The 220,840-nt window shown below is 60.9% G+C and carries 240 protein-coding genes, 5 tRNA genes, 1 other RNA gene, 2 pseudogenes and 1 riboswitch (2 of these 249 running past the window's edge); of the genes and pseudogenes, 185 read left to right on the top strand and 63 right to left on the bottom strand.

Going from position 1 to position 220,840, the window contains the following annotated elements:
* Positions 1-889 carry the 3' portion of a ribosomal protection-like ABC-F family protein gene (abc-f, locus tag ACVDHE_RS03115; protein WP_458885556.1) on the top strand. The gene continues 599 nt to the left of window position 1, outside the view, so the window shows 889 of its 1,488 coding nt (coding positions 600-1,488); its start codon lies beyond the left edge, outside the window; it ends in the stop codon at positions 887-889.
* Between the two features lie 45 nt (positions 890-934).
* Here the strand turns inward: abc-f and ACVDHE_RS03110 are convergent, their stop codons facing one another.
* Genes ACVDHE_RS03110 through ACVDHE_RS03095 form a run of 4 tightly spaced genes read right to left on the bottom strand, consistent with a single transcriptional unit; the run spans position 935 to position 5,035 of the window.
* Complete coding sequence (locus ACVDHE_RS03110; RefSeq protein ID WP_458885555.1) at positions 935-1,636, bottom strand: cysteine hydrolase family protein; 702 nt, start codon at positions 1,634-1,636, stop codon at positions 935-937.
* Positions 1,633-2,502, bottom strand: a complete 870-nt coding sequence (locus ACVDHE_RS03105) for a putative RNA methyltransferase (protein ID WP_458885554.1) — start codon at positions 2,500-2,502, stop codon at positions 1,633-1,635. Before ACVDHE_RS03105 ends, ACVDHE_RS03110 begins: the two co-directional genes overlap by 4 nt.
* Positions 2,463-3,854: an MATE family efflux transporter gene (locus ACVDHE_RS03100; protein WP_458885553.1), complete on the bottom strand. Its 1,392-nt coding sequence runs from the start codon at positions 3,852-3,854 to the stop codon at positions 2,463-2,465. Before ACVDHE_RS03100 ends, ACVDHE_RS03105 begins: the two co-directional genes overlap by 40 nt.
* Before the next feature lie 44 nt (positions 3,855-3,898).
* The gene (locus ACVDHE_RS03095; RefSeq protein ID WP_213039615.1) at positions 3,899-5,035 is read right to left on the bottom strand and encodes a cysteine desulfurase family protein; all 1,137 of its coding nucleotides are present in this window, start codon (positions 5,033-5,035) and stop codon (positions 3,899-3,901) included.
* Between the two features lie 111 nt (positions 5,036-5,146).
* On the opposite strand from ACVDHE_RS03095, the gene mtaB reads away from it, so the two are divergent.
* Both mtaB and yfbR read left to right on the top strand, forming a co-directional pair.
* Positions 5,147-6,433, top strand: coding sequence for a tRNA (N(6)-L-threonylcarbamoyladenosine(37)-C(2))-methylthiotransferase MtaB (gene mtaB, locus ACVDHE_RS03090; protein WP_213039614.1), 1,287 nt, complete (start codon positions 5,147-5,149; stop codon positions 6,431-6,433).
* A gap of 4 nt (positions 6,434-6,437) precedes the next feature.
* A complete protein-coding gene (yfbR, locus tag ACVDHE_RS03085; RefSeq protein WP_418725190.1) occupies positions 6,438-7,013 on the top strand; it encodes a 5'-deoxynucleotidase in 576 nt (191 codons plus the stop codon).
* A gap of 50 nt (positions 7,014-7,063) precedes the next feature.
* Here the strand turns inward: yfbR and ACVDHE_RS03080 are convergent, their stop codons facing one another.
* Together ACVDHE_RS03080 and recG are read right to left on the bottom strand one after the other, a co-directional pair.
* A complete protein-coding gene (locus ACVDHE_RS03080; RefSeq protein WP_458885552.1) occupies positions 7,064-8,278 on the bottom strand; it encodes an aminotransferase-like domain-containing protein in 1,215 nt (404 codons plus the stop codon).
* A gap of 108 nt (positions 8,279-8,386) precedes the next feature.
* Complete coding sequence (gene recG / locus ACVDHE_RS03075) at positions 8,387-10,459, bottom strand: ATP-dependent DNA helicase RecG (RefSeq protein ID WP_458885551.1); 2,073 nt, start codon at positions 10,457-10,459, stop codon at positions 8,387-8,389.
* A gap of 115 nt (positions 10,460-10,574) precedes the next feature.
* Between recG and ACVDHE_RS03070 the strand changes: the two genes are divergently transcribed.
* Together ACVDHE_RS03070 and ACVDHE_RS03065 are read left to right on the top strand one after the other, a co-directional pair.
* Complete coding sequence (locus tag ACVDHE_RS03070) at positions 10,575-11,048, top strand: RNA polymerase sigma factor (protein WP_458886151.1); 474 nt, start codon at positions 10,575-10,577, stop codon at positions 11,046-11,048.
* The gene (locus ACVDHE_RS03065) at positions 11,038-11,721 is read left to right on the top strand and encodes an anti-sigma factor family protein (protein WP_458885550.1); all 684 of its coding nucleotides are present in this window, start codon (positions 11,038-11,040) and stop codon (positions 11,719-11,721) included. Before ACVDHE_RS03070 ends, ACVDHE_RS03065 begins: the two co-directional genes overlap by 11 nt.
* Before the next feature lie 66 nt (positions 11,722-11,787).
* Here the strand turns inward: ACVDHE_RS03065 and ACVDHE_RS03060 are convergent, their stop codons facing one another.
* Together ACVDHE_RS03060 and thyA are read right to left on the bottom strand one after the other, a co-directional pair.
* A complete protein-coding gene (locus ACVDHE_RS03060; RefSeq protein ID WP_458885549.1) occupies positions 11,788-12,279 on the bottom strand; it encodes a dihydrofolate reductase in 492 nt (163 codons plus the stop codon).
* 12 nt (positions 12,280-12,291) lie between these two features.
* Positions 12,292-13,122 carry a thymidylate synthase gene (thyA, locus tag ACVDHE_RS03055; RefSeq protein WP_325284915.1) on the bottom strand — a complete coding sequence of 277 codons (831 nt, stop codon included), beginning with the start codon at positions 13,120-13,122 and terminating at the stop codon, positions 12,292-12,294.
* A 159-nt stretch (positions 13,123-13,281) separates the two neighbouring features.
* Between thyA and ACVDHE_RS03050 the strand changes: the two genes are divergently transcribed.
* Together ACVDHE_RS03050 and ACVDHE_RS03045 are read left to right on the top strand one after the other, a co-directional pair.
* Positions 13,282-14,169: an AraC family transcriptional regulator gene (locus tag ACVDHE_RS03050; RefSeq protein WP_458885548.1), complete on the top strand. Its 888-nt coding sequence runs from the start codon at positions 13,282-13,284 to the stop codon at positions 14,167-14,169.
* A 22-nt stretch (positions 14,170-14,191) separates the two neighbouring features.
* Entirely contained in the window at positions 14,192-15,541 is a 1,350-nt protein-coding gene (locus ACVDHE_RS03045) for an MATE family efflux transporter (RefSeq protein ID WP_458885547.1), read from the top strand.
* 70 nt (positions 15,542-15,611) lie between these two features.
* Here ACVDHE_RS03045 and ACVDHE_RS03040 read toward each other — a convergent pair whose 3' ends face one another.
* The 4 genes from ACVDHE_RS03040 to ACVDHE_RS03025 all read right to left on the bottom strand — a co-directional run bounded on the left by ACVDHE_RS03040 (position 15,612) and on the right by ACVDHE_RS03025 (position 19,993).
* The gene (locus ACVDHE_RS03040) at positions 15,612-16,796 is read right to left on the bottom strand and encodes an iron-containing alcohol dehydrogenase (protein ID WP_458885546.1); all 1,185 of its coding nucleotides are present in this window, start codon (positions 16,794-16,796) and stop codon (positions 15,612-15,614) included.
* A 37-nt stretch (positions 16,797-16,833) separates the two neighbouring features.
* Positions 16,834-17,316 (bottom strand): helix-turn-helix domain-containing protein, encoded by a 483-nt coding sequence (locus ACVDHE_RS03035; RefSeq protein WP_458885545.1) that lies wholly within the window; start codon positions 17,314-17,316, stop codon positions 16,834-16,836.
* Positions 17,317-17,417: 101 nt separating this feature from the next.
* Positions 17,418-18,389: a D-2-hydroxyacid dehydrogenase gene (locus ACVDHE_RS03030; RefSeq protein ID WP_458885544.1), complete on the bottom strand. Its 972-nt coding sequence runs from the start codon at positions 18,387-18,389 to the stop codon at positions 17,418-17,420.
* Entirely contained in the window at positions 18,386-19,993 is a 1,608-nt protein-coding gene (locus ACVDHE_RS03025; protein ID WP_458885543.1) for an NAD(P)/FAD-dependent oxidoreductase, read from the bottom strand. The genes ACVDHE_RS03030 and ACVDHE_RS03025 overlap by 4 nt, the downstream gene beginning before the upstream one ends.
* A gap of 307 nt (positions 19,994-20,300) precedes the next feature.
* On the opposite strand from ACVDHE_RS03025, the gene ACVDHE_RS03020 reads away from it, so the two are divergent.
* The 3 genes from ACVDHE_RS03020 (at position 20,301) to ACVDHE_RS03010 (ending at position 23,278) form a co-directional block, all read left to right on the top strand.
* Positions 20,301-21,686 carry a S1C family serine protease gene (locus tag ACVDHE_RS03020; RefSeq protein WP_458885542.1) on the top strand — a complete coding sequence of 462 codons (1,386 nt, stop codon included), beginning with the start codon at positions 20,301-20,303 and terminating at the stop codon, positions 21,684-21,686.
* Between the two features lie 259 nt (positions 21,687-21,945).
* Positions 21,946-23,055, top strand: a complete 1,110-nt coding sequence (ychF, locus tag ACVDHE_RS03015; protein ID WP_213039601.1) for a redox-regulated ATPase YchF — start codon at positions 21,946-21,948, stop codon at positions 23,053-23,055.
* 10 nt (positions 23,056-23,065) lie between these two features.
* The gene (locus ACVDHE_RS03010; protein WP_213039600.1) at positions 23,066-23,278 is read left to right on the top strand and encodes a hypothetical protein; all 213 of its coding nucleotides are present in this window, start codon (positions 23,066-23,068) and stop codon (positions 23,276-23,278) included.
* 120 nt (positions 23,279-23,398) lie between these two features.
* Here the strand turns inward: ACVDHE_RS03010 and rbr are convergent, their stop codons facing one another.
* The 7 genes from rbr to ACVDHE_RS02975 all read right to left on the bottom strand — a co-directional run bounded on the left by rbr (position 23,399) and on the right by ACVDHE_RS02975 (position 28,786).
* A complete protein-coding gene (rbr, locus tag ACVDHE_RS03005; protein ID WP_458886150.1) occupies positions 23,399-25,453 on the bottom strand; it encodes a rubrerythrin in 2,055 nt (684 codons plus the stop codon).
* 2 nt (positions 25,454-25,455) lie between these two features.
* Positions 25,456-25,833: a Fur family transcriptional regulator gene (locus tag ACVDHE_RS03000; RefSeq protein WP_418724840.1), complete on the bottom strand. Its 378-nt coding sequence runs from the start codon at positions 25,831-25,833 to the stop codon at positions 25,456-25,458.
* A gap of 117 nt (positions 25,834-25,950) precedes the next feature.
* A tRNA-Leu gene (locus tag ACVDHE_RS02995) sits at positions 25,951-26,038 on the bottom strand.
* A gap of 88 nt (positions 26,039-26,126) precedes the next feature.
* Positions 26,127-26,214 (bottom strand) — tRNA-Leu (locus ACVDHE_RS02990).
* A 32-nt stretch (positions 26,215-26,246) separates the two neighbouring features.
* A tRNA-Leu gene (locus ACVDHE_RS02985) sits at positions 26,247-26,332 on the bottom strand.
* Positions 26,333-26,458: 126 nt separating this feature from the next.
* Entirely contained in the window at positions 26,459-27,832 is a 1,374-nt protein-coding gene (locus ACVDHE_RS02980) for a citrate/2-methylcitrate synthase (RefSeq protein ID WP_458885541.1), read from the bottom strand.
* A 237-nt stretch (positions 27,833-28,069) separates the two neighbouring features.
* Positions 28,070-28,786 carry an NAD-dependent protein deacylase gene (locus ACVDHE_RS02975; RefSeq protein WP_458885540.1) on the bottom strand — a complete coding sequence of 239 codons (717 nt, stop codon included), beginning with the start codon at positions 28,784-28,786 and terminating at the stop codon, positions 28,070-28,072.
* Positions 28,787-28,824: 38 nt separating this feature from the next.
* On the opposite strand from ACVDHE_RS02975, the gene ACVDHE_RS02970 reads away from it, so the two are divergent.
* The 10 genes from ACVDHE_RS02970 to ACVDHE_RS02925 all read left to right on the top strand — a co-directional run bounded on the left by ACVDHE_RS02970 (position 28,825) and on the right by ACVDHE_RS02925 (position 37,749).
* The gene (locus ACVDHE_RS02970; protein WP_213039597.1) at positions 28,825-29,160 is read left to right on the top strand and encodes an arsenate reductase family protein; all 336 of its coding nucleotides are present in this window, start codon (positions 28,825-28,827) and stop codon (positions 29,158-29,160) included.
* A gap of 77 nt (positions 29,161-29,237) precedes the next feature.
* Positions 29,238-30,083: a YihY/virulence factor BrkB family protein gene (locus ACVDHE_RS02965; RefSeq protein ID WP_213039596.1), complete on the top strand. Its 846-nt coding sequence runs from the start codon at positions 29,238-29,240 to the stop codon at positions 30,081-30,083.
* 29 nt (positions 30,084-30,112) lie between these two features.
* The gene (locus ACVDHE_RS02960; RefSeq protein ID WP_458885539.1) at positions 30,113-31,390 is read left to right on the top strand and encodes an aminopeptidase; all 1,278 of its coding nucleotides are present in this window, start codon (positions 30,113-30,115) and stop codon (positions 31,388-31,390) included.
* 87 nt (positions 31,391-31,477) lie between these two features.
* A complete protein-coding gene (locus ACVDHE_RS02955; protein WP_458885538.1) occupies positions 31,478-31,960 on the top strand; it encodes a gamma carbonic anhydrase family protein in 483 nt (160 codons plus the stop codon).
* A gap of 44 nt (positions 31,961-32,004) precedes the next feature.
* Positions 32,005-33,222 (top strand): AI-2E family transporter, encoded by a 1,218-nt coding sequence (locus ACVDHE_RS02950; protein WP_458885536.1) that lies wholly within the window; start codon positions 32,005-32,007, stop codon positions 33,220-33,222.
* 681 nt (positions 33,223-33,903) lie between these two features.
* A complete protein-coding gene (locus ACVDHE_RS02945; protein ID WP_213039593.1) occupies positions 33,904-34,128 on the top strand; it encodes a helix-turn-helix transcriptional regulator in 225 nt (74 codons plus the stop codon).
* The gene (locus tag ACVDHE_RS02940) at positions 34,112-34,870 is read left to right on the top strand and encodes a DUF3169 family protein (RefSeq protein ID WP_458885535.1); all 759 of its coding nucleotides are present in this window, start codon (positions 34,112-34,114) and stop codon (positions 34,868-34,870) included. The genes ACVDHE_RS02945 and ACVDHE_RS02940 overlap by 17 nt, the downstream gene beginning before the upstream one ends.
* A gap of 196 nt (positions 34,871-35,066) precedes the next feature.
* Positions 35,067-35,870 carry an HAD-IIA family hydrolase gene (locus ACVDHE_RS02935; protein ID WP_458885534.1) on the top strand — a complete coding sequence of 268 codons (804 nt, stop codon included), beginning with the start codon at positions 35,067-35,069 and terminating at the stop codon, positions 35,868-35,870.
* A complete protein-coding gene (locus tag ACVDHE_RS02930) occupies positions 35,867-36,784 on the top strand; it encodes a glycerophosphodiester phosphodiesterase family protein (protein ID WP_213039590.1) in 918 nt (305 codons plus the stop codon). The genes ACVDHE_RS02935 and ACVDHE_RS02930 overlap by 4 nt, the downstream gene beginning before the upstream one ends.
* The gene (locus ACVDHE_RS02925; RefSeq protein WP_213039589.1) at positions 36,781-37,749 is read left to right on the top strand and encodes a hypothetical protein; all 969 of its coding nucleotides are present in this window, start codon (positions 36,781-36,783) and stop codon (positions 37,747-37,749) included. Before ACVDHE_RS02930 ends, ACVDHE_RS02925 begins: the two co-directional genes overlap by 4 nt.
* 63 nt (positions 37,750-37,812) lie before the next feature.
* Here the strand turns inward: ACVDHE_RS02925 and ACVDHE_RS02920 are convergent, their stop codons facing one another.
* From ACVDHE_RS02920 to ACVDHE_RS02910, 3 genes are all read right to left on the bottom strand, one after another.
* Positions 37,813-39,534 carry an anti-sigma-I factor RsgI family protein gene (locus ACVDHE_RS02920; protein WP_458885533.1) on the bottom strand — a complete coding sequence of 574 codons (1,722 nt, stop codon included), beginning with the start codon at positions 39,532-39,534 and terminating at the stop codon, positions 37,813-37,815.
* Position 39,535: 1 nt separating this feature from the next.
* Entirely contained in the window at positions 39,536-40,099 is a 564-nt protein-coding gene (locus ACVDHE_RS02915; protein WP_458885531.1) for an RNA polymerase sigma factor, read from the bottom strand.
* Positions 40,100-40,277: 178 nt separating this feature from the next.
* Entirely contained in the window at positions 40,278-40,934 is a 657-nt protein-coding gene (locus tag ACVDHE_RS02910; protein ID WP_213039586.1) for a class I SAM-dependent methyltransferase, read from the bottom strand.
* Between the two features lie 511 nt (positions 40,935-41,445).
* On the opposite strand from ACVDHE_RS02910, the gene ACVDHE_RS02905 reads away from it, so the two are divergent.
* Positions 41,446-41,655 (top strand): helix-turn-helix domain-containing protein, encoded by a 210-nt coding sequence (locus ACVDHE_RS02905; RefSeq protein ID WP_458885530.1) that lies wholly within the window; start codon positions 41,446-41,448, stop codon positions 41,653-41,655.
* Between the two features lie 25 nt (positions 41,656-41,680).
* Here ACVDHE_RS02905 and ACVDHE_RS02900 read toward each other — a convergent pair whose 3' ends face one another.
* Positions 41,681-42,523, bottom strand: a complete 843-nt coding sequence (locus ACVDHE_RS02900) for a hypothetical protein (protein ID WP_458885529.1) — start codon at positions 42,521-42,523, stop codon at positions 41,681-41,683.
* 358 nt (positions 42,524-42,881) lie between these two features.
* Between ACVDHE_RS02900 and ACVDHE_RS02895 the strand changes: the two genes are divergently transcribed.
* The 22 genes and pseudogenes from ACVDHE_RS02895 to ACVDHE_RS02790 all read left to right on the top strand — a co-directional run bounded on the left by ACVDHE_RS02895 (position 42,882) and on the right by ACVDHE_RS02790 (position 65,566).
* Entirely contained in the window at positions 42,882-43,775 is an 894-nt protein-coding gene (locus ACVDHE_RS02895; protein WP_458885528.1) for a DUF6017 domain-containing protein, read from the top strand.
* 121 nt (positions 43,776-43,896) lie between these two features.
* Entirely contained in the window at positions 43,897-45,027 is a 1,131-nt protein-coding gene (locus ACVDHE_RS02890) for an AAA family ATPase (RefSeq protein ID WP_458885527.1), read from the top strand.
* Positions 45,024-47,300: a S8 family peptidase gene (locus ACVDHE_RS02885; RefSeq protein WP_458885526.1), complete on the top strand. Its 2,277-nt coding sequence runs from the start codon at positions 45,024-45,026 to the stop codon at positions 47,298-47,300. Before ACVDHE_RS02890 ends, ACVDHE_RS02885 begins: the two co-directional genes overlap by 4 nt.
* Before the next feature lie 59 nt (positions 47,301-47,359).
* Positions 47,360-47,848: a PcfB family protein gene (locus ACVDHE_RS02880; RefSeq protein ID WP_458885525.1), complete on the top strand. Its 489-nt coding sequence runs from the start codon at positions 47,360-47,362 to the stop codon at positions 47,846-47,848.
* Positions 47,845-49,707, top strand: a complete 1,863-nt coding sequence (locus tag ACVDHE_RS02875; protein ID WP_458885524.1) for a VirD4-like conjugal transfer protein, CD1115 family — start codon at positions 47,845-47,847, stop codon at positions 49,705-49,707. The genes ACVDHE_RS02880 and ACVDHE_RS02875 overlap by 4 nt, the downstream gene beginning before the upstream one ends.
* A gap of 2 nt (positions 49,708-49,709) precedes the next feature.
* Positions 49,710-49,930, top strand: a pseudogene (locus ACVDHE_RS02870) (Maff2 family mobile element protein).
* Positions 49,931-50,009: 79 nt separating this feature from the next.
* On the top strand, positions 50,010-50,864 hold the full coding sequence (locus ACVDHE_RS02865) for a VirB6/TrbL-like conjugal transfer protein, CD1112 family (protein WP_050617401.1): 855 nt from the start codon (positions 50,010-50,012) through the stop codon (positions 50,862-50,864).
* A 15-nt stretch (positions 50,865-50,879) separates the two neighbouring features.
* The gene (locus ACVDHE_RS02860) at positions 50,880-51,266 is read left to right on the top strand and encodes a PrgI family protein (RefSeq protein WP_458885523.1); all 387 of its coding nucleotides are present in this window, start codon (positions 50,880-50,882) and stop codon (positions 51,264-51,266) included.
* Positions 51,232-53,634, top strand: a complete 2,403-nt coding sequence (locus ACVDHE_RS02855; RefSeq protein WP_458885521.1) for a VirB4-like conjugal transfer ATPase, CD1110 family — start codon at positions 51,232-51,234, stop codon at positions 53,632-53,634. Before ACVDHE_RS02860 ends, ACVDHE_RS02855 begins: the two co-directional genes overlap by 35 nt.
* Positions 53,635-53,638: 4 nt before the next feature.
* Complete coding sequence (locus ACVDHE_RS02850) at positions 53,639-53,962, top strand: hypothetical protein (RefSeq protein ID WP_458885520.1); 324 nt, start codon at positions 53,639-53,641, stop codon at positions 53,960-53,962.
* Positions 53,913-54,401 (top strand): annotated as a pseudogene (locus ACVDHE_RS02845) (DNA cytosine methyltransferase); the annotation flags it as partial. The gene ACVDHE_RS02850 and the pseudogene ACVDHE_RS02845, both read left to right, overlap by 50 nt.
* 19 nt (positions 54,402-54,420) lie before the next feature.
* The gene (locus tag ACVDHE_RS02840; protein ID WP_458886201.1) at positions 54,421-54,825 is read left to right on the top strand and encodes a hypothetical protein; all 405 of its coding nucleotides are present in this window, start codon (positions 54,421-54,423) and stop codon (positions 54,823-54,825) included.
* Positions 54,822-54,980, top strand: a complete 159-nt coding sequence (locus ACVDHE_RS02835; RefSeq protein ID WP_458886200.1) for a hypothetical protein — start codon at positions 54,822-54,824, stop codon at positions 54,978-54,980. The genes ACVDHE_RS02840 and ACVDHE_RS02835 overlap by 4 nt, the downstream gene beginning before the upstream one ends.
* On the top strand, positions 54,977-56,866 hold the full coding sequence (locus ACVDHE_RS02830; protein ID WP_458885519.1) for a C40 family peptidase: 1,890 nt from the start codon (positions 54,977-54,979) through the stop codon (positions 56,864-56,866). The genes ACVDHE_RS02835 and ACVDHE_RS02830 overlap by 4 nt, the downstream gene beginning before the upstream one ends.
* A gap of 15 nt (positions 56,867-56,881) precedes the next feature.
* Positions 56,882-57,622: an adenine nucleotide alpha hydrolase family protein gene (locus ACVDHE_RS02825; RefSeq protein ID WP_458886149.1), complete on the top strand. Its 741-nt coding sequence runs from the start codon at positions 56,882-56,884 to the stop codon at positions 57,620-57,622.
* Positions 57,609-57,899 (top strand): DUF4315 family protein, encoded by a 291-nt coding sequence (locus ACVDHE_RS02820; RefSeq protein WP_458885518.1) that lies wholly within the window; start codon positions 57,609-57,611, stop codon positions 57,897-57,899. Before ACVDHE_RS02825 ends, ACVDHE_RS02820 begins: the two co-directional genes overlap by 14 nt.
* On the top strand, positions 57,889-58,620 hold the full coding sequence (locus ACVDHE_RS02815; protein ID WP_458885516.1) for a DUF4366 domain-containing protein: 732 nt from the start codon (positions 57,889-57,891) through the stop codon (positions 58,618-58,620). Before ACVDHE_RS02820 ends, ACVDHE_RS02815 begins: the two co-directional genes overlap by 11 nt.
* On the top strand, positions 58,617-60,686 hold the full coding sequence (locus ACVDHE_RS02810) for a DNA topoisomerase 3 (RefSeq protein WP_458885515.1): 2,070 nt from the start codon (positions 58,617-58,619) through the stop codon (positions 60,684-60,686). The genes ACVDHE_RS02815 and ACVDHE_RS02810 overlap by 4 nt, the downstream gene beginning before the upstream one ends.
* Positions 60,687-60,783: 97 nt before the next feature.
* Positions 60,784-61,107: a DUF3795 domain-containing protein gene (locus ACVDHE_RS02805; protein WP_458885514.1), complete on the top strand. Its 324-nt coding sequence runs from the start codon at positions 60,784-60,786 to the stop codon at positions 61,105-61,107.
* A 129-nt stretch (positions 61,108-61,236) separates the two neighbouring features.
* Positions 61,237-61,743, top strand: coding sequence for a hypothetical protein (locus tag ACVDHE_RS02800; RefSeq protein ID WP_458885513.1), 507 nt, complete (start codon positions 61,237-61,239; stop codon positions 61,741-61,743).
* Positions 61,744-61,755: 12 nt separating this feature from the next.
* On the top strand, positions 61,756-63,414 hold the full coding sequence (locus ACVDHE_RS02795; RefSeq protein ID WP_458885512.1) for an antirestriction protein ArdA: 1,659 nt from the start codon (positions 61,756-61,758) through the stop codon (positions 63,412-63,414).
* A gap of 505 nt (positions 63,415-63,919) precedes the next feature.
* A complete protein-coding gene (locus ACVDHE_RS02790; protein WP_458885511.1) occupies positions 63,920-65,566 on the top strand; it encodes a DUF2971 domain-containing protein in 1,647 nt (548 codons plus the stop codon).
* Positions 65,567-65,589: 23 nt separating this feature from the next.
* Here the strand turns inward: ACVDHE_RS02790 and ACVDHE_RS02785 are convergent, their stop codons facing one another.
* From ACVDHE_RS02785 to ACVDHE_RS02775, 3 genes are all read right to left on the bottom strand, one after another.
* On the bottom strand, positions 65,590-66,933 hold the full coding sequence (locus ACVDHE_RS02785; RefSeq protein WP_458885510.1) for a relaxase/mobilization nuclease domain-containing protein: 1,344 nt from the start codon (positions 66,931-66,933) through the stop codon (positions 65,590-65,592).
* The gene (locus ACVDHE_RS02780) at positions 66,894-67,223 is read right to left on the bottom strand and encodes a plasmid mobilization protein (protein WP_458885509.1); all 330 of its coding nucleotides are present in this window, start codon (positions 67,221-67,223) and stop codon (positions 66,894-66,896) included. The genes ACVDHE_RS02785 and ACVDHE_RS02780 overlap by 40 nt, the downstream gene beginning before the upstream one ends.
* Before the next feature lie 242 nt (positions 67,224-67,465).
* Entirely contained in the window at positions 67,466-67,834 is a 369-nt protein-coding gene (locus ACVDHE_RS02775; protein WP_227604520.1) for a helix-turn-helix domain-containing protein, read from the bottom strand.
* 144 nt (positions 67,835-67,978) lie between these two features.
* On the opposite strand from ACVDHE_RS02775, the gene ACVDHE_RS02770 reads away from it, so the two are divergent.
* The 6 genes from ACVDHE_RS02770 (at position 67,979) to ACVDHE_RS02745 (ending at position 72,107) form a co-directional block, all read left to right on the top strand.
* Positions 67,979-68,161: a DNA-binding protein gene (locus ACVDHE_RS02770; protein WP_458885508.1), complete on the top strand. Its 183-nt coding sequence runs from the start codon at positions 67,979-67,981 to the stop codon at positions 68,159-68,161.
* A gap of 19 nt (positions 68,162-68,180) precedes the next feature.
* The gene (locus tag ACVDHE_RS02765; RefSeq protein WP_458885507.1) at positions 68,181-68,888 is read left to right on the top strand and encodes a LytR/AlgR family response regulator transcription factor; all 708 of its coding nucleotides are present in this window, start codon (positions 68,181-68,183) and stop codon (positions 68,886-68,888) included.
* A gap of 1 nt (position 68,889) precedes the next feature.
* Positions 68,890-70,200 carry a sensor histidine kinase gene (locus tag ACVDHE_RS02760; protein ID WP_458885506.1) on the top strand — a complete coding sequence of 437 codons (1,311 nt, stop codon included), beginning with the start codon at positions 68,890-68,892 and terminating at the stop codon, positions 70,198-70,200.
* A gap of 88 nt (positions 70,201-70,288) precedes the next feature.
* Positions 70,289-70,525 (top strand): hypothetical protein, encoded by a 237-nt coding sequence (locus tag ACVDHE_RS02755; RefSeq protein WP_227604516.1) that lies wholly within the window; start codon positions 70,289-70,291, stop codon positions 70,523-70,525.
* Positions 70,526-70,530: 5 nt separating this feature from the next.
* Entirely contained in the window at positions 70,531-71,211 is a 681-nt protein-coding gene (locus tag ACVDHE_RS02750) for a hypothetical protein (protein ID WP_458885505.1), read from the top strand.
* Positions 71,212-71,213: 2 nt separating this feature from the next.
* Positions 71,214-72,107: an ABC transporter ATP-binding protein gene (locus ACVDHE_RS02745; protein ID WP_458885504.1), complete on the top strand. Its 894-nt coding sequence runs from the start codon at positions 71,214-71,216 to the stop codon at positions 72,105-72,107.
* Positions 72,108-72,138: 31 nt separating this feature from the next.
* Here ACVDHE_RS02745 and ACVDHE_RS02740 read toward each other — a convergent pair whose 3' ends face one another.
* Positions 72,139-72,381 (bottom strand): hypothetical protein, encoded by a 243-nt coding sequence (locus tag ACVDHE_RS02740; protein ID WP_458885503.1) that lies wholly within the window; start codon positions 72,379-72,381, stop codon positions 72,139-72,141.
* A 235-nt stretch (positions 72,382-72,616) separates the two neighbouring features.
* On the opposite strand from ACVDHE_RS02740, the gene ACVDHE_RS02735 reads away from it, so the two are divergent.
* The 4 genes from ACVDHE_RS02735 (at position 72,617) to ACVDHE_RS02720 (ending at position 75,452) form a co-directional block, all read left to right on the top strand.
* Positions 72,617-73,048, top strand: a complete 432-nt coding sequence (locus ACVDHE_RS02735) for a sigma-70 family RNA polymerase sigma factor (protein ID WP_458885502.1) — start codon at positions 72,617-72,619, stop codon at positions 73,046-73,048.
* Positions 73,049-73,053: 5 nt separating this feature from the next.
* A complete protein-coding gene (locus tag ACVDHE_RS02730) occupies positions 73,054-73,287 on the top strand; it encodes a helix-turn-helix domain-containing protein (RefSeq protein WP_050617427.1) in 234 nt (77 codons plus the stop codon).
* A gap of 527 nt (positions 73,288-73,814) precedes the next feature.
* A complete protein-coding gene (locus tag ACVDHE_RS02725) occupies positions 73,815-74,021 on the top strand; it encodes a helix-turn-helix domain-containing protein (protein WP_065533846.1) in 207 nt (68 codons plus the stop codon).
* A gap of 21 nt (positions 74,022-74,042) precedes the next feature.
* Positions 74,043-75,452 carry a site-specific integrase gene (locus ACVDHE_RS02720; RefSeq protein ID WP_458885501.1) on the top strand — a complete coding sequence of 470 codons (1,410 nt, stop codon included), beginning with the start codon at positions 74,043-74,045 and terminating at the stop codon, positions 75,450-75,452.
* Between the two features lie 189 nt (positions 75,453-75,641).
* Here ACVDHE_RS02720 and ACVDHE_RS02715 read toward each other — a convergent pair.
* Positions 75,642-75,718, bottom strand: a tRNA-Arg gene (locus tag ACVDHE_RS02715).
* Between the two features lie 217 nt (positions 75,719-75,935).
* Positions 75,936-77,102 carry a phosphoglycerate dehydrogenase gene (locus tag ACVDHE_RS02710; protein WP_213039552.1) on the bottom strand — a complete coding sequence of 389 codons (1,167 nt, stop codon included), beginning with the start codon at positions 77,100-77,102 and terminating at the stop codon, positions 75,936-75,938.
* 337 nt (positions 77,103-77,439) lie between these two features.
* Here ACVDHE_RS02710 and typA point away from each other — a divergent pair, with 337 nt between their 5' ends.
* From typA to ACVDHE_RS02685, 5 genes are all read left to right on the top strand, one after another.
* Positions 77,440-79,263: a translational GTPase TypA gene (gene typA / locus ACVDHE_RS02705; RefSeq protein ID WP_213039551.1), complete on the top strand. Its 1,824-nt coding sequence runs from the start codon at positions 77,440-77,442 to the stop codon at positions 79,261-79,263.
* A gap of 147 nt (positions 79,264-79,410) precedes the next feature.
* Complete coding sequence (locus tag ACVDHE_RS02700; protein WP_458885500.1) at positions 79,411-80,403, top strand: stalk domain-containing protein; 993 nt, start codon at positions 79,411-79,413, stop codon at positions 80,401-80,403.
* A 125-nt stretch (positions 80,404-80,528) separates the two neighbouring features.
* A complete protein-coding gene (locus ACVDHE_RS02695) occupies positions 80,529-80,891 on the top strand; it encodes a BlaI/MecI/CopY family transcriptional regulator (protein WP_418724723.1) in 363 nt (120 codons plus the stop codon).
* Positions 80,892-80,893: 2 nt separating this feature from the next.
* Entirely contained in the window at positions 80,894-84,235 is a 3,342-nt protein-coding gene (locus ACVDHE_RS02690) for a M56 family metallopeptidase (RefSeq protein ID WP_458885499.1), read from the top strand.
* Positions 84,236-84,315: 80 nt separating this feature from the next.
* Positions 84,316-85,485, top strand: a complete 1,170-nt coding sequence (locus ACVDHE_RS02685) for a MalY/PatB family protein (protein WP_458885498.1) — start codon at positions 84,316-84,318, stop codon at positions 85,483-85,485.
* A gap of 63 nt (positions 85,486-85,548) precedes the next feature.
* Here the strand turns inward: ACVDHE_RS02685 and ACVDHE_RS02680 are convergent, their stop codons facing one another.
* The 4 genes from ACVDHE_RS02680 to mgtE all read right to left on the bottom strand — a co-directional run bounded on the left by ACVDHE_RS02680 (position 85,549) and on the right by mgtE (position 88,157).
* Positions 85,549-85,917 carry a TSUP family transporter gene (locus ACVDHE_RS02680; protein WP_458885497.1) on the bottom strand — a complete coding sequence of 123 codons (369 nt, stop codon included), beginning with the start codon at positions 85,915-85,917 and terminating at the stop codon, positions 85,549-85,551.
* Entirely contained in the window at positions 85,914-86,297 is a 384-nt protein-coding gene (locus ACVDHE_RS02675) for a sulfite exporter TauE/SafE family protein (protein ID WP_213039826.1), read from the bottom strand. The genes ACVDHE_RS02680 and ACVDHE_RS02675 overlap by 4 nt, the downstream gene beginning before the upstream one ends.
* A 114-nt stretch (positions 86,298-86,411) precedes the next feature.
* A complete protein-coding gene (locus tag ACVDHE_RS02670; RefSeq protein WP_325225721.1) occupies positions 86,412-86,594 on the bottom strand; it encodes a DUF1540 domain-containing protein in 183 nt (60 codons plus the stop codon).
* Between the two features lie 183 nt (positions 86,595-86,777).
* Positions 86,778-88,157 carry a magnesium transporter gene (mgtE, locus tag ACVDHE_RS02665; RefSeq protein WP_213039544.1) on the bottom strand — a complete coding sequence of 460 codons (1,380 nt, stop codon included), beginning with the start codon at positions 88,155-88,157 and terminating at the stop codon, positions 86,778-86,780.
* Between the two features lie 127 nt (positions 88,158-88,284).
* A riboswitch (M-box (ykoK) riboswitch) is annotated at positions 88,285-88,443 on the bottom strand.
* Positions 88,444-88,628: 185 nt separating this feature from the next.
* Here mgtE and ACVDHE_RS02660 point away from each other — a divergent pair.
* The 8 genes from ACVDHE_RS02660 to ybaK all read left to right on the top strand — a co-directional run bounded on the left by ACVDHE_RS02660 (position 88,629) and on the right by ybaK (position 94,941).
* Positions 88,629-89,303 carry a JAB domain-containing protein gene (locus tag ACVDHE_RS02660; protein ID WP_325225726.1) on the top strand — a complete coding sequence of 225 codons (675 nt, stop codon included), beginning with the start codon at positions 88,629-88,631 and terminating at the stop codon, positions 89,301-89,303.
* Between the two features lie 347 nt (positions 89,304-89,650).
* Positions 89,651-91,621 (top strand): excinuclease ABC subunit UvrB, encoded by a 1,971-nt coding sequence (gene uvrB / locus ACVDHE_RS02655; protein ID WP_458885496.1) that lies wholly within the window; start codon positions 89,651-89,653, stop codon positions 91,619-91,621.
* A gap of 132 nt (positions 91,622-91,753) precedes the next feature.
* The gene (locus tag ACVDHE_RS02650) at positions 91,754-91,858 is read left to right on the top strand and encodes a UvrB/UvrC motif-containing protein (RefSeq protein ID WP_458885495.1); all 105 of its coding nucleotides are present in this window, start codon (positions 91,754-91,756) and stop codon (positions 91,856-91,858) included.
* 132 nt (positions 91,859-91,990) lie between these two features.
* A complete protein-coding gene (locus ACVDHE_RS02645; RefSeq protein WP_213039541.1) occupies positions 91,991-92,092 on the top strand; it encodes a UvrB/UvrC motif-containing protein in 102 nt (33 codons plus the stop codon).
* A 72-nt stretch (positions 92,093-92,164) separates the two neighbouring features.
* The gene (locus ACVDHE_RS02640) at positions 92,165-92,542 is read left to right on the top strand and encodes a hypothetical protein (protein WP_418724729.1); all 378 of its coding nucleotides are present in this window, start codon (positions 92,165-92,167) and stop codon (positions 92,540-92,542) included.
* Between the two features lie 544 nt (positions 92,543-93,086).
* Positions 93,087-93,500 (top strand): EamA family transporter, encoded by a 414-nt coding sequence (locus ACVDHE_RS02635; protein ID WP_213039539.1) that lies wholly within the window; start codon positions 93,087-93,089, stop codon positions 93,498-93,500.
* A 48-nt stretch (positions 93,501-93,548) separates the two neighbouring features.
* A complete protein-coding gene (locus tag ACVDHE_RS02630; protein WP_458885494.1) occupies positions 93,549-94,427 on the top strand; it encodes a DMT family transporter in 879 nt (292 codons plus the stop codon).
* A 7-nt stretch (positions 94,428-94,434) separates the two neighbouring features.
* The gene (gene ybaK, locus ACVDHE_RS02625) at positions 94,435-94,941 is read left to right on the top strand and encodes a Cys-tRNA(Pro) deacylase (protein ID WP_213039537.1); all 507 of its coding nucleotides are present in this window, start codon (positions 94,435-94,437) and stop codon (positions 94,939-94,941) included.
* On the opposite strand, the gene ACVDHE_RS02620 is transcribed toward ybaK, so the two are convergent.
* Complete coding sequence (locus tag ACVDHE_RS02620; protein ID WP_418724732.1) at positions 94,888-95,145, bottom strand: hypothetical protein; 258 nt, start codon at positions 95,143-95,145, stop codon at positions 94,888-94,890. The two genes, ybaK and ACVDHE_RS02620, sit on opposite strands and share 54 nt — an antisense overlap.
* Positions 95,146-95,225: 80 nt before the next feature.
* On the opposite strand from ACVDHE_RS02620, the gene ACVDHE_RS02615 reads away from it, so the two are divergent.
* Complete coding sequence (locus ACVDHE_RS02615) at positions 95,226-95,444, top strand: helix-turn-helix domain-containing protein (protein ID WP_418724733.1); 219 nt, start codon at positions 95,226-95,228, stop codon at positions 95,442-95,444.
* Positions 95,445-95,646: 202 nt separating this feature from the next.
* Positions 95,647-98,472: an excinuclease ABC subunit UvrA gene (gene uvrA / locus ACVDHE_RS02610; protein WP_458885493.1), complete on the top strand. Its 2,826-nt coding sequence runs from the start codon at positions 95,647-95,649 to the stop codon at positions 98,470-98,472.
* A 9-nt stretch (positions 98,473-98,481) separates the two neighbouring features.
* On the opposite strand, the gene ACVDHE_RS02605 is transcribed toward uvrA, so the two are convergent.
* A complete protein-coding gene (locus tag ACVDHE_RS02605; protein ID WP_458885492.1) occupies positions 98,482-98,991 on the bottom strand; it encodes a DMT family transporter in 510 nt (169 codons plus the stop codon).
* A gap of 2 nt (positions 98,992-98,993) precedes the next feature.
* Between ACVDHE_RS02605 and era the strand changes: the two genes are divergently transcribed.
* The 11 genes from era to ACVDHE_RS02550 all read left to right on the top strand — a co-directional run bounded on the left by era (position 98,994) and on the right by ACVDHE_RS02550 (position 106,784).
* Positions 98,994-99,893, top strand: coding sequence for a GTPase Era (era, locus tag ACVDHE_RS02600; protein WP_213039533.1), 900 nt, complete (start codon positions 98,994-98,996; stop codon positions 99,891-99,893).
* 296 nt (positions 99,894-100,189) lie between these two features.
* On the top strand, positions 100,190-100,357 hold the full coding sequence (locus tag ACVDHE_RS02595; RefSeq protein WP_213039532.1) for a hypothetical protein: 168 nt from the start codon (positions 100,190-100,192) through the stop codon (positions 100,355-100,357).
* Between the two features lie 226 nt (positions 100,358-100,583).
* Positions 100,584-101,351 (top strand): DNA repair protein RecO, encoded by a 768-nt coding sequence (gene recO, locus ACVDHE_RS02590; RefSeq protein WP_458885491.1) that lies wholly within the window; start codon positions 100,584-100,586, stop codon positions 101,349-101,351.
* A 48-nt stretch (positions 101,352-101,399) separates the two neighbouring features.
* Complete coding sequence (locus tag ACVDHE_RS02585) at positions 101,400-101,867, top strand: hypothetical protein (RefSeq protein WP_418724849.1); 468 nt, start codon at positions 101,400-101,402, stop codon at positions 101,865-101,867.
* 36 nt (positions 101,868-101,903) lie between these two features.
* Positions 101,904-104,297: an endonuclease MutS2 gene (locus ACVDHE_RS02580; protein WP_458885490.1), complete on the top strand. Its 2,394-nt coding sequence runs from the start codon at positions 101,904-101,906 to the stop codon at positions 104,295-104,297.
* A 74-nt stretch (positions 104,298-104,371) separates the two neighbouring features.
* Positions 104,372-105,145 carry a uridine phosphorylase gene (gene udp, locus ACVDHE_RS02575; RefSeq protein WP_213039528.1) on the top strand — a complete coding sequence of 258 codons (774 nt, stop codon included), beginning with the start codon at positions 104,372-104,374 and terminating at the stop codon, positions 105,143-105,145.
* A gap of 245 nt (positions 105,146-105,390) precedes the next feature.
* Positions 105,391-105,702, top strand: coding sequence for a DUF6442 family protein (locus ACVDHE_RS02570; protein WP_458885489.1), 312 nt, complete (start codon positions 105,391-105,393; stop codon positions 105,700-105,702).
* The gene (locus tag ACVDHE_RS02565; protein WP_213039526.1) at positions 105,699-105,899 is read left to right on the top strand and encodes a hypothetical protein; all 201 of its coding nucleotides are present in this window, start codon (positions 105,699-105,701) and stop codon (positions 105,897-105,899) included. The genes ACVDHE_RS02570 and ACVDHE_RS02565 overlap by 4 nt, the downstream gene beginning before the upstream one ends.
* Before the next feature lie 24 nt (positions 105,900-105,923).
* Positions 105,924-106,250 carry a DUF6442 family protein gene (locus tag ACVDHE_RS02560; protein WP_213039525.1) on the top strand — a complete coding sequence of 109 codons (327 nt, stop codon included), beginning with the start codon at positions 105,924-105,926 and terminating at the stop codon, positions 106,248-106,250.
* Positions 106,251-106,264: 14 nt separating this feature from the next.
* A complete protein-coding gene (locus ACVDHE_RS02555; protein ID WP_418724853.1) occupies positions 106,265-106,573 on the top strand; it encodes a DUF6442 family protein in 309 nt (102 codons plus the stop codon).
* Between the two features lie 4 nt (positions 106,574-106,577).
* Positions 106,578-106,784: a helix-turn-helix transcriptional regulator gene (locus ACVDHE_RS02550; protein ID WP_213039523.1), complete on the top strand. Its 207-nt coding sequence runs from the start codon at positions 106,578-106,580 to the stop codon at positions 106,782-106,784.
* 257 nt (positions 106,785-107,041) lie between these two features.
* Here the strand turns inward: ACVDHE_RS02550 and metA are convergent, their stop codons facing one another.
* From metA to ACVDHE_RS02535, 3 genes are all read right to left on the bottom strand, one after another.
* Positions 107,042-107,980 carry a homoserine O-acetyltransferase MetA gene (gene metA / locus ACVDHE_RS02545; RefSeq protein WP_418724854.1) on the bottom strand — a complete coding sequence of 313 codons (939 nt, stop codon included), beginning with the start codon at positions 107,978-107,980 and terminating at the stop codon, positions 107,042-107,044.
* A gap of 1 nt (position 107,981) precedes the next feature.
* Positions 107,982-109,265: an O-acetylhomoserine aminocarboxypropyltransferase/cysteine synthase family protein gene (locus tag ACVDHE_RS02540; protein WP_458885488.1), complete on the bottom strand. Its 1,284-nt coding sequence runs from the start codon at positions 109,263-109,265 to the stop codon at positions 107,982-107,984.
* A 343-nt stretch (positions 109,266-109,608) separates the two neighbouring features.
* Positions 109,609-110,448: a mechanosensitive ion channel family protein gene (locus ACVDHE_RS02535; protein WP_418724856.1), complete on the bottom strand. Its 840-nt coding sequence runs from the start codon at positions 110,446-110,448 to the stop codon at positions 109,609-109,611.
* A 391-nt stretch (positions 110,449-110,839) separates the two neighbouring features.
* On the opposite strand from ACVDHE_RS02535, the gene ACVDHE_RS02530 reads away from it, so the two are divergent.
* Positions 110,840-111,355, top strand: coding sequence for an NAD(P)H-dependent oxidoreductase (locus ACVDHE_RS02530; RefSeq protein WP_213039519.1), 516 nt, complete (start codon positions 110,840-110,842; stop codon positions 111,353-111,355).
* The gene (locus tag ACVDHE_RS02525) at positions 111,340-111,954 is read left to right on the top strand and encodes an NADPH-dependent FMN reductase family protein (RefSeq protein WP_458885487.1); all 615 of its coding nucleotides are present in this window, start codon (positions 111,340-111,342) and stop codon (positions 111,952-111,954) included. The genes ACVDHE_RS02530 and ACVDHE_RS02525 overlap by 16 nt, the downstream gene beginning before the upstream one ends.
* A gap of 171 nt (positions 111,955-112,125) precedes the next feature.
* On the opposite strand, the gene tnpA (ACVDHE_RS02520) is transcribed toward ACVDHE_RS02525, so the two are convergent.
* The 3 genes from tnpA (ACVDHE_RS02520) to ACVDHE_RS02510 form a co-directional block, all read right to left on the bottom strand.
* Positions 112,126-112,605 (bottom strand): IS200/IS605 family transposase, encoded by a 480-nt coding sequence (gene tnpA / locus ACVDHE_RS02520; protein WP_087270007.1) that lies wholly within the window; start codon positions 112,603-112,605, stop codon positions 112,126-112,128.
* Between the two features lie 240 nt (positions 112,606-112,845).
* Entirely contained in the window at positions 112,846-113,280 is a 435-nt protein-coding gene (locus ACVDHE_RS02515) for an ATP-binding cassette domain-containing protein (protein WP_458885486.1), read from the bottom strand.
* Between the two features lie 493 nt (positions 113,281-113,773).
* Positions 113,774-113,849, bottom strand: a tRNA-Ala gene (locus ACVDHE_RS02510).
* A gap of 271 nt (positions 113,850-114,120) precedes the next feature.
* On the opposite strand from ACVDHE_RS02510, the gene ffs reads away from it, so the two are divergent.
* From ffs to ACVDHE_RS02490, 4 genes are all read left to right on the top strand, one after another.
* An RNA gene (gene ffs, locus ACVDHE_RS02505) (signal recognition particle sRNA small type) lies at positions 114,121-114,220 on the top strand.
* Between the two features lie 41 nt (positions 114,221-114,261).
* Positions 114,262-115,995 (top strand): DNA polymerase III subunit gamma/tau, encoded by a 1,734-nt coding sequence (gene dnaX, locus ACVDHE_RS02500; RefSeq protein WP_458885485.1) that lies wholly within the window; start codon positions 114,262-114,264, stop codon positions 115,993-115,995.
* Positions 115,996-116,011: 16 nt separating this feature from the next.
* Entirely contained in the window at positions 116,012-116,374 is a 363-nt protein-coding gene (locus ACVDHE_RS02495; RefSeq protein ID WP_213039469.1) for a YbaB/EbfC family nucleoid-associated protein, read from the top strand.
* Between the two features lie 66 nt (positions 116,375-116,440).
* A complete protein-coding gene (locus tag ACVDHE_RS02490) occupies positions 116,441-118,225 on the top strand; it encodes a DUF4127 family protein (protein WP_458885484.1) in 1,785 nt (594 codons plus the stop codon).
* A 70-nt stretch (positions 118,226-118,295) separates the two neighbouring features.
* Here the strand turns inward: ACVDHE_RS02490 and ACVDHE_RS02485 are convergent, their stop codons facing one another.
* Entirely contained in the window at positions 118,296-119,063 is a 768-nt protein-coding gene (locus ACVDHE_RS02485; RefSeq protein ID WP_418725271.1) for a hypothetical protein, read from the bottom strand.
* A gap of 333 nt (positions 119,064-119,396) precedes the next feature.
* Between ACVDHE_RS02485 and ACVDHE_RS02480 the strand changes: the two genes are divergently transcribed.
* The 5 genes from ACVDHE_RS02480 to ACVDHE_RS02460 are packed head-to-tail and all read left to right on the top strand — an operon-like array spanning position 119,397 to position 123,427.
* Complete coding sequence (locus ACVDHE_RS02480) at positions 119,397-120,455, top strand: FAD:protein FMN transferase (RefSeq protein ID WP_458885483.1); 1,059 nt, start codon at positions 119,397-119,399, stop codon at positions 120,453-120,455.
* Positions 120,439-120,840, top strand: a complete 402-nt coding sequence (locus ACVDHE_RS02475; protein ID WP_213039465.1) for a NusG domain II-containing protein — start codon at positions 120,439-120,441, stop codon at positions 120,838-120,840. Before ACVDHE_RS02480 ends, ACVDHE_RS02475 begins: the two co-directional genes overlap by 17 nt.
* 10 nt (positions 120,841-120,850) lie before the next feature.
* Positions 120,851-121,366, top strand: coding sequence for a Gx transporter family protein (locus ACVDHE_RS02470; RefSeq protein ID WP_458885482.1), 516 nt, complete (start codon positions 120,851-120,853; stop codon positions 121,364-121,366).
* 4 nt (positions 121,367-121,370) lie between these two features.
* On the top strand, positions 121,371-122,441 hold the full coding sequence (locus ACVDHE_RS02465) for an AAA family ATPase (protein ID WP_458885481.1): 1,071 nt from the start codon (positions 121,371-121,373) through the stop codon (positions 122,439-122,441).
* Positions 122,438-123,427, top strand: coding sequence for a 2-hydroxyacid dehydrogenase (locus tag ACVDHE_RS02460; RefSeq protein ID WP_458885480.1), 990 nt, complete (start codon positions 122,438-122,440; stop codon positions 123,425-123,427). Before ACVDHE_RS02465 ends, ACVDHE_RS02460 begins: the two co-directional genes overlap by 4 nt.
* A gap of 116 nt (positions 123,428-123,543) precedes the next feature.
* On the opposite strand, the gene ACVDHE_RS02455 is transcribed toward ACVDHE_RS02460, so the two are convergent.
* Positions 123,544-124,821, bottom strand: coding sequence for a glycosyl hydrolase family 18 protein (locus ACVDHE_RS02455; protein WP_325225859.1), 1,278 nt, complete (start codon positions 124,819-124,821; stop codon positions 123,544-123,546).
* 336 nt (positions 124,822-125,157) lie between these two features.
* Between ACVDHE_RS02455 and ACVDHE_RS02450 the strand changes: the two genes are divergently transcribed.
* The 11 genes from ACVDHE_RS02450 (at position 125,158) to ACVDHE_RS02400 (ending at position 135,093) form a co-directional block, all read left to right on the top strand.
* Entirely contained in the window at positions 125,158-125,610 is a 453-nt protein-coding gene (locus ACVDHE_RS02450; protein WP_458885479.1) for a Na+/H+ antiporter subunit E, read from the top strand.
* Between the two features lie 2 nt (positions 125,611-125,612).
* Complete coding sequence (locus ACVDHE_RS02445; RefSeq protein WP_213039459.1) at positions 125,613-125,939, top strand: monovalent cation/H+ antiporter complex subunit F; 327 nt, start codon at positions 125,613-125,615, stop codon at positions 125,937-125,939.
* The gene (locus tag ACVDHE_RS02440) at positions 125,929-126,252 is read left to right on the top strand and encodes a cation:proton antiporter (RefSeq protein ID WP_213039458.1); all 324 of its coding nucleotides are present in this window, start codon (positions 125,929-125,931) and stop codon (positions 126,250-126,252) included. Before ACVDHE_RS02445 ends, ACVDHE_RS02440 begins: the two co-directional genes overlap by 11 nt.
* Entirely contained in the window at positions 126,249-126,500 is a 252-nt protein-coding gene (locus ACVDHE_RS02435; RefSeq protein WP_213039457.1) for a hydrogenase subunit MbhD domain-containing protein, read from the top strand. Before ACVDHE_RS02440 ends, ACVDHE_RS02435 begins: the two co-directional genes overlap by 4 nt.
* On the top strand, positions 126,493-127,389 hold the full coding sequence (mbhE, locus tag ACVDHE_RS02430; RefSeq protein WP_418725301.1) for a hydrogen gas-evolving membrane-bound hydrogenase subunit E: 897 nt from the start codon (positions 126,493-126,495) through the stop codon (positions 127,387-127,389). The genes ACVDHE_RS02435 and mbhE overlap by 8 nt, the downstream gene beginning before the upstream one ends.
* A 45-nt stretch (positions 127,390-127,434) precedes the next feature.
* A complete protein-coding gene (locus ACVDHE_RS02425; protein WP_213039820.1) occupies positions 127,435-127,797 on the top strand; it encodes a sodium:proton antiporter in 363 nt (120 codons plus the stop codon).
* Entirely contained in the window at positions 127,797-129,311 is a 1,515-nt protein-coding gene (locus tag ACVDHE_RS02420) for a complex I subunit 5 family protein (RefSeq protein WP_213039455.1), read from the top strand. Before ACVDHE_RS02425 ends, ACVDHE_RS02420 begins: the two co-directional genes overlap by 1 nt.
* Positions 129,312-129,345: 34 nt before the next feature.
* Positions 129,346-130,797 (top strand): complex I subunit 5 family protein, encoded by a 1,452-nt coding sequence (locus tag ACVDHE_RS02415; protein WP_458885478.1) that lies wholly within the window; start codon positions 129,346-129,348, stop codon positions 130,795-130,797.
* 40 nt (positions 130,798-130,837) lie between these two features.
* Positions 130,838-132,325: a complex I subunit 5 family protein gene (locus ACVDHE_RS02410; protein WP_458885477.1), complete on the top strand. Its 1,488-nt coding sequence runs from the start codon at positions 130,838-130,840 to the stop codon at positions 132,323-132,325.
* Positions 132,326-132,341: 16 nt separating this feature from the next.
* On the top strand, positions 132,342-134,285 hold the full coding sequence (locus ACVDHE_RS02405) for a complex I subunit 5 family protein (protein ID WP_458885476.1): 1,944 nt from the start codon (positions 132,342-132,344) through the stop codon (positions 134,283-134,285).
* 79 nt (positions 134,286-134,364) lie between these two features.
* On the top strand, positions 134,365-135,093 hold the full coding sequence (locus tag ACVDHE_RS02400) for a ZIP family metal transporter (RefSeq protein ID WP_458885475.1): 729 nt from the start codon (positions 134,365-134,367) through the stop codon (positions 135,091-135,093).
* Positions 135,094-135,197: 104 nt separating this feature from the next.
* On the opposite strand, the gene ACVDHE_RS02395 is transcribed toward ACVDHE_RS02400, so the two are convergent.
* From ACVDHE_RS02395 to ACVDHE_RS02385, 3 genes are all read right to left on the bottom strand, one after another.
* Positions 135,198-136,706 (bottom strand): carbon starvation CstA family protein, encoded by a 1,509-nt coding sequence (locus ACVDHE_RS02395; RefSeq protein WP_458885474.1) that lies wholly within the window; start codon positions 136,704-136,706, stop codon positions 135,198-135,200.
* Positions 136,707-136,936: 230 nt separating this feature from the next.
* On the bottom strand, positions 136,937-137,644 hold the full coding sequence (locus ACVDHE_RS02390; RefSeq protein ID WP_418725232.1) for a response regulator: 708 nt from the start codon (positions 137,642-137,644) through the stop codon (positions 136,937-136,939).
* Positions 137,645-137,659: 15 nt separating this feature from the next.
* Positions 137,660-138,724 (bottom strand): sensor histidine kinase, encoded by a 1,065-nt coding sequence (locus tag ACVDHE_RS02385; RefSeq protein WP_458885473.1) that lies wholly within the window; start codon positions 138,722-138,724, stop codon positions 137,660-137,662.
* Between the two features lie 242 nt (positions 138,725-138,966).
* Between ACVDHE_RS02385 and ACVDHE_RS02380 the strand changes: the two genes are divergently transcribed.
* The 20 genes from ACVDHE_RS02380 to ACVDHE_RS02285 all read left to right on the top strand — a co-directional run bounded on the left by ACVDHE_RS02380 (position 138,967) and on the right by ACVDHE_RS02285 (position 152,402).
* Positions 138,967-139,542 (top strand): hypothetical protein, encoded by a 576-nt coding sequence (locus tag ACVDHE_RS02380; protein WP_213039435.1) that lies wholly within the window; start codon positions 138,967-138,969, stop codon positions 139,540-139,542.
* Between the two features lie 142 nt (positions 139,543-139,684).
* On the top strand, positions 139,685-140,140 hold the full coding sequence (locus ACVDHE_RS02375) for a terminase small subunit (RefSeq protein ID WP_213039434.1): 456 nt from the start codon (positions 139,685-139,687) through the stop codon (positions 140,138-140,140).
* Positions 140,073-141,377 (top strand): PBSX family phage terminase large subunit, encoded by a 1,305-nt coding sequence (locus ACVDHE_RS02370; RefSeq protein ID WP_458885472.1) that lies wholly within the window; start codon positions 140,073-140,075, stop codon positions 141,375-141,377. Before ACVDHE_RS02375 ends, ACVDHE_RS02370 begins: the two co-directional genes overlap by 68 nt.
* A 41-nt stretch (positions 141,378-141,418) precedes the next feature.
* The gene (locus tag ACVDHE_RS02365; RefSeq protein ID WP_458885471.1) at positions 141,419-142,621 is read left to right on the top strand and encodes a serine/threonine protein phosphatase; all 1,203 of its coding nucleotides are present in this window, start codon (positions 141,419-141,421) and stop codon (positions 142,619-142,621) included.
* Positions 142,618-143,505, top strand: a complete 888-nt coding sequence (locus ACVDHE_RS02360; protein ID WP_458885470.1) for a hypothetical protein — start codon at positions 142,618-142,620, stop codon at positions 143,503-143,505. The genes ACVDHE_RS02365 and ACVDHE_RS02360 overlap by 4 nt, the downstream gene beginning before the upstream one ends.
* A gap of 27 nt (positions 143,506-143,532) precedes the next feature.
* The gene (locus ACVDHE_RS02355) at positions 143,533-143,877 is read left to right on the top strand and encodes a hypothetical protein (protein ID WP_213039432.1); all 345 of its coding nucleotides are present in this window, start codon (positions 143,533-143,535) and stop codon (positions 143,875-143,877) included.
* A 15-nt stretch (positions 143,878-143,892) separates the two neighbouring features.
* Positions 143,893-144,924: a phage major capsid protein gene (locus ACVDHE_RS02350; protein WP_213039431.1), complete on the top strand. Its 1,032-nt coding sequence runs from the start codon at positions 143,893-143,895 to the stop codon at positions 144,922-144,924.
* 67 nt (positions 144,925-144,991) lie between these two features.
* Complete coding sequence (locus ACVDHE_RS02345; protein WP_325225820.1) at positions 144,992-145,357, top strand: hypothetical protein; 366 nt, start codon at positions 144,992-144,994, stop codon at positions 145,355-145,357.
* Positions 145,354-145,677, top strand: a complete 324-nt coding sequence (locus ACVDHE_RS02340; protein WP_213039429.1) for a hypothetical protein — start codon at positions 145,354-145,356, stop codon at positions 145,675-145,677. The genes ACVDHE_RS02345 and ACVDHE_RS02340 overlap by 4 nt, the downstream gene beginning before the upstream one ends.
* Complete coding sequence (locus ACVDHE_RS02335; protein ID WP_213039428.1) at positions 145,674-146,165, top strand: hypothetical protein; 492 nt, start codon at positions 145,674-145,676, stop codon at positions 146,163-146,165. The genes ACVDHE_RS02340 and ACVDHE_RS02335 overlap by 4 nt, the downstream gene beginning before the upstream one ends.
* Positions 146,162-147,229: a phage tail sheath C-terminal domain-containing protein gene (locus ACVDHE_RS02330; RefSeq protein WP_458885469.1), complete on the top strand. Its 1,068-nt coding sequence runs from the start codon at positions 146,162-146,164 to the stop codon at positions 147,227-147,229. Before ACVDHE_RS02335 ends, ACVDHE_RS02330 begins: the two co-directional genes overlap by 4 nt.
* Positions 147,230-147,287: 58 nt before the next feature.
* Entirely contained in the window at positions 147,288-147,677 is a 390-nt protein-coding gene (locus tag ACVDHE_RS02325) for a hypothetical protein (protein ID WP_213039426.1), read from the top strand.
* The gene (locus ACVDHE_RS02320) at positions 147,674-147,991 is read left to right on the top strand and encodes a hypothetical protein (protein WP_458885468.1); all 318 of its coding nucleotides are present in this window, start codon (positions 147,674-147,676) and stop codon (positions 147,989-147,991) included. Before ACVDHE_RS02325 ends, ACVDHE_RS02320 begins: the two co-directional genes overlap by 4 nt.
* A 4-nt stretch (positions 147,992-147,995) precedes the next feature.
* A complete protein-coding gene (locus tag ACVDHE_RS02315) occupies positions 147,996-148,484 on the top strand; it encodes a hypothetical protein (RefSeq protein WP_458885467.1) in 489 nt (162 codons plus the stop codon).
* A gap of 17 nt (positions 148,485-148,501) precedes the next feature.
* Complete coding sequence (safA, locus tag ACVDHE_RS02310; RefSeq protein WP_458885466.1) at positions 148,502-149,077, top strand: SafA/ExsA family spore coat assembly protein; 576 nt, start codon at positions 148,502-148,504, stop codon at positions 149,075-149,077.
* Positions 149,074-150,018 (top strand): hypothetical protein, encoded by a 945-nt coding sequence (locus ACVDHE_RS02305; RefSeq protein WP_458885465.1) that lies wholly within the window; start codon positions 149,074-149,076, stop codon positions 150,016-150,018. Before safA ends, ACVDHE_RS02305 begins: the two co-directional genes overlap by 4 nt.
* Complete coding sequence (locus tag ACVDHE_RS02300; RefSeq protein WP_325225808.1) at positions 150,019-150,393, top strand: hypothetical protein; 375 nt, start codon at positions 150,019-150,021, stop codon at positions 150,391-150,393.
* Positions 150,394-150,408: 15 nt separating this feature from the next.
* Positions 150,409-150,753: a hypothetical protein gene (locus ACVDHE_RS02295; RefSeq protein WP_418725898.1), complete on the top strand. Its 345-nt coding sequence runs from the start codon at positions 150,409-150,411 to the stop codon at positions 150,751-150,753.
* A 13-nt stretch (positions 150,754-150,766) separates the two neighbouring features.
* Positions 150,767-151,825 (top strand): baseplate J/gp47 family protein, encoded by a 1,059-nt coding sequence (locus ACVDHE_RS02290; protein ID WP_458885464.1) that lies wholly within the window; start codon positions 150,767-150,769, stop codon positions 151,823-151,825.
* Positions 151,826-151,829: 4 nt separating this feature from the next.
* Positions 151,830-152,402 carry a hypothetical protein gene (locus ACVDHE_RS02285; RefSeq protein ID WP_458885463.1) on the top strand — a complete coding sequence of 191 codons (573 nt, stop codon included), beginning with the start codon at positions 151,830-151,832 and terminating at the stop codon, positions 152,400-152,402.
* A 46-nt stretch (positions 152,403-152,448) separates the two neighbouring features.
* On the opposite strand, the gene ACVDHE_RS02280 is transcribed toward ACVDHE_RS02285, so the two are convergent.
* Positions 152,449-153,681, bottom strand: coding sequence for a serpin family protein (locus tag ACVDHE_RS02280; RefSeq protein ID WP_458885462.1), 1,233 nt, complete (start codon positions 153,679-153,681; stop codon positions 152,449-152,451).
* Between the two features lie 144 nt (positions 153,682-153,825).
* Here ACVDHE_RS02280 and ACVDHE_RS02275 point away from each other — a divergent pair, with 144 nt between their 5' ends.
* From ACVDHE_RS02275 to ACVDHE_RS02240, 8 genes are all read left to right on the top strand, one after another.
* Positions 153,826-154,659: a polysaccharide deacetylase family protein gene (locus ACVDHE_RS02275; protein WP_458885461.1), complete on the top strand. Its 834-nt coding sequence runs from the start codon at positions 153,826-153,828 to the stop codon at positions 154,657-154,659.
* Positions 154,660-154,882: 223 nt separating this feature from the next.
* Positions 154,883-155,812 (top strand): sugar-binding transcriptional regulator, encoded by a 930-nt coding sequence (locus tag ACVDHE_RS02270; protein ID WP_418725693.1) that lies wholly within the window; start codon positions 154,883-154,885, stop codon positions 155,810-155,812.
* A 183-nt stretch (positions 155,813-155,995) separates the two neighbouring features.
* The gene (locus tag ACVDHE_RS02265; protein WP_458885460.1) at positions 155,996-156,604 is read left to right on the top strand and encodes a DAK2 domain-containing protein; all 609 of its coding nucleotides are present in this window, start codon (positions 155,996-155,998) and stop codon (positions 156,602-156,604) included.
* Between the two features lie 37 nt (positions 156,605-156,641).
* Positions 156,642-157,640: a dihydroxyacetone kinase subunit DhaK gene (locus ACVDHE_RS02260; protein WP_213039414.1), complete on the top strand. Its 999-nt coding sequence runs from the start codon at positions 156,642-156,644 to the stop codon at positions 157,638-157,640.
* A 3-nt stretch (positions 157,641-157,643) separates the two neighbouring features.
* Positions 157,644-158,531: a 3-hydroxy-5-phosphonooxypentane-2,4-dione thiolase gene (lsrF, locus tag ACVDHE_RS02255; RefSeq protein ID WP_325225791.1), complete on the top strand. Its 888-nt coding sequence runs from the start codon at positions 157,644-157,646 to the stop codon at positions 158,529-158,531.
* Between the two features lie 82 nt (positions 158,532-158,613).
* Positions 158,614-158,937 (top strand): VOC family protein, encoded by a 324-nt coding sequence (locus ACVDHE_RS02250; protein ID WP_213039412.1) that lies wholly within the window; start codon positions 158,614-158,616, stop codon positions 158,935-158,937.
* Between the two features lie 338 nt (positions 158,938-159,275).
* Complete coding sequence (locus ACVDHE_RS02245; protein ID WP_325225787.1) at positions 159,276-159,608, top strand: HNH endonuclease; 333 nt, start codon at positions 159,276-159,278, stop codon at positions 159,606-159,608.
* A 176-nt stretch (positions 159,609-159,784) separates the two neighbouring features.
* Positions 159,785-160,042: a hypothetical protein gene (locus ACVDHE_RS02240; RefSeq protein WP_458885459.1), complete on the top strand. Its 258-nt coding sequence runs from the start codon at positions 159,785-159,787 to the stop codon at positions 160,040-160,042.
* Positions 160,043-160,609: 567 nt separating this feature from the next.
* Here the strand turns inward: ACVDHE_RS02240 and ACVDHE_RS02235 are convergent.
* Positions 160,610-161,839 (bottom strand): class I SAM-dependent rRNA methyltransferase, encoded by a 1,230-nt coding sequence (locus tag ACVDHE_RS02235; protein ID WP_458885458.1) that lies wholly within the window; start codon positions 161,837-161,839, stop codon positions 160,610-160,612.
* Positions 161,840-161,930: 91 nt separating this feature from the next.
* On the opposite strand from ACVDHE_RS02235, the gene ACVDHE_RS02230 reads away from it, so the two are divergent.
* From ACVDHE_RS02230 to tnpA (ACVDHE_RS02220), 3 genes are all read left to right on the top strand, one after another.
* Positions 161,931-162,680: an N-acetylmuramoyl-L-alanine amidase gene (locus ACVDHE_RS02230; protein ID WP_458885457.1), complete on the top strand. Its 750-nt coding sequence runs from the start codon at positions 161,931-161,933 to the stop codon at positions 162,678-162,680.
* A gap of 468 nt (positions 162,681-163,148) precedes the next feature.
* A complete protein-coding gene (gene rny / locus ACVDHE_RS02225; protein ID WP_325284999.1) occupies positions 163,149-164,696 on the top strand; it encodes a ribonuclease Y in 1,548 nt (515 codons plus the stop codon).
* Between the two features lie 185 nt (positions 164,697-164,881).
* Positions 164,882-165,361, top strand: a complete 480-nt coding sequence (gene tnpA, locus ACVDHE_RS02220; protein WP_087270007.1) for an IS200/IS605 family transposase — start codon at positions 164,882-164,884, stop codon at positions 165,359-165,361.
* Positions 165,362-165,463: 102 nt separating this feature from the next.
* Here the strand turns inward: tnpA (ACVDHE_RS02220) and ACVDHE_RS02215 are convergent, their stop codons facing one another.
* Positions 165,464-165,712: a helix-turn-helix domain-containing protein gene (locus ACVDHE_RS02215; RefSeq protein WP_458885456.1), complete on the bottom strand. Its 249-nt coding sequence runs from the start codon at positions 165,710-165,712 to the stop codon at positions 165,464-165,466.
* A gap of 114 nt (positions 165,713-165,826) precedes the next feature.
* On the opposite strand from ACVDHE_RS02215, the gene ACVDHE_RS02210 reads away from it, so the two are divergent.
* The 36 genes from ACVDHE_RS02210 to ACVDHE_RS02035 all read left to right on the top strand — a co-directional run bounded on the left by ACVDHE_RS02210 (position 165,827) and on the right by ACVDHE_RS02035 (position 185,388).
* Entirely contained in the window at positions 165,827-165,979 is a 153-nt protein-coding gene (locus ACVDHE_RS02210) for a hypothetical protein (RefSeq protein WP_458885455.1), read from the top strand.
* 158 nt (positions 165,980-166,137) lie between these two features.
* Positions 166,138-167,577, top strand: a complete 1,440-nt coding sequence (gene proS, locus ACVDHE_RS02205) for a proline--tRNA ligase (RefSeq protein ID WP_458885454.1) — start codon at positions 166,138-166,140, stop codon at positions 167,575-167,577.
* A 476-nt stretch (positions 167,578-168,053) separates the two neighbouring features.
* A complete protein-coding gene (gene rpsJ / locus ACVDHE_RS02200) occupies positions 168,054-168,365 on the top strand; it encodes a 30S ribosomal protein S10 (RefSeq protein WP_213039406.1) in 312 nt (103 codons plus the stop codon).
* 141 nt (positions 168,366-168,506) lie between these two features.
* A complete protein-coding gene (gene rplC, locus ACVDHE_RS02195; RefSeq protein WP_213039405.1) occupies positions 168,507-169,226 on the top strand; it encodes a 50S ribosomal protein L3 in 720 nt (239 codons plus the stop codon).
* Positions 169,227-169,243: 17 nt separating this feature from the next.
* Positions 169,244-169,867 carry a 50S ribosomal protein L4 gene (gene rplD, locus ACVDHE_RS02190; protein WP_458885453.1) on the top strand — a complete coding sequence of 208 codons (624 nt, stop codon included), beginning with the start codon at positions 169,244-169,246 and terminating at the stop codon, positions 169,865-169,867.
* Positions 169,867-170,163 (top strand): 50S ribosomal protein L23, encoded by a 297-nt coding sequence (rplW, locus tag ACVDHE_RS02185; protein ID WP_021749665.1) that lies wholly within the window; start codon positions 169,867-169,869, stop codon positions 170,161-170,163. The genes rplD and rplW overlap by 1 nt, the downstream gene beginning before the upstream one ends.
* A 24-nt stretch (positions 170,164-170,187) precedes the next feature.
* Positions 170,188-171,021, top strand: coding sequence for a 50S ribosomal protein L2 (rplB, locus tag ACVDHE_RS02180; RefSeq protein ID WP_213039403.1), 834 nt, complete (start codon positions 170,188-170,190; stop codon positions 171,019-171,021).
* 14 nt (positions 171,022-171,035) lie between these two features.
* Complete coding sequence (gene rpsS / locus ACVDHE_RS02175) at positions 171,036-171,299, top strand: 30S ribosomal protein S19 (RefSeq protein WP_213039402.1); 264 nt, start codon at positions 171,036-171,038, stop codon at positions 171,297-171,299.
* A 19-nt stretch (positions 171,300-171,318) separates the two neighbouring features.
* Complete coding sequence (gene rplV, locus ACVDHE_RS02170; RefSeq protein ID WP_213039401.1) at positions 171,319-171,666, top strand: 50S ribosomal protein L22; 348 nt, start codon at positions 171,319-171,321, stop codon at positions 171,664-171,666.
* Between the two features lie 18 nt (positions 171,667-171,684).
* A complete protein-coding gene (gene rpsC / locus ACVDHE_RS02165) occupies positions 171,685-172,572 on the top strand; it encodes a 30S ribosomal protein S3 (RefSeq protein WP_213039400.1) in 888 nt (295 codons plus the stop codon).
* Complete coding sequence (rplP, locus tag ACVDHE_RS02160; RefSeq protein ID WP_213039399.1) at positions 172,572-172,994, top strand: 50S ribosomal protein L16; 423 nt, start codon at positions 172,572-172,574, stop codon at positions 172,992-172,994. Before rpsC ends, rplP begins: the two co-directional genes overlap by 1 nt.
* A 2-nt stretch (positions 172,995-172,996) precedes the next feature.
* Entirely contained in the window at positions 172,997-173,200 is a 204-nt protein-coding gene (rpmC, locus tag ACVDHE_RS02155) for a 50S ribosomal protein L29 (protein ID WP_213039398.1), read from the top strand.
* A 17-nt stretch (positions 173,201-173,217) separates the two neighbouring features.
* Positions 173,218-173,484, top strand: a complete 267-nt coding sequence (rpsQ, locus tag ACVDHE_RS02150; RefSeq protein ID WP_213039397.1) for a 30S ribosomal protein S17 — start codon at positions 173,218-173,220, stop codon at positions 173,482-173,484.
* Positions 173,485-173,498: 14 nt separating this feature from the next.
* On the top strand, positions 173,499-173,867 hold the full coding sequence (rplN, locus tag ACVDHE_RS02145) for a 50S ribosomal protein L14 (RefSeq protein ID WP_016321001.1): 369 nt from the start codon (positions 173,499-173,501) through the stop codon (positions 173,865-173,867).
* A gap of 13 nt (positions 173,868-173,880) precedes the next feature.
* The gene (gene rplX / locus ACVDHE_RS02140; RefSeq protein WP_213039396.1) at positions 173,881-174,192 is read left to right on the top strand and encodes a 50S ribosomal protein L24; all 312 of its coding nucleotides are present in this window, start codon (positions 173,881-173,883) and stop codon (positions 174,190-174,192) included.
* A 20-nt stretch (positions 174,193-174,212) separates the two neighbouring features.
* On the top strand, positions 174,213-174,752 hold the full coding sequence (rplE, locus tag ACVDHE_RS02135; RefSeq protein ID WP_213039395.1) for a 50S ribosomal protein L5: 540 nt from the start codon (positions 174,213-174,215) through the stop codon (positions 174,750-174,752).
* A gap of 14 nt (positions 174,753-174,766) precedes the next feature.
* Positions 174,767-174,952 carry a type Z 30S ribosomal protein S14 gene (locus tag ACVDHE_RS02130; RefSeq protein WP_213039394.1) on the top strand — a complete coding sequence of 62 codons (186 nt, stop codon included), beginning with the start codon at positions 174,767-174,769 and terminating at the stop codon, positions 174,950-174,952.
* A 231-nt stretch (positions 174,953-175,183) separates the two neighbouring features.
* Positions 175,184-175,582, top strand: coding sequence for a 30S ribosomal protein S8 (gene rpsH / locus ACVDHE_RS02125; protein WP_213039393.1), 399 nt, complete (start codon positions 175,184-175,186; stop codon positions 175,580-175,582).
* Between the two features lie 16 nt (positions 175,583-175,598).
* Positions 175,599-176,144, top strand: coding sequence for a 50S ribosomal protein L6 (gene rplF / locus ACVDHE_RS02120; RefSeq protein ID WP_213039392.1), 546 nt, complete (start codon positions 175,599-175,601; stop codon positions 176,142-176,144).
* 14 nt (positions 176,145-176,158) lie between these two features.
* Entirely contained in the window at positions 176,159-176,518 is a 360-nt protein-coding gene (rplR, locus tag ACVDHE_RS02115) for a 50S ribosomal protein L18 (protein WP_213039391.1), read from the top strand.
* A gap of 19 nt (positions 176,519-176,537) precedes the next feature.
* Complete coding sequence (rpsE, locus tag ACVDHE_RS02110; protein ID WP_213039390.1) at positions 176,538-177,038, top strand: 30S ribosomal protein S5; 501 nt, start codon at positions 176,538-176,540, stop codon at positions 177,036-177,038.
* A 13-nt stretch (positions 177,039-177,051) separates the two neighbouring features.
* Positions 177,052-177,234 (top strand): 50S ribosomal protein L30, encoded by a 183-nt coding sequence (rpmD, locus tag ACVDHE_RS02105; protein WP_022288804.1) that lies wholly within the window; start codon positions 177,052-177,054, stop codon positions 177,232-177,234.
* A 13-nt stretch (positions 177,235-177,247) separates the two neighbouring features.
* Complete coding sequence (rplO, locus tag ACVDHE_RS02100) at positions 177,248-177,688, top strand: 50S ribosomal protein L15 (protein WP_458885452.1); 441 nt, start codon at positions 177,248-177,250, stop codon at positions 177,686-177,688.
* Position 177,689: 1 nt separating this feature from the next.
* On the top strand, positions 177,690-178,979 hold the full coding sequence (gene secY / locus ACVDHE_RS02095) for a preprotein translocase subunit SecY (RefSeq protein WP_418724980.1): 1,290 nt from the start codon (positions 177,690-177,692) through the stop codon (positions 178,977-178,979).
* Between the two features lie 18 nt (positions 178,980-178,997).
* Entirely contained in the window at positions 178,998-179,630 is a 633-nt protein-coding gene (locus ACVDHE_RS02090; RefSeq protein ID WP_213039387.1) for an adenylate kinase, read from the top strand.
* Between the two features lie 4 nt (positions 179,631-179,634).
* On the top strand, positions 179,635-180,387 hold the full coding sequence (map, locus tag ACVDHE_RS02085) for a type I methionyl aminopeptidase (RefSeq protein WP_458885451.1): 753 nt from the start codon (positions 179,635-179,637) through the stop codon (positions 180,385-180,387).
* An 11-nt stretch (positions 180,388-180,398) separates the two neighbouring features.
* A complete protein-coding gene (locus ACVDHE_RS02080; protein ID WP_213039385.1) occupies positions 180,399-180,683 on the top strand; it encodes a KOW domain-containing RNA-binding protein in 285 nt (94 codons plus the stop codon).
* Between the two features lie 3 nt (positions 180,684-180,686).
* Positions 180,687-180,905 carry a translation initiation factor IF-1 gene (infA, locus tag ACVDHE_RS02075; RefSeq protein WP_091127896.1) on the top strand — a complete coding sequence of 73 codons (219 nt, stop codon included), beginning with the start codon at positions 180,687-180,689 and terminating at the stop codon, positions 180,903-180,905.
* A gap of 55 nt (positions 180,906-180,960) precedes the next feature.
* On the top strand, positions 180,961-181,074 hold the full coding sequence (gene rpmJ / locus ACVDHE_RS02070) for a 50S ribosomal protein L36 (protein WP_014116882.1): 114 nt from the start codon (positions 180,961-180,963) through the stop codon (positions 181,072-181,074).
* Positions 181,075-181,100: 26 nt separating this feature from the next.
* A complete protein-coding gene (rpsM, locus tag ACVDHE_RS02065) occupies positions 181,101-181,466 on the top strand; it encodes a 30S ribosomal protein S13 (protein WP_213039384.1) in 366 nt (121 codons plus the stop codon).
* A 15-nt stretch (positions 181,467-181,481) separates the two neighbouring features.
* Positions 181,482-181,889 (top strand): 30S ribosomal protein S11, encoded by a 408-nt coding sequence (rpsK, locus tag ACVDHE_RS02060; protein ID WP_091127892.1) that lies wholly within the window; start codon positions 181,482-181,484, stop codon positions 181,887-181,889.
* Between the two features lie 24 nt (positions 181,890-181,913).
* Positions 181,914-182,516, top strand: a complete 603-nt coding sequence (gene rpsD / locus ACVDHE_RS02055; protein ID WP_213039383.1) for a 30S ribosomal protein S4 — start codon at positions 181,914-181,916, stop codon at positions 182,514-182,516.
* An 87-nt stretch (positions 182,517-182,603) separates the two neighbouring features.
* Positions 182,604-183,554 carry a DNA-directed RNA polymerase subunit alpha gene (locus ACVDHE_RS02050; protein ID WP_418724985.1) on the top strand — a complete coding sequence of 317 codons (951 nt, stop codon included), beginning with the start codon at positions 182,604-182,606 and terminating at the stop codon, positions 183,552-183,554.
* A gap of 64 nt (positions 183,555-183,618) precedes the next feature.
* Positions 183,619-183,963, top strand: a complete 345-nt coding sequence (gene rplQ / locus ACVDHE_RS02045; RefSeq protein ID WP_213039381.1) for a 50S ribosomal protein L17 — start codon at positions 183,619-183,621, stop codon at positions 183,961-183,963.
* Between the two features lie 152 nt (positions 183,964-184,115).
* Complete coding sequence (locus tag ACVDHE_RS02040) at positions 184,116-184,532, top strand: hypothetical protein (protein WP_458885450.1); 417 nt, start codon at positions 184,116-184,118, stop codon at positions 184,530-184,532.
* A 130-nt stretch (positions 184,533-184,662) separates the two neighbouring features.
* Positions 184,663-185,388 carry a polysaccharide deacetylase family protein gene (locus tag ACVDHE_RS02035; RefSeq protein WP_458885449.1) on the top strand — a complete coding sequence of 242 codons (726 nt, stop codon included), beginning with the start codon at positions 184,663-184,665 and terminating at the stop codon, positions 185,386-185,388.
* Positions 185,389-185,432: 44 nt separating this feature from the next.
* Here ACVDHE_RS02035 and secG read toward each other — a convergent pair whose 3' ends face one another.
* Positions 185,433-185,672: a preprotein translocase subunit SecG gene (gene secG / locus ACVDHE_RS02030; protein WP_458885448.1), complete on the bottom strand. Its 240-nt coding sequence runs from the start codon at positions 185,670-185,672 to the stop codon at positions 185,433-185,435.
* A gap of 236 nt (positions 185,673-185,908) precedes the next feature.
* Here secG and ACVDHE_RS02025 point away from each other — a divergent pair, with 236 nt between their 5' ends.
* From ACVDHE_RS02025 to lexA, 3 genes are all read left to right on the top strand, one after another.
* Positions 185,909-186,835: a DDE-type integrase/transposase/recombinase gene (locus ACVDHE_RS02025; RefSeq protein ID WP_418724639.1), complete on the top strand. Its 927-nt coding sequence runs from the start codon at positions 185,909-185,911 to the stop codon at positions 186,833-186,835.
* Positions 186,836-186,986: 151 nt separating this feature from the next.
* The gene (locus ACVDHE_RS02020) at positions 186,987-187,913 is read left to right on the top strand and encodes a DDE-type integrase/transposase/recombinase (protein WP_418724639.1); all 927 of its coding nucleotides are present in this window, start codon (positions 186,987-186,989) and stop codon (positions 187,911-187,913) included.
* Between the two features lie 162 nt (positions 187,914-188,075).
* The gene (gene lexA, locus ACVDHE_RS02015; RefSeq protein ID WP_458885447.1) at positions 188,076-188,666 is read left to right on the top strand and encodes a transcriptional repressor LexA; all 591 of its coding nucleotides are present in this window, start codon (positions 188,076-188,078) and stop codon (positions 188,664-188,666) included.
* Between the two features lie 201 nt (positions 188,667-188,867).
* Here lexA and ACVDHE_RS02010 read toward each other — a convergent pair whose 3' ends face one another.
* The 6 genes from ACVDHE_RS02010 to ACVDHE_RS01985 form a co-directional block, all read right to left on the bottom strand.
* Positions 188,868-190,487 carry a recombinase family protein gene (locus ACVDHE_RS02010; RefSeq protein WP_458885446.1) on the bottom strand — a complete coding sequence of 540 codons (1,620 nt, stop codon included), beginning with the start codon at positions 190,485-190,487 and terminating at the stop codon, positions 188,868-188,870.
* Between the two features lie 44 nt (positions 190,488-190,531).
* The gene (locus tag ACVDHE_RS02005; protein ID WP_458885445.1) at positions 190,532-190,666 is read right to left on the bottom strand and encodes a hypothetical protein; all 135 of its coding nucleotides are present in this window, start codon (positions 190,664-190,666) and stop codon (positions 190,532-190,534) included.
* Between the two features lie 104 nt (positions 190,667-190,770).
* Positions 190,771-191,694, bottom strand: coding sequence for a hypothetical protein (locus ACVDHE_RS02000; protein WP_458885444.1), 924 nt, complete (start codon positions 191,692-191,694; stop codon positions 190,771-190,773).
* 61 nt (positions 191,695-191,755) lie between these two features.
* Positions 191,756-192,151: a hypothetical protein gene (locus tag ACVDHE_RS01995; protein WP_458885443.1), complete on the bottom strand. Its 396-nt coding sequence runs from the start codon at positions 192,149-192,151 to the stop codon at positions 191,756-191,758.
* 41 nt (positions 192,152-192,192) lie between these two features.
* Complete coding sequence (locus ACVDHE_RS01990) at positions 192,193-192,975, bottom strand: hypothetical protein (RefSeq protein ID WP_458885442.1); 783 nt, start codon at positions 192,973-192,975, stop codon at positions 192,193-192,195.
* Between the two features lie 15 nt (positions 192,976-192,990).
* On the bottom strand, positions 192,991-194,124 hold the full coding sequence (locus tag ACVDHE_RS01985) for a site-specific integrase (protein WP_458885441.1): 1,134 nt from the start codon (positions 194,122-194,124) through the stop codon (positions 192,991-192,993).
* A gap of 382 nt (positions 194,125-194,506) precedes the next feature.
* On the opposite strand from ACVDHE_RS01985, the gene ACVDHE_RS01980 reads away from it, so the two are divergent.
* The 4 genes from ACVDHE_RS01980 (at position 194,507) to ACVDHE_RS01965 (ending at position 197,825) form a co-directional block, all read left to right on the top strand.
* Entirely contained in the window at positions 194,507-195,514 is a 1,008-nt protein-coding gene (locus tag ACVDHE_RS01980) for a Fic family protein (RefSeq protein ID WP_458885440.1), read from the top strand.
* 20 nt (positions 195,515-195,534) lie between these two features.
* Entirely contained in the window at positions 195,535-196,089 is a 555-nt protein-coding gene (locus ACVDHE_RS01975) for a TIR domain-containing protein (RefSeq protein WP_458885439.1), read from the top strand.
* A gap of 193 nt (positions 196,090-196,282) precedes the next feature.
* Positions 196,283-197,191, top strand: coding sequence for a macro domain-containing protein (locus tag ACVDHE_RS01970; RefSeq protein WP_458885438.1), 909 nt, complete (start codon positions 196,283-196,285; stop codon positions 197,189-197,191).
* A 22-nt stretch (positions 197,192-197,213) separates the two neighbouring features.
* Positions 197,214-197,825 carry a TIR domain-containing protein gene (locus tag ACVDHE_RS01965; RefSeq protein WP_458885437.1) on the top strand — a complete coding sequence of 204 codons (612 nt, stop codon included), beginning with the start codon at positions 197,214-197,216 and terminating at the stop codon, positions 197,823-197,825.
* Positions 197,826-197,971: 146 nt separating this feature from the next.
* On the opposite strand, the gene sigK is transcribed toward ACVDHE_RS01965, so the two are convergent.
* Complete coding sequence (sigK, locus tag ACVDHE_RS01960; protein WP_458885436.1) at positions 197,972-198,616, bottom strand: RNA polymerase sporulation sigma factor SigK; 645 nt, start codon at positions 198,614-198,616, stop codon at positions 197,972-197,974.
* 125 nt (positions 198,617-198,741) lie between these two features.
* Here sigK and ACVDHE_RS01955 point away from each other — a divergent pair, with 125 nt between their 5' ends.
* Positions 198,742-199,002 carry a GIY-YIG nuclease family protein gene (locus tag ACVDHE_RS01955; RefSeq protein WP_458885435.1) on the top strand — a complete coding sequence of 87 codons (261 nt, stop codon included), beginning with the start codon at positions 198,742-198,744 and terminating at the stop codon, positions 199,000-199,002.
* A 58-nt stretch (positions 199,003-199,060) separates the two neighbouring features.
* Here ACVDHE_RS01955 and ACVDHE_RS01950 read toward each other — a convergent pair whose 3' ends face one another.
* From ACVDHE_RS01950 to ACVDHE_RS01925, 6 genes are all read right to left on the bottom strand, one after another.
* On the bottom strand, positions 199,061-200,599 hold the full coding sequence (locus tag ACVDHE_RS01950) for an ABC transporter substrate-binding protein (RefSeq protein ID WP_458885434.1): 1,539 nt from the start codon (positions 200,597-200,599) through the stop codon (positions 199,061-199,063).
* A 34-nt stretch (positions 200,600-200,633) separates the two neighbouring features.
* Positions 200,634-201,431, bottom strand: a complete 798-nt coding sequence (pgeF, locus tag ACVDHE_RS01945) for a peptidoglycan editing factor PgeF (protein ID WP_458885433.1) — start codon at positions 201,429-201,431, stop codon at positions 200,634-200,636.
* Between the two features lie 44 nt (positions 201,432-201,475).
* Entirely contained in the window at positions 201,476-201,736 is a 261-nt protein-coding gene (locus tag ACVDHE_RS01940) for a hypothetical protein (protein ID WP_458885432.1), read from the bottom strand.
* A 323-nt stretch (positions 201,737-202,059) separates the two neighbouring features.
* Complete coding sequence (gene secA / locus ACVDHE_RS01935; protein ID WP_418726130.1) at positions 202,060-204,810, bottom strand: preprotein translocase subunit SecA; 2,751 nt, start codon at positions 204,808-204,810, stop codon at positions 202,060-202,062.
* A gap of 339 nt (positions 204,811-205,149) precedes the next feature.
* Positions 205,150-206,331 carry a hypothetical protein gene (locus ACVDHE_RS01930; RefSeq protein ID WP_458885431.1) on the bottom strand — a complete coding sequence of 394 codons (1,182 nt, stop codon included), beginning with the start codon at positions 206,329-206,331 and terminating at the stop codon, positions 205,150-205,152.
* Complete coding sequence (locus ACVDHE_RS01925) at positions 206,324-207,523, bottom strand: hypothetical protein (protein ID WP_458885430.1); 1,200 nt, start codon at positions 207,521-207,523, stop codon at positions 206,324-206,326. Before ACVDHE_RS01925 ends, ACVDHE_RS01930 begins: the two co-directional genes overlap by 8 nt.
* Positions 207,524-207,692: 169 nt before the next feature.
* Between ACVDHE_RS01925 and ACVDHE_RS01920 the strand changes: the two genes are divergently transcribed.
* The 9 genes from ACVDHE_RS01920 to rpoC all read left to right on the top strand — a co-directional run.
* A complete protein-coding gene (locus ACVDHE_RS01920) occupies positions 207,693-209,294 on the top strand; it encodes an MBL fold metallo-hydrolase RNA specificity domain-containing protein (RefSeq protein WP_213039368.1) in 1,602 nt (533 codons plus the stop codon).
* A gap of 18 nt (positions 209,295-209,312) precedes the next feature.
* Positions 209,313-209,885 (top strand): hypothetical protein, encoded by a 573-nt coding sequence (locus tag ACVDHE_RS01915; protein ID WP_458885429.1) that lies wholly within the window; start codon positions 209,313-209,315, stop codon positions 209,883-209,885.
* Positions 209,886-209,959: 74 nt separating this feature from the next.
* Positions 209,960-210,421 (top strand): GNAT family N-acetyltransferase, encoded by a 462-nt coding sequence (locus ACVDHE_RS01910; RefSeq protein WP_458885428.1) that lies wholly within the window; start codon positions 209,960-209,962, stop codon positions 210,419-210,421.
* Between the two features lie 168 nt (positions 210,422-210,589).
* Entirely contained in the window at positions 210,590-211,960 is a 1,371-nt protein-coding gene (gene rlmD / locus ACVDHE_RS01905; protein WP_458885427.1) for a 23S rRNA (uracil(1939)-C(5))-methyltransferase RlmD, read from the top strand.
* A 110-nt stretch (positions 211,961-212,070) separates the two neighbouring features.
* On the top strand, positions 212,071-212,712 hold the full coding sequence (locus ACVDHE_RS01900; protein WP_325224275.1) for a helix-turn-helix domain-containing protein: 642 nt from the start codon (positions 212,071-212,073) through the stop codon (positions 212,710-212,712).
* A 170-nt stretch (positions 212,713-212,882) separates the two neighbouring features.
* Positions 212,883-213,173: a permease of phosphate ABC transporter gene (locus ACVDHE_RS01895; RefSeq protein ID WP_213039363.1), complete on the top strand. Its 291-nt coding sequence runs from the start codon at positions 212,883-212,885 to the stop codon at positions 213,171-213,173.
* Positions 213,174-213,261: 88 nt separating this feature from the next.
* Entirely contained in the window at positions 213,262-213,447 is a 186-nt protein-coding gene (locus ACVDHE_RS01890) for a hypothetical protein (protein ID WP_213039362.1), read from the top strand.
* Positions 213,448-213,854: 407 nt separating this feature from the next.
* Positions 213,855-217,556 (top strand): DNA-directed RNA polymerase subunit beta, encoded by a 3,702-nt coding sequence (rpoB, locus tag ACVDHE_RS01885; RefSeq protein ID WP_458885426.1) that lies wholly within the window; start codon positions 213,855-213,857, stop codon positions 217,554-217,556.
* A 65-nt stretch (positions 217,557-217,621) separates the two neighbouring features.
* Positions 217,622-220,840, top strand: the 5' portion of a protein-coding gene (rpoC, locus tag ACVDHE_RS01880; protein WP_458885425.1) for a DNA-directed RNA polymerase subunit beta'. Its footprint extends 573 nt past the window's final position; the window shows 3,219 of its 3,792 coding nt (coding positions 1-3,219); the start codon lies at positions 217,622-217,624; its stop codon lies off the right edge, out of view.

Here is a 220,840-nt window from a genome sequence, read left to right as displayed (position 1 = left end):
CTGGTGGGAGAACAAGCAGCGCCAGGACGATTTCGAGCGGGCCCGGCAGGAGAAGCTGCAAAAGGACATCGGCCGCCTGAATGAGGCGGCCCGCCGGGCCTCCGCCTGGTCCGACCGGACCGAGCAGGGGAAGTTCGGCGTGGACAAGACCGGCGCCAAGGCGGCAGACCGGGGCTACGTGGGCCACCAGGCGGCCAAACTGATGAAGCGGTCCAAGGCCATCCAGCGGCGGCGGGAGGAGGCCGTGGAGGAAAAGTCCCGGCTGCTGCGGGACGTGGAGAAGCAGGAGACGCTGCTGCTGCGGCCCCGGCCCAATCCGCCGGGCCGGCGGCTCCTGGAGCTGCGGGACGTGTCCGTGGCCTACGGCGGCCGCACCGTCTGCGCCGGCGTCGGCTTTGAGGTGTGTTCCGGAGAGCGGATCGCCCTCCGGGGTCCCAACGGCTGCGGCAAGACCAGCCTGCTCCGTCTGGCCCTGGGGGAGCTGACTCCTGCCGCCGGGCGGGTGGAAACACGCAGCGGCCTGGTGATCTCCTGCGTGAGCCAGAGTACCGATAGCCTCTCCGGCAGCCTGACGGACTTCCTCCGGGCCCGGGGGCTGGACGCCACCCGGTTCCACACGGTGCTGCGGAAGCTGGATTTCCCCCGGTCCCAGTTTGAGATGGACCTGTCCCGGTACAGCGCCGGGCAGAAAAAGAAGGTGCTGCTGGCCGCCAGCCTCTGTGAAGAGGCGGACCTTTACATCTGGGACGAGCCGCTGAACTACGTGGACGTGCTGAGCCGGATGCAGGTGGAGGAGCTGATCCTCTCCTGCCGGCCCACGCTGCTGTTCGTGGAGCACGATGGGCGCTTCTGCGGCACCGTGGCCACCCGGACGGTGGACCTGGGATAACAAAAAGGGAGCGTATGCTTTCGGCATACGCTCCCTTGATCTTCGTTACCACCGGTCCGGCCAGTATATGCCGTCGGGGCCCTCTGCAAAGGGCTCGGGGATGATGTCCTCGCCCTCCATGGCCGCCCGGATAGCGGCGGAGGTGTCCGGCACCGTGTCGGGTGCAAAGTCCCGGAAGGCGGCGCTGTCCATCAGGATGGCGCCGGCCCGGCCCATGTCCTCCAGGTTCACCCGCTGGATCTCCTCGGTCTGGGAGGAGCAGCAGTCCGTCAGTACCACGGTGTTGTACTCCAGGGCGATGGCGTCGTAGCAGGTGGTGCGGACGCAGTTGGGGGTGGTAGTGCCCGCCAGGATCACGGTCCGGATGTCCAGCCGCCGCAAGATCAGGTCCAGCTCTGTGTGGAAAAAGGCGCTCCACCGGGGCTTCCAGATGGTGTAGTCTCCGGGCCGGGGCCGCAGGCCCTCCGGCGCCTGGGCGCTGTTGGGACCGGTGGAGGCGGGACCGCAGGCCCGCCCGCCTGCCACCCACCCGGCATACCGGGTCAGCTCCACATCGCTGCCGTCGGCGCGGTAGATGCGCTTGACGAAGAACACCGGGATGCCCTTTTCACGGGCGGTCTCCACCGCCCGCACGCAGGCGGGCACCGTGGACTTGGCAAAGCGGATGCAGTGGCCGCCCTCCGGCTCCACGAAGCCGTTTTCCATGTCAATGAGGATCAGGGCCGAACGGGTGGGATTGGCGTTCATAGGGAGTCCTCCTTTTTTTGGAAGATATGGATGCGGAAGGCGATGCGGCAGTCCAGCTTCTCCAGCTGCGCAAGCCGCTCCGCTCCCTCCTTCGGGGTTTTCCAGCAGTAGGGGGTCATGTGGTACAGGGCCTGGATGTCCGCCGGGCAGGGCAGGTGGATGGTATCCTCCGCCGGCACGATGGTGCGATAGGTGAAACCCTCATAGGGCGTCTCCTTCTCCTCGTTGGGGTAGGGGTGGTCGTAGAGGACCTCCTTCAGCTGCCACAGGTGGTCCGCCGACGGGACCACGTAGAGGAAGTGCCCGCCGGGCCGCAATACCCGCCGGAACTCCTCCAGGGCCAGAGGGGAGAAGCAGTTCAGCAGCAGGTCCACACTCTCGTCCGCCAGGGGCAGGCGGTAGGACGAGGCCACGGCGAACTCGATTTCCCGGCACCGGCGGGCGGCGTAGCGGAGAATGAACTTGGAGATGTCGGTGCCCGCCATGACCGGTTGCCTTCCGGCGGCGGTCAGGGCCGCATAGATGCCGGTGGTGTAATACCCTTCACCGCAGCCGGCGTCCAAAATCCGGGGCGCTTCGCCGGAAAGGGACAAAATCTGACTACAAAGCGTATTAAGCAGCGGCCTGTAATACTCTTTGGAGAGGAATTCCCGCCGGGCAGCGGCCATGGCCTTGTCGTCTCCGGGAGCGGCCGAGTGCTTTTGGTTGGGGGGCAGCAGGTGGACGTAGCCCTCCCTGGAGATGTCGAAGCTGTGGCCTGCCGGGCAGCGGTAGGTGTGTTCCGTCCGCTCCAGAGGCGCGGCGCAGAGGGGACAGCAGAACAGGCTCATGCCGCAGCGCCTCCCCGGGTGATGTCGTTGATCCATTTCCGGCTGCGCAGCCGCAGTACGCCCAGGGGCATTTTACATACGTTTTCCGTCTGGATGCACAGGCACACAATGGTGACCGGCGCATCCAGCACCAGGGCGGCCAGGGTGGTCAGCGGGACCGCCACCACCCACAGGGGAGCCAGGTCGATGACGAAGGCCATGCGGGCGTCGCCGCCGGCCCGGAGGAGGCCGGTGATGTTGGTGATGTCAAAGGCCTTCATAGGCATCATGCAGATGTACACCACGCACATGGTGACGGCGATCTGGAGAGCCAGCCCGTCCAGGTGGAACAGGGGATAGAGGTAGGGGATGAACACCGTGGGCAGTACCACAGCCAGGGCCGCGGCCACCACGATGCCCACGCCCAGGGACACCGTCAGCAGGCAGCAGCCCAGGGAGTAGACCTCGTCCTTCCCGGCGCCCTCGCCGATCCGCTTGCCCACGATCACGGCGGTGGCCCCCGCCACGCCGAAGCAGGTGACGGTGGAGAACTTGTCGATGTTGCCCATGATGGCGTAGGCCGCCAGCATGTCGGCAGAGATGGCCATGTGGCCCATGATGGCGGTCATGACCGTGGTGCCCAGGCCCCAGAAGCTCTCGTTGACAATGACCGGGGAGGCGTACTTGAGGAAGCTGGCGGTCATGGCCCGTCCGGGGCGCAGCAGTGCCTTCGGCCGCAGAGGCACCCGGTGGGTGACTGCGGCGGCCGCTGCCACGATGGCGAACTCCACGATCCGGGAGGTGAGCGTGGCGATGGCGGCGCCGGTGACCCCCAGGGCCGGGGCGCCCAGCTTGCCGAAGATCAGGACATAGTTGAGGAAGGTGTTCAGCAGCATGGACGCGGCGAACACCGCCAGGCCGAACACCGGCCGCTCCGTGCTGCGCTGCATGGACACATACACGGAGCTGACGGCGTTGAACACGTAGCTGACGCCCACGATCCGGAGGTACGGCATCCCCAGCTCGATCAGCAGGGCGTTGTTGGTGACAAGGCCCATGACCTGCCGGGGCAGGAAGAACATGGCGGCGGCCATGGCCAGGGCAATGCCGAGGCCAGCGTACATGGCCACGCCCATGGAGCGGTTGATGGCGTCGATGTCGCCTTTGCCCCAGTACTGGCTCACCAGTACGGTCAGGCCGCTCATCAGGCCGAAGATGATGACCTGGAGCAGGAAAATGGGGGAGTTGGCGGCGGTGACGGCGGAGAGTTCGTTCTGGCCCAGCAGGCCCACCATGAAGGTGTCCACGAAGCCTAGAGAGGTGGTGATGAGGTTTTGCAGGATCAGGGGCAGGGCCAGCAGCCACATCCGCTTGTAAAAGCCCCGCTCCCGGCGGAGGAAGGACGGCATGGGTACAACTCCTTTGAAACGAGGGCCTGTGAAGGCCTGATATCTTACAGCATGGGCATCCGGGTGTCGTGATGGCGGCGCAGGGCCTCGGCACACCGGTCGATGTCGTCAAAGGTGGTCTCCGGGCCGAAGCTCAGGCGGATCACGCCGCCGGAGACCTTTTTGGGCAGCTTCAGCGCCGCCACCACGTGGCTGGGCTTGCCCCGGTGGCAGGCGGAGCCGGCGGAGATGCAGATGCCCTGGCTGCCCAGGTCCGTGACGATGTTCTGGCTGGGCCAGCCCTCCAGGGACACGGACAGGATGTGGGGCGCGGCGGGGCCGCCGCCCAGGATCTTCAGGTCGGGAATGGCGCCGAGGACTTCCGCAGCGTGGGCCCGCAGGGCCGCCATGTGGTCCAGGATCTCCGTCAGGCGCTCCGTCCGCAGCTCCACGGCCTTGGCGAAGCCCGCCATCTGGGCGGTGGCCTCGGTGCCGGAGCGCAGGCCTCCCTCCTGGCCGCCGCCGGGCAGCAGGGGGCGGGGGTTCTTCACCCGGGGGCCGATGTACAGCGCGCCGATGCCCTTGGGGCCGCCGATCTTGTGGCCGGAGATAGAGATGAAGTCCGCGCCCAGGGTGTTTGCGGCAAAGGGCACCTTCAAAAAGCCCTGGACCGCGTCGGTGTGCAGCAGGGTCTTGGGGTTTCTGGCCGCCAGCCCCCGGGCGATCTCTTCAATGGGGTAGAGGCAGCCCAGCTCGTTGTTGACCAGCATGCAGGAGACCAGGGCCGTGTCGGGGCGGACGGCGGATAAGATGTCCTCCGCCGTGATGACACCGTCGCTGCCGGGGGCCACATAGGTGACCTCATAGCCCTGCTTCTCCATCCAGCGGCAGGACTCCAGGACGGCGCTGTGCTCCACGGCGGTGGTGACGATGTGCTTGCCCAGATGCCGGTTCTGCCAGCAGGCGGCGGTGACGGCCCAGGCGTCGGCCTCGGTGCCGCAGGAGGTGAAATACAGCCGCCCGGCATCGCAGCCCAGAGCCTGGGCGACCGTGCGGCGCCACTGCTCCACCGCCCGCTTCATGTCCGCCCCCAGGGGATACTGGGAGCTGGGGTTGCCGAAGCGCTCCGCCAGCACTTCATACATGGCGTCTGCCACGGCCCGGGGGATCGGGGTGGTGGCGGCGTGGTCCAGATAGATCATGGTGAAAAAAGACCTCCTTTGTTGGGACTTGCCCATTGGAGAAAAAATCGGTATAATATGAGCGCGTCAGACCATTATATAGAGGATTTTCGGAAAGTGCAAGGAGATTCCATGAAAATTGCCATTTACACCTTGGGCTGCAAGGTGAACCAATACGAGACCCAGGCCATGGAGCAGGAGCTGCGCCGCCGGGGCCACCAGGTGGTGCCCTTTGAGGAGGCGGCGGACGCCTATGTGGTCAATTCCTGCTCCGTCACGGCGGTCAGCGACCGCAAGTCCCGGCAGATGCTCTACCGGGTCCGGCGGGAACATCCCCAGGCGGTGCTGGCCCTGTGCGGCTGCTACTCCCAGACCCACCCGGAGGACGTGGAGCAGCTGGACGTGGACCTGATCGCCGGCACCGGGGACCGGACCGGCTTCCTGGACCTGCTGGAGCGGGAGACGGAGGAGCGGCGGCGCCTGGTGGCCCTGGACAATTCTTTCGACCGCCGGGAGTTCGAGGTGCTGCCCGCGGGGGGCCTGGAGGACCGGACGAGGTGCCTTTTAAAAGTGGAGGACGGCTGCGTCAACTTCTGCTCCTACTGCATCATCCCCTACGCCCGGGGGCGGGTCCGCTCATTGCCGCTGGACCGGGCGGCGGAACAGGCGGCGGGATTGAAGGCCGCCGGATACCGGGAGATCGTCGTCACCGGCATCGAGATCTCCTCCTGGGGCCAGGATTTTAAGGATGGCAAGAGCCTGATCGATTTGCTGGAGACCATCGCCGCGGCGGCGCCGGGGGTGCGGCTGCGGCTGGGGAGCCTGGAGCCCCGCACCGTCACGGAGGCGTTCTGCCGCCGGGCGGCGCAGCTGCCGGACCTCTGCCCGCAGTTCCACCTGTCCATGCAGAGCGGCTGTGACGAGACGCTGCGCCGCATGAACCGCAAGTACGACACCGCCCGGTATCTCCAGTCCGTGGAGCTGCTGAAGGCCCACTTCGACCGTCCCGCCGTCACCACGGACCTGATCGTGGGCTTCCCGGAGGAGACAGAGGCGGAGTTTGAAAAGACCCTGGACTTCATCCGCGCCTGCGGCTTTGCCCGGATGCACATTTTCCCCTACTCCATCCGCCCCGGCACCCCGGCGGCCAAGATGCGCCAGGTGCCCAAATCCGTCAAGGAGGACCGGGCCCACCGGGCGGCGGCGGTGGCCGCGGAGCTGCAAAGGGCCTATCTGGCCGGCTGCGTGGGGCAGACCTACCCCGTTCTCTTCGAGCAGCCCAAGGACGGGTGGTTCTTCGGCCACGCCCCCAACTACGCCGAGGTGCTGGTGAAGGGGGAGGACCTGCACAATCAGATCCGCTCCGTGACCATCACCTCCGCCGACGGGGAATTCCTCTACGGGACCATCAAGGAGTGAGACCATGAACAGCCACTTTTTCGCCTATATCTCCCGGATGCGGTTCATCCAGCGCTGGGCCCTCATGCGCAACACCGCCCCGGAAAACGTCCAGGAGCACAGCCACCAGGTGGCGGTGCTGGCCCACGCCCTGGCCCTGATCCGCAATGAGAAATTCGGCGGTCATGTGGACTCGGGACTTGTCGCATCGGCGGCATTGTATCACGACGCCAGCGAGATCCTCACCGGCGACATGCCCACCCCCATCAAGTACGACAACCCCGCCATCCGCACCGCCTATAAGGATGTGGAGGCGGTGGCAGAGGGGAAGCTGCTGCGGATGCTGCCGCCGGAACTCCAGTCCGCCTATGCCCCGGTGCTGACCGCCGTGGACCCGGAGGTGGAGCGGCTGGTGAAAGCGGCGGACAAGCTCTCCGCCCATATCAAGTGCCTGGAGGAGCTCAAGGCCGGCAACGCCGAGTTCCGGGAGGCCGCCGCCCAGACCCGCAGGGCCCTGGAGGCCTTTGACCTGCCGGAGGTGGCCTACTTCATGGACACCTTCCTGCCCAGCTTCTCCCTGACCCTGGACGAGCTGAAATGACATACGAGGAAGCGCCGCCCCGGACGATCCCGTCCGGGGCGGCGCTTTACTCAGGCCTGTTCCAGTTTGGAGCGGATCAGTCCGCCCAGACGGCGGACGCCCTCTTCGATCAGGTCCTCCGGCGTGCTGCCGAAGCTCATGCGCATGCAGTTTTTCCCCTGACCATTCCGGTCGGAGAAGAAGCCCTCGCCGGCCAGGAAGGCCACGTTCACCGCCGGATCGGCGGCGGACTCCGCCAGCAGGGCGGTGGTGTCGATGCCGCCGGGCAGCTCCACCCAGGTGAAGAGGCCGCCGTCGGGGTTGCTGTGCTTGGCCCCGGCGGGGAAGTAGGCGTCCAGGCTGCGGAGCATGGCGTCCCGCCGGGTGCGGTACAGGTCGCAGATCCGCTTGTGGTGGGCGGGATAGTAGCCCCGCTTGAAGAACTCCGCGCACAGGATCTGGGGCAGCATGGAGGTGTGGGAGTTGGTGGCGGACTTGACATCCACCAGGCGCTGGATGGTCTCCGCCTCCGCCGCCACGTAGCCCAGCCGGGAGCCGGGGGAGAAGATTTTGGAGAAGCTGCCAGCCATGATGACGTGGTCCGTGGTGTCAAAGTGCTTGATGGGGGGCAGGTCCTCACCGCTGTACCGGATGTCCCGGTAGGGGTCGTCCTCCAGCACCAACATGTCGTACCGCTGGGCCAGTTCCGCCACGGCCTTCCGCCGCGCCAGGCTCAGGGTGCGGCCGCTGGGGTTCTGAAAGGTGGGGTTGGTGTAGAGCATCTTGGGGTGGTGGAGCCGGATCTTCTCCTCCAGATCCTCCGGGATCAGACCGTCGTCGTCCATGGCCACGCTGACGCAGCGGGCCTCCAGCATGTCGAAGATCTCCACGCACTGGACGAAGGTGGGCGCCTCCACCAAAATCACGTCGCCGGGATTGATGTACGCCTGGCAGGCAAGGTAGATGCCCTCCAGGCCGCCGGTGGTAATCATTACGTTCTCCACGCCGCAGTCGATGCCCTTGGGCCGCAGCAGCTCCCGGACCACCACCTCCCGCAGGTCGGTCACGCCGATCAGCGGGCCGTATTGCAGGGCCTCCACGCCCCGGCCGTCGGTCCGCAGGACCTCATCGGCCAGCTGGCGGACGATGTCCACCGGCAGGGCCTCCTTGGCGGGAGAGCCGCCTCCGAAGGAGATGATGTCCGGATTGGTCATGGAGCCGAACAGCCCCTTGACCACGTTGGCCGTGAAGGCCATGTGTTCCATGCGTTTCGCATAAGGTATCATTTTCTCTGCCCCCGTTCCGCGGCGCGCGTTCAGTGGGCGCCGCCGATTGTTTTTCGCTTCTCACCATACCATAACCTGGGGAAAAACTCAATGAAAAAGGCCGGACGGTCAGTTCAGCGTGTCCGCCGCCTGGTCGAACAGGTCCTGGACCCGCTCCGCCGTGGCGGGGTGGGCCGTCAGCTCCGGGTCCGCCTCCAGCAGTGTGAGGGCCGCCTGCTGGGCCTCCTGTAAAAGCTGCGTGTCGCAGCCCAGGTCCGCCACCTTCAGCCCCGGCAGGCCGTGCTGCCGGACGCCGAAAAAGTCGCCGGGCCCCCGGAGCCGCAGGTCCTCCTCGGCGATTTTGAAGCCGTCGGCGGTCCTGGTCATGACCTTCAGCCGCTCCCGCGTCTCCTCGTTGCGGTTGTCGGAGATCAAAATGCAGTAGGACTGCCACTGGCCCCGGCCCACCCGGCCCCGCAGCTGGTGCAGCTGGCTGAGGCCGAAGCGCTCCGCGTTTTCCACCACCATGACGGCGGCGTTGGGCACGTCTACCCCCACTTCAATCACGGTGGTGGAGACCAGGATGTGGTTCTCCCCCGCGGCGAAGGCGGCCATGACCGCCTCCTTCTCCTTGGGCTTCATCTTCCCGTGGACGTAGGCCACCTTCAGGTCGGGAAAGACCTCCTCCTGGAGCATTTTGGCGTATGCCGTCACCGCCTTGCGGTCGTCGCTGGCGGCGTCGTCGCTCTGCTCCACCATCGGGCAGACGATATAGGCCTGCCGGCCCTCGGCGATCAGCTTGCGGAGGAAGGCGTAGATCCGGGGATGGTAGCTGCCGGGGACGGCATAGGTCTCCACCGCTTTGCGCCCGGGGGGCAGTTGGTCGATGACGGACACGTCCAGGTCTCCGTACAAAATCAGGGCCAGCGTCCGGGGAATGGGGGTGGCGGACATGACCAGGGTGTGGGGGTGCTCTCCCTTCTCCGCCAGGGCCGCCCGCTGGCCCACGCCGAAGCGGTGCTGCTCGTCGGTGACCACCAGTCCCAGGTCCTTGTAGTCCAGGTCTCCGGTGATGAGGGCGTGGGTGCCGATGGCAAAGTCGATCTCCCCGGTGGCCAGCTGCTCCGCAATGGAGCGTTTGGCGGCGGCCTTGGTAGACCCGGTCAGCAGGGCGCACCGGATGCCAAGCCGCTCCATCAGGGGGGCCAGCCCCTCGTAGTGCTGCCGGGCCAGGATCTCCGTGGGGGCCATCAGCGCCGCCTGGCGGCCGTTCTTCACGGCGAAGTACACGCAGGCGGCGGCCACCATGGTCTTGCCGGAGCCCACGTCCCCCTGGCACAGGCGGTTCATGGGCACGCCGGAGGTCATGTCGGAGAGGGCCTCCTCCACGCACCGCCGCTGGGCGTCCGTCAACGTGAAGGGCAGGGCGCCGTAGAAGGGCTCCATGTCCACGGCGGCGCAGGGGGCCACGTGGACCACCTCCCGCCGCCGGCGCAGGCGCTGGAGGCCGATGGTGAAGAGAAACAGCTCCTCAAAGGCAAGACGCCGCCGGCTGAGGTCCAGGGCCTCCATGCTCTCGGGGAAGTGGATATTCTCGTAGGCGAAGTTGATGCGGCACAGGTGGTGGGCCCGCCGGATCTCGTCCGGCAGCACGTCCGGCAGGATATCGGCGCAGGCGTCCAGCCCCTGGCGGATGGAGCGGGACAGCACCAGCTGGCTCACCCCAGCGGTCAGAGGATAGATGGGCACGATGCGGCCGGTGATCTCCCTCCGCTCCAGGGGTTCCACCACCGGAGAGGCCATCTGTTTGCACAGGAGGCTGCCCTCCGCCCGGCCGTAAAAGGCGTAGGTCTCCCCCTGGCGGAGGTTGTTTTTCAGCCAGGTCTGGTTGAAGAAGGTCACGTCCAGGGTGCCGGTCTCGTCCACGGTCCGGACCTTGACAAGGTCCATGCCCTTACGGATATGGGACAGCGTAGGCGGCGCGGCCACCATGGCGGCCACGCAGGCGGCTTCTCCCGGCGTCAGATCCGCGATCCGCCGGAATTCCGTCCGGTCCTCGTACCGGCGGGGCAGCCAGGCGATCAGGTCCCGCAGCGTCTCGATGCCCAGCTTGGAAAGGGCCTTGGCCTTCTGGGGACCGATCCCCCGGATGAATTGTACGTTGGTGGTGAGGTCCGCCATGGGCCGCCTCCTCTCTTGCACAGTACGTTTGTTCCATTATATAATACCCGCCGGAAAAACACAACGCGGCTTTTTTTGCCGAAAGTCTGTAACGAACGGGCGGCATCGCCGTCCTATGGAAGAAGGAGGTGAGAGCGTGCCGGATTTTGAGGAGATCTACCGGCTGTACTTCGCGGACGTGTATCGCTACGCCCTGGCATTGAGCCGGGACGAGCAGACGGCGGAGGAGGTGACCCAGGCCGCCTTTGTCAAGGCCCTCACCGCCATCGACAGCTTCCGGGGGGAGTGCCGGCTGCGGGTGTGGCTGTGTCAGATCGCCCGGAATCAGTACCTGTCCCTGTGCCGGGAGCAAAAGCGCTTCGTGGGACTGGCGGGTGAGGCCGGGGACGGCGGCATCGAGGAGGCCTTTGCCGACCGGGAGGCCGCGGTGCGCCTCCACCGGCTGCTCCACGACCTGCCGGAGCCCTACAAGGAGGTGTTCTCCCTGCGGACCTTCGGGGAGCTGCCCTTCGGCCAGATCGGAGAGCTGTTCGGAAAGACGGAGAGCTGGGCCCGGGTGACCTATTTCCGGGCCCGGCAGAAATTGAAGGAGGGATTGGATGGAACATGAGATTATCCTGGACCTGCTGCCCCTGTACCACGACGGCGTCTGTTCGGATGCCAGCCGCCGGGCGGTGGAGGCGCATTTGAAGGATTGTCCGGACTGCCGGGCAGCCCTGGCGGCCATGGACGCGCCGCTGCCGGAGGCACAGCCCCCCGTTCCTGACGAGGAGGCTGCGGTGAAGGGGCTGTCCCAAACCTGGGAGAAGAGCAAGAGGCGGGCCTGGTGGAAAGGGGCCCTGATCGCGGCGGCGGTGTGCGGGTTGCTGGCTGTCGGGGGTTGGGCACTGAACAACTGGACGATACTACCTGTTGACGGCAGCGAGTACACAGTGCGGGCCAGCCGGTTGGAAAACGGTATGATCAGTGTCCATTGGCAGACAAATCGGGCGGGATGGTATGCCGTGACCTGGCGGGAAGATGAGGACGGCGTTCACTGGTATTTGGAGCGTCCCCTCCTGCGAACCACGGTTTTCAACTTTAATAACAAGCAATATCGGAGCAGCGGAGACATTCTTTTTTCCGGGGGGGATGCCCTGGACACCAGCGCCCTGTATTTCGGGCTGGGAGAGGATGCCTTGCTGTTGTGGCAGGAGGGAGAGACGGTTGATCTTCCAGCGGCCACATCCGCTGAGGAGGAACAGTGGGCACCAGCGATGGAGGAGCCGCAGGAACTTTCCTAAATGTAACAGACAAACGAACAGATTGCCCGCCGGGGAATTTCCCCGGCGGGCGGTTTTCTGCATCATTCAGATGTTTTTGTTGATATACTCGATGAACCGGATAGTCAAGCCGTTCTCCTCCACGGGCTCGCTGACAGTTTCCATCTTCCAGCCGGGCAGCTTGTCCAGGTTGGGGAAGAAGGTGTCGGCGCCCTCTGCGGCGGCGTCCACCTTCGTCAGGTATACCCGCTTGCAGCGGCTGAGCAAAGCGGTATAGACGCTGCCGCCGCCGATGACCCACAGGTGCTCCGGGTCCGCTCCCGCGGCCAGGGCGTCGGCCAGGGAGGTGAAGGCCTCCACACCCTCCCGATGGAAGGAGGGGTCCCGGGTGAGGACGATGTTCCGCCGGCCCGGCAGAGGCCGGCCGCCTGGGAACGTGTCCAGGGTCTTGCGGCCCAGCAGCACCGTGCCGCCCAAGGTCAGGGAGCGGAAGCGCTTCATATCCGTAGGCAGGGAGAACAGCAGGGCGTTGTCCTTTCCGATGGCCCAGTTCCGGTCCACCACCACGATGGCGTTCATATCGGTCCCTCCTTAAATGGCAATGGGGATCTTGTCCTCGAAGGGGGCGGGTGTGTAGCCCTCCAGAGAGAAGCTGTCCCGGGTAAAGGCGTAGAAATCCGTCACGGTGGGGTCCATGTGGAACACCGGCGCCGGGGCGGGGGCCTGGGTGAGCATCTTCTCGATGATGGGCACGTGGCGGTCGTAGATGTGGGCGTCGGCGATTACGTGGACCAGCTCGCCGGGCACCAGGCCGCTGACCTGAGCCAGCATATGGACCAGAACGGCGTACTGCACCACGTTCCAGTTGTTGGCGGCCAGCATGTCCTGGCTGCGCTGGTTCAAAATGGCGTTGAGGACGTTTCCAGAGACGTTGAAGGTCATGGAGTAGGCGCAGGGGTAGAGGTGCATCTCGTGGAGGTCCTGAAAGTTGTAGATGTTGGTCATGATCCGGCGGGAGGCGGGATTGTGCTTCAGGTCGTACAGCACCCGGTCCACCTGGTCCATCTCGCCCTCGGGGTAGATGTGCTTCACGGCCAGCTGGTAGCCATAGGCCTTGCCGATGGAGCCGGTCTCGTCGGCCCACTGGTCCCAGATCTTGGCGTTCAGGTCGCGGATGTTGTTGGACTTCTTCTGCCAGATCCACAGCAGCTCATCCACCGCCGTCTTCCAATAGGTCCGGCGCAGGGTCAGGATGGGGAACTCCGAGCGGAGGTCATAGCGGTTGACGATGCCGAATTTCTTGATGGTGTGGGCGGGGGTGCCGTCTTCCCACCGGGGACGGACAGGCAGATCGGTGTCCCAGACACCGGTGGAGAGGATCTCCCGGCAGTTTTGCAAAAACAGTTCATCGGCGCGGCTCATGGAGCCACCTCCTTGATCTCGACATTTCTCACAGTATACCAGACCCGGCGGTGATTGGCAATCAGAAAGCCGGGTCCGGCACAAAACTTTCCGGAACAGCAGGCCAAAAAATGCGCACTTTTGTGAAAAACTCCATTGAGGAACGGCAAAAAGTGCGGTATGATAAAAAACACTGCAAAGGGGAAGGGGGGCGGCGCCATGCTGGACCGCAGCGAGATCGGAAAGCGGGGATATCTCCATGAGGATTTCCGCCTGTTTCATCTCAAGGACAGCCGGGCCCAGAAGCTGGACTATCATTACCATGAGTTTGACAAGCTGATTTTGCTGCTGGGCGGCAAGGTCACCTATGTGGTGGAGGGCGTCACCTATTTCCTCCAGCCCTGGGATATGCTGCTGGTAGGGCGGGACCTGATCCACCGGCCCATGATCGACCCGACGGAGCCCTATGAGCGGGTGGTGGTGTGGCTGGGCCGGGAGTGGCTGGAGAGCCGGTCCGACCCCGGCGAGGCGCTGGATACCTGCTTTTCCACCGCCCGGGAGCGGGGGTTCCACCTGCTGCGCTTTGGAGCGGAGCGGCGGCTTTGGTACATGGATCACATCCAGCGGATGGAGCAGGCCCTGCGGGAGCGGGAGTTTGGCGCCGGCCGCATGGCGGACACCCTCTGCCAGCAGCTGCTGATCGCCGTGAACCGGGACATCCTCCGGGACCGGACCGCCCAGGACCAGCGGGACAGCTACCGCCTGGACGCCAAGATGGAGGAGGTCCTGCGCTATATCGCCAGGCACCTGGAGGAGGAGCTGACGGTGGACGCCCTGGCGGGGAAGTTCTACATTAGCCGGTACTATCTCATGCACCGGTTCAAGGCCGTCACCGGATACACCCTCCACCAGTACATCAGTCAGAAGCGGCTGCTGCGGGCGGGGGAACTGATCCGCGCCGGGGTGCCGGTGATGAAGGCGGCGGAGCAGGCGGGCTTTGGCGATTACTCCACCTTCCTGCGGGCCTTCCAGAATACCTTCCACATGAGCCCCCGGGAATTCCGGTAAGAGAAAAGAGGAACAAAGGACTTTGGAAAATAAGCAATTCAGTGTGGACTTTACTGCGAAAGATCTGCGGAGGCTGGTGCTCCCCCTGGTGATCGAGCAGCTGCTGGCTATTACCGTGGGACTTTCGGATTCGCTGATGGTGGCCCAGGTGGGCGAGGCGGCCATGTCCGCCGTATCTCTGGTGGACACGGTGAACGTGCTGCTGGTCAACGCCTTCGCGGCCCTGGCCACCGGCGGCGCGGTCATCGCGGGGCAGTACCTGGGACGGCGGGAGCCGGACAAGGCAGGTCACTCGGGCCAGCAGCTGCTGCTGTTCATGGGGGAGATCTCCCTGGCGGTGACCCTTTGCTTCTATCTGGGAAAGGGCTTTATCCTGGGCGTGGTGTTCGGCCAGGTGGAGCCGGATGTGGCGGCTTACGCCAACACCTACTTCCTGATCGTGGAGGCGTCCACTCCCTTCCTGGCCATTTACAGCGCCGGGGCGGCGCTGTTCCGGGTCATGGGCAACTCCGGCATCTCCATGTGGGTGTCCTTGATCATGAACGCCATCAATGTGGCGGGCAACGCTGTCTTGATCTTCGCCGTGGGCATGGAGGTGGAGGGCGTGGCCTGGCCCACCCTGGTATCCCGGATCTTTGCCGCGGCGGCCATGGTGGTGCTGCTGCGCCGGCCGGACCTGCCGCTGAAGATCTCCCGCTTCACCCTCCGCCACGACCGCTATGTGGTCCGGAACATCCTGCGCTTCGGCGTGCCCAACGGCCTGGAGAACAGCATGTTCCAGCTGGGCAAGATCCTGCTGCTGTCCACGGTGTCGGTGCTGGGCACCGCCTCGGTGGCGGCCAACGCCATCGGCAATACCATCGCCGGATTTCAGTGCGTGGCGGGTACGGCGCTGGGCCTTGGCATCGTGACGGTGGTGTCCCGCTGCATCGGCGCGGGCAGCTACAAAAAGGCCCGGTATTACACCAAAAAGCTCATGAAAAGCGCTTACATCTATATGACGGCCACCATCGTGCTGCTGTGGCTGCTGATGCCGGTGATCCTGCGGATCTACAACGTCTCGCCGGAGGCGGCGGACTACGCCCGCAAGATCATCTGGATGCACGGCGGTTTCGGCATCCTCATCTGGCCCGCCGCCTTCACCCTGCCCCAGGCCCTGCGGGCTGCGGGGGACACCCGCTTCACCCTGGCGGTGTCCACCGTGTCCATGTGGACGCTGCGGGTGGGCCTGGGTGTGCTGATGGCCCAGGCCTGGGGCTTCGGCGTGCTGGGCATCTGGATGGCCATGTTCTTCGACTGGATCTTCCGGGCGGTGCTTTTTGTCATCCGCTTCCGGGGACACCGGTGGGAGACCATGGGCCTGACGGAATAAACGGACCGCTGAAAAAAACCGAACAGCGCCCCGGGAGCAATTTGCTCCCGGGGCGCTTTTATTTTGGGATTTACAGGCCCGCGGCCAGACGGAGAATGGCCTCCATGTCGGCGGGCTGGATCTTCACGAAGCCGCCGAAGGGGAAGCCGCCCGGCTTCTCCGCCCGGTGGGCCACCATGGCGGGGATGTCCTTGGCGTCGGCGCCCAGTTCCTCAAAGGTGATGGGCATACCCAGGGAGTGGAAGAACAGGCACAGCCGCTCAATGCCCTCCCGGGCGGTGCGCTCGGGGGCGGCGAAATCCATCTCACAGCCGAACACCCGGACCGCGAACTGGGCCAGACGCATGGGATCGTGGGGCAGGACGTACTCCATCCAGGCGGGCAGCACCACCGCCAGGCCCGCGCCGTGGGCGCAGTCGTAGAAGGCGGAGAGCTCGTGCTCGATCTGGTGGCTGGCCCAGTCCTGGTCCCGGCCCACGCCGCAGGAGTTGTTGTGGGCCAGCATGCCCGCCCACATCAGGTCCGCCCGGGCGGCGTAGTCGTTGGGGTCCGCCAGGGCCTTGGGGGCGGCGTCCAGAATGGTTTTCATCAGCGCCTCGCACAGCCGGTCCGTCAGGCCCACGTCCGGCGTGTTGGAGAAGTAGCGCTCCATAATGTGGGCCATCATGTCCACGGCGCCGCTGGCGGTTTGGTAGGCCGGCAGGGAGCAGGTGAACCGGGGATTGAGGATGGAGAACTTGGGACGGATCACATCGGTCTTGGGGCAGCCCCACTTCAGGTTGCCCGCCTCCTGGGTGATGACGCAGCTGTCGGAGCCCTCGCTGCCGGCGGCGGAGATGGTCAGCACCACGCCCACCGGCAGCGTGGACTCGATCTTGGCCTTGCCGGTGAAGAAGTCCCAGAAGTCCCCGTCGTACCCGGCGCCGAAGCCGATGGCCTTGGCGGTATCGATGACGCTGCCGCCGCCCAGGGCCAGCAGGAAGTCCGCGCCGGAACGGCGGACCAGATCGATGCCCTCGTAGACCTTGCCGCTGCGGGGGTTGGCCTGGACGCCGGAGAGCTCCTCAAAGGGGATGCCGGCCTCGGTCAGGGAGGCGGCGACGGCGTCGTAGGCGCCGTTGCGCCGGACGGAGCCGCCGCCGGTGACCAGCAGCACCTTCGTGCCGCCGAAGCGGCGCACCAGGGCGCCGGTGTTCTTCTCCTCGCCGTTGCCGAAGGCGAAGAGGGTGGGAGCGTAGAAGGTAAAATTGTTCATGAATCATATCCCTTTCTGTGATGATATTCTGATGCAGTCAGTCCCGCTTGGACAAGAGTACGTCGAAGGCCAGCAGGGCTAGGGCAATCAGCAGCAGGAGCAGCCCGGCCGGGAGAACGGCTCCGCACCAGGTGGTCCGCAGGACGGTGCCGAAACGGCCGAAATCGGTGTACCACTGGTCTAGGGTCAGTGCGGAGCAGACGGCGCCGGCCAGCCCGATCAGGGACGCGGCGGTTCCCACAACGGCCAGAATCGGGGAGAGGACTCGGAGGTACCACCGCCATAGCGGGAGCTTCCAAAAGGCGGACGAGTGGTCAGATGCGGGATGTTCCGGGTGCAGGTCCCCGGCAGAGATGCCAAGAATCCGGCATAGTTGGGAGATGTTATCTGTGTCAGGGAGGACTTCGTTGTTCTCCCAGCGGCGGATGTCCTCTGCGGAGACCCCCAGCCGGTCCGCCAATGCTTCCTGAGAGAGTCCGGCGTCCTGCCGCTGGGATGCAATTTTTGCACCGATGGTCATAGGCCTATCTCCTTTCCAAATGGATTCCGTATATCGTTGCTTCTCCGGGAAACCGGCCCCCGGTGGGTGGGCATGCCGCAATTTTTGCTTGTGCGGATCGCTCAATACCCCCGCTTCCGGTCCACCAGGCCCCGGAGGGGACATCCGGCGGCGTAGTTGCGCAGGTCGGCGCAGAACAGCTCCACGTTGCGGTCGCAGGTGTAGCCCAGGGTCATGTTGCCGGAGACATGGGGGGTCAGGATGATGTTCCGGGCGTCCCACAGGGGATCGTCCTTGGGCAGCGGCTCCGGGTCCATGACGTCCAGGGCGGCGCCGGCCAGCCTGCCGCTGTTCAGGGCCTCGATCAAGGGGGCCTGCTCCACGGCGGTGCCCCGGCCCACGTTGATGACGATGGCGTCGGCGCTCAGCAGGGCGATCCGCTCCCGATTCAGGATGTGGTAGGTCTCCGGCGTGCTGGGCAGGCCCATAATGAGGATCTTCGTCTGAGGCAGCACCGCGTCCAGGTCCGCGATGGGCCGCACCTCGTCAAAAGCCGGGTGAGGCCGGCCGCTGCGGCTGAGGCCCAGGATGTGGGCGGCGCCCATGCCCCGCAGCCGCTCCGCTGTGTTGACGCCGATGTCGCCGGTGCCCAGAATGGTGAAGGTGTTGTCCCGGATGGAGCGGACCGCCAGCTGGTTGGACCAGCCATGGCCGCGGACCACGGCCTCGTACTCCGGCATCCGCCGCAGCAGCATCAGCGTGACCATGACCACGTGCTCGGCGATGGTGACGCCGTAGACGTTGGAGTTGGTCATGAGACAGTCGGGGTTGGCGAAGAGGGTGGGGTCCTTGCAGTAGGGGTCGATCCCGGCGAAGGAGCAGCAGTACCACTTCAAAGAGACGGGGGCGGTCCGCAGCAGCTCCGGGGAGTGGGCGTAGAGGACTTCGCAGTGCTGTACGCAGGCTTTGGCCTCCTCGAACTGGTCCAGATCGAAGAAGTGGGGGACGAAGCCCGCCTCCTCCGCGGTTTGGCGGATCTGGGCCTTGTGGGCCTCGGTGAGGAATTCCAGATAGATGCAGAGATCGCGGCTCATGGATGGTTCAGCTCCTTTTCATAGGCGTGATAGACTTGCTCCGCGCAGCGCATGCCGTCCGCCGCGGCGGAGAGGATGCCGCCGGCATAGCCGGCGCCCTCCCCGCATGGGTACAGCCCCCGGAGAGAGGATTGATATGTCTCATCCCGGACGATGCGCACCGGAGAGGAGGACCGGCTCTCCACCGCCGTCAGCACGGCGTCGGGATTGTCGTAGCCCCGGAGCTTCTGCCCCAGCAGCGGCAGCGCCTGGGCCAGGGCCTCCGCCACGAAGGGAGGAAGGCAGTCCCACAGGCTGCACCAGGTGACGCCGGGGCGGTAGCTGGGCCTGACCCGGCCGGGGCCTGTGGAGGGGCGATGGGCCAGGAAGTCCTCTACCCGCTGGGCCGGGGCCCGGAAGCCCCCGCCGCCCAAGGTGAAGGCGGCCTCCTCCAGCCGGCGCTGGAAGGCGATGCCCGCCAGGGGGCCCTCGCCGCCGAAATCCGCCGGCGTGACGCCCACCAGCATGGCGCCGTTGATGTTCTCCCTGTCCCGGGCGTATTCGCTCATGCCGTTGGTGACCACCCGGTCCTGCTCCGAGGCGGCGGCCACCACCTCGCCGCCGGGGCAGACGCAGAAGGAGAATACGCCCCGGCCGTCCGGCAGGTGGCAGGAGAGCTTGTAGGTGGAGGCCGGGAGCCCCGGGTGCCCGGCGAAGCGCCGGTACTGGGCGGCGTCGCAGTCCGCCTGGCGGTGCTCGATCCGCACGCCCACGGCGAAGGGCTTGGCCTCCATGGCCGCGCCCCGGCCGTGGAGCATCTGGAAGGTGTCCCGGGCGGAGTGGCCGGGGCAGAGGATCAGGCGGCGGCAGGGCAGGGAATAGGCCCCCTCCGGGCCCTCCACCGTTACCGCCGTCAACGCGCCGTCCTCCGTGGTCAGGTCCGAGAGGCGGCTCTCAAAGCGGATGTCCGCCCCCAGCTCCAGCAGCTCCCGCCGGAGATTTTTCAGGGCGATGTGGAGGTAGTCGGTGCCCACGTGGGGCTTGGCGTCGATGAGGATGTCCTCCGGCGCGCCGCAGCGGACCAATGTCTCCAAAATGAAGCGGTGGCGCAGGTCCTTTGTGCCGGTGTTCAGCTTCCCGTCGGAGAAGGCCCCGGCGCCGCCCTCGCCGAACTGGACGTTGCTGGTGACATCCAGCTCCCCGGTGGACCAGAAACGCTCCACATCGGCCTTCCGGTCCTCCACGGCCTTTCCGCGCTCCAGCAGGATGGGCCGCAGTCCGGCCCGGGCCAGGACCCACGCGGCGAAGAGGCCTGCGGGTCCCGCGCCCACCACCACCGGCGGCACCGCCGGGGCGGGCAGGGGGGCGGGCGGCGCGTATGCCGGGGCGGGGATCAGCCGGGTGATCTTTTTGCTGCGGCAGCGGCGCAGCACGGCGGCCTCGTCCTTCACGGCGGCGGCCACGGTGTACACCACGGACACGTCCTCCCGGGCGTCCACGCTGCGGCGCAGGACCGTCAAACGTTCCAGGTCCTTCTCCCGCACCCGCAGCAGCCGGGCCGCGGCGGCGCTCAGCTCCGCCATGCCGGCGCCGGGGGGCAGTTTGATGGATTCGATCTTCAGCAAGGCAAGCGCTCCTTTTTACGGGGTGTTTTGATCAGGTCTATCATACCACAGCTTTCCGCCGGGGAAAACCGCCTTTCGCTTTTTTCTGTTTTCCCGATGTTCAAAGTTTCTTTAAAAACCTTTCAGACTTTTTTAAGTTGCCGCTTTTATACTGTGGCCAAAGGTTGAGAGAGGGACACCGGGAACCGGATCCGCTCTCACGGACCATTTAAAATCCAGACAAACTTTTGTCACACATTGGACACAGGGTCCTGCTATAATCGGTTCTAATGAGCAGACCGGCGGGATACAATAGGAGGAATCGAGTATGTATAACGACGAGAAGAATCTGTATCACTACACATATCGCAAGGACGGCAGCGAGAGCGGCCATGAGCCCCAGGCGGAGGCGCAGCCCTCCGTGGACGACCAGCTCCGCGCCTTCCAGGATCAGAACGGGCCTCAGCGGCCCATCCAGGAGATGAAGCCAGTGAAGAAAAACCGCATGGGCCTGAAGATCACCGCGCTGGCCCTGTGCTGCGCCCTGCTGGGCGGCGCCGTGGGCGGCGGCGTGGCCTGGGGCATCTCCCGGTCCGGCAGCGGCACCTCCATCAATGTCAGCAGCCGGCCTGCCACCACCGTTTCCATCAACAAGGTGGACGGCAAAACCGAGATGAGCGACGCGGAGGTCTACGCCGCCACCGTCAACAGCGTGGTGTCCATCCGGACCAGCGCCACCAGCGGCACCAACTTCTTCGGTCAGGCGGTGGAGACCGCTTCTGCCGGCTCCGGCTTCGTGCTGACGGCGGACGGCTATATCGTCACCAACTACCATGTGGTCAAGGACGCCGACACCGTCACCGTCACCATGTACAACGGCGACGAGTACAACGCGCTGTATGTGGGCGGCGACGAGGACTATGACATCGCCGTCATCAAGGTGGAGGCCACGGGCCTGCCGGCGGTGACGCTGGGCGACAGCAGTACGCTGAACGTGGGCGACCACGTGCTGGCCATCGGCAACCCCCTGGGCGAGTTGACCTTCTCCATGTCCGGCGGCATGGTCTCCAGTGTGAACCGCACCATCAACGTGGACGGCACGCCCTTCAACATGATCCAGACCGACGCCTCCATCAACCCCGGCAACTCCGGCGGCCCCCTGATGAACAGCTACGGCGAGGTGGTAGGCATCGTCTCCGCCAAGTACTCCAGCTACTCCGATGAGTCCGTAGAGGGCCTGGGCTTCGCCATCCCCATCAACGACGTGTACGCCATGATCGAGGACATCATGACCAACGGCTACGTGACCAACAAGCCGTACCTGGGCATCTTCGGCGGCTCCATGACCGAGCAGATGGCGGCCCAGTACCGCTATGACATCTCCAAGGGCGTGTTCGTCTACTCCGTGGAGGAGGGCAGCGCCGCAGAGAAGGCGGGCCTCCAGATGGGCGACGTGATCACCAAGGTGGACGACACCGACATCTCCACCATGGAGGATCTGACCGCCGTCAAGAAGCAGTATTCCGCCGGCGACACTGTGACCTTCACCGTGTACCGCCAGGGCGAGACCATCACGTTGTCCCTGACCTGGGACGCCACCCCGGCCGATACCGCCGCCAATGAGAACCAGGACCAGACCGTCCAGGACAACAGTCAGTACGGCGGCTACGATCCCTACGATCTGTTCGACTACTTTTTCGGCGGCGGCCGGTAAATCAGCATCGCATCGCGCCTGAGGAGGCCTGCGGCAGCAGCTGCGGAAAGGCACAGCCTCCATGCGGCAGGAGCGGCGTGTGAACATAGAATCGCAACCGTTGAATTTGGAAAAGCGCGCCGGGACTCCCCGGCGCGCTTTTGGGCGATACGGAGACTTTTTGTGGGAAAATGCCCCCCTTTCGTCTGCTGCTCTTGCGCTTTCGGCGGGAGAATGGTACAATACTAAGTCGAAAATACGGCAAAGGAGATTTGCTTTTATGAAGCTCGGTATTGTGGGACTTCCAAATGTAGGAAAATCGACCCTGTTCAACGCCATCACCAACGCCGGCGCCGAGAGCGCCAACTACCCCTTCTGCACCATCGACCCCAACGTGGGCATGGTGGCCGTGCCGGACGAGCGGCTGGACCATCTGGCGGAGATGTACGAGCCGGATAAAAAGACCCCGGCGGTGGTGGAGTTCGTGGATATTGCGGGTCTGGTCAAGGGCGCCAGCCAGGGCGCGGGCCTGGGCAACAAGTTCCTGGCCAACATCCGGGAGACCGACGCCATCGTCCATGTGGTGCGCTGCTTTGACGACGAGAACATCATGCACGTGGTGGCCGACGCCGGCACCAACGTGCCCGTGGACCCCAAGGGGGACATCGAGACCATCGACCTGGAGCTGATCATGGCGGACCTGGAGATGGTGAACCGCCGGATCGAGCGGGCCGCCAAGGCCGCCAAGGGCGACAAGAAGTTCCTCCACGAGGTGGACGTGTTCAAGGGCCTGGCGGAGCACCTGAACAACGGCAAGTCCGCCCGGACCTATGACTGCTCCGACGAGGACATGGCCCTGATCGCCACCAGTGACCTGCTGAGCCTCAAGCCCGTCATCTACGCCGCCAACACCGACGAGGAGGGCTTCACCCATCTGGACGCCAACCCCTACTACCAGCAGGTCAAGGCCATCGCCGACGCCGAGGGCGCCCAGGTGCTGCCCATCTGCGCCAAGCTGGAGCAGGACATCGCCGAGCTGGAGGGCGAGGAGAAGCAGATGTTCCTGGAGGAGCTGGGCGTGGAGGAGTCCGGCCTGGACCGGCTCATCAAGTGCTCCTACGCCCTGCTGGGCCTGATCTCCTTCCTGACCTACGGCAAGGACGAGTGCCGGGCCTGGACCATCAAGAAGGGCACCAAGGCCCCCCAGGCCGCCGGTAAGATCCACACCGACATCGAGCGGGGCTTCATCCGGGCGGAGGTCATCGCCTACGAGGACATGGTCAAGTGCGGCAGCGTGGCCGCGGCCCGGGAGAAGGGCCAGCTGCGCAGCGAGGGCAAGGAGTACGTGGTCCAGGACGGCGACATGATCTACTTCCGCTTCAACGTGTGAGGGGAACGCCATGACCGACCAGGAGCGCCTTGCGGCGTATGACCGCCTGTACGCGGACCTTTTGAAGGAGCGGGACCAGGTGCTCTCCCGCCTGGAGGAGCAGCGCGCTGCCGGAAAGGTCCGGGGTGTCACCCACCAGCAGCTGCTGGCCCAGAAGCTGACGCTGCAAAATCTCATCGCCCGCTTCGCCGCCTACGGTATCCGGGAGGATGGACAGTCATAAAGAGCGATGAAAAAAGACACGACATTCGTCGTGTCTTTTTTCGCTCCTCCGGCCTCAGAGCGGAGAGAACCGGGAATAGGCCGGCTGGCGGTCCTCCTCCGGACGCTCCCCGCGGGAGGGTCAATAATTTTCGCAGTGGACTTCGAAGAAGCTCTTGGAGTAGAGGCAGGTGGGGCAGACCTCCGGGGCGGCGGTGCCCACCACGATGTGACCGCAGTTGCGGCACTCCCACACCTTGACCTCGCTCTTTTCAAAGACCTGGGCGGTCTCCACGTTCCGCAGAAGGGTCCGGTAGCGCTCCTCGTGGCGCTTTTCGATGGCGGCCACCAGACGGAATTTGGCGGCCAGCTCCGGGAAGCCCTCCTCCTCGGCGGTCTTGGCAAAGCCGTCGTACATATCCGTCCACTCGTAGTTCTCGCCCTCGGCGGCGTGGAGCAGGTTTTCCTCCGTGCCGCCCAGACCATGAAGCTCCTCGAACCACATTTTCGCATGGGCCTTCTCGTTTTCCGCGGTCTTGAGGAACAGGGCCGCGATCTGCTCGTATCCTTCCTTCTGGGCCACGGCGGAGAAATAGGTGTATTTGTTACGGGCCTGGGACTCGCCGGCAAAGGCGGCCTCCAGGTTCTTTTCGGTCTGGGTGCCGGCGTATTTGCTGCCGCTCTTGGCGGGCGCTTCCTCCAGCTTTTCAAAAGCGGAGGCGGGCTGCTTGCAGAGGGGGCAGGTGAAATCCTCCGGCAGGCTCTCGCCTTCATAGATATAGCCGCAGATCTTGCACTTCCATTTGCTCATGTTGCTGTCCTTCCTTCGATGTAAAATGTCGCTTCGGTCCTGATAGGTGGTGTGGAGCATCTGCTCGGCCATCTGGCTGAGCGGCTGGCCGTAAAAGGCCTCATAGACCTGCTTGATCTCCGGATTTTCGTGGCTGGCCCGCAGTGTCATGGATTCGTCCCGCCGGTACAAGGCGGCGATGCGGCTCTTCCGGGTGTCGTCCGCGTTTTTTGACAGGTCCTTGGGCTGTCCGCCGCCGCCGATACAGCCGCCCGGGCAGGCCATGACCTCCACAAAGTGGTACTGTGTCCCGTGCTCCTTCATTTGCGCCAGGAACTTCCGGGCGTTGGCGGTGCCGTAAACAACGGCCACCCGCAGCGTCTGGCCGCCGATCTCCACCTGCGCCTCCCGCACACCCTCGTAGCCTCTGACCGGATTCAGCTCAAGCAGGGCTGTCGGTGCCTCCTGACCGGTGAGGTAGGTATAGGCGGTGCGGAGGGCGGCCTCCATCACGCCGCCGGTATTGCCGAAGATGACCCCGGCACCGGACGCCTTGCCCATCAGGGAGTCATAGGCGGAGTCCTCCAGAGCGTTCCAGTCGATGCCCTCGGCCTTGGCCCACCGGGCCAGCTCCCGGGTGGTGATCACCTGGTCCGTATCCCGCATCCCCTCGATGCCGTGATAGTCGGCGGCGCTGTGCAGCTCCTCCCGGCGGATCTCGAATTTCTTGGCGGTGCAGGGCGTGAGGGCCACATGGACGATCTGCCGGGGATCCAATCCCATCTTCTGGGCAAAATAGGTCTTGACCGTGGGACCCTGCATCCCGATGGGGCTTTTGGCCGTGGAGAGGTGGGGCAGCAGCTCCGGAGCGTAGATCTCCGCGAAATGCACCCAGCCGGGACAGCAGCTGGTGAATTGGGGGAGGGGACGGTCCTTCCGGCTGATCCGGCGGATCAGCTCGCTGGCTTCCTCCACGATGGTGAGGTCCGCGGCGAAGTTGGTGTCCAGCACGTAGTCGGCGCCCAGAGCCCGCAGCAGCGCCACCATTTTCCCCTCCACGAAAGCGCCGGGGGCCATGCCGAAGGCCTCGCCCAGGGAGGCGCGGACTGCGGGGGAAGTGCTGACCACCACGATTTTCCCGGGATCGGAGACCGCCTGCCGGACCTGAGGGACCTCGTCCCGCTCGGTGATGCTGTCCACCGGGCAGACGTTGGCGCACTGGCCGCAGTAGATGCAGACCGCATGTCCGCCGGTCTGCTCCAGGGTATAGGTGCCGTGTACGCCCATCAGATTGGCGCAGGCGTTCTTGCACATGCCGCATCGGATGCACGCTTCTTCCCGGCGCACGATGCTGGGATTGTCCTCCTCAATGGGGACGCGGACGGATAGGGGCAGATGTTTCAGAATCCTCACTTTCCTTTCTGCTGAGAGTTCCTCTTGCAGTCCTCGCATACATACAGCAGCTTCAGATCGTAGGACAAAAACGGTATCCCTGCCTTCTGCTCCAGCTGCGCGGTCAGGTCTCCCAGATCCACGTCCAGCAGCCTGCCGCATTTTTCACATACGAAATGATCGTGCCGCTGGATCCGGTCATACCGGTCAGGCAGCCCCTCTACGGATACCCTGCGGATCCTGTGCGTCTCCCACAAGCGGTTGAGGTTGTTATACACGGTGGCCAGCACCACGGTGGGATACGTTTTCCGCAGTTCCTCAAAGACCTGTTCTGCCGTCATATGGCTGTAAGAGGATTCCACGATCTCTAAAATTTTTTTTGCGTATTTCGTCATGACGATCAGCTCACTTTTTTAGAATCGTTCTAAATTATTATATCGGCCTTTCAACAGATGTCAAGAAAAAACTTAAAAAAAGAAAGACATCTGCTTCCAGCAGATGTCTTTCTTTTTTGGTGCGCGAGGCGGGACTTGAACCCGCACGTCCGTAATGGACACTAGAACCTGAATCTAGCGAGTCTGCCAATTCCACCACTCGCGCGTATGATATGCAGTTGTACCGGCACCCGCCGGAGGGGAAACATCCAGTGAAAGGGACTCCGCTCAAAGCGGAGTCCGCTTTCCGGATTTGGTGCGCGAGGCGGGACTTGAACCCGCACGTCCGTAATGGACACTAGAACCTGAATCTAGCGAGTCTGCCAATTCCACCACTCGCGCATATGATCGGATTGACCGTTTGGGAAACGGACTGGTGCGGCTGACGGGACTTGAACCCACACGTCGAATCGACACCAGCACCTCAAGCTGGCCTGTCTACCAGTTCCAGCACAGCCGCAAATATCGCATCCCTTAGAAAAGACTGCTTGATTATTATAGCCAGAAGCCAACCGGATGTCAACCTTAAATTTCCGTTTTTCCCGAAAAAATTTCCCCGCCGGTTTTCCGGCGGGGAAATGATGGGTCAGCGGTTTTCCACGGGGGTGTAGGAGCGGTGTTCCTCCACGCACTCGTACCGGGGACGGATCAGCTTGCCGCCCACGGACAGCTCCTCCATCCGGTGGGCGCTCCAGCCTGCGATACGGGCCACGGCGAACAGGGGCGTGTACAGCTCCATAGGCAGGCCCAGCATCTCGTAGACGAAACCGCTGTAAAAGTCGATGTTGGTGGAGAGCACCGACTTGTGCTGCCGCTCCATCAGCAGCTGCTTGCCGATCCGCTCCACGTTGGCGTACAGCGCCAGCTCCGCCTGGCGGCCCTTTTCCTCCGCCAGATGGGTCACATAGTCCCGGAACACCTCGCACCGGGGGTCGGTCTTGGTGTAGACGGCGTGGCCCAGGCCGTAGATCAGGCCGCTGCGGTCGAAGGCCTCCTTGTTCAGCATCTTCGTCAGGTAGTCGGCCACGCAGCCGTCGTCATTCCAGTCGGAGATGTTCTCCTTGATGTCGGCCATCATGGCCATGACCTTGTTGTTGGCGCCGCCGTGGCGGGGGCCCTTCAAAGAGGCCATGGCGGCGGCGATGGCGGAGTAGGTGTCCGTGCCGGAGGAGGTGACCACGTGGTTGGTGAAGGTGGAGTTGTTGCCGCCGCCGTTGTCCGCGTGGAGCACCAGGGCCACGTCCAGCGTCCGGGCCTCCAGCTCCGTGTAGCTGCAGTCCTCCCGCAGCATCCGCAGGAAGTTCTCCGCTGTGCTCAGGTCCTCCTTGGGCACGTGGATGAACAGGCTCTCGCCGTTGCTGTACCGCCAGGCCTGATAGGCGTAGATGGCCAGCACCGGCATGTTGCTCATCAGCTGGAGGCACTGGCGCAGCACATTCTCCAGAGAGATGTCGTTGGGCTTGTCGTCATAGCAGAACAGGGTCAGGATGCCCCGCTGCATGGTGTTCATCATGTCCCGGGGCGGCGCCTTCATGATGACGTCCCGGAAGAAGTTGGTGGGCAGCGTCCGGTAGGAGGCCAGCTGGTCGCAGAAGGCCTGGAGCTGGTCCGGCGTGGGCAGCTCGCCAAACAGCAGCAGATATGCCGCCTCCTCAAAGGCGAAGCGTCGGCCCGCGGAGCCGGTGACCAGATCCCGGGTGTCGATGCCCCGGTAGTACAGCACGCCGTCCTGGGGGATGATGTGCTCGCCCTGGGTGACGCTGTAAGACTGGATCTCGCCCACGCGGGTCAGACCCGTCAGCACGCCGCGGCCGTCCTCGTCCCGGAGGCCCCGCTTGACGTTGTATTCCTTGTACAGTCTGGGATCGATGTAGTTCTTCTTCTCCCACTGTTCCTTCAGCGCCATAATGGCGGGGGTGATCTCACAATAGGCGTTTTCGCGGTTCTCTTTCCAGATCATGGGCAGGACGCTCCTTTCAGCGGCAGCCATCGCCGCTCTCGTTATTTGCAATATTAACATGAATGACTTTCATTTTCAATAGATAAAACCCGAAAAATTAAAAAATATTTTGCTAAATTTGCATGAATACAAAAATGACTTGCATTTATGGGGCGGATTTGGCAAAAACGGCGCCACTCCCTGCGGAATGGCGCCGTTTTTTTCCGCTCTTTTGGCGGATCTGACAAAGGCGGACCTTTACAGTTGGTCCAGAGTGGCTCCAATGGGATCGGTGATCACCAGATCCGCCGCCAGATCCCGGGCCACGGCGGACTTGTTGATGAGCACCAGCTTGTGGCCCCGGTAGTAATTGATGAGCCCGGCGGCGGGGTAGACGTTGAGCGACGTGCCGCCGATGATGAGCATATCCGCCTCGGAGATGAAGCGGACAGCGTCGGAGAGGGTCTTTTGGTCCAGTCCCTCCTCATAGAGCACCACATCGGGCTTGACGGGGCCGCCGCAGGTGCAGCGGGGCACGCCCTGGCTGTGGAGCATGAAGTCGAAGTCATAGAACTTCCCGCAGCGCTCACAGTAGTTGCGGTGGACGCTGCCGTGGAGCTCCAGCACGGTTTTGCTGCCGGCGGCCTGGTGGAGTCCGTCGATGTTCTGGGTCACGATGGCTCTGAGCTTGCCGGCGGCCTCCCACTGGGCCAGCTTACGGTGGGCGGCATTGGGCTTTGCTCCGGGTGAGAGGAGCTTGGCCCGGTAGAAGCGGAAAAATTCTTCGGGGTTGCTTTCATAAAAGGTATGGCTTAAAATCACCTCAGGCGGATACCGCCACTGCTGGTGGTACAGCCCGTCGGTGCTGCGGAAGTCCGGGATGCCGGATTCGGTGCTGACCCCGGCGCCGCCGAAAAAGACGATGTTGTCGGAGCCGTCCACCAGTTCCTTCAGCCGTTTTACGCTCTCCGTCATCATGATTCCCTCCATTTCCCTCTATAAGGAGTGTTACAATGAATATCCAGATCTTCGGCGCCTCCAAGTCCTTCGATACCCGGAAGGCCGAGCGGTGGTTCAAGGAGCGCCGCATCAAGTACCAGTATATCGACGTCCCCTCAAAGGGATTATCCCCCCGGGAGTACCAGTCCGTCAAGCAGAAAGTGGGCTTTGAGGCCTTGGTGGATACCAGGAGCCGGGCCTACGAGGCCCATTACATGGCCTACCTTACGCCGGAGGCCCGGGAGGAGAAGCTCCTGGAGCACCCGGAGCTGTTTCGCACCCCCATCGTCCGCAACGGCCGGGAGGCCACCGTGGGATACTGTCCGGAGGTCTGGGCGACGTGGGAGTGAGGCCGGGGCGTTGAAACGGCCCCAAACCGCGCATACTAAGTCGAACGTCTGAGGAAAATCGGAGAGGAGGGTGGCCCATGGTCCTGCCGAAAAACCGCTGGCTGCGGGGCGCGTATCTCATGACCCAGCGGTATCTGCGCCACAATGTGGGCAGCCAGAGCGCCGCCCTGGCCTTCTACCTGCTGTTCATGATCTTTCCGCTGCTGATCTTCATCAGCGCCCTGCTGGGATTGCTGCAGCTGGATGTGGCGGCCATTTTGGACGCTCTGGTGGAGTTTTTGCCCACGGAGGTGGTCAGCATCGTGGGAATGTATCTGAACTATGTAGGGGAGGACCCCAGTCCCCAGCTGCTGCTGTTCGGACTGTTCTTCTCCATTTACTTTCCCATGCGGGCCACCAACACGTTGATGCGGGCGGTGCGTACCGCCTACCACCTGGGGCCGCCCCGGGCGGCGGTACGCCATGTGATCAAGACGTTTCTCTACACGGTGGTGCTGATCGTCACCATCACCGTGACCCTGGCACTGATGACCGTGGGCGACCGGCTGCTGCTGTACGCGGTGGAGAACTTCCATCTGCCGTCGTTCCTGGCGGAGCTGTGGGCCCGGCTGCGGTTCCCGGTGTCGGCGGTGGCGGGGTATTTCGCCCTGTTCTTCCTGTATGCCCTGGCCCAGGATGTCCGCCAGCCCTGGCGGAACATCTGGCCCGGGACCCTGGCGGCGTTGGGGGCCTGGCTGGCGCTGAGCTGGCTGTACGCCTTCTATGTGGACAATGTGGCCCACTACTCGCTGCTCTACGGTTCCATCGGCGCGGTGATCGTGCTGCTGATCTGGCTGTATATGAGCGCCGCCACCCTCATTCTGGGGGCGGAACTCAACGGCACCATCATGAGTCTGCGCAAGGACGGGCAGGGGGACGTGTAGCCTTTACTTCCGACCGGAAATCCGGTACAATGGGAAAAATGATCCAGAAAAACGGAAAGGATGAACGTGCCTTGATGGATGAAAAACTGCGGGAATACGCCAGCTTGCTGGTGCGGGTAGGTTTGAACGTGCAGAAGGGCCAGACTCTGGTGATCTCCTCCCCGGTGGAGTGCGCCTTCTTCGCCCGGCTCTGCGCGGCGGAGGCCTATGACGCCGGCTGCCGGGAGGTGGTCATGAACTGGAGTGATGACGCCCTGGCCCGGATGAAATACCTCCGCGCGGAGGACGCCGTGTTCGATACGGTGCCCCTGTGGCGGCGTCACTTCTACAACGACTACGCCCTGGAGGGGGCGGCATACCTGGCCATCTCCGCCTCGGACCCGGAGAACCTCAAGGGCGTGGACCCCGGCCGTCTGGTCCGTAGCCAGCAGGCCAGCGGCAAGGCCCTCAAGGACTTCGACCGTCTGCAGATGTCCAGCGGCTTCCCCTGGTGCATCGCCTCCATCCCCATTCCCTCCTGGGCCCGGAAGGTGTTCCCGGACCTGCCGGAGGCGGAGGCTATGGAGCGGCTGTGGGAGGCCATCTTCCGCGCCGTCCGGGTAGGGGGGGACGGCGGCGCCGTGGCGCGGTGGCAGGCCCATCTGGAGACCCTGGCCCACCGGCTGGAACGGCTCAACGCCCTGGACCTGCGGACTCTTCACTACACCAACAGCCTGGGCACCGATCTGACCGTGGAGCTGCCGGAGGGCTGTGTCTGGGAGGCCGGCAACGACCGCACCCTCTCCGGCGTGCCCTTCATCGCCAACATCCCCACGGAGGAGATTTATACCGCCCCGCTGAAAACCGGGGTCAACGGCGTGGTGTATTCCTCCATGCCCCTGGCTCACGACGGCCACATCATCGACAAGTTCCGTTTTGTGGTGAAGGAGGGCCGGATCGTGGAGGCCCGCGCGGAGCAGGGAGAGGCGGCGCTGAAAGCCGCCATCAGCGTGGACGAGGGCGCCGCCTGCTTCGGCGAGGTGGCCCTGGTGCCCTACGACAGCCCCATCTCCAATCAGAAGATCCTGTTCTACAACACCCTCTTTGACGAGAACGCCGCCTGCCACATCGCCTTCGGCGAGGCATACCCCTGCATCCGGGGCGGCCGGGAGATGACCAAGGACGAGCTCAAGGCGCGGGGGCTCAACGACTCCATCACCCACGTGGACTTCATGGTGGGCACGGCGGACCTGAATATCACCGGCACCACCCGGGACGGGCGGGAGGTACCCGTGTTCGTAAACGGCAACTTCGCCCCGGAGATCTGAACAGAGAAACGATACAAGGCCGCACTGCCCGCCCCGAGAGGCGGGCTCCCCGGCCTTGGCGGGAAACATCACATAGGAGGAACCAACATGGCTTACAAACAGAGAGAGAGCGACGAACACGTACTGATCTGCCCCGGCGCCTCCGTCACCGGCGAGGTGACCCTGGGCAAGGGCGTCAACATCTGGTACAACGCGGTTCTGCGGGGCGATGAGGGGGCCATCACCGTGGGTGAGAACACCAACATCCAGGATTGCGCCGTGCTCCACGAGGAGACGGTGGTGGGCGCCGGCTGCACCATCGGCCACGGCGCCATCGTCCACGGCTGCACCATCGGCGACAATGTGCTCATCGGCATGGGAGCCACCGTGCTCAACGGCGCGCGGATCGGCGACGACTGCATCGTGGGCGCCGGGGCCCTGGTCACCGGCAAAATGGACGCCCCCGCCGGGTCCATGATCCTGGGCAGCCCCGCCAAGGTGGTCCGGCCCCTGACGGCGGAGGAGATCGAGGGCAACCGGATCTCCGCCCGGGGCTATCTCCACTCGGCGGAGAAATACCGCCGGAGCTGAGCCGTGCCGTCCTTATCGGCGGAAGGCACACAAAGGGAAACGATATGGAGTTGAACAAAGGTAATATCAAGGGCCTGCTGCTGGTGATCTGCGGCGGCGTGGCCTTTTACTGCGCGCTGCAGAATCTGGGGACCGTGATCGCCGCGGCAGCCTGGCTGCTGGGGATCCTCAGTCCCTTCCTGCTGGGCTGCGCCATCGCCTTCATTCTCAATGTCCCCATGCGGGCCATTGAGCGGCACCTGTTCCAGGGAGCAGCCCGGGGCGCCGGGGCACGGCGGCCGCTGGCGCTGCTGCTGACGCTGGTGGCGGTACTGGGCGTGCTGGCTCTGGCCTCCTCGGTCATCGGGCCCGGCATCACCGACGCTGTGCGGTCCATCGCCAGCCAGGTGCCCGGCGCCATTGAGCGCCTGCAGGAGTGGCTCAATGGGCTCTCCGCCTACCTGCCCATGATCCAGGATTTCATCGCGGAGCTGGATATGGACTGGCAGAGCCTCTCCCGGAAGGCGCTGGACTTCGCCCAGAGCCTGGGCAGCGGACTGCTGTCCTCCGGCGGCGGGCTGATCGGGGGCGTGGTCAGCGGTGTGAGCACCTTCGTCATCGGTCTGATCTTTTCATTCTACATCCTTCTGCAAAAGGAAAAGCTGGCCCGGCAGGGCCGGCAGGTGATTTACGCCCTGCTGCCGACCCGGCGGGCCGACCGGGCGCTGGAGGTTTTGCGTCTGGCCGGGCGGACCTTCTCCAGCTTCCTCTCCGGCCAGTGCCTGGAGGCCTGCATCCTGGGCACGCTGTTTGTGGCGGCCATGACCATTTTCCGGATGCCCTACGCGCTGCTGGTGGGTGTGCTGATCGCCCTGACTGCCCTGATCCCCATTGTGGGGGCCTTTATCGGCTGCGGAGTGGGCGCGCTGCTCATTGCCATCGGGGACCCCTGGAAGGCCCTGTGGTTCATCGTGCTGTTTTTGATTTTGCAGCAGGTGGAGGGGAACCTCATCTACCCCCATGTGGTGGGATCCTCCGTGGGTCTGCCCTCCATCTGGGTGCTCTCCGCCGTGACCTTGGGCGGCAGCCTTATGGGCATTCTGGGTATGCTGGTATTCATCCCTCTGTGCTCCGTGCTCTACGCCCTGTTCCGGGACTACGTGAAGCAGCGTCTGCGCCAGCGCGCGGTGCCGGAGGAGAAATGGCGGGAGGCGCCGCCTCCTCCGAGGCCCGCTTCGGCGAGGGAGGCGAAACCGCCCCGGGAGAAAAAACCCAAACGCTGAGGACTGCGGAGCCCCGCAGGGGATCCGCCTCCATTCTCTTTTTGACGGCATCAAAAAGAGGACTCTCCAGAGGGGCATCTCTTGCCCCTTTGGGGCAATTCACCTTCCGGGCCGCGGCCGGTCCAAAAGAAAAAACGCTTTGATGAACAGGCGGACCCACTTTGTGGGTCCGCCTGTTCGTGCGTACGGGGGGCGGGCGAATCGGTGCGGCAGAGGCCGGTGGTCCCGCTGTCCCTGCGCCGTTCCCCGGCGATTGAAGAGCCTGGCCCCCGCATAACAACTGCGGTGAAGGGACGGGGTGGCAGACGGATCTGCCGCTGCTTCTCTTTTACTGTCTCGCGCTGCGGCGCTCTCAGTATTTCTGCCACCAGTGTTCCACTCGCGCGTTACGCGCTGCCCCGGTGGTCGCTGAGGGCTTCTCCATTTTACCGTAGGGGCGGATTCAATATCCGTCCGCTGCTCCCGCCGTTCCTCAAAAAGCCTTCTCCCTTAAAGAAAGATGGAGATTGGGGATCAGGCGGGGTGGATGAGGGGGGACCGGTATCCGACCCGCCCCGATCAAAGTGCCCGCCAAAAAAAATTCACGTTTTCTATTGACAACGATCCTTGTCAATGCTATCCTGTGAATGACAAGAATAGTTGTCATGTTGACGGAAAAAGTTGTCAGAGAGGAGGCGCGCCATGCCGCTTTACAACCGGCTCAAGGAACACCGGGCCCGGCTGGGGGTCAACCAGCAGGAGATGGGGCGATTGGCGGGAGTGTCCCGCCAGACCATCAGCCAGATCGAGCGGGGAGACTACTCGCCGTCGGTGACGCTGGCGCTGAAGCTGGCCAAGATCTGCGGCACTGCCGTGGAGGACATTTTTTCCTATGAGGAGGACGGAGACGATGAAAACCAGGAGTGACAACCGCAGGGCTCTGCCGAAATTTTTCCTGACCATTCTGGGCGCCGGGCTCTTTGGCGGCGTGCTGGGCTTTGCGGCGGGCTTTCTGAACGTGGGCAATCTCGCCGACAGCGTGCGGCAGGCGCTCAGTGTGGCCCTGACCGCCTCCGCCCCCTGGGGCATCCCGGTGACGAACCTGATTGCCCTGGGCATCGGCTGGGGGCTGTACGCCAAGGCCAAAGGCCTTTACAGGACCTGGGACGGTGAGGATGAGGACACCATCGATGCTGCCGAGGAGCAGCTCAGCTGGGCGCTGCTGATGTCCGCTGTGGCGTTGCTGTGTGACCTGTTCTTCTTCTCCGTGGCGGTGGTCTACGCCGGCAGCCCCGCGGCCGTGGGGACCTTTATCGTGGCGTTTTTCGTGGGTGTGGGCGTAGCCACGGTGCTGCAGCAGAAGGTCGTGGACCTGACGAAGAAGATCAACCCGGAGAAGCGGGGCAGCGTCTACGACATGCAGTTCCAGAAGAAGTGGATGGACAGCTGCGACGAGTCGGAGCAGCGGCAGATCGGTCAGGCCTGTTACAAGGCCTATCTGGCGGCCACCAAGGTGTGCCTTTGGATCTGGGTGGCGCTGATGGTGCTCCATTTCGCCTTTGGTACGGGGCTGCTGCCCGCGGCGGCGGTGCTGGCCGTGTTCGGCGTTTTGCAGATCACCTATACTCTGGAGAGCATCCGGCTGGGCCGGAAAGGAGGAGCGCTGTAATGGATATCACCTTGCTGATCGCAGTACTGGTTGCCTGCGGCCTGCTGCTGTTTCCGGGACAGCGGAGGCGGAGCTGACCAGCCGGTCCATACAAAAAGCGGAGGCGGAGCGCTCTTGCGCTCCGCCTCTTCCGGCCTCCCTTGCAAGCGGCGGCGCTTTGTGGTATGCTGGCTCCATTGCGAGAGGAGGCGCGGACGTGGATCTGAGCAAAAAGCGGCTGTTCCTGCTGGACCTGGACGGCACCATTTATCTGGAGGACTCCCTGCTGCCCGGGGCGGCGGAATTTTTGGAGGATGTCCGCGCCCACGGCGGCGCCGTGCGGTATCTGACCAACAACTCCTCCCGGGGCGTGGACGCGGGACTGGAGAAAATGACCCGCCTGGGCGTGACGGCGCGGCGGGAGGAGTTCCTCACCGCCGTGGAGGCCACGGTCCACTACCTGCGCACCAGCCGCCCGGCGGGGGAGGCGTACTTCGCCGTGGGGACGGCGTCCTTCTGCCGCCAGCTGCGTCAGGCGGGCTTTGATATCCGGGAGACCCCGGACGATGACGTTGGGGCGGTGCTGGTGGGCTTCGACACGGAGCTGACCTACCGGAAGGTGGAGGACGCCTGCCGCCTGCTGTGCCGGGGGGTGGATTTCTTGGCCACCAATCCGGATCTGGCCTGCCCCACCCTGTACGGCTTCATGCCGGACTGCGGGTCCATCTGCGCCATGCTGCGGGGCGCCGCGGGCCGGGAGCCCCACTACATCGGAAAGCCAGACCCCAACATGATCCGCCTGGCCCTGGAACAGACCGGGTGCGCACAGTCGGAGGCGCTGATGGTGGGGGACCGGCTGTATACGGACATTGCCTGCGGCGTCAACGCCGGGGTGGACACAGCCCTGGTGCTGACCGGGGAGGCCACAGCGGCCGACGCCGCTGTCAGCCCAACGCCGCCCACGGCCATTTATCAGGACATGGCGGCCTTGCTGGCCGCTATTCGGGAGGCACGGAGATGACGACAGTTCTTGTGACCGCGGTAGTGGTATTGGTGCTGGTCGCCCTGGTGGTGGCCGGGCTTGCCGGGGCGCTGTTTTTCGGAGGCTTTTTACTGACGCGGGTGCTGGAGATCCTGGCGCCGGTGCTGCTTTTGATTTGGTTCGTGCTCCACGGCCGCCGCGGCGGCCCGGGGTGGGAGAGGCTGGCGGGGAAACGGTATGCCCACCGCGGGCTCCACGGCTCCGGCGTGCCGGAAAACTCCCTGTGGGCCTTCCGCCGGGCGGCGGAGGCCGGTTACGGCGCGGAGCTGGACGTCCACCTGACGGCGGACGGGCATCTGGCAGTGGTCCACGACAGCAACCTCTCCCGGATGTGCGGCGTGGAAGCGAAGGTGGAGGACCTGACGGCGGCGCAGCTGGGGAAGCTGCGGCTGGCCGGGACCGGGGAGTCCGTTCCCTTTCTGGAACAGGTGCTGCCCCTCTTCGAGGGGCGAGCGCCGCTGGTGGTGGAGCTGAAAACCGCCGGGGGCAACCACGCGGCCCTGTGTGAAAAAACCATGGAATGTCTGGACCGCTTCGGCGCAGACTACTGTATCGAGAGCTTTGACCCCCGGTGCCTGGCATGGCTGCGGAAACACCGGCCGGAGGTGCTGCGGGGCCAGCTGACCCAGGACTTTCTGCGGCGGGGGGAGGACCAGCCCCTGAAAAACCGGCTGGCCCTGACGGCGCTGCTGTGCAACTGCCTGACCCGGCCGGATTTCGTGGCCTGCCGGTATCAGGACCGGCGGATGGCACCCATGGCGCTGTGGCGGCTGTGGGGCGGACGGACGGCCCTGTGGACCATCCGGGCGCCGGAGGAATTGGAGGAGACGGAGCGCCTGGGGGCGCTGCCGATCTTTGAGGGATTTGACCCGGAGGAGGGGTCGGCGAAATGACTAGAGAAGAAAAACAAGAAAAAAAGCGGCTGAAGAAGCGGGAAAAGCGCAGCTTCCGCCAAGCCATGGCCATGGAGCTGCGGGAGCACAAGAGTTCCTTCATCGTCTTTGCCGTGCTGCGGACCCTGGTCATCGTGACCCTGGTCCGCCAGATCATGCTGGGCAGCTATGAGAGTGCCTTCTTCTGCGGCCTGGCGCTGCTGCTCCTCTATGTGCCCAGCTGGATTCAGGTGAAGCTGCGGATCGAGCTGCCGCCGGCCCTGGAGATCACCATTCTCTGCTTCATCTTCGCCGCCGAGATCCTGGGCGAGGTCAACGCCTTCTACGTGGTGGTGCCCAACTGGGACACTATGCTCCACACTCTCAACGGTTTTCTGGCCGCAGCGGTGGGCTTTTCCATGGTCATGCTGCTCAACGACGACGAGCGGCTGACCTTTGACCTGTCGCCGCTGTTTCTGGCCCTGGTGGCCTTCTGCTTTTCCATGACCATCGGCGTGCTGTGGGAGTTCTTCGAGTTCTCCATGGACTACTTCTTCGGCACCGACATGCAGAAGGACACCATCGTCCACGCGCTCCACACTGTCGCTCTGGACACCACCCGGTCCAACAAGGTGGTCACCATCCCCAACATCCAGGAGGTCTATATCAACGGCGAGGCCCTGGGGCTTGGCGGATATCTGGATATCGGCATCATCGACACCATGAAGGACCTGTTCGTGAACTTCATCGGCGCGGTGGTCTTCTCCGTCACCGGCTTCTTCTATGCCAAGAGCAAGGGCAGGAAGCGGACCCCGGCCCAGAACTTCGTCCCCAGCCGCAAGACTGAGGACCACGACTACCTGCGCCAGGCCATGGAGGAGGCTGGTATCCTGCCGGAGGACTCTGCGGAAAAGGCGGAGGAGGCGGCCGCCCCCGACGCCGGGCAGACGCCCCCTGCGAAGCCGGACGCTCTGCCGGAACCCTGAATACACCGCGATCAAAACAGCGCCCCGGACCTTTCGGTCCGGGGCGCTTATGGCTGCGATCAATCAGTCGTGATCCTGCTGGGCTTTCAGCACGGCGCCGGTGCGGGCGTCAATCTCGTACTCGTACTCCGTCTGAGCAGATTTGAATTCGATCTCGTAGCGGTAGGAGCCGTCGTCCTCGTCCAGCTCGCACTCCATCTCCCGGACCGCCGATGTGCTGACGCCGGCGTGGGCCAGGGCGGCGGCCTTGGCCGCCTCCGCGCCGATGAAGGAGGAGCCGGAGGAACTGCTGCCGCCGGAGACGGTGGAAGAGGTGGCTCCGTCGGTGGTGCCGGAGGTGGATACAGCGGCGTGGCTCTCCCGCTCCGCCTTCCACACGGCGCCGTCATAGGGGCCGATCTCGTACTCATACTCGGTGCTCCCAGCCCGGAATTCCACCTCGTAGCACTCCAGCCGGCCGTCGTCGTACTCCAGGCGGCAGGACAGGTAGGAGGTGTCCGCTTCTTTGACCCCGGCGTGGGTCAGGGCCGCGGACTGGGCCGCGGCCTCGCCGATCAGGGCGCCGGAGGAAGAGGCGGAGGCGAAATGGGTGTAGTTGTTGTCCTCGTCCCGCTCGGACTTGAGGATAGCGCCGTCGGAGAGACGGATGTCGTATTCATACTCGGCACCGCCGGAGCGGAACTCCACCTCATAGAGGGCGATCCCATCGTCCCAGTCCTGCTTGACCTGCAGGCCCAGGGCTGCGCTCTCGCTGACACCGGCGTCAGCCAGGGCGATGGATTTGGCCTTGTCGGCGGTAATGCCGCCGGAGGCGGCAGTGGTCGGAGCGGAGGTGCCGAGATTGGAGACATTGGCGGGGCCCTTGAGGACCTCCCCGGTCCAGGCGTCTACGTCGTAGCTGAATTCACCGCCTGCGGTGTACAGCTCCACCTCATAGTGGGCCGGGTACTCGTCCAGTTCGGGATCCACGTCATAGTAGGTGACGGCGGAGGCGGTCAGCCCGGCGCAGGCGATGGCGGCCTGGGCCGCGGCGTCCTTGCCGACGGGCATGGCCGGGGCGCCGGTTTCCCGCAGCTGCTTGAGCTCCTCCACGGACAATGCGGACAGAGCGTTAAAGTCCAGCTGGCCGTTGAGGGCCTGGACATCCCGGACCATGGCGGCCTTGCCGACGGAGATGCTGCTGCCCTGAGCCAGGGAGATCAGCTCGGCGTCATAGCCCACCACCTGGCTGAGGACGGCGGCACCGGCGGAGGCGTTTTGCAAAGCAGTGCCCACCTCGGAAGTCAGGTCGCTCTCCAGCCGGACGGCCCGGAGGGCGTCGTCGTCCTCCACAGAGATCAAAATGGCGGAGGACAGCCGGTCCAGATACCCGTTTTGCAGCAGGGAGCCCACGATGGCGTTGACCGCCACCTTCAGCTGAGTGCCCTTGAGGTCCATACCGTCCAGGATCACCTCCGCATCCTCATTCAGGGCGTCGGCGGCGAGGACCTTCTCGTTTTTGTTGACCTGCAGCTGGATGCTGGGGTTCACGTCCAGGGAGACCACGGAGGCCACGGCGCTGGCGCTGCGCCAGCTGGTCAGGCCGAAGGCACAGCACACCACGGCCAGGGCGGCGGCCACGGCCAGAGGCGCCCAGCGCCTGCGGGGCTTTTTGAATTCGGTCATGGGGATCACGGTTCCTTTCTGCTCCGTACAGGAGGCCAGGATGCGATCCAGAGGGTCCGGCGCGGCGTGGTCCATGGCGGTGCGCAGCCGCTGTTCGATCTCCTGTTCCCGGATATCCATATCAGTTGGCCTCCTTCCATGCGAGCTGGAGCTTTTTTAAGGCTCTGCTGTATTTGGACAGAACAGTGGGAAGCGGAAGCGCCAGCATGGCCGCGATCTCCCGGTGCTTCAGTCCGGCCAGGGCGTGGAGCGTGACAATCTGCCGCTCCTGGTCCCCCAGGGCCTCAAGCAACGCCAGCAGGGTCATCCGGTCCTCCTGGGAAACAGCGGGATTGTCGGCCAGACGGTCCTGCCAGTCCTCCTGAACCAGAGGCTCTGTCCGGCCCTGCTGGCGCAGGCGGCTGAGAGACAGATTCCGCACGATGGTCATGATCCAGGCCCGGGGTTTGCCCTGGGTCCGGTACTGGCCGGCGGACTGCCATACCTGAAGGTAGGCGTCGTGGAGCACATCCTCGGCGTCGTGGGGATTTTTCAGGATCGACAGCGCGAAGCCGTATACGGCGGGGCGGGTGCGGCTGTACAGGTCCGCAAGAGCCTCCTGGTCCCCACCCGCGATCCGGGCGATGCACTGGTCCAAAATGGCGTCGTCTCCCGGGGACGGCGCCGCCACGGTCATGCAGAACATGGTGGCTTCCTCCTGTTCACTCTATCAACGGGCGAAGAGGGCCCTTTATTGCACGATAGAGGAAAAAGTTTTTCAATTCAGTATACCACCGCCCCGCAGGGGAGGGAAGTATGGAAAGCGACAAAAAATCTGCTGCTGCAAAAAAGCGGCCCCCGGAAGGGGACCGCCTGAAAGGAATTCAGTTCTTGACGCCGCAGACGCACAGCCCCAGGAAGGTCCTGCGGACCTGGGCGTCGGACAGACGGGTCTGATGCAGGATGGCAGTTAACTCCGGGGCTGTATAGGCTGCCGCCATGGAGGATTCCAGTCCCATCCGCAGAGGGCGGTAACGCACCAGCAGCCGCAGCAGCCACTGCTTCCACACCGCTGTGTCCCGCCGCAGATCCGTGACGCAGAACCGGCCGCCGGGCCGCAGCACCCGCCAGATCTCGTCAAAGACCAGCCGGGGCGTCTCCCACTCGTGGAGGGAGCCGTTGGACACTACGCAGTCGAAGCTGCCGTCGGGAAAGGGCAGATTCATGGCGCTGCCCACTACATAATCGGCGGGCATCCCATACTCCTGGGCGTTTTTCCGGGCGATCCGGACCATCAGGGGACTGCTTTCACAGCCGGTGAGGCTCCGGGAACCCAGCTGCCGGGCCAGCTCCAGCCCCACATAGCCCGGGCCGGGACCCAGCTCCAGCAGCGCACCGCTGCCCAGGTCGGCGGAGAGCATCTCCCGCACGCCGTTCCAGCCCCAGTCCCGCAGCTGGCGGGCCAGGCGGTCGTACATCCCGGCGGTGACCGGGTCCTGGATCCCGATTTCCGATTCACTAATCCGTGGCTTTTTGATCATGGGGCCTCCTTTCAGCCGGCAGGCGGAGATGTGTCTGCTCTAGTGTGCCTCCCTGTGATGAAAAACAACGCCGTTTCCAGCGCTTTTTTGCCCGGGAGCGGAAAAAGCAGCCTGTTTAGAAAAATCGTGGAAATTAAATACAATTATAGTTAGTTTTGTGCAACTCTGTCAAGCCCCTGCCTCATGCTGGCATGTGGGACGGAAAGCAGAGAGCGCCGGAACAGCTCTTGGGCTGCTCCGGCGCTGGCACCCCGAACTGGATTCGAACCAGCGGCCTATCGCTTAGGAGTATGGCGTACCATTTCGTAAATTGTTCATATCATATCTTCCCATATTGTTTCTTCGCAAATTGTGCTGCCTGGAGGCAGGTCAATTTGCACAAATTCCCCTGAAATATGCTGCCTTACAACGGCTTTTCAAATGTCGTATTAGCAAGGTATTAGCAGGAACCCGTTGTGACAGAGGGCTTCCAGGGGCCATTTCAAAATGCTATTAGCAGGGAGGATCATTTATGAGCATCAATGAAAAAGGGACGCCCCAAAGCAGAACATACACCGTGAATGACATCGCAGCCATTCTCGGTATCGGCCGCGCTTCGGTCTATAAACTCGCCAACTCTGGATTGTTCAAGACGATCCGTATCGGCAACATGATCCGAATCTCTAGGAAGTCCTTTGAGGATTGGCTGAAGGCGGAGGGACTGGACGACGAAACGGAATAAGTAAAAAGAGAGCCATAAGTTAAATCTATGGCTCTCTTTTTTGTTCTCCAACTAAGTTTATACTGTTAAAAAACTTGCCGTTTTCTGCGTCAATTCCAAATTCAACATTATATTTTTGAGAGTAACGATTTCCTAATATGTCTCCATAAATAAATTCCAAAATATATTCCCCATAAAGAGCAGAATTTTGTTCATCACAAAAAATATGACAGTATGCACTTTGTCCTGTTTTCATGGTAAAAATGTTCACACCACGCCGTTTTGCACCTGCTTTATAAAACCCTACCATTGTATTTAGAGCAGCACCACTCCCTACATTCTCAATCTCAAACGGCATAGAAACTAGATTTCGAGGACACAAGAAGCGCTTGCTATTACCTTCCTGAACCATTCCAATACTACCTGCTTGAAGTGACTGCTTCTGTGCATCCGTTAAACTATCCTTGAAACTGATACCATCTGTGCCAATAATGATAAACACTTTATCAAGTTTATATTCTTCATAAAACTCATCCGAAGTTCGATCCGGTTCATTGTTTGAGGTCTGAAAAACTAGAGAGAGCAAATTTGACCTGGATTTTGACTTATAATGGGTCAATGCAAGATAGGGACGAACTCTGTTTGCCTCATCTTCACGATAGTTCCTTTGGGCATAATCTATTGAAAGATATACTCCCATTATAGTTGCTACAGACGCAAGCATCGCTCCATAAAAGGATAGGACATCACCTGCAGACCACTCCGCAGCAAGAAAGCCACAGGGCGCATGCAACTTAAATGCCAAATTGATTAGAGCGGGAACGACAATTAGGAAGAAAGCAGAAGCGCCCAACAATTTCCACTTGTGTCTATGAAAAAATTCTTTCATTATGTTCTAACCCTTTCGAGTTATTAATTTTTCAATTTAACTGCTGGCACAGATTGTATCAAATTATATAGATTATATCATTTAAAACTTGTTGCCGCAATTCACCAGTATCCTTATCACCAATAATACTTAGAATTTTTGTGCCATAAAGGTTTCCTTATGACACTTTTTATTAAGAAAGCATTATAGCGCTTGAAAACTACCCCGAAAAGAGCCCCAAATTTCATGTTTCTTCTTCCACGATCAGCCGAAAGACCACCGCCCATAGGTTTTCCCCTCCGGGGTGTCCGGACGGTGTAAAGGCTGTCTTTTCCCCCAAAATGAACACTTTTCCAGACCGCCGAAAGGAGGTGATACTATGGCGGTATTTCGCATTGAGAAAACCCGAGACTACACAGTGATGTCCAACCACCACCTGCGCAACGCGGGGCTGTCGTTGAAATCCAAAGGGCTGCTTTCCATGATGCTGTCCTTACCGGAGGACTGGAACTATACCACCAGGGGCCTATCCAAAATCTGTAAGGAGGGCACGGACAGCATCGGCTCCGCTCTGAAGGAGCTGGAGCGAGCCGGGTACATAGTCCGCAACCGGCTCCGGGATAGCAAAGGCAAAATCGTGGATGTGGAGTATGTCATCTACGAGACGCCCCATCCCCCGGACACGGGCCAGCCGTGTGAGGACGAGCCGGATACGGCTTGTCCAGATACGGAAAACCCGGATATGGATAACCCATGTCTGGAAAACCGGCCGCAATTAAATAAAGAGAAAAGAAATCCTGAAGAACAAAATACTGATTCACCAAGTACGGAAGGATCAAATCCTATCCAATCAAGCCCCCAAACCCCCACAGGGGCCAAACGGACTGGACGGGACGGGATGCAGGAGCGAGAGAGTTACCGGGAGCTGATTTTGGAGAACATTGAGTATGACATCCTTGCACAGAACGAGCGCATGGACCGTGACCGTCTGGACGAACTGGTAGAGCTCATGGTGGATACCGTCTGTTCCCGCAGAAAGACAATCCGCATTGCCGGGGACGACTATCCGGCGGAGGTGGTCAAATCCCGGTTCCTGAAACTGAACAGTTCCCACATTGAGTATGTGCTGGACCGGATGCGGGAGAACACCACCTATGTCCGCAACATCAAGAAATATCTGCTGGCTGCCTTGTATAACGCCCCGGCTACCATCGACAGCTACTATGCGTCCCTGGTAAACCACGACCTGTATGGAACCTGTTCTAGTTTATAGCCTGCATCGTTCCGAAAATGAAATATATCGTACCTATATTTTGAATAAAATTCTCAATTTAGAGCAATTCGTTCTTTACATTTTCTTTTTGTTCCGTTATAATAAAATAGGAGGTGCAATAATGAAGTATTCTATCGAAATTGGCAAGATCGTAGAAGGTGCATTAAAACACGATCAAGCCAAAGTTATTAACTATACAAAACAATTGGTATCAAAACTAGAAAAAGATGACGACTTACGTTCTGCAATTAAATTCCAGCGTCTATTATCTACTCAAACGGAGTTTTCTTTGACTCCTATGAATAGTTCTAGCCCGGTTGCTATTCCTGTAGATACTGAATCTAGAATGGACCTTGCTGATATTATTTACCCCTACCAAAATGAAATTGAAGTTGTTCTCTCGAAGCAGAACGAGGAAAAATTAGATTCATTTATTTTAAGTTACCAAAATGCTGATAAACTTAATTCTCTTGGGATAAATGTTTCAAACTCTTTATTGTTGTATGGACCACCCGGATGTGGAAAAACCAAATGCGCGTATTTAATTGCTAAGCGATTAAATTTGCCACTAGTTGTTGCTAGATTAGATAGTCTAATCTCTTCATACCTTGGCACAACTGCAAAAAATATTCGTAGTTTATTTGACTTTGCACAAAAGATGCCTTGTGTCTTATTTTTAGATGAATTTGACGCTATTGCTAAAGCCCGAGATGATAATAACGAACTCGGCGAATTAAAACGTGTAGTAAATAGTCTTTTACAGAATATTGACACGATGAGTAAAGATAGCCTAATTTTAGCCGCTACTAATCACCAGCAGTTACTTGATCCAGCGATATGGAGAAGATTTGAATATAAATTAGAAATTGAATTACCGGATAGAGAGGCTATAGCAGCATTAGTTACATTATTTGCTAACGGTCTGTACAGTTTTAGCAAGAAAGAAATTGTAGAAATTTCAACTTTGCTAGACGGACAAAGTGGTGCTGATATAGAAGAAATAGTAACCAAGGCTATACGAAACTCTGTTATTCATAATTGTCCCTTTAGTATAGCTAACATCTATGACGAACTATTTATTACAAAGAATATTGTACCTCAAAACTGTAATGATCCACGAGAGTTATTACAAATCAAAGCAAAATATTTACGGGAAAAAGACTCTAAAGTTTTTAGTTTACAGGTAATTGCAGATATATTGGGTAGTTCAAAAACTACTATTCAAAAAATTGTAAAGGAGGTTCAATCATGAACGAAAACAATCTGCCAATAAAATTAGTTCTCCCTAAAACAACCGATATTGTTCCTAATGATGGTCGCGGAAACATAAAATTTTTTGGAGAAGTAACTCCTGCGTTGAAAAAAGATATAACAGATAAATTTGAAAATTTACTGGCTTTTTATTCTGATGTTTTTGAAGAAAACGAGAATATATCTGCTGTAGGAAAATTAACTGTAAAGCCAGAGGCAATTGCAAAATCACACAAACCTACCGATTTATGTAGAAGTTGTCCGATTATTGGCAGCGAAGATTTAGATGAAATATATATTAAGATTAATAAAAAAAGCATTCAAGATACAATTGCAATGGTGAACAACCCTCCATCACAGAAGTTTCAAGCTAACATGACCGCAATTGTCGATATCCAACCTATTAAACCTGAAGAAAAAATCTCATTATCACTCCAGTCAATTGTGCAAGAAAGTGCTAATCCTATAAAAAAGGCTATTAAAGTTAAAATCTTTGATTTTGATGACGATTTTGATAATGCAAAAATATGGGACTACATAGAAAGGAAACTGAATTCATTTAATTTCAAAGGAAAATACGAATTAATTTCATATGGGAGTCAAATCAAATTTTTGAAAATAGAAGTTGACTCATATAATGATATTACTCAAATAGCTTCTATAAATGGAATAAAAAATATTGATTTTTTTCAAGAATACACACTTCCTCAAAATAATTTTTTAGCAACTGAACTACAGACGATTTTGGATTCCGAGTATAGAGATAGTGATATTGTCATCGGAATTATTGATGGAGGAATAAGTGATGATAATCCATTTTTGAAGCCATATATCGTTGCACGTGAAGAATATGTAGCTAAAGATTATCAAAATCCGCAACATGCAACTTTTATAGCATCAACTATTCAATACGGTAATATTTTGAATAATATTCCCGCATCCTCTGCTTATCATTTCAAATTTGTTGATATTATTGCAATGCCCAATAGCGATAAAAAATTTGGATTAACTGATACCATTAACGAAAAAGATCTCATGGACATCATTGAAGATGCAATGGAAAAGTACTCTAAATCAACAAGAATTTGGAATCTTTCATTAGGAATTGCGAACAAGCCTTGTGATGGTTCAATGTCCGATTTAGGAATATTTTTGGACTATATTCAAGACAAATACCAAGTACAAATTTTTGTTTCTAGCGGTAATATAACTACACTTCCGCTTAGAAATTGGCCTCCACAAAAAGGTCTTGGCGAGCATGATCGTCTTATATCACCAGCTGACTCCGTTCGTGCTATAACCGTAGGATCTGTTGCATTGTTTGATTCAGCAGATTCAATCGTTAAATACAACGAGCCATCACCTTTTAGTCGTAGGGGACCTGGTGCAAACTATATCGTCAAGCCTGATATTGTTGATTATGGTGGTAATCTTTCTACATCCTACAGTCTTGAGGGATTAGGAGTAATTGGATTAAATCCTTTGGGGAAATTGATAGAAGGCAATGGTACAAGCTATTCAACTCCACGTTCTTTGCAGAAATATGCTTCTATATATGAAGAAATGTTAGACCCCGATTTGCTCCTTGCCAAAGCAATGTTAATACATTCTGCTAGAATGAACTCTCGTGAGTTGCTAGATGAACATCCTGACAATATTAAATATTATGGATTTGGAATTCCTTCTACTGATACACGCGACATTTTACACTGTAGTAAAGATAGTGTAACACTTGTTTTCAAACAAAAGATATCCCAGGGATCTCATCTCGAAATGTATGATTTCCCGTATCCAAAGTCTCTTATTAAGAATAATAAATATATTGGCGAAATCGGGATGACTCTCGTCTATCTACCGCCTCTTGATCCTAAATATGGCCGTGAATATTGCAGGACTAATATTGATGTTAGCTTCGGAACATATTCCTATTCGGATAATGGTAAAGTTAATTATAAAGGACAAGTTCCTCTCGAGGCCCGGTGGGATGAAAAATTTGAATCAGCACGAGTCGAAAATGGTTTTAAATGGAGCCCCATTAAATCATATTACAGGAAACTAAGTAGAGGAATAAAATTAGAGGATGGATGGAAACTTAGAATTGACTTAACTCAAAGAAACGGATTATTGGTGCCAACTCAAGAATTTGTTTTAATTATTACCATTAAGGATCCTAATGGCAATGACATCTATTCAGAAATAACCAATGGATTACGCGAAAGAGGTTATATAACTAATAATATTGAAACGAAATACCAGGTTCGCCAAAGGCAATAAAATGATCTATAAAATAGATGCTCGTAAACTCGAGCATCTATTTTATTTGGAGGTAACTTATGCAGGAAGAAGTCACCCAGCGCACCGTTGCCCTCTGTGTGGAGGCCACCAAGCTCTCCGCCGGGATGCTGCAACAGGCCATGAAAAAAGTGCTGGACGAGATGCAGAAAGGCGTGACCGGTCACAAGACCAAGCTGCACCACGGAAAGCAGACCCTCCGGCAGCTGATGAAGCACAACACCGGTGTTTCCAACATCGAGATCACCGATCAGAACATCCGGGCTTTTTCCGCCACCGCCAAGAAGTACGGTATTGACTTCGCTCTGAAAAAGGACACCAGCGGCGAGACACCCCGCTACCTGGTATTTTTCAAGGGCCGGGATGCCGATGTCATCACGGCGGCCTTCCGGGAGTTCTCCGCAAAGAACCTGGAGAAAGAGAAAAAGCCCTCCATCCGCAAGGAGCTGGAGCAGGCAAAGCAGCAGGCCAAAGCCCAGCACCGCCAGCGGGAGAAGGTCAAGACCAAAGACCGGGGTGTGGAATTATGACGGTTGACTTGAAAAAGGTTCTCATCCTCAACCTCCCGTATCTGCTGTTCGTGTATCTCTTTCATAAGCTCTGCCAGGCGGTGCGCCTTGCGCCCGGCCTTGACGCCTCTGAAAAGCTCCTGCATTTGAGCCAGGGCTTTACGGAGGCGTTTTCTTATACGGCTCCCAGCCTGCATCCGCTGGACCTGCTGGTGGGTATCGCCGGGGCGGTCATCGTCCGGCTGGCGGTGTATGCCAAAGGGAAAAACGCCCGCAAATACCGCAAGGGCATTGAGTACGGCAGCGCCCGATGGGGCACGGCGGCGGATATTGCCCCTTATGTCGACCCAGTCCCCGACTGGAACATTCCTCTGACCCAGACGGAAAAGCTCACCATGTCCAGTCGACCGAAAAATCCCAAGTACGCCCGGAACAAAAACATTCTGGTCATCGGCGGCAGCGGCAGCGGTAAGACCCGGTTCTTCGTCAAACCCTCCCTTATGCAGATGCACAGCAGCTATGTGGTCACCGATCCCAAAGGACAGCTTTTGTCCGAGGTGGGAACCATGCTGCGGCGCGGCGCCCCCAAGCTGGACGAGAACGGAAAGCCCATGCGGGATGCCCGCGGGAAGGTCATCTATGAGCCGTACCGCATCAAGGTCCTCAACACCATCAACTTTAAAAAGAGCATGAAATACAACCCCTTCGCCTATATCCGGTCGGAGAAAGACATCCTAAAATTGGTCAACGTCATCATTGCCAACACCAAAGGCGACGGAGAAAAATCCTCGGAAGATTTTTGGGTCAAGGCCGAGCGGCTTTTGTACTGCGCCCTGATCGGGTACATCTGGTACGAGGCGGAGCCGGAGGAAAAGAACTTCCTCACGCTGCTGGAGCTCATCAACGCATCGGAGGCTAGAGAGGATGACGAGGAATTTCAGTCGCCCGTGGATATTCTGTTTTCCAAGTTGGAGAAGGAACACCCGGACCACTTCGCCGTGAAGCAATACCGCAAATTCAAATTGGCTGCCGGCAAGACCCTGAAATCTATCCTGATTAGCTGCGGCGCCCGCCTTGCCCCCTTCGATATTGCGGAGCTGCGGGAGATCATGTCGGACGATGAACTGGAACTGGATACCCTGGGCGACCGAAAAACTGCGCTGTTCCTCATTATGAGCGACACGGACACCACCTTCAACTTCGTCATCGCCATGCTGCAAAGCCAGCTATTCAACCTCCTTTGCGACAAGGCAGACGACATGTACGGCGGCAGGCTGCCCGTCCATGTGCGGTGCCTCCTGGACGAGTTTGCCAATATCGGGCAGATACCCAACTTTGACAAGCTGATCGCCACCATCCGGAGCCGGGAAATCTCGGCTTCTATTATTTTGCAGTCCCAAAGCCAATTAAAGACCATCTACAAGGACGCCGCGGATACCATTGTGGGCAACTGCGACACCACCTTGTTTTTGGGAGGCAAGGAGAAATCCACCCTGAAAGAAATCTCGGAGCTGCTGGGCAAGGAGACCATCGACAGTTTCAATCAATCCGAGAACCGGGGCAGCCAGGTTTCCCACGGCCTCAACTATCAGAAATTAGGAAAGGAGCTGATGACCCAGGACGAGATCGCGGTGATGGACGGAGGCAAGTGTATTTTGCAGCTTCGAGGGGTGCGGCCGTTTTTCAGCGACAAATTTGATATAACGAAGCATCCCCGCTACAAGTACCTTGCCGATGCCGACAAGAAAAACACCTTTGATATTGAACGGTACATGAAACGCAGACCGGCCATCGTGAAGCCGGACGAGCCTTTCGATCTGTACGAATTGAGAGCCACCGACCTTCAACCCAACAATTCAACTGAACGAAAGGAAATGTGAATATGAGCTTTTTTACCAACGCTATTGACGTTTTGCAGACTTTGGTGATCGCCCTGGGCGGCGGCCTGTGCGTGTGGGGCGGCATCAACCTTCTGGAAGGTTACGGCCAGGACAACCCTCCTCCAAAAGCCAGGGCATCAAGCAGCTCATGGCGGGCGGCGGCGTTGCCCTCATCGGCATCACTCTGATCCCCCTGCTGTCCGGTCTGCTGTCCACCACCTGATGTTTCTCCAAATCCGGCGGGGGCTTTCGTTTCACAGCGGGAGCCCCCGCAAAGGAGGTGATCTCCCTTGATATTGGATATGATCCAGGAGTGGTTCAAGGAACTGCTCATTGACGGTATCATTTCAAACCTGACCGGGATGTTTGATACCCTGAACACAAAGGTGGGCGAGATCGCCGGGGAGGTCGGCATGACGCCCGCCGCCTGGAACAGCAGCATCTTCAATATGATCCGCAACCTCTCGGAGACGGTGATCGTCCCCATCGCGGGCATCATCCTCACCTTCGTCATGTGCTACGAGCTGATCCAGCTCATCATCGAGAAGAACAACCTCCACGACTTCGACACTTGGATTTTCTTCAAGTGGATTTTCAAGACCTTCTGCGCAGTGCTGATCGTCACGAACACCTGGAACATCGTCATGGCGGTGTTCGATGTGGCGCAGAATGTGGTCAGTCAGTCGGCGGGGGTCATAATCTCAGACGCGGGTATCGACATTTCCGGCGTAGTGGGCGATCTGGAGACCCAGCTTGCCGACTGGAGCGTGGGTGCCCTGCTGGGGCTGTGGTTCCAGAGCGTGTTCGTGGGGCTGTGCACGCAGATACTTTCCATCTGCATCTTCCTGGTGATCTACGGCAGAATGATTGAGGTGTATTTGGTCACCTCAATAGGACCCATCCCCTTTGCCACGATGGTCAACCGGGAGTGGGGCTCCACGGGGCAGAACTATCTTCGCTCTCTGCTGGCCCTGGGCTTCCAGGCCTTCCTCATTATGATCTGCGTGGGCATCTATGCCGTGCTGGTGGAGGGCATCTCCACATCCGGTGACAACATATCCGCGGCTATCTGGGGCTGCATGGGCTATACGGTCCTGCTGTGCTACACCCTGTTCAAGACCGGCAGCCTTGCAAAATCTCTGTTCGGCGCCCACTAAAGGAGGTGTGAAACATTGGCTTATGTAACGATCCCGAAGGACCTGAGCCGGATACAGAGCAAGGTCCTGTTCGGGCTGACCAAACGACAAGCGATCTGTTTCGGAGCGGCGGCGCTGGTAGGCTTGCCGCTTTTCTTTTTGGCAAAGGCAAGCCTGGGGACCACTACGGCGGCGCTGTGCATGATCCTGGTGATGCTGCCCTTTTTCCTGTTCGCCATGTACGAGAAGAACGGGCAGCCGCTGGAAGTGTTTCTGGGCCATCTGATCCAGAACAAATTCATCCGTCCGAAGGTACGCATCTACCAGACCAACAATCTTTATTCCGCCCTGGTGCGGCAATCCCAACTGGAACAGGAGGTGAAGCGGATTGCGAGAAAAGGCAGAAAGACCGGCAAAGCGTAAGCTCACCCGTAACCAGCGCAAGCAGATCGAGGCGGTGATCCGGCAGGCAAAGGGCGACGGAAAAGCCCATACGGTGCAGGACAGCATCCCGTTTCAGAATATGTTCCCGGACGGCCTGTGCAGGCTGGAGGGCGGGACTTTCTCCAAAACCATTGCCTTTGAGGATGTGAATTACCGTCTGGCAGGACCGGAGGACCAGCGGAGCATCTTTGAAAGCCTTTGCGACTTTTATAACGGCTACGATCCCACTATTGGCGTCCAGGTCTCTTTGGACAGCCGCAGCGGAGGCAGCGCCGCCGATGAAATGTTCGGCATCACCCCACAGGGCAACGACCTGGACCCCATCCGCGACGAGGCGGTGGACATTCTGCGGATGCAGTACAAGCGGGGCAACAACGGCTATGTAAAAACCAAGTATGTGACCCTGACCATCGAGGCGGAGAACCTTCCCGCAGCGCGGGCCAGGTTTGCCCGCATTGAGACCGATACCCTCAACCGCTTCAAGGTCATGGGTGCGGCGGCTCATGTGCTGGACGGAAAGGAACGGCTGGAGCTGCTTTACAACATCCTTCACCCGGAGGGCGGCCAGTTTGCCTTTGAATGGGACTGGCTCCCGGCCAGCGGCCTTTCGGTGAAGGACTTCATTTCTCCGTCCTCCTTCCACTTCGGGGAGACCCGTACCTTCCGCATTGGCAAACGGTTCGGGGCGGTGTCCTTCCTGCAAATTCTGGCGCCGGAGATGCACGACCGTATCCTCACCGACTTCATGGAGGCGGACGGGAATATCATGGTGACCATGCACATCCGGGGCATCAACCAGAACGAGGCCATCAAGATGGTCAAGCGGAAGATCACCGACCTGGACGCCATGAAGATACAGGAGCAGAAGCGGGCGGTGCGCAACGGCTACGATATGGACATACTCCCCAGCGACTTGTCTACTTATGGCGGCGCGGCGAAAGACCTTCTTACCGACCTGCAATCCCGCAACGAGAGAATGTTCAACATGACCTTCCTGGTGCTGCACACGGCGGAAACCCGGCAAAAGCTGGAGATCGCCGTATCCCAGGCGGCCAGCGTCGCCCAGACCTACAACTGCCTGCTGACCCGGCTGGACTTCCAGCAGGAGGACGGGCTTATGAGCAGCCTTCCGTTGGGCCTCAACCGTATCAAGATCGAACGGAGCCTGACCACTTCAGCCCTGGCGGTGTTCGTCCCCTTCGTCACCCAGGAGGTGTTCATGGGCGGCGACGCCATGTACTACGGCCTCAACGCCCTTTCCAACAACATGATCCTGCTGGACCGCAAGCAATCCCGCTGTCCCAACGGCCTTGTGTTCGGCACGCCCGGCAGCGGCAAATCCATGAGCTGCAAGCGGGAGATCACCTTTATCATGCTGATGACCCAGGATAATGTCATCATCTGCGACCCAGAGGACGAGTATTCGCCCCTGGTGAAGCGGCTGGGCGGTCAGGTGATCCGGCTGTCCCCGTCCAGCACCGACTATGTGAACCCCCTGGACATCAACCTCAACTACTCCGAGGAAGAAAACCCGCTGGCGCTGAAAAGTGATTTCGTGCTGTCCTTCTGCGAGCTCATCATGGGCAGCAAGACCGGCCTGGAGGCTATCGAGAAAACCGTCATCGACCGGGCGGTGCAGATGATCTATCAGCCCTACTTTGCCGATCCCCGGCCGGAGAATATGCCGATTTTGGGCGACCTGATGAACGCCCTGTTGTCCCAGCACATCCCGGAGGCTGACCGGGTGGCCCAGGCATTGGATCTCTATGTGAACGGTTCGCTGAACTTCTTCAACCACCGTACCACCGTGGACATCTCCAACCGCCTGGTCTGCTTTGACATCAAGGGCCTGGGCAAGAACCTGAAAAAGCCGGGGATGCTCATTGTCCAGGACGCGGTGTGGAACACCGTCACCATCAACCGGGCCATTGGACGGTCTACCTGGTATTTCGTGGACGAGTTCCACCTTCTGCTGGAGGAAGAACAGACTGCGGCATACAGCGCCGAGATTTGGAAGCGCTTCCGCAAGTGGGGCGGCATCCCCACCGGCGCGACCCAGAACCCCAAAGACCTGCTTTCCTCCCCGGAGATCGAAAACATCCTGGAGAACAGCGACTTCATCTATATGCTCAACCAGGCGGCGGGCGACCGGAAGATACTGGCGGAGCGGCTGAACATCTCCCCCGAACAGCTTGCCTATGTGACCAACTCCGAGCCGGGCCACGGGCTGCTGTTCTTCAACAATGTCATCCTGCCCTTTGCGGATGACTTCCCGAAAGACACCGAGCTCTACAAACTGCTCACCACCAAGCCCAGCGAGGTGGAACATGAGGAAAGGATGGAATAAAGATATGGAACAGGAAAAGCTGTATGTCATCGAGGAAAAGACCTACGAGGCGCACATCGACGAGGAAGTGCATCTCTACGGGCTGGTTCACCAGCTGGCCTTCCTTGCCGGGAAGATCAAGGACCGCCGGGATATGGAGAATCTGATCGACACCGCCCGGCGGTACGGGGACATCGCTGACCAGATGTTTGATCGCTGGAGCATCCCCGGCCGCTACCTGGTGTTCGGCGACAAGGCCGACCTTGCCCGGCTGAAGGCCCTGGAGCTGTGCGAACTGGATGCCTTCTATGTGGACTGCGAGGATGACGAGGACCAGCCCCATGCCTGACCGCCTCACCCATGTCAGCCTCTTTTCCGGCATCGGCGGGCTGGACCTGGCGGCGGAGGCGGCGGGCTTTGAAACGGTCTGTCAATGCGAGTGGGCGGACTATCCCTATTCCATCTTGCAAAAGCATTGGCCGGATGTGCCGAAATTCCGGGACATCACTACATTCACAAAGGAGGCGTTTTTTGAGAAAACAGGACTTGAAACCATCACCATTCTCTCCGGCGGATTCCCGTGCCAGCCCTTTTCCTCTGTCGGACGGAGAAAGGGCTTTGCGGATGAACGCTACCTGTGGCCGGAGATGTGCCGCGTTATTGCTGAACTGCGGCCCCGTTGGGTGCTTGGGGAAAATGTTGCTGGCTTCATCAATATGGGGCTCGACAAAACGATTTTTGACCTGGCAAAAGCGGGATACGCTGTTCTCCCATTCGTATTTCCGGCTTGCGGCGTCGGCGCATGGCATGAGCGCCAGCGAACTTTTATCGTCGCGGCTGATGTTTCCCACACCCCTTGCCTCCGACAAATCCACGGGGCGGGACGCTGCCAACCTGGATGTGTTCCTGTCGGAGGGTGGGATACTCCGCAAGCGGAACAAGGACGGGACGCTCTGGAGCCTCAACCTGTCGGCGGCGGTATTTTATCTGACACCGCTTGCGTCAGAGGGCTACCGCTCCACTCTGAAACCGGCGGCCTTCCGGGACAAATCTCTGTCCTCCAACCTGTTGGCTCAGGTGATCCGGCAGGAGCAGCCCCTTTCCGAGAAAGCGGCGCTGAACCCGGATTGGGTGGAATGGCTCATGGGATTCCCCCCGAAATGGACGGACGCATCCTATGGCGTGCCGAACCTGAAGGAGTCCCACGCATGACCGAGGATACCGACAACCGGGCACTGCGGCTGAAAACCCTGGGGAACGCGGTCTGCCCGCCCCAGGCCTATCCCGTTTTCCAGTACATCGCCATGATCGAAACCGGGGCCTGTGTCAACATCTGCCCCTATGGAACAGGAGGTGACGCACCTTGAAAGAATGGAAAGCCCCCGAAAAGGAGGCGCAGAAGATGACCCGTGACGGGGCGGTATCCGTCAATCTGGTCACGGGCGAGACCACCTATCCCTCTGACCGGACGCCGGAGCAGGACCATTCCGCATCCGGCGACACGACGGGCGCCGCTGGAAAAGCGGTGGACCGCGCGGAACTGCACCGGGAACAGGCAGTAGCCAAAAAGAATCGTCGGAAACAGCGCAGGGCCTATCGGGAGGGCGAGGCGGCGGCGAGCCGCCCATCCTCCCGATTGCAGTTTTCCGAGGCAGACCGGGCCAAGCCGGAGCTACAAGGGGCCATCCGCAAGTCGGACAAGGCGGCGGACCGGCTGGATGCCACCAGGGACGCGATCCCCAATCAGAGTCCGGGCAAGCCCCATGCCAATCCGCTGTCCTGCCCCATCCAGGAGGTGGGCGCAGCGATCCACGGCAAGGTCCGGGAGGTGGAGCAGGAAAATTCTGGCGTTCAGTCGGGCCACCTGGGGGAACGCAGCTTTGAGAAGGCTGTGGGTTACGGAAACCGCCGTGTCCAGAACTGGCGGGCGGAACGCAAGCTGAAACCCTGGCGGGACGCGGCAAAGGCGGAGCAGGCGGCGGTCAAGGCCAATGCGGATTTCTACTATCGGAAAGCCGTGACGGAGAACTCCCAGCTTGCATCCAATCCTATCTCCCGACTGTGGCAGAAACGGAAACTGCAAAAGCAATATGCGGCGGCATACCGGGCGGCGGGCAAGACCGCCCAGGCCGGGAAAACAGCGGAGGCCACGGCAAAAGCGGCCAAGAAAACCGCCCAGGAGTCCAAACGCACCGCCCTTTTCCTGAAACGGCATTGGAAAGGTGCGCTGATCGTGGGCGGCATCGGCCTTCTGCTGGTGATGCTGCTGGGCTCCCTGCAATCCTGTTCCTCCATGTTCGGCGGCGGGGTGTCCAACATCATGGCGTCCTCCTATCTCTCCGAGGATTCCGATATGCTGGCGGCGGAAGAAGCCTACTGCGCCAAAGAGGATGAATTGCGGGAGTACCTGGATACCTACGAGACCACCCACGACTATGACGAGTATCACTTCGACTTGGACGAGATCGAGCATGACCCCTATGTGCTGATCTCCATTCTGTCGGCTCTCCATGATGGGGTGTTCACCATCGACCAGGTACAGGGTGACCTTCAAACCCTCTTTGACAAGCAATACATCCTCACCGAAACTGTGACCACGGAGACCCGGTATCGGACGGAAACAAGGACGGACAGCGAGGGCAACCCCTACACGGTTCGGGTGCCCTATACTTGGACCATCTGCACCGTCACGCTGGAAAACTTCGACCTCTCCCATGTGCCGGTCTACATGATGGGCGAGGAACAGCTTTCCTTGTACGCCACCTATATGTCCACCCTGGGCAACCGCCCCGATCTGTTTCCGTCCTCCGGGTATGTGAACAAGTACATCGAGAACCCGCCGACTGCATGGGAGATTCCCGCTGAATACCTGACGGACGAGCGGTTCAACACCCTCATTACCGAGGCGGAAAAATACCTGGGTTATCCCTATGTGTGGGGCGGCAGCAGTCCCAGCACCTCTTTCGATTGCAGCGGCTTCGTCAGTTATGTGCTGACCAACAGCGGCCTGTGCAATACCGGGCGGCTGGGCGCCCAGGGGCTCTACAACATTTCCACCCCGGTATCCGACCCCCAGCCCGGCGATCTGGTGTTCTTCGTGGGGACCTACGACACAACCGGCGTATCTCATGTAGGCATCTATGTGGGCGACGGGATGATGCTGCATTGCGGTGACCCCATCCAGTATTCCAACCTGAACACAAGCTACTGGCAGTCCCATTTCTACGCATACGGCAGACCGCCGTACAACTGATGGAGGTGATGAAGCATCAATATGGTTTCCTACGGGGGCGGCGCCAACAGCACCGCCCTTTTAGTCGGTCTGCACCAGCACCGTATCCCGGTGAACCTGATCCTCTTTGCGGATACGGGGGCAGAGCATCCCCACACCTACGCCTATCTGGATGTGATGGATGACTGGCTGAAGGACAACGGGATGCCGCCTATTACCAGAGTGTATAAGACCACCCGTGACGGGAAACGGCTGACGCTGGAGAATGAATGTCTGCAAAGTTGCAGCCTACCGTCCATCGCCTACGGCTTCAAGCGGTGTTCCCTGAAACACAAGATCGGGCCGCAGGAAAAGTTCTGCAACCATTATCCGCCGTGTCAAAAGGTGTGGGCGGCGGGCAAACGGGTAGTCAAGTTCATCGGCTACGACGCGGGCGAAGGCTACCGCAGCGACAAGGTGCTGCTGGGAGACCTGGCCGACCGAAAATACAGCAAGTGGTATCCCCTGATGGAATGGGGATGGACGCGGGACGATTGCATCCGGCAGATCGAGGCGGCAGGGCTGCCCCAGCCGGGAAAATCGTCCTGTTTTTTCTGCCCCAGCATGAAACCCGACGAGATCACCGCCCTGCGGGAGCAGCATCCCGATTTGTTCCGCCGCGCCCTGGCGCTGGAGGACAACGCCCGGAAAAACCTGAAAACGGTCAAGGGCCTGGGGCGGAACTATTCCTGGAGAGAACGATTTGGAAAGGAGTTTTGCACACATGGCAACGGTTGAGAAAATCCGCAAAGACATTGAAAAGACGAAGGAGAAAATCTCCGCCCAGCAGAAGCGCCTTCGGGAGCTGGAGGCGCAGCTCACCGAGGAAGAAAACCTGGAGATCGTCCGCATGGTCAAGGCGGTGCGCATGGACAACAAGGAGCTGACCGCATTCCTGAAGGCCTACGCCAGCGGCCTGATCACCCTGCCCGACGGGATGATGGAGGCGGAGGCAGCGGCGGAGCCTGACGACGAGGATATGGAAGGAATGGAGGATGGCGAAAATGAAGCGTAACAGAGTTTTTCGCCTTCTGGCGTCCCTGACGGTGGTGGTTCTGTGCATGACCGCCTTCTCCGTCACCGCCTTTGCGGGCGGCGGGGATGGCAACTACTACACCGGGGAGCCCGCCGAGACGACGCCGGAACCCACCGAGGAACCCGCCACCGGAGGCATGGAGCCGGAGGGCCAGCCCCTTACCCCGGAGGGCAACGCCACGCTGGTAGACGACTATTACGGTGACAAGCAGCTTATCACCGTGACCACGAAAGCGGGCAACTATTTTTACATCCTGATCGACCGGGCCAACGAGGACAAGGAGACCGCCGTTCACTTCTTAAACCAGGTGGATGAAGCTGACCTGATGGCGTTGATGGAAGATGGACAGACGGAGGAAAAGCCCGCGGCTTGTATCTGTGCCGAGAAATGCCAGGCCGGTGCGGTGAATGCTGCCTGTCCGATTTGCGCGGTGAATATGAGCGAGTGCGCCGGGAAAGCGCCGGAGGTGGAACCGGAGCCTGAACCGGAGCCGGAGAAGGAGTCCGGCAGTGGCGGCGCGCTGGTATTGATCCTGCTGCTGGCGGTGCTGGGCGGTGGCGGAGCCTTCGCCTACATCAAGTTCATCAAGCCAAAACAGGGCGCAAAGGTCAGCGCCGACCCGGACGACTATGAGTTCGAGGACGAGGAATATGAAAACGAGGACGTTCCAGAACAGGAAGAACAGGAGGACCAGAATTGAGCAAATTGGTGATCTGCGAAAAACCGAGTGTAGCAAAGAGCATTGCGTCGGCCCTGGGTGTTACATCCAGGGCCGATGGTTATTTTGAGGACGGCGGCTGGCTTATCTCCTGGTGCATCGGGCATCTGGTGGGGCTGGCGGACGCGGCCGTCTACGATGACCGCTATAAGAAGTGGCGGTATGAGGACCTTCCCATCCTGCCCAACCCCTTCCGCTATGTGGTGTCCGAGGAAAAGGCCGCCCAGTTCCACATTCTCCGTTCCCTGATGGAGCGCCCCGATGTAACGGAGCTGGTCAACGCCTGCGACGCGGGGCGCGAAGGTGAATTGATCTTCCGGCTGGTCTATGAGGCCGCCGGATGTTCCAAACCCTTCTCCCGCCTCTGGATTTCTTCGATGGAGGACGCGGCGATCCGGGAGGGCTTTGCCGACCTGCGCCCCGGCGCGGACTATGACCCGCTGTATCAGTCGGCACTTTGCCGTCAAAAGGCGGACTGGCTTATTGGGATCAATGCCTCACGGCTCTTTTCGGTATTGTATCATCGAACGTTAAATATTGGGCGGGTTCAGACGCCCACCCTGGCAATGCTGGCCGACCGGGACAGCAAAATCGTCCTGTTCCGCAAGGAGAAATACCATCATGTGCGCCTGGCGCTGGAGGGAGCCGAGGCGGTCAGCGACCGTATTGTTTCCACGGAGGACGCCCAGGCCATCCGGGATACCTGTGACGGGCAGCGGGCCGTGTGTGTATCCCTGGTGCGGGAGAAAAAGACGGAGAAGCCGCCCAAGCTGTACGACCTGACCACCTTGCAGCGGGAGGCAAACCGGGTGTTCGGCTACACGGCCAAGCAAACCCTGGACTACGCCCAATCGCTCTATGAAAAGAAGCTGCTGACCTATCCCCGCACGGACAGCCGGTATCTGACGGTTGACATGATGGAAACCGCCTCCGTGGTCCTGCATCTGGCGGCACGGGTGCCGCCCTTCGACGCCTGCCCGGAGTTTTTCCCCGATGTTGCGGCACTGGTGAACGACAAGGAGGTATCTGACCACCACGCCCTGATTCCCACCCTGGAACTGGAAAAGGTGGATGTGCCTGCGCTGCCTGTGGGCGAGCGCAATATTCTTCTGCTGGTCTGCTGCAAGCTGCTGTGTGCGGCGGCGGAGCCTTTCGTGTATGAGGCGGTCACAGCCGCCTTTGATTGCGGCGGCCACACTTTCACGGCAAAAGGAAAGCGGGTGCTTTCCCAGGGCTGGCGGGCCATCCAGGAGGTGTTCCGTTCCTCCCTGAAGGAGAAGCCGGAGGATGAAGATGCCGAGGGTGCTCTTCCCGCCTTGACCGAGGGGCAAGTCTTTGAGCCGGTCACCGCCTCCGTCACCGAACATTTCACTTCGCCCCCGCGCCCCTATACGGAAGATTCTCTCCTGGCGGCCATGGAGAACGCGGGCAAAGAAGATATGCCGGAGGACGCGGAACGGCGCGGCTTGGGCACCCCGGCGACCAGAGCAGCCATCATCGAAAAGCTGGTGTCCGGCGGATTTGTGGAGCGCAAGGGCAAGAACCTGATCCCCACAAAAGCGGGTGTCAACCTGGTCACGGTACTGCCGGAACTGCTGACCTCTCCCAAGCTCACAGCGGATTGGGAGCAGCGGTTGAACGAGGTGGCAAAGGACCAGGTATCGCCGGAGGACTTCATGGACGGGATTGAGGCAATGGCGGCAGAGCTGGTGCGGAAATACTCCCACATTTCCGAGGATGGGCAAAAGCTGTTCCAGCCGGAGAAGGAGACGGTGGGCCTCTGCCCCCGCTGCGGCAAGCCGGTCTATGAGGGCAAGAAGAACTTCGCCTGTTCGGACCGTGCCTGTCAGTTTGTCATGTGGAAGAATGACCGTTTTTTTGAGCAGCGCGGAAAGGTCTTTACTACCAAAATTGCCGCCGCTTTGCTCAAAGATGGAAAGGCAAAGGTCAAAAGGCTGCGCTCCCTTCGTACCGGGAAAACCTATGACGGGACAATCGTTCTGGCCGATACCGGCGGGAAATATGTGAATTACCGCATTGAGAAATAAGTATCGTGTCGTTCTTCCTTCACGGCTCTATCCAAGAGTAACGGATTGCTGTATAATAAGGCTAAAATCTTTCAGGAGGTAAATAGCCGTGAGGGATATGATCGCATACTGTGGACTGGACTGTGAGAAGTGCGACGCTTATCTTGCAACGATCAACGACGATCAGGCATTGCGCGAGAAAACGGCAAAGCTATGGTCTGAATTAAATCATGCTCCCATTCTGCCGGAGCATATCAACTGTCAAGGCTGCCGCATGGATGGGGCAAAAACGGTGTATTGTGAAAGCCTTTGCGGTATTCGTCAATGCGCGTTGCAAAAAGGCGTGACGACCTGCGGCGACTGTCCTGAATTGGAAAGTTGCCAGACGGTGGGTGCAATTCTTTCCAATAATCCCGCTGCGCTGGAGAACCTGAAGGGATAGACTACATACCACAACAAAATAGCAGCCGCCGGTGGCGGCACCAAGCAGGAAACCTTTCCGGGTTTCCTGCTTTTCTTTTACCTATTTTCAGAAAGGATGATGTCTTTGAGCAAAACCGAACCCAATTTCATGGAGAATTTGAAACCGCTACATCCCGCAGGCGGTGACGCAAACGAACTGGAGGCAGTGGCCCAGGCACTTGCCGGACTTTCCCCGGAGGACCGTGACCTTCTGGCCGCCGTCCAAGAGTCGCCCTATCGTCTGACCACTTTGGAGCAGTTCCGGGAGTTTCCCTCCAACACCGAGTATTTTGTCCTGGAGCCCAACATCCGCAAAGTGGAGGATGTGGGCTGGCGCTATCTGGCGCAGCATTTGGATGTTCTTCTGCCCCCGGAGCTGCTGGATGCCATTGATCCCGTTCCCTTCGGCCACCACGCCATGCGGGAGGAACAGGGCTGTTTTACGAGCCGAGGCTATCTCACCCTCTCCGGCGACGAGTGGGCGCATGAGCGTCCCAGGGAGAAGCAGACGGAGAAAAAGCCCTCTATTAAGCAGCGGCTGGAGCAGAGTCGGAAAGAGTGTGAGGGTCAGAGCGAGGCGCAGCCCCATCGGAAAAAGCCTGCGCCGGAGCGATAAGGAGGTGCCGCTATGCCCCATTATGACTATGACAAAGATTATCCCTTTGCCGCCTTCATCACCAACCTGGGCAAGTACAACGAGGGCGCCCTTGCGGGCGAATGGGTGAAGTTTCCCACCACGGCGGAGGAACTGAAAAAGGTCTTTGAGCGCATCGGGATTGGTGCGAAAGACGACTTCGGGCAGACCTATGAGGAATGGTTCATCACGGACTACGACTGCTATGTGGACGGCCTCTATGACCTGCTGGGTGAGTATGCAAACCTGGACGAGCTGAACTACCTGGCCTCTAAGCTGGACGACATGAGCCAGGATGAATACGAGCGGTTCCAGGCGGCCATGGAAATCGGCGACCACACAGGCAGCATTCAGGAGCTTATCAACCTGACGGAAAACCTGGACTGCTACGATATTTACCCCGACATCCACGACCACGACGATCTGGGCCGGTATTACATCGAGGAACTGGACGCCATGCAGGTGCCGGAGCATCTGCGCAATTACATCGACTATGAGGCCTACGGGCGGGACATCGCTCTGGAGGAAAGCGGCCAGTTCACCGACCTGGGCTATGTGCGGGATACCGGGGACAGTTTCCATGAGTATTACGATGGTGAGCGCGGCAGCATCCCGGAGGAATACCGGGTGATGACCTTCCAGGACGACATCCCCGAAGAAGAAATTTCGGAATGGGCCATGGACCTTGCCTACGATATGGACGAGTTTTTCCGGCAGCACGACCCGCAGTATGCCGCCGAGCACCCGGAGGAACACGCGGCGAAGGAAGAAATCTACGAAAATCTGATGGCCGGGCGTATCTCTGCCCTGGACGAGAAGCTGGCCGCTCTGGGGCAGACCCAGGAGGACTATCTTCCTTCGGAGATCGAGAAATTCAAGGACGCCACCGGCTATGAGGAATTTCTGGATGTAGACCCCCAGGCGATCCGGGAGGCCATCGAAAACCCGGATCAGTCCCATGTGGATCAGATGCTGTCCTTTGCGGAACAGGCAAACCGGGAGTATGAGGCGGAGCTGTACGGCCAGACGGCAGCGCCGGAGAAGCTGACCGTCCTGGTGGTGGAGCCGATGAAGGAGCCCTATGTGAAGGAGATCGACCCCGGCCTCCATGCGCTGCAAGCGGAGGTGGGCGGCGATATTGCCGCCTCCTATCCCTTTGACGATCCGGTAGGACTGGTGCTGAACGACGAAGGCAAGCTCATTGGTCTGGACCTGAACCGTTCCCTCCGGGACGAGCATGGGGAGACTTACGATATTGTGGCAGGCACCTTCCTGGTGGTGGGCCTGGGGCCGGATAGTTTTGCGTCCCTGCCCCCGGACATGATCCAGAAATACACCGAACAATTCAAGCGGCCGGAGCTGTTCGCCAGCATCAACGGCCAGATTGTGTCTGTTCCCGTGGAGCCGGAAAACCCGCTGCGCACGGCGGAAATGACCCTGGAGGATGACTACGGCATGATCGACGGGATCATCAACAATGGCCGCCGTGGTGAGGAATTGGCGAAAGCTCAGGCCGAGGTGCGCAGGATCACGCCGGAGAAAAAGCCTTCCATCCGGGAGCGGCTGGAGGATGCAAAACGGGAGTATGCGGAACGGAAAGGCCCGGACAAGCCTGACCCGCAGAAGAACGCCCCGGAGTTGGGCGACTTATGAGCCGAAGTAAGAAATGGCGTCTGGAATGGGCGTTCTTCCTGGGTGGGAACGGCAGACGCCAGTATAACAAACTCTGCAAAGGCTGCGTCCACCCTTGCAAGCAGAGTTTCCGGGCAGTGGTAATGTCCTGTCCGCACTATCTTTCCCTCCGCTCCAAAAAACGCAGGAATTAGTGCTCAAAATGGGCGAAGAAACCGCCTGTGTCGGCTTTTCCGTGTAGGGGCAGTATGATTTCCCATGTAGGGCAGCAGGGCCTTTCTGCATAGGGAAAACGCTGGATTTTTACCTTTAGACAAAATAGGAGCGCCGCCATCGGATTAAAGTGGTCCGGTGGTGGCGCTCCTTTTCTTTTTGTATTACAATATATCTTGTAGTTGCTCATTAGAAAAATCGTATCTATTAACTTTCTCTATTTCTTGAAAAAAGCGGGATTTAAATAACTATAATTATATTAGATAATTGGTTATTTTTCAAAACTGCATATTGTGTTTTGGAGGTGGAATATATGAGTAAGCAAAGTGAAATTTCTTTTGAAAAAATGAAAACTAATATTCGCGATGCCGGAAATCTGTTTTATCAATACAGACCATGTAGGAGGGATGCTAGTACTATATATGATATTGAGAATATCCGGCATGGGCAGGTGTATGCACGTACCCCACTACAAATGAATGATCCTTTTGATTCAATGATTGGTTTTTCTGCGGAAAAAATTTATGATGAATGCATTGAATTGATATTTACCCAAGTCAAATTGTCATTAGATGAAAATGTCAAATTGATTTTAAAAAATATTTTGAAATATAGAATTGCAGGAAAGACCATTGAATTCATTGGGGCTCTTAATAAACTCAAAAAATATATTTTTACGCAGAGTGCAATTGCACATGTTATACCAGCTAATTTACCACAATTTGTTGCTAACAATGTAGACAGGCTATACAGGAAATGTCCACACGACATTAAAAGCTACTTTGACAAGCAATTATTTCTTGTGTTTTCAATTATTATCAAGGACTATAAAAATGTAGAGATTGAGGAAAAAACAATTGTTGACATACTGAATATGGAAGATCAATTAAATCTTCTGGAAAAAAATGTTGTGGAACTTAGAGATGGGATATATCTTCCGTTCATTAAAGATTTTTTGTCTAAACTAACTGTAGTTTGCTTTAGTGCAAGTGGCTGGGATAATCAACTTATGTGGGCTCATTATGCAAATTCTTATTCCGGTATATGCGTAGAATATGATTTTGAAAAAATGAATGAGTTTATAGGATTCATGTATCCGGTTGAATACTTAAAAGAGCGGCCGACAGTTACGCTTAAGGACTTGGGGATCGATAAACTTGAAACGGATGAAAACGGTAAGTTGATAACTTCAGAAGTGGATATGAGTGCTATTTTCTCGTATCTACTCGCTAAAAACGAATGTTGGAAATATGAAGCTGAGTGGCGAATAATTAATTCAGGCGAACAGCCATATACCCCTATGTTTATAAATGCACCATTTACAAAGTCTATTACTATGGGGCTAAATTTAGATGATATGTGTAAACAATTACTTTGGGATGTTTGTCAAGAAACCGGCATTGACTGTTATCAATTAGTTATAAATCCGAATGATTACCACCTTAGACGAGAAAAATTAACCGAAAAATCAATGCCTTTTGATGAATCCAAAGAACTTGCATATATAAATCTTCTCGTCGAGCATACTTCATCAGTTAGCCAAAAATTATCAGAAAATTCAAGAACTGTTGTAGAATCCATTGAAAAGGATTCTTTTGAGACAAACGCCCTGCTAAATGTATTGACTGCTACGGTAGATTTCCTGAGTGATGCGTATTTTTTGAAAACTTCATTTAATCGCTATTGCAAGCATATGGATGTACAGGAACAAGAACTTAAGGAAGCTGAGCAAGTCACCACGGGAATCTCTGGAATAGATACTTTTATTTCTAGTGCCCAATCTGGAATTTCGCCAATAGAAACAGGTCTTATAAAGTTACTACTGACTCGTAAAATTTCAAGCACTGATTACCATGCAGCAAAAAGGCTGGTGGCGAATATACAGGAGTTGGTAGATAAACATTATGCATTAAAATGGTTTATTGACATATCATCTACCAACCCGTCATTGACCGAATAAAGCATACATTTTATTCTTCTATCTCACTGCAGTTCTGGTTCTTTTTGCTTTTCCGTTTTAACTTTCAAATTTAAAAGAGTATATATATTTCGGCGGAGGGTGTCATATTTCTTTTCCTCCCGCTGTATCTTCCGAAGTTCCGCTTGCAAGGTAGTCTTGCGGGCGGCGAGTCCATCCAATTCCGCTTTCAGTTTCTCGGCGGAAGGAAGTTTGGTGAGTCCGGCCTTTTTGATCTCCCTGGCGGCCGCCTCAAACAAGATGATCTCGCTCTCAAACCCACGCAGAAATTTTTCCTTGTCCTTCGACGCCTTGTATCGGTCATAGACGGGCTTTAGTTTGCGGTAGGTGTCGATCTGCTTTCCCAGGAGGGTGAGGTCGGCGATCTGCTGTTCCACATCCCGCAGGCTTTCCCTGGTACGGATGGCGGCGGCGGATACGGCGTCGCACCGTTCCGCCAATTCCTCATAGCTACCGATGCCATGTTCGGTGAGAAAATTCATGGTGGCGGCTGCCCGTTTCAGGTTCTCAATGGTGGCCCACCGCTGGTATCCGGCGCTCTGCTGGGCCTTGATGTTATTCTGAGTGTCAATGAGCAGGTTGACCTTCCCACTGCGCTGTCGGGGCTGTCTGGATGGCCTGGGGCCTCCGGCGATGCGAGAGGCAACGGCTTCTTCCGTGTAATCGGCGCCCAGAGTTTTGAGCCGGGTAAACCGCTCCTGATCCGGCGCCCTAGCGGAGATATACTTTCCCCGCCTGATCTCGTATCCTTCCCGCTGCAACCGGACAAGCAAATCTTCCAGGCTGGAGGAAACGGGGATCAGCCGGTCGATGGCGGCTTTCAGCTTTGCCTTGTAGCTGGTGCCGTTCTGCGCGGCCTGATGCTCGATGTAGCTCTTACCCTTGTCCCGGCCGGGGACAATGACGGACAGGCCGTGCTCTTTGCACAGCCGGTCGCTGGCCCGGCGTATCTCGTGATAGCTGCGTTTGTTGGAATGGTAGTGCTTGTGGTCGGTGAAGCTGACAGCATTGAAAATCAGATGGTTATGAATATGCCTCTTGTCAATATGGGTGGTAAGTACAAACTCGTACTTGCCACCCAATATTTCTTTTGCCAGCTGCATCCCAATCTCATGGGCTTCCTCGGCGGAGACCTCCCCAGGCTCAAAGGCTTGGATCAGGTGGCGGCCCAGGTGCGTGCCCTTGTCGATGGCATGGCGGCGTGTCCAGCCGAACTCAATGTCGGCGGTTTCGGCAGCGCAGCCGAAGGAGGATACCAGCAGCTTCCCGTCCGTCTTGTCGGGATTGCAGATATAGTCAATGGCCGCTTTCAGCGTTGACTTAATAGGATGCGTCTTTGTAACTGCCATATCTGATCCAGCCTTTCCCGGATTTCCTCCATGTCGGCCTGATAGGTGGGGCCTCCGGCGTTGATCCGTTTGGCAATCTGGTTGATGTTCCGGCCAATGGCGGATAGGAGCTTGTTCATCTCCTTGATGTCCCTGGTGTCCACATAAATGATATATCCGTCAATCGCCATCTTCCGCAGGTAGGCGCCAATCCGCTTTGTCTGGAGCTGGGCCATTTTCTGTTCAATCAGGCTCCGTTCTTCTGCCGTCACCGGACAGCGCAGGATGATGGGGCGTTTTCGATTTACCATAGGGTGGCACCGTCCTTTCTGCATAAGGGTTTGGGGCTATCCCAACAAGCAATTTTGTATTTAGGGGGGAAGGGGTTCCCTAAAGCAAAATTCGCAAGTGTGGCCACACTTGCTGTGCTTGCTCTACGCTCCTCCTCCCGTAAATACAATGCCGGAAATACCTTCATCTGCCCGCAAAATCCCGGATTTTCAAAAAGAAAAGGGCGGCAGAGCCGCCCTGGAGAAACGAAAACAGAGGATGCTCACACACCCTCCGTTTCATCTGCTGATTTTTCAGTTTTCAGCGCCCCGTCAAGCGCACCTTCGATGACGGTCAAATACTGCTCTGGACAAAGTTTCAGTTTGTGGCTGATACGCTGCCTCTGTGCGCTTTCCTCCCGCATGATCTCTGGATTGAAGTACCGTTCCACGGGAAGTCCGCACACTTTGATAAGCTGTATAATAACCGGCAAGCTGGGGATCGTGTCTTTGTTTTCGATATTGGCAAGATAGCGCCATTCAATTCCGACCATTTCAGCCAGTGTCTTACGCGTCAAATGCTTTGCTTTCCGCGCAGCTTTCACATCCGCGCCGAAAGTTTCAAAGCCGGGGCAATCTTCAACTTTCGCCATATAGCATCACCCATTTACATTGTATAGTTCATAGTATTTCAATGGAATGTTGCTATATGCAGGTATATTAAACTTTATAATTCATATTTTGCTTGTTGTATTATTCGAGCAAAAGAACTATAATGCGTCATGTGGAGGTGCACTATGGACTATATGACCTTGAAAGAAGCAGGTGAAAAATGGGGCGTGACCCCTCGACGGGTAAACTACTATTGCGCCGGTGGCCGTATTCCCGGTGCTGTAAAGATGGCAACAATCTGGCTGATCCCAAAAGACGCGGAAAAGCCTGTGGATATGAGAACAAGGCAAGGAAAGAGCTTGAAATAGTTTAGTGGAGCATAATGATATGAAAATCGCCGTTTGTGAAGATAATAATATAGTTGCTGCATACTTGGAGGATTATTTATCTTCTTTGGGTGTGCAGAACATTGAATATGAGATTTTTACTTCTGGTGATGATCTCATTCATTACATGGAACAAGAAAAAACTTCATTTAATATTTTCCTGATGGATATTGAAATGCCGGGACGCAATGGCATTGAAACCTCTGCGTATGTGCGGGCACATGATAAAAATGCACTGATAATTTTTATTACTGACCACAAAGAATATGTTTATGAGGTGTTTGAAGTTCTACCTTTTCGTTTTTTAATTAAGCCTGTTACACAAGAAGCCTTAAATGGTGTTATGAAAAAAGCCTTTGAGCATTTTAACTTGACAAATCAGGTGTTTTTCTTCAAACAAAATAAAAAACAGTTACAGGTGGATTTTAATGAAATCATTTATTTTGAGGGTAATCTGCGGAAGGTCAGGCTTGTAACATCAGAAGTAGAATATGATTTTTATGGAAAAATTTCTGATGTCGTAAAACAATTAGATGGGAACTTATTTTTACAGATACACAATTCCTATATTGTGAACATGAGCCAAATCAGAAAAATATCGGATAGTGCTGTGGTGTTAAAGTCGGGAGTGAATTTGCCAATCAGCAAAAAATATCGTGACGAAGTTCGGCAAAAGCATATTCAGTATATGGCGTGGAGGTGTGAGTAGGATGGATATATCAACTTACTTACTTATCGCTATTGCCTATATCCCGCTGAACGTCTTTGATCTCTACATTATTTCTCAATATATGAACGCTTTGTATGGCTTTTCCCGCAAAGGGCCATACCTAAAGTTGGCAAAAATTATATCTGTAATAGGTGCTTCATTTCTTTGCGCTCCTTATACTGCTTTATGGGGGATTGCAGTAATTTGCAATATTCTGCTCCCGTTTTATAATGCAGGCAGGCAAAAGAAAATTATTTTTCAGATCACATTGCTTGTATTAGCGATGACTTCTTTATTCACGGCTTTTGCTCTTGGAGAATCCATGACATTGCCGGAATTTACAATGGGAGCATTTGTAATCTTATGCCCTCACATTATTTTCTTCCTAATTTGTAAGTTGGCCGAAAAAGTATGTGCTCCTACCGAAGTAGAGCTTCCATACACAATGTGGTTTCCTCTTTTGGCAATCCCGATAATCAGCATATTAGGAGTAGCTTATATTTCCTATTTGGCAACGCACAGTAGCTTGTCCATCGAAGATTCAAATATGCTACAATTTCCGTTGCTTTTGATGTGCTTGCTGGTGAACATTATTGTTTTTTATTTGTATGGAAAACTTTCAGAATTAGTGCAGAAAAGAGTGCAGTCGGCACTTTTTGAACAACAGCTTCATTTGCAGGAAGAACACTATCAAGCATTGATAAGCGCGCACGAGCAAATAAGAAGTATTCGGCATGACATGAAAAATCACCTTGAAGCTATTTCATTGTTGGCTGCTGAACACAAGGATCGTGAGATTGGAGAATACCTGAATGAAATCACAAGTCAAATTAGACTTTCGGATGATACGATTTTTACTGGAAATTCGGGAATAGATGCCATTCTCAATTTGAAAATAAATGAAGCAGCCGTAAAAAGAATATCTGTTTCCAAGAGCATCCTTGTTCCCCATAATTTATCCATTTCTTTTTCTGATGCCGTGGTGGTCTTAGGAAATATTTTTGACAATGCAATAGAGGCTTGTGAGCGAGATCATGTCAAGGAGCCATATATCTGCTTCAAAATGCAATACGTCGATAGTATGCTTTTTATTGAGATCAAAAACAGCATTGACCATACGCCAGAGGCCGGGAAATCCCTGCTATCCTCACGAAAAGACGATGCGTTCTATCATGGGTTGGGCTTGAAAAATGTTCGCCATATAATTGAAAAATACAGCGGAACCATGAATATTGATATTCAAGATAACTGCTTTGTAAATAAAATAGTTTTGTATGGCATTCAAACTAAAAATGACAAGGTGCCTATGTAATTCTTACAAGCTCCCGGAATGCAAAAAAGAAAGTGCTATGATTCTGTTATAACAACAGTCATGGCACTTTTTTATTGGGAGGAAAATCATGTTACCGTCCATTATTGCTTTATCCGTTTTGGCACTTCACATTTTTTTATGCTTTAGAAAGCATTGGATATGGGGCGGCCTTGTGCCTGCGCTTACATTGGCTCTAATGATTGCCAGTCCTTTTGTATTTGAAAACACATCATTCAATGAAAGTATCAAGGTATTTGGCGTTCTGGAAATCTTGCTTCTCCTTGGATGGATTCTCTGCCGAAAATCCATCGAAAAAAGGGGGTAGAAATAATGCGAGCGGTATTTTGGAGAGAGTGTCGTCATCAATTTTTCAGTTTCCGTTCCGTATTTTTTGTTTTTCTGTTTGTCGTTCTGGGCTTTTCTTTAAATCAGCTCTTTGCATTAACATCCGTAGAAATCGGTGGGATAGATAACAAGACCTACGCTGGTTCTTTTTATGTCATTATCAAGCTGGCTGTAATGCTTCTTGGTTATCTGTTTGCCTCTATTCTTTCACATAGCAGCATTAACCGAGAAACGGAACGTAAGTCAGTACGCTTGGTTATCAGTAAAATATCCAGAACGGAATATGTTACGGGAAAGTTTTCGGCAAACGTCATGTTTTGGGTTATATGCTTTGTTCTCATATATGGGTGCCTGTTTTTGAAATATAAGGTATTTGATGTAGGCGAGTTAATAACCAATACAGTGATGATGATCTACTATAACAGCATTATCATACTACTGTCTGTCCTTGTAAAACGAGGCGCTGCCAGCAATTTCTTAGGTCTTGTAGTAGGAATTGCGCTTCCGTTTGCAGGGTTATACACCATGGCAAAGAATAGTTTTCTGCGGTTTTTGTTTCCTTACAGCTATATTGTTAAATTGGACTGGAACACGTTAATGCCCATCATATTTTCTGCGATTTTTGTGGGAACGGCGATAGCAGTTTTCAAAAGGATGGATTTGTAAAAATGAGTACCATAGAAATACATAATTTACAAAAACAGTATGGCACAAAGAATGTTTTGCAAGGATTAAATTTGACGATTCAGAAGGGCGAGTTTTGGGGGCTGCTAGGAAAAAACGGAGCCGGAAAATCCACCTTAATCAATATTCTCTGCGGAACTGTACGCAAAACATCAGGTTCTTTTTGTGTGTTGGGCACGGGGGATTTTGCACTGGATAAAGCAAAGGTACACATGGGGATTATGCCGGATGTGTCAGATTTGTTTGGGGATATGAATGGATTAGAATTTACACAATATATGATGGCCTTAAAAGGGCAACGTATCCGCCACAAAGAAGTCCTTGCTTTGTTTGAAAAGGTTGATCTTCAAGTATCACTGAAAACAAAAATTAAGGCATACTCTTTTGGAATGAAGAAAAAAATTGCGATTGCCCAAGCTATCGCAGATAACCCGGAAGTATTGATTTTAGACGAGCCTACTTCTGGTGTTGATCCAGAATCAATTTTGCACTTGCAAAACCTCTTTCAAAAACTCAACCAAGGTGGAACCACCATTCTTATGGCTTCTCATAATCTTGCCGAGGTAAATAAAATTTGTACCCATATTGCAATCCTTGACCGAGGACTTTTCCAAGTTCAAGGAGAATTGCAAAGCGTGATTGACCAACATACATCCTCAATTCGATTGCAGGTGCAATGTACTACACCAGACGATTTTAATGTGTCGAAGTTATGTGAGATATATTCTATTCTGGAGGCCAATCCTACCGGCTTAATCTTTGAAATTAAGTCACAAGATGAAATTTCTCCAATAATAAATCTGCTTACTGCGCAAGGCGTTAGAATTTTCGCAGTTATCCCACACAAAACGACGTTAGAAGAAATATTTTTAAGCTGACAATACCAGGTTAATTTGCATAACACATATTTTATGTGCTGATGGATGACAGCAAAGAAAAAAAGCCGTCGTCCAGCAGCTCATTTGACACGCCCATATAAATATCGGCGGCTTTGACTGTGCCAAAGCCGCCGTTTTTCTTTGCCCTGACAGCTTCCACGGCGGCATAGAAGGAGGATGCCGCCATGCTGCGCCGGATACTATCCCCGCCTGATCTGACGAGGGCTAGCCGCTCAAAAAAAGCCCGTTCCATTCGTCGGACAGGTTCGGCCATGAGTATGAACTATACCATGTAAATAAACTTCATATCACTTGCCATTGTGCCCGGTGGGTCTGTGACCTGCCGGGCGCTTTTTGTCGTTTCCTGCGGTCGGGATGGCTGGCCGTTGCTTTTCTCAAATTTTCTTCAAAAAGGAGGCGTTTAGCGGGCAGAACACGCTCTCGCAGGATTGGTAGTAGCGGAAAGGGAGAGAGCCACCTGATCCCCCCATGGAAAGGGGGTGAAACTGATGGAATCTAACCCCCGCGACTATGGCGAGCAATGCCGGTTCGATGCTTTTTGCAAGAAGGTATTGCGAAACGAGGCCAGAGCCTACCTGCGGAACATGAAACGCCAAAGAGAGCGTGAAGCCTTCTTTAGCGACTTGTCCCAGGCGGAGCTGGACAAGCTCTGCGTCGTGGATCGTTACCCCAGCGACAGCATTGTGTTCTCGTCGCACGGCTACGATCTACATATCGACAACGAGCTTGTGGCCGAGGCTTTCTCCGCATTGCCGCAGACAGAGCAGAGCATTTTGATTTTGCACTGCACTCTGGACCTAGCAGACGGTGAGATCGGCAATCTCGTTGGGATGTCCCGGAGCGCCGTTCAGCGGCACCGGACGAGGGCGCTGCAGGAGCTGCGCGAAGCATTGTCGGCGCTGATGCCGAAAGGAGGCTGAGGAAGATGACAGAGCCCATCCACAAGGGAAAGGACCTGCCGCCCGTTTGGGTAATCCACGCGGCCTCCGGTGGTGACAGCGAGGCCATGGAGCAAGTGCTGCGGTACTACGACGACTATATGAGCCGTCTGTGTACCCGTACCCTCTATGACAAAGACGGAACCCCTCATGTGTGCGTGGATACCCACATGAAACGCTGTCTGGAAATCCGACTGATCCGGGCCGTGATGCGCGCCTGATCCTTTCAGCCCTGGCAGAAGGCAAGCGGCTTACCCTTTCCTCCTTTGCCGATACCGGGGACTGACCCCACCTTGACAAAGAAAGCCTTCGGGCAGCATAAGGCAGACGGATACGATCTGTCTGTGTGGAGCCGGTCGGCCGGTGCGCCATGACCCTGTTGCAAGTCCGCAGGACGGGACCCCTACCAAACAGGTGAGCGACAAAACCAGGCCGCGAAACAGGTGTGGCAGCCTGTGGGCGAAGATGCACAGACAGGATAATGAGACTCCCGCGTTGAACGCCCTCAAAGCATTGCGCGGCGCACCCATCAGTATGGGCCGGGGTGAGATTCCCGTGGAGCTGCGGCCAGCAGCCATCCGTTTTTGCCTCTTTTATTTTCAGATAAATCTTCTGCTTTTCTGTTTACGGATAGTTCGTAAACTTTCCATTAGCAGCAGACAAACCCGAAACGGCGCGGTACAATGAGGGTGGAAGTTATGAATGAACACCCTTTTGCGTGCCGTTTCTGACTGGAAAGGAGGCTGCTGTGTCAGAGATTCAGAACGGTACCGAGAAAAGGCCTTTGGAGTGCCGCACCTATACGGTCAATGACATTGCCGTGATCTTAGGTGTCAGCCAGGCACGGGCATATAGCCTTGTGCGGGAGGACCTTTTCAAAAGCGTACGAATTGGCAACGCCATACGGATTTCCAAGCGGTCGTTCGACCACTGGCTGGAGTCACTTGACCTGTGACACAAGAAAGGAAGGTTCGTTATGGCATCCATCATCAAAAGAAAGAAAAACTATTCCATCGTCTACACCTATGTGGACGAGAACGGCGAGACCAAGCAGAAGTGGGAGACGCGCTCCAGCTATCAGGACGCATTGAAGCGCAAGGCGGAGGTGGAGAATCAGAAAACCACCCGGTCTTTTCTCCCGCCCAGCAATCAAAGTATCTCGGAGTTTCTGCTGGACTTCGTCTCCCTCTACGGCGAAAAGCGGTGGGGCGTTTCCATGTATGACAGCCAAAACTCCCTGATCGCCAACTACATCAACCCCATCATCGGGGACATGAAAGTGCAGGACATCACGCCCCGTGTGGTGGACAAGTACATCCAGACCTTGCAGAAAACCCCTGCGGTGAACACCAAGAACCACCATGCCAAAACAGAGTTCGTGACCAACGCCACTATTGACAAGATCATCAAGCTCCTCCGCTGCGCCTTCAAGCAGGCAGTCCGGTGGGAGCTGGTCCCCAAGAACCCCTTCGATAATGTGATCCTGCCCAAAGTGGAACATAAAAAGCGGGACATCTGGACTGCCGATATGATCCGCACCGCCCTGGATCAGTGTACGGACGGGAAACTCTATGTGGCAATGAATCTGGCCTTTGCCTGTTCCATGCGCATGGGTGAGATCATGGGGCTGACCTGGAGCAATGTCCATATCTCCGACGAGGACATCGCCGCTGACAATGCCTATGTCTACATCGACAAGGAGCTGACGCGGGCCTCCAAGCGGGCCATTGAAATGCTGGGGCATCGGGATGTCTACTATGTGTTCCCGCCCCTGTTTGCCAACACCAGCACCCGGATCATCCTGAAGAAGCCAAAGACCGATTCCAGCATCCGCAAGGTGTGGCTGCCCAAGACTCTGGCCTACATTCTGCTGGAATGGAAGAAGTCCCAGGACGAACTGAAAGAGATGCTCCGGGACGAGTATCAGGACTACGACCTGGTGGTGGCGCTGCCCAACGGGCGCCCCTGTGAGGATCGGGTGCTTCTGAAGGAGTTTGAGAAGCTGCGGGAGAAGGCGGGGCTGCCCAAAGTGGTCTTTCATTCCCTCCGTCATTCCAGCACCACCTACAAGCTGAAACTCAACCACGGTGACCTGAAGGCCACCCAGGGCGACACGGGCCACGCCCAGATCGACATGATCACCAGCGTGTATGCCCACATTCTGGACGAGGACCGAAAGGTAAACGCCCAGAAGTTCGAGGACGCCTTCTACGCCAGCGCCAATCCCGACCTGCGGACGGTGCGCCCTCCGGCAAAGACCAGGGGGCCGAAGGAGCCGGAGCGCGTGTCGCTGGACTTGGAGGCCCTGGTGGAACAGCTCCGCAAGTCGCCGGAACTGGCCAACACACTGGCCGCATTGCTGGCGTCGGCCCCATCCGGAAAATAGTTCGGAAAAATCGTATTAGCAAATCCCCGATTTTCATTAGCAAACCCGGAAAAAATGTTCGAAGCCAATTAGCAGGGATACAGCGGAAAATGTATAAAATCGTTCCGGCGGAGCGGCAAGGCCGTTCAAAAGGGACGATAACAAAAAACCGCTGTAAACCATCAAAAAACGGCTTACAGCGGTCATTTTTGGCACCCCCGGCGAGACTCGAACTCACTACATTCCGCTTAGGAGGCGGACCCTCTATCCTGGTGAGGTACGGGGGCATATACAGAAATTATTCAGTTATACAAGGCTTCGGGATTCGAACGGTTCCATTGTTAGGAGGCGATCGCTCTATCCTGCTGAGCTATCGGGGCATGAAATTGAAGTTTATTGTACCCGCTTTTCCCGTCTCTGTCAATGAGGGAGCCGGCAGGAGGCCTTGCAGACGAAAAGAAGAGGCTCCTTTCTTGTTGGAAAGGAGCCTCTCGTGCGGCACATTCACGCGATGAACCGGACCCGGATGACGTTTTCCAGGTTTTTTACATCCTGGATTACGGCCCCGTCAATCTGAGAACCCAGGTCTACGATGGTATAGGCGTAGTCGCCCCGGGACTTGTTGCTCATGTTCTCCACGTTCACCCCGTCCCGGGACAGCAGGGCGGTGATGTTGGCCAGCATGGCCGGCACGTTCCGGTGCAGGATGCACAGCCGGCAAACGCCGCTGCGCTCCTGGCTGACGGCAGGCATGTTGACGCTGTTGCGGATATTGCCGTTTTCCAGATAGTCCTTCAGCTCATCCACCGCCATGACGGCACAGTTCTGCTCGCTCTCCGGCGTGGAGGCGCCCAGGTGGGGCATGGCGATGACGTGGGGCGCGCCCACCAGACGGTTGTTGGGGAAGTCGGTAATATAGGCCGCCACCCAGCCGGTGTCCAGGGCGGCGAGCATGGCGTCGTCGTCCACGATCTCGCCCCGGGCCAGGTTGATGAAACGGACGCCCCGCTTCATGGCGGCGATGGCCTTGGCGTCGATCATATGCTCGGTCTTGGCGGTGTAGTGGATGTGGACGGTGATATAGTCGGAGCGCTTGTAGAGCTCGTTGATATCCTTGACCACCCGGATGTGCCGGTCTAGCCGCAGAGCGGCATCCACGGACAGGAAGGGGTCGTAGCCGTAGACATCCATGCCCATGGACAGGGCAATGTTTGCCACCAGCGAGCCGATGGCGCCCAGGCCGATGACGCCCAGGGTCTTTTTATAGAGCTCCGGCCCCACGAAGGCGGCCTTGCCCTTTTCCACCACGGTGGTCACGTCCACACCGGTATCCACCTGCTTACGGACCCAGTCGATGGCGCCGGGCACGTCCCGGGAGCCCATCAGCATGGCGCACAGCACCAGCTCCTTCACGGCGTTGGCATTGGCGCCGGGGGTGTTGAACACCACGATGCCCTGCTCGGAGCAGCGGTCCAGAGGAATGTTGTTGACGCCGGCGCCGGCCCGGGCGATGGCCAGCAGGTTGGCGGGGAAGTCGTAGTCCAAGAGTTTGGCCGAGCGGACCAGAATGCCGTCCTCCTGCGTCTCGGCGTCGGAGACGGTGTAGTGCTCCGGCTCCAGCCGGTTCAGGCCCACGGGGGAGATCTTGTTGAATGTCTTGATACGGTACATGGCGAAAAATGCCTCCTGGGGTGGTCCCAGCGGACCACGGTTACTTGCGGGGAACGTGCGGCGCTGGCGCCGCTTCCACCGCAGCACTTTTATTATAGTGTCGCCGGAAAGGATGGGTCAATGGAGGGGAAACCAAAAAACACTGGACGGGGCAGGGGGTTCTTTGTGGAAAAAGGTAATACTTTTTCGGGACGGAGCGCACTGACGGAAAAGTTGGGAAAAAATTTAAAAAAATGTGAGATATTATATTGAAAAGTCAAAAAAAGCGGACTATAATATTTAGCCGTATGTGAAAAACAGGCGCGCCCCCGGGGCCTGCCGTTAAGGAGACGAATATATGAAGAATGAACATTTGAGAAACGTCGCCATCATCGCCCACGTTGACCACGGCAAGACTACGCTGGTGGACGAGATGCTCAAGCAGGGCGGCGTCTACCGGGAGAACCAGGAAGTGGTGGACCGGGTCATGGACTCCGGCGACCTGGAGCGGGAGCGGGGCATCACCATCCTGGCCAAGAACACCGCCATCCGCTACAAGGACGTGAAGATCAACGTGGTGGACACCCCGGGCCACGCCGACTTCGGCGGCGAGGTGGAGCGCATTTTGAAGATGGTCAACGGCGTCATTCTGCTGGTGGACGCCGCCGAGGGCCCCATGCCCCAGACCCGCTTCGTGCTGAGCAAGGCCCTGGAGCTGGGCCACCGGGTCATCGTGGTGGTCAACAAGATCGACCGGCCCGACCAGCGCATCCACGAGGTGGTGGACGAGGTGCTGGAGCTGCTGATGGACCTGGACGCCACGCCCGAGCAGCTGGACAGCCCCATGCTGTTCTGCTCCGGCCGCAACGGCACCGCCTCCTACTCTCCCGAGACCGTGGGCACCGACCTCACGCCCCTCTTTGAGACCATTCTGGAGTATATCCCCGCCCCCGAGGCGGATGTGGACCAGCCCTTCCAGATGCTGGTCAGCTCTATCGACTACAACGACTTCGTGGGCCGTATCGCCATCGGCCGCATCGAGCGGGGCACCCTGAAGCAGAACCAGGAGATCGCCGTGTGCAACTACCACGACCCCGAGGCCGTGCTGCGCAAGGCCAAGGCCACGGCCATCTATGAGTTCGAGGGCCTGGCCCGGAACGCCGTCACCGAGTCCACCGCCGGCAACATCATCGCCATGAGCGGCATCGGCGACATCACCATCGGCGACACCATCTGCGACCCCTCCGCCGTGGAGGCGCTGCCCTTCGTGAAGATCTCCGCTCCCACCCTGGAGATGACCTTCTCCGTCAACGACTCTCCCTTCGCAGGTAAGGAGGGCAAGTTCGTCACCTCCCGCCAGCTGCGGGACCGGCTGTACCGGGAGACGCTGAAGGACGTGTCCTTAAAGGTCAGCGACACCGACAAGGAGACCGCCTTCAACGTGGCCGGCCGGGGCGAGATGAGCCTCTCCATCCTGATCGAGACCATGCGCCGGGAGGGCTACGAGTTCCAGGTCTCTCCCGCCCGCGTGCTGTACCAGGAGATCGACGGGGTCAAGTGCGAGCCCATCGAGCGGCTGGTGGTGGACGTGCCCGGCGACTGCGTGGGCGCCGTCATCGAGAAGCTGGGCAGCCGCAAGGCGGACCTGGTGGAGATGACCCCCGTGGGCGAGCGGATGAAGATCGAGTTCCTGATTCCCGCCCGGGGCCTGTTCGGCTACCGCAGCGACTTCATGACCGACACCAAGGGCGAGGGCATCATGGCCTCCGTGTTCGACAGCTACGCCCCCTACAAGGGCGACATCTCCCGCCGGGGCACCGGCTCCATGATCTCCTTCGAGACCGGCGAGTCCATCACCTACGGCCTGTACAACGCCCAGGAGCGGGGCACGCTGTTCATTGGTGCCGGCGTGCCGGTCTACGGCGGCATGATCATCGGCGTCAGTCCCCGCAGCGAGGATATCACCGTCAACATCTGCAAGAAGAAGCAGCTGACCAACATGCGGGCCTCCGGCTCCGATGAGGCGCTGCGCCTGGTGCCTCCCCGCCAGCTGAGCCTGGAGCAGTGCCTGGAGTTCCTGGCCGACGACGAGCTGCTGGAGGTCACCCCCAAGAGCCTGCGGATGCGCAAGTCCATCCTGGATCACGAAAAGCGGATGAAGGCTCTTCACGGGAAAAAGTAAACATTCGTACTGAGAGCCCCCGCCTGGACCAGGCGGGGGCTCTTTTATAAAATTTTCCCTCTTCAGAGGGAACTTTTCCCGGTCTGTGTCCGTCTGTATGAGCAAAGGGAGCAAAGGCTCCACCCCAAACGGGAAAGGATGATCGATATGATGAAACGATTTTTAAGAGGTCTGTCCCTGCTGCTGTGCATGGCGATGCTGACTGTGCCCGCGCTGGCGGCAGAGACGGAGAAAGACCCTGCGGCGGACCGCCTGGGTCCTGTGATGGTCTGGGGCACGCTGTCTCGCCTGGAGAGCGGCGGCCTGCTGGTGGAAAACAGCAGTGACGGCCTCAGTGAGGTGGTCCTCCACGGAGAGGACATCATCTGCCTGGATGCCGTCACCGGCGAAAGCGTGGATATTGACAGTCTGAAGGACGGCGATCTCATTTATGCCTGGGTGGGACCGGCTATGACCTTGAGCCTGCCGCCCCAGGCCACGGCGCTGCTGATCCTCACCAATATCCCCGCCGATTACGCGGTGCCCCAGTTCTATGAGATCGTATCCGTGACGCCCCAGGCTGTGCCCGCTATTGAGCCCCCTCCGGCCCTGACCTGGACCGAGGTCACTGCCGCCGGCGGCAAGGTGCTGAAGATCACCGACAAGGCCGAGCTGACCCCCTACCGCACCAAGAACATCGTCCGCCTGGAGGACCTGATCCCCGGGACCCGGATCCTGGTCTGGTCCGACAGCAAGGGCGAGGCTACCAAAGTCCTGGTGTTCCCCTACCAGTACAAGGGCTATGTGAACTGCTTTGAGGACGGCACCGTGACCCTGAACGGCGCCGCCCTGGCCCAGAAGGCCAAGGTCACGTCTGAGGGCGAGACGCTGCTGCCGGTCCGGGCGATGGCCGAGGCCCTGGGCATGAACGTCCGCTGGGATGCGGCCAAGGGCGCTGTGGTGACGTACAGTGAGGAACTGGCCCCCGAGAACTGGGCCTCCGAGGCGCTGCTGTCCGCCGTGCCCGGCGGCGCCGTGTACGGCTATGAGGCTGACGGCACCTCCTTCGAGGCGGGCGGCACCTGCGTCATTGAAAACGGCGTCACCTATCTGTCCGAAACCGTTCTGCTGAATCTGCTGGACCTGTATCTGGCTGTGTGATTTGATCTCGTCGTCCCCATTGCCGGGCCGCCCGTAAGGCGGCCCGGTTTTTCTTGACAAGGGAGGTCTATTGTTATAGACTAAAGACAAGAGGTCGATAAAAATAGACCAAGGGAGGGCGGACCATGGAGCGGTATCATCTCAGCGACAGTGAGTACCGGTTTTTGCAGGTGGTGTGGGCGGCGGAGCCCGTGGGCTCCGGACGGCTGGTGGAGCTGTGCCGGGAGCAGCTGGGCTGGAAGAAGTCCACCACGTATACGGTTTTGAAGAAGCTGTGCGAAAAGGGGATCCTCCGAAATGAGAGCAGCACTGTCGCGGCGGCGGTGCCCCGGGCGGCCGTGGATCACCATGCGGCGGAGGGGTTCGTGGACAAGACCTTCGGCGGGTCCCTGCCGGGGTTTCTCACCGCCTTTATGGGCGGGCGGAAGCTGACGGAGGGGGAGGCGGAGGACCTCAAGCGCCTCATCGATCAGTATAAGGAGGGGTGAGCATGGAACTGCTGACAGCGGTATTTTCCAGGCTCCTCTCCATGGCCCTGACGGTCCTGCCGGTGATAGTCGCGGTGCTGCTGGTGCGTCTGGCTCTTCAGTGGGCGCCCCGGAAGTACAGCTACGCGTTGTGGCTGGCGGTGGGGTTCCGGCTGGCGTGCCCCGTCAGCACCGAGGACTTGTGGAGCATTTTTGAGCTGCCGGGGCTGTATGAGCTGGCGGAGACCACCGGCGCCGTGGGCACCGGGATGGTGGACGAGCTGCCCCGGGTGGCGGCAGCCCTGGCCCCGGCGGCGCCGTCTGTCACCGCCCCCGCCGTATCGGGCGGCGCCGTGAGCGTCCCCTCTGTTCCGGTGGAGGAGGCGGCACAGGCGATCCCTCTTCTTTCGGACTCCGGTGCCATTTCCTGGAGCCGGCTGCTGCTTCAGATCGGAGCGGTGGTGTGGCTGCTGGGGGTGATCGCCCTGCTGGCGGTGGGAGTCCTCAGCCTGGTGCGCCTGCGGCGCCGCCTGGCGGGGGCCGTCTGGTGCGGCGGCGAGGTGTGGGAGAGCGAGGCAGTGCCCACGCCCTTCGTTCTGGGCTTTTTCCGGCCCCGGATCTACCTGCCGCCGGGCCTGACCGGCACGGAGCGGACCTGCGTTCTGGTCCACGAGCGCCATCACATCCGCCGCGGCGATCCCTGGTGGAAGCTGCTGGGGTGGTGCATTCTGGCGGCATACTGGTGGGACCCGGCGGTGTGGCTTTGCTGGGTGCTGTTCTGCCGGGACATGGAGATGAGCTGCGACGAGGCGGTGCTCTCCGCCCTGGGAGACCAGACGAAAACCGGGTACAGCGAGGCGCTGGTGTCCTTCGCCCTGACCCGGCGGGTGCCGGCGGCCCTGGCCTTTGGGGAACACGACGCCGCCCGGCGGGTCAGACACGTGCTGAACTGGAAGAAGGAGACGCCCCGCATCGGCTTTCTGGCCTTTGCGGCGGTATTCCTGGCGGTCACGGCCTGCATCAGCAATCCCGCTCCGCGGCCGGACAGCGGCTTTGTCCGGGGCACGGAGGGAACGGACGGAGTCTGGTCCCTGGAGTATCAGTTCCCCGAGGACACCCGCTCCTTCGTCTTTTACCGGGAGGTCTACCGCTATGGGGAACTGGAGGACCGCTCCTGCATGGTCATGGACGGCATGGCCGCCGACGGCGAGGGCGTCACAAAGCGGGAGGGCGCCTTCCCCCTGGAGATCTTCCGGGAGGACGGCAAGACCGGCGTGCGCTTTTCCTCCGGCTCCTTCCCCACGCTGATGCCGGAGGCGGACGGCTGTGAACTGGTGTCCTGGACCTATATCCGGGAGCAGACGGAGCTGTGGCTGGGAGACAGCGCCGCCATCGCGGCAGTGCTTTACAGCGACGCCGAGACGGGCATTCCCGCCATGTCCTGTGACGCTCTGAATCAAGGGGACCCGGCGGAGCTGCTGGCCGCCTGTCCCGTGGCGGTGGTGCTGCGGCTGGCGGTGTCCCGACAGATGGCGGACACGCTGGCGGAGCGGATCGAGACCGGCGTCATCGGCCTGCCCGCCGTGCTGTACGGACTGCGGATGGACCGGGCGCTGGAGGGAGACCTGCCCACCCTGCCCCTGGGGGAGACGCTGCATCAGGACCTTGCCGGTGTCCGGGCCATTCTGGAGACGCTGGGGGTGCCGGACCTGGAGAACTGCACCTTGGAGCTGGGGATCCATCCCCTCTATGAGGACGCGGGAACGCTGCGGGTATTCTGCGAGAGCCCGGCGGACCTGGAGGCGTATCAGAACGCCATGATCACCGCCTCCAAGGTGGTGCCGGCCCTGGTGGGAGACGTGGACCAGGTGATGTACGGCTATGGGCGGGACGGCGGCCGGAACTGGCAGACGCTTTACACCAAGGACGGCTCATACAGTCTGGACAAGTTCGCACGGGAATTGGGCTGGCGGGATATCCATACCCTGGGGCAGACCCTGGCGGGCCTCCAGGCGCTGGTGGACGACTTGTGGGAGGATCTCCCTGCCGTCACCGCCTCAGACACTCTGGCCCAGCGGCTGTGGGCGCTGCGGGATGGCTCTGAAATGGAGCTGGAGAAGATTTTGCTGGACCAGGGAATTCCCGGTGTGGATGGTCAGCCCTCCTGGGTCCCGGCGGGGAGCCGTACCATCGCCCGAACGGATGCCCAGACCCTCTCTTTCCGCTTTGACGATCCGGAGGCGGATACCCAGGCGGTTGGGCGGGCCATGGAAAAGAAGGCGGTGGTGCTGCTGGCGCTGCGGGAGGAACTGACGAAGGTGATCTGGGAGTGGACGCCGGAGGGCTCGGACGCCCCGGCTGCCACCGGGGAATTGACGGCGGCGAAAGCCGACGAACTGCTGGCTGCGGCAGGCATGACGGACGGCGTCAAGGCCATGGGGGCCTCTCCTGCCGCCTTGGCGCAGTTGCTGGAGTGGCTGGAGAACTGGACGGCGTTCCAGCCCTTGACTGCCGGGGAGCTGTACGACATGGCCCGGACGCTGACGCCGGAGGCCATGGCGGCGGAGGTGGTGTGCCGGGGCCCCTGGGCGGATCCCTATCTGGAGGGGGCCTTCACCGTATCATGGGAGGGAGACGGGCTGCTTCTGCAATTTACAACGGAGGACGCCTGGGAGCGGGCTGTCTCCGTGAACCGCCTGGCCAGCGACGGTCTGCTGCTTCTGGCGCTGTATCCCCAGCTCCGGGAGGTCCGGGCCTGGTCGCCGGACGGACGCAGTTACACCTGGGTGACGCCGGAGACCGCCGAGCGGAGCCTGCCGGAGGGAATGACCATCGGGGACTGCGGCGCCTCGCCGGAGGCCTTCGCCGCTCTGGTGGAACTGCTGGCGGCCAATGCGCCCGCCTCCACCCGGGAGGAGCCCTTCACGGACATTCTGGGCTACGACGGCGTGCTGGTGACGGTGACCACCCTGTACGGATGGAGCCAGCGGACCTATTACGCCGTGTCCGATGGCGGCAGCCGGACCGCCGTCGCGGCCAGCTTCGGCTATGGAGAGCCGGAGGACTATACCGTGGACCTGGACGGGGACGGGGCAGAGGAGCTGGTGTGCAACGTCACCTTCGGCGCCGACGGCGGCAGGGAAGTCTATGTGTACCAGCGCCGGGACGGCGGGGTATATCTGGGCACCTGTCGTTTTGAGGAACTGCCGGACTTTGTCCCCGGCGGAGGGCTGAACAATTGGGTGGAATACGACTTGGACGCCGGCTGCTTCCGGCTGCACTACCGGACCAGCGGGGCGGAGGAATTCGCGGAGGTGGAAGCGCGGGGCCTGGAGGGGCTGAGCTTTGAAAAATTCTCCCTCTGAGATGGCGAAGCCTTGACAAACGGAGCCGCAGCCCCCATGATGGAGTCAGCAGATGACCATCGTGGAAAGGAGTTCACCCCATGAAATACGATTTCGACCAGATCATCGACCGCTCCCGGAACCACTCTGCCAAGTACGACGAGCGGGTGAAGAAATTCGGCACCGACGACGTGATCCCGCTGTGGATCGCGGATATGGATTTCAGAACGGCCCAGCCCGTCATCGACGCTCTGGAGGCCCGGGCCCGGGAGGGCATCTGGGGCTACACCGCCCGGCCGGAGAGCTACTTTGCCGCCATCCGGGCCTGGCAGAAGCGCCGCAACGGCTGGGACATCGACCCCGCCCTCATGAGCTTCTCCCTGGGCGTGGTCCAGACCCTCAGCGCCTGCGTGAAGCTGTTCACCCCCCAGGGCGGCAGCGTACTGATCCAGACCCCGGTGTACTCCGAGTTCTACGACATGACCGAGGCCTGGAACCGCACCGTGGTGGAGAACCCCCTGGTGGAAAAGGACGGGAAGTGGACCGTGGACTGGGCGGACTTTGAGGAGAAGCTGAAGATCTCCGACCTCTTTCTCCTGTGCTCTCCCCACAACCCCGTGGGCATCGTGTGGACCGAGGAGGAGCTGCGGCGGATGATGGAGCTGTGCCTGAAGTACCACGTGCCGGTGGTCTCCGACGAGATCCACTCCGACCTGATCTTCCACGGCAAAAAGCACATCCCCACGGCGTCTCTCTCCCCGGAGATCGCCGCCAACGTCATTACCGGCATCTCCGGCACCAAGACCTTCAACCTGGCGGGCCTCCAGGCCAGCACCGCCGTGTTCCCGGATGCCCACAAGAAGGCGGTGTTCGACAAGTTCTGGATGAACATGGACATCCACCGCAACAACGCCTTCTCCCTGACCGCCATGGAGGCGGCCTTTACCGGCGGCGAGGAGTGGCTGGAGCAGCTGCTGCCCTACCTCTCCGACAACTTCGACTTCGTGGTGGACTACTGCGAAAAACATATCCCCAAGATCAAGACCTTCGCCCCGGACGCCACGTATCTCATGTGGCTGGACTGCCGGACCCTGGGCCTTACCAATCAGCAGCTCCACGACTTCATGATCCAAAAGGCCAAGCTGGGCCTCAACGACGGCTGCTCCTTCGGGCGGCAGCTGGAGGGGTTCATGCGCCTCAACGCCGCCTGCCCCCGGGCTACGCTGCGGCGGGCCATGGAGCAGCTGGAGGCGGCCGTCAACAGCCTGTGACGGCGCAGAAAAACGCAGAAAGACCGTGTCCGAAAGGGCACGGTCTTTTTTACGCAGAGCGGCTCAACGCTCCCGTTTTTTCGGCCACAGCAGGCTGACGCCGGAGAGCAGCAGATAGATCCCGAAGGGCTTTCGCAGCGCAGCGGGGTCCGCCGCCGTGGCCAGCCAGGCTCCGGCCGCCGCTGCGGCCACGGCCCAGGGGATGGCGGCCCGGAGGGAGGGCCTGTCCAGGCAGCCGCTGCGGGCGTGGCACACCAGGGCACTGGCGGCGGTGGGCAGAAAGAACAGCAGATTGATGCCCTGGGCTGTCCGCTGATCCACGTCCAGCAGCAGCGTCATCACCAGCAGCAGCAGCGTCCCGCCGCCCACGCCCCAGGCGGAGAGGATCCCGGCCCCCAGTCCGCAGGCCAGGGCCAGCAGCCACGCTGTCACAGCAGATACCTCACGCCGCCGTAGAAGAGAAAGGCGGCGAAGAGCCACTTCAAAACCGCGGTAGGCACCTTGCCGTACAGCCGCCCGCCGATCCAGCCGCCGATCAGGCCGCCCAGCAGGTAGGGCAGGGCCGCTTCCAGATCCAGCTGCCCCCGCAGCAGGTACACCGCCGCCGACACCAGGCACACAGGGAAGATCACTCCCACGCAGGTGGCGTACAGCTGCCGCTGGGTCAGGCCGCCCCACCGGGCCAGGATGGGCAGCAGCACCATGCCGCCGCCTCCGCCGAACAGCCCGTTGGCAAGGCCCGCCGCGGCTCCGCCCAGCCGGGCGGGCCATGGATGGGTTTTCGTGAGACCGCCTCCCCTCCGCTGTGGTATGTAAGGCCGGACCTTGGGAGGCCAAAGGGGCTCCCAAAGCCCGGCGGGATGAGAGGGTTCCTGTCTGTCCCGGTCACGGCGCCGCGAGGCGCCTGCTTCCGGTGGAGCGGGGCCTTATTTCATCTGGAAGCTCTGGCAGTCGGTGCACTCCATCTTGGTGGGGTTGGTCTCGTGGGTGCCGACGCTGATGCTGGTCAGGCCGCAGTAGTCCTGGTTCTGGCAGTGATGGGCGCAATTGCTGACCGTGCACTTGATGCTCTGGTTGGGGGTGCAGGCGCCGTTGGTGCAATCCTTCATATACGTGATCCTCCTGCGTGATAAATCTTTTGGCTTTCGCCGCAGGTAGTGTGTGCCGCGGACCGGAAATTATGCGCTGCCAAACAGACGCAAGCCGGCGCCGGCGGTCTTTGGAACAAGCGGGAGTGCTGAGAGCCATGAAAAAAGGCCGCCTGAACAGGCGGCCTTGATCGTTTCAAAAATTCAGATCCCCAGAAGCGCCGTGGCAAACTGGAAATAGATCAGCAGAGAGATGGAGTCCACGATGGTGGAGATGAAGGGGGAGGCCATGACCGCCGGGTCAAAGCCCGCCTTTTCCGCCAGCAGCGGCAGGGAGCAGCCCACCAGCTTGGCGCACAGCACCGTACCCACCAGCGTGCAGCACACCACCAGGGCTACCGGCGCCGTCACCTCCGGATTGTTCATGAGCCAGCGGTCCACCACCATCATCTTCACGAAGTTGGCTGCCGCCAGGCAGGCGCCGCAGCACAGGGATACCCGGAATTCCTTCCACAGCACCCGCAGCAGGTCGGAGAAGCGGACCTCACCCAGAGACAGGGCACGGATTACGGCGGTGGAGGCCTGGGTGCCGCTGTTGCCGCCGGTGCCGGAGAGCATGGGGATGAAGGCGGTGAGGATGGCGCAGGCGGAGAGGGAGGACTCGAAGTGGGTGAGGATGATGCCGGTGAAGGTGGCCGAGAGCATCAATATCAGCAGCCAGGGTGTGCGGGCCTTCCAGGTCTCCAGCACGCCGGTTTTCAGATACGGCTTGTCGGAGGGGAGGATGGCGGCCATCAGCTCGATGTCCTCCGTGACCTCCTCCTGCAGGACGTCCATGGCGTCGTCAACGGTGACAATGCCCACCAGGCGGTTCTCCGTGTCCACCACCGGCAGGGCCAGGAAGTTGTACTTGCTCAGAGAGCGGGCGGTGGTCTCCTGGTCGTCCAGGGTCTGGACGGAGATGATGTTGGTCTCCATGATATCGCCGATGACGTCGTCCTCGTCGGCCAGCAATAGCGTCCGGATGGACAGCAGGCCGGTCAGGTGGCGGCGCTCGTCGGTGACGTAGCAGATGTTGATGGTCTCCTTGTCAAGACCCGTGCGGCGGATGCGCTTGAAGGCGTCCTCCACCGTCATGGTGGCCTTCAGGTCCACGAACTCCGTGGTCATGATGCTGCCGGTGGAGTCCTCCGGATACTTGAGGATCTCGTTGATGCTCTTGCGCATCTCCGGGTCCGAGTGCCGCAGGATGCGCTTGACCACACCCGCCGGCATCTCCTCCACGATGTCCACGGTATCGTCCAGATACAGCTCGTCCAGCACTTCCTTCAGCTCCGTGTTGGAAAAGCCCTGGATCAGCATTTCCTGCTGGTCGCTGTCCAGCTCCACGAACACCTCCGCCGCCTGCTCCTTGGGCAGCAGGCGGAAGGCCAGGGGCAGCGCGTGTTCCTCCAGCTCGGCAAAGAGCTGGGCGACATCTGCCGCCTCCAGCGGCAGCAGCAGGTCCCGCAGGTCGGCGTATCGTTTTCGGGCTACGTAGTCCTCGATTTTTTCCAGCAGCTCCGTCCGTTCATCCTCAAACATCCCGCGGGACCTCCTCTCTGATCGGCGATCATTTTTTGCCCGGAAAAACAAAAAGCCCCACAGCCGTCCGACCGGTACGGCTGAGGGGGAGATCCCTCTCCAAAAACGGAAATCCGCCCTGGCGGGTTTTCGTCGCCGTTCAAGCTTTAGCCTCACAAGGCGGTGAAATCGCGTTAGATGATACCTTCGTGTTCGATATCGCCTGTTCAAACCATCTCATGATGTCTCCATCACTCCGCGGCAGCGATCCATATCCCTGTGGTAGCCTTACCTACCGGACCCTATGCAGTTTTTCCGCAATCTACTGTTTATATTATGACAATTTATGGGCGCTGTCAAGGCGGGGCGGGGATTTGAAGGGAATTTTACATCCCGGATTCCCCTTGTGGGAGAACAGGGGTTGTGATATAATAATACGATTCCAAGTTTACGATTCCAAGTTTTCCGAGGGCGGGGAGAGGAGGGCGCTTGATGGGCATTCACGACGGCCACCGGGAGAAGATGCGCCGGCGGTTCCTGCAGGGCGGACTGGACGCCTTTGCGGACCACGAGGCCCTGGAGCTGCTGCTGTACTACGCCATCCCCCGCCGGGACACCAACCCCATCGCCCACGCCCTGATGGACCGGTACGGGTCCCTCTCCGCCGTGCTGTCCGCTCCTGTGGAGGACCTTCAGAAGGTGGAGGGCATCGGAGAGAGCGCTGCCATTTTGCTGCGTCTGGCGCCGCTGCTGGCCCGGAAGGCCCGCCTGGCGGAGAGCGAAAAGGAGACCATCCTCAACTCCTCGGAGCGGGCGGGACGATACCTGCTGGAGCGGTTTGCCGGGGAGACCCATGAGGTCATCTACCAGCTGTGCCTGGACCGCAAGGGAAAGCTGCTGGCCTGCAAGCGGCTGGCCGAGGGCGGTGTGGCCGGCGCGGATCTGAACATCCGGCAGATGGTGTCCAACGCCCTGCTGACCTCCGCCAGCGCCGTGATCCTCTCCCACAACCACCCCAGCGGCGTGGCCTTGCCCTCGCCGGAGGACTATGCCACCACAGACCGGGCCAAAGAGGCCCTGGCTACTATCGGCGTGGAGCTGGCGGATCACATCATCGTGGCCGACGGGGACTTTGTGTCCATGGCGGACAGCGGCTACCTGGGGTAAATGGGGGGCAGGGGGTTTCTGCCGTGTTTGACGAAGAAGAAAATCGAACAAATGTTGCGATTTTTCGGCGGCTGTGATAGGATGGCCGTGACGGAAAACCGGATGGATTTGTGGAGATACTGCTGTTACGCCGAAATTTGAAGCAGCCTCTGAATACGAGCCCTCCGGCGAGCCCCATAAAGGCTCCGCCTCTGCGGGGACCCCTTAACAGGAAATGACCGGGCAGGCGGGGCCCGGTCCAAGGTTTTGCCACAGGCAAGACACTTGTACGCCGCCGGTGCGGCGGGGCCCCCAAGAGGCCCGGCTGGCCGCCGACCGAGACTGGAACATACAGCGGAGAGGAAACTATGCCGAAATTTGAAGTGGTCTCTGAATACAAGCCCTCCGGTGACCAGCCGGAGGCCATCGCCGCCCTGGCGGCGGGGATCGAGAACGGATTGAAGGAGCAGGTGCTGCTGGGCGTCACCGGCTCCGGCAAGACCTTCACCATGGCCAAGGTCATCGAAAAGGTCCAGCGGCCCACTCTGGTCCTGGCCCACAACAAGACCCTGGCGGCCCAGCTGTGCGCCGAGTTCAAGGAGTTCTTTCCCAACAACGCCGTGGAGTACTTCGTCTCCTACTACGACTACTACCAGCCGGAGGCGTATATCCCCCACACCGACACCTATATCGCCAAGGACGCCTCCACCAATGACGAGATCGACCGGCTGCGGCTCAGTGCTACCTGCGCGCTGCTGGAGCGGCGGGACGTGATCGTGGTGTCCTCCGTGTCCTGCATCTACGGCCTGGGCGAACCGGACGACTTCGCCAAGCTGGTGGTGTCCCTCCGGGTGGGAGCCCAGTGGGACCGGGACGAGCTGCTGCGGCGGCTGGTGGAGATCCGCTACGAGCGCAACGACATCGCCTTTGAGCGGAACATGTTCCGGGTCCGGGGGGACACGGTGGAGCTGTACCCGGCCTACTACCGGGACCACGCCATCCGGGTGGAGTTCTTCGGGGACGAGATCGACCGCATCAGTGACTTCAACCCCCTCACCGGCACGGTCAACCGTGTGCTGAACCATATCGCCATCTACCCCGCCAGCCACTATGTCACCACCAAGGAGAAGATGGACAAGGCCATCGGCCAGATCCGCACGGAGCTGGAGGACCAGGTGAAGGTGTTCACCGACAATGGGCAGCTGGTGGAGGCCCAGCGGATCCGTCAGCGGACGGAGTACGACATGGAGATGATGGCGGAGCTGGGCTACTGCTCCGGCATCGAGAACTACTCCCGCATCATCTCCGACCGGCCCGCAGGGTCCGCCCCCATGACGCTGCTGGACTTCTTCCCGGATGATTTTATCCTGTTTGTGGACGAGAGCCACGTGACGCTGCCCCAGGTCCGGGCTATGTACAACGGCGATCACGCCCGGAAGGACTCCCTGGTAAAGTACGGCTTCCGGCTGCCCTGCGCCTACGACAACCGGCCGCTGAAATTTGAGGAGTTCGAGGAGCGGATCGGCCAGGCGGTGTTCGTCTCCGCCACGCCCGGCCCCTACGAGCGGGAGCGGGCGGACCAGGTGGTGGAGCAGGTGATTCGGCCCACGGGACTGCTGGATCCCAGGGTGGAGGTCCGGCCCGTGGAGGGGCAGATCGACGATCTCATGGACGAGATCCGCGCCCGCGCTGCCAAAAACGAGCGGGTCCTGGTGACCACCCTCACCAAGAAGATGGCGGAGGACCTGACGGAGTATCTGAAAAATGCCGGCATCCGGGTGCGGTACATGCACTCCGATGTTCAGACCATCGAGCGCATGGAGATCATCCGGGACCTGCGCCTGGGCGAGTTCGATGTGCTGGTGGGCATCAACCTCCTGCGGGAGGGCCTGGACCTGCCGGAGGTGAGCCTGGTGGCCATTCTGGACGCCGACAAGGAGGGCTTCCTCCGGTCCGAGACCAGCCTGATCCAGACCATCGGCCGGGCGGCCCGGAATGCCGAGGGTCTGGTCATCCTCTACGCCGACGAGATCACCCCCTCCATGCGGGCCGCCATGGACGAGACGGAGCGCCGCCGGAAGATCCAGGACGAGTTCAACCGGGCTCACGGCATCGTGCCCAAGACCATTGTCAAGGACGTGCGGGAAATCCTGGAGATCTCCAAGACCGCCGGGGAAGAGCCCGGCAAGGGCCGCCGCAAGCGCAAGCTCTCCGACCAGGAGCGGGCGGCGGAGATCGCCAAGCTGGAAAAGGAAATGAAGGAAGCGTCCAAAATGTTGGAGTTCGAGTACGCGGCAGTGCTGCGTGACCGGATCATTGAATTGAGAGGGCAGCAGTAGCTTCCTTCATTTTCGGGGCCCCGCACTGCGGGGCGCGCCTGAGGCGCGTCAAGCGCTTTGCCCGAGAGGGCAAAGCCTTGAAATCGGCCGGATTCACTCCGGACGATTTGAGTGAAATCAAAGGGTTCCCGCATGGCGGAGCCATGTGGGACAATGAAGGAAGCGTCCAAAATGTTGGAGTTCGAGTACGCGGCAGTGCTGCGTGACCGGATCATTGAATTGAGAGGGCAGCAGTAGCTTCCTTCATTTTCGGGGCCCCGCACTGCGGGGCGCGCCTGAGGCGCGTCAAGCGCTTTGCCCGAGAGGGCAAAGCCTTGAAATCGGCCGGATTCACTCCGGACGATTTGAGTGAAATCAAAGGGTTCCCGCATGGCGGAGCCATGTGGGACAATGAAGGAAGCGTCCAAAATGTTGGAGTTCGAGTACGCGGCAGTGCTGCGTGACCGGATCATCGAGCTGAGAGGGCAGTAACACTTTGTGCTCCATATATTCAGGTATTCATGCAGAAAGTCGTCTGCCTTGCTTGATTTGGAGGTGGATTGTATGATGAGAGAGCCCGAAGTAAAAGCATTGCTGGAGCAAGCTTTTGAAGCGCTGTTTCCAGGCTTTCTGATGTCCTTGTCTCGTAAACAATATGCAAAGCTCCGGATCGAGCGGGAGCAGTATACGGCGCGGGATACCTGCGGCTATGATGAGGCGCTGCTTATGCTGAGCGGCTGTGGCACTGTTATAACAAATGTGTCCAATCAGCGGATTGTGCTGTTCATAGAGAGCGGCGCTGCCCAAAGAAATCCCGCTGTGGCAGAATTGGAGTTTTTTGACCATTCCATTACAATTACCACATGGGCGAAGGAAGGGCTGATAGACCAAAAGACGGCGCACAGAGCCTTGCAGGGCATTCGGGTTTTGCTGGGCCATTGAGGATTTGGTGCCTGTGTACTGCACAGGCACTTATCAGTGCACCGGCGGGCCGGAGTGGCTGTGGGGCCCCCGTGGGGATCCGCCCCCCATTCTCTTTTTGACAGCGCCAAAAAGAGAACGGGCCGCGGCCGGTCCAAGAGAAAAAGCGCCGGGTGCCGGACTTTGCACCGCAGGCGCAAGGTCCGGCAAATACGAGAGTCGAGCGAATCGGTCCGACAGATGTTGGAAGCCTCGTCGACCCTGCGCCGTCCCCCGGTGGTCGAAATACCCCGGAGCCGCACAGACCGTGCGGCGGATGACCGGGGCGCAAGACCGCATTTGTCTCTGCTCCTGTCTCCGCGCGTTACGCGCTGCCCCAGCGGACGATGAGGGCTTTCTGATTGGGGTTGTAGGGGCGAATTCAATATCCGCCCGCTGCCTCGGTAACCATCGCACCCCGCTGTCGGCGGGCGCTGTGGGCTTTTCCGGTGGGGACCAGGCCTTTCGGCCAAACAAAAGAACGGCCCTCGGGCCGCGAAAAATTTCATCTTTGGGAGATGACGGTATGTGGTTTTTGTTTGCCCTGCTGTCGGCGGTGTTCGCTGCCCTCACGTCCATTCTGGCAAAGATCGGCATTGAGAACGTGGACTCCAATCTGGCCACGGCCATCCGCACCACCGTGGTGCTGGTGCTGGCCTGGGGCATCGTGCTGCTGACGGGAAAAATCGGAGGGCTGGCCGACATCGGCCGGCGCAGCTGGGTGTTTCTGACCCTCTCCGGCGCGGCCACGGGCCTTTCCTGGCTGTGCTACTACCACGCCCTCCAGATCGGCCAGGCCAGCCGTGTGGTGCCGGTGGACAAGTTCAGCGTGGTGATCTCCCTGGTACTGGCCTTTCTGGTGCTCCATGAGCAGCCGGACCTCAAGACCGTCCTGGGCGGCGTGCTGATCACCGCCGGGACCTTCGTGATGATCTTGTAAGCAACGGGCGGACGGCCGCCTGAATCCATGCAAAGCGAGCGTTTTACGGTGAGAGAGAACAAAAAGAGCGCCGCCGGGGCCTGCGCCTGCATCCTGGCGGCAGCGGCCCTGTGGGGCATCATCGGCGTGCGGAACCGCCGCCTGATGGCCGGAGGACTGTCCCCGGCCTCCATCGTGGTGGTGCGGAACTTCGGCGGCATGGCGCTGCTGTCGGCGGTGTTCGCCCTGCGGGACCGATCCGTGTTCCGCGTGAAGCGGGCCCATCTCAAGTACTTCTTCGGCACCGGCGTAGTGAGCGTGGTGCTGTTCACCCTGTGCTACTTCACCTGCCAGAAGCTCTGCTCCCTGGCGGTGGCCTCCATCCTGCTGTATACGGCGCCCTCCTTCGTGGTGGTGCTGTCGGCCATCCTGTGGAAGGAGCCGGTCACGAAGCGGAAGCTGGCGGCCCTGGGGCTGACGCTGGTGGGCTGCGCCCTGGTCTGCGGCGTCTTTGCCGGGGACCTGACGGTGACGGTGCCGGGGATTTTGCTGGGCCTGGGAGCGGGCTTTTTCTATGCCCTGTACAGCGTGTTCGGCCGGTACGCCCTGGCCCACTACGATTCCATGACCGTGACGGTGTGGACGTTTTTGTTCGCGGGCCCTGCGTCGCTGGTGCTGCTGCGGCCGGCGGAGATCGCGGCGGCCTTTTCCAGCCGTCCGTCCCTGTGGCTGACGGCGGCGGGGCTGGTGGCCTTCTCCACCGTAGCCCCCTACATCCTGTACACCCGGGGGCTCAGCCAGGTGGAGGCGGGCAGGGCCAGCATTATGGCAAGCCTGGAGCCGGTGGTGGCGTCCCTGGCCGGGGTGCTGGTGTTCCAGGAGCCCATGAGCGCCCTCACCGCCGGCGGCATCGTGTGCGTGCTGGCTGGCGTGTATATTCTGAGGTGAGAGAACGATGGCAAAGAAAAAAGAGGAAAAGACCAACGTCATGCGGATCCTGGATCAGAAGAAGATCCCCTACACCGCGCGGTTTTATGACGACAGCGAGGGGCCTGAGGGCACCCGGGAGTACGGCGTCCACGTGGCGGCGGCCCTGGGCCAGGACCCGGCCCGGGGCTTCAAGACCCTGGTGGCCCGGGGCGCCTCCAAGGGCATCTATGTATTTGAGGTGCCCGTGGCGGAAAACCTGGATCTGAAGAAGGCCGCCCGGGCGGTGGGGGAGAAGTCCATCGAGCTGCTGCACGTGGCGGAGATCAACGCCGTCACCGGCTACATCCGGGGCGGATGCAGCCCCGTGGGTATGAAGAAGCAGTACCCCACGGTGTTCCATGAGACGGTGCTGGACTACGACACCATCTATATCTCCGCCGGAAAGATCGGCGCGCAGGTGGAGCTGGCGCCCCGGGCCTTACTGGACCTGCTGGGAGCGGACACGGCGGACCTGATCGTGGAGCAGGGATAATCCCAGGTGCAGCCCCAGGGCAAAGGCATCGGCGGACCAGCGGAGGTAGCGGTCGAAGAAGGCGTCCTCCAGTTTCAAGCGGGCTTTCTGGTCCGGGGCACACTGCTCCAGCAGGGCGGTGATGGCATCCTCGTCGTAGTTGTCCGCTTCTTTGAGGATGGAGCAGCCGTAGCTGTCGAAGAGCTTTTCGTAGATGGGGTTCATGGAATTACCTCACAGAACATTTAATGATCTCTACATGGCTATTATAGAACATTATATGATCTGTGTCAAGGAGAAATTGTATGGAAACATTAAAGGTATTGGGTGAAAGACTGCGGGAACTGCGCAAGGAACGGAAAGCGTATCAGAAGGATATGGCGGAGTTCCTGGGAATTACAGAGGTGCATTACCGCCGTATGGAAGCAGGGAAAGTCAACCTTCCCACCTTGACATTGTGTACCCTGGCGGATTACTATGGCGTGACGACGGACTATCTGCTGGGCAGGAGCGAGACGCGGTAAGCGGCGTACTGCCTTGCTTTCCGCCCCCGGCGGGCCGGGAGGGGACTGCGGGCTCCCCGCAGGGGATCCGCCCCCATTTTCTTTTGTCTTGACAAAAGAAAATGGGGGGTGCAGTCCCCCGGGAACCTCCCGGCCTTCGGAAAAAGAATTACTCGCCGCCATTGCGCGGCATTTGAACGAAATAAAAGGAGAACCATCCCCCATGCAGGACAAGATCATCGTCAAAGGCGCCCGCGCCAACAACCTGAAAAATATCGACGTCACCATCCCCCGGGACAAGCTGGTGGTGATGACGGGCCTCAGCGGCTCCGGCAAGTCCTCACTGGCCTTCGACACCATCTACGCCGAGGGACAGCGGCGGTACGTGGAGTCTTTAAGCTCCTACGCCCGGATGTTCCTGGGGCAGATGGACAAGCCGGACGTGGACTATATCGAGGGCCTCTCTCCGGCCATCTCCATCGACCAAAAGACCACCAGCAAGAACCCCCGTTCCACTGTGGGCACGGTGACGGAGATCTACGACTACCTGCGCCTGCTCTGGGCCCGGGTGGGTACGCCCCACTGCCCCAAGTGCGGCAAGGTCATCCGCCAGCAGACCATCGACCAGATCATTGACCAGGTCCTGGCTCTGCCCGAGGGCACCCGCATCCAGGTCATGGCTCCGGTGATCCGGGGCAAGAAGGGCGAGCACGCCAAGGTGTTCGAGGATGCCAAGCGCTCCGGCTACGTCCGGGCCCGGGCCGACGGGAACCTCTACGAGCTGGACGAGGAGATCAAGCTGGAGAAGAATAAGAAGCACAACATCGAGGTCATCGTGGACCGGCTCATCATTCGTCCCGACATCCAGCAGCGGCTGACCGACAGCGTGGAGACCGCCTCCAACCTCTCCGGGGGGCTGGTGATCGTCAACCTGCTGCGGGAGGAGCAGGACCTGATGTTCTCCCAGAACTACGCCTGCGAGGACTGCGGTATCTCCATCGAGGAGCTGACCCCCCGGATGTTCTCCTTCAACAACCCCTTCGGCGCCTGCCCCACCTGCACGGGTCTGGGCAGCCAGCTGAAGGTGGACCCGGCCCTGATCGTGCCGGACGGGTCATTGTCTATCCTGGAGGGGGCCATCCAGGCCAGCGGCTGGAACAATATCCGGGGCGACGGCATCTCCCGGATGTACTTTGAGGCGTTGTCCAAAAAGTATCACTTCTCCCTGACGGAGCCCTGGGACACCCTGCCGGAGGACATCAAGGAGATCATCTTCTACGGCACCGGCGGGGAGAAGCTGGAGCTTCACTACGACCAGCCCCGGGGCAAGGGCGTTTTATACCAGCCCTTCGAGGGCATCTGCAACAACATCGAGCGCCGCTGGCGGGAGACCCAGTCCGACGCCAGCAAGCGGGAGCTGGAGGAGCTGATGGCGGAGTGCCCCTGCCCCACCTGCAAGGGCAAGCGGCTGAAAAAGGAGTCCCTGGCCGTCACCGTGGGGGATAAGGACATCGACGCTTTGACCCGCCTGTCCGTAGTGGACGAGCTCCAATGGGTAGATCGGCTGGAGCTGACGGAGCAGCAGCACCTGATCGCCGACCGGATCCTCAAGGAGATCCGGTCCCGGCTGGGCTTTCTCCAGTCCGTGGGCCTGGGATACCTGACCCTGAGCCGCAGCGCCGGGACCCTCTCCGGCGGCGAGAGCCAGCGGATCCGTCTGGCTACCCAGATCGGCTCCAGTCTCATGGGGGTCCTCTATATCTTGGACGAGCCCTCCATCGGCCTCCACCAGCGGGACAACGATAAGCTGCTCTCTACGCTCCGGAATCTCCGGGACCTGGGCAACACACTGCTGGTGGTGGAGCACGACGAGGACACCATGCGCGCCGCCGATTACCTCATCGACATCGGTCCCGGTGCCGGCATCCACGGCGGCGAGGTGGTCTCCGCCGGTACGCCGGAGGAGGTCATGGCCGATCCCAACAGCTTGACCGGCCAGTATCTCTCCGGCAAGAAAAAAATCCCGGTTCCCTCTGTGCGCCGTAAGGGCAGCGGAAAGTTCCTGAAGGTCGTGGGCGCGGCGGAGAACAACCTGCGGCACATCGACGTCACCTTCCCATTAGGAACCTTTACCGTGGTCACCGGTGTCTCCGGCAGTGGAAAGTCGTCCCTCGTCAACGAGATCCTCTTCAAGCGGCTGGGGGCGGAGCTGATGCGGATGAAGGTCCACCCCGGCAAGTGCGACCGGATCGAGGGGATCGAGTATCTGGACAAGGTGGTCAACATCGACCAGAGCCCCATCGGCCGGACGCCCCGGTCCAACCCGGCCACCTATACGGGGCTTTTCAACGACATCCGGGATCTGTTCGCCGCCACCCAGGAGGCCAAGAGCCGGGGCTACGGGCCCGGCCGGTTCTCCTTCAACGTCCGGGGCGGCCGGTGCGAGGCCTGCTCCGGCGACGGTATGCTGAAGATCGAGATGCACTTCCTGCCGGACATCTTCGTGCCCTGCGAGGTGTGCAAGGGAAAGCGGTATAACCGGGAGACCCTGGAGGTCCACTACAAGGGCAAGAACATCGCCGACGTGCTGGACATGACCGTGGACGAGGGAGTGGAGTTCTTCTCCGCCCTGCCGAAGCTGCGCAACAAGCTCCAGACCCTCCAGGATGTGGGCCTGGGGTACGTGAAGCTGGGCCAGCCCTCCACGGAGCTCTCCGGCGGCGAGGCCCAGCGGGTGAAGCTGGCCACGGAGCTGAGCAAGATCGCCACGGGAAAGACCATCTATATCCTGGACGAGCCCACCACCGGCCTCCACAGCGACGACGTGCGAAAGCTCCTGGAGGTCCTCCAGCGGCTGGTGGAGGGCGGCAACACCGTGGTGGTCATCGAGCACAACCTGGATGTCATCAAGTGCGCCGATCATCTCATCGACCTGGGCCCCGAGGGCGGCGACGGCGGCGGTACCATCGTCTGTACCGGCACGCCGGAGGAAGTGGCCGCCTGCGAGAAGAGCTATACGGGCCAGTATCTCAGACGGATGCTGGGGTAAGGCGGGGTGTCAATGGGTTGAGGTGATTTTCAGACCGATAATACCCACCAGCAAAAGTGCTGCGAAGAGCAGCCGAAGGGCGGTGACCGGTTCTTTAAAAAGAATGATCCCCACTGCCACGGCGCCCACAGCTCCGATTCCCGTCCAGATACCATAGGCTGTGCCCAGAGGGAGTACCTTGGTGGCTTGGGCGAGAAAGAAGAAGCTGAGGGTCATACCTGCTACAGCTATTACGCTGTACAGAGGGCGGGTAAATCCCTCTGAGAGTTTCAGAAAGGTGGACCAAAAGACCTCCAACCCGCCTGCAATGAACAAATTGATCCATGCCATGACCACTGTACCTCCAAAATAAAAAATAGCGCTTGTTTTCACACCTGCGATGGCCTGACGGTGTGAAAGCAAACGCTTCTGTTCCACTCGGCAGCGGAACAGCGCACCCAATATAGCCGATTTGAGCGGTGTTGTCAAGACGTCTCTTCTCAAAAAATAATGCTCAAATGAAAGAAAGTTGAGGATCACCTATGTCTGAAATCAAAAATGTCGCCATGATCACCGTCTGCGGACGGCCCAATGTGGGCAAGTCCAGCCTGACCAACGCCCTGGTGGGGGAGAAGGTCGCTATCGTCTCCAACAAGGCCCAGACCACCCGCAACCGTATTTACGGCGTGGTGGAGCGGGGGGACACTCAGTTCATCCTGCTGGACACCCCGGGCCTCCACAAGCCCCGTCACGCCCTGGGAGAGTATATGGTGAAGGTGGTCACCTCCAGCCTCTCCGACGTGGACTGCGCCCTTTTGCTGGTGGAACCCATCGCCCATGTAGGCGCCCCGGAGCAGGCCCTGATTGACCGCATCCGGGAAGAACAGCTCCCCTGCATCCTGTGCATCAACAAGATCGACACCGTGGAGCCGGCGGAGCTGCTGCCGGTGATCGCCGCCTATAACGAAGTCTGGGACGGCTTCGATGCCATCCTGCCCATCTCCGCCCACACCGGCGCGGGGCTGGAGGAGCTGATGGGCGAGCTGCGCAAGTACGGCCAGGAGAGCCCCCGGCTGTTCCCGGAGGGCCAGACCTCCGACCAGCCGGAGCGGCAGATGATGGGTGAGATCCTGCGGGAGAAGCTGCTGCTGTGCCTGGACAAGGAGATCCCCCACGGCACCGCCGTGGAGATTACCAAATTCTCCGAGCGGGACAGCGGCGTGGTGGACGTGGACGCGGTGATCTACTGCGAGAAGGCCAGCCACAAGGGCATCATCATCGGCAAGCAGGGGGCCATGCTGAAAAAGATCAGCTCCCTGGCCCGCCGGGACATGGAGAAGTTCATGGGTACGAAGGTGTTTCTGGAGACCTGGGTGAAGGTCAAGGAAAACTGGCGGGACAATATGAATTACGTGAGAGGCTTCGGCTACCGGGACGAATAAGGCGGAAGGAAAGCAGTATCCGCCGCCCGCCGGTTTTCCGCAGCGGGGCAGCGCCCCGCCGCCGCGGAAGCGGCGTCAAGCGGTCCGCGGAGCGGACCCTTGAAATCGGCGGAATTCATTTCCGGCGATTTGAGAGCAATCGCGGGGTCACCGCCGGATGGGACATCCGGTGGGGCAAACTGGCGGGACAATATGAATTACGTGAGAGGCTTCGGCTACCGGGACGAATCAGGCGGGAGCGGAAGGATTGGCCCCACCCGCCGGTTTACCAGCCGGACAGACAGGAGGCGTTTTTGATGGAAGAGAGAACCACCATCGTGAAAAAGACGGTAAAAACAGGAATCACGTTTGGCAGCGCCCTGGCCATGGTAATCAGCTATACCACGTGGCAGTCCGTGGGCTGGGCCATCGTACACGGTCTGCTGAGCTGGTTCTACGTGATCTATTTTGTGTTGCTGTACTGATCTCTGCCTGTCATTTCCACCTATAACCTTCGACAAATTCCGCAGACTATCCCTGTAAAAGGAGGTCTGCCGTATGAGATCGGATTCTGAAATCTATTGGGAGATGTTCTGCCTGACCGGGGAGCCCCTGGCCTATATGCTGTACCGTTCGGCGGAGGGAGAGCGCCCTCTGCCCTGACGCCCGGGGCGGCGTTTGCCGCCCCCATGCCGGAAGGAGGGAGGAGCCGTGGCGTCCGTGCCCTACATCGTGACCAAAGGCGTCGTCCTGCGGGAGACCGAGACCAAGGACGCCGACAAGATCCTGACCGTTCTGACGGCGGAGCGGGGAAAGATCCCCGTCATCGCCAAGGGGGTCCGCCGCAAAAGCTGCAAGTACGCCGCCTGCGCCCAGATCCTGACCTACTCCGAGTGGACCCTCTTCCAGCGGGGAGAGTGGTTCTACGTCCGGGAGGCCTCCGTGGAGGAGCAGTTCATGGGGCTGTGGGCCGATCTGGAGGCCCTGGCCCTGGGGTGCTATCTGGCGGAGCTGACCGAGGCGGTCACCGCCCCGGAGATCCCGGTGCCGGAGACGCTGCGCCTTCTTCTGAACGGGCTGTATGCGCTTTCCGCTTTACATAAGCCGCCGGCCATCGTGAAGCCTGCCTTCGAGCTGCGGCTTCTCTGCCTGGCCGGATACGAGCCCCTGGCGGACAGCTGCGCCTACTGCGGAACTCCCGATCCGGAGAACCCCATGCTGGACGTGGTCCAGGGGGTGCTGCGCTGCGGCAAGTGCGGCGTGGGGGAGCGGCTAAAATCCCTGCCTCTGTGCCGGGACTCCCTGGCCGCCCTGCGGCATATCGTGTACGGAGAGGCCAAGCGGCTCTACTCCTTCACCCTGGGCCCGGAGGCCCTGGGGCGGCTGAACGCCGCGGCGGAGGCCTTCGTCTCTGCCCAGCTGGAGCGGGGATTCCGGACCCTGGATTTCTACAAGAGCCTGCAACTGCCGTCAAATTAGAATACAAACTGTAATATTAACCATCGTTTCTACAAAAAGGAGCAAAATATGACGGAATTCACCCTCGGCGGCTACCGCCTCTTGGTGGATGTGGAGGCCACCCGGGCTTACTACGCCGCCTACAACGAGCCCTGGATCACCTGCGAGTGCGACGGGTGCCGGAATTTCGCCCAGGCGGTGAAAGACCTGCCGCAGGCGGTAAAAGACTTTTTTGACGCTCTGGGTCTGAATCCGGAGAAGCCGGGGGAGCTGATGTACTACCAGGGCACGGAGAAGGACCTCTCCGGCGGCGGGTGGTACCACCTGGTGGGCACCGTGCTGGAAGGGTCCTCCCGGCCGGGAGATTACGAGGTGTTCCCGGCGGGGTGGCATGAGCTGGCGGAGGGCTTCTCTGTGGGCTTCAAGAACGAATGTGACCTGCTGCCGGAGGATTTTCCCCGGCCCTGCTGCCAGATGGAATTCAACCATGTGATGCCCTGGGTGCTGGCGGAGGCAAATCCCTACATTTACGAATGACCATCAAGTGAGATCGCTTGACAGGAGATCAAAGCTATGAGCGAACTGTTTGACAAATCCATCCGCACCCTGGAACTGCCCCGGGTGCTGGAGCTGCTGGCGGACCAGGCGGTCAGCGCCGCCGCCAAGGACCGCTGCCGCCGCCTGACGCCGGAGACGGAGGCGGAGGAGGTGCTGCGTCTTCTGGACCAGACCGACGCGGCGCGGGCTATGATCGGCCTGCGGGGGAGCCCTTCCTTCTCCGGTGTGAAGCCGGTGGCGGAGGCCCTGGACCGGGCGGACCGGGGCGGCAGTCTCAATAACCACGAGCTGCTGACCATCGCGGATCTGCTGACCGCCGCCCGCCGGTGTAAGGAGTACTTCAACGACGAGGCGGCGGAAAAGACCGCTATCGACCACCTGTTTTTGTCCCTCCACGGCAACCGCTTCCTGGAGGAGAAGATCAAGCGGTGCCTGCCCGACGAGGACACCGTGGCCGACGCCGCCAGCACAGAGCTGGCGGACATCCGCCGCCATATGCGCGCGGCCCAGGCCAAGAGCCGCCAGATTTTGCAAAAGATCATCTCCTCTCCCAGCTACTCCAAGATCTTGCAGGAGACCATCATTACCCAGCGGGACGGGCGGTTCGTGGTGCCGGTGAAGGCCGAGCACAAGGGCGACCTGCCCGGCCTGGTCCATGACATCTCCTCCACCGGCGCCACCCTTTTCGTGGAGCCTATGGGGGTGGTCCAGGCCAACAACGAGTTCATCGAGCTCCAGGCCAAGGAGCAGAAGGAGATCGAGCGGATTTTGGCGGAGCTCTCCGCCGAGGCCGCCGCCCACCGGGAGGATATCCAGTGGGACTACGACGCCCTGGTGCATCTGGACGTGATCTTCGCCCGGGGCCAGCTCAGCTACAAGATGGACGCCGTCCGGCCGGAGGTTCGGCGGGATGGGGCCATCTCCCTGCGAAAAGCCCGGCATCCGCTGCTGGACCCCAAGACGGCAGTGCCCATCGACATCCAGCTGGGCGGGGACTTCGACACCCTGGTCATCACCGGCCCCAACACCGGCGGCAAGACCGTGAGCCTCAAGACGCTGGGCCTGCTGACCCTGATGACCCAGTGCGGCCTCCACATCCCCGCCGGGGACCGCAGCGCTGTGTCCGTGTATGAACAAGTGCTGGCGGACATCGGCGACGAGCAGAGCATCGAGCAGAGCTTGTCCACTTTCTCGGCACATATGGTCAATATTGTGGCTATTTTGAAGGAGGCGGGCCGCCGCAGCCTGGTGCTGTTCGACGAGCTGGGGGCCGGCACGGACCCGGTGGAGGGCGCGGCGCTGGCTATCGCCATCATCCAGGACGTCCGGAAGCGGGGGTCCAAGGTGGCCGCCACCACCCATTACGCGGAGCTGAAAACCTTTGCCATGACCACCGCCGGGGTGGAAAACGCCTCCTGCGAGTTCAACGTGGAGACGCTGAGCCCCACTTACCGGCTGCTGATCGGCATTCCCGGCAAGTCCAACGCCTTCGCCATCTCGGCGCGGCTGGGCCTGCCGGCGGAGGTCATCGAAGCGGCCAAGGTCCAGATGAGCGGCGAGAGCGTCCGGTTCGAGGACGTGCTGACAGAGCTGGAGGCCAAGCGCCAGGCGCTGGAGAAGCGGGAGCTGGAGGCGGACCGCCTCTACGCCCAGCGGGAGGAGGACGCCCGCAAGGCCCGGGAGTTCCGGCAGCAGATGGAACGGGCCAAGGACAACGCCCGCAGCCGGGGCGAGGCAGAGGCCAAGCGGATCGTCCGGGACGCCCGGGCGGCGGCGGATCAGGTGTTCGCGGAGCTCAGCGAGATGCGCAAGGCCCAGGCCAAGGCCGACCGGGCCCTCAACGACAACGAGGCCCGGGCCGCCCTGCGACGGACCCTCAACGAGGCCGAGGAGGCCGTCACCCGCCGGGACGCCCGGCAGGAGCCCATCCCCAAGCCCAGCCGCCCCATCCGGGCGGGAGATCTGGTGGAGATCCCCGGCGTCAAGACGCCGGCGGAGGTGGTGTCCGTGGGCAAGGACGGCACGCTGCAATTAAAGTCCGGCATTTTGAAAATGAAGGCCAGGGCCGATGAGGTCCGGCTCATCGAGGACGACGAGCGGGCCGCCCGGAAGAAGGCCCCCGCCGTCGCCATCCGGCAGAACGCGGACCGGGCGCTGCGGTCCTCCGCCGCCCGGGAGCTGGACATCCGGGGCCTGGAGACTCTGGAGGCAGAGGGCGTGGTGGAGAACTTCCTCTCCGCCGCCGTCATGGGCCGGCTGGAGACCGTCACCATCATCCACGGCAAGGGCACCGGCGCCCTGCGCAAGGCCGTCCACGACATCCTGCGGCGGAACAGGGCCGTCAAGAGCTTCCGCCTGGGCGTCTACGGCGAGGGCGAGAGCGGCGTCACCGTGGTGACGCTGAAATAAATGCGGATGGGGAGCCGGCCTTGTAAAGACCGGCTCCCTTTGCTATACTGGGGAAAAAGAGAGGAGTGACTGCCATGCAGGCATTGGAGAGACAGTATCACATCGACTGCACTGCGGAGGACGTGGGCCGCTACTGCATCCTGCCAGGGGACCCGGGCCGTGTACCCGCCATCGCCGCGCTGTTTGAGGACGCGAAGCAGGTGGCCTGCAACCGGGAGTACAACGTCTGGACCGGGTATCTCATGGGGGAGAAGGTCACCGCCTGCTCCACCGGCATCGGCGGGCCCTCCGCCGCCATCGCCATGGAGGAGCTCCACAAGTGCGGTGCCGACACCTTCATCCGGACCGGCACCTGCGGCGGCATCGCCCTGGACGTTCAGTCCGGCGACATCGTGGTGGCAACCGGGGCCATCCGGTTCGAGCACACCAGCCGGGAGTACGCCCCCATGGAGTTTCCGGCGGTGGCGGACTTCCAGATCACCGACTGCCTGGCCCGGGCTACCAAGGCTTTGGGGCTGCCGCTGCACACCGGCATCGTCCAGTGCAAGGACAGCTTTTACGGCCAGCACAGCCCGGACGCCTCCCCGGTCTACTATGAACTGAAGCAGAAGTGGGAGAGCTGGAAGCGGCTGGGCGTCAAGGCCAGCGAGATGGAGTCCGCGGCGCTGTTCGTGGTGGCGGCGGCTTTGGGCTGCCGCTGCGGCTCCTGCTTCCATGTGGTGTGGAACCAGGAGCGGGAGGCCGCCGGCCTGGACCAGAAGATGAGCGAGGACACCACCGCCTCCGTCCGGGTGGCGGTGGAGGCGCTGAAGCTGCTGATCCAAGAGGACCGGGCCGCCGGCCGCTGAGCCCCCACGACCATACATAGCTCTATATATCATCAAAAGAGGACCGCCCGTGGGGCGGTCCCTCTTTTCTGTGCCTCGGGGCGGCGGTCCTGGGGGAAGGCGAGGGCCGAGGGCGGGCACATCGGCGGACAGGAGAGCTATCTTTTTTAGCTTGCCTCTTGACAAGTATACTTGGTATATGCTATGTTTTATTTGCAAAGCAAACTTGGTAAAAAGAAAACTAAACTGTGCAGGGAGGCTTTGCTATGGACCGCGATGAGATCCTCAGACGCAGCCGCGAGGAGGGAGAGGACGAGGGCGATATCTTCGCAGAAAACCGGGGCCGCCGCTTCGTCGTGGTGGGTTTTTCCCTTATGTTTGCCGTATTGCAGGTGTTCGACCTCATCACAGGTCAGGCTTCGCATAACATACGAGCGCTATTTTGGTGCTATGTTTCTCTGGAGTCCTGGGGCAGGTATCGTATTTCGTCTGGGAGGATCCTGTTGGCTACGGCTGTTCTATCGGCAATGGTGTCTTTGTGTGACCTGGCTTGCTACGTGCTGGAGGTGCTGCGATGAGGGGCGAGGCCACGGGACGGCAGACGGGGATGGCCCTGCTGGCTGCTGCCGCTCTGGTGCTGACCGTGGTCCTGCCGGGGCTGGCTCAGCCGGTGGAGTGGACCGCGGTACTGGAGACCTGGGAGGTCCTGCCTTGGGGCGGACCGCTGTGGTGGCTGCTGCGGACAGCGCTGGCCTTGGCAGGCCGTATTTTTTGAGTGAACGATCGGGAGGGAACGTCGATGGAAGAACGACTGAGCAAAGAGGAGATCTTGGAGCGCAGCCAGCGGGAGAACCGGAACGGGGACGAGATGGAAAAGCGCGTGCGCATCGAGGGGGAGTCCTTCAGCCTGATCTTCGTGTTTGTAATGGGCATCGTGCTGCTGGCCTGGAAGCGGATCCACGGTCTGCCGGATGAGGACGTGCTGGCCATGTTCTGGACGGCCTGTGTGGCCAACCGGATCTATCGGCTGACCCGGCGGAGGGATACCTCCGACGTGGTGACACTGCTGATCTCCCTTGCCTTTTTGGGGTACAATCTGGTAAAATTCTTTCAGATCACCGGATAAGGGAGGGGCGCGGAATGGACCGAGAAGAGATCCTGAAAAAGGCGCAGGCCCAGGGCGGGGACCTGGATGAGCGGGAGCAGCGGATGCTGGGCGTCTCCTTCGGCTTCGGCGCCGCGGCGATGGCGCTGCTGTGCCTGATCCTGGCGGCGGTGCGGCTGCTGGAGGGCGGCCAGGCCTATGACTACGCTGCCATCGTGTTTGCCTGTCTGGCCGGGGCCCAGGGCCATCAGTACTGGAAAACCCGCCGGATGCTGGCTCTGGTGTGCGCCGCGGTCTGCACGCTGGTGTGTGCCGCCAACCTGCTCCTGCTGTTTTTGGGGTGACGTCATGGACGATCAGCTGATCTTAAAAAACCGACTGAAGGTGGCACGGGCGGAGAAGGGGCTGTCCCAGACCCAGCTGGCGGAGCTGGTGGGCGTGTCCCGGAATACCATCAGCTCCATCGAGACGGGGCAGTTCAACCCCACCGCCAAGCTGGCGCTGATCTTGTGCATCGCCCTGGACAAGAAGTTCGAGGACCTGTTTTATTTTTGACCGGGACACCGGAGGGCCGGATGTTCCGGATGAAACCCGATGGAAAAAGCGCCGTCTCCGAAAGGAGACGGCGCTGCGGCTGTCGGATGACCGGAAGATCCTGCGCGGCGGGAAGGAAGAACGTTACGAGAGGAACCCAGGAGGGGTTCCTCTTGTTTTCAATTATAAGTTTTTTGTATTTCAAAAAACTTGCTCAGTCTGTCAAAAAGTTTTTTTGACAGGCTGAGCGCCGTCTCCGAAAGGAGACGGCGCTTTGTTCACTCGTCGGTGCGGACGCCCAAACGGATGTCCCGGATGTCGTAGGGAGCGGTCTGATAGACGCAGTAGTTCAGCCAGTTGGCGTAGAGCAGGTGGGCGCAGGAGCGCCAGTTCATCATGGGACGCTTGCTGGGGTCGTCATTGGGGTAGTAGTGCTTGGGGATCTGGATGGGGACCCCGGCAGCCACGTCCCGGTGGTACTCCTTGCTGAGGGTGTCCCGGTCGTACTCCGCATGGCCCATGAGGAACACCTGGCGGCCCTGGTCAGTCTTGACGGCGTAGACCCCGGCCTCCGGGGAGGCGGCCAGGACCTTCAGCCCCGGCACTGCCTCAATATCGACCCGGTCCACCGTGGTATTGCGGGAGTGGGGGACCCAGAACTCGTCGTCAAAGCCCCGGAAGAGGATGTAGTTGGGATCCTCCACCGTGTGGCGGAACACGCCAAAGAGCTTGTGCGGCAGCTGCCGCTTGGGGATGCCGTAGTGGTAGTACAGCCCCGCCTGGGCGCCCCAGCAGATGTGGAGGGTGGAGTGGACGTGGGTCTTGCTCCACTCCATGATCTCGCACAGCTCCTGCCAGTAGTCCACCTCCTCGAAGTCCATCAGCTCCACCGGCGCGCCGGTAATGATGAGACCGTCGAAGGTGCGGCGGCGGACCTCGTCAAAGGATTTGTAGAAGGCCAGCATGTGGGCCTGGGAGGTGTTCTTGGACACATGACCCCTGGGGGCGATCAGCTCCAGTTCGATCTGCAGGGGGGTGTTGCCAAGGACCCGGGCCAGCTGGGTCTCCGTGTCCACCTTGGTGGGCATCAGGTTCAGCAGGAGGATTTGGAGGGGGCGGATGTCCTGGGTGATGGCTCGGGTCTCCGTCATGACGAAGATGTTCTCCCGCCGCAGGACCCCGGTGGCGGGCAGTTGGTTGGGGATTTTGATGGGCATATTACTTCACCTGCTCCAGGGCCTGGGCGATGTCGTCGATCAGGTCCTGCTTGTGCTCCAGGCCGCAGCTCATCCGCACCAGGCCCGCGGGGATGCCGGCGGCGGCAAGCTGCTCGTCGGTCATCTGCCGGTGGGTGGAGCTGGCGGGGTTGAGGCAGCAGGTCCGGGCGTCGGCCACGTGGGTCTCGATGGCAGCCAGCTTCAGATGCTTCATGAAGGTGCCGGCGGCTTCCCGGCCGCCCTTGAGCTCGAAGGACACCACGCCGCAGGAGCCATTGGGCAGGTACTTCTGCGCCAGGGCATAATAGGGGTCGTCCGGCAGGCCGCAGTAGATCACCCGGGCCACCTTGGGGTGGTCGTGGAGGAACTGGGCCACCGCCAGGCCGTTTTCACAGTGGCGGGCCATGCGGACGTGGAGGCTCTCCAGACCCAGGTTCAGGTAGAAGGCGTTCTGGGGGGACTGGATGGAGCCCAGGTCCCGCATCAGCTGGGCGGTGCACTTGGTGATAAAGGCACCCTCCTTGCCGAACTTCTCGGCGTAGGTGATGCCGTGGTAGCTGTCGTCCGGAGTGGTGAGGCCGGGGAACTTGTCGGCATGGGCCATCCAGTCGAACTTGCCGGAATCCACGATGGCGCCGCCCACGGCCACGCCGTGGCCGTCCATGTACTTGGTGGTGGAGTGGGTGACGATGTCGGCGCCCCACTCGATGGGCCGGCAGCCCACGGGAGTGGGGAAGGTGTTGTCCACGATCAGGGGCACGCCGTGGGCGTGGGCGGCTTTGGCGAACTTCTCAATGTCCAGCACCGTCAGGGCCGGGTTGGCGATGGTCTCGCCAAAGACGGCCTTGGTATTGGGGCGGAAGGCCGCGGCCAGCTCCTCCTCCGTGCAGTCCGGGGAGACGAAAGTGGTCTCGATGCCCATTTTCGCCATGGTGACGGAGATCAGGTTGAAGGTGCCGCCGTAGATGCTGGAGGAGGAGACGATGTGGTCCCCGCAGCCCGCGATATTGAACAGGGCGAAGAAGTTGGCGGCCTGACCGGAGGAGGTCAGCATGGCGGCGGTACCGCCCTCCAGCGCCGCGATCTTGGCGGCCACATAGTCGTTGGTGGGGTTCTGGAGGCGGGTGTAGAAGTAGCCTCTGGCCTCCAGGTCGAAGAGCTTGCCCATGTCCTCACTGGTGGCGTACTTGAAGGTGGTGGACTGAATGATGGGGATTTGACGGGGTTCGCCGTTGCCGGGGGTGTAGCCCCCCTGGACACAGGTGGTTTCGATGCGATTGCTCATAGGTGATGTGCTCCTTTCCGGTCTTGGAACGAAAAAACGGCTTTCGTCCCAAAGAATGATCTTTGAGACGAAAGCCGTGATCGACTTCCGCGGTACCACTCAAATTGCGCCTGCCTCACGGCCCGGCGCCCCTTATGGGGTCCAACAACCCCTCTGCACTGACGCGGCGTCACGGGGCGGCCCTAACGGCGGCGCACCGCCCTCGAACCCCCGGCTCAGGAGCCATAGGACCTGGAGACCCTTGCCGCCGGCTTTCACCGCCCGCCGGCTCTCTGAGGGCGCCGGTCTCCGTCCCTCTCCTTCATCGCTTTGGCAATTATTATAAAAAGCGGGACGCCGTTTGTCAACCGGGGATTTTTCCGCCGCCCTGGGTCCGGTCCTCCACGATATGGACGTTCAGGTGGTCGTAGGTCATTTCCACGCCGGCCTGAGCGAAGGTGGTCCGCAGGTTTTCTCCTACGGACATAAAGACCTGCCAATAGTTTTCCGGCGTGGCCCAGCAGTAAACCGTGTACTCGATGGAGCTGTCCTTGTAGGCGGTCAGGTACACCGTGGGGGCCGGGTCCTCCAGCACGTTTTCCGTCATGGCCACGGCGGCCATGCAGGCAGCTTTGACGGTGTCCGTGGGTGCGTCATAGGATGCGGTGACTTTCTGAACGATCCGCCGCCGGCCCAGGATGGTGTAGTTGATCATCTTGGAGGAGGCCAGTTCCTTATTGGGCAGCATGGCCAGATGGCCGTCGGTGGTGACCAGCTTGGTGTGGTTGAGACTGATCTCCTGAACGGTGCCGGAGGTACCGGATACCTCCACGAAATCCCCGATGGAAAAAGGCCGGGAGGAGAGGATCACCAGCCCGCCGGCCACGTTGCCAAGGATGTCCTCCGCCGCCAGCGTGATACCCAGGGAGCCCACCGACAGCAGGGCCACCAGGGACGTCATGGGAATATTCAGACTCTCCGCCACAATGACCACAGTCACAACGTATAAAAGCAGCTTCAGCGCTGCCAGGGCATAGCGCTGGACCCGCTCGTCCAGCCGGGTCCGGGCCAGGAGCCGCCGCAGCAGCTTGCCCAAAATGTGGACCGCGGCCAGGCAGACCAGCAGCGTCACCGCCGCGGTGAGGACGGTGGACAGCGGGAGATTGCCCAGGGCGCCGGACAGGGCCGAGGCGACGTTGTTCATAGGAAGATACCCCTTTCATACACAGATGGATCGCTGATTCCAGCATAGCGGAAGCGGAAATAAAAGTCAATGCTGCGGTGGACTGGCTGTTCCCCGCGGCACCAGGAAGGAGGTGCTGTGCGGCCCGAGACTGTCCGCCGCAGGACGAGGGTCTGCTTGATCCGCCGGGAGCAGCCAAGCAGGGCTCTGCTGAAGCCTCCGGCGGTGAGTCAGGGTAAGAAGAAAGCTGCCAGGTGATGATGTTCGCATGATCGGGGAGCTAGCTGTCTGCGCGCACCCGCAAGGACGGAACCGGGCGGCAGCTGCTTTTTTCAAAAAGTTGCTTTTGCCCTGCAAGCAGAGCGAAATTTATGCTATCCTAACAAACAGGCTATGAAAGATGGAGGTTCTTATGAAACTGATCGTAAGCGACAGGCCGCTGACTCTGGCGGAGCCAGTCTGCCGGGACATCCAACTGATCGATCTTTCCGGACTTCAGATCACGAACTGCGTGGGCTGCTTCGGCTGCTGGACGAAAACACCGGGAAAGTGCGTGATCCGGGATGATGCCGTCAAGGTATATCCCTGTATCGCGGCCAGCGACAAGCTGATGTACGTCAGCAAAATCAGATACGGAAGCTATGATACCATTATGAAAACCATGCTGGAGCGGGCAATCCCGGTACAGCAGGCCTTTATCCGCCTGCATCACGGAGAGACCCACCATTTCCAGCGCCGCGTGGCATCCAAGCAGGCGGTCATCATCGGATACGGCGAGAGTTCCGATGCTGAAAGGGCCGTCTTTGAAAAGCTGGTGGCCCGCAACGCCCACAACATGAATTTTGAGAGCTGGCGGGTGGTCTTTGCACCGGAACATGAGCTGGAACAGACGGTTGAAAGGGAGGTGCTCGCATGGGAAAAATCCTGATGATCAATGGCAGTCCCCGGGCGCCCCGATCCAATTCCAAGCGGTATGCCGAGTGGTTTGCCCGGGTATGCCCGCTGGAGACGGAATACCGGCCCCTTACAAAAACAAACCATATGGAGCTTTGCCGTGCCATGGATGAGGCCTCGGACGTGTTGTTTGTATTTCCGCTTTACGCTGACGGAATACCCGTCACGCTGCTGAACTTTTTAAAAACGCTGGAGGACCATCCGCCTTCGCACAGGCCGACGATCTCCGCGCTGATCAACTGCGGGTTCCTTGAACCGCATCAGAACGACATTGCAGTGCAGATGGTAAAGCTGTTTGCCGGGAAAAACGACTATCCCTTTGGCTCTGTGCTGAAGATCGGCAGCGGCGAAGCCATTTTGTCGACCCCCTTTCGGGGCCTGGTAGGGAGGGGTCTGAAAAAGCTGTCCAGGGCGATCGCCGGAGGGCGCTGCCAGGTCATAGAGGTTACCATGCCCCTGCCCAAGCGCGTGTTCATCAGAGCTTCCGGGAGGTACTGGGAAAACTATGGAAAACGAAACGGCGTGACAAAAGCGCAGATGGAAACACCGGCGATCGAAGATCAATTATTATGATGTGGGAGCGGCAGGAACTGCCGGTCCAGGGACGAAAAGTCAAAACCTCCGGCTAAGCCGGAGGCTTGAGTAGGCCCTAAAAGGGCCTGATACGGACGAAGCCCCTTAAGGGGCCCCGAAAGGTTTGCCGACTGCATTTCTTTCTCGGGCTTACCCCTTAAGGGGTTCTTTTTACGCCTTCTTGTTCTCGCGACCCGTAAACGGGTCCACAAACTCTTTCAGTCCTATCTGGTCTGCGATTTGATCTGATGCCAGTTGGTTTCGGATATACTCTGCTATCTGCTTTTTATTCCGCCCCACTGTATCCACATAATACCCTCTGGCCCAAAAGTGCCGATTTCCGTACTTATATTTCAGATTTGCATGCCGATCAAATATCATCAGACTACTTTTTCCTTTCAAGTACCCCATAATCTGTGATACACTGTACTTGGGCGGGATACTTATCAGCATGTGTATATGGTCTGGGCACGCTCTGGCTTCTATGATTTCTACACCTTTTTGCTGACACAGTTTTCTCAATATCACTCCTATATCCTGTTTTATCTGTCCATATATCTCCATCCTTCGATATTTGGGCGCAAATACGATGTGATATTGACATCTCCAACTTGTATGCTCTAAACTACTTATGTCTTTGTCTTTCACGATGAAGACCTCCCTGTTATCGTAGTTGTGTGGTCGGCAAACCACTTCTACCTTATCAGGGAGTTTTTTCTTTTTCTACTCTTCTCCTCGCTTTAAGCTATTTTTTACCCCCGGCTTAGCCGGGGGTTGCCTTTGGTACCACCAAAGGCAAGGAGAGGGGCGCGCCGATAGGCGCGCCCCTCTCCTTGGAACATTGCAACAAGACGAATCCCGGCATGTTCCGGCGGATAAAATGAGAAATTCCTAGGGCAGTTCTGCCAACAGTTCATTCGTCCCCAGAGCCTCCAGCTCTGCGGGGTCGTGTGTGACCAGCAGTACGGTTTGCCCAGCGCAGCGGCGCCTGGTGTCCTCCATGACCAATTGCCGTGTTTCTTGGTCCAAGCCCCTGAAGGGTTCGTCCAAGACGAGGAGGTCATAGTCAGCCAACAGCCCGCGGAGGATCGCCACCCTGCGCCGCTGTCCGCCGGACAGCTCCCGCGCGGGTTGGCCGATGCAGTTCGCCAGTCCCACTGCCTTCATGGCGTTTCTGGCATCTGCCCGGCTCAGCATGGGAGCTACCAGGCGCAGGTTGGACACACCGTCCAACTGGCCACACAGCCGATCTTCCTGAAATACCGCGCTGAGGCGAATACCGTCCAGACCGTCGATCCGGCCGCTGTCCGCCTGCTCCAGCCCCATGAGGATCCGCAGCAGCGTGGTTTTCCTGCGCCCGAAGGGGCCATCAGCCCAGTGACGCGCCCGGCCGCCAATGTACCGGATACATTCCGCAGTACCGCCTTTCCCCTGAAAGACTTTCACAGTCCGCGAATCACGATATCCTGCATGACTTACATCCTCTCCAGATATCGGGCAACCAGCTTGAGCAGCGACAAAAAGAATCGTTCAAAGACAAGACTCACCAGTACGATCACCAGCGTCCAGGCAAACAGGTCCGGCGTGTCCAGATAGACCTTATACTTGGATATGAATCATTCATTTCCAGATCTTTTCGGCTTTTCCCAAGGGGCGGAGGACAAAAAATAATGATTGTTTCTGGTGTTATGAACAGCGGATGCGAACGGAGCGGGGGGCTGGTACGGAAAATAGGGCAGAAACGGTTGAACTGCAGGCCCGCAATTTTTACAAAAAAGTCGCAAAAAATCCGTGAAACTTATGGTTTCACGGATTTTTCTGGTGGACCTAATCGGGATCGAACCGACGACCTTACGGATGCGAACCGTACGCTCTCCCAGCTGAGCTATAGGCCCATATTTGGTTGTTTTGTATATTTTAACTTTATCTGCTTGTGCAGTTTGCTGTTTTGGCCGGGCCTGTGTTATGTTGCGCTGGTTCTCCCAGCTGAGCTACGGGCCCATAGATGACGCCGCATGATTTTGGCTCAGCGGCAAATGATATTATACCATAATTTTTCCCGTTGTAAAGCCTGATTTTTTCTCAGCAAAAAAATTTCTGTTGCCAATTCCGTTTTCGTATAGTAAAATGGGGAAGCTATGAATTGCTCCTCCGCAGACAGCTGCGGAACCGGTCTCGCGCAATGGGGCCCCGTGAACCATGTCAGGCGGGGAACCGAGCAGCATTCAGCGGGATGTCCCATGTGCCGCGAGGGTGCCGGTTCCGCAGCTGTCCGCGGAGGAGTGTTTTTGACCCGGAGGTGTTGGCGTGTACCAGGCGTTGTATCGAAAATGGCGGCCCAGGACGTTTTCCGACGTGATCGGCCAGTCCCATATCACCGAGACCCTGCAAAAGCAGGTGGCGGAGGGCCGCACCTCCCACGCCTACCTCTTCACCGGCACCCGGGGTACCGGCAAGACCACCTGCGCCAAGATCCTAGCCAAGGCCGTCAACTGCGAGGCGCCGGTGAACGGCGACCCCTGCTGCCGCTGCCCGGCGTGCCTGGGCATTGAAAACGGCAACTTCCTGGATGTGCTGGAGCTGGACGCCGCCTCCAACAACGGCGTGGATCAGGTCCGGGCCCTGCGGGATGAGGCGGTCTACGCCCCCGCCAACGTGAAAAAGCGGGTCTACATCGTGGACGAGGTCCACATGCTGTCCACCCCGGCCTTCAACGCCCTGCTGAAGATCCTGGAGGAGCCGCCGGAGCACCTGATGTTCATTCTGGCTACCACGGAGCTGCACAAGGTGCCCGCCACCATCCTCTCCCGGTGCCAGCGGTTCTCCTTCAAGCGCATCATGCCCCGGGACATCGCCGGACGGCTGGAATACGTGGCGAAGCAGGAGGGCATCGGTCTCACCGCCGACGGCGCCGAGCTATTGAGCCGCCTGGCCGACGGCGCCCTGCGGGACGGACTGAGCCTGCTGGACCAGTGCGCCGCCGCAGGCGGCACTGTGGACAGCCGGTCCGTGCTGGATGCCCTGGGCCTGGCGGGCAATCTCCAGACCGCCCAGCTGCTGGAGCGCGTCCTGGCCCGGGATGCCAAGGCGGCGCTGCTGCTGCTGAACCAGCTCTACGCCGGCGGCAAGGACGTGGGTGCGGTGCTGGGTGAACTCAGCACCCTGGTCCGGGACCTGCTGCTGCGGCGGACCGCGCCGGAGGGCGGCGCTGCGCTGCTGTCCGGCGGCTATGACGACGCCACGCTGGACCGGCTGGGGAAGGAGACCTCCGCCGCCCGGCTGATTTATCTCGCCACCATGCTGCAAAAGGCGGGGGCCGACCTCTATTACAGCGCCAACCGCCGCACCGACGCGGAGCTGTGCCTCCTGCGGCTGTGCGACGAGAGCCTCTCTGGAGATCTGACGGCCCTGGAGGCCCGGATCCGCCGGCTGGAGGACCGCGCCGCCCGGGGTGGGATCGCCCCTGAGACGGCAGTGCAGAAGGCCGCGCCTGCGGTGCAGGCGGAGACGGCTGCCCCAAAGGCTGCCCCCGCGGCGCCCGGGGCGCCGGAGGAGGCGCCTCCCTGGGACGAGCCGCCTCTGCCGGAGGAGCCGCCCATGCCGGAGGAGCCCGGCGCCCGGGTGTTCGACGTACCGGAGGACCGGATGGCGCCTGCCGTGCCTGCGGCCAGCGCTCCGGCGGCCCCGCCGGAGGAGCCCGGCAAAAAGGCAGCCCCGGCCGCCGGGGACAGCGCCTGGTGGCGGACCCTGGCGGAGACCTGCAAGGGAAGGCTGCCGGTGATGTACCGGGCGTTTCTGGACATGTGCGCCGGCCAGCTGGAGGGAGACGTGCTCACCGTGTGGGCTCCCGATGAGATCACCTACGGCCGGTTGGACAACGACCGGGTCCGCACCGCCCTTTTGGAGGAGGCGGCCCGGAGCGCGGGAACGCCGGTGCGGCTGGTGCTCAAGGTGGGGGAGGCCCCCAAGGCCGCGCCTCAGGAGAATTTGAAAAACCTGCTGAAATTCGGCAGTCAGTTCGACAACATCGAAATCAAGTAAAAAGGAGCAAATGACCATGGGATACAGTGCAAGACGGGGCTTTACCAACGGAAAGGTGTCCGGCGCCCAGCGTCAGGCCGAGATGCAGGCCAAGATCCAGCAGATGCAGGAGCAGATGAACGCCGCTCAGGAGGCCGTGGAGGCCCAGGAGTTCACCGCCAGCGTGGGCGGCGGCGTGGTGGAGGCCAAGGTCAACGGCAAGAAGGAGGTCCTCTCCGTCACCATCAAGCCCGAGGCCGTGGATCCGGAGGATGTGGAGATGCTCCAGGACCTGGTGGTCTCCGCCGTCAACGAGGCCCTGCGCCAGGCAGGCGAGGCCATGGAGAAGAGCATGAGCGGCGTCACCGGTGGACTGGACCTGGGGGCTTTCGGCCTCTGAGCTGCCGGCAGCGGAAATCAGACAGCGGGGCCGTGGGCCCCGCTTCTTTCAAATATGGAGAGACGTATGAACAGACGATTTTTGACGGTGATCCTGGCGGTCACCCTGCTGGCGGGCTGCGGGCCTATCAGCACGGAGCCGGTGGACCAGGAGAGCGCCCCGGCGGATGAGCCGGTGATCGCCTACGTGCCCCTGGACGACCGGCCCGACAACGAGGAGCGGGTGGTGTACCTGGCGGACTCCCTGGGCTACGAGCTGCTGCTGCCGGAGCGGGACGACTACCAGACCCGGCTGGACGGCCAGCCGCTCAATGAAAACGGCACCCAGTACGGCGACCGGGCGGACCTGTATGAGTGGGTCCTGGCCCGGGAGGCGGAGGGCTGCGACCGCTACATCCTGTCGGTGGACCAGCTGCTCTCCGGGGGGCTGGTCAGTTCCCGGAGCATGGCCGGGGAAAACCCGGTGACGCTGTCCGACGGCCGGACGCTGAGCGAGGCGGAGCTGCTGATGGAGCTGCTGGGCGTGCTGGCCGCCGATGAGAACAATCAGGTGTGGCTGCTGGACACGGTGATGCGCCTGGCGGCCACCACCGGGTACGGCGGCTTCGGCCTCAACGAGTACAATGCCCTGCGGACCTACGGCATGGCCGCCCGGCCCCATCTGACCGGGGCGGAGCTGACGGTGGAGAACATCGTGGCGGACTATCCCCTGGGCGCCGACGGGCAGGTCATCCGGGCCGAGGCGGAGGAGCCGCTGCCGGAGGGCGCCGTGGAGGGATACCTGGCGGCCCGGGAGCGGAAGCTGCGGCTGAGCCAGACGCTCTTCGATGCCCTGCCGGGCACGGAGGGGCGGTTCCACGTGCTGGTGGGTATCGACGACTCCTCCGAAGAGGACAGCATCCAGAAAAATGAGATCGCCTATCTGCGCAGCCGCCTCCGGGAGGGAGACGCGCTGCTCTCCGGCGTGGACGATCTGGCCTTCAAGGCCGTGGCCCGGCTGTATTTGGACGAGTGCGGCTGGGAGGGGGCGGATGTCAGCGTGGAGTATTTCGGCGGCACCCAGGACCAGCCCGCCTGTGCCTACGACTATCAGCCCCTGACCGCCATCATGGCCGAGCACTTTGACTTCTTTGATCTGAGACCGGCGGAGCCGGGAGCGGCAGAACTGCGGATCCTGGTGCTGACCCAGCCTGCTGACGAGACGAAGAAGGACGACTATATCCAGGCGGTGGTCCGGGAGCTGGAGGGAGACTCCGCTCAGACGCCCACGGTCCTGATCGACGCCGGCAACGGCACCTACGGCACCGCTTTCCACGAGGCGTTGACTGAGAAGGTGCAGCTGGGGCGCCTGCTGAGCTATGCGGGCTTCCTGGACATGGCCATCGTCACCGGCACGGCTCTGAGCCACGGAGTGGCCCGGTACGCCTTCCTGCGCCACGGGGAGCAGACCGACGCCACGGAACGGGCCTTCCTGCGGACCGTGGCGGACAGTGTTCTCAAGGACTTCTGCTACAAGAATGTGGTGCGCAACGACATTTTGAATTTTGTCCGGAATGATCTGGGCGGCAATGCCGACAACTTCTGGACCCCGGATATCGGCCGGGACGCCGTGCTGGAGCGGCTGGAGAGCGGCATGGCCGCCGCCACCGCGGACGTGATCGCAAATCTGGAGCGGAGCAACTTTATCTCCGCCCTGCCCTCCGCCGGGGAGTACGCCGAGCGGGGCTGGGGCGGCGTGGAGCTGACCAACTACCGCTTTCCCTGGGACCGGGCCTTCGAGATCGGCATGGACATCCGGCTGGGAGACTTCACGGAGCCCCACAAGCAGGTCCTGGGCATTTACTACCAATAATCAAACAGCGTATAAAAAGCGGAGGTCTGTGGATATCCACAGACCTCCGCTGATGGTTTTGAGAGAAGTCTTACAGCTGCTTGACCGTGTAGTACACCGCAAGGATGAACACCACCAGGGCCAGGGCCCACATGGCGTAATAGGCCACGGTGGTATTGAACAGAGCCACGGCCACCGCCACGAAGGACAGGCCGCAGGCGGCGTAAATGGGAAGCGCGTCGGCATTGGCGGGCAGGATCTGAAGCTTGCCCAGCATACCGTGGCTGCGGTCGGCCTTGCGGATCAGCAGCGCTGCCAGCACCAGGACCACCAGGTAAACCACAGAACCGGCCAGAGCCAGCTTGCTGAGCAGTCCGGCGCCGCCCAGCAGGTGACGGCAGACCCACAGCACCATCAGGGACAGGGCCAGAATGGTCAGCGCCCAGGCACACTCCCGATCGTAGAGCTGCCACAGGATGCCAAGCAGCATGGCCGCGGGGACCACTACGCACAGCACGGTCAAAGCAGAGCCGCCCAGAGTCCGGACCAGCAGGGCAGAAAGGGCCAGAAATACGCCGGCGGCGAAGATCGCCCAGCCCAGGCGGGACTTTTTCGGCTGCTTCCGGGTGGACAGCGCCAGGATCAGTCCCGCAGCCAGCACCACAACGCCCGCGATCATCACATACAGCAGAGCGGTGTGGCAGGCCAGCAGCTGATAGATGGTACCGGAGACATAGAAACGGCGGATCACCAGCAAATACAGTTCCGCAACGCAGCCCGCCAGAAACAGCTTCATAGCGCCGTTCATGGGTTCGTCACGCTTGACAGACTTGGAATTACGATTGGGATTTTTTGACATATATGGTAACCTCCAGGGCTTTTGTTTCGGAAATGCCCGCAGTGAAAAAAGCCGTTCGCCGCCGACATACTGTGATAGTATAGCAGACTTCGCCTGCTTTTGCAAGGAAAACCGAAAGGCTTTTTTGATTTTTACGGGAGGTCCGCCGGTATTACCCTGCGCCGGTGGCGGGCAGTTTATGCATGTTGACACCACCGGCTGGAAAAACGGGACCATGGTGGGGCACCGGACGGCGGAAATGGGGATTGACGGTTGAGAAGTGGGGCGGAAGGTGCTATACTATTTCATTATGAAAATTTCCGCCCGGAGGCGGACAGACTGAGGAGAACGCTCATGAAAAAAATTTGCGCGCTGCTGATGGCGCTTCTGCTGAGCCTGAGCGCCGGATGCGGCACCATGGCCCCGGACGAGGCCCAGGAGAGCATCCAGGTGATTGCCATGGACACCGCCATGATCTTCACCGCCTACGGCGTCAACAGCACCAAGGCCGACTATGCCGCCGAGGAGGAGGTCTACCGGCTGGAGGCCATGCTCTCCCGTACGGATGAGGAGAGCCAGGTGGCCCGGCTGAACAGCCAGGGCACCGCTGATATCGACGCGGAGCTGTGGGAGCTGATCGAGACTGCTATGGCGTACAGTGAGGCCACCGGCGGCGCCTTTGACATCACCGTCGCACCGGTGCTGCTGGCCTGGGGTTTTACAACGGACGAATACCAGGTGCCCTCCCAGGCGGAGCTGGAGGTGCTGCTGCCTGCGGTGGGGGCGGAGCATATCCGCTGCCTGGGGGAGAATGCCGACGGCACCGTCTCCGTGGCGCTGGACCCGGGCACCCAGATCGATCTGGGCGCCATCGGCAAGGGCTACGCCTCCGACCGGGTGGCGGCCATTTTTGAAGAGTATGAGGTCCCCCGGGGGCTGATCCGCCTGGGCGGCAGCGTGCTGGCCATCGGCGACCGGCCCGACGGGGAGGCCTGGCGGGTGGGCATCCAGGATCCCCGGGACCCCGACAACGCCGAGGCCTTTGCCGCCGTGCTGAACCTGACCGACGCCTACGCCGTCACCTCCGGCAGCTACCAGCGGTATTTTGAGCAGGACGGGAAACGCTATCACCATATCATTGACCCCGCCACCGGCTGCCCGGCGGACAGCGGCCTCACTTCCGTGACGGTGGTGACAGATGGTACCCAGGGAAACGGCACTCTGTGCGACGCCCTGTCCACCGCATTGTTCGTCATGGGGGAGGAACAGGCCCTGGACTTCTGGCGCAGCGGCGTGTACGACTTCCAGCTGGTGCTGGTGACGGAGGACGGCCGGGTGGTGGTCACCGACGGGCTGACGGACGAACTGACAAAGGTGGAGGGAAATGGGTACACCTATGAGACGGTCTCCTGAGCTGCGGCCCGGCCTGTGGGACGGGGCGGTGGTGCTGGCGGTGGTGCTGCTGGCGGCGGCCTGCGCCCTGGCGCTGTGGGGCCGGGGAGGCGGCAGCGCTCTGACGGCGGTGATCTCCGTGGACGGAACGGAGACGGAGCGGATCGCCCTGGCGGGCCTGCCGGAGACGGAGCGGGTGGTGGAGAGCAGGGGCTATACCCTGCACGTCCACCTGACGGAGACAGCGGTATGGGTGGAGTCCTCCGACTGTCCCACCCAGGACTGCGTCCGCACCGGCCATATCTCCCGGGGCGGGCAGAGCATCGTGTGCCTGCCGGCCCGGGTGATCGTGTCCTTGGAGGGCGGAGAGCCGGCGGAGAGCGGCGTGGACGCCGTGATCGGATAGGAGGGGCGCCATGAAGTGGACCACAAAGCAGCTGACGCTGTGCGGGGTGCTGACGGCCCTGGCCATGGCTCTGAGCTATATGGAAAACCTCTTCCCCCTGACCCTGGCCATCCCCCTGCCGGGGGTGAAGCTGGGCCTGGCCAACATCGTGACGGTGTTCGCCCTGTATGCCCTGGGGACGGCGCCGGCCTTTTTGATCCTGATCGCCCGGTGTCTGCTGGGGGCCATGTTCGCCGGGAATATGAGCGCGCTGATCTTCTCCCTGCTGGGCGGCGTGGCCGCTATGGCGGTCATGGCGGGGCTGAGCCGCCTGGGGCGGCTGAGCGTGTACGGCGTGTCCGTGGGCGGCGCGGCGGCCCACAACTGCGGCCAGGTGGCCGCAGCGGTGCTGACCCTGGGCAATACGGCGCCGCTGTACTATCTGCCGGTGCTGCTGGGGGTGTCCCTGCTGACCGGGGCCCTGACGGGGCTGGTCAGCGCCTGCTTGTTCCGGGCGCTGGCCCATACGGATCTGATGAGAGGGTGAACACATGGCGGACAACCACAAAAAGGACGAGATCATTCTGCAGCAGCTGGAGGTGATCCGCACCATGACGGAGCACAACCTCAGCCGCATGGGATCGGATTTCTGGGGCGCGCCGGCCCCGGCGCCGGGGAGCGGCGCGCCGGAGAGCAAGACTGCCGCGCCGGAGGCGAAAGCGGACGGCGGGACGGAGAAGGCCGCAGAGGCTGCGGCGGACGGGACCGACCAGGCGGCGCCGCCTCCAGAGAAGCTGGAGGACCTGCAGGCGGAGCTGGACGGCTACATCGGCCTGGCGCGGGTGAAGCGGGAGGTCAAGACCCTGGTCAATCTGGTGAAGGTCCACCAGATGCGGAAGGAGAACGGCCTGCCGGAGACGGAGATGAGCCTGCACATGGTGTTCTCCGGCAATCCCGGCACCGGCAAGACCACCGTTGCCCGGATCATGGCCCGAATCTACCACGCTCTGGGCATCCTGTCCAAGGGGCAGCTGGTGGAAACGGACCGCAGCGGCCTGGTGGCGGGCTATGTGGGCCAGACCGCCATCAAGACCCGCAAGGTACTGGAAAAGGCCCTGGGGGGCGTGCTGTTCATCGACGAGGCTTACGCGCTGAACGGCGGCGGGGACAACGACTTCGGCCAGGAGGCCATCGACACGGTGCTCAAGTATATGGAGGACCACCGGGACGATCTGGTGGTGATCGCCGCCGGGTACGACGGGCTCATGGACCAGTTCATCCGCTCCAACCCCGGCCTGGAGTCCCGGTTCAACCGCTTTTTGCACTTTGACGACTATACCCCCCAGGAGATGCTGGAGATCTTCCGGATGCAGTGCCGGAAGGGCTGCTATGAACTGGATGAGGACGCCGCGGCGGCGGTGCAGGAGCTGATCGCCCGGGAGAACACGGACCCGGTGTCCTTCGGCAACGCCCGGGGCGTGCGGAACCTCTTCGAGCGGGTGCTGGTGTGCCAGGCCGACCGGCTGGCCCGGCAGGAGACCGTGCGGCGGGAGGACCTGATGCGCCTGACGGCGGAGGACGTGCGCCGGGCGGGCGAGACGGAGAGGGAGGATGCGCAATGAAGGTGTTGATCCTGGCGCCCCAGGCGCGGTATGACCAGTACGGCCCGGCGCCGGAGGCGCGGGAGGGCCTGGAGCTGGTCTTTCGGGACCGCACCGGCACGGAGGCGGAGTGGCTGGCCGCCGGCGCCGACGCCGAGGTGCTGGTGGTGACGCCGGTGACGGCGGTGACGGAGCAGCTGATCGAGCGGATGCCGAAGCTGCGGATGATCCACAGCGAGGGTGTGGGCTACGACCGGATCAACCTGGAGGCGGCCCGGAAGCGGGGCATCTGGGTGTGCAACAACGCCGGGTGCAACGCCGACGCCGTGGCGGAGCTGGCGGTGACGCTGATGAGCATGCTGCTGCACCGGACGCTGTGGGGCGACCGGATGATGCGCCAGGGCCGCCACGCCGAGGCCATCCGGACCCTGGAGGGGGATATCCCGCCGGATCTGAGCGTGTCCACGGTGGGGCTGGTGGGATTCGGCAACATCGCCCAGGCCACGGCCCGGCGGCTCCGGGTCAACGGCAGCCGGGTGTTTTACTACGCCCGGCACCGGCGTGATCCGGAGACGGAGGCGGCCCTGGGGGCCGGCTATCTGCCCCTTCTGGAGCTGGCGGAGCAGTGCGACATCATCAGCCTGCACCTGCCGGCCACGGCGGAGAGCCGCCACCTGCTGGACGAGACCTTTTTTGCCCATCTCAAGCCCGGGGCCTTCCTGGTGAACACCGCCCGGGGCGCCGTCATCGACGACGAGGCCCTGTGCGCCGCCATGCGGTCGGGACGGCTGGCCGGGGCGGCGCTGGACGCCTATGAGCCGGAGCCCGCCGGGGCGGACCACCCCCTGGTGCATCTGGCGGCGGAGTTCCCGGACCGGATGATCCTGTGCCCCCACCAGGGCGGCGTCAACCAGTCGGCTTACCGCCGGGTGGTGCAGATGATCTTTGAGAACCTGGAGACGCTTCGGGCGGGCCGCCGGCCCGACCGGGTGGTCAACGGACTGTGAGAACAACCAGGCGCCGGAGCGGATGTTTTCCGCTCCGGCGCCTGTATGCGTTGGCGGGGACTGCCCGCCGGTGCGGAAGCGGGGAGGCGCCCTTTTGGGGCGCCTCCCCGTTTCCTTTAGTCCGCGATGTCGTAGAGGGAGGCCGTGGTCAGCCAGGTCTGGGAGAAGGGGCGCATCAGGTTCCAGAAGCCGCCGCCCAGAAGTCCGTACTCCGCAATCAGTTCCAGCTTGGCCGCAAGGCTCCGGGCGTCCTCGAACCAGACCTCGTGGACGGCGCCGGAGTCCCCGGTGTAGTGGAAGAAGGGGGATTGGGCGGTCTCATCGTACTGGATGTCGATGCGGTGGGCGATGGCCAGTTCAATGGCCCGCTGGTTGGAGATGGACTGGGCCCGGGTCTCCCCCCGGACGAAGGGCAGGGGCCAGTCGTAGCCGTAGTTGGGGATGCCCAGCAGGATCTTGGACGGCGAGATGGCGGTGACCGCATAGTCCAGCACCTGCCGGACGTTGGGCAGGGGTGCCACCGCCATGGGAGGGCCCGCGGTGTAGCCCCACTCGTAGGTCATCAGCAGAACGCCGTCCACCGCCTCGCCCACGGCGGCGTAGTCGTGGCCCTCGTACAGCAGGCCTGCCTGCCGGGCGGAGGTTTTGGGGGCCAGGGCCGCCCACAGGAAAAAGCCCTGGGAATGGAGCAGCCGCCGCAGCCGGGCCAGGAATTCTGCATAAGCGGCGGCCAGGGTGCCGGGCAGATACTCAAAGTCCACATCCAGCCCGGCGTAACCCCGGCGGCGGAGGGTTTGCAGGACCTCCGAGATCAGCTGGGTCTGGACCGCCTGGTCCGTCAGCACCAGAGCGCCCCGCTCCGTGTCGAACTGGCCGTCCTCTGTCAGGGTGGACAGGTGCATCACCGGCCGGACGCCCCGCTGTCGGGCGGCGGCGAGCAGAGCGTCGTCCGCCAGGGGCAGCAGGCCGCCGGAGGCGGTGATGCCGTAGGTGAAGGGAGCCAGATAGCTGAGATAGGGCAGCTCCGAGGCCAGGAGGGGAGGGTCAATGGTGGGATAGGCATAGCCGCTGAAGAGGGCCGATCGAAACGGCTGGCCGAAGTAGGAGATCACCAGGGTCTCCCCGGGCCGCAGGTCCGTGCCGCCGCCCAGGGGCCAGTTGTTCTGCCACAGCCGCCGGACCGTGGTGCCGTAGGCTGCTGCCAGGGAGAAGAGAGTCTCCCCTGGACGGATCACATGGACGGTCTCGGGAAAGCGAACCACCAGGGTCTGTCCCACCGCCAGGGCGCCGTCGGCGCCTACGTCGTTGTCGGCCGCCAGACGGCGGGCGTCCACGCCGTACTGCGCGGCAATGGAGGTCACGGTGTCGCCGGGCCGGACCACATGGATGTTCATTTGCACATCACCCCTTTTTTGCAAGCCTATGCGGTCCCCGCGGCAGATATGAGGAGAACGGACCGGGGAGATGCCGGGAGAGCTGGGAAAAAAACGCAGGCGGCAGAATTTTTTCTTGCGTTTTGCCGGCCCATCCTGTACCATAAATGCAGATGATACTTCCGCCGGGACGCTTCTGCCGGAGCGATGGCGGAGCGGGACCGGCATTGTTAGTTTTTTAACGAGTTGGAGATGACAGACGACGCCCCCCGTATGTGGCCGCTGCTGCTTGGATGCGCGCGGCGGGACGGGGCGGGCGTTGTTTTTTTGACTGGAAATGGAGAGGAGGGACGCGGCGTGTTCGTGCTGTTTTTCCTGCTGTGGCTGCTGATGACCGGGGAAGTGACGGTCCACGCCTGTCTGTGGGGGCTGGCGGTGTCCGCGGCCATGACCTGGTTTTGCTGGAAGTTTCTGGACTACCGGATGTCCCTGCCCCGGCCGGGGCGGCTGTGGGGCTGGGCGCGGTATCTGGTCCGCCTGCTGGCAGAGATGCTGAAGGCCGGCTTTGTGGTGATGCGCCTGGTGTACACCCGGGGCCGGAACATGCGGCCGCTGCTGGTGTGGTACAACACGCCGCTGAAAGCCGACCGGGAGCGGGTGATCCTGGCCAACTCCATCACCCTCACCGCGGGAACCATCACCGTGACTGCGGAGGACGGACGCTTCTGCGTCCACGCCCTGGACGCGTCGCTGGCGAAGGGGATCGAGGACTGCGACTTCCAGCGGAGGCTGGAAAAGATGGAGGCGTGAGCATGGAGCAGGTGAGAGGTGCGCTTTTGATCTTCAGCGCCATCGTTTTGGCGGCGCTGATGCTGGCCACGCTGGTCCGCGCCATCCTGGGGCCCCGGTTCACCGACCGGATCATCGCCGTCAACGTCATCAACACGCTGGTGGTGGCGGAGATCGTGCTGCTGTCGGTGTGGATGGAAGAGGACTTCCTGGTGGATGTGGCGCTGCTGTACGCGCTGCTGAGCTTTCTGACCGTGGTGGTGGTCTCCCGGCTGGTGCTGACCCGGCGGAGGAAACAGCTGGAGAAGGAAAAGCGGGAGAGAATGGGAGGCGGCGTCCATGGTGCATAACATTGCGACGGTGATCGGCCTGGGACTGCTGCTGTTCGGGCTGTTCGTGTTTTTCTCGGCGGTGCTGGGGCTCTACCGCTTCGGCGACGCCCTGAGCCGGATGCACGCTGCCGCCGTGGGCGACGCCCTGGGGATCTTCTGCATCCTGGCGGGGCTGATGGTGCTCCACGGCTGGTCGCTGTCCGGGGCCAAGACGCTGCTGGTATTTTTGTTCTTGTGGCTGACCAGCCCCGTGTCCAGCCATCTCATCGCGGAGATGGAGGTCATGACGGTGGCGGAGATCGAAAAGGAATGTGAGGTGGAGGTGCGATGATCCTGCTGGAGTACATCCTGCTGATCGGCGTCATCGCCTGCGCCGTGGCGGCGCCCCTGTGCCGCCGCCTGCTGGCTATGGTGATCGTGTACATGGCCATGTCTCTTTTGATGGCGGTGCTGTGGAGCCTGCTGCAGAGCCCCGACCTGGCCATCACCGAGGCGGCGGTGGGTGCGGGCGTTACCAGTATTCTGTTTTTCCTGACCCTCAAACGGATCCACGCGCTGAAAGGAACGAAGGATGGCTGATCGGAAGGAACAAGAGAATTGGAGAGAAAAGCTGACCGCCTGGGTGGACGGGGACCGGGAGCCGAAGGACCAGTCGCTGTTCGTCATGGAGCAGCGGCCGCCCCGCTCCTTCCGGCCCAGCGATGAGGAGCACGAGCGCCGGGAGAAGCATCGGCTCCACCGGTTTTTCAACTGGTATCCCCTGGCCGCCGGGGCGCTGTGTCTGGTGCTGGTGGGGATCATGATGGCGGCGGTGCTGACCATGCCGGTGTTCGGCGATGAGGACAACCCCACCAACAACGAGGTCGCCGAGCACTATCTGGAGTACGGCAGGGAGGAGACCGGCTCGGCCAACGCCGTGACGGCCATGATCCTCAGCTACCGGGGCTTCGACACCCTGGGGGAGAGCTGCGTGCTGTTTTTGGCGGTGACGGCGGTGATGATCCTGCTGCTGCGGGATCGGAACAACACCTCGGAGATGGATGCGGCCAAGCAGACCCGGGAGGACGCCATCGCCGCGGGGCATCAGGACCCCATTTTACGGCAGGTGTCCTGGCTGCTGGTGCCCTTCATCTTCCTGTTCGCCATCTATGTGCTGCTCCACGGTGAGGAGTCGCCGGGCGGCGGCTTCTCCGGCGGGACGGTGCTGGGGGCGGGACTGATCCTGTTCTCCGCCGCCTTCGGCCACCAGAACATCCGGGCCTTCATGGACCGGCGGACCTATGCGGCGGTTCGGACCTGCGGACTGCTGCTGTACGCCCTGCTGTACGGCGCGTATATCTTCATCGGCGCCAACGGACTGCCCAACTACCTCACCGGCATGGTTTTGCTGATCGACCTGGCGGTGGGGCTGGTGGTGGCCTGCACGGTATACGGATTTTACGCCCTGTTCTCCCGGGGGGAGCTGTGACGGGGCGGCTATGACGAGAGAGAGGGGGAGACGCCTGTGCTGGAGATGGTTTTGCAGAACCGCTTTGCCGTGACCGCGGTGATCCTGTTCGGTGTGGGGCTGATGAACATGCTGCTCCAGCAGAACCTGCTGCGGAAGGTCGTGGGCTTCAACATCATGGATTCCGCTGTGTTTTTGCTGCTGGCCTCCCTGGGCTACATTGACGGGGGCACCGCGCCCATCGTGGGGGATCAGGGCTTCGATCCCCTGTACATCAACCCCATCCCCAGCGGATTGGTGCTGACGGGCATCGTGGTTTCCGTGTCCATCACCGCCTTTTCCCTGGCCCTGATCCAGCGGATTTACCGCCGCTACGGTACCATCGAGCTGCGGGAGCTGCTGGAGCGGGCCCGGAAGGAGGACGACTGATGCGGCCGCTTGTGGAGAATTTTCCCTTTCTGTCCATCTTCCTGGCTATCGTGGCGGGGATCCTGTGCGCCACGCTGCGCCGGGGAGCCCTGGCCTACCGGTTGACCCTGGCGGTGGCTCTGACCGCGGCGCTGCTGAACGCCGCGGTGCTGGAGTATACCTACCTGGGGGATCTCAGCTTCACCTACACCATGGGCCGGTTCGTGGCACCCTACGGCAACGCCATCAAGTGCGGGCCGCTCCAGGCGCTGCTGGCCGCCGCCTTCTGCGTGGTGCTGGCCATGTCCCTGGTGGGGGGACGGCGGGACCTGTTCCACGACGTCCTGCCGGAAAAGCAGCGGTTCTACTTCGTCATGGTGAACCTGCTGACGGCGGCGCTGCTGGCCCTGACCTACACCAACGATGTGTTCACCGGCTATGTGTTCATTGAGATCTGCACCATTGCCTCCTGCGCCCTGGTCATGGCCAAGGACAACGGGCCAAACCTTATCGCCACCATTCGCTATCTCTTCATGAGCCTGCTGGGATCAGGGCTGTTCCTCATCGGCCTGGCCCTGCTCAACAGCATCACCGGCTATCTGCTGATGCCCTCTTTGGCAGAGGCCGTGGCAGAGCTGGCGCAGACCGGACGGTATCACCTGCCCCTGACCGTGTCCATTGGCCTGATCGTGGGGGGCCTTGGCATCAAGAGCGCCATGTTCCCCTTCCACCTGTGGCTGCCGGACGCCCACGGCGGCGCCACCACCGCCTCCTCCGCCATGCTGTCGGGGCTGGTGCTCAAGGGCTACATCGTGCTGCTGCTGACGCTCATTGTCCGGGTGTTCAGCTTGGAGCTGATGGCGGAGATGGGTGTCATGAACGTGATTTTGGCCTTCGGTCTGCTGGGGATGATCTTCGGGTCTCTGGGAGCCATGCGGGAGCGGCACATCAAGCGGATGCTGGCCTACTCCTCTGTGGCGCAGATCGGCTACATCTTTATGGGCATGGGTTTGGGAACCATGGCGGGGCTCACTGCCTCCTGCTTCCACATTCTGGTCCACGCCTGCTGCAAGCCGCTGCTGTTTGCCTGCGCTGGACGGCTCAGCGCCGTCAGCGGGCACCACAAGAGCCTGCGGAACCTCCGCGGCAGCGCCTTCCGGGACATCGTGGCGGGACTTGGGTTCACAGTGGGCGCACTGTCCATGATCGGTATTCCGCTCTTCGGCGGGTTCGTCTCCAAGCTCTACTTTGCCAGCGCATCCCTGCCCACCAACAAGACGGCGCTGACCCTGCTGACCATCGCTCTGTCCACAGTGCTCAATGCCCTGTATTACGTGCCGGCTCTGCTGGCCATCTGGGTGCGGCCTCCCGCCGAGGAGGAAAAGGCCCTGCTGGCAGATGTGGCGCCGGGGGATCTGGTTGCCGATCGCTCCTTTACCGCCGCTGCGGCAGTGCTGACAGCGGGGATCTTCGCGCTGGGCATCTTTTATCACCCTGTTTTGAATGTGATCGAGGCCGGGCTCCGGCTGACCTGATGAGAAATTTTGAGAATGTGAGAGGACTGCGCCCATGGTGCTGCTGCTGCCGATCCTGGTGCCTCTGATAGGCGGGATCTTTGTGTTCCGGCAAAAAAGTGAACAGCTCCGTGACCGGCTGGCCCTGACGGTGATCCTGGCTACGGCGGTCCTGGCAGCGGTGGCGTGCCTGCTGCCGGAGCGGCGGCTGGTGCTGCTGACCATCCAGGGGGCGCTGCACCTGGCGCTGCGGACCGACGGCCTGGCCCGGTTTTTCATGCTGCTTTGCGTCTGCATCTGGGTGCCGGTGCTGCTGTTCGCCTTCCCCTATATCCGCCACGCCGGCCGGGAGCGGCAGTTCCTGGGGTTCTACACCATGACCCTGGGTGTGCTGATGGGCCTTGCCATGGCGGCTAACTTCGTGACGCTGTACATGTTCTTTGAGGTCATGTCCCTGATCACCGTGCCGCTGGTGCTGCACACCTCCACCGCCGCTGCCCGGCGGGCGGGGTTCAAGTACCTGGGCTATTCGGTGTTCGGTGCCGGCATGGCTCTGATCGGGTATTTCTTCGTGGCCTACTATCTGGCGGCGCCGGACTTCGCCCCCGGCGGCGTCATGGATCCGGCCCGGTCCGCCCAGCACCGGGAGCTGCTGCTGGCGGCATACTGCCTGATGATCGTGGGCTTCGGCGCCAAGGCGGGCATGGTGCCCATGCAGGCCTGGCTCCCCTCCGCCCACCCGGTGGCTCCGGCACCGGCTTCCGCCGTGCTCTCCGGCGTCATCACCAAGGGCGGCGTGCTGGCGGTGATCCGGGTCACCTACTACATGTTCGGGCCGGAGTTTCTCCGGGGCAGCTGGCCCCAGTATGTGCTGCTGACCCTGGCGCTGACCACGGTGTTCGTGGGGTCCATGCTGGCCTACCGGGAAAAGCAGCTCAAGCGGCGGCTGGCCTACTCCACCGTGAGCCAGGTGTCCTATGTGCTGTTCGGACTGCTGCTGCTGACCCCGGCCGGAGTCCAGGCGGCCATGACCCAGATGATCTTCCACGCCGTGGCCAAGGACGCGCTGTTCCTGGCGGCGGGCGCCATCATCTTCTCCACCAACTACACACGGGTGGACCAGCTGCGGGGCATCGGCAAGCGGATGCCGGTGACCATGTGGTGCTTTACCCTGGCGGCGCTGTCCCTGATCGGGATTCCCCCCATGGCGGGCTTTGTCAGCAAGTGGTATCTGGTGTCGGCAGGACTGGAGGCGCCGGTGGGGCCGTTCAGCGCGGCGGGAATGGCGGTGCTGGTGGTGTCGGCCCTGCTGACGGCGGGATACCTGCTGCCCATCGTGACGGACGGTTTTTTTCCTGGAAAGGACTATATCGCCGAGCGCAGGGAAGTGGGGCCCTGGATGAGCTGGCCCCTGGTGGCCTTTGCCGCTGCGGCGGTGGTGCTGGGCCTGGTGCCCGGCGCGGTGACCGGATGGCTGGGGGAGCTGGCTGGAGGACTGTTTCCGTGAGGGAGCGGCCCTGGAATTTTTGTGAGAGGAGGGAGATCGGATGCACCGGTTTTTGACGCTGCCTATTCTGGTGCCCATGCTGCTGGGTTTGGTGCTGCTGGTGGCGCAGCCCAAGGACCGCCGGGTCCGAAGCATCTATGTGACGGCCTCCGCCCTGGTCACTTCCGTGCTCTCCTTCCTCTGTATCCTGATCACCTATGCCAAGGGATCTGCCGCCCTGGCCTGTATCCTGGTGCGCTTTTCCGAGAGCTTCTCCATCTCCCTGCGGATCGACGGGGCCTCCATGGTGTACGGGGCCATCGTGTCCTTCCTGTGGCCGCTGGTGACGGTGTACGCATTGGACTACATGTCCCATGAGGGCCATGAGAGCCGCTTTTTCAGCTTTTGGCTCATGGCCTACGGTGTGGTGCTGGGCATCGCCTACTCCGAGGACTTTTTGTCGCTGTACTTCTTCTATGAGCTGCTGACCCTGGCCACGCTGCCGCTGGTCATGCACGCCATGGATGAAAAGGCCCGGTACGCCGGGCGCAAATACATCATCTACTCCCTGTCGGGGGCGGCCTTTGCCTTTATCGGCATTGTGTTTTTGCTCAACTACGGCGTGGGGCATCTGAACTTCACCTACGGCGGTGTGCTGGACCCGGCCCGGGTGGCCGGCAGCGAGAGTACGCTGCTGGTGGCCTTTGTGGCGGCCTTCTTCGGCTTCGGCGTCAAGGCGGCGCTGTTCCCCTTTCACGGCTGGCTGCCGGACGCCTCCGTGGCGCCCACGCCGGTCAGCGCCCTGCTCCACGCAGTGGCGGTGGTGAAAGCAGGCGCCTTCGCCGTGCTGCGGCTCATTTACTTCGGCTTCGGGGCGGACTTCCTGTGGGGGACCTGGGCACAGACCGTGGTCATGACCGCCACCATCATTACCATTGTCTACGGCTCTGCCCGGTCGCTGCGGACACCGCACCTGAAGCGGCGGCTGGCCTTTTCTACCGTCAGCAACCTCTCCTATATCCTCTTTGCCCTGACGCTGATGAGTCCGGCGGGGCTGGTGGGCGGCATGACCCACATGGTCTACCACGCCTTCACCAAGATCACCATGTTCTGCTGCGCCGGCGCCATTTTGCACCAGGGGCGGGAGTATGTCTACGAGCTGGAGGATTTCGGCCGGGTGATGCCGGTGGTGTTCGGCACCTTCACGGTGTCCTCCTTCGCTTTGATCGGTGTGCCGCCCCTGGGGGGCTTTGCCGGAAAGTGGATGATTGCCGAGGGGGCGGTGGCCTCCGTCAATCCCCTGGCCTACGCGGGCCTGGGGGCGCTGATCCTGTCCACGCTGCTGACCACGCTGTATCTCATCACCATCGTGGCCCGGGCCTATTTCCCCATCGGGGAGCTGGACCGGGCGGCGCTGGACCAGGTGCGGGACCCGGGCTGGGCCATGAAGGTCCCGCTGCTGGCCCTGACGGCCTCCGGCGTTCTTCTGGCGCTTTGCTCCGACCTGGTCATCGGCTTTTTGCAGCTGGTGGGCCAGGGCGTGCTGTGAGGAAGGGGGAGAGACGATGGCGCAAGGATTGATGCTGTTTCTGATCCTGTTCCCCATGGCCATGGCGCCGGTGGTGTTCCCCCTGCGGCGCCGGGACCGGGGCCTGCGGGACCGCTTTATCCAGCTGGTGCCGCTGGCGGAGCTGGCGGCGGCACTGGTGCTGCTGTTCCTTCCGGCGGCGGCGCTGACCCTGCCGGGTGTCTGCGGTCTGGGCCTCCACTTTACCGCCGGGAGCCTGGGACGGCTGCTGGCGGCAGTGGCGGCGGCGCTGTGGGTGGGCACCGGCGCGGTGTCCCCGCCCTATTTTGCCTCCGCCGAGGGCTGCAACCGGTATTATTTCTTCTGGCTGCTGACCCAGGGGGCCCTGATGGGCGTGTTTCTGGCGGGAGATCTCTTTACACTGTTCGTGTTCTTCGAGATGATGTCCTTCACCTCTTACGTGTGGGTGGCGCAGAATGAGACGCCCCAGGCCCTGCGGGCCGCAGAGACGTATCTGGCGGTGGCGGTCATCGGCGGCATGACGCTGCTGGTGGGTCTTTTGTGGCTGGGCCACCTGCTGGGGTCCCTGGAGTTTGCCCGGCTGCCGGAGCTGGCCGCTGCAGTGGCGGCGGAGGACCGGTGGGAGCTCTACGGGGCCGGGGCCTGCTGCCTGGTGGGCTTCGGCGCCAAGGCGGGCATGTTCCCCCTGCACATTTGGCTGCCCAAGGCCCATCCTGTGGCGCCGGCGCCGGCGTCGGCGTTGCTCAGCGGCATCCTGACCAAGAGCGGCGTGTTCGGCGTGCTGATCGTGTCCCGCTTTTTGTTCTGGGCCGACGTGCCGTGGAATAGAGTGATACTGGTCCTGGGGACCGTGACCATGGCCCTGGGGGCCGTGCTGGCGCTGTTTTCCATCGACCTCAAGCGGACCCTGGCCTGCTCCTCCATGTCCCAAATCGGGTTTATCCTGGTGGGCGTGGCCATGCAGGGGTATCTGGACGGGGAGAACGCCCTGGCGGCCTGGGGCACCGTGCTGCACATGCTCAACCACAGCCTCATCAAGCTGGTGCTGTTCGTGGCGGCGGGTGTGGTGTACGTGAATACCCACACCCTGGACCTCAACGCCATCCGGGGCTGGGGCCGCAACCGCCTGTGGCTGAAGGGGACCTTCTTCGTGGCGGCGGCCTCCATCGCCGGTGTGCCGGGCTTTTCCGGCTACGTCAGCAAGACGCTGCTTCACGAGGGCATCGTGGAGTACATCCACCTGCTGGAGCACGAGGGGCTCTCCGCGGCGCCGTTCCAGGCGGTGGAGTGGATCTTCCTGATCTCCGGCGGTCTGACGGCGGCCTACATGACCAAGCTGTTCGTGGCGATCTTTGCCTCCCCCCGGGCGGTGGGACAGCGGATCGGCGTTCGGGAGTATATGTCTTCCTGGACCCAGGCGGTGCTGTGCTGCGGCGCGGCGATACTACTGGGGCTTGGCGTGACGCCGGGACGGACCATGGAGCCCATTGCCCGGTGGGCCGCGGCCTTTTTGGCGGCGGACGAGGGCCACGCCGTCCACTACTTCACCTGGGTCAATCTCAAGGGCAGTTGCATCTCCCTGGGGATCGGCGCGGCGGTGTATCTGCTGGTGGTGCGGCAGCTGCTGATGAAGCAGGAGGGCAGCGAGCGGGTCTATGTGGATCGCTGGCCCGCCTGGGCAGATCTGGAGGACCGGGTATACCGGCCCGTGCTGAGGGGACTGGCCTTCACTGGTGCCCTGTTCGCCCGGATTCTGGCCTCTTTGGGAGACCTGGTGGTGCTGGTCGGAGAGCGGATCCTCTTCACCAAGGCGCCGGGCATTTTCGTGCCCAAGCGGAACGAGGACTTCGGCGTGTACGGCAGAAAGCCCCGGCGGTTCCTGGTGGAGGAGACCTTCTCCTTCGACCTGCTGCTGTCCGGCCTGGGATTGGTGATCCTGCTGATTTATATTCTGATCTGAGGCGCAGAGGCGCCATACGAAAGCGGGAAGCGGCGGAAGCTGCCTTCCCGCTTTTGTACGCTTTGAGGGAGGTAGAGGAATGTTCTGGACAGCGGTGGCGGCCACAGGGCTGGCGGGGATCGGCGGTACGGGCCTGGGAGGCGGGATCGCGTGTTTGCTGCGGCGAGACTCGCCCCGGATGGTGAGCCTGCTGCTGAGCTTTGCTGCCGGGGTCATGACGGCGGTGGTGTGCTGCGACCTGCTGGCGGAGGCTGTGGGCGCCGGTGGGCGAATGGGATTGGCCCTGACTGCGGCGGCGGTGCTGGCGGGACATGGGGCCGTGGAAGGGTTGGAGCGGCTGCTGGAGCGGCGGGGCGCCCATGGCCTGGCCGCTGCCGGAGCAGCGCTGGCAGCGGCGGTAGCTCTGCACAATGTGCCGGAGGGCATGGTGATCGGGGCGGCCTTTGCCTCCGGAGGCAGGGAAGGCGCCGGCGGTGTGGCTTTGGCGGCTGTGATTGCCCTGCACAACATTCCGGAGGGCATGGCAGTGGCTGGGCCACTGCGGGCCGGGAATCTGCCCCGGATCTGGGCCTTGGCCGCTGCGGCGGCAACAGGTATGCCCACTGTGGCCGGTGCGGCGCTGGGATATCAGATGGGGACCCTGGGGCCGGTGGGACTGGCGGTGACGCTGGGATTCGCCTCCGGCGCCATGCTGTATGTGGTGTTTGGAGAGCTGCTGCCGGAGGCACTGACACTCTGGCAGTCACGGATGCCGGCCTTGGCTGCCGTGTTGGGCATTGTGACTGGACTGATGGTAGTGTATGCATAGTGAGAACATGAAAAAAGCCCCGCCGCACAAGTGCGGCGGGGCTTTTTGCGGCATGCTCCCGCAAACGAGAATGCGGAGAGCTGGAAAAGGGGAGATGAAGAATCTTATTTTGCCAGGACGCTGGCGCGCTTCTTGCCGTACCAGATGATAACAGCCACATACGCAACAGCGGCCGTGACGCCGATCACATAGGCGGCGGTCCAGGGGATGTTGAAGCCGATCTTGGCGTTGGCAATGTAAGTAACGGTGATGAAGGTGTACCAGGCGCCGGGGATCAGAGGCACCCACACGAAGTTGCCCTTCTTGTTCTCGAACATCCAGATGGAGATGGCCAGGAAGGCAAACAGAGACAGGGTCTGGTTGGACCAGGCGAAGTAACGCCACAGGATGTTGAAGCCCTCAGCATTCACCTTGGCGAACACCAGGATCACAGCCACCAGGGCGAAGATGATGGCGGACAGGCCCAGGCGCTTGCTGTTGCTGCTCTGGTCGATGTGCAGGGTTTCGGCCACGGTCAGGCGCAGGCCGCGCAGAGCGGTGTCGCCGGAGGTGATGGGCAGAACCACAATGCCGATCAGGGCGATGACGCCGCCCACGTTGCCCAGAATATCCTTGCAGACCGCGATAACGGTGCCGGTGGCGCCGGCGTTGGCAGCCTGGATGCCCAGGTTGTAGATGCCCATGGCGGCAGCGGCCCAAACCATGGCGATGAAGCCTTCCAGGATCATCATGTTGTAGAAGGTCATGCGGCCCTGCTTCTCGCTCTTGACCGTACGGGAGATGATGGCGGTCTGAGTGGAGTGGAAGCCGGAGAGGATGCCGCAGGCCACGGTCACAAAGAACACGGGCAGGAAGTGGCCGGTGGCGAAGTACTCACCGTAGCTGAAGGGAGCGGTGCCGCCGTCAGCGGTGGTCTGGAAGGCGCTGAAAGCGACGCCCTGCCAGTCGTCCCAGATGTTCAGCAGAGGATAGCCGTGAGCGAACAGACCAATGAACACGCCCAGGGCGGAGAACATCAGGATGGCGCCGAAGACGGGATAGATGCGGCCGATGATGGCGTCGATGGGGAACACGGTGGCGATCAGATAGTAGGCGAAAATGCAGCCATAGATCACCCAGGTGGACACGGAGGTGGCGGCGCCGTCAAAGCCGAAGATGCCGGTGGCGGCGATGTCGCCGGGGGTGTAGATGAACACGGCGCCCACCAGCAGCAGAAGCAGGCAGACGAACACGTTGTACACGCGGTAGACACCCTTGTTGGAATACTTGCGGATCATGGAGGACATCTGGCTGCCGCCGTCACGCAGGCAGATCATGCCGGAGAAATAGTCGTGCATAGCACCGCCGATGACGTTGCCGATGGGGATGGTGATGAAGGCGATGGGCCCGAAGAGGATGCCCTGAATGGGTCCGAAGATGGGGCCGGTGCCGGCGATGTTCAGCAGGTTGATCAGGCTGTTCTTCCAGCCTCTCATGGGAACGTAGTCCACGCCGTCCTGCTTGGAATAAGCAGGAGTCTCACGGTCGTCGGGGCCAAAGACTTTTTCGCAGAACTTGCCGTAAATAGCGGCGCCTACGAACAAAATCACGAGGCCCAGAATAAATGTTGCCATAAACACACACTCCTTTTTCGCATTGTGCCTCGAAGGACGTCTCGTTTCGCCCTCCTATCACAGTATATACGATAGCAGATTTTTTGAGGAGCGGCCGTTAAGGAATGGACAATTTAATTTAGATTGCATAAGAGATTTAATCGATTGCGTTAAGAAATCGTTAACAAGACAGAAAGCCGCCGCCACGCTTTTTGCGTGGCGGCGGAATAAAATCGGGTGCGTGGAGAGCGTCATTCTCCCTCGGCCATGCGGTAGCCCACGCCCACTTCTGTAAACAGATACTCCGGCTCGGCGGGGTTTTTTTCAATCTTGCGGCGGATATTGGCCATATTGACCCGGAGTATCTGGTTGTCACCGCTGGCACGGGGGCCCCACAGCTCCTTGATGATGAAGTCGTAGGTCAGGACCTTGCCGGCATATTTGCCAAGAAGCGCCACGATCCGGAACTCGCTGAGAGTCAGATGGACGTTCTCCCCCCGAACCAGGACCTGATGCTTGTTGTAGTCAATGACCAGCTCCCCCACAGAGTAGGTGCCGTTGCGGGCAATCTCATCGTTGCCGGAGGCGGTGCGGGTGTGGCGGATGGCGGTGCGGACCCGGGCCAGCAGCTCGTCGGTGCCGAAGGGCTTGGTGAGATAGTCGTCGGCGCCCAGGTCCAGGGCATCTACTTTATCCCGCTCGTGGGAGCGGGCGGAGACGACCACCACCGGAAGGCTGGACCAGGAGCGCAGCTGGCGCAGAATGTCCAGACCGTCCATATCCGGAAGGCCCAGATCCAGAATGATCAGGTCCGGGCAGTGGGAGGAGATCATGGACAGGGCCTCTGCGCCGGTGCGGGCCTGCATGGCCTCGTAGCCGTTGGAATTGAGTACAGCGGAGATGAAATGAGAGATGCTCTTTTCATCTTCAATCACCAGAATTTTTTCCCGGATGTTCATAAGTCAGGTTCCTCCTCAGGCAAGGGGCAGACGGAAAGAGAATTCCGCGCCCTCAGACAGATTGTTGGCCTCCATAGTGCCGCCGTGGGCCCGGACGATCGCCAGGCACACGGAAAGCCCCAGGCCCATATTTCGTTTGCCGTCGCCGGCACTGGTCTCGCTGTGCTTGAGACTGCCGTCGAACAGAGTGGGCAGAACTTTGGCGGGGATACCACCGCCGTTGTCCCGGACGGAAAAACGGGCGTGGTCGCCGTCCGGCCGCACGGACAGGGTGATATGTGTGGTGTGGATCCCGTGAAGCGCTGCGTTTTCCAGCAGGTTGGAGAGCACCTGCTCCACCAGGATGGGGTCCATAGGCACCAGCAGCAGTTCCTCCGGCGCCCGGACCTCCACTGTGATTCCCGGGAACCGTTTGCGGAATTTCCGCACCGCTTCTCCCAGAACTTCTTCCGCCGCTTCCGGCTGCTTGGTGATATGGGCCTGAGTATCTCCCATGCGGGTAATGGACAGCAGATTTTCTACCACCCGGATCAGCCACTGGGCATCGTCCCTGGCATCCTTCAGCAGCGTCTGCTGCTCCTCCGCGGACAGACCCGGATTTTCCAGCAGAGTAGAGGTGGCCCCCACGATGGAGGTCAGAGGGGTGCGGATATCGTGGGAGACTGAGCGCAGCAGATTGGCCCGCATCTTCTCCTTTTCCCCCTCGGCCCGCAGCCGCTCCTGCTGCTTGATTTGAGTGGTCAGGGTGCTGGTGATGACTGACACTGCCAGAAAGGTCAAAAAGGTGAGGGGATAACCGGAGAGTGTGAAGTTGAAGGCCCAGTAAGGCGAGGTGAACACGTAGTTCACGCAGATGACGCCTGTCACTGAGGCGATGAGTCCATAGAGATAGCCGGAGGTCAGACGGGAGACCAGCAGCACCGCCAGGACGAAAATGGGAGAGGCGAAGCCATCGCTGGTGTCGCCCATCTGCAGCAGGATACAAAACTCCAGGGCGCACAGCAAGATGCCGGCGGAGATCACCAGGTCCCGCCAGGAAAAGGGGAACAGCCGCGCGGAAAGGGATTTATTGGATTTCAAGGGGATGCCTCCTTGTCCGCAGCACCGGCAGAGGCGGGCTGCTTCTACAGCATCTATCATATCAGAAAATGAGTTAAATTTCCGCTAAAAAACTTAACAAAAAGCAAGCACAGCCCTCAGCCGTTTTGACAAAGACCTAACAAAGGGGCGGAGGATTTTCGCGGCGGTTGAACGGGGAGATCCGGTATAATACCAAGTGAAGCAAAAAGCGCAAACCCAACCAAAAAAAGGGAGTGGAAGAAATGGAAAAGGCTTTGAAGGATTGTCTGCGGGAACAGGAAGAGGTGTGCTGGCAGGGCGTGCCGGTGGAATTCCCCCTGCTGGATAGCGCCAATACGCGCTCCATCCTGCTTAAATGGATCCTGACGGTGGCGATTGCCGGTGGTATCCTGATCCCCTATCTGAACAATAACCGGGAAGCGGTCAGCATGGGCTTCATCGGCCTGCTGGCGCTGGTGGTGGCGCTGATTCTGGTGTCCCCCGTGATCGAGCGGTGGAGCCTGCGGCAGCAGCGTTACTGGATCACCAATCAGCGGGCGATCCTGATGTCCCGTGACAAAAGCATCTATTACATGGAACTGGATGAGATCGACGAGTTCAAGCTGGTGACCGACATGGCTGCCGGACAGTGCCTGGTGCTGGGCGGATGCCTGTTCCCGGAGATCCACAAGCAGCTGCGCTGGCGGGCTTGCCATCCCAAGATCGATATGCAGAGCACGGGCCAGGGCGGCGCCATGGGCCTGGTGTTTTACAGCGTCAGCAACGCCGATGCCGCCGCTGCCCTGCTGGAAAAGAGCACCGGCAGAGCGGCCGCTTAAAAATGAGATCAGACACGCAGAAGTCCCGCGGGAGATTCCCGCGGGACTTTTTTTGCGCAAAAATCAAAAAGAGTTGCACGCCGGCGTGCAACTTTTTGGCTTGTGCGGCCCTGGATGTGAGACGGAGGAGAGGAGGAACGGCATGGAGAGGCGGGAGAGCGAGGCACGGTTTTGCCGTGCGTATCTCAGGACCATGGATCCGGAGCGGGCCGCCGCGGAGGCGGGGCGAAAGGACGGATTCGCTCTGCTGGAGCAGGAGACAGTCCGCAGCCGGCTGGAGATCATGCGCTCCGGTGCCGCAGCTCAGGTCCGGCGGGAGGACGTGCTGCGAAGGCTGGCCCAGCTGGCCTTCGGCCGGGCCAACGACGCGGTGCGCCTGGCGCTGGGGCAGGGAGGGACGGACCCGGAGGGGCTGGACCTGTCCGCTGTGGCGGAATTCCGGGTGACAGACAAGGGCGGTGTGGAGGTCAAGATGGTGGACCGGGTGCGGGCTCTGGAGACCCTCTGGGGCCTGCTGGACGGCGGCGCGGATGGGGCTGAGGAGCTGTGCCGGGCCCTGGCGGAGGCCGCCGAGGACGGGGGGTGGGAGGACGGCTGAGATCACGCGGTTTTCCCCCAAGCAGAAGAAGGTTCTGACCTGGTGGCGGCGGCAGCGGTGGGAAGCTATCATCTGTGACGGCGCCGTCCGCAGCGGAAAGACCTTTTCCATGGGGCTGTCCTTCTTCCTGTGGGCCCAGAGCTGCTTTGACGGGCGGCAGTTCGGCCTGTGCGGCAAGACCATCTCCTCCCTGCGGCGGAATCTGCTGCAGGATCTGGTGCCGTACCTGAGACGGCTGGGGATGACGGTGCGGGAGGTGCGGTCGGAACATCTGCTGATCGTCCGGACCGGGGGACGGGAGAACCGCTTCCTGATCTTCGGCGGACGGGACGAGTCCAGTGCCGCCCTGATCCAGGGCAGCACCCTGGCGGGCGTGCTGCTGGATGAGGCGGCCCTGATGCCGCGGAGCTTCGTGGAGCAGGCCTGTGCCCGGTGCAGCGTGCCGGGCAGCCGCCTGTGGTTCAACTGCAACCCTGAGGGGCCTCAGCACTGGTTTTACCGGGAGTGGATCCTGAAGGCGGAGCAGCGGCGGGCGCTGTACCTTCACTTTACCATGGAGGACAACCCGGCGCTGACGCCCCGGATCCGGGCCCGCTACCGGCGGGCCTACTCCGGAGTGTTCTACCGGCGGTTCGTGTTGGGGGAGTGGACCGCCGCCCAGGGGCTGGTGTACGACTTCTTCGACCGCAGCCGCTGCCCTCCCGCGCCGGAGGGGCCCTTTGAGGCGTGGCGGGTGTCCGTGGACTACGGTACGTCCAATCCCGCCTCCTTCGGCCTGTGGGGCAGAAGGAACGGCGTTTGGTACCGGACGGCGGAGTACTACTACGACTCCCGGCGGACCGGACGGCAGAAAACCGACGGGGAGTACGTGGAGGACCTGCGGCGCCTGGCGGGGGACCGGGTGATCCAGCGGGTCATCGCGGACCCCTCGGCGGCCAGCTTCATCCTGGCGCTGCAGCGGGCCGGATTCCCCGTGGTCAAGGCCCGGAACGACGTCGCAGACGGCATCCGGGTCACGGCGGACCTGCTGAAGGCGGGACGGCTGGTGATCTGCGAGGGCTGCGCCGACCTGCTGCGGGAGATGGAGCTGTACTGCTGGGAGGACCGGGGGACGCGGGACGCGCCCCGGAAGGAGCACGACCACGCCATGGACGAGATGCGGTATTTCGCCATGGACGTGGCGGCGGAGGAACAGGGCGGATTCGCGGCCACCTGCGTGGAGCGGCGGGCCCTGTGAGAAAACGGCCCGCAGAGACGGGCATGGGAGGGATCGGAAGGTTGAAGTGGTTTCAAACGCGCAAGGAGCCGGCGGCCGCGGCGGTGCAGCTGCGGGAGACCGGACGCCATCCCTTCGGGGAGCTGGGCAGCTATGCGGCCCTGCGCTCCGGGGAGATCCGGCTGTACCGGGCGGTCCGGGAAGCGGTGCCGGTGGTGGACGCCGCCATTTACAAGCTGATCCGCATGACAGGCGGTGTCACCGCCGTTTGCGGCGACCCGTCGGCGGAGCGGGAACTGGGGGAGTTCCTGCGTACCGTGCCGGTGGGGCGGGGACAGTTCGGCATCAACGCATTTCTCGACGGGTATGCCGACTCTCTGCTGACCTGCGGCCGGGCCGTGGGGGAGATCCTGCCGGCGGCGGGGAACCGGGACATCGCGGCGGTGCTGTGCGGCCGGGTGGAGAGCATTGAGATCCGGGAGGGGGACAACCCCCTGGACTTTACCATCTGCGGACCCGACGAGCAGGGAAAGATGGGGCCGCTGCCCTGTCAGGACCTGCTGCTGTTCACCCCCTTCAATCCGGAGGGGGACAGCCCATACGGCGTGTCGCTGCTGAGGTCGCTGCCCTTTTTGACGGACATCCTCATGAAGATCTATCACACCATCGGGGTCAACTGGGAGCGGTGCGGCAATGTGCGCTACGCCGTGACCTGCCGGAGCGGCGAGGGCGGACAGGCGGCGGAGCGGAGCCGCCAGCTGGCCGGGGAGTGGTCCCGGGCCATGCAGGAGACCCGCGGCGGCAGCGTCCGGGACTTTGTGGCGATTGGCGACGTGGAGATCAAGGTCATCGGTGCCGACGGGCCCATTCTGGACAGCGAGGTGCCGGTGCGGCAGATCCTGGAGCAGGTGGTGGCCAAGACGGCCATCCCGCCTTTCATGCTGGGACTCAGCTGGAGCTCCACGGAGCGGATGAGCTCCCAGCAGGCGGACCTGCTGACCACGGAGATCACCGCCATCCGGCGGACGCTGACCCCCACGGTGGAGCGGATCTGCCGGCTGTGGCTGCGGATGCACGGCTATGGCTGCGGCTTCCGGGTGGTCTGGGACGACATCAATCTCCAGGATCAGGTAGAGGAGGCCCGGGCGGCCCTCTACCGCCAGCAGGCCCGGAAGCTGGAACTGGAAAACGACGCGGCAGAGGCCGCGGCGCAGAAAGCGATCCCCGGCGGGGACGCGGAAATTCAGGAGGGAAGCGGGGAGTGAGCGTGGAGATCCAGAAGGAGCGGAGCGAGCGGGCGGCCGGGACCCCGGCCGCGGAGGAGCTGGCGTACATCAATCAATACGCCAAGACGCCCCTGGAGGCGGAGCAGGTCTACGCCTTTGCGGTGCGGCTGTGCGACAACGAGGTGGACCGGGATTACGAACGGTTCGAGACCGCGGGCCTGGAGCGGCTGGGGGAGCTGTTCCTGGGCAAAAGCGGTATCTTTGATCACCAGTGGTCCGCCAGGGGGCAGACGGCCCGCATCTACCGGACTGAGGTGGTGGCGGAGCCGGGGCGGATCACCGCCGCCGGGGACGGCTATTGCTACCTCAAGGGTTGGGCGTATCTGCTGCGGACTGAAGCCAACGCGCAGCTGATCGCCCAGATCGAGGGCGGCATCACGAAGGAGGTCAGCGTGGGGTGCAGCGTGGCGCAGAGCGTGTGCTCCGTCTGCGGAGCGCCCGCCGGGACCTGCCACCATGTGAAGGGGGAGGTCTACGACGGAAGGCTGTGCTTCACGGAGCTGCGGGAGCCCACCGACGCCTACGAGTGGTCCTTCGTGGCGGTGCCCGCCCAGCGGGACGCGGGCGTGCTGAAGCGGTACGGCGCTCCCGACCGGGAGCGGGTGCAGCTGGAGCGGGAGGCGGCCCTGGGGCGCCGGTACATGAAGGAGCTGCGCCGGGAGGTGGCCCGCCTTGCCATGCTGACCGACGAGACTGTGCCCGGCGAGGTGTGGGCCGGCGTGGCGGAGAAGCTGGAGGAGCCGGAGCTGCTGGCGCTCAAGAGCGCCTATGAGCGGCAGGCGGCCAGACGGTTTCCGCCCCGGCCGCAGCTGCGGGACACGGCCGCGGCGGCGGACGAGGACGAGACGGTATTTCTGGTGTGACAAGGAAATGAAAAGGAGAGGTTGCAGATGAAACTTTCTTATGAGGGAATCGGCCAGTGGGCCGCTACCTTCGCCTGCACGGAAGCGGCGGAGGGCGAATTGGTGAAGATCAGCGGAAGCGGCGCTGTGGCCGCCTGCGGAGACGGGGACGACTTCTGCGGCATGGTGCTGTCGGTGAGCCGGGGCGGCGACGCCTGCTCCGTGGCCCTGGGCGGCATGGTCACCGCCGGATATACCGGGGAAGCGCCGGCTTTGGGCTGGACCGGGTTGGCCGCAGACGGCACCGGCGGCGTGAAGCCGTCTGAGACCGGCAGGGAATTTTTGGTGGTGGATGTGGACACGTCCGCCAAGACTGTGACGTTCGCACTGTAAGGAGGAGAGGGAAACATGGCTTATCACTATGAGAACATCCGCCTGGAGAAGGGCATGTACGGCCGCAGCGGCCGCACCTTCTCTCAGACTCTGGAGGAGCTGGATCCCAGCGAGCAGTACCGGGGCACGGCCCTGGAGGGCCTGGACGCCTTCCAGCGCCAGCTCAAGCGCTTCGACATCCGGGTGAAGGGCGCCGGGTCCGACTGTGTGGAGAAGTTTTTCCACACCACGGATTCCTCCGTGCTGTTCCCGGAGTTTGTGTCCCGGGTGGTGCGCCAGGGCCTGGAGGAGGAGAGCATCCTGCCCGCTATCACCGCCACCGTCACCCGCTTTGACGGCATGGACTACCGCTCCATCGCCTCCGTGCCTACGGAGAGCGAGAAGGAGCTCAAGCGGGTGGAAGAGGGCGCCCAGATCCCGGAGACCAGCGTCCGCACCCAGGAGAATCTGGTGCGCCTGCACAAGCGGGGGAGAATGCTGGTGGCCTCCTATGAGGCCATCCGGTTCCAGCGGCTGGACCTGTTCTCCGTGACCCTGCGCCAGATCGGCGCTTACATCGGACGGATGCACGTTCAGGACGCTGTGGACGTCATTATGAAGGGCGACGGCAATGACAACGCGGCTCCGGTTTTTGAAGTGGGGGATGGCACCATCTCCGGCAGCTCCGGCTCCCTGAGCTACGAGGGCCTGCTGGACTTCTGGAGCCAGTTCGACCCCTACACCATGAACACCATGCTGGTGTCCGGGGATGTGATGCTGGCCATGCTGAAGCTGAGCGAGTTCCAGAACCCCCTGACGGGGCTGAACTTCCAGGGCACCGGTACGCTGACCACGCCTCTGGGCGCCAAGCTCCTGCGGACCACCGCCTGCCCTGCCGGGACCCTGATCGGCCTGGACAAGAACTACGCCCTGGAGCAGATCTGCGGCAGCGAGGTGACGGTGGAGTACGACAAGCTCATCGACCGTCAGTTGGAGCGGGCGGCCATTACCTCCATCTCCGGCTTTGCAAAGCTCTTTGACGGCGCCAGCAAGGTACTGACGGTCTGAGGGGAGAAACGGGAAATGGCGGGGCCGCAGGGCCCCGCCGGAGAGACGAGAAAGGCGGCGATGAGACGTGCATGAGACGATCCTGGAGCTGGCCCGGACCATATCCGGCGCCGGCGAGGCGGAGACGGCTCTGCTGGACGCCCTTTGCCAGGCGGCGGAGGCGGCATGGCAGCGGCGGCTGCCGGAGGACAGGAACCCGGAAGACTGCGGCACCGCCTTTTTCTGCGCGGCGGCTTTCACCGCCGCGGCGGATCTGGCGGCCGGGCGGAGCGGCAGCGCCGTGGCGTCCTTCAAGGCTGGGGATGTCTCGGTGGAGAGCCGGAACGGCGCCGACGGCGCCGCTTTGGCGGAGGCCCTGCGGCAGACGGCGGAGCGGCTGATGGCGCCTTACGCCGTGCCGGCGGATGTGGTATTCAGGAGGGTGCGGGGATGATGACGGACTGGGTGCGGCAGGTGCTGGACCGGTACGGTCAGCCAATCACTCTGCGCCGAGGAGAAACGGAGACCGTGATCCGGGCCTTTTTGCAGCCGGTGACGGAGCGGGGAGAGCGGGCGCCGGACACCGCCACGGCCCTGGGATGGATCGACGGACGGCAGTGGCTGTACCTGGGACAGACGGCCCTGGAGATCGGGGACGTTTTGACATGGAAGGAGATGGCTTTCCGGGTGCGCAGCTGCCGGCCCTATTACATCGGCGAGGCGCTGTCCCACTACTGGGCGGCGCTGGAGAAGGAACGGGAGGCGGCGGTATGAGAGAGCTGACACAGGTGCGGGACGCGGTGATCGGCGCCCTGACGGCGGCGGGACTGCCGGCTTTTGCGGCGTTTCCGGCAGAGGAGGCCCGGCGGTACGAGGCGGCGGTGGCCGCCGTGGATGTGGGCACCGCCCAGGGAGCGGCGCTGGGCTTTTGCAATTACCTGGGCCAGGTGAGAAACGAGGACGGATCAGCCAGCGAGGTCTACGGCAAACAGCTGGAGGCGGAGATCACCGTGGAGATCCGGGCAGGCCGGGCTGCGGACTGCCAGAGCGGCTGTGAGGCGGCGGCAGACGTGCTGCTGGGCGGCCTTCCCGCCGGCGTGCGGCCGGAGGAGCTGAGCTGGGAGGCTTTGCAGTGGGAGCGGGAGACAGAGCTGTTCCTGCGGCGGGGACGCCTGCGGTGCAGGGCGCTGTTCACGGCCCGGGCGGAAGAGGAGGGCCAGACCTTCCTGGACTTTGTTTTGAAAGGGGTTTTGACCACTTGAGCGAGATCATTCATGAGCGGCCAGGAGTGTATTCCAGCTATGACGCCTCCGCTGTGGTCAGCGGAGGAAGAGCCGTGCGGACCGTGGGCGTGGCGGCCAGAGCTGTCAGGGGCGACGTGGGCAAGGTCGTGACCGTCACCGGCTACACCGCCGGTGTGGCGGTCTTTGGTGAGGACGCGGCGCAGAGCCCCGGCATGAGTACCCTGCTGCGGCTGCTGTTTGCCAACGGTGCGGCTACGGTGCTGGCGGTCCGGGTGGACGACGCCGCAGGCACGGCGGACTACGAGGCGGCCTTCCAGGCGCTGGGCCGGGAGGAGGCCCAGATCCTGGTATGCGACAGCGCCGAGCTGGAGGTGCAGCAGGCCCTGCGGACTGCGGTGGAGGAGGCGTCCTCCACACGCCGGGAACGGATCGCCCTGGTGGGCGGCAACGGCGACACGGCTGCGGAACTGGTGGAGCGGGCCGCGGCCCTCAACAGCGAGCGGATGGTGCTGGTGGGGCCCGATGCCCTCAGCAGCACCGGTGAGCAGCTGCCGGGCGTGTTTTCCGCCGGGGCCCTGGCCGGTGTGGTGGCCTGTGGGCGGGACCCGGCGGTGCCGCTGAACGGGGCGGAGATCGCGGGCCTCGGCGGGGTCTGCGAGGATTACAGCGACAATGACATCGACCTGCTGGTCCGGGGCGGCGTGACGCCCCTGGAGTGCGCGGCGGGAGTCGTGTCCCCGGTGCGGGGCATCACCACCCGCACCACCACCGGCGGCGCGGCGGACACCACCTGGCGGGAGCTGACCACCATTCTGATCGTGGACGATGTGATCCCGGCGGTACGGCAGAGCCTGCGCAGCAAGTTCTCCCGCACCAAGAACACTGCCCAGACCCGCAGCGCCATCCGGTCCCAGACCGTGGTGGAGCTGGAGAAGAAGCTGGCGGCGGAGATCATCGACAGCTACGGTGAGGTGACGGTCAGCGCCTCCGCGGACGATCCGTCCGTGTGTCTGGTGGAGTTCACCTTTGCGGTGGCCCACGGCCTCAATCAGATCTATCTGACGGTCCACATCACCATCTGACGGACCGGGGGCCGGGCCGGATGACCTCCGGCCCGGCCCGAAGAGAAAGGAGCGGAGCATGGATACAAAGGGATTCCCCACCAGTTCGGACATCTATCTGGAGCTGGACGGGCGGAAGATCGCGGTGGTGCAGAGCTACACCGCCAAGGCCAGCAAGTCCAGCCAGAGCGTGGAGGCCTTCGGCGAGAGTGAGCCGGTGGCCACCATCGAGGGCCAGCGCAAGTACACCCTGGAGCTGACCCGGCTGTACGCCACCGAGGAGGCCGTGTCCGACGGCATCAATTTCTACGATCTCCAGGACTTCTCCCTGGTGATCTGCAAGCCGGACCGGAAGATCATTTACAGCGGATGCCAGTGGAGCGCCATCCAGGAGGAGGGCCAGCTCAACGCCATGGTGGCCGAGCGGGTGACGGTGGTGGCCGCCAAGCGCATCGAGACCGGCGCATGACGCGGCCGGAGGAGATCGACCGCCTGCGGCCCATGCCGGCGGCGCGGCTGCTGGCCATCTGGCGGGACACCCGGGAGCAGACGGAGGAGCCGCTGGAACGGTGTCTCCTGTGCAACGCGCAGGTGCTGGCGGAGTGCTGCTGGCGGGGCGAGGAGCGGGCCTTTGCAAGCGCGGAGCAGGTGCTGGCGGCCCTGACCGGGCGGCAGATGGAGGCGCTGCTGCGGCGGCTCATGGAGGAGGAGCCCGCCCGGGCGCCGGATGCGGAAAACCCGGCCTTTGACCCGGAGCGGTTCCGGGCCCTGAGAGAGGGGTGAGACCGTGGATTACGTCCGGGAGGAGCTGCTGCGCCAGCAGGCGCTGCTGGTGATTTTGCTGACGGGGCAGCGGACAGAGCCCCTGGCGGAGGAGTGGGAGGTGCGGAGCGATGCCGGAGAGAAATCGCTCCCAGAGACCGCTCCGGTGCGGCGGCTCCGGCAGGGGCGGTCTGGCGGCGCTGACGGAGAACTGCCTTGGGAGAGCGCCCTGCCGGAGGCTGCGGCGCTGTGGACGGCGCTGGCGGACCCATCTGCCGGAGAATGGGCCGGCACAGCAGCGGAAAGGGATACCGCCGCTGTCCGGCGGCGCTCTGCGGCGGCATGGGAGGCACCGGCCCGGACCGCCGGTGAGATTCCGCCGGAGGCGGGGGAGATCCGTCTGGTGACGGAGGTGCGGCGGCCGGAGAGCGGGAGGAGCGCCGATCCGGCGGCACTGTCCCTGGCATTCCAGCGGGACGCCCGCCGCTATGACGGGGGCTTTCGCCTGTACTGAGAGGAGGAACAGGGACCATGCGACTGGAGCCCATGCGCTACAAGGAGTATACCTGGCCCTACAACCCGGAGACCTACACCGTGGAACGGCGCAGGAGCGTGGCGCTCCACAAGGTGCCCTTCGGCGGATACTGCCTCCAGGACCTGGGGGATACCTGCCGGGTGCTGCGGGGAGAAGGGGTCTTTGCCGGAACGGGGGCCTATGAGGAATTTCAGAAGCTGGAGGCGGTGTTTGACGAGACGGGGCCGGGACTGCTGGTGCATCCAGTTTGGCCGGCGGCCAGCGCCTATTTCGTGTCACTGCAGCTGGCGGAAGAGCCGTTGCCGGACTATGTGCGCTATACCTTTGAGTTCTGGGAGGACCAGGTGGCCGGCGCCGGGCTGACCGAAGTGACCGGGGAACAGACGGCGGCGTCCGGCTCCTCTGCCTCCGGCAGCGGCGGCGAGCGCGCCGTCTATACCGTGAAGAAAGGAGATACCCTGTGGGGGATCGCCGGGCGGTACGGCGTGGCGCTGACAGATCTGATCGCCGCCAATCCCCAGATCAAGAACCCCAACCTGATCTATCCCGGGGACAGGGTGAAGCTGCCATGACAGGACGGATCATCACCTGTGACCACAGGGCCTTTGACCTGCCGCCTCTGACACAGTGGCAGGTGACCTACACGGGGTCGGTGCCCTGCGACAGCTATTCGGTGACCTTTCCCTACCGGGCGGACATGGCGGAGATCCTGCACCTGGCAGCGGGCTTTCTGGCCATGGACGGCGAGACGATATTGCTGCGGGCCATCGTGGACGAGTATACGGTGGACCTCTCCGGGAGCGGACTCACGGCCACGATCACCGGCCGGGGCTACGCCGCCCGGCTGCTGGACAACGAGACCCGGCCCGTCACCTACCAGGCCGCCACCCTGGCGGAGATCGTGCGGTGCCACGTGACGCCCTACGGCATCTCCGCGGCGGAGATCGCGGACGTGTCCGCCGACTCGGTGTTCACCGCGGCGGCGGGCACCAGCCAGTGGAAGGTGCTGGAGGACTTCTGCCGGACCTACGGGGGCTTTGCGCCCCGGTTCCGGCAGGACGGCAAGCTGCTGGCGGTGCCGGAGCAGAACTCGGGGCGGCGGCTGGTGATCGGCGGGGACAGCCCGGTGCTCTCCTGCTCGGTGCGGGAGGACCACTACGGCGTGCTGACGGAGGTGCTGGTCATCGATAAGACCCGGAACGCGTCGTACAGCGTCCGCAACCAGGACATGGCGGACCGGGGCGGACAGTGCCGCCGGGTGGTGTACACGCCGGGACAGAGCACCTGGGCCGCCATGCGCTACACCGGGGAGTATCAGATCGCCCGGTCCCGGGAGGAGGAGTGGTCGGCCGAGATCTGCCTGCCGGGGGCCTTTCAGGCCTTTCCGGGAGACGTGGTGCGGCTGGAGCTCAGCCGCCTGGGTCTTGCAGGGGAGTACCGGGTGGCGGAGGCGGAGAACCGCGCCTCCGCCGACGGCGAAACCATGACCTTAACACTGAAGGAGCGGATGTGAATGTGGCTTTCCAAACAGATGAGGCCGGAGATCCCCACCGCCGACGCCGACCTGGGGATGACCACCATTGCCGGCGGCAGCGCGGGCGTGGTGACCAGGGGAGAGGTCCGGGCCCTGCCGGTGTACGGCCCCGGCGGATACGTGTGGCTGCCGGAGAGCGGCGAGACGGTGCTGGTAATCAAGGGTGGCCCCGGCGGCGAGGAGCAGTGTGTGGCCGGGGCCCGGCAGAGACAGATCCCGGAGGGGATGCAGCCTGGTGAGGTGTATCTCTTCGGCCCCGGCGGCGGAAGCGTATATCTGCGCCAGGGCGGGATCGTGGACATCCGGGGTCTGCTGCTGATCAACGGTGAGGTCTACCGGCCCTGCTATTGCTGAGAGGAGGAGACTGTTATGCTGGCGATCCGGAACGGAGACTATGTGCCGGACGGCGCGGGAGGACTGCGCCGGGCGGAGGGCCGGGAAGCCCTGCTGGAGCGGGTGCTGTACCGGCTGATGGCCCGGCGGGGACAGTTCCCCTTTTTGCAGGACCTGGGCAGCCGCCTGTGGCAGCTGGGCCGGGTCGGCGCCGCTGGGCGGCAGTCCGCCGCAGAGCAGTACGTGGCGGAGGCCCTTGCGGCAGAAACAGGACTGACGGTGGAGACGGTGACCCTGCGCCAGGCGGAGGGGCGGACAGAGCTGACCGCAGAGATGACCTGGCAGGGGGAGTCGCTGTCAGTGACCCTGGAAGTCCGGTGAGAGGAGGAAACGGGTGAAAACCATTGATGAGATCTATCGCCTGCTGCTGGAGTCCTATGCCCGGCGGACCGGGACGGCTCTGGCGGAGGACTGTGACCTGGCGGTGCGGCTCTATGCCGCGGCTGCACAGCTCCAGGCTTTGGATATCCAGGCCTGGTGGGTACTGGACCAGTGCTTTCCCCAGACGGCCCAGGGGATGTATCTGGACGGCCATGCCCAGATGCGGGGCGTTTCCCGCCGGGAGGCCACAAAGGCGGTGGGGACGCTGCGCTTTTCCGTGGTCAGCCCGTCGGCGGTGGAACTGCCCATCACTGCCGGGGCCGTCTGCATGACGGCGGGAGAGGTTCGATTTCAGACCACCGCTGACGCGGTGCTGCCGGCGGGAGACCTGTTTGTGGATGTGCCGGCGGAGGCAGTGGAGAGCGGCGAGACCGGCAATGTGCCGGCTGGCAGCGTGGCGGTGCTGACCGCCTGTCCCGTGGGCATTACCGGTTGTACCAACCCCGCCGCATTTTTCGGCGGAAGCGACGCCGAGGATGACGAGAGTCTGCGCGCGCGGGTGCTGGAGAGCTATCTGCGTCTGCCCAACGGAGCCAACGCCGCCTGGTATGAGCAGTCCGCCATGAGTCATGCGGGCGTGGCGGCGGCCCAGGCAGTGGGCCGGGCCCGGGGGATCGGGACTGTGGATGTGTATATCGCCACGGAGGCGGGGCTGCCGGACGGAGAACTGCTGGAGGAGGTCCAGGCAGATCTTCAGGAAAAGCGGGAGATTGCCGTGGATGTGGAGGTGCTGGCGCCCATCGCCAAAAGTGTGGATGTGACGGTGCAGGTGGCGGCGGCTGACGGGACGGCCTTTGAGACGGTCAAGCCCCTGGTGGAGCAGGCTGTGACGGCCCTGTTCGGCGGACAGCTGCTGGGAAAGCCGCTGCTGCGGGCGGAGCTGGGCAGCCGGATCTATGCCGTGGAGGGCGTGACCAACTACCGCATCACGGCCCCGGCCTCGGATGTGACCGGGGGCAGCGGGATGCTGCCCTTGCTGGGGACGCTGACCGTGGCGGAGATGGGAGTGTGAGCGGATGTACGCGGACTATCTGATCCGGCTGCTCTCGCCCCTGGGGATCTACGACTTGTCGGAGACCTCCGCCGGAGGGGCGGCGGTGTACGCATTAGGCGACGGCCTGGACGCGGCAGAAGAGACCCTGGCGTACGTGGAGCGGGAGGGCTGCACGGCCACGGCCCAGGGGGAGGGCCTGGACCGGCGGGAGGCCCTCTTCGCCCGCAGGCCCGCCGCCTTTACGGCGGAGGACCGCCGGGCCGCCATTGCCGCCCTTTTGCAGATCGACGGCGACAGCCTGACGCCCGGTGCCATCGACGCCACCCTGCGGGGGTGCGGCATCAAGGCCCGGGCCATTGAGATGGGCGGACAGAACGTGCGGGTGATTTTCCCGGAGGTGGCGGGGGAGCCGCCGGAGTACGGGCAGATCCGGAAGATCATCCTGGATATCCTGCCCTGTCATCTGGGCGTGGAGTTCTACTTGCGGTATCTGACCTGGGCGGAGTGCGAGCGGGCCGGATACACCTGGGCTATGGTGGAGGCGGCGGAGCACACCTGGGAGAGTTTCCAACTGGCGGTGCCGCCGGAGGAATGAAGAGAAAAGAGGAGCGGGACCAGTGGCCCCGCTCCTTTTTTTCGTTTCAGTTTTCCAGATCCCGGACCGCGCCGATGAAGAGGGGAAGGTTCGCCTCACAGTCCACCAGCAGATACAGGAAGGGCCGGTCCAGGTATACCATCTGGCCGGGAGCACTGGACCCTGACTCGACCTCCACCACCGTGGCGGCGCCGGCCCGGGTACCCTGGGCATCCAGGGCCAGGAAGGTCTTGTGGAGCACCCGGCTGATGTAGAGGGGGCCGTCGGGGGAACTGCCCATGGCGGAGAAGTCCGCCCGGGAGGCGTCAAAGGCATCCGCCATGCCCAGCTCTGTCAGCACGCCGCTGAGTTCACTGCTGTACTGGGCGGTGAACTGGGGGACGGCGGCCTCCACGGCCTCCGACTGGGCGGAGGTGAGCGTATTCCGCAGTCCTTCGCCGGTCAGGGAGGCGATGTAGTCCTCCAGGGACACGCCCTCATTGGGAAGCAGCGCGGCAAAGGCATAGGTCCCGCCCTCGTAATATTTGAGAAAGCCGGTGGCCAGACCGTCTTCCAGGTAGGCGTACTCCTGGCTGTACATCATTTGGACCGGCTGCGCTGCGCCGTCCTCCGCGGTGAAGGTGCCCTCGTGGATCTGATTTTCCCGGTAGACACTCTCCCACTGGCCGTCAAAGGCCAGGGCGTTGACCAAATACACCATGGCGCTGTCGGGGATGCGGTCCAGGATGGCGGGGATCATCCCGTCGGTGCGGTCCGACACCCAGGCGTTGAGGTCCGCCAGGGTGGTCTCGTCGAAGGGCGCCCGGAACAGGTCGGCGCCGTAATAGCCGGCGCAGGTATCCAGAAAGGCCTGCTCCATCGTGAGGCGGCCGGCATCGTCCCGGAACCAGACGGAGTTGGCCAGGGAGCAGCGGGCCTCTTTGCTCTCAGGGAGGGAGCCGGCGTAAGATTGGAGATAGGCGTTGAGCTCCTCTACCGGCAGGCCCAGGGTTTCTTCCATCTGGGTTTTCGTCTCCCCGGCGGCACCGTTGGCCGTCATGGCCAGGGCCGAGAGGACGGAGACCGGGGGCAGGAGGACATTTCCGCCGTCGTCGGTATGTTGCAGCAGCTCCACGGCAAAGTCCGTCGCGGCCAGGGCGCCGGGACCGGGCAGGTCCACGGCTGCGGACGGCGCCTTTCGCCCGCCGGAGGACAGGACTTCGGCGGAGTAGGCGGGGCCGCCGCAGGCGGTCAGCAGGGACAGCAGGCACAGGGCCAGGGCAAGCAGCTTCTTTTTCATCACGGACCTCCTTTGATATCAGCAGGCGCTTCTGCCGATAAAGACGGCAAAAACGAGGCGGCGTTCCGTGCGGGCGAAAAAAATCCGCATAGCCGCGGCTCCGGTGGCGCATCCTGTGAGCAGAGATCACAGGAGGTGCATCATATGTTTCGGACCCGTGACAAGGTGATGATCGTTTTGGCGGCCCTGACCCTGTTCGTGGCCGGGTCGGTGTGGCTGTATGTGCAGGAGGACGGCCCGGCGGCCCAGACAGCGGGGGGAGCCGCGGTACCCGCTTCGGCAGTGGACTGGGGATTGTCCTTCCAGACGGAGGGGCAGGCGCCCATCGGCAATGCCACGGCAGAGGATCTGGCCCGGTACGGCGCCTATTACCTGGGCGATACCGGTGAGAAGGTGATTTACTTGACCTTCGACTGCGGCTATGAGAACGGCTATACGGAGGCCATTCTGGACGCGCTGAAAAAGCACAGCGCACCGGCGGCTTTCTTCGTGGTGGGCAATATGGTGGAGACGGCGCCGGACATCGTCAAACGCATGGCGGCGGAGGGCCACATCGTGGGCAATCACACCTACCACCACCCGGATATGTCCGCCATCTCGGACCAGGCGGCCTTCCAGGAGGAGCTGGCGTCGCTGGAGGCGCTGTACCGGGAGACTACCGGGCAGGAGCTGTCCAAGTTCTACCGCCCGCCCCAGGGAAAGTACAGCGAGGAAAATCTCCGGCAGGCCCAGGCCCTGGGATACACCACGGTGTTCTGGAGCCTGGCCTATGTGGACTGGTACGTGGACGACCAGCCCACGGCGGAGGCCGCCTACGCCAAGCTCCTGCCCCGGATCCACGATGGGGCCATCGTGCTGTTGCACTCCACCTCCGCCACCAACGCCGCCATTTTGGATGACCTGCTGGCCAAGTGGGAGGACATGGGCTATCGGTTTGCCTCGCTGGAAGAACTTCCCCAGATAAATCGTGGGATTTAAAACTTTTGAAACAATCTCTGCTGGTTTGCTTAACAACTCTGCGGTATCGTAATACTTGCAAGAGACAAAAACTTCTTTTCATCCAATCTTCCGCCAAGGAGGGAGCCGGGATTCCGGCTCCCTCCTTGGTGTTTGGAGAGCGGAGAAGGGGGTTGCATTTGTAACTGTCATATGGTAAAGTAACATATGTAACAAGACACAGACACGAAAGGGGGCGGCGGCGGTGCCGGAAACGGAGAAGCTGCGGCGGCTGGCTCATGTGGCCCGACGGTATTATCTGGAGGACCAGAAGCAAAGCGACATCGCGGCGGAACTGGGGGTGTCCCGTCCTCTGATCAGCCGGATGCTCAGCGAGGCCAGGGAGCTGGGCGTGGTGGAGATCCTGATTCACGAGCCCGGGGCCCGGGCGTCCAGCCTGCTGGACCGGCTGCGGATGACCAGCTCCATCCGGGGCGGCGTCCTGGTGGAGGACGGCGAGGACGAGGACGCCACCAACCAACTGCTGTCCCAGGGAGCTGTGGACCTGCTGCGGCAGATCGGCGCCCGCCGCCTGGGAGTGGGCTGGGGCTATCTCATCGGCCAGCTGGTGACCTGGCTGGAAAAGCACCCCCAGCCGGACAGCTCCGTCACCGATATCTGCCCCCTGGTGGGCAATGCCAGCATCCCTGCCCGCAACTACCAGTCCAACGAAAATGTGCGCCTGATGGCCCAGCAGCTGGGCGCGGCGCCCCATTTCCTCTACCTTCCGGCCCTGCCGGACAGTCTGGAGGAAAAGCAGGTCCTCTGCTCCACGGAGGTCTACCGCCAGATCCATCAGCAGTGGGAGCAGATCGACACGGCTCTGGTCAACATCGGCGACTATCCCTCCAGCCCGGACTTCGCCTCCCTGGTCCGGTACGGCAGTCTCCTCCAGCAGCAGCACGCCTGCGGGCGGATGCTGGTCTACTACTTCAACGAAGCAGGGACCATTATCCAGTCGGACCAGGACTTCGCCATCCAGGTCCCCCTGGAGACGCTGATGCGCTGCCCCAACATCGTGGGGGTCTGCTCCGCCAACACCAGTGCCAGAGCTCTGCGGGGTGCCCTCCGCACCGGGGCCTTCACCCACATCGTGGCCCGGGCCGCCCTGGCCCAGACCCTCTTCGGACAGTGACCGGCACGAAAGCTCCCGGACGCGGCAGCGTCCGGGAGTTTTGTTTGCACATTTTGACCAAGGTGATCCGCCGCGCTCTATGGGATACGGAGAAAAGCGTCAGGAGATATTGACTTCTGTAACTGCCGGTGTTACGTTAAATGCACAAATGTAACATTTCGGATGGGGAGGAGGTGACAAGTAATGACGAAAGATCAGCTGGCGGCGCGTTTGCAGCACGCCTGCGGGGCGGTGATGGCCGCGGAGCAGGAGCTGACGGAGATCGACTCCAAGTTCGGCGACGCCGACCACGGGCTGACCATGACCAAGATCGCCGGGGCCATTTCCGCCGCGGTGGAGGCCGCGGACGGCGGCATCCAGTCCATGCTGGACGACGCGGCCATGGCCGTCATGACCCTCAACGGCGGCAGCGCCGTGCCGCTGTGGAACACCTGGCTGGACGGGATGCAGGAGGCCGCCCCCGAGGGGGAGGAGGTCGATGCGGCGGGCCTGCGGGCCATGTTCGCCAACGCCTTCGCGGAAATCGATGATATGTCCGGCGCCAAGGTGGGAGACAAGACCATGATGGACGCCCTGATCCCCGCCAGCGAGGCCATCGCGGCCTATGCCGGGGAGAATGAGCAGGAGCTGTTCTCTGCGGCGGCCGCGGCTGCGGAAGCAGGGGCCGAGGCCACCAAGGGCTTTGTGTCCAAGTTCGGCCGGGCCAAGAGCTACGGCGAAAAGACCATCGGCACGGCGGACGCCGGCGCTACCTCCATGGCGTATTTCTTCCGGGGCCTGGCGCAGGCCTGAGTACAAGACGATATCTGTGGAATGGGAGATGTTTACTATGAAAATGAAGAAGTTCATCAACGCCCCCGAGACCATCACCGACGAGGAACTGGTGGGCCTGGGCCTGGCCTATCCCGACATCGTGGACGTGGACGGCCACCTGGTCATCAGCAAGGACCTGGAGACGGCGGACCGGGTGACCATCGTCACCTACGGCGGCTCCGGCCATGAGCCCGCCCAGGCGGGCTTCGTGGGCCGCGGCATGCTGGACGTCCAGGCGGTGGGCGACATCTTCGCCGCTCCCAACGGCCAGCTGGTGTTCGACGCCATGAAGCTGGCGGACAAGGGCCACGGCGTGCTGCTGCTGACGCTGAACTACGCCGGCGACCAGCTGGCCGGCAAGCAGGCCATGAAGCTGGCCAAGAAGGCGGGCCTCAACGTCCGGCAGGTGGTCACCGGCGAGGAGATCCAGTTCGACCCCAACGGCGAGGACAACAAGCGGGGGCTGGCCGGCGCCGTGGCCCTGTACCACATCGCCGCGGCTGCCGCCCGGGAGGGCAAGAGCCTGGACGAGGTGGCCGAGATCGCCCAGCACTATGCCGATAACATGGCCTCCATCACCGTCAAGTCCACCGACGCCACCCATCCCCAGAACGGCATGTCCTTCGGCGACCTGGGCGAGACCGACCTCATGGAGATCGGCGCCGGCCAGCACGGCGAGGGCGGCGGCGTCCGGGTGCCCATGATGTCCGCCAAGGAGACCGTGGCCACCGTGGCCGAGGCCCTGTGCAAAAATCTGGACCTCAAGAGCGGCAACAAGGCCTTCGTCATGATCAACGGCTGCGGCGCCACCACCATGATGGAGATGCTGGTGCTGTTCAAGGACACCGTGGAGTTCCTCAAGGCCAAGGGTGTGGAGGTCGTCGCCAGCATGGTGGGCGAGATCCTCACCGTTCAGGAGGCCGCCGGCTTCCAGATGAACATTGCCAAGTGGGACGACGAGACCCTGCGGCTGTGGAATACCCCCTGCCACACCCCGGCGTACAGCAAGGAGTGAGCCATGGCGGACGCAATCGGAAACAAGGCCGCCCACGACTACCATCTGGACGTGCCGGCCCCGGAACAGGGGTTCTTTGCCAAGGGTCTGGGCCACGGGGACTGGGGAGCCAAAAACCGCCTGTCCCGGCTGTTCAATCCCAAGAGCGGCAACACCGTCATGCTGGCCTTTGACCACGGCTACATCATGGGCTCCACCGCCGGGCTGGAGCGGATCGACGTGACCATCGCCCCCCTCTGCCAGTATACCGACGTGCTGATGGGCACCCGGGGCGCCATCCGCGCCTGCATCCCCCCCACGGTGCACAACGCCATCTGCCTCCGGGCCACCCACGACGCCAGTGTCCTCATCGACGACATGAGCACCGGCAATGGCATCGGCGCCGACATGGAGGCCGCCATCCGCATGAATGCCGCCGCCGTGGCCATGCAGTGCTTCATCGGCGGAGCGGGCGAGGCCCAGTCTCTGGAGACTCTCTGCCGGGCCGTGGACGCCGGGGAGCGCTACGGGATCCCGGTGCTGGGCGTCACCGCCGTGGGCAAGGAGATGGCCCGGACCACGGAGTACTTCCTGCTGGCCACCCGGATCCTGGCGGAGCTGGGCGCCTCCTTCGTCAAAACCTACTACTGCGACCACTTTGAAAAGGTGGTCTCCGCCTGCCCGGTGCCCATCGTCATCGCCGGCGGCAAGAAGCTGCCGGAGGCCGAGGCCCTGGAGATGGCGTACCGGGCCATCTCCGACGGTGCCCGGGGCGTGGACATGGGCCGGAACATCTTCCAGTCCGAGTGCCCTGCCGGCATGGCCCAGGCCATCGCCAAGGTGGTCCACGAGGGCTACACCGCCGCCCAGGCCTACGAGGTGTACCAGGAGGTTCTGCACAGCCAGGGCTGACCGCCTGCCGGAGCTGGCACAGCGCGTTGACAATCAGGCGGCGCAGGTCTGACCGCCGCTGGAGAAAAAAGGAGGAATTCCCATGTCCGCCACTTATATGCACATTGGCATCCCCATCACCAACCGCAAGCCCAACATGACCTACAATGAGGGCGCCAAGTTCTGGGTCAGCAATGTGGACGACTACGACTACAAGATCGAGTATCTGAAGTTCGAGGAGGGCACCCCCTTCCCGGAGGAGATCCACCGCAACCCCCATGTGGCCTACAAGGTGGACGATCTGGAGAAGTATGTGGCTGACGCCGACAGCGTCATCTGCGGGCCCATGACCGCCAATGAGAAGGGCGACCGCCTGGCCTTCGTCTGGAAGGACGGCGCCATCCTGGAGCTGTACCAGGAGGCCTGAGACCCCACCGCACCATTATAAATGTAAAAGAGGAAGCCCGCCGCGAAACTCGGCGGGCTTCCTCTTGCCGTTATACCACCTGGAAAAGATAGAATTTCAGATAGTTGGTCTCCTCCACGCCCCAGAGGATCGCCAAACGCGGTATGCCCCTTGCGGGGCAGACTTCTACCGGGAGAAGTGACGCCCTCCTTTTCATTGTGTCCGCATGGTATCACGGCAGTCAAGGACAGCACCAGGGCGGCGAAGGGCCGCCCAGGTACTGCCGCCTGCGGGCGGCGCTGCGCGTCCTTGACAAGCCGTAAAGGCATGGAGGTATCTTTGAAAAGGAGGACGTCACTATGCTAAGCGCCAACATCAGCAACGAAGTCAGAAGGTCCGTATACCGCCGGGACGGGTGGCGGTGCGCCCTGTGCGACGATACGCGGGGCCTCCAGGTCCACCACGTTGTCCGCCGCTCCCAGGGCGGGACAAGCTACCCGCACAACCTCATTACCCTCTGCTGGAAGTGCCACGCCGCTGCCCATGGGACCGTCCTGCCGGGGTACGAGGACATTCAGCCGGCGGACGTGGCCCAGGCGTGCGTGGAGTACCTGGCGGACCTGTACGCGGAAGAGGGGGTGCTCTGGAATCCCTGGGCGGCGGAGCAGGAGCGCCTGGTGGGGCCGCCGTAATGGCCCCGTCAGGCGGCGGGGGCCCGCACACGGGCAAAACCGGCGCTTTGTGGAAAAACCGGCGGAAAACCGGCAGGAATTACAAGATACTTGATACATTGACAGTGCAAACCACAAGATGTATGGTAGATAGATAGTACGGAAGGAACATCTGTTCGATTAAAAGGAGGAAAAATATGGACCTGAGATGGTCGGACCTTGCGTACCAGGTGGCCGTGGAGGCCGGGAAGGCGGGACCGAAGGAGCGGCGGCGGTGGTACGCGCAAAACGAGTGGGACGCGGAGCATATGCGCACGGAATCCACCCGCTTTCCCCTGGACCTGGACACGCAGCTGCGCCAGTGCTGCCGGGAGGCGCACGTGACGCGGTACACCCTCATCAACTACCTGCTGCGGGCCTGGATGGCGGCGTGGAGGACATACGGGGGAAAATAGTGCTTCTCTTTCGGTGGGGTCCCCCGGCCCCCGGTGGGCAACGATGGAGGCCGCGCCGGGGCCCGCCGTCCCGCCCTCGCGTGAGATCGGCCGGGGCGGCACCCGTCGCGGTTGCCCCGTGCGCGCCCGCACTGCGCGGGCTGTGCCGGGGCTCGTTCGGTATGCGGCCCGGCCCCGCAGGCCGCCGCCCTGGCGGGCGCCGATCAGCGGGGCCCTGTTCGCAAATCGCGCCCTCGCGTGAGATCGGGCGCGGTTTGCTGGGCCGCCCGCGCCGCCTGGTTGCGGTCGCGCGCGTAGTTGTCGGCAGCCGCCTGGGCCCCCGGGGTTTGGCGCCGGGCCCCGCCCATTCCGCGCGGGCCCCGCCGCCTCCCCTCCCCCTCGGTGGGCGCGCTCTGCTCAGTTGGGGGCGGCCTGGTCGGCGGCGCTCCGCCGCAGCGGGGGCATCTGGTCCCCGCTGCGGGTGGTTGGTGCGGCTGGTCTTGCTCTTTCGGCGCTCTCTTGCCTGGTCCCCCCGCCCCCTGTCCCCCTCCCCCTGCGGGGGCGGGGGAACCGGTGAGGGGAGTGCCGTTATACCACCTGGAAAAGATAGAATTTCAGATAGTTGGTCTCCTCCACGCCCCAGAGGATCGGGTGGTCGCAGCACTGCTGCCGGGCCTCGATCTGCCGCAGCTGGACGCCTGCGTCATGGGCGGCGTCGGCCAGCATGGCCAGGAATTTGTCCTCCGTGGCGAAGTGGGAGCAGGAGCAGGTGGCCAGATATCCGCCCCGGGGCAGCAGACGCATGGCCCGGTAGTTGATCTCCTTGTACCCGCTCAGGGCGTTGCGGACGGTTTTCCGGGACTTGGTGAAGGCCGGCGGGTCCAGAATGATGAAGTCGTACTTCACCGGCTCCTTCTCCAGTTGGGGCAGCAGGTCAAAGACGTTCTCGCAGAGGAAATCCATCCGGGCCGTCAGGCCGTTGCGCTCCGCGTTGGCCCGGGCCATCTCCACCGCCGCCTCCGACACGTCCACGGCGGTGACGTGGGCGGCGCCGCCCAGGGCGGCGTTAAGGGCGAAGGAGCCGGTGTGGGTGAAGCAGTCCAGCACCGTCCGCCCCTTGGCCAGGCGCCCTACTGCCCGGCGGTTGTACTTCTGGTCCAGGAAGAAGCCGGTTTTCTGTCCGTTCTCCACGTCCACCAGATACCGCACGCCGTTCTCCGTGATCTCCGTCACCGGCGTCTCGGGGACCGCCTCTCCCGGCAGAGGGAACCAGCCCTTGTACTGGGGCAGGCCCTCCTTATCCCGGAGGGCCACATCGTTGCGCTCGTAGATGCCCCGGACGGTCTGCCCGTCCTGCCGCAGGATCTCCGCCAGCATGGGCAGCAGCATCCCCTTGATCCGCTCCATGCCCACGGACAGCACCTGCACGCTCAAAAGGTCATGGAACTTGTCCACGGTGAGCCCCGGAAAGGCGTCCGCCTCCCCGAAGAGGATCCGGCAGGCGTCCAGGTCCTCCGGCGCCAGGACGGCCTTCCGATAGTCCCAGGCCCACTGGAGCTTCCGGCGCCAGAAGGCCTCGTCAAAGCGGTCGTTGGCGTTGCGGGAGATCAGCCGCACACGGATCTTGGACTGCTCCGACAGAAAGCCGGTGCCGAGATATTGGCCTTTTTTGCCGACAATATCCACCAATCCGCCGTTTTCCGCCGTTCCCTCTATGGAGAGGATCTCCGCATCGTAGACCCAAGGATGCCCCCGGGTCAGGGCGGCGGCCGCCTTGGGCGTGACGGTGTATCTGGGATAGCTGCGTTCCGTTTTCATCATCGTTCTCCTTACCAGCACGGTTACTTCCCTCCCAGTGTAGCACATTTTTTCCCTCCGCGCCATAGATTGAGAAAAAGGAGGAGTAACCATGCCCATCATCTACCTCAGCCCGTCCACCCAGGAGTGGAATGAGTACGTCACCGGCAGCGGCTCCGAGGAATATAACATGAACCTGCTGGCCGACGCTCTGGAGCCCTACCTGCTCGCCAACGGCATCCAATACCGCCGCAATTCCCCCGACATGACCGCCGCCTCCTCCATCCGGGAGGCCAACAGCGGCTGGTACGACTTTTACCTGGCCCTCCACTCCAACGGCGCCCCGGAGGGCCGATACGGCCAGGAGCGGGGCATCATCGCCTTCTACTACCCCGGCAGCAGCGAGGGACAGCGGGGCGCGGAGCTGATTGCGGAGCAGCTTCGCCAGATCTACCCCCTGCCAAATAAAGTTACCACCCGGGCCACCACCACCCTGGGCGAGGTCCGCCAGCCCCGGTTTCCGGCAGTGCTGGTGGAGATCGGCTATCATGACAACTACGCCGACGCCACCTGGGTGGAGGGCCACATGGACGCCATCGCCCAGCAGCTGGCCCGGGCCCTGACGGAGTTCTTCGGCCTGCCCTTCATCTACCCCATGCCTCCGGTGGAAGGGACCGTCACTGTCAGCTACGGCACGCTGAACCTGCGCAGCTATCCCTCTTCCACCGGAACCATCCTGGCCAACATGCCGGACGGCGCCGCCGTCACCGTCTACGGCGAATGGGAGGGGTGGTACGTGGTCCATTACGGGGACTATGTGGGGTATGCGGCGGCGGCCTACATCGACACCCGGGGGCAATGAGCCGTGCCGGGCCAAAGGCCCGGCCGCCGCGGCAGCGGCGTCAAGCGGTCCGCGCAGCGGACCCTTGGGCCGGGCGGACTTTGCCTGCCCGGTCTGGATCGATCACGGGGTCCCCAAAAGGCCCCGGCCTTTTGGGGCATGGGAGGGGTGGTACGTGGTCCACTATGGGGACTACGTGGGGTATGCGGCGGCCTACATCGACACCCAAGGCCAATGAGCCGAGCCGGGCCAAGGGCCCGGCCGCCGCAGCAGCGGCGTCTGCCGGTGCAGTGTAGGCGGGCTGCATATTTATCGCAATCCCATCGGTTTTTCTTGACAGCTGTCCTGTAAATGATTAAACTAGATAGAGATAATTGTCGGCAGGGGACAGGGGACCCTCCGATTATTTTCTGCATCATGCGGCCCGCCGGGCCTGCATATACAACATTCCGCATATACCATATACCGAAAACAGGAGGAAGAGCAATCGTGTTAGACGCCATTATCGCTGGTCTGATCGGACTGGCGGTCGGCGGCGCGGTCTGCTTCCCCCTCGGTATCCGCTACCGGAAGATCGTTTCCGAGAAGGAAATCTCAAGCGCAGAGGAAGAGGGAAAGCGCATCATCAACGAGGCCATCAAGAGCGCCGAGACCAAGAAAAAAGAGGCACTGCTGGAAGCCAAAGAAGAGATTTTGAAAAGCCGCAGCGAATACGAGAAGGAAGAAAAGACACGCCGGGCCGACCTGCAGCGGCAGGAGAACCGCCTGCAGCAGAAAGAGGAGAATCTGGACCGCAAGACCGAGGCCATCGAGAAGAAGGAAGAATCCCTGGCCCAGAAGCACGCGGCCATCGACAAGGAAAACGAAGAGATCAAGGTCATCAAGCGCAGCCAGACCGAGATGCTGGAGCGGATCTCCGGCTTTACCGCCGAGGAGGCCAAGCAGTATCTGATCGATCAGGTGGAGGCCGAGGTGACTCACGAGACTGCCCTCAAGATCAAAGAGGTGGAGTCCCGGATGAAGGAGGAGTGCGAGGCCCGCGCCCGGGAAGTGGTGGCGCAGGCCATCCAGCGCTGCGCCGCGGACCAGGTGGCCGAGATGACCGTCAGTGTGGTTCCCCTGCCCAATGACGAGATGAAGGGCCGCATCATCGGCCGCGAGGGCCGCAACATCCGCACCATCGAGACTTTGACCGGCGTGGACCTCATCATTGACGACACGCCGGAGGCCATCACCGTCAGCTGCTTCGAGCCCGTGCGGCGGGAGATTGCCCGCCTGGCACTGGAGAAGCTGATCGCCGACGGCCGCATCCATCCCACCCACATCGAGGAGATGGTGGAGAAGGCCCGCCGGGAGGTGGAGGCCACCATCAAGGCCGAGGGCGAGCGCGTCACCTTCGAGTGCGGTATCCGCAACCTCCACCCTGAGCTGGTGAAGATGCTGGGCCGCCTCCACTACCGCACCAGCTACGGCCAGAACGTATTGCAGCACTCCGTGGAAGTCAGCCACATCGCCGGCATGATGGCCGCGGAGCTGGGCGCCGATGTCCAGGCCGCCAAGCGGGCCGGACTGCTCCACGACCTGGGCAAGGCCGTGGACCACGAGCTGGAGGGCACCCATGTGTCCCTGGGCGTGGAGTTCGCCCGGAAGTATAAGGAGCGGGAGGACATTATCCACGCCATCGAGGCCCACCACAACGATGTGGAGCCCCGGACCATCGTGGCCTGCCTGGTTCAGGCGGCGGACGCCATATCCGCGGCCCGTCCCGGCGCCCGGCGCGAGAATCTGGAGAACTACATCAAGCGCCTGGAGCAGCTGGAGACCATCACCGGCACCTATCCCGGCGTGGACAAGGCCTACGCCATCCAGGCCGGACGGGAGGTCCGGGTCATGGTCAAGCCCGAGCAGGTCAGCGAGGACCAGATGGTCATCCTGGCCCGGGAGCTGGCCAAGAAGATCGAGGAAGAGATGGAATACCCCGGTCAGATCAAGGTCCACGTCCTGCGGGAGACCAAGGTCGTGGAGTACGCGAAATAAGAAAAAGAGCGGAACGCTTTGGCGTTCCGCTCTTTATTCGTTTTTGGTGGTACCAAAGGCAACCCCCGGCTAAGCCGGGGGTAAAAAATAGCTTAAAGCGAGGAGAAGAGTAGAAAAAGAAAAAACTCCCTGATGAGGTAGAAGTGGTTTGCCGACCACACAACTACGATAACAGGGAGGTCTTCATCGTGAAAGACAAAGACATAAGTAGTTTAGAGCATACAAGTTGGAGATGTCAATATCACATCGTATTTGCGCCCAAATATCGAAGGATGGAGATATATGGACAGATAAAACAGGATATAGGAGTGATATTGAGAAAACTGTGTCAGCAAAAAGGTGTAGAAATCATAGAAGCCAGAGCGTGCCCAGACCATATACACATGCTGATAAGTATCCCGCCCAAGTACAGTGTATCACAGATTATGGGGTACTTGAAAGGAAAAAGTAGTCTGATGATATTTGATCGGCATGCAAATCTGAAATATAAGTACGGAAATCGGCACTTTTGGGCCAGAGGGTATTATGTGGATACAGTGGGGCGGAATAAAAAGCAGATAGCAGAGTATATCCGAAACCAACTGGCATCAGATCAAATAGCAGACCAGATAGGGCTGAAAGAGTTTGTGGACCCGTTTACGGGTCGCGAGAACAAGAAGGCGTAAAAAGAACCCCTTAAGGGGTAAGCCCGAGAAAGAAATGCAGTCGGCAAACCTTTCGGGGCCCCTTAAGGGGCTTCGTCCGTATCAGGCCCTTTTAGGGCCTACTCAAGCCTCCGGCTTAGCCGGAGGTTTTGACTCAGGCGGGATGAATTTCAGCAGGTCTCCTATTTCACATTGCAAAACGGTGCAGATCCTGGCCAGGACATCGATATCCAGACGGGAGATCTGGTTGTTGCAGTAGTTGTTCAGCTGTGTGCGCTGGAGTTCCGCCCGCTGGCAGAGCTTGTTTTTGCTGATGCCGCTTTTTTGGATCAGCGCGTCGAGCCGGATTTCCACCGATCCGAATTTTTCCATAGGCACCCCCTGGACTCAGAAAGAGATACTTGACATCTCCAGTCTATCTTTGCTGGAATGGCTTTATAAGATGTAGAAAATCTACTGAGACTTTTTACAGGGGGGTGTACGGCATTGGAGACAATGTATGAGGAACTCTATCACGCGCTGTTCAACGCTGTGACCGATGCTCTGCGGGCGATGGAGCAGGAGAACTTCGGACAGGCCAGAGAACTGCTGGTCCGGGCCCAGCAGTTCTGCGAGGAACGCTATATCGGCCAGCTGTGAGAGCGGGAAGCCCCGAAGCTTTTGCTTCGGGGCTGTTTCTTCCCCCGGTGGGCCGACTGCGCCTTGACAATTCCGCCTCCGGCCGATACAATATAACTTCAGTGAAATAGGCCCGGAGGAGGGCCAAACCATAAAAAGATGCAAAGGATTTGAGAGAAATGGCACAGGATAAGAGACAAGTGGACGCCATCACCGCTCGGGACGTGGACTTTGCCCAGTGGTACACCGACGTGTGCAAGAAGGCGGAGCTGATCGACTACACCTCCGTCAAGGGCATGTTCATCTACCGGCCCTATGGCTACGCCATCTGGGAGAATATCCAGACGGAGATGGACCGGCGCTTCAAGGAGACCGGACACGAGAACGTGTACCTGCCGGTGTTGATCCCGGAGTCCCTGCTCCAGAAGGAGAAGGACCACGTGGAGGGCTTTGCCCCGGAGTGCGCCTGGGTCACCATGGGCGGCAGCGAGAAGCTGGAGGACCGCCTGTGCGTCCGCCCCACCTCCGAGACCCTCTTCTGCGAGCACTACGCCAACATCATCCACTCCTGGCGGGACCTGCCCAAGCTCTATAACCAGTGGTGCAGCGTGCTGCGCTGGGAAAAGACCTCCCGTCCCTTCCTGCGCCACCGGGAGTTCCTGTGGCAGGAGGGCCACACCATGCACGCCACCGAGGAAGAGGCCCGGGAAGAGACCATGCGGATGCTGAACATCTACGCCGACTTCATGGAGAACTACCTGGCCATGCCGGTGATCCGGGGGCGCAAGACCGATAAGGAGAAGTTCAACGGCGCTGAGGAGACCTACACCGTGGAGTGCATGATGCACGACCACAAGGCCCTCCAGGCCGGCACCAGCCACTACTTCGGCGACGGCTTCGCCAAGGCCTTCGACATCACCTTCACCGGAAAGGACAACCAGCTCCACCATCCCCACCAGACCAGCTGGGGCGTCTCCACCCGGATGATCGGCGGTATCATCATGACCCACGGCGACGACAACGGCCTGGTCCTGCCGCCCCGGGTGGCCCCCATCCAGGCGGTGGTGATCCCCGTGGCCCAGCACAAGCCCGGCGTGCTGGAGGCCGCCGACGCCCTGCGGGACCGGCTCAAGGCCGCGGGCGTGCGGACCAAGATGGACGACTCCGACAACTCCCCCGGCTGGAAGTACGCCGAGTATGAGATGAAGGGCGTGCCTCTGCGGGTGGAGATCGGCCCCAAGGACATGGAGAAGGAGCAGTGCGTCATCGCCCGCCGGGATACCGGCGAGAAGGTCTTCGTGCCCCTGAGCGAGCTGGAGGAGACCGTCAAGCGCCTGCTGGACGCCGTCCACGACAATATGTTCGCCATGGCGCTGAAAAACCGGGAGGAGAACACCTTCGACATCTCCACCCCTGAGGAGGCCAAGGCCATCGCCGAGGGCAAAGGTGGGTTCCTCCGGTCCAAGTGGTGCGGCTCTCTGGAGTGCGAGCTGGCCATGAAGGAGCGGGCGGGCGTCAGCTCCCGCTGCATGCCCCTGGCCCAGTCCGGCACCGAGGGCGTGTGCCCCGTGTGCGGCAAGAAGTGTACCACCGACATCTACTGGGGCGTGGCCTACTGATCGATCCGAAATACCGCAAGCCGGCGCGGGGACTCTCTCCCGCGCCGGTTTTTTCCCTCTCCGGCTTCCGAAAAACGGAAAAAATGGGGGGGAAGTTCCGCTCCGGCAGACCTGCTGAAAAAAACTTGAAAATTTCATGAAAAACAGAGAAAATCCTCTTGACATCGCGGACCGTTTCTTATATTATAAGTAAGTCCGCGACGGGAGGGTCATGCCCTGCGCCGCGCACCTGCGATGAACCGGGAGATTGCTCCGCAAGGAGGTAACTTCCGGGGAGTATGTCCGATAATCGGGCGGCTGAGAAGGAATCTGTACGTCGCGTAGATCGCTGCGCCATGTCTGGATACCGGCCGTTTCTTGCGCCGGTATTTTTCATGAGCCGGAATGATACGCACGGTTAAGCGTATAGAAAAATTCTCTCGCCGTAGGTCGTCGAGACTTCGTGAAACAACCTACGAAATCAGGAGGAAACAACCATGGCACAGAAAGAAATGATCCGCATTCGTCTGAAGGCCTATGACCACCAGGTCATCGACCAGAGCGCAGAGAAGATCGTCGAGACCGCCAAGCGCACCGGCGCCGAGGTCTCCGGCCCCATTCCTCTGCCCACCAAGAAGGAAGTCGTCACCATCCTGCGCGCGACTCACAAGTACAAGGACAGCCGCGAGCAGTTCGAGCGCCGCACCCACAAGCGCCTGATCGACATCACCAAGTCCTCCCCCAAGACCGTGGAGGCCCTGATGGCTCTGGAGCTGCCCGCCGGTGTGGAGATCGAGATCAAGCTGTAAAGCTGCGACACCTTATTAAATTGTTTGCTGTCCCAAGTCCATCGTCTTGCGAGATGGACGGGTCATGTCGGCAGAGCAATGCCTCCGGGACCCAACCCGGACGTATCTAAGCCGACCAATAACCTTTAAGGAGGAATATACATGAAAGCGATCATCGGCAAAAAAGTGGGCATGTCCCAGATTTTTGACGAGAACGGCCATGTGATCCCCGTCACCGTGATCGAGGCGGGTCCCTGCGTGGTCGTGCAGAAGAAGACTTCCGAAAAGGAAGGCTATGAGGCTGTCCAGCTGGGCTTCGAGGATGTCCCCGAGCGCAAGCTGAGCAAGCCCGAGATGGGCCACCTGAACAAGGCCGGCGCTGCCCCCAAGAAGCACCTGCGTGAGTTCAACCTGGACAACGCCGCCGAGCTGAACGTCGGCGACATCGTCAAGGCCGACACCTTCAAGGCCGGCGACTTCGTGGATATCACCGGCATCTCCAAGGGCCACGGCTACGCCGGCGTCATCAAGCGCCACGGCGCCCACCGCCTGAAGGAGACCCACGGCAGCGGCCCCGTCGGCCGTCACTCCGGCTCCATGGGCGCCAACAGCGACCCCTCCAAGGTCTTCAAGGGCAAGATCGGCGCCGGCCAGATGGGCGTTGACCAGGTCACCGTCCAGAACCTGAGCGTCGTGAAGGTCGACCCCGAGCTGAACATGCTGGTTGTCTGCGGCGCGGTCCCCGGCCCCAAGGGCGGCCTGGTGACCATCAAGTCCACTGTCAAGGTCCACAAGGTCAAGCAGGCTGGCGCCGACATCAGCAAGAACCCGCAGAAGGCTTCCGGCCGCAACCCGCAGAAGGCTTCCGCCAGAAACAAGTAAGAAAGGGGTGCTAGATAATGTCTTCCGTGAAAGTTATGAACATGGCCGGCGCTGAGGTCGGCACGGTTGAGCTCAGCGACGCCATCTTCGGCATCGAGCCCAACGAAGCGGTGGTCCACGAGGTCGTCAAGAACCACCTGGCCAACTGCCGGCAGGGCACCCAGAGCGCCCTCACCCGCGCTGAGGTTTCCGGCGGCGGCCGCAAGCCCTGGCGTCAGAAGGGCACCGGCCACGCCCGTCAGGGCTCTACCCGGGCTCCCCAGTGGACCCACGGCGGCGTGGTGTTCGCTCCCAAGCCCCGCGATTACAGCTACGTGCTGAACAAGAAGGTCAAGCGCCTGGCCCTGAAGTCTGTCCTCTCCGCCAAGGTGGCCGAGGGCAAGCTGGTGGTCATCGACGCCATCAAGATGGACGCCATCAAGACTGCCGATTTCCGTAAGTTCCTGGACGCCGTGAAGGTGGACGGCAAGGCCGTGGTGGTCACTCCCGCCGTGGACCAGACCGTCGTCAAGAGCGCCCGGAACATCCCCGGCGTGCTGACCACTCCCGCTGTGCAGCTGAATGTCTACGACATCATCAACGCCCAGTACCTGGTCGTGGATCAGGCCGCCCTCGCAAAAATCGAGGAGGTGTACGCGTAATGGCTACCGCTTATGATATCATCATCCGGCCCATCATCACCGAGCGCGCCATGTCCGGTGCCGCCGACAAGAAGTACGTCTTCGAGGTGGCCAAGGACGCCGGCAAGATCGAGATCAAGAAGGCCGTCGAGGAGATCTTCGGCGTGAAGGTCGCCTCCGTCAATACCCTGACGGTGCCCGGCAAGGAAAAGCGCATGGGCGCCGGCCGTCCCGGCATGACCAAGACCTGGAAGAAGGCCTATGTCCAGCTGGCGGCTGATTCCAAGACCATCGAGTTCTTCGAAGGCATGGTCTGATCAACGGAAGGAGAGTAAAGCGATATGTCTATCAAAACTTTTAAGCCGACGACTCCCTCCAGACGTCAGATGACGGTCTCCGGTTTCGACGGCATCGACAAGAAGGCCAAGCCCGAGCCCAGCCTGACCACTTCCCTGAAGAAGTCCTCCGGCCGCAACAGCTATGGCCGCATCACCGTCCGCCATCGCGGCGGCGGCAACAAGCGCAAGTACCGCATCATCGACTTCAAGCGCGACAAGGTCGGCACCGCCACCGTGCTGCGTCTGGAGTACGATCCCAACCGCTCCGCCAATATCGCCCTCGTGGAGTATGAGGACGGCGAGCGCCGCTACATTCTGGCTCCCGTGGGCCTGAACGCCGGCGACAAGGTGGAGTCCGGTCCCCAGGCCGATATCAAGGTCGGCAACGCTCTGCCCATCGCCAACATCCCCGTTGGTACCGTGATCCACAACGTGGAGCTGCATCCCGGCAACGGCGCCCAGCTGGTGCGCTCCGCCGGCACCGCCGCTCAGCTGATGGCCAAGGAGGGCGGCGACGCCCAGATCCGGATGCCCTCCGGTGAGGTCCGCATCGTGCGCACCAACTGCATGGCCACCATCGGCCAGGTGGGCAACATCGAGCACGAGAACATCAACATCGGCAAGGCCGGCCGCAAGCGCCACATGGGTTGGCGTCCCACGGTCCGCGGCTCTGTCATGAACCCCAACGACCACCCCCACGGCGGCGGCGAGGGCCGCGCTCCTGTCGGCCGTCCCGGCCCTGTGACTCCTTGGGGCAAGCCGGCCCTGGGCTACAAGACCCGCAAGGGCAAGAACCCCACCAATAAGTTCATCGTCAAGCGCCGCAACGAGAAGTAAGGAGGCAAGTCAATATGAGCAGATCCATCAAAAAAGGCCCGTATGTTGCCCCTGAGCTTCTGAAGCGGGTCGAGGAAATGAACGCGAAGAACGAGAAGAAGGTCCTGAAGACCTGGAGCCGCAGCTCCACCATCTTCCCCGCCTTCGTCGGCCACACCATCGCCGTCCACGATGGCCGCAAGCACGTGCCCGTCTATGTCCAGGAGGACATGGTCGGCCACAAGCTGGGTGAGTTCGCGCCCACCCGCACCTTCCGCGGTCACGCGAAGGATAAATAAGTAAAGGAGGATGCAGAACATGGAAGAGAAAAAGATTGCTAAAGCGTATCTGCGCTATGTCCGCATCGCTCCCCGCAAGGTCCAGATCGTCTGCGATCTGATCCGCGGCAAGGACGCCGGCACCGCCATGGCGATCCTGATGCAGACCCCCAAGGCCGCCTCTGAGCCTCTGATGAAGCTCCTCAAGAGCGCCTGCGCCAACGCCGAGAACAATTTCCAGATGGACCCCAGCAAGCTGGTGGTCTCTGAGGTGTTCGCCACTCCCGGCCCCATCCTCAAGCGGATGATGCCCCGGGCTCAGGGCCGCGCCTATCGTATCAACAAGCGCACTTCTCACGTCACCCTGGCCGTGACGGAAAAGGCATAAGAGGGAGGAGAACAGTTTATGGGACAGAAAGTGAATCCCCACGGCCTGCGCGTGGGCGTCATCAAAGACTGGGATTCCCGTTGGTATGCCAGTGATGAGAAGGTCGGCGATCTGATCGTCGAGGATCAGAAGATCCGCAAGTACCTGAAGAAGACCCTGTACGGTGCCGGCGTTCCCAAGATCGAGATCGAGCGCAGCAGCGACGTGGTCACCATTTTCCTGCACTGCGCCCGGCCCGGCATGGTCATCGGCAAGGGCGGCGAGCAGATCGAGCAGTATCGCCTGGCCGTTGAGAAGCTCATCGGCAAGAAGGTGAAGCTGAACATCGTCGAGGTCAAGAACCCCGACATGAACGCCCAGCTGGTGGCTGAGAACATCGCCCAGCAGCTGGAGAAGCGCATCTCCCACCGCCGCGCCATGAAGAACGCCATGGCCCGCGCCATGCGCGCCGGCGCCAAGGGCATCAAGACCTGCTGCTCCGGCCGTCTCGGCGGCCGCGAGATCGCCGGCGTGGAGCACTATCACGAGGGCACCATCCCCCTGCAGACCATCCGCGCCGACATCGAGTACGGCTTCGCGGAGGCTGCCACCACCTTCGGCCGCATCGGCGTGAAGGTGTGGATCTACAAGGGCGAGGTCCTCTCTCAGACCCTGCGCACTACTCCCCGCACCATGGACACCTCCAAGCCCTATCAGGAGCGCCGTGAGCGCCGGCCCCGTCGTGACGGCGACCGCCGCGGCGGCTTCAACCGGGATCGCCAGGGCGGCGGCTTCAACCGCGGCCAGGGTGGTTTCAACCGGGCCGGCCAGGGCCGTCCCCAGGGCGGGTTCAACCGCACCAACAACACCAGCCGCCCCGCTGCTCCCGCGGCCCCCGCGGCACCTAAGGAAGGAGGAGCCCAGTAATGCTTCTGCCGAAGAGAGTCAAGTATCGCCGTGTGCACCGCGGCCGTATGACCGGCAAGGCCACCCGCGGCAGCACCATCGCCTACGGTGAGTATGGCCTGCAGGCCACCGAGCCCGGCTGGATCACCAGCAATCAGATCGAGGCTGCCCGTATCGCCATGACCCGCTACACCAAGCGTGGCGGCCAGGTCTGGATCAAGATTTTCCCCGATAAGCCCGTGACCAAGAAGCCCGCTGAGACCCGCATGGGTTCCGGTAAGGGTTCTCCCGAGTTCTGGGTCGCCGTTGTGAAGCCCGGCCGTATCATGTTCGAGATCGCCGGCGTGTCCGAAGAAGTTGCCCGCGAGGCGCTGCGTCTGGCCAGCCACAAGCTGCCCATCAAGACGAAGATCGTCGCCCGCACCGAGGAAGCAGGTGAGTGAAGATGAAGGCAAGTGAAATCCGTAAGATGACCCCCGAGCAGCTCAACGAGAAGCTGGCGGGCCTGAAGAAGGATCTGTTCTATCTGCGCATGCAGCACGCCACCAACCAGCTGGACAATCCCGTCAAGATCCGGGAGACCAAGCACGACATTGCCCGAGTCAAGACCGTGCTGGCGGAGCTCGCCGCCGCTGACCAGAAGCAGTGAGAAGGAGGTAAGGTAAGATGAACGAAGAGAAGAGAACTTCCTCCCGTAAGACCCGGGTCGGCAAGGTGGTCTCCGACAAGATGGACAAGACCGTCGTGGTCGCTATCGAGGACCGCGTGGCCCATCCCCTGTACAAGAAGATCGTCGGCCGCACTTACAAGCTGAAGGCTCATGATGAGCAGAACGCCTGCGGTGTCGGCGACAAGGTCAAGGTCATGGAGACCCGCCCCCTGTCCAAGGACAAGCGCTGGCGCGTGGTCGAGATCATTGAGAAAGCGAAGTAAGGAGGTGCCGCAGTATGATTCAGCAGGAAACGTTTCTGAAGGTTGCCGATAATACCGGCGCCAAGGAGATCAAGTGCATCCGTGTCCTGGGCGGCTCCAAGCGGAAGTTCGGCAACATCGGCGATGTGATCGTTGCCTCCGTCCGCAAGTCCACCCCCGGCGGCACTGTGAAGAAGGGCGAGGTCGTCAAGGCCGTCATCGTCCGCAGCGCCAAGGGCGTCCGTCGTGCCGACGGCACCTACGTCCGCTTCGATGACAATGCCGCCGTCCTGATCAAGGACGACAAGAACCCCAGAGGTACCCGTATCTTTGGGCCGGTGGCTCGCGAGCTGCGTGACAAGGATTACATGAAGATCCTGTCCCTCGCCCCCGAAGTGATTTGAGGAGGGCAGCGAAATGGCTATGAATATCAAGAAGGGCGATACCGTTGTCGTCCTGTCCGGCAAGGACAAGGGTAAGAAGGGCAAGGTGCTGGGCACCGTTCCCGGCTCCCTGAAGGTGGTTGTGGAGGGCATCAACATGGTGACCTGCCACGTCAAGCCCCGCAAGCAGGGCGAAGAGGGCGGCATCGTCAAGCGCGAGGCTGCCATCGCCTCCTGCAAGGTGCAGGTCGTCTGCCCCAAGTGCGGCAAGGCCACCCGCGTCGCTCACAAGATCGAGGGCGACAAGAAGGCCCGCGTGTGCAAGCACTGCGGCGCTGAGCTGTAAGAAAGGAGCGAATGACTACCATGGCTAGACTGAAAGAAAAGTACAACGCCGAAGTGGCTCCCGCTCTGATGAAGCAGTTCGGCTACAAGAGCGTCATGCAGATCCCCAAGATCGACAAGGTCGTCGTGAACGTGGGCTGCGGTGAGGCTCGTGAGAATTCCAAGGTTCTGGAGAACGTGGTGGGCGACCTGGCCCAGATCACCGGCCAGAAGCCCATTATCACCCGCGCCCGCAAGTCCATCGCCAACTTCAAGCTGCGCGAGGATATGCCCATCGGCGCCAAGGTCACCCTGCGGGGTGAGAAGATGTGGGAGTTCCTGGACCGTCTGTTCAACGTGGCTCTGCCCCGCGTGCGTGACTTCCAGGGCATCAACCCCAACTCCTTCGATGGCCGCGGCAACTATGCCCTGGGCATCCGGGAGCAGCTGATCTTCCCCGAGATCGAGTACGACAAGATCGACAAGATCCGCGGCATGGATGTGGTCATCTGCACCACCGCGCACACCGATGAAGAGGCCCGTGCCCTGCTCCAGCAGGTCGGCGCTCCCTTCGCCCGCTAAGGAGGAAGAGGCAAATGGCTAAGAAATCTATGATTCTCAAGCAGCAGGCTCCCGCCAAGTTCTCCTCCCGGAGATACAATCGCTGCAAGCTCTGCGGCCGCCCCCACGCTTATCTGCGTGACTACGGCGTGTGCCGTATCTGCTTCCGGGAACTGGCCTACAAGGGCGAGATCCCCGGTGTGCGGAAGGCCTCTTTCTAAGACGGCCGCCGCACCGGAGGGCCCCGGACCGGGCGCCCTCCCCGGAGAGCTCCGGCTCTCCGCCCCAACTTTTGTAACCGTGAGTTTTTGATATGGAACTCTGGTGATTCGGATGGCGAAAGGTCATGACCAATTGGGCACCACGCGCGAGCGGACTGCTCCATTGGCCATGATACCTCGCTGCCGCAGCGGCCCCAAAGGGTCCGCAACTCTAAAATAGGAGGATTTATTATGCATATCACCGATCCGGTTGCGGATATGCTGACCCGCATCCGCAACGCCAACAGCGCCAAGCACGACACCGTTGATGTCCCCGCCTCCAACATGAAGAAGAGCATCGCTCAGATCCTGCTGGACGAAGGGTATATCAAGAACTTCCAGGTGGTGGACGACGGCCTCCAGGGCATGATCCACATTACCCTGAAGTACAACGCGGGCAAGGAGAAGGTCATCACCGGCCTGCGCCGCGTTTCCAAGCCGGGCCTCCGGGTCTATGTGGGTGCCGATGAGCTGCCCCGCGTGCTCCGCGGCCTGGGTATCGCTATCATCTCTACGTCCAAGGGCGTCATGACCGACAAGAAGGCCCGCGAGCTCCATGTCGGCGGCGAGGTCCTGGCATTCGTCTGGTAAGGAGGGTATTTGAACAATGTCTAGAATTGGCAGAATGCCCATTACCGTTCCCGCCGGCGTGACCGTCAGTGTCGCCGAGGGTAATGTGGTTACCGTCAAGGGACCCAAGGGTGAGCTCAGCCGTGCGCTGCGCCCCGAGATGATCATTAAGCAGGAAGGCAACACGATCACCGTGGAGCGTCCTTCCGACGACAAGCTGCACCGGAGCCTCCATGGCCTGACCCGCACCCTGCTGAACAACATGGTCGTCGGCGTGACCGACGGCTACAGCAAGGAGCTGGAGGTCAACGGCGTTGGCTACCGTGTGGCCAAGGAGGGCAAGAACCTGGTCATGAACCTGGGCTTCTCTCATCAGGTGATCGTTTCCGAGATCGAGGGCATCACCATCGATGTCCCCGCTCCCAATAAAATCATCATCCGCGGATGCGACAAGCAGGCCGTCGGTCAGTTCGCTGCCGAGGTCCGCGAGAAGCGTCCTCCCGAGCCTTATAAGGGCAAGGGCATCAAGTACGCCGATGAGGTCATCCGCCGCAAGGTCGGTAAGACCGGCGCCAAGAAGTAAGGAGGTGTGCCGATATGATTAAAAGACCGAATACCAATGCCCAGCGCATCAAGCGCCACAAGAGAGTGCGGGCCAAGATCTCCGGCACTCCCACTGCTCCCCGTCTGAACGTGTTCCGCAGCGAGGCCAACATCTACGCCCAGATCATCGACGATGTCAACGGCGTGACCCTGGCTTCCGCTTCTTCCCTGGACAAGGCCATCGAAGGTTACGGCGGCAACGTGGCCGCTGCCACCGCCGTTGGCAAGCTGCTGGCCGAGCGCGCCAAGGCCAAGGGTATCGAGACCGTGGTGTTTGACCGCGGCGGCTACCTGTATCACGGCCGCGTGAAGGCTCTGGCCGAGGGTGCCCGCGAGGGCGGCCTGCAATTCTAAGGGAGGAGGAACGACAACAATGCCTAGATTTGAAAGAGAGCAGAGCGAGTATATCGAGAAGGTCGTTTCCCTGAACCGCGTCTCCAAGACCGTCAAGGGCGGCCGTGTCATGAAGTTCTCCGCCCTGGTCGTCGTGGGTGACGGCAAGGGCAAGGTCGGCTACGGCCTGGGCAAGGCCGCCGAGGTTCCCGAGGCCATCCGCAAGGGCATCGAGGCCGCCAAGAAGAACATGATCACCGTGACCCTCTCCGGGACCACCGTTCCCCACGAGACCATCGGTGAGGCCGGCGCCGGCCGCGTGCTGATGAAGCCCGCTGCCCCCGGTACCGGCGTGATCGCCGGCGGCGCCGTGCGTGCCGTCGTGGAAGCCGCGGGCATCAAGGACATCCGTACCAAGTGCCTGCGCTCCAACAATCCCAACAACGTGGTCGCCGCCGCCTTCCAGGGCCTGAAGAACATGCGTGGTCCTGAAGAGGTCGCCCGCATCCGCGGCAAGAGCGTCGAAGAGATCGTGGGTTAAGGAGGCGCTGAACATGGCAAACTTAAACATTAAGCTCGTCAAGAGCCTGAACGGCCGCCTGGAAAAGCAGGTCGCCACCGCGAATTCCCTGGGCCTGCGCAAGATTGGTGACGTCACCGTGCAGCCCGACAACGACCAGACCCGCGGCAAGATCGCCAAGATCGGCTACCTGCTGCAGGTCACCGAAGTGAAGTAAGGAGGCACGAAAGATGAAACTGAGCGAACTGTCTCCCGCCGAGGGTTCCGTCCGGTCCGCATACCGCAAGGGCCGGGGCGCCGGCAGCGGCAACGGCAAGACCGGCGGCCGCGGCCACAAGGGCCAGAAGGCCCGCAGCGGCGGCAAGATCCGCGTTGGCTTCGAAGGCGGTCAGATGCCTCTGGCCCGCCGCATCCCCAAGCGCGGCTTCAACAACATCTTCGCCAAGCCCCTGGAGATCATCAACCTCAGCGCCCTGAACGCTTTCGAGGACGGCGAGACCGTCACTGCCGAGGCTCTGCTGAGCAAGGGGATCCTCTCCAAGTGCGAGTACGGCTACAAGGTCCTGGGTAACGGCAAGGTTACCAAGAAAGTCACTGTCAAGGCTTCTGCTTTCTCCGCGTCTGCCAGGGAGGCCATCGAGGCAGCTGGCGGAAAGGCAGAGGTGATCTAACGTGATCCAAACGATTCGCAAGGCCTGGGGTATCCCCGAGCTGCGGAAGAAAATGGTGTTCACGCTGCTGATCCTGCTGATCTTCCGTATCGGCAACGCCATCACGGTCCCGTATGTGAATGTGGCGATGCTGGAGACCTATCTGGATCAGATGGGCGGCACCATCCTGGGCCTGTACAACGTCATGAGCGGCGGTGCCTTTGCCCAGGCAACGGTTTTCGCCCTGAGCATTCAGCCCTATATCAACAGCTCCATCATCATCCAGCTGCTGACCGTGGCCATTCCGGCCCTGGAGCGGCTGGCCAAGGACGGCGGTGAGGAGGGCCGGAAGAAGATCCAGTCCATCACCCGCTACACCACGGTGGCCATTGCCATTCTGCAGGCCTTCGGCTACTATATCATGATGAAGAACTACAACCTGCTGACCGCCAACGGCGAGGGCATCTGGCCCGCTCTGGTGATCATCGTCAGCTTCATTGCCGGCTCCTCCTTCGTTATGTGGATGGGCGAGCAGGTGACGGAGTTCGGCGTGGGCAACGGTATCTCCATCATCCTGTTCGCGGGCATCCTGTCCCGCGTGCCCACCATGGTGTCCTCCGGGATCGCCTTTGGCTCCCAGGCGGCCATCAACTGGCTGTGGGTGCTGCTGCTGATCGTGGGCATGCTGGCCCTGATCATCTTCATCGTGTTCATCAACGACGCCGAGCGCCGGATCCCCGTCCAGTACGCCAAGCGCCAGGTGGGCCGGAAGATGTATGGCGGTCAGTCCACCCATCTGCCCATGAAGGTGAATATGTCCGGCGTTCTGCCCATCATCTTCGCCCAGAGCATCGCGTCCCTGCCCGTCACCGTGTGGACCTTCATCGGCACTCCCGCCGAGGGCACCGTGTCCCGGGCCATCTACGACGCCATTGATACCAAGTCCGTGATCTATATGGTGGTCTACTTCATCATGATCATTGGCTTCAGCTATTTCTACTCCAGCATCCAGTTCAATCCGGTGGAGATCGCCAACAACCTGAAAAAGCAGGGCGGCTTCATCCCGGGCTTCCGGCCCGGCAAGCCCACGGTGGACTTCATCCGGAAGGTGCTGAACAAGATCACCCTGTTCGGCGCCATCTATCTGGGTATCGTAGCCATCTGCCCCCTGATCATCGGCAAGTTCGTCTCCAGCGCGTCTCTGGCCATCGGCGGCACCTCCGTCATCATCGTTGTGGGTGTTGCCCTTGAGACTGTCAAGGCCCTGGAGTCCCAGATGCTGATGCGTCAGTACAAGGGCTTCCTGGAATAAGAAAGAGGCGTTTCGCTTATGAAGCTGATTTTGTTGGGCGCCCCCGGCGCCGGCAAAGGCACCCAGGCCGAAAGGCTGTGCAAAGAGCTGAACATTCCCACCATCTCCACCGGCAACATCCTCCGTGCTGCCATCAAAAACGGCACCCCCACCGGCATGAAGGCGAAGTCCTTCATGGACGCGGGCCAGCTGGTTCCCGATGAGGTCATTATCGGCATCATCACCGAGCGGCTGGCGGAGAGTGACTGCGCGAACGGCTATATCCTGGACGGGGTGCCCCGCACCATCGCCCAGGCCGAGGCCATGGAGAAGGCCGGAATCGTCTTCGATGCCGTCATTTCCATCGAAATTTCTGACGAGACCATTATGGAACGCATGAGCGGACGCCGAGTCTGCGAATCCTGCGGGGCCAGCTACCACCTGGTGGCTGTGCCCCCCAAGCAGGAGGGCGTGTGCGACAGCTGCGGCGGCAAGCTGGTGCAGCGCAAAGATGATGCCCCCGAGACCGTGAAGGCGCGTCTCGAGGTCTATCATAGGGAGACCGAGCCTCTGAAGGACTTTTACGCCCAGCGCGGCCTCCTGAAGCCCGTGGAGAACCAGCCCTCTGTGGAAGAGACTTCCCGGGCCATCCTCCGTGCACTGGGGAGATGAAGCGATGATCACGCTGAAATCCCCCCATGAGATCGAACTGATGCGCCGGGCCGGAAAAATTACCGCGGCTGCCCGTGCTTTGGCAGGGGAAATGGTAAAGCCCGGCGTAACAACCCAGGAGATCGACCGCGCGGTGGAGCACTTTATCCGCAAGCAAGGCGCAGTTCCCTCGTTCCTGCACTACAACGGCTATCCGGCCAGCGCCTGCATCAGCGTCAACGAAGAGGTCATCCACGGCATCCCCGGCAAGCGGGTGCTGCAGGAGGGCGACATCGTCAGCGTGGATGTGGGAGCGTACATTGGCGGGTTCCACGGTGACTGCGCGGCCACCTTCCCCTGCGGCGAGATCTCTCCCGAGGCCCAGGACCTGATCGATGTGACCAGGCAGAGCTTTTTCGAGGGGATCCGCTTCGCGAGAGAGGGGCAGCGGCTGTTCGATATCTCGGCAGCCATCCAGCAGTATGTGGAAAGCCACGGCTATTCCATCGTCCGGGAGTATGTTGGCCACGGCGTCGGCGCGCAGATGCATGAGTCGCCGGAGATTCCCAACTACGGTCATCCCGGCCGGGGACCGCGGCTGCTCCGCGGCATGACCCTTGCGATCGAACCCATGGTGAACGCCGGTTCTCCTGCCATCCGTGTCCTCAGCGACGGTTGGACCGTCAGGACGCTGGACGGCAAGTGGGCGGCCCACTATGAGAATACGGTCCTGATCACTGACGGTGAGCCGGAGATTTTGACGGCGCCCGCCATCTGACGAGGAAGCGTATGGAAATTGCAAGATCAAATATCGTAAGATCCGCCGCCGGCAGGGATAAGGGCAAGCTTTTCGTGGTGTTGGCCACGGAGGGGGAGTACCTGCTGCTGGCCGACGGAAAGGGACGGAAGGTCGAGTCTCCCAAGCGCAAAAAGCGGCGGCATGTGCTGTTCGTGGCTGCGGATGACACCCGGCTTTCCGAAAAGATCAAACGCGAAGAGAAGATCAGCAACATCGAACTTCGCAGGACCCTCGCGGCCTATCGCGGGGAAGCTCATCCGGAGCAGGAGGGATAACGTTTGGCAAAATCCGACATGATTGAGGTGGAGGGCGTAGTGGTCGAGGCCCTGCCCAACACGACGTTCCAGGTGGACATTGGAAATGGACACACGATCCTGGCACATATTTCCGGAAAACTCAGAATGAATTTCATCAGGATTCTGCCCGGCGACAAGGTGACGGTGGAGATGTCCCCGTACGATCTGACCCGCGGCCGGATCACCTGGCGCAGCAAGTGAGCCGCCAGGCGAGCAGTCAATGACATGAAACCGCTGAAAGGAATGGTTTAGAGCTATGAAAGTAAGACCGTCCGTGAAGCCCATGTGTGAAAAGTGCAAGGTCATTCGCCGCAAAGGCCGTGTCATGGTCATTTGCGAGAACCCCAAGCATAAGCAGAGACAGGGCTAAGATTTAATTGGAGGTGCTTTAAGAGTATGGCACGTATTGCCGGTATTGACCTGCCGAAGGATAAGCGTATCGAAATCGGCCTCACCTATATCTACGGCATTGGCAGAAAGAGCGCCAAGGACATCCTGGCGCAGACGGGCATCAACCCCGACACCCGCGTGAAGGATCTGACCGACGCCGAGGAGCAGAAGCTCCGTGACGCCATCGACGCCTATACCGTCGAAGGCGACCTGCGCCGCCAGACCGCCCTGGACATCAAGCGCCTGAGCGAGATCGGCTGCTATCGCGGCATCCGGCACCGCAAGGGTCTGCCTGTCCGCGGCCAGCGCAGCAAGACCAACGCCCGGACCCGCAAAGGTCCCAAGAAGACCATCGCTAATAAGAAGAAGTAAGGAGGGAGATCAGAGATGGCAACTGCTAAGGCTTCCGGCGGCAAGAAGGTCATTCGCCGCCGCCGTGAAAAGAAGAATGTGGAGCGTGGTCAGGTCCACATCCGTTCTTCCTTCAATAACACCATGGTGACCGTTACCGATTCTCAGGGCAACGCCCTGTCCTGGGCTTCCTCCGGCGGACTGGGTTTCCGCGGCAGCAAGAAGTCCACTCCCTTCGCGGCCCAGACCGCGGCTGAGACCGCTGCCCGCGCCGCCATGGAGCATGGCCTGAAGACCGTCGAGGTCTTCGTCAAGGGCCCCGGCCAGGGCCGTGAGGCCGCGATCCGCGCTCTGCAGGCCGTTGGCCTGGAAGTGACCATGATCAAGGACGTCACTCCCATCCCCCACAACGGCTGCCGTCCGCCCAAGCGCCGCCGCGTGTAATCGAAAGAGGAGGTAACAAGCACTATGGCTAGAAATATGCAGCCGATCGCCAAGCGCTGCAAGGCTCTGGGGATCTCTCCCGCCGTCATGGGCTACGCCAAGAAGGAGACCAACCGGAATCCCGGCGGCCAGATGAGACGGAAGAAGAGCGAATACGGCATCCAGCTCAACGAGAAGCAGAAGGTCAAGTTCATCTACGGCATTCTGGAGAAGCAGTTCCACGACTACTATGAGGCTGCCGCCGCCGCCCCCGGCAAGACCGGCGACAACCTGCTGATCCTCGTGGAGCGCCGTCTGGACAATGTTGTGTACCGCATGGGCTTCGCCATGACCCGCCGTCAGGCCCGTCAGCTGGTGAGCCACGCCCACTTCACCGTCAACGGCAAGAAGGTCAACATCCCCTCTTATCTGGTCAAGGCCGGCGACGTGATCGAAGTGGCCGAGTCCAGCCGTTCTTCCGAGGTGTTCAAGCGCCTGGTGGGCCAGGACGCCCCCATGTTCCTGCTGCCTCCCTGGATGGAGCGGGAGAAGAACACGCTGAAGGGTACTGTGACCCGCCTGCCCGCCCGCGAGGACATCGACGTCCCCGTGGAGGAGCATCTGATCGTCGAGTTGTACTCCAAGTAATCGGAGGACACCCTTTAGGATGATATGGATGTTCGGCGGCCGGCGCCTGTGCGCCGCCGCTATGAGATGATGAAGGAGGGCAACTGCATGATCGAAATTGAAAAGCCCCAGATCGAGTGTATCGAGACCCCGGGCGACGCCACCTATGGCAAGTATGTGGTGGAGCCGCTGGAGCGCGGATACGGCACGACCCTGGGCAACGCGCTCCGTCGGATTATGCTTTCCTCTCTGCCTGGCACCGCGCCGACCACCATCAAGATCGCCGGCGTCCAGCATGAGTTCTCCACCATTCCCGGTGTGAAGGAAGACGTGACGGAGATCGTTCTGAATGTGAAAGGCCTCCTGACCAAGCTGCACAGCGAGACTGTGAAAACGGTCTATATTGAAGCGGTGGGCCCCTGCGAGGTCACTGCCGGCGACATCAAGGCCGACGGTGAGGTGGAGGTGCTGAACCCGGAGATGCACATTGCCACTCTGGACAACGGCGCCACGCTCAATATGGAGATCACCCTCTCCCACGGCCGGGGCTATGTGCCCGCCGACCGCAACAAGCCCCAGCAGAGCATCATCGGCACCATCGCCGTGGACTCTATTTACACCCCTGTGTATAAGGTGAACTACACCGTGGAGCCCACCCGCGTGGGCGCTTCCAGCGACTTCGACAAGCTGACGCTGGAGGTCTGGACCGACGGCACCATCTCCGCCCGGGACGCCGTGTCCCTGGGCGCCAAGATCCTGTGCGACCACTTCACCCTCTTCACCGACCTCAGCGAGAACGTGGGCAGCAAGCCCACCGTGGTGGAGAAGGCCGAGGCCCAGCGGGACAAGGTGCTGGAGCTGACCATCGAGGAGCTGGACCTCTCCGTCCGCAGCTTCAACTGCCTCAAGCGCGCCAACATCAACACCGTCGAGGACTTGATCTCCAAGACCGAGGACGAGATGATGAAGGTCCGCAACCTGGGCCGCAAGTCCCTGGAAGAGGTCATCAACAAGCTGGCCATGATGGGGCTCCACCTGGCCGACGAAGAAAACAACTGATTTTAAACGCCGCGGGGCGGCAGCCCCCGGCTCACCAAAATCCCTTTGAAGGAGGAAGACCGAAATGCCCGGAACTCGTAAGCTCGGCAAGACCTCTGAGCAGCGCATGGCGATGCTGCGTCAGCAGGTCACGGATTTCCTGGACCACGGCAAGATGGAGACCACCGTCACCCGTGCCAAGGAGATCAAGCCCCTGGCTGAGAAGATGATCACCCTCGGCAAAAAGAGCGACCTGGCCGCCTATCGGCAGGCCATGAGCTTCATCACCCGTGAGGATGTCTGCAAGAAGCTGTTCAAGGAGATCGCTCCCAGCTATGCAGAGCGCAACGGCGGCTACACCCGCATCGTGCGCACCGGCATCCGCCGCGGCGACGCTGCTGAGACCGCCATCATCGAACTGGTGAAATAAATTTCATATTCAAGGCGAGAAAAGCCCTTTGCAATGCGGACCTAGGCGCATTGCAAAGGGCTTTTTGCCGTATTGCGGCAGGGGGGGGGGAGAGGATTTGCTTTTCCTGGGCCCCTGTGATAAGATAAAGGCAAACAGAGGAGGTGCGGGAAATGCGGAGAGTGCGGTGCTATGACTGCGGAAAGTCCTACAACTATGACGAGGACTGCTTCTGTCCCAACTGCGGGGCCTTCAATCAGCCCCAGCGGAGCCTGCGGATCGGCGCGGACGGCTCCGTGGTCCGGGTGGACGGCATCAACGAGGCCAACCACGCGGGTTCCTTCGTCCACCAGGAGCTCCACGAGGAAAAGCGGGAGCGCCGCCGGATCGGCCTGGATAAGAGTGCCCAGCGCATCCAGCGCACCGTGTCCCGCCCCACGGCATCCAGACCGGCCCCGACGGCCGGCATCCAGAGCCGGGACCGTAGACAGAGCCGGCAGCAGGGAAAGAATCCCGTCGGAATCCTTGTGTGGATCCTCATTCTCATCATGCTCTTCAATCTGCTGCCTCGGATCCTGTTTTTCCTTTGAGCCCCCGGCTCGCATCTGTACTCGCTCAAAAGCGGCCCAAAGGGCCGCTTTTTTTGCGCAGTTTTTGACAGCAGTATTTTTCTTCCCTCTGCGCAAACTAACCGGGACAATGACGGAGGAATGGATGCGGATGGGAAAACAACGTTTTTTGTGCCTCCTGGCCGCGTTGGCCATGGCGGCGGCCCTGTGCGGGACTTGCCCGGGGGAGGATAGCGCACAGCCGGCAGCCGGCGGCGCTCAGCTTCCGGCAGGGGAGAAGTATGTGGCCTTGACCTTTGATGATGGTCCCAAGGCCGGCACGACTGACGTGCTGCTGGACGGTCTCCTGGAGCGGAGAGCCAGCGCCACCTTTTTTCTCATCGGCCGCCAGATTGAGGCCAACCAGGCTCTGGTGGAGAGAATGGCCGCAGAGGGACATCAGGTGGGCAATCACGCTTGGAACCACACCCGGCTGGAAGGGGCTGACGCCGCCCTGATCGCCGGGGAGGTGGGGCAGACGGATCGGCTGCTGCGGGAGCTCCTGGGACCGGGGGAGTACTGGGTGCGCCCGCCCTACGGTGGTGTGGACGAGACGGTACGAGGAACGGTGACTGTACCCATGGTGAAGTGGTCCGTGGATCCCCGGGACTGGGAAAGCCTGAACGCGGATCAAGTGGTCCAGGCGGTGATGGAGGCGGTGGAGCCCAACTCCATCATCCTGCTCCACGACATCTATCCCTCCTCTGTGGAGGCGGCACTGCGGCTGGTGGACCGGCTGCGCCAGGAGGGATATGAGCTGGTGACGGTCCGGGAGCTGTTGGCCCTTAACGGCATCAAACCGGAAAACGGGGTGCTGTATTGCTCCGGTGACCACTGAGAGACAAAAAAAGAACGCCCGTCCGGGCGTTCTTTTTTCGTCGCTTACATCAGGATCAGCAGCACCAGGGTCAGCACCAGGAACACGGCGCCGACCCACTTGGTGGCCCGGGCCAGCTTGGCGTCCAGAGTGCGGGCCTTGTTCTTGGCCAGGAAGGAATCGGCTACGCCGCCGATGGCGCCGGACAGGCCGGCGCTCTTGCCGGACTGGAACAGCACAATCAGAATAATGGCCAGGCCGCAGAGCAGCTGCAGAATCGTGATAACGAGAACCAAAGCGTCCATAGGGGTCAACCTCCAGCATTTTCAGCCATGCAATGTGCATGAGCAGTGATTTCACAGATATATATGATAGCATAGTTTTTTCCCTATTTCAAGGGGATTTTTCAAAAAGCGATGCGGGAAGTTGTAGGACTACAATACATATTGGACAAGTGAATAAAAAAGGATGAAGGATAAGGCCTCATCGGTTAAAGTTGGAGTTGCAGACAACAACTGAACGAGAGGGGGCCATATCCTTCATGAGCAAGAGTATAACACAGGACATGGCATACAGGCAATCCCTGATGAAGTACGCGGAGAAATATGGAGTAGCTAAAGCCAGCCGGAAGTACAACAAAAGCCGGTCGTACATCTACTTCTGGAAGAACCGCTGGGATGGTACACCGGGATCCCTGGCCTGCCAGTCCCGGCGGCCCCACCACCATCCCAACCAGCACACACAGGCGGAGCTGAAGCTGATCCGGGACCTGCGCCGCAGGAATCCCAACCTTGGCATGGTGGAGCTGTGGCACCGGTTGCGGCAGCGGGGCTATACCCGCCGCCCGGAGAGCCTGTTCCGTGTCATGCGCAAGCTGGGGTTGTTTCCTGCGGCCGAGAAGAAGAAAGCATACAAGCCAAAGCCCTACCAGCAGATGACCTATCCCGGCCAGCGTGTCCAGGTGGATGTGAAGGTGGTGCCCCGCCGCTGCGTCGCCGACCCGGAGCTGCGCCTGTTCCAGTACACCGCTATTGACGAGTTTACCCGTCTGCGCTTCCTGGCCGCCTATCCCGAGCAGTCCACCTTTTCCTCCGCTGATTTTCTAAGAAAGCTGGTCCGCTGGTATGCCCGCCGGGGCATCCGGGTGGAATGCGTCCAGACCGACAATGGCCCAGAGTTTACCAACCGCTTCCTCACAGGTAGGCAAGACAGCCCTTCCCTATTTGAGAAAACTGCCGCCGAGCTTGGCATCCGCCACAAGCTCATCCGTCCCTATACCCCACGCCACAACGGCAAGGTGGAGCGCAGCCACCGTGAGGACCAGAAACGCTTCTATTCCTGCCACAGCTTTTATTCCCTGGATGACTTCGCAAAGCAGCTCGCCGTTCACAACCGCCGCTCCAACAACTTCCCCATGAGGCCCCTCAACTGGTGTTCCCCCTTAGAGTTCGCCGTCCAATATGTTTGACAAACCTACAAATTTTTCAAAAAGCGATGCGGGAAGTTGTAGGACTACAATACATATTGGACAAGTGAATAAAAAAGGATGAAGGATAAGGCCTCATCGGTTAAAGTTGGAGTTGCAGACAACAACTGAACGAGAGGGGGCCATATCCTTCATGAGCAAGAGTATAACACAGGACATGGCATACAGGCAATCCCTGATGAAGTACGCGGAGAAATATGGAGTAGCTAAAGCCAGCCGGAAGTACAACAAAAGCCGGTCGTACATCTACTTCTGGAAGAACCGCTGGGATGGTACACCGGGATCCCTGGCCTGCCAGTCCCGGCGGCCCCACCACCATCCCAACCAGCACACACAGGCGGAGCTGAAGCTGATCCGGGACCTGCGCCGCAGGAATCCCAACCTTGGCATGGTGGAGCTGTGGCACCGGTTGCGGCAGCGGGGCTATACCCGCCGCCCGGAGAGCCTGTTCCGTGTCATGCGCAAGCTGGGGTTGTTTCCTGCGGCCGAGAAGAAGAAAGCATACAAGCCAAAGCCCTACCAGCAGATGACCTATCCCGGCCAGCGTGTCCAGGTGGATGTGAAGGTGGTGCCCCGCCGCTGCGTCGCCGACCCGGAGCTGCGCCTGTTCCAGTACACCGCTATTGACGAGTTTACCCGTCTGCGCTTCCTGGCCGCCTATCCCGAGCAGTCCACCTTTTCCTCCGCTGATTTTCTAAGAAAGCTGGTCCGCTGGTATGCCCGCCGGGGCATCCGGGTGGAATGCGTCCAGACCGACAATGGCCCAGAGTTTACCAACCGCTTCCTCACAGGTAGACAAGACAGCCCTTCCCTATTTGAGAAAACTGCCGCCGAGCTTGGCATCCGCCACAAGCTCATCCGTCCCTATACCCCACGCCACAACGGCAAGGTGGAGCGCAGCCACCGTGAGGACCAGAAACGCTTCTATTCCTGCCACAGCTTTTATTCCCTGGATGACTTCGCAAAGCAGCTCGCCGTTCACAACCGCCGCTCCAACAACTTCCCCATGAGGCCCCTCAACTGGTGTTCCCCCTTAGAGTTCGCCGTCCAATATGTTTGACAAACCTACAATTTTTCAAAAAGCGATGCGGGAAGAGCAGCTGAGTTTCCCAAAAAACAAAAAAAAGTCGGAAGAAAATGGAACAAATGTTTGCATCTCGCCGAAGGATGTGTTACAATCAAGATGCAACAATGACGGACCCAGTGGGAACAGGAGGTCGCCATGGCGGAGTTATCCAAAATGCAGCAGCAGATCTATGATTTTTTGGTATCCTATATCCGAAGCCGGGGCTATCCGCCCTCCGTGCGTGAGATCGGGGAGGCAGTGGGGCTGAAGTCCCCCTCCACGGTCCACTTCCACCTGAAGCACCTGGAGGAGGCCGGCGTCATCGAAAAGGGCGCCGGGAAGGGCCGCGCTATCACTCTGACGGCTCCGCCGGTGCCGGAGGACAAGGTGCCCATTGTGGGCAATGTAGCCGCCGGCAGCCCCATTCTGGCCCAGGAGTGCATCGAGGACTATCTGACCTTTGATACCGGTGGCCGCAGCGGGGAGTTTTTTGCCCTGCGTGTCCGGGGCGAGTCCATGCTGGGCGCCGGTATCCTGCCTGGGGATTTGGTGGTGGTGCGACGCCAGGAGACGGCCAACAACGGCGAGATCGTGGTGGCCATGATCGAGGACGAGGCCACGGTCAAGCGCCTGTCCCGGAAGAACGGCCGTACCTGGCTGATGCCGGAAAACGACGCCTACTCTCCCATTGACGGGACCTATGCCCAGATCTTGGGGAAGGTGGCGGCGGTGATCCGCCGATACTGAAATACGACAAAATCCGAATACAGAGGGGACAGCAGCGTCACTGCTGTCCCCTCTGTATTCTTAAACTGGTGGAAATCCTTAGGGCCGGTGGTGCCGGGGCGCCGGAGCTTCCTGCAGCTGCGCGCGCAGCTTCTCCAGCGCCCGCTTCTCGATGCGGGATACATAGCGCCCCGGCTATTGTAAGCGATTTCCGCCGGAAATTTACGCCGGGTGGGACGGCGCAATCCCTTGCGGTGTCTGGCTTTCCGCCGTTTCGTCCAGCTGGGCGAAGCGGAATTTTATGAGGATCTCCTTGTCCTCGGTGAGCTCCACCCGCTCGATGAGGCTCACCAGCAGCTCCCGGCTCTCCCCGGCGGTTTCGATGAACCGCTGTACCAGTTCCCAGGCCCTGTCCTTACTGCGGACGGGGCTTTTTTGACGCAGTTCCAACTCCTGCCGTTTCGCCTCCAGCTGCTCCCGCTCCAGCTTGATCCGGCTAAAGATGCGCTGGAAGTCCGCTTCGGGCAACAGCCCGCTGAGCCGGTCGGTATACATCCGGTCCAGGTTGGCGGTGAGGCTGTCGATCTTGGATTGGAGCGCTTGGAGTTCCGACTCCAGGCTGCTCTGCTTTCTGGCATTCTCCACAGCTTCCTGTGCCACGGGCAGCAGTTCATCAGGGTTCAGATACGCCTGGCACACCTCCCGCACCTTGGCGACCACCGCTTCGGTCACCGTCTTCTCCTTGATGGAATGGCAGGTGCAGACCCCAGCCTTGGTGAACCGCTGATAGGTGCGGCAGACGAAGTACAGCACATCCTCTCCCTTGGCGTTTTTCCGGTTGAGGACTGCCAGTGGGTAGCCGCACTCATGGCAGAAGATCAGCCCCTTCAACAGGAAGTCGTAGGTCCGGCTCCGGGTGTGCTTGCGGCTGTTTACCAGCATCCGCACCTTCTGAAAGGTCTCTCTGTCCACCAGAGGCTCGTGGGTACCCTCCACCACCACCCAGTTGGCTGGGTCTTGCTTCAGGCACTTCTTGGATTTATAGCTGATCTTCACGCTGCGCCCCTGTACCATGTTGCCGATGTAAGTCTCATTTTGCAGCATGTCGGAGATCCGCTCACTGCTCCACAGGCCGGTGTAGGGGCCGGGTTTTGCCACTGGGAGATTGGCATAGGTGGCCGGAGTGGGCACCCCCTCTTGGTTGAGAAGGGCGGCGATATTCCGGCAGCTCATACCGGAGAGGGCCAGGGCGAAAATCCGCCGCACGATGGGCGCTACTTCCTCATCAATGACGATCTTGTTTTTCTCCGTTGGGTGCATCTTGTAGCCGTACACCGGCTTGCCGCCGATAAACTGTCCCTTCCGCTGCTTATCCCGCTTGACCGATTTGATCTTCTTGGAGATATCCTTGGCGTACATATCGTTCATGATGGCCCGGAAGGGGGTGATATCGTTGGCGGTGGAGTCCACGCCGGTGTCGATGCCGTCCAGCAGGGAGATGTACCGCACCCGGTGCTCGGGGAAGTACCGCTCCATGTAGTGGCCGGTCATGATGTAGTCACGGCCCAGACGGGAGAGGTCCTTGGTAATGACCATGTTGACCTTCTTCGCCTCAATATCGGCAATCATCCGCTGGAAGCTGGGGCGGTCGAAGTTTGTACCGCTCCAGCCGTCGTCTATATAGGTGTCATGGACGCTCAGCCGGTGCTGCTGCACAAACTCCCGCAGAAGGGACTCCTGATTCTGGACGCTCTGGGATGGTCCCTCGCTCTCATCCTCCTTTGATAGTCTGATGTATAAAGCCGCATGGTAATCCATGGGATTGCTTATCTCTAAGTACATGCTATACCTCCTGAGATAAGCGGCCATTCATCGCCACAACCATACTACATCTGCGGGCGAATATCCAGGACAACCAGTTCTTTTTTCAGAAAAAATCGAAAGGATTCCCGGATCAAATCCACCACCAACGGCCCGGTTTCAGAATACATGCAGGAAACAGAAAGAGTCTTTTCTTTCATGACACACCTCCTCGGTGGATTCTATGCGCCAACCTTTGCTAACTTGCGCCTGAGGGCAAAAAGGAGCCCGTACCGATCATCGGTACGGGCCAAAATCACTATGCTCACTCATGTTTAGGGGCATATCGGTTTAATATCAGCTTATGCCTGTAGGCAAGGCCGGCAGTGTTCGCTATATTTCGCTTCACATCGCTTGTGCTATGGCCGGCCCGCAACAATTTCATGCGGCGTTCCACATGGCCGTTTTCCAGATAATAATTTGTGGAAACAAAGAGCAGATTCCGGGTCAGAAGAAATTCCAGAATTCCCATGAGTTTCGTAACATTTCGGGTAACAGACTTGAAAGAATCTACGATCAGGACTCCATTGGAATCAGCCGAAAGCATTTTTAGATACTCCACCAGAGGCGGCTCAATCTCAGGGGAATACCCGTCATATACACCTACAACCAGTTTACCAGGTTCCGCCGTCCCTTCAGTACCGTCATCGATCCTGTCCAGATGATAAGGCGCCTCGACCTGGACCGGGGGATAGTCAGCTGTTTTCCCACGCACTCCGGCGAGGCACTGTAAAGACGCCCATGCAACGGGATGTTCCTCCGCAAGTTCCAGGTACAAATCTCGTTTTGTGCTGAGTTTTGCCTGACTGCACAGTTCAGCAAAATCCTGCTTGCTGAAATACCGAATTGCCTCGGAAGTTATCTCCTTGACTTCTTTTTTCCCCAGCCCCTGGCTCAAGCCCGCTTCTGCATAAGAATTGCTTTGTAATGTTTCGATTGGGCTGTTTCGAATGGTAACAACCACAAAGCATCGAACCTCTATTTTGGCTGGCGGCTCATAAAAACTCCCTTCCTCCATGCCAAGGAGGAGCACTGTGTTCCGAAACTCCCGGTCATTCCAATGACGCAGAAGAGAAGTCATTTGGGTGTGAACCGTACTGACCGTATACAGCAAAAACTGCTCAGTTACCCCATAGCCCCGCAGTCGTGGCGTAAGAATATGATTCAGGTAGTGAGAAACCGCATCCATAGCCGTCACATCCTTTTCAGGAAGTTTTATCTATTGTGACACAGTTTCCGACAGATTTCAACTAAAAGCCGAAATATACCCAGCCGTTTTGGGGAATGTCGTCATCCATCCCAATCTGTATCTTCTGAGAGCCAAACACTTCCTGTTGATGTTCCTGCACAAAGTACACATCCATTTGCGGGATCTGGGCTTGATGTGATAACGGAAATCGCTCCCTATTTTCGATCAATACGAGGCCCAGATCGTCTGCTTGCGCTCGCTGCATCAAGCGGAGGAACACCTTGTCCGGTTCTTCAAGGTCAAATTCTCCCACATGAAAGAAGCAGTGCTCAATGGTTCGTCCCATCCGGGCTGCCTCCTGAGCCAGCCGGTCATGCTGCCTCCACAGTTCCCGATGCGCCTCGTCCTTCATCATGCCGCTCGGTATATGGCAAAAAATTGACGCGAGTTTTTCCATAAGCATCTCTCCTTTCCAAAGTTTATTTTATTGTTGTTTCATCAAAGTAGTCTGTCGAACGACGTCATGCCATCGAGAAGTGTACTCATGTATTCGTAACTGGCTTTGAACGCTTGCTCTAACAGCCCCGGTATGGGTGGTTCCAACTCCGGATACCGACTCATCACCGCAAGCATGAAGGTGTCTGCAAAGACATCTTGCAGTTGCGGGATCGAAAGGGCATCAGTCTGGGCCCCAAGGCAGCGCAAGTATGTCACAAAGGACGAAGGAACTTGACCCATGCCTCCGGTTTCTCTGATATGGAGCAGATGGCCTAATTCATGCAACAAAACAGGAATGGGCGAAAGGCGTTCCTCCCGCATCCGGTACATACAGATGCATCCCCGTATTCCATCCGGCATGAAAACTGCTGTTGTTTCCCCGTTTAAGGTTTCATGCTGGGCATCGAAAAGCAGGACTTCAATTGGCTGTGCAGGCGACACTTTCTGTGTGTAACAGAAAACCTGATCTGCCATTTGAAATACCGTGTCGACCTGATCCTCCGTCAAGGTAGGCGTGTCAGATGGCCAAAACTGACCAGAAAATTGATAGAGCGCCTCGACACAGGGGACAATTCCAAGTTCGCGGTTCATGTTCAATATCCACTGGGCATACCGGGCAACGGCATCCTCTTGGTAGAGCCTGTAACCTGTCCCGGACACATGCGCAGGACGCAGTGAAAGTATCCGCTTCGCAAATGCTTCGGCGGCACTCTCGTCACCTTCATCCCATCTTGTCAGTGCCGTTTCTGTTTCCTCAAAGAGTGTCAAGAGATCAAAAGGCATACCGTCCTCCTTGTGTCATAGCATCATTTGCAAAATTGTATCAGCATTTCGCTCCTTATGTGCATATTCCAAATGAGAATATAGATCCGCTGTGGTGGAAATAGTACTGTGTCCCAGCCACTGCTGTACTTCGATCAGAGGTACACGGGCAGAAATCAACAGATTGGCACAGCTGTGCCGCAGATCATGGAATCGGATTCGCCGCAAATGATTCTCCTTGATGATACGTTGAAACTGTTCTGATAGGGTATCCGGCTTGATCAGTTTTCCATTCTCATTTACACAGATATAGTCCTCATGAGGCGGCGATTGTGAACCATATCGCTGCGCAGCATGTTCCCGAAGGAGTTTTGCTATATAAGGCATAAGAGGCAAAGTCCGAAAACTGGATTTTCGCTTCACTCTGTCTGCCGCAATGATTTGCCGGAGGCCATGGATTGAAACCACCCTGACAGTATGGGAAATGGTAAAGCACCGCTGCTCAAAGTTAACCGCACCCCAGCGTAACCCCAATATCTCACTGCGCCGCAGTCCATATAAGACGGCAAAAGCAATCGGCAGTTCCAAGGGAACTCCCTGGATCACATTGAGCAGGTTTCGACATTCTTCTGGAGAATAGCAGTCGGAAACGGATGGCTCTTTTTTCGGACGGGGAATACGGTCCGTTGGATTTTCCATAATCAAACCCCGTAATTTGGCCTCCTCCAATGCCTTGCGCAAAAGCACATGGTAGTGCAAAACGGTATTTCCTGTCAGTCCCTTTCCATATAAAAAATGGTAGTAATCCAAGATATCAGATGACTTTAGTTTGGCAAGCTCTATACGGCGTTCCTCAAAATAAGGCGCGATCCGGTTTTGAATACATTTCTGATATTCTGTATATGTCACCACGGATACTTTTCCGTGGAAGTTTTTGACCCATGCGATCAGATAGTGGCTGAAAAGAATGCCGAAATTCCGTCTCTGCATTTCCCAAAGATCTGTATAGTCCCGCCGGGCAGCCCACAGCATTTCCTCTGCTTTTCTTTTGTTTCCATCTGCCCGCAGGTGAGTCGCAAGCCACTTGGGTTTGGATTTCCCCGACTCATCCCGTACTCGAAGGATCATATACCAGTATCCATTCTTTTTCGTCAAACTTCCTGAGATCATCTTTGTACCTCCCTGCTTTATTTTGGGAGGCTTTCCCTCCCGCCGTGGGAAGTACTATATCAGTTTTTTCTATGCAATTGTCAAAGTGGGCACAACCGGGCAGACTCGAAATCAGTTTGAGAATAACTTCGGTACAGGGGTTCGAATCTCTCCCCACCGCCAAACCCGCTGCTGTTGGTTTGGCCCTTTCCATGGCTGCGCATCTTAAGTAAATATTCTGCATATATGACGGGTCCAAAGAAGCATCCGAGAAAAATAAAGTCAGACTTTATTTTTCTCGGATGCTTCTTTAAAGTTGACTTGTCATGGCCTTGCACTTTGATTGATGAAATGAGCGATGCGTGGTATAATGAAAACAACGATTGACCCAGCGAGGTGCTACATGAGAAACCAAAAACCTCCCTTTGAAATCACAAACCAGATCATTGACTATGTGGCGGAGATCGCCGAGCTGGTGGGGCGTTTGACTGTATTCTCTCCCCTATCTACAAGTCCTACGCTGCGCCGTGCCAATCGCATCCGCACCATCCATGGTTCCTTGGCTATCGAGCAAAATACCCTTTCCTTGGAGCAAGTAACTGCTGTGTTGAATGGTAAGCATGTCCTGGCTCCCCCTAAGGATATTGCCGAAGTCAAAAATGCCTATGAGATTTATGAGCGGTTGGATGAACTTGATCCCTATTCGGTGGACGATCTGCTGACTGCTCATGGCATCATGACCCAGGGCCTGGTGGAGGAGTCCGGCGTGTTTCGCACCCGGCCTGTGGGTGTGGTGGACAGCGAGGGGCATGTCCTGCATTTTGGCACTCTGCCGCAGTATGTCCCGGATTTGGTCATGGAACTGCTGGACTGGGTAAAGACCAGCGAGGTCCACATGCTCATCCGCAGCTGCGTGTTCCACTACGAGTTTGAACTGATCCACCCCTTCGCGGATGGAAATGGACGTGTGGGCCGCTTGTGGCATACGCTGCTGCTTTCCAAATGGAATCCGGCCTTTGCCTGGCTCCCGGTGGAGTCTATCATCCATGACCGCCAGCAGGAGTATTATGACGCCATCAATGCCTCCAACGACGCGGGAGAGTCTACGGTATTTATCGAGTTTATGCTCTCAGCTATCAAGGCATCGCTCATGGATGCCGTCAATACGAGCGATGAAATGAGCGATGGGAAGGTGGATAAGGCCACACTCCGCTGGAACAAGATTCAGGAGTACCTGAAAACCCACGGCTATATCATGAATGCCGATGTGCGGGAACTGTGCGGGGTATCAGCAGCGACGGCGAATCGGATTCTTGTAGGATTGGTTCATGAAGGGAAACTAAGCAAGTGCCGTGAGGGTAGGAATTGGGCATATAACTTGAATTTTAATCAGGAATCTAATCTTAAATAAGTGAATTGGTGGTGTAACACATGAATAGAACCGGAACCTATGTAGCATTTGATGGTTTGGGAGAGAGTGATCCGTCAAAATCTGATTTTCGTTATTACGCTACATTACAGGCGTGGACTGCAAATAAAAATATTGATTTTAGATTTGTGAACAGTCACGACAAAACATATGCTGTGCGTGACACCAGTTCAAAAGCTACCCTGTATGCACGCATTCGCCAACGGCTTAGCGCATCCAAGAACATGTTTGTTATCATCTCTAAGGATACCCGCTATACCGGAAGTGTATTGTCATATGAAATTGAACAAGCTATCGACGTTTATAAACTGCCCTTGATAATTGCATATCCTGATTATTCTGGTATATGGAATGTTGATGCACTATCCGACATGTGGCCTAAAGCCCTTGCCGAAAGGATTAACAGACCCGGAGTTGAGGCGTTGCATATAGCATTCGCAAAGGCTCCAATTTTGGATGCAATCAATCGATTTACGGTCAACGGTGAACATCTTACAAGTGGTAAAAATTTTTACTCAAGGGAAACATATGTCAATTGGGGATTGGTTTCTAACTAACTGCATCATAAAATAAAGATATTCAAAAATCTTCTGACTTTCTTGAGCACAAACGGAATTGCTGGTTTCTACATTGTAAAAGGACTCGATAAATATTGAACAAAGCAGTCCTATTGAAAGTCTGTTACCCGGCCAACTGCGTATACCTACTTTCAGTACGATTTCACAAGTAGCGATATTTAGGAGGAGTCAAATGAACATATTTGATAAGGCAATATCTATTTGTAAACAAATCAAAATCAATTTTTCTTATTTAGCAAAGAGTGCATCGGTATTAACAACCTCTATCATCGCATCATTCCAAATTTTAGGCTTTTTGTGTGGCTTTGATGATATACTTCCAGAAGATGTTAATTTCTTAAAGCGCTTTCTTATTAGCGTGTTTATTGTGGCACTTATTTGGCTAATCATGTTTGTAATTAAATGTAAATATGTTCTTGGTAAAGAAAAAATAGCTGTAATTGACGCTGGTAATGTTCACCATGTATACGTTGAATATGGCGATTTGTTTGAAAATAGCGGAGAACGTAGGAATATTGTTATTACTGCAAATCGTTGCTTTGATACCCTTGTTGATAACGACCTTATATCTGAAACCACGATTCACGGAATGGCAGTCAAAAGGATTTGCACAGATGGGTATACTCCTGAAATGCTTAATGTTGCATTACAAAACGATTTAGTAGAAAATCAACAGCTTAAACCTGATCGTATTTTAACAACGGAAGATAAACGAAAAGGCAATCTAAAACGTTATCCAGTTGGAACTGTTGCAGAGTTTAAAAAAGCCCCCGAGGATAAAATATCATATTTCTTTGTAGGCATGTCCGCTTTTAACAGCGCCCTTCATCCTGAAACATCTGATGAAGAGTATATGATTACTGTACAATCAGTAATTGAATATTGCAATTTAAGATCGCAACGTTTTCCGGTCTATATGCCGATTATTGGTACCCATGGCAGGAATAATAAAAAAAGTGAACGAGAACTGCTTGAATATATGGTCGGCGCACTTCGCTTCAATAAACACCTTATTAATACAGATATCCACATTGTAGTATATTCCGGACACCGAGAAACTGTTTCAATATACGGCCTATAAATAATATGGAAAGGAATAGCGCATGGGACACAAATGTTTTATAAGTTTCAAAAAAGAAGATGCCGATTATCGCAAAGCTGTTATTGAGCTACTTGGTAAGGAAAATTATATTGACAAATCACTTGATCGAATTATCGAAAGTGAAGATGGTGATTATATCATGCAGGTAATCCGTGAAGATTATTTGCGTGATTCGACTGTAACTATATTTCTAATTGGAACACATTCATCCGAAAACGAGGGGACAGACCTTTTTGGCAGAGATAAAAACTATTTCATAAAACGTGAATTACAAGGTTCTCTTTTCAACGGAAAGGGGAATACGCGTAACGGAATACTTGGGGTTGTTTTGCCAAACATGTACGATAGCATTTTCAAGGGTACATATCACTGTACTAAATGTAATGGTAATCATAATCACGTAGCCATTAACGATAACACTGTAATTCGTGAATTCAGTGCCAATTATTACTGTGAACCCCATGATGGATGTGCGTGGCAAGACAAAGACCGTTACTGCGTACTTGTAAAATGGTCAGATTTCAAGAATTCACCTGGGACATATATCGACGAAGCGTTCGAAAAGCGTAATGCCGATGTTGTTGGAAGGATTAGTATAAAAAATCTGAGATAGTGATTTTATAATAACACTAAATTTGACAACGAATGACCGCTTATCTTCCTAAAATTTTCACCACTTACAATAACCGCGGCGCTACTCCCAGTTGCACTTGAAACCCGGAAGTCTTGTCCCACAAGGCTTTCCGGGCTTCGCTTACATTAGCGGCGGTGGGATACATAGCTGCGGCTGATGCCGAAGGAGGTGGCGATCTCCCGCTGGGTCAGGGGCACTGTGCCGCCCAGTCCGTAGCGCAGGCGGACGATCTCCGCCTCCCGGGGTGTCAGGTTCTCCCGGATCAGACGCCGCAGCTGCAGGGCGCTGTCCCGGTCGTGGATGTCGTCCAGCATGGTGTCGTCCACGCCCACGATGTCCATCAGCTGCAGGGCGTTGCCCTCCTTGTCGGTCTCGATGGACTCTGACAGGGACACCTCACCCTGGAGCTTGCGCTGGCTGCGGAAATACATGAGGATCTCGTTTTCGATGCACCGGGCGGCGTAGGTGGCCAGCCTTGCCCCCTTGTCCGGGTTGAAGCTGGTGATGCCCTTGATCAATCCGATGGTTCCAATGGAGATCAGGTCCTCCTGGTCGGCGCTCTGGGTGTAGTATTTTTTGATGATATGGGCCACCAATCGCAGGTTTCGCTCAATCAGCACGTCCCGGGCGGCGCGGTCCCCCTTGGCGTATCTCTCCAGATACTCCCGTTCCTCCGCAGCGGACAGCGGCTTGGGGAACGAGCCGCTTCCGGACAGGCGCAGGGAGAACAGCAGTGTATTGGCAAACAGCAGCAGTGCAGCAGACAGCATAAAATCCCTCCCGCCCATTTCTATGCGGTCCGGGGCAGTCCCCATGCCCGCAAAAAGCCTTTGCCCGGCGGCAGCTGCGGTGGTATACTGGGGAAAACACCTGCGCCAGGGAAGGGAGGTGCGCCGTGGCCTGCTTTGTCTATATGCTCCGCTGCGCCGACGGCTCTTTATATACCGGCTCCACCACGGATCTGGACCGGAGGCTGGCTGCCCACCAGAGCGGCCGGGGCGCCAAATACACCCGCAGCCGCCTGCCGGTGGAGCTGGTCTACCGGGAGGAAGCGTCGGACTGGTCCGCCGCCCTGCGCCGGGAGGCGGCCATCAAGCATCTGTCCCGGGCGCAGAAGCTGGAGCTGATCGCCGCATCGTCCGGAGTGACGAACTGAGTCAAAAAGAGATCCCCCGGCACGGGTTTATCCGTGCTGGGGGACGTTTGTTTGGCACTCAGCCCTCCCGCAGGTGGATGACACAGGAGGGCAGATCGTAAAAGGGATTGGTCATGGTAGGTGTCAGCCCCTCCACCACGCCGGCCTGAACCAGCACGGAGGTGGACTTGAAGCACACGGGAATCAGGGGCGCCTGCTGCTGCAGATGGCGGCACAGGGCTTCCATGGCGGCGCTCCGGTCCGTGGCGGAGGCGTAGGCTGCCAGAAGGCTGTTGGTGGTCTCGCTGGCCCAGCCGCCGTAGTTCAGGGAGCCGCCGATGGCCAGCAGCGGGCGCAGATCCCAGTCAGCGGTGAGCTTGACCTCGCCGTAGTACAGATCAAAATTCCCCGCGGTCAGGGCGGCGGTATACTCCGCCCAGGGCAGGGCCTTGACCTCGATAGTCACGCCGGAGGCGGAGAGGGTCTGGGCCAGGTATTCCGCGGCGGAGACCTTGAAGCTGTTTTCCTCATTTACCAGCAGAGTCAGGGTCCAGGTGCGGCTGTTCACCGCCTCGCCCAGCGCCTGGGCAAAATCGTCATAGACGTACGTCTGCTCCAGCTCCTCCGGATACAGGGGTGACACCGGGGAGACCGGGAACTGGGCCGGCAGGGCGTGGCCGGAGAGGAAGGCGCTGGTCAGGGCGGCACGGTTGGCTCCCTGGCTGAACGCGCGCCGCACGGCGGCATTGTTGAAGGGCTCCCGGGTGGTGTTGAGCCCCAGATATTGGAAAATGGTGGTGTCGGCGTCCTGGAAGCTGACATTGCCGGTAGCGCTGATGGGGTCGCTGCCGGTGAGATCGGCTGTGAGCAGCTGGACGTCATGGGAGGTGAACTGATAGAGCATGGACTCCCGGTCCACTGCGGAGGACAGACCAATCCGTTCCACCGGCTGCTCGGTGCCCCGCCACCAGCTGCTGTTGGCCAGCAGGCAGGGACCGGCTTCATCCTGAGCGTAATAATAGGCGCCGGTTCCCACCGGGACCAGTTCTCCCTCCGTGCCGGACTTGACGATAGGGATGTCCAGCAGGGAGGGGAAGCCGGTGTTGGCACCGGCCAGGACCACGGTGACCGTGCCTTCCCCGGCAGCGGCAGAGGTCATCTGAGCCAGACGGGCACCATAGCGCTGGGAGCTTTTGGCTCGCCACAGGGCCTTCGTGACATCGGCGGCGGTCAGGGCGGAGCCGTCGGAGAACTGCACGCCGGAGCGAAGGGTAAAGACATAGGTAAAGGTCTCCGGATCATAGGTGTAGCGCTCGCACAGACAGGGCTGTGGCTCCAGCTGGGTGTCCAGCTCAAAGAGACCCTCGTACAGCAGCGAGCCGACCACCTGCTGCATCCCGTCGGCGCAGGTGATGGGGTCCAGGGTCTTGCCGGCGTCGTAGGGCAGGGAGAAGGACAGGGGAAGCAGGACTTCTGCCTCTTCTTCCTGGGCTGTCTCATCCTCCAGCTCTCCGGGGATCAGAGAGGTGCTCATATCCGCCGGGTCCTCCTCCCAGCAGCCTGTCAGAGACAGCAGGAGCAATCCGGCCAAAAGCAGGGATAGGATACGCATTTTCATCGGCTCTCCGCCTTTCCTGAACAGATTCGCTCCCTCACAGGATGATGACCGCCACCTGAGCGCCCCGGGCCTGGCCCATTTTCCGATGGGACCAGAACCAGTCCCGGCGGCAGGCGGTGCACAGGCCGCACAGGTCGATGTGCTCCGGCGCCAGGCCCGCCCGCAGCAGCCACAGGCGGTTGAGCCCCGCCAGATCCACGTGCCACTTGGGGCCCCGGCGCTCCAGATAAGGCGCCGCGGCGTCCCCCAGGGCCGCCGTCATGGCCTCCGGCACGTCGCCGTCCGTCTCGAAGCAGCACTGGCCGATGCAGGGGCCCACGGCGGCCAGCAGGTTTTCCGGTTTTGCGCCAAAGACCCGGCACAGTTCTCTTGCGGTTTTTTCCACGATCCCGGCGGCGCAGCCCCGCCACCCGGCATGGACTGCACCGGCGCAGCCGGTGACCGGGTCGTGAAGCAGCAAAATGCCGCAGTCGGCGGAAAAGACCACCAGAGGCAGATCCCGTTCATTGGTGATCAGGGCGTCGGCCTCGTAGTCCCGGGGCCGGACCAGACCCTTGCCGGCGTCGGCGGCGGTGACGGTGCGGACAGTGGCCTCGTGGACCTGCTTGCTCAGCACCGCCCGGTGCTCGTCCGCCCCCAGGCAGGCGAAGAAGCGGCGGTAGTTCTCCGCCACGTTCTCCGGCGCATCGCCTCGGCCGGGTCCCAGGTTCAGGGAGTCCCAGGGCGCGGGGGAGACGCCGCCCGGCCGGGTGGAGAAGGCGTGGCGCACGCCGCCCAGCAGGGAGGAGGTCAGAAGGACAAGACCGGTTTCTTCATGAGTGGAAAAAGGCATAGAAAGCTCCTTTGCGTCAGTGTGGAGAGCGGCCGGACCGGCCGTCAGGAGGGGGTCTGGGGATCGTTCACCGGATCGGCCAGCCGCCGGGAGCCGAACCACCAGATGGCACCGATCAGGAACACAACGGGTGCCGCGTACAGCAGCGCCACGATCACGGCAGCAAGGCTGCCCTGCCCGGAAAAGACCCCGCCGAACAGGGCGGCGAAAAAGCACAGCCCCAGGGAAAACACCATGAGCCCGATGCCGAATACCATGTTCTGGATGCTGCGCAGCAGTTTGGCAGATTCGTTGTCTTTGTGCATTTGACGGCGCTCCTCTCATAGAAACCGCCCCCTGCCCTCCGGCAGTTGGAGAACAGGGGGCGCTGAAACGTACGCTGGCTTCTGCGTTCAGCAGAAGCTGAAAAATGGGACCATGTTCAGCAGGACATACGCCTGCCGGACATTCCCCGACCCGCGCGGCCGGGAGACGGACACACCAATGACGCGGCGTCACCAGCGGCGGGGGCGGTGGGGGGAAAAGCGGCGGAGCCTGCCGGCGGCAAGGTTTTGCCGCCGTGCCTCAAAACGCTTGAACGCGCCTTCCGGCGCGGCTCGCGTCCGCGCACATCAGCCGCAGCGCCGGGTCAATCAGGATGGTAGTCCTTGCAGGTGCACTTCTTCCACTTGAGACCGCTGCCGCAGGGGCAGGGGTCGTTGCGGCCGATCTTGGTGACCTTGATGGGCTGCTTCTTGGGCGCGGTACCGTCGCCGCCCACGTTTTCCACCATGCCCTTGGCCACCCGCTCCCGCTTGACCTCCTCGTTGGTCTTGAGACGGACGGAGAACATCCGGCGGACGGTCTCGGCCTGGATGGCCGCCACCATCTCCTCGAACATGGTGAGAGACTCCTGCTTGTAGGCGATGACGGGGTCGGTGTTGGCGTAGGCCCGCAGGCGGATGCCCTGCTTGAGGTCGTCCATGGCGTCGATGTGGTCCATCCAGTACTCGTCCACGACCCGCAGCAGGATGACCCGCTCCAGCTCCCGCATGATGGGCGCGGTGATCTCCGTCTCCTTGGCCTCGTAAGTTTTTTCCGCGGCGGCGCAGAACAGGTCGGTGAAGTCCTGCTCGGTCTTTTCCGCCAGGTCCGCCTCGGTGAAGTGGAAGGTGCCCTTGGGGAAATACAGGCCGTCCAGGCCCCGCAGCATCTCCCGGACGCCGGCGGCGTCCAGAGCCTGGTTTTCACCGAAGGCCATGGCCACGTGGTCGGAGATGGTGGAGCGCAGCATGGAGAGAATGGTCTCCTTGATGTCCTTGCCGTCCAGCACCTGGCGGCGCTGATCGTAGATGATCTCGCGCTGCTTGTTCATGACGTCGTCGTACTCCAGCACGGACTTACGGGACTGGAAGTTCCGGGACTCCACAGTGGTCTGGGCGTTTTCAATGGCCTTGGTGAGCATCTTGTTCTCGATGGGGGTGTCCTCATCCAGATCGAACCGCTCCATCATGTTCTGGATGCGGTCGCCGCCGAACAGGCGCATCAGGTCGTCCTCCAGGGACAGGTAGAACCGGGTCTCGCCGGGGTCGCCCTGACGGCCGGCGCGGCCGCGGAGCTGGTTGTCGATGCGGCGGGACTCGTGGCGCTCGGTGCCGATGATGAACAGGCCGCCGGCGGCACGGACCTTTTCCGCCTCGTCGGCGATGCGGGCCTTGTGCTGGGCCATCTTCTCGGCGAAGAGCTTCCGGGCGGCCAGGATCTCCTCGTTGTCGGTGTCGGCGAAGCCGGTGGCGTCGGTGATGACCTCCTCGGCATAGCCGGCCTTGCGCAGGTCGGCGGTGGCCAGATACTCGGCGTTGCCGCCCAGCATGATGTCGGTGCCGCGGCCGGCCATGTTGGTGGCCACGGTGACGGCGCCCAGCTTGCCGGCCTGGGCCACGATCTCGGCTTCCTTCTCGTGGTTCTTGGCGTTGAGCAGGCTGTGGGCGATGCCCTCCCGGGCCAGGAGCTTGCTGAGCAGCTCGTTCTTCTCGATGGACACGGTGCCGACCAATACCGGCTGGCCCTTCTCGTGGCAGGCCTTGATCCGCTCTATCACCGCCCGGTACTTGCCCGCCTCGGTCTTGTAGACCACGTCGTGGTGGTCGTGGCGCTGGTTGGGGCGGTTGGTGGGGATCTCCACGATGTCCAGGTTGTAGATGGTGCCGAACTCCTCCGCCTCGGTCATGGCGGTACCGGTCATACCGGAGAGCTTGTCGTACAGGCGGAAGTAGTTCTGGAAGGTGATGGTGGCCAGGGTCTTGTTCTCGCTGGCCACGGTCACGTGCTCCTTGGCCTCGATGGCCTGGTGCAATCCGTTGGAGTACCGGCGGCCGAACATGAGACGGCCGGTGTACTCGTCCACGATGATGACCTCGCCGTCCTTGACCACGTAGTCGATGTCCTTCTTCATGACGCCGTGGGCCTTGATGGCCTGGTTGATGTGGTGGGACAAGGTGGTGTTCTCCGGGTCGGACAGGTTCTCCACGTGGAAGAACTCCTCCGCCTTGGCAATGCCCCGGGCAGTCAGCATGGCGGTCTTGGCCTTCTCGTCGACGATGTAGTCGGCGTCGGTATCGGTGTCCTCTTCCTCCTTGTTGTCCACCTGGACCACCACCTGCTTTTTCAGGCGGGAGACGAACATCTCCGCCATGTCGTACAGCTGGGTGGACTTGTCCCCCTGGCCGGAGATGATGAGGGGGGTCCGGGCCTCGTCGATCAGGATGGAGTCCACCTCGTCCACGATGGCGAAGGCGTGGCCCCGCTGGACCAGCTCGGTGGAGTAGATGCACATATTGTCGCGGAGATAGTCGAAGCCCATCTCGTTGTTGGTGCCGTAAGTGATGTCGGCGGCGTAGGCCTTCTGCCGCTCGGGGGTGGTGAGGCCGTGGACGATCAGACCCACCTTCAGCCCCAGGAAGCGGTGGACCTTGCCCATCCACTCGCTGTCGCGCTTGGCCAGATAGTCGTTGACGGTGACGATGTGGACGCCCCGGCCCGTCAGGGCGTTGAGGTAGGCGGGGAGGGTGGCCACCAGGGTCTTGCCCTCACCGGTCTTCATCTCGGCGATGCGGCCCTGGTGCAGCACGATGCCGCCCACCAGCTGGACCCGGTAGGGCCGCAGGCCCAGCACCCGGTCCGCGGCCTCCCGCACGGTGGCGAAGGCCTCCGGCAGGATGTCGTCCAGCGTCTCGCCGTTTGCCAGGCGCTCCTTGAACTCGGCGGTCTTGGCCTGGAGCTGGGCGTCGGTCAAGGCCTTGTACTCGTCGGCCATGGACTCGATCTTGTCCACCACCGGATAAATGGATTTCAGCTCCCGGGAGCTGTAATCTCCGAAGAGAGTTTTCATCAGACCCATGTTTCTGACTTCCTTTCCGCTTTTGGGCGCCGCGGTCAGGCGGCGCCGGAATGAAACCGCCGGAGAGGCGGTAATGACAGAGAAAATGGGCGGGCAGACATAAATAGAATAAGTAAGTGCCCGCTCAAAAGCAAAAGTAGCATACCACACTTGCCCGAGGATTGCAAAGAAAAAACGGCTTTTCCGAAAAAAGTTCACAAATCCACCGGGAAAACCACCAAAACCGCCGACCCGGACCGGCCTTTTCCGCCGGTTTTCTATCAAAAAGGACAAAGGGCCGGGCCGTTCCAAAGGAACGGCCCGGCGGGATCCGTCTCCGGAGCGGACGGGGAAGCGCGCCTAGATCTCCGTGTCCAGCAGCATCCGCACCCGGCTGGCCACGGTGCCCTCGCCGGTGGAGGGGTCGAAATCCACGCCCACGATCAGGCTCCCCGGGAGCTTGCGCTGGAGGGCGGCGTACTGGCCCCGGGCGCAGATGTGGCCCGGCAGGCACCCGAAGGACTGGCAGCACAGCACTCTGCGGTATCCGCACCGGACCCATCCGGCCATCTCCGCCGCCATGAGCCATCCGGCCCCCAGCGCGCAGGACATGGGGGCCAGGCCCCTGGCCTGCTCCTTGAGCTGCCGGTAGGGCGGCAGGGCGGAAAAGCCCGCGTCCTGCAGGATCTCCAGCATCCGCCGCTGGGTGCGGCCCAGCCAGGCCCCCAGAGCCCGGCCTCCCAGCCGCACGGGCAGGGGCCACACGTCCAGGTGGGTGTCGAGGTAGTACAGGGCATACCAGCTGATGCCGTTCAGGCCCACCTCGCAGCCGTGGGCTTCCAGATAGGCCACCATGTCCCGGTTGCCCAGGCGGCAGTTTTTCGTGTAGATGTCTCCGGTCAGCCCCACCTTCCGGAGGGGCCGGTCCGTCACCGGCACCGCCCGGAAGTCGGCGGCCATCTCCCGGCACCGGCGCAGGATGCCGCCGTCCGACAGGTTCTGCCCCCGGCGCAGGTCCTCTCCCAGAACCGCCAGCCACCGCTGCCGCAGGTCCTCCGTCCGGCCCGGAACGGTCTCCCGGGGCCGCCGCTGGGCGGCCATGGCGGACAACGCGTCCCCCCAGAACAGCGCGGCCCTGGCCCGGAGCAGCATCCCCGGCCCCACCGGCAGGGCGGCGCTCCGCTCGAGCCTGCGGACATTGAGGCTCAGCAGGGCCACCTGGGAAAAGCCCGCCTTGTCCAGAATGGGCCGCAGCAGCCGGATCAGGCAGGAGCCCCGGCAGGCGTCCCCCGCCTGGGCCACCAGCACGCCGGTCCGCTCCGGGTCGTATTTCCCGGACCGCAGGGCGTGGAGGACCTGCCCGGTGATGAGGACGAAGGGCGTGCACAGGTCGTTGTGGACGTACCGCCGGCCCAGGTGCTCCAGCTCCCGCCAGTCCCCCTCCAGCAGAACCACGTCCCACTGCCGGGAGGCAAAGGCCCACCGCAGCAGGGGGTAGTGGGCATCCAGCAGGGAGGGGATCAGCAGCGTCCGCTCAGCCATGGGGATCCTCCAGCCGCTCATCCAGCAGCATCCGGATCCGGCTCTGGACCGTGCCGGGGCCGGTGCTGGCGTCGTAGTCCACGCTCACCAGCCGGGCTTGGGGCAGCTTGCGCTGGAGTGCGGCGTACTGACCCTTGCCGAAGATGTGGCCGGGAAGGCAGGCGAAGGGCTGGATGCACAGCACCTTCCGGTAGCCCAGCCGGGCCCAGCCGTTGATCTCCGCGGCGATCAGCCACCCGTCCGCCACGGCGACCCGCAGGGGGGCGTAGCCCTCCGCCTGACGCTTGAGCTCCGGCAGGGGCGGCAGGGCGGTGTAGCCCGCCTCGCTTAAAATGGCGATCATCTCCCGCTGGATGCCGGACAGGTACCGGAACAGCAGCCGGTAGACCCGCCGCAGCGGCGCGGAGCCCTTGAGCATATGGGTGTCCATGTAGTACAGGGCGTACCAGGTGATGCCGCCCACGGCGATCTCGCAGGGCTCCGCCGCCAGATACCGCTCCAGATTCCAGTTGCCCAGGCGGCAGTACTTCGTATAGATCTCACCCACGACGGCCACCTTCTGCGCCGGCCGCGGGACCGTCTCCACTGCCCGGAAGGACGCCGCCATCTCCCGGCAGCGGACCAGGAGCTCCCGGCGGAACAGGTTCCGGTCCTGGGCCAGATCCTGCCCCAGGGTGTCCATCCACTGACGCCACAGGGCCTCCGCAGTGCCGGGCACGGCCTCGTAGGGCCGGGTCTGGTTGCGCAGCAGGGCCAGCGTGTCTCCCCACACGGCGGCGGCCAGGGCCCGCCGGACCATGGAGGGGGTGATGGGCAGGCCGGTGTCCCGGTCGATGCCCCGGACGTTGAGGCTCAGCAGAGCCACCTGCTCATAGCCCAGGCCGTCCAGCACCCTGCGCATCAGCCGGATGCCGCAGGAGCCCCGGCACTCGTCCCCGGCCTGGCCGAAGAGGACGCCGGTGCGGGCGGGATCGTAGTTCCCGGACCGCAGGGCGGAGAGCACCTGCCCCGCCACCAGGAACACCGGGTAGCAAAGCTCGTTGTGGAAGTGCCGCAGGCCCAGCTCCGCCAGCTGCGGGTCGTCCTCCGTCAGCAGCACCGGGTCCCACTGCTCCGACGCGAAGGCGTATTGCAGCAGGGGGAACCAGTCGTCCAGCAGGGACGGGATCAGCAGTGTCCGTTTTTCCGCCATGGGCCCACCTCCTTTTTCCCCAGCATACCGGAAACGGAGCGGCGATACAAGGCGGAAACGGTTACAAATTACCCGCCTGTGGCCCTTGCTAGCGGCGCGGGTTTGTGCTAAACTGACAAAAAGACCCGGGCCCGGTTGGCCGGGACGGAAATTTGAAGGAGGACCTCCCATGAAGCTGAGCTTTTTCGGCGCCGATCAGTGCGTGACCGGCAGCTGTCACTGTCTGGAAGTCAATGGCAAGCGGATCCTGGTGGACTGCGGACTGCAGCAGGGCCGGGACGAGGTCTCCAACGAGGAGTTTCCCTTCGCGGCCAATACCATCGACGCCGTGCTGGTGACCCACGCCCACATCGACCACTCCGGCCGCATCCCCATGCTCATCAAGCAGGGGTTCCAGGGCCGCATCCTCACCACCCGGCTCACCGCCGACCTGCTGGAGATCATGCTGCTGGACTCCGCCCACATCCAGGAGTCCGACGCCGAGTGGAAAAACCGCAAGGGCGAGCGCTCCGGCGCGCCCCACGTGGACCCCCTGTACACCATCGAGGACGCCCAGCGGGTGAACGAGTTCATGACCACCTGCGAGTACGGCGAGACGGTGGATCTCTGCGAGGGCGTGAAGGTGGAGTTTGTGGACGCCGGCCACCTGCTGGGCTCCGCCTCCATCATCGTGGACGCCACGGAGGGCGGCGTCACCAAGCGGCTGGTGTTCTCCGGCGACATCGGCAACGTCAACCAGCCCATCATCCGGGACCCCACCCTCCTGACCGGGGCGGACTACGTGGTCATGGAGTCCACCTACGGCGACCGCAACCACACGGAGGTGTGGAGCTATACCGACGATCTGGCGAAAATTATCGACGAGACCATCGCCAGAGGCGGCAACGTCATCATCCCCTCCTTCGCCGTGGGCCGCACCCAGGAGCTTTTGTACTTCATCCGGGAGATCAAGGACGCCAGAATGGTCAAGAGCAACCCGGACTTCCCGGTGTACATCGACTCGCCGCTTGCCAAGAAGGCCACCACCATCTTCACCGGAGACCTCCACGGCTACCTGGACGAGGAGGCCCTGGAGCTGGTGCAGGACGGCACCCATATGTTCAACTTCACCAACCTGCGCATGACGGAGACCAGCGAGGAGTCCAAGGCATTGAACATGGACCCCACCCCCAAGGTCATCATCTCCGCCTCCGGCATGTGCGACGCGGGCCGCATCCGACACCACCTCAAGCACAACCTCTGGCGTGAGGAGTGCACCGTGGTGTTCGTGGGCTTCCAGGGGGAGGGCACCCTGGGGCGGAGCCTCCTGGAGGGCACCAAGAGCGTCCGGCTCTTCGGCGAGGAGATCGCCGTCCACGCTCAGATCGTCAACTTCCAGGGCCTCTCCTCCCACGCCGACCGGGACCATCTGCTCTCCTGGATCCAGTCCTTCCGTTCCCCCAAGCCCCAGCACGTGTTCGTGGTCCACGGTGACCGGGAGGTGGCGCCCTACTTTGCCAAGAGCGTGGAGGCCCTGGGCTTCACCACCCACGCCCCCCAGTACACGGAGGTCTACGACCTGATCGCCGACGCCGTCGTGGACCGGGGCTACCTGCCCGAGCGCAAGGCCAAAACCGCGGCGGGCACCCGTGCCAGCGCCGCCTACGAGCGGCTGGTGGCCGTGGGCAATCTGCTCATGGAGTCCATCAAGCGCTCCAAGGGGCGGGACAACAAGTCCCTGGCCCGCTTTGCCGACCAGCTGCGCCAGCTGCTGGAGAAGTGGGAGGCGTAAGCAGAGAAGGGAGCCGTTATGGGAAAGCAAGGGAAGAGGAGAATCCTCACCGCTGCGCTGGCGGTGGCTTTGCTGCTGGCCGCCGGCGCGGTGCGGACGGCTCCCTGCATGATGATTTTCGGCCTCGCCGGCTACACGGCCCAGGGCGTGGCAGACTTCAATGCGGAGTGTCAGGCGGGGGAGCCCTGCCTGCTGGGCTCGGTCAGCATCTGGTGGGATAATCGGGGTCCCCTGGCATGGACGCTGCCCTATACCATTGAGCGCATCACCCTCTGCGATATGGAAGGCCATCCCCTGGAGGAGCAGCCGGAGGGCCTGGTGTACGATCTGGCGACTACGAATATCAGCCCCGGCGCCGGGATCTACGAGAACCGGCAGGCGCTGCTGGCGGAGTATGCCGGAGCGGATCTGAAAGAGCTGCCGGCATCGTTCCCGGCCTCCAGCCGGGAGCTTGGCGCCCTGGTGCTGGTGGAGCAGCCGCTGCCGGAGGACGCTTGGACGTGGCGGGTGAAAGTGGAGTACCGCCTGCTGGGCCTGGTCCCCCGGTCGGCGGTGGCCATGTTGTTCACCGGCCTCGGAGAGGGAGCATGACAGACGGCCCCAATAGCGTTGATCGCGGCCCGGCTCAGCGCCGGGCCGCAGCAGTCAGTGGAGGAGAGTGTCCTATGGAACTGCGGATCCTCAGCAGGGAAGAAAAGCCGGAGGCCATGGCCCTTTGCTGGCGGGTGTTCCTGCAATTCGAGGCGACGGACTACCCGCCGGAGGGCGTGGCGGCCTTCCGGTCCTATATCGAAGATGCGGAGACAGTGGATGCCCTGACGGTGCTGGGTGCCTTTGACAACGGAGCGCTGACGGGCGTCCTCGGTGCGGAGGGGAACCATGTGGCGCTGTTTTTCGTGGATCCGGCCTATCACCGCCGGGGGGTGGGCCGGGCCCTGATGGCGCGGCTTCTGGAGGACCGCCGAACGGAGGCGCTGACGGTCAATGCCGCCCCCTACGCCGTGGAGATCTACCGCCGTCTGGGATTTCGCCCCACGGACCGGGAGCGGCTGGCTCCCGACGGCATCCGCTACCGCCCCATGGAGCGGCCCCCGGAATCAGACTGCTCTCCATCAACGCGCCCGTAAAGGCGGACGAAGGATCTGCCTGTGAGCGGTACACGGCCCCGGCAGCTGATACGGCCTCCCTGTTGGGGCACAGGGACGGATGGCCGCGGGCACTCCGTTCCCCCTTGGTCTGGCCGGGCAGTCATGATAATCCCCGCCCCTCCGGGGCGAGAAACAAGAGGTTTCCCAATGGAAAAACTGCGAGAAAATCAAATCTACACCGGCACCGTGGAGGGCTACTCCAGCGAGGGTTTGGGTATCGTCCGCCTGGACGGGGCCGTGGTGTTCGTCCCCGGCGCCGTCCGGGGCGAGACGGTGGATCTGAAGATCACCAAGGTCATGAAGACTGCCGCCGCCGGGAAGATCGTGAAGATCCACGCCCCCTCTCCGGAGCGGGCGGAGCCGGAGTGCCCTTATTACGGCCGCTGCGGCGGCTGCGACTTCCAGCACCTGACTTATCCGGAGGAGCTGCGGGCCAAGCGCCAGCGGGTCCAGGACGCCATCACCCGCCTGGGCGGGTCCGCCGTGGAGGTGGAGGAGATCCTGGGGGCCAAGGACCCCACCCACTACCGCAACAAGAGCCAGTACCCGGTGGGCGCCGACGGCGCCATCGGCTTCTTCCGGGAGCGGAGCCACCAGGTGGTGGCGGTGGAGGGGTGTCTGATCCAGCGGCCGGAGGCGGACCGGACCGCAGAGGCGGTCCGCGCCTGGATGCGCCGCTACAAAATCTCCGCTTACGACGAGACAACCGGCAAGGGCCTGGTGCGCCACGTCTACGTCCGGGTCAACCGGGCGGGGGAGAGCCTTTGCTGCCTGGTGGTCAACGGCCGGGGCGTGCCCCGGGAGCCGGAGCTGGCGGCTCTGGTCCGGGTGGCGGCGCCGGGCACCGTGGGTGTGCTCATCAACTCCAACACCCGCAAGGGCAACGTGGTCCTGGGGGAGCGGTACCGCACCGTCTGGGGCCAGGACTATTTGATGGACACCCTGCGGGGACTGACCTTCAAGCTGTCGGTGCCGTCGTTCTATCAGGTGAACCCGGCCCAGACGGAGGTCCTCTACGGCAAGGCCCTGGAATTTGCCGCCCTGACGGGAACGGAGACGGTGCTGGACCTGTACTGCGGCATCGGTACCATCACCCTGTGCATGGCGGGCTCCGCCAGGCGGGTCATCGGCGCGGAGATCGTGCCGGAGGCCATCCGGGACGCGGAGGAGAACGCGGCGCGCAACGGCATTGAAAACGCGGACTTCTTCTGCGGCGACGCCGCCGATGTGGCAGCCCGGCTGGAGGGGGAGGGCCTGCGGCCGGACGTGGTCACCGTGGACCCGCCCCGGAAGGGCCTGGCGCCGCAGGTCATCGCCTCCATCGCGGCCATGGGGCCGGAGCGGGTGGTGTACGTCTCCTGCGACCCGGCCACCCTGGGCCGGGACGTGAAGCTGTTTGCCCAGACCGGATATGCGCTCACCCGGGCCTGCGCCGTGGACATGTTCCCTGGCACCCGCCACGTGGAGACCGTGGCGCTGCTGGCGCGGCAGGCCGCTGCGGGCGCTGCCCGGAGCTGAGGGGGCGGAGAGCTTCCGGTATCTCATTCCTTTTGGGAAAGGCGACAGAAGTGTCTCTACCAATCTCCCGCAGATCCGTGTATCATACGGAGCATAAGGAGGGAGAACGTATGGATTCGTTCGGTAAGAAAGTGAGAGAACTGCGCACGGCGGCCGGATTGAGCCAGGAGAAGCTGGCGGAACAGCTGGAGATCGCCGAAAAGACGGTGCAGCGGTATGAGAAGGGCCTGCGGCCGGACACCTATGGTCTGGCAAAATTGGCCTCCTTTTTCAATGTCTCCGCAGATTACCTGCTGGGCTTGAAAGGGTATGAGCAGCAGCTGCTGGAGCGGGAGAGCAGACTCAAAGGCGCGAAGGGATACAACAGGCTGTACGCCCATTACCTCAAATGCCTGAATGATTACGAGATCTCGGAGGACAAAGACTATTACTGGATCGAGCTGGGGGATGACTTCATGGGCGGGCAGACCCAGTGGGTCGGCTGGGCGGATAAGGAACACCGCCTGGAGCTTCGGGCACTGCGGCCGGTGAAGCCCAGAGAGGCCGTGGCTCTGTGCACAAAGGTGTCGGGTAAGCCTATGGTCCTCAACAGCCAGCTGGACGCAGAGGTCTTTCGCATTTACGGCGGACAGGCCATCGTGCGGGAGGATATCTGCAAGGCCTGGCTGCCGGAGTTTCTGGAGGTGACTGCTGCGGAAAATCCGGAGCTGGCCGCCCTGCGCAGATATGACAGACTGCTTGGGCGGACCTGAGGCTCAGGAGTCCCGGAGGAGCGGAGAAATTGCAGTTCCGAGGCAAAACCCGCGGAAAAATCCTTTCCGGCGGCTTTTCTTTTCCGGCGGGCTGTGGTACAATGACCTCAACTTGGACCGGCCCGGGGCGATGCCCGGCGGGACCGGATACGGAACGGGAGGCGGAGACGATGATGAACGGCTTATTCACCGCGGCGGAGCGGTATCTGCGGCGCTGCAAGTGGTGGGATATCGCGCTGTTGAAGATGTGCCTTTGCGCCATGGGCGTGCTGATCGGCCTGGCGGTGCCGGCACGGCGGAAACGGACGGCGGCCTGGACAGCCTCGGCAGTGTTCGTGGTCACCTATATCCCCCTGATGGCCCGCTTTTTGCAGGATCTCCTGGGTCTGCGGACCCCTATCGAGGACATCTACCCCCCGGATGTGGACCTGACGGAGGATATTCCCACCGCCGCGCCCTGAGGGGAGTTGTAAAACGCCGGAAAACGGTGTATGATAAAGGCACCATCGAAATTTGAAGGAGAACATCCGGAACAGGAGGAGCCCCCCTATGAGCAAAACTGCACGCATGGTCATGAAGATCATCGGCGCCAGCCTGGCCCTGGCGGCTTTCGTCTGCCTGCTGATCGGCGGGTGGCATGACCTGACCGTCGGCTGCTGCGGCATGAGGAAACGGCTGAGCCAGAAATTCAGCTCGGAGTACGACGACTACGCCGACGAGGATCTGTACGACTGAGAAAACAGGTGAAAAACCGCCGGGTCCGCAAAAGCGGACCCGGCGGTTTTTTGCGGATGCGGAGTCTCTCCGGCGGCGCGGCGAAAACCGGTCGGTTTTGCATGCTTGCGGCAGTTTTATACAAAAAACAGCCGGGAAAAACATCCCGGCTGTGCATGCTGCCTCCTTGACAGGAGAGAAATTCCATGGTAAAATAAATCGCTTATGTAGTGATGGCGGCTAGTACGCCATTCTTCATTACCTGCGTTTACCATAGCACATTTCCCACTCCATTGCAAGAGCAGGTAACAATATTTTTAACAACAGCACCGTGCGTATCAAATGCGCCGCGGGGCCTGCGCCCCTCCGAAAAAACCATGCGTCTCCGCCGGACAGGGCGGCGGCGCGGCAGAAAGGTGAATGAGAAGATGGCCAAAGACAAGCTTTACGGAAAGACCCTTCGTAAGAACTTTGCCCGGCACGAGGAAGCCATGCCCATGCCGAACCTTCTGGAGATCCAGAAGACGTCTTACCAGTGGTTTTTGGACACCGGCCTGCGGGAGGTGTTCGCCGACGTTGCGGCGATTACCGACTACCAGGGCAATCTGGAGCTGACCTTCATCGACTACAAGATGGACGAGGCCCCCAAGTACGACGTGGAGGAGTGCAAGGCCCGGGACGCCACGTATGCCGCCCCCCTGAAGGTGAAGGTCCGCCTGCGCAACAAGGAGACAGAGGAGATCAAGGAGCAGGAGATCTTCATGGGCGATTTCCCGCTCATGACCCACTCCGGCACCTTCGTCATCAACGGCGCCGAGCGCGTGGTGGTCTCCCAGATCGTCCGCTCTCCCGGCGTGTACTACGGCAAGGAAGTGGACCTCAAGACCGACCTGCCCATTCTGACCTCCACCGTGATCCCCTACCGAGGCGCCTGGCTGGAGTATGAGACCGACGCCAACGAGGTCTTCTGGGTCCGCATCGACAAAAACCGCAAGATCCCCATTACCTGCCTGATCCGGGCCCTGGGCCTCAAGACCGATCAGGAGATCCTGGATACCTTCGGCGACGATCCCCGGATCGTGGTGACGCTGGAGAAGGACCCCTGCAAGAACTACGAGGACGCCATGCTGGAGATCTACCGCAAGCTGCGTCCCGGCGAGCCCCCCACGGTGGAGGCTGCCGAAACCCTGATCCACAACCTGTTCTTCGATCCCCGGCGGTACGATCTGTCCATCGTGGGCCGGTACAAGTTCAACAAGAAGCTGTCCCTGTGGCACCGGGCCGCCGGCTACAAGCTGGTCTATCCCGTGGCCGACCCCGCCACCGGCGAGATCCTCTTTGACGAGGGCCACCTGCTGAGCAAGGAGGACGCCCGGGAGCTGGATGCCGTGGGCGTGGGCGAGGTCACCATCGACGTGGAGGGCCAGAGCCTGCGGGTCATGTCCAACAAGATGTGCGACATGAGCCGGTACGTGGACTTCGACCCCCTGGCCGAGTGCGGCATCAAGGAGCGGGTCCGCTTCGCCGTGCTTCAGGAGCTGCTGAGCCAGTACAGCGGCGAGGAGCTCAAGGACCAGATCCGCCTGCACAAGGACGATCTGGTGCCCAAGCACATCATCGTGGACGACATCTTCACCTCCATCAACTATATGAACGGCCTGGCCCGGGGCATCTCCGTCAAGGACGACATCGACCACCTGGGCAACCGCCGTCTGCGCTGCGTGGGCGAGCTGCTGCAGAACCAGTTCCGCATCGGCTTTTCCCGGATGGAGCGGGTCATCCGCGAGCGCATGACCATCCAGGATCTGGATGTGGTCACCCCCCAGAGCCTCATCAACATCCGCCCCGTCACCGCCGCCATCAAGGAGTTCTTCGGCTCCAGCCCCCTGAGCCAGTTCATGGACCAGACCAACCCCCTGGCCGAACTGACCCACAAGCGGCGCCTTTCCGCCCTGGGCCCCGGCGGCCTGAGCCGTGAGCGCGCCAACATGGAGGTCCGCGACGTCCATTACAGCCACTACGGCCGCATGTGCCCCATTGAGACCCCCGAAGGTCCCAACATCGGCCTGATCTCCTACCTTGCCACCTACGCCCGGATCAACGAGTACGGCTTCATCGAGGCCCCCTACCGGGCCGTGGACAAGTCCACCGGCAAGGTCGCCATGGACGTGACCTACATGACCGCCGACGAGGAGGACAACTACATTGTCGGCCAGGCCGCCGAGCCTGTGGACGAGAACGGCTGCCTCATCAACGCCCGTATCACCGCCCGGCACCGGGACGAGATCGTGGAAGTGGACCGGGAGCGCGTGGACTATATCGACGTCTCTCCCCGCATGATGGTTTCCATCGCCACCGCCATGATCCCCTTCCTGCCCAACGATGACGCCAACCGCGCCCTGATGGGCGCCAACATGCAGCGCCAGGCCGTGCCCCTGCTCAAGCCCCACGCCCCCATCGTCGGCACCGGCATGGAGCACAAGATCTGCATCGACTCCGAGGTCGCCATCCTGGCCGAGGGCGACGGCGAGGTGGTCTCCGTGGACGCCCGCCACATCACCGTCCGCTATGACGACGGCCATGTGAAGGACTACAAGCTGACCAAGTTCCTGCGGTCCAACCACGGCACCTGCATCAACCAGCGGCCCATCGTGTCCGTGGGCGAGCGGGTCCACGGCTGGGGCACCAACCCTGACGGCTCCATCCAGGATCCCACCGTCCTGGCCGACGGCCCCGCCACCGAGCAGGGCGAGATCGCCCTGGGCCAGAACATCCTGGTCGGCTTCATGACCTGGGAGGGCTACAACTACGAGGACGCCGTGCTGCTCAACGAGCGGCTGGTCCGGGAGGATCTGTACACCTCCATCCACATCGAGGAGTACGAGATCGACGCCCGTGACACCAAGCTGGGGCCCGAGGAGATCACCCGGGACATCCCCAACGTGGGCGAGGACGCCCTGAAGGACCTGGACGAGAACGGCATCATCCGCATCGGCGCCGAGGTCCGCTCCGGCGACATCCTGGTGGGCAAGGTCACCCCCAAGGGCGAGACCGACCTCACCGCAGAGGAGCGGCTGCTGCGGGCCATCTTCGGTGAGAAGGCCCGGGAGGTCCGGGACACCTCTTTGAAAGTCCCCCACGGCGAGAGCGGCATCATCGTGGACGCCAAGGTCTTTACCCGGGAAGCCGGCGACGAGCTGGGTCCCGGCGTGAACATGGTGGTCCGGGTGTATATCGCTCAGCGCCGCAAGATCCAGGTGGGCGACAAGATGGCCGGCCGCCACGGCAACAAGGGCGTCGTCTCCCGGGTTCTGCCCCAGGAGGATATGCCCTTCCTGCCTGACGGCACCCCGCTGGACATCGTGCTGAACCCCCTGGGCGTGCCCTCCCGTATGAACATCGGCCAGGTGCTGGAGGTCCATCTGGGCTACGCCGCCCACGCCCTGGGCTGCAAGGTGGCCACCCCCATCTTCGACGGCGCCCGGGAAGAGGACATCACCGCCATGCTCAACGAGGCGGGCCTGGATCCCGAGGGCAAGAGTGTCCTGTACGACGGCCGCACCGGCGAGCCCTTTGACAACAAGGTCACCGTGGGCTACGTCTACTTCCTGAAACTGCACCACCTGGTGGACGATAAGATCCACGCCCGCTCCACCGGTCCGTACTCCCTGGTCACCCAGCAGCCTCTGGGCGGCAAGGCCCAGTTCGGCGGCCAGCGCTTCGGCGAGATGGAGGTGTGGGCCCTGGAGGCTTACGGCGCCGCCTACACCCTGCAGGAGATCCTGACCGTCAAGTCCGACGATGTCACCGGCCGTGTCCGCACCTACGAGGCCATCGTCAAGGGCCACAATGTGCCCCAGCCCGGCGTGCCCGAGTCCTTCAAGGTTCTGGTCAAGGAGCTCCAGTCCCTGTGCCTGGACATCCAGGTGCTGGACAAGGACGGCAACGCCATCGAGCTGAAAGAGGACGAGGACGCCATGGACACCTTCAACCTGGCCCGGATGGACGCGGACGACGACCGTCATCGCGCCTTTGCTGAGGAGGCCGAGTTCCAGGAGTCCGGCTTTGAATTCGAGGACGCGCCGGAGGACGCCGGCGCCGACATCGACGTGGGCTTTGACGAAGAATGATCCAGAACTGGTTCTGTTCGTCTGACAAATCCATTCTGAATCATTTTTAAGGAGGAAATCGCGACATGATCGATAACAATACCGGCAACAACATCGCCTTTGATGCCATCAAGATCGGCATGGCCTCCCCGGAGCAGATCCGCGAGTGGTCCTACGGCGAGGTGAAAAAGCCCGAGACCATCAACTACCGCACTCTCAAGCCCGAGCGGGACGGCCTGTTCTGCGAGCGCATCTTCGGACCCACCAAGGACTGGGAGTGCCACTGCGGCAAGTACAAGAAGATCCGCTACAAGGGCAAGATCTGCGACCGCTGCGGCGTGGAGGTCACCCGGGCCAAGGTGCGCCGCGAGCGCATGGGCCACATCGAGCTGGCCACTCCCGTCAGCCACATCTGGTATTTCAAGGGCATCCCCTCCCGGATGGGCCTGCTGCTGGACATCAGCCCCCGGATCCTGGAGAAGGTGCTGTACTTCGCCAACTATATCGTCACCGACCCCGGCGAGACCCCGCTGACCAAGAATCAGATCCTCTCCGAAAAGGAGTACCGGGACTACCGGGAGAAGTATGAGGACGACTTCCAGGCCGGCATGGGCGCCGAGGCCGTGAAGAAGCTGCTCCAGGACGTGGACCTGGAACAGCTCTCCGCCCAGCTCCACGCCGAGCTGAAGGAGTCCTCCGGCCAGAAGAAGGCCCGGATCGTCAAGCGGCTGGAGGTGGTGGACGCCTTCCGCCTCTCCGGCAACAAGCCCGAGTGGATGGTCATCGACGTGCTGCCCGTGATCCCGCCGGAGCTGCGGCCCATGGTCCAGCTGGACGGCGGACGGTTCGCAACGTCCGACCTGAACGACCTGTACCGCCGGGTCATCAACCGCAACAACCGCCTCAAGCGGCTCATCCAGCTCAACGCCCCGGACATCATCGTCCGCAATGAGAAGCGGATGCTCCAGGAGGCCGTGGACGCCCTGATCGACAACGGCCGCCGCGGCCGGGCCGTCACCGGCGCCAACAACCGCGCCCTCAAGTCCCTGAGCGACCTGCTCAAGGGCAAGCAGGGCCGCTTCCGCCAGAACCTGCTGGGCAAGCGCGTGGACTACTCCGGCCGCTCCGTTATCGTGGTCGGCCCCGAGCTGAAGATTTACCAGTGCGGCGTGCCCAAGGAGATGGCCGTGGAGCTGTTCCGGCCCTTCATCATGAAGAAGCTGGTGGAGGACGGCACCGCCAACAACATCAAGTCCGCCAAGAAGATGGTGGACAAGGGCGTCACCGAGGTGTGGGACGCTCTGGACGTCATCATCAAGGACCACCCCGTCATGCTCAACCGCGCCCCGACGCTGCACCGCCTGGGCATCCAGGCCTTCGAGCCGGTGCTGGTGGACGGCCGCGCATTGAAGCTGCATCCCCTGAACTGCACCGCCTTCAACGCCGACTTCGACGGCGACCAGATGGCCATTCACGTGCCCCTGTCCGCCGAGGCCCAGGCTGAGGCCCGCATCCTGATGCTCTCCGCCAACAACCTGCTGCGTCCCCAGGACGGCGGCCCCGTCACCGTTCCCACCCAGGACATGGTGCTGGGCTCCTACTACCTGACCATGGACCGCATGGGCAAGGCGGAAAAGGGCGCCGAGACCATCTGGTGCGACGATGCCGGCGACACGGACCTCACCGCCCAGTCCGAGGTGGACGCCGACGCCTTCCAGGCCGCCAACGCGGCCCTGGCCAAGGACCAGAAGAAGGCCACCTACCGGCCGGTGCGGATCTACGCCAGCGAGGAAGAGGCCCTGATGGCCTACAACGAGCACGTCATCGGGCCCCACTGCCCCATCCTGGTGCGCCGGACCCTGACCGTGGACGGCGTGGAGCACACCGCCGTGGTGGAGGCCACCCCCGGTCGCATCATCTTCAACCAGAACATCCCCCAGGACCTGGGCTTCGTGGACCGCACGGACCCGGCCCACGTGTGCGACTACGAGATCACCTTCACCTGCGGCAAGAAGCAGCTGGGCCAGATCGTGGACCGCACCATCAACAAGCACGGCTTCACCATGGCCGCCGAGGTGCTGGACGCCATCAAGGCCACCGGCTACCACAACTCCACCCTGGCCGCCATCACCGTCTCCATCGCCGACATGACCATCCCGCCCAAGAAGTACGAGATGGTGGCCGCCTCCGAGCAGGCGGTGCTGGACATTGAAAACCAGTACAAGATGGGCTTCATGACCGACCACGAGCGCTACAAGCAGGTGGTGCAGGTCTGGGAAAAGACCACCAACGACGTCTCCGACGCCCTGCAGAAGAACCTGGACCGCTACAACCCCATCTTCATGATGGCGGACTCCGGCGCCCGCGGCTCCATGAAGCAGATCCGCCAGCTGGCCGGTATGCGCGGCCTGATCGCCAACACCGCCGGCCGCACCATCGAGATCCCCATCAAGGCAAACTACCGCGAAGGCCTGACCGCTCTGGAGTACTTTATCTCCAGCCGCGGCGCCCGCAAGGGCCTGGCCGACACGGCTCTGCGTACCGCCGACTCCGGTTACCTGACCCGCCGCATGGTGGACGTCTCCCAGGATGTCATCATCCGCGAGGAGGACTGCCATGTGACCCACGGCATTAAGGTGGCGGAGATCAGCGAGAACGGCCAGGTGATCGAGAAGTTCTCTGACCGTCTGCGCGGCCGCTTCCTGGTGGGCGACGTGGTGGACACCGCCACCGGCGAGGTGCTGGTGCCCAACACCAAGATGATGGACGAGAGCGACGCCAAGCTCCTCGAGACCCACGCCTGGGTCCAAGAGAACTACCGCGAGGGCGACCGCTGCGCCTTCGATCCCGCCGTTGACGAGCATCCCACCGTCATGATCCGCACGGTCCTGACCTGCAAGGCCCACAGCGGCGTGTGCGCCAAGTGCTACGGCATGAACCTGGCCACCCAGCAGCCCGTGGGCCCCGGCGAGGCCGTCGGCATCATCGCCGCCCAGTCCATCGGCGAGCCCGGCACCCAGCTGACCATGCGTACCTTCCACACCGGCGGCCTGGCCGGCGGCGACATCACCCAGGGCCTTCCCCGTGTTGAGGAGCTGTTCGAGGCCCGCCGTCCCAAGCGGATGGCCACCCTGGCAGAGATCGGCGGCAAGGTCAAGTTTGAGGAGGCCACCAAGGGCAGCCTCCTGAACATCATCGTCACCGCCGAGGACGGCGACACCCGTACCTACGCCGTGCCCCACACGGGACTGCAGGTGAAGGACGGCGATACCATCGAGGCCGGCGCCCAGCTGACCTACGGCGCC

The sequence above is a fragment of the Dysosmobacter sp. Phy genome (assembly GCF_054476235.1).
Note: the sequence above shows the minus strand (reverse complement) of the source record. Positions and strands in the feature narration are given on the sequence as shown.

Excerpts from the sequence above, each read along its gene's own strand:
- rplC (WP_213039405.1), top strand. The coding sequence starts at position 168,507 with ATGAAAGCGATCATCGGCAAAAAAGTGGGCATGTCCCAGATTTTTGAC.
- ACVDHE_RS01930 (WP_458885431.1), bottom strand. The coding sequence starts at position 206,331 with ATGGCTGAGCGGACGCTGCTGATCCCCTCCCTGCTGGATGCCCACTAC.
- rpmD (WP_022288804.1), top strand. The coding sequence starts at position 177,052 with ATGGCAAACTTAAACATTAAGCTCGTCAAGAGCCTGAACGGCCGCCTG.
- ACVDHE_RS02480 (WP_458885483.1), top strand. The coding sequence starts at position 119,397 with ATGAAAAAAATTTGCGCGCTGCTGATGGCGCTTCTGCTGAGCCTGAGC.
- ACVDHE_RS02435 (WP_213039457.1), top strand. The coding sequence starts at position 126,249 with ATGATCCTGCTGGAGTACATCCTGCTGATCGGCGTCATCGCCTGCGCC.
- ACVDHE_RS02745 (WP_458885504.1), top strand. The coding sequence starts at position 71,214 with ATGAGTACCATAGAAATACATAATTTACAAAAACAGTATGGCACAAAG.
- ACVDHE_RS02275 (WP_458885461.1), top strand. The coding sequence starts at position 153,826 with ATGTTTCGGACCCGTGACAAGGTGATGATCGTTTTGGCGGCCCTGACC.
- ACVDHE_RS02400 (WP_458885475.1), top strand. The coding sequence starts at position 134,365 with ATGTTCTGGACAGCGGTGGCGGCCACAGGGCTGGCGGGGATCGGCGGT.
- ACVDHE_RS01940 (WP_458885432.1), bottom strand. The coding sequence starts at position 201,736 with ATGCACAAAGACAACGAATCTGCCAAACTGCTGCGCAGCATCCAGAAC.
- rplO (WP_458885452.1), top strand. The coding sequence starts at position 177,248 with ATGAAACTGAGCGAACTGTCTCCCGCCGAGGGTTCCGTCCGGTCCGCA.
- ACVDHE_RS02960 (WP_458885539.1), top strand. The coding sequence starts at position 30,113 with ATGGGAAAAATGATCCAGAAAAACGGAAAGGATGAACGTGCCTTGATG.
- ACVDHE_RS02650 (WP_458885495.1), top strand. The coding sequence starts at position 91,754 with ATGGCGGAGCCATGTGGGACAATGAAGGAAGCGTCCAAAATGTTGGAG.
- ACVDHE_RS02035 (WP_458885449.1), top strand. The coding sequence starts at position 184,663 with ATGGGAAAACAACGTTTTTTGTGCCTCCTGGCCGCGTTGGCCATGGCG.
- rlmD (WP_458885427.1), top strand. The coding sequence starts at position 210,590 with ATGGAAAAACTGCGAGAAAATCAAATCTACACCGGCACCGTGGAGGGC.
- ACVDHE_RS02325 (WP_213039426.1), top strand. The coding sequence starts at position 147,288 with ATGGATACAAAGGGATTCCCCACCAGTTCGGACATCTATCTGGAGCTG.
- ACVDHE_RS02765 (WP_458885507.1), top strand. The coding sequence starts at position 68,181 with ATGAAAATCGCCGTTTGTGAAGATAATAATATAGTTGCTGCATACTTG.
- yfbR (WP_418725190.1), top strand. The coding sequence starts at position 6,438 with ATGAACAGCCACTTTTTCGCCTATATCTCCCGGATGCGGTTCATCCAG.
- ACVDHE_RS02970 (WP_213039597.1), top strand. The coding sequence starts at position 28,825 with ATGAATATCCAGATCTTCGGCGCCTCCAAGTCCTTCGATACCCGGAAG.
- ACVDHE_RS02540 (WP_458885488.1), bottom strand. The coding sequence starts at position 109,265 with ATGAGCAATCGCATCGAAACCACCTGTGTCCAGGGGGGCTACACCCCC.
- lsrF (WP_325225791.1), top strand. The coding sequence starts at position 157,644 with ATGGCGGACGCAATCGGAAACAAGGCCGCCCACGACTACCATCTGGAC.
- ACVDHE_RS02440 (WP_213039458.1), top strand. The coding sequence starts at position 125,929 with ATGGTGCATAACATTGCGACGGTGATCGGCCTGGGACTGCTGCTGTTC.
- rpsH (WP_213039393.1), top strand. The coding sequence starts at position 175,184 with ATGCATATCACCGATCCGGTTGCGGATATGCTGACCCGCATCCGCAAC.
- ACVDHE_RS02475 (WP_213039465.1), top strand. The coding sequence starts at position 120,439 with ATGAGACGGTCTCCTGAGCTGCGGCCCGGCCTGTGGGACGGGGCGGTG.
- rpmC (WP_213039398.1), top strand. The coding sequence starts at position 172,997 with ATGAAGGCAAGTGAAATCCGTAAGATGACCCCCGAGCAGCTCAACGAG.
- ACVDHE_RS02840 (WP_458886201.1), top strand. The coding sequence starts at position 54,421 with ATGAGCGCCAGCGAACTTTTATCGTCGCGGCTGATGTTTCCCACACCC.
- ACVDHE_RS02880 (WP_458885525.1), top strand. The coding sequence starts at position 47,360 with ATGCAGGAAGAAGTCACCCAGCGCACCGTTGCCCTCTGTGTGGAGGCC.
- secA (WP_418726130.1), bottom strand. The coding sequence starts at position 204,810 with ATGGGTCTGATGAAAACTCTCTTCGGAGATTACAGCTCCCGGGAGCTG.
- rplD (WP_458885453.1), top strand. The coding sequence starts at position 169,244 with ATGTCTTCCGTGAAAGTTATGAACATGGCCGGCGCTGAGGTCGGCACG.
- ACVDHE_RS01965 (WP_458885437.1), top strand. The coding sequence starts at position 197,214 with ATGGGACACAAATGTTTTATAAGTTTCAAAAAAGAAGATGCCGATTAT.
- ACVDHE_RS01990 (WP_458885442.1), bottom strand. The coding sequence starts at position 192,975 with ATGCCTTTTGATCTCTTGACACTCTTTGAGGAAACAGAAACGGCACTG.
- ACVDHE_RS02885 (WP_458885526.1), top strand. The coding sequence starts at position 45,024 with ATGAACGAAAACAATCTGCCAATAAAATTAGTTCTCCCTAAAACAACC.
- ACVDHE_RS01890 (WP_213039362.1), top strand. The coding sequence starts at position 213,262 with ATGAGCAAAACTGCACGCATGGTCATGAAGATCATCGGCGCCAGCCTG.
- ACVDHE_RS02835 (WP_458886200.1), top strand. The coding sequence starts at position 54,822 with ATGACCGAGGATACCGACAACCGGGCACTGCGGCTGAAAACCCTGGGG.
- ACVDHE_RS02010 (WP_458885446.1), bottom strand. The coding sequence starts at position 190,487 with ATGTACTTAGAGATAAGCAATCCCATGGATTACCATGCGGCTTTATAC.
- ACVDHE_RS01980 (WP_458885440.1), top strand. The coding sequence starts at position 194,507 with ATGAGAAACCAAAAACCTCCCTTTGAAATCACAAACCAGATCATTGAC.
- ACVDHE_RS02005 (WP_458885445.1), bottom strand. The coding sequence starts at position 190,666 with ATGAAAGAAAAGACTCTTTCTGTTTCCTGCATGTATTCTGAAACCGGG.
- era (WP_213039533.1), top strand. The coding sequence starts at position 98,994 with ATGTCTGAAATCAAAAATGTCGCCATGATCACCGTCTGCGGACGGCCC.
- rpoB (WP_458885426.1), top strand. The coding sequence starts at position 213,855 with ATGGCCAAAGACAAGCTTTACGGAAAGACCCTTCGTAAGAACTTTGCC.
- ACVDHE_RS02690 (WP_458885499.1), top strand. The coding sequence starts at position 80,894 with ATGGAACTGCTGACAGCGGTATTTTCCAGGCTCCTCTCCATGGCCCTG.
- ACVDHE_RS02785 (WP_458885510.1), bottom strand. The coding sequence starts at position 66,933 with ATGGCAGTTACAAAGACGCATCCTATTAAGTCAACGCTGAAAGCGGCC.
- ACVDHE_RS02615 (WP_418724733.1), top strand. The coding sequence starts at position 95,226 with ATGGAAACATTAAAGGTATTGGGTGAAAGACTGCGGGAACTGCGCAAG.
- ACVDHE_RS02425 (WP_213039820.1), top strand. The coding sequence starts at position 127,435 with ATGGTTTTGCAGAACCGCTTTGCCGTGACCGCGGTGATCCTGTTCGGT.
- ACVDHE_RS02415 (WP_458885478.1), top strand. The coding sequence starts at position 129,346 with ATGGTGCTGCTGCTGCCGATCCTGGTGCCTCTGATAGGCGGGATCTTT.
- ACVDHE_RS03020 (WP_458885542.1), top strand. The coding sequence starts at position 20,301 with ATGTATAACGACGAGAAGAATCTGTATCACTACACATATCGCAAGGAC.
- proS (WP_458885454.1), top strand. The coding sequence starts at position 166,138 with ATGGCACAGGATAAGAGACAAGTGGACGCCATCACCGCTCGGGACGTG.
- ACVDHE_RS02790 (WP_458885511.1), top strand. The coding sequence starts at position 63,920 with ATGAGTAAGCAAAGTGAAATTTCTTTTGAAAAAATGAAAACTAATATT.
- rplV (WP_213039401.1), top strand. The coding sequence starts at position 171,319 with ATGGAAGAGAAAAAGATTGCTAAAGCGTATCTGCGCTATGTCCGCATC.
- ACVDHE_RS03050 (WP_458885548.1), top strand. The coding sequence starts at position 13,282 with ATGATAAAAAACACTGCAAAGGGGAAGGGGGGCGGCGCCATGCTGGAC.
- ACVDHE_RS01910 (WP_458885428.1), top strand. The coding sequence starts at position 209,960 with ATGGAACTGCGGATCCTCAGCAGGGAAGAAAAGCCGGAGGCCATGGCC.
- rplR (WP_213039391.1), top strand. The coding sequence starts at position 176,159 with ATGATTAAAAGACCGAATACCAATGCCCAGCGCATCAAGCGCCACAAG.
- ACVDHE_RS02515 (WP_458885486.1), bottom strand. The coding sequence starts at position 113,280 with ATGGGGCTGGAGCAGGCGGACAGCGGCCGGATCGACGGTCTGGACGGT.
- udp (WP_213039528.1), top strand. The coding sequence starts at position 104,372 with ATGCAGGCATTGGAGAGACAGTATCACATCGACTGCACTGCGGAGGAC.
- ACVDHE_RS02710 (WP_213039552.1), bottom strand. The coding sequence starts at position 77,102 with ATGTACCGTATCAAGACATTCAACAAGATCTCCCCCGTGGGCCTGAAC.
- ACVDHE_RS02635 (WP_213039539.1), top strand. The coding sequence starts at position 93,087 with ATGTGGTTTTTGTTTGCCCTGCTGTCGGCGGTGTTCGCTGCCCTCACG.
- ACVDHE_RS02660 (WP_325225726.1), top strand. The coding sequence starts at position 88,629 with ATGGGCATTCACGACGGCCACCGGGAGAAGATGCGCCGGCGGTTCCTG.
- ACVDHE_RS02130 (WP_213039394.1), top strand. The coding sequence starts at position 174,767 with ATGGCTAAGAAATCTATGATTCTCAAGCAGCAGGCTCCCGCCAAGTTC.
- ACVDHE_RS02285 (WP_458885463.1), top strand. The coding sequence starts at position 151,830 with ATGTACGCGGACTATCTGATCCGGCTGCTCTCGCCCCTGGGGATCTAC.
- ACVDHE_RS02235 (WP_458885458.1), bottom strand. The coding sequence starts at position 161,839 with ATGAAAACGGAACGCAGCTATCCCAGATACACCGTCACGCCCAAGGCG.
- ACVDHE_RS02720 (WP_458885501.1), top strand. The coding sequence starts at position 74,043 with ATGGCATCCATCATCAAAAGAAAGAAAAACTATTCCATCGTCTACACC.
- ACVDHE_RS03100 (WP_458885553.1), bottom strand. The coding sequence starts at position 3,854 with ATGCCGTCCTTCCTCCGCCGGGAGCGGGGCTTTTACAAGCGGATGTGG.
- metA (WP_418724854.1), bottom strand. The coding sequence starts at position 107,980 with ATGCCCATCAAAATCCCCAACCAACTGCCCGCCACCGGGGTCCTGCGG.
- ACVDHE_RS02265 (WP_458885460.1), top strand. The coding sequence starts at position 155,996 with ATGACGAAAGATCAGCTGGCGGCGCGTTTGCAGCACGCCTGCGGGGCG.
- ACVDHE_RS02525 (WP_458885487.1), top strand. The coding sequence starts at position 111,340 with ATGGGAAAAATCCTGATGATCAATGGCAGTCCCCGGGCGCCCCGATCC.
- ACVDHE_RS02340 (WP_213039429.1), top strand. The coding sequence starts at position 145,354 with ATGATGACGGACTGGGTGCGGCAGGTGCTGGACCGGTACGGTCAGCCA.
- ACVDHE_RS02565 (WP_213039526.1), top strand. The coding sequence starts at position 105,699 with ATGAGGGGCGAGGCCACGGGACGGCAGACGGGGATGGCCCTGCTGGCT.
- uvrA (WP_458885493.1), top strand. The coding sequence starts at position 95,647 with ATGCAGGACAAGATCATCGTCAAAGGCGCCCGCGCCAACAACCTGAAA.
- ACVDHE_RS02460 (WP_458885480.1), top strand. The coding sequence starts at position 122,438 with ATGAAGGTGTTGATCCTGGCGCCCCAGGCGCGGTATGACCAGTACGGC.
- ACVDHE_RS03030 (WP_458885544.1), bottom strand. The coding sequence starts at position 18,389 with ATGAGCCGCGATCTCTGCATCTATCTGGAATTCCTCACCGAGGCCCAC.
- ACVDHE_RS02750 (WP_458885505.1), top strand. The coding sequence starts at position 70,531 with ATGCGAGCGGTATTTTGGAGAGAGTGTCGTCATCAATTTTTCAGTTTC.
- ACVDHE_RS02485 (WP_418725271.1), bottom strand. The coding sequence starts at position 119,063 with ATGTCAAAAAATCCCAATCGTAATTCCAAGTCTGTCAAGCGTGACGAA.
- mgtE (WP_213039544.1), bottom strand. The coding sequence starts at position 88,157 with ATGTTTGAGGATGAACGGACGGAGCTGCTGGAAAAAATCGAGGACTAC.
- ACVDHE_RS01915 (WP_458885429.1), top strand. The coding sequence starts at position 209,313 with ATGGGAAAGCAAGGGAAGAGGAGAATCCTCACCGCTGCGCTGGCGGTG.
- rplX (WP_213039396.1), top strand. The coding sequence starts at position 173,881 with ATGGCTATGAATATCAAGAAGGGCGATACCGTTGTCGTCCTGTCCGGC.
- ACVDHE_RS01895 (WP_213039363.1), top strand. The coding sequence starts at position 212,883 with ATGATGAACGGCTTATTCACCGCGGCGGAGCGGTATCTGCGGCGCTGC.
- ACVDHE_RS01950 (WP_458885434.1), bottom strand. The coding sequence starts at position 200,599 with ATGAAAATGCGTATCCTATCCCTGCTTTTGGCCGGATTGCTCCTGCTG.
- ACVDHE_RS01920 (WP_213039368.1), top strand. The coding sequence starts at position 207,693 with ATGAAGCTGAGCTTTTTCGGCGCCGATCAGTGCGTGACCGGCAGCTGT.
- ACVDHE_RS03080 (WP_458885552.1), bottom strand. The coding sequence starts at position 8,278 with ATGATACCTTATGCGAAACGCATGGAACACATGGCCTTCACGGCCAAC.
- ACVDHE_RS02645 (WP_213039541.1), top strand. The coding sequence starts at position 91,991 with ATGGCGGAGCCATGTGGGACAATGAAGGAAGCGTCCAAAATGTTGGAG.
- ACVDHE_RS01970 (WP_458885438.1), top strand. The coding sequence starts at position 196,283 with ATGAACATATTTGATAAGGCAATATCTATTTGTAAACAAATCAAAATC.
- map (WP_458885451.1), top strand. The coding sequence starts at position 179,635 with ATGATCACGCTGAAATCCCCCCATGAGATCGAACTGATGCGCCGGGCC.
- uvrB (WP_458885496.1), top strand. The coding sequence starts at position 89,651 with ATGCCGAAATTTGAAGTGGTCTCTGAATACAAGCCCTCCGGTGACCAG.
- ACVDHE_RS02025 (WP_418724639.1), top strand. The coding sequence starts at position 185,909 with ATGAGCAAGAGTATAACACAGGACATGGCATACAGGCAATCCCTGATG.
- ACVDHE_RS02355 (WP_213039432.1), top strand. The coding sequence starts at position 143,533 with ATGAAACTTTCTTATGAGGGAATCGGCCAGTGGGCCGCTACCTTCGCC.
- ACVDHE_RS02915 (WP_458885531.1), bottom strand. The coding sequence starts at position 40,099 with ATGTTCTGCATGACCGTGGCGGCGCCGTCCCCGGGAGACGACGCCATT.
- ACVDHE_RS01975 (WP_458885439.1), top strand. The coding sequence starts at position 195,535 with ATGAATAGAACCGGAACCTATGTAGCATTTGATGGTTTGGGAGAGAGT.
- ACVDHE_RS02890 (WP_458885527.1), top strand. The coding sequence starts at position 43,897 with ATGAAGTATTCTATCGAAATTGGCAAGATCGTAGAAGGTGCATTAAAA.
- ACVDHE_RS02300 (WP_325225808.1), top strand. The coding sequence starts at position 150,019 with ATGTGGCTTTCCAAACAGATGAGGCCGGAGATCCCCACCGCCGACGCC.
- ACVDHE_RS01900 (WP_325224275.1), top strand. The coding sequence starts at position 212,071 with ATGGATTCGTTCGGTAAGAAAGTGAGAGAACTGCGCACGGCGGCCGGA.
- ACVDHE_RS02405 (WP_458885476.1), top strand. The coding sequence starts at position 132,342 with ATGGCGCAAGGATTGATGCTGTTTCTGATCCTGTTCCCCATGGCCATG.
- ACVDHE_RS02470 (WP_458885482.1), top strand. The coding sequence starts at position 120,851 with ATGAAGTGGACCACAAAGCAGCTGACGCTGTGCGGGGTGCTGACGGCC.
- ACVDHE_RS03095 (WP_213039615.1), bottom strand. The coding sequence starts at position 5,035 with ATGATCTATCTGGACCACGCCGCCACCACCCCGATCCCCCGGGCCGTG.
- ACVDHE_RS02585 (WP_418724849.1), top strand. The coding sequence starts at position 101,400 with ATGACGGAATTCACCCTCGGCGGCTACCGCCTCTTGGTGGATGTGGAG.
- ACVDHE_RS02295 (WP_418725898.1), top strand. The coding sequence starts at position 150,409 with ATGCTGGCGATCCGGAACGGAGACTATGTGCCGGACGGCGCGGGAGGA.
- rplE (WP_213039395.1), top strand. The coding sequence starts at position 174,213 with ATGGCTAGACTGAAAGAAAAGTACAACGCCGAAGTGGCTCCCGCTCTG.
- ACVDHE_RS02420 (WP_213039455.1), top strand. The coding sequence starts at position 127,797 with ATGCGGCCGCTTGTGGAGAATTTTCCCTTTCTGTCCATCTTCCTGGCT.
- ACVDHE_RS02950 (WP_458885536.1), top strand. The coding sequence starts at position 32,005 with ATGGAGTTGAACAAAGGTAATATCAAGGGCCTGCTGCTGGTGATCTGC.
- ACVDHE_RS02555 (WP_418724853.1), top strand. The coding sequence starts at position 106,265 with ATGGACCGAGAAGAGATCCTGAAAAAGGCGCAGGCCCAGGGCGGGGAC.
- ACVDHE_RS02240 (WP_458885459.1), top strand. The coding sequence starts at position 159,785 with ATGGACCTGAGATGGTCGGACCTTGCGTACCAGGTGGCCGTGGAGGCC.
- ACVDHE_RS02940 (WP_458885535.1), top strand. The coding sequence starts at position 34,112 with ATGAAAACCAGGAGTGACAACCGCAGGGCTCTGCCGAAATTTTTCCTG.
- ACVDHE_RS02090 (WP_213039387.1), top strand. The coding sequence starts at position 178,998 with ATGAAGCTGATTTTGTTGGGCGCCCCCGGCGCCGGCAAAGGCACCCAG.
- rpsQ (WP_213039397.1), top strand. The coding sequence starts at position 173,218 with ATGAACGAAGAGAAGAGAACTTCCTCCCGTAAGACCCGGGTCGGCAAG.
- ACVDHE_RS02560 (WP_213039525.1), top strand. The coding sequence starts at position 105,924 with ATGGAAGAACGACTGAGCAAAGAGGAGATCTTGGAGCGCAGCCAGCGG.
- rplF (WP_213039392.1), top strand. The coding sequence starts at position 175,599 with ATGTCTAGAATTGGCAGAATGCCCATTACCGTTCCCGCCGGCGTGACC.
- rpsM (WP_213039384.1), top strand. The coding sequence starts at position 181,101 with ATGGCACGTATTGCCGGTATTGACCTGCCGAAGGATAAGCGTATCGAA.
- ACVDHE_RS02895 (WP_458885528.1), top strand. The coding sequence starts at position 42,882 with ATGGCGGTATTTCGCATTGAGAAAACCCGAGACTACACAGTGATGTCC.
- ACVDHE_RS02640 (WP_418724729.1), top strand. The coding sequence starts at position 92,165 with ATGATGAGAGAGCCCGAAGTAAAAGCATTGCTGGAGCAAGCTTTTGAA.
- ACVDHE_RS03035 (WP_458885545.1), bottom strand. The coding sequence starts at position 17,316 with ATGACCATCGGTGCAAAAATTGCATCCCAGCGGCAGGACGCCGGACTC.
- ACVDHE_RS02535 (WP_418724856.1), bottom strand. The coding sequence starts at position 110,448 with ATGAACAACGTCGCCTCGGCCCTGTCCGGCGCCCTGGGCAATCTCCCG.
- ACVDHE_RS02215 (WP_458885456.1), bottom strand. The coding sequence starts at position 165,712 with ATGGAAAAATTCGGATCGGTGGAAATCCGGCTCGACGCGCTGATCCAA.
- ACVDHE_RS02230 (WP_458885457.1), top strand. The coding sequence starts at position 161,931 with ATGCCCATCATCTACCTCAGCCCGTCCACCCAGGAGTGGAATGAGTAC.
- ACVDHE_RS02670 (WP_325225721.1), bottom strand. The coding sequence starts at position 86,594 with ATGAAGGATTGCACCAACGGCGCCTGCACCCCCAACCAGAGCATCAAG.
- ACVDHE_RS02410 (WP_458885477.1), top strand. The coding sequence starts at position 130,838 with ATGCACCGGTTTTTGACGCTGCCTATTCTGGTGCCCATGCTGCTGGGT.
- ACVDHE_RS02760 (WP_458885506.1), top strand. The coding sequence starts at position 68,890 with ATGGATATATCAACTTACTTACTTATCGCTATTGCCTATATCCCGCTG.
- rplP (WP_213039399.1), top strand. The coding sequence starts at position 172,572 with ATGCTTCTGCCGAAGAGAGTCAAGTATCGCCGTGTGCACCGCGGCCGT.
- ACVDHE_RS02570 (WP_458885489.1), top strand. The coding sequence starts at position 105,391 with ATGGACCGCGATGAGATCCTCAGACGCAGCCGCGAGGAGGGAGAGGAC.
- ACVDHE_RS03040 (WP_458885546.1), bottom strand. The coding sequence starts at position 16,796 with ATGAACAATTTTACCTTCTACGCTCCCACCCTCTTCGCCTTCGGCAAC.
- ACVDHE_RS02805 (WP_458885514.1), top strand. The coding sequence starts at position 60,784 with ATGATCGCATACTGTGGACTGGACTGTGAGAAGTGCGACGCTTATCTT.
- typA (WP_213039551.1), top strand. The coding sequence starts at position 77,440 with ATGAAGAATGAACATTTGAGAAACGTCGCCATCATCGCCCACGTTGAC.
- rplN (WP_016321001.1), top strand. The coding sequence starts at position 173,499 with ATGATTCAGCAGGAAACGTTTCTGAAGGTTGCCGATAATACCGGCGCC.
- rpsD (WP_213039383.1), top strand. The coding sequence starts at position 181,914 with ATGGCTAGAAATATGCAGCCGATCGCCAAGCGCTGCAAGGCTCTGGGG.
- ychF (WP_213039601.1), top strand. The coding sequence starts at position 21,946 with ATGAAGCTCGGTATTGTGGGACTTCCAAATGTAGGAAAATCGACCCTG.
- ACVDHE_RS02800 (WP_458885513.1), top strand. The coding sequence starts at position 61,237 with ATGGAGAATTTGAAACCGCTACATCCCGCAGGCGGTGACGCAAACGAA.
- ACVDHE_RS03010 (WP_213039600.1), top strand. The coding sequence starts at position 23,066 with ATGACCGACCAGGAGCGCCTTGCGGCGTATGACCGCCTGTACGCGGAC.
- ACVDHE_RS02925 (WP_213039589.1), top strand. The coding sequence starts at position 36,781 with ATGACTAGAGAAGAAAAACAAGAAAAAAAGCGGCTGAAGAAGCGGGAA.
- ACVDHE_RS03060 (WP_458885549.1), bottom strand. The coding sequence starts at position 12,279 with ATGAACGCCATCGTGGTGGTGGACCGGAACTGGGCCATCGGAAAGGAC.
- ACVDHE_RS02455 (WP_325225859.1), bottom strand. The coding sequence starts at position 124,821 with ATGAACATCCATGTGGTCCGGCCCGGCGACACCGTGACCTCCATTGCC.
- rpsS (WP_213039402.1), top strand. The coding sequence starts at position 171,036 with ATGAGCAGATCCATCAAAAAAGGCCCGTATGTTGCCCCTGAGCTTCTG.
- ACVDHE_RS02945 (WP_213039593.1), top strand. The coding sequence starts at position 33,904 with ATGCCGCTTTACAACCGGCTCAAGGAACACCGGGCCCGGCTGGGGGTC.
- ACVDHE_RS02380 (WP_213039435.1), top strand. The coding sequence starts at position 138,967 with ATGGAAAAGGCTTTGAAGGATTGTCTGCGGGAACAGGAAGAGGTGTGC.
- ACVDHE_RS03105 (WP_458885554.1), bottom strand. The coding sequence starts at position 2,502 with ATGGATCAACGACATCACCCGGGGAGGCGCTGCGGCATGAGCCTGTTC.
- ACVDHE_RS02050 (WP_418724985.1), top strand. The coding sequence starts at position 182,604 with ATGATCGAAATTGAAAAGCCCCAGATCGAGTGTATCGAGACCCCGGGC.
- mbhE (WP_418725301.1), top strand. The coding sequence starts at position 126,493 with ATGGCTGATCGGAAGGAACAAGAGAATTGGAGAGAAAAGCTGACCGCC.
- rplB (WP_213039403.1), top strand. The coding sequence starts at position 170,188 with ATGTCTATCAAAACTTTTAAGCCGACGACTCCCTCCAGACGTCAGATG.
- ACVDHE_RS02305 (WP_458885465.1), top strand. The coding sequence starts at position 149,074 with ATGACAGGACGGATCATCACCTGTGACCACAGGGCCTTTGACCTGCCG.
- ACVDHE_RS02735 (WP_458885502.1), top strand. The coding sequence starts at position 72,617 with ATGGAATCTAACCCCCGCGACTATGGCGAGCAATGCCGGTTCGATGCT.
- rpsK (WP_091127892.1), top strand. The coding sequence starts at position 181,482 with ATGGCAACTGCTAAGGCTTCCGGCGGCAAGAAGGTCATTCGCCGCCGC.
- ACVDHE_RS02770 (WP_458885508.1), top strand. The coding sequence starts at position 67,979 with ATGGACTATATGACCTTGAAAGAAGCAGGTGAAAAATGGGGCGTGACC.
- ACVDHE_RS02280 (WP_458885462.1), bottom strand. The coding sequence starts at position 153,681 with ATGAAAAAGAAGCTGCTTGCCCTGGCCCTGTGCCTGCTGTCCCTGCTG.
- ACVDHE_RS02930 (WP_213039590.1), top strand. The coding sequence starts at position 35,867 with ATGACGACAGTTCTTGTGACCGCGGTAGTGGTATTGGTGCTGGTCGCC.
- ACVDHE_RS02820 (WP_458885518.1), top strand. The coding sequence starts at position 57,609 with ATGGCAACGGTTGAGAAAATCCGCAAAGACATTGAAAAGACGAAGGAG.
- pgeF (WP_458885433.1), bottom strand. The coding sequence starts at position 201,431 with ATGCCTTTTTCCACTCATGAAGAAACCGGTCTTGTCCTTCTGACCTCC.
- ACVDHE_RS02465 (WP_458885481.1), top strand. The coding sequence starts at position 121,371 with ATGGCGGACAACCACAAAAAGGACGAGATCATTCTGCAGCAGCTGGAG.
- ACVDHE_RS02815 (WP_458885516.1), top strand. The coding sequence starts at position 57,889 with ATGAAGCGTAACAGAGTTTTTCGCCTTCTGGCGTCCCTGACGGTGGTG.
- rpsE (WP_213039390.1), top strand. The coding sequence starts at position 176,538 with ATGCCTAGATTTGAAAGAGAGCAGAGCGAGTATATCGAGAAGGTCGTT.
- ACVDHE_RS02980 (WP_458885541.1), bottom strand. The coding sequence starts at position 27,832 with ATGATCTGGAAAGAGAACCGCGAAAACGCCTATTGTGAGATCACCCCC.
- lexA (WP_458885447.1), top strand. The coding sequence starts at position 188,076 with ATGGCGGAGTTATCCAAAATGCAGCAGCAGATCTATGATTTTTTGGTA.
- ACVDHE_RS02695 (WP_418724723.1), top strand. The coding sequence starts at position 80,529 with ATGGAGCGGTATCATCTCAGCGACAGTGAGTACCGGTTTTTGCAGGTG.
- ACVDHE_RS02595 (WP_213039532.1), top strand. The coding sequence starts at position 100,190 with ATGGAAGAGAGAACCACCATCGTGAAAAAGACGGTAAAAACAGGAATC.
- ACVDHE_RS02490 (WP_458885484.1), top strand. The coding sequence starts at position 116,441 with ATGAACAGACGATTTTTGACGGTGATCCTGGCGGTCACCCTGCTGGCG.
- ACVDHE_RS02260 (WP_213039414.1), top strand. The coding sequence starts at position 156,642 with ATGAAAATGAAGAAGTTCATCAACGCCCCCGAGACCATCACCGACGAG.
- ACVDHE_RS02580 (WP_458885490.1), top strand. The coding sequence starts at position 101,904 with ATGAGCGAACTGTTTGACAAATCCATCCGCACCCTGGAACTGCCCCGG.
- ACVDHE_RS02955 (WP_458885538.1), top strand. The coding sequence starts at position 31,478 with ATGGCTTACAAACAGAGAGAGAGCGACGAACACGTACTGATCTGCCCC.
- ACVDHE_RS02910 (WP_213039586.1), bottom strand. The coding sequence starts at position 40,934 with ATGATCAAAAAGCCACGGATTAGTGAATCGGAAATCGGGATCCAGGAC.
- ACVDHE_RS02730 (WP_050617427.1), top strand. The coding sequence starts at position 73,054 with ATGACAGAGCCCATCCACAAGGGAAAGGACCTGCCGCCCGTTTGGGTA.
- ACVDHE_RS03000 (WP_418724840.1), bottom strand. The coding sequence starts at position 25,833 with ATGACGAAATACGCAAAAAAAATTTTAGAGATCGTGGAATCCTCTTAC.
- ACVDHE_RS01995 (WP_458885443.1), bottom strand. The coding sequence starts at position 192,151 with ATGGAAAAACTCGCGTCAATTTTTTGCCATATACCGAGCGGCATGATG.
- mtaB (WP_213039614.1), top strand. The coding sequence starts at position 5,147 with ATGAAAATTGCCATTTACACCTTGGGCTGCAAGGTGAACCAATACGAG.
- ACVDHE_RS02775 (WP_227604520.1), bottom strand. The coding sequence starts at position 67,834 with ATGGCGAAAGTTGAAGATTGCCCCGGCTTTGAAACTTTCGGCGCGGAT.
- ACVDHE_RS02350 (WP_213039431.1), top strand. The coding sequence starts at position 143,893 with ATGGCTTATCACTATGAGAACATCCGCCTGGAGAAGGGCATGTACGGC.
- rplW (WP_021749665.1), top strand. The coding sequence starts at position 169,867 with ATGGCTACCGCTTATGATATCATCATCCGGCCCATCATCACCGAGCGC.
- ACVDHE_RS02000 (WP_458885444.1), bottom strand. The coding sequence starts at position 191,694 with ATGGATGCGGTTTCTCACTACCTGAATCATATTCTTACGCCACGACTG.
- ACVDHE_RS02740 (WP_458885503.1), bottom strand. The coding sequence starts at position 72,381 with ATGGCCGAACCTGTCCGACGAATGGAACGGGCTTTTTTTGAGCGGCTA.
- ACVDHE_RS02530 (WP_213039519.1), top strand. The coding sequence starts at position 110,840 with ATGAAACTGATCGTAAGCGACAGGCCGCTGACTCTGGCGGAGCCAGTC.
- ACVDHE_RS02395 (WP_458885474.1), bottom strand. The coding sequence starts at position 136,706 with ATGGCAACATTTATTCTGGGCCTCGTGATTTTGTTCGTAGGCGCCGCT.
- ACVDHE_RS02875 (WP_458885524.1), top strand. The coding sequence starts at position 47,845 with ATGACGGTTGACTTGAAAAAGGTTCTCATCCTCAACCTCCCGTATCTG.
- thyA (WP_325284915.1), bottom strand. The coding sequence starts at position 13,122 with ATGAGCCGCGCCGATGAACTGTTTTTGCAAAACTGCCGGGAGATCCTC.
- ACVDHE_RS02780 (WP_458885509.1), bottom strand. The coding sequence starts at position 67,223 with ATGGTAAATCGAAAACGCCCCATCATCCTGCGCTGTCCGGTGACGGCA.
- rpsC (WP_213039400.1), top strand. The coding sequence starts at position 171,685 with ATGGGACAGAAAGTGAATCCCCACGGCCTGCGCGTGGGCGTCATCAAA.
- ACVDHE_RS02795 (WP_458885512.1), top strand. The coding sequence starts at position 61,756 with ATGCCCCATTATGACTATGACAAAGATTATCCCTTTGCCGCCTTCATC.
- ACVDHE_RS02245 (WP_325225787.1), top strand. The coding sequence starts at position 159,276 with ATGCTAAGCGCCAACATCAGCAACGAAGTCAGAAGGTCCGTATACCGC.
- ACVDHE_RS02975 (WP_458885540.1), bottom strand. The coding sequence starts at position 28,786 with ATGACGGAGAGCGTAAAACGGCTGAAGGAACTGGTGGACGGCTCCGAC.
- ACVDHE_RS02040 (WP_458885450.1), top strand. The coding sequence starts at position 184,116 with ATGCGGAGAGTGCGGTGCTATGACTGCGGAAAGTCCTACAACTATGAC.
- ACVDHE_RS02900 (WP_458885529.1), bottom strand. The coding sequence starts at position 42,523 with ATGAAAGAATTTTTTCATAGACACAAGTGGAAATTGTTGGGCGCTTCT.
- safA (WP_458885466.1), top strand. The coding sequence starts at position 148,502 with ATGCGACTGGAGCCCATGCGCTACAAGGAGTATACCTGGCCCTACAAC.
- ACVDHE_RS02390 (WP_418725232.1), bottom strand. The coding sequence starts at position 137,644 with ATGAACATCCGGGAAAAAATTCTGGTGATTGAAGATGAAAAGAGCATC.
- rpsJ (WP_213039406.1), top strand. The coding sequence starts at position 168,054 with ATGGCACAGAAAGAAATGATCCGCATTCGTCTGAAGGCCTATGACCAC.
- ACVDHE_RS02080 (WP_213039385.1), top strand. The coding sequence starts at position 180,399 with ATGGAAATTGCAAGATCAAATATCGTAAGATCCGCCGCCGGCAGGGAT.
- ACVDHE_RS02685 (WP_458885498.1), top strand. The coding sequence starts at position 84,316 with ATGAAATACGATTTCGACCAGATCATCGACCGCTCCCGGAACCACTCT.
- ACVDHE_RS02375 (WP_213039434.1), top strand. The coding sequence starts at position 139,685 with ATGGAGAGGCGGGAGAGCGAGGCACGGTTTTGCCGTGCGTATCTCAGG.
- ACVDHE_RS02445 (WP_213039459.1), top strand. The coding sequence starts at position 125,613 with ATGGAGCAGGTGAGAGGTGCGCTTTTGATCTTCAGCGCCATCGTTTTG.
- ACVDHE_RS03065 (WP_458885550.1), top strand. The coding sequence starts at position 11,038 with ATGGAACATGAGATTATCCTGGACCTGCTGCCCCTGTACCACGACGGC.
- ACVDHE_RS01925 (WP_458885430.1), bottom strand. The coding sequence starts at position 207,523 with ATGGCGGAAAAACGGACACTGCTGATCCCGTCCCTGCTGGACGACTGG.
- sigK (WP_458885436.1), bottom strand. The coding sequence starts at position 198,616 with ATGCTGTCTGCTGCACTGCTGCTGTTTGCCAATACACTGCTGTTCTCC.
- ACVDHE_RS02020 (WP_418724639.1), top strand. The coding sequence starts at position 186,987 with ATGAGCAAGAGTATAACACAGGACATGGCATACAGGCAATCCCTGATG.
- ACVDHE_RS02755 (WP_227604516.1), top strand. The coding sequence starts at position 70,289 with ATGTTACCGTCCATTATTGCTTTATCCGTTTTGGCACTTCACATTTTT.
- ACVDHE_RS02850 (WP_458885520.1), top strand. The coding sequence starts at position 53,639 with ATGGAACAGGAAAAGCTGTATGTCATCGAGGAAAAGACCTACGAGGCG.
- ACVDHE_RS02905 (WP_458885530.1), top strand. The coding sequence starts at position 41,446 with ATGAGCATCAATGAAAAAGGGACGCCCCAAAGCAGAACATACACCGTG.
- ACVDHE_RS02550 (WP_213039523.1), top strand. The coding sequence starts at position 106,578 with ATGGACGATCAGCTGATCTTAAAAAACCGACTGAAGGTGGCACGGGCG.
- rplQ (WP_213039381.1), top strand. The coding sequence starts at position 183,619 with ATGCCCGGAACTCGTAAGCTCGGCAAGACCTCTGAGCAGCGCATGGCG.
- ACVDHE_RS02700 (WP_458885500.1), top strand. The coding sequence starts at position 79,411 with ATGATGAAACGATTTTTAAGAGGTCTGTCCCTGCTGCTGTGCATGGCG.
- ACVDHE_RS03110 (WP_458885555.1), bottom strand. The coding sequence starts at position 1,636 with ATGAACGCCAATCCCACCCGTTCGGCCCTGATCCTCATTGACATGGAA.
- ACVDHE_RS02320 (WP_458885468.1), top strand. The coding sequence starts at position 147,674 with ATGACGCGGCCGGAGGAGATCGACCGCCTGCGGCCCATGCCGGCGGCG.
- ACVDHE_RS02335 (WP_213039428.1), top strand. The coding sequence starts at position 145,674 with ATGAGAGAGCTGACACAGGTGCGGGACGCGGTGATCGGCGCCCTGACG.
- ACVDHE_RS02495 (WP_213039469.1), top strand. The coding sequence starts at position 116,012 with ATGGGATACAGTGCAAGACGGGGCTTTACCAACGGAAAGGTGTCCGGC.
- ACVDHE_RS02250 (WP_213039412.1), top strand. The coding sequence starts at position 158,614 with ATGTCCGCCACTTATATGCACATTGGCATCCCCATCACCAACCGCAAG.
- ACVDHE_RS02965 (WP_213039596.1), top strand. The coding sequence starts at position 29,238 with ATGGTCCTGCCGAAAAACCGCTGGCTGCGGGGCGCGTATCTCATGACC.
- rpmJ (WP_014116882.1), top strand. The coding sequence starts at position 180,961 with ATGAAAGTAAGACCGTCCGTGAAGCCCATGTGTGAAAAGTGCAAGGTC.
- ACVDHE_RS02370 (WP_458885472.1), top strand. The coding sequence starts at position 140,073 with ATGGGGCTGAGGAGCTGTGCCGGGCCCTGGCGGAGGCCGCCGAGGACG.
- ACVDHE_RS02620 (WP_418724732.1), bottom strand. The coding sequence starts at position 95,145 with ATGAACCCCATCTACGAAAAGCTCTTCGACAGCTACGGCTGCTCCATC.
- ACVDHE_RS02920 (WP_458885533.1), bottom strand. The coding sequence starts at position 39,534 with ATGGATATCCGGGAACAGGAGATCGAACAGCGGCTGCGCACCGCCATG.
- secG (WP_458885448.1), bottom strand. The coding sequence starts at position 185,672 with ATGGACGCTTTGGTTCTCGTTATCACGATTCTGCAGCTGCTCTGCGGC.
- ACVDHE_RS02865 (WP_050617401.1), top strand. The coding sequence starts at position 50,010 with ATGATCCAGGAGTGGTTCAAGGAACTGCTCATTGACGGTATCATTTCA.
- ybaK (WP_213039537.1), top strand. The coding sequence starts at position 94,435 with ATGGCAAAGAAAAAAGAGGAAAAGACCAACGTCATGCGGATCCTGGAT.
- ACVDHE_RS01985 (WP_458885441.1), bottom strand. The coding sequence starts at position 194,124 with ATGATCTCAGGAAGTTTGACGAAAAAGAATGGATACTGGTATATGATC.